Origin of the sequence: Pseudoalteromonas sp. SG43-3 (assembly GCF_014164385.1) — a bacterium.
In the GTDB taxonomy this organism is placed as follows: domain Bacteria; phylum Pseudomonadota; class Gammaproteobacteria; order Enterobacterales; family Alteromonadaceae; genus Pseudoalteromonas; species Pseudoalteromonas distincta.
In genome coordinates this window covers 1-230,686 of sequence record NZ_JACJFC010000003.1, presented here as the reverse complement: position 1 = coordinate 230,686, position 230,686 = coordinate 1, and the positions used below count along the sequence as shown (strand labels likewise).

The 230,686-nt window shown below is 38.6% G+C and carries 186 protein-coding genes, 1 tRNA gene and 3 pseudogenes (1 of these 190 cut by a window edge); 52 read left to right on the top strand and 138 right to left on the bottom strand.

Annotated elements, in window-relative coordinates; translation table 11 throughout:
* The 20 genes and pseudogenes from H5157_RS04335 to H5157_RS04240 all read right to left on the bottom strand — a co-directional run.
* Positions 1 to 157, bottom strand: the 5' portion of a protein-coding gene (locus tag H5157_RS04335; protein WP_182724220.1) for a glycosyltransferase family A protein. The gene continues 587 nt to the left of window position 1, outside the view; the window shows 157 of its 744 coding nt (coding positions 1-157); its start codon is at positions 155 to 157; its stop codon lies off the left edge, out of view.
* 12 nt (positions 158 to 169) lie between these two features.
* The gene (locus H5157_RS04330) at positions 170 to 1,003 is read right to left on the bottom strand and encodes a glycosyltransferase (protein ID WP_182724219.1); all 834 of its coding nucleotides are present in this window, start codon (positions 1,001 to 1,003) and stop codon (positions 170 to 172) included.
* 11 nt (positions 1,004 to 1,014) lie between these two features.
* Positions 1,015 to 2,067 carry an EpsG family protein gene (locus H5157_RS04325; RefSeq protein ID WP_182724218.1) on the bottom strand — a complete coding sequence of 351 codons (1,053 nt, stop codon included), beginning with the start codon at positions 2,065 to 2,067 and terminating at the stop codon, positions 1,015 to 1,017.
* Positions 2,068 to 2,156: 89 nt separating this feature from the next.
* Positions 2,157 to 3,635, bottom strand: coding sequence for a lipopolysaccharide biosynthesis protein (locus H5157_RS04320; RefSeq protein ID WP_182724217.1), 1,479 nt, complete (start codon positions 3,633 to 3,635; stop codon positions 2,157 to 2,159).
* 3 nt (positions 3,636 to 3,638) lie between these two features.
* Entirely contained in the window at positions 3,639 to 4,505 is an 867-nt protein-coding gene (locus H5157_RS04315) for an alpha-1,2-fucosyltransferase (protein WP_002958454.1), read from the bottom strand.
* A gap of 28 nt (positions 4,506 to 4,533) precedes the next feature.
* The gene (locus H5157_RS04310; RefSeq protein ID WP_182724216.1) at positions 4,534 to 5,556 is read right to left on the bottom strand and encodes a glycosyltransferase family 10 domain-containing protein; all 1,023 of its coding nucleotides are present in this window, start codon (positions 5,554 to 5,556) and stop codon (positions 4,534 to 4,536) included.
* Positions 5,549 to 6,112 carry a DapH/DapD/GlmU-related protein gene (locus tag H5157_RS21045; protein WP_182724215.1) on the bottom strand — a complete coding sequence of 188 codons (564 nt, stop codon included), beginning with the start codon at positions 6,110 to 6,112 and terminating at the stop codon, positions 5,549 to 5,551. Before H5157_RS21045 ends, H5157_RS04310 begins: the two co-directional genes overlap by 8 nt.
* 5 nt (positions 6,113 to 6,117) lie before the next feature.
* A complete protein-coding gene (locus H5157_RS04300) occupies positions 6,118 to 7,293 on the bottom strand; it encodes a DegT/DnrJ/EryC1/StrS aminotransferase family protein (protein ID WP_182724214.1) in 1,176 nt (391 codons plus the stop codon).
* On the bottom strand, positions 7,286 to 8,212 hold the full coding sequence (locus tag H5157_RS04295; protein ID WP_002958450.1) for a GDP-L-fucose synthase: 927 nt from the start codon (positions 8,210 to 8,212) through the stop codon (positions 7,286 to 7,288). The genes H5157_RS04300 and H5157_RS04295 overlap by 8 nt, the downstream gene beginning before the upstream one ends.
* 5 nt (positions 8,213 to 8,217) lie before the next feature.
* Positions 8,218 to 9,342, bottom strand: a complete 1,125-nt coding sequence (gmd, locus tag H5157_RS04290; protein ID WP_002958449.1) for a GDP-mannose 4,6-dehydratase — start codon at positions 9,340 to 9,342, stop codon at positions 8,218 to 8,220.
* A gap of 68 nt (positions 9,343 to 9,410) precedes the next feature.
* Entirely contained in the window at positions 9,411 to 10,847 is a 1,437-nt protein-coding gene (locus tag H5157_RS04285; RefSeq protein WP_002958448.1) for a phosphomannomutase, read from the bottom strand.
* 23 nt (positions 10,848 to 10,870) lie between these two features.
* Complete coding sequence (locus H5157_RS04280; protein WP_002958447.1) at positions 10,871 to 12,283, bottom strand: mannose-1-phosphate guanylyltransferase/mannose-6-phosphate isomerase; 1,413 nt, start codon at positions 12,281 to 12,283, stop codon at positions 10,871 to 10,873.
* A gap of 50 nt (positions 12,284 to 12,333) precedes the next feature.
* Complete coding sequence (locus tag H5157_RS04275; protein ID WP_002958446.1) at positions 12,334 to 12,804, bottom strand: GDP-mannose mannosyl hydrolase; 471 nt, start codon at positions 12,802 to 12,804, stop codon at positions 12,334 to 12,336.
* A gap of 328 nt (positions 12,805 to 13,132) precedes the next feature.
* A pseudogene (locus H5157_RS04270) lies at positions 13,133 to 14,269 on the bottom strand (nucleotide sugar dehydrogenase).
* A gap of 91 nt (positions 14,270 to 14,360) precedes the next feature.
* Positions 14,361 to 15,110 (bottom strand): glycosyltransferase family 2 protein, encoded by a 750-nt coding sequence (locus tag H5157_RS04265; RefSeq protein ID WP_002958443.1) that lies wholly within the window; start codon positions 15,108 to 15,110, stop codon positions 14,361 to 14,363.
* Positions 15,110 to 16,045, bottom strand: coding sequence for an exopolysaccharide biosynthesis polyprenyl glycosylphosphotransferase (locus tag H5157_RS04260; RefSeq protein WP_182724213.1), 936 nt, complete (start codon positions 16,043 to 16,045; stop codon positions 15,110 to 15,112). The genes H5157_RS04265 and H5157_RS04260 overlap by 1 nt, the downstream gene beginning before the upstream one ends.
* Entirely contained in the window at positions 16,039 to 17,025 is a 987-nt protein-coding gene (locus H5157_RS04255; RefSeq protein WP_002958441.1) for a Wzz/FepE/Etk N-terminal domain-containing protein, read from the bottom strand. Before H5157_RS04255 ends, H5157_RS04260 begins: the two co-directional genes overlap by 7 nt.
* 74 nt (positions 17,026 to 17,099) lie before the next feature.
* Positions 17,100 to 19,778: an SLBB domain-containing protein gene (locus H5157_RS04250; RefSeq protein ID WP_182671015.1), complete on the bottom strand. Its 2,679-nt coding sequence runs from the start codon at positions 19,776 to 19,778 to the stop codon at positions 17,100 to 17,102.
* Between the two features lie 122 nt (positions 19,779 to 19,900).
* Entirely contained in the window at positions 19,901 to 20,683 is a 783-nt protein-coding gene (locus H5157_RS04245; protein ID WP_024596589.1) for a YdiY family protein, read from the bottom strand.
* Positions 20,684 to 20,869: 186 nt separating this feature from the next.
* On the bottom strand, positions 20,870 to 21,688 hold the full coding sequence (locus tag H5157_RS04240; RefSeq protein ID WP_002958438.1) for a mechanosensitive ion channel family protein: 819 nt from the start codon (positions 21,686 to 21,688) through the stop codon (positions 20,870 to 20,872).
* 284 nt (positions 21,689 to 21,972) lie between these two features.
* Here H5157_RS04240 and H5157_RS04235 point away from each other — a divergent pair.
* The 7 genes from H5157_RS04235 (at position 21,973) to H5157_RS04205 (ending at position 36,272) form a co-directional block, all read left to right on the top strand.
* Positions 21,973 to 22,048: transfer RNA gene (locus H5157_RS04235), tRNA-His, on the top strand.
* A gap of 568 nt (positions 22,049 to 22,616) precedes the next feature.
* Positions 22,617 to 23,942 carry a surface lipoprotein assembly modifier gene (locus H5157_RS04230; RefSeq protein WP_182724212.1) on the top strand — a complete coding sequence of 442 codons (1,326 nt, stop codon included), beginning with the start codon at positions 22,617 to 22,619 and terminating at the stop codon, positions 23,940 to 23,942.
* A gap of 12 nt (positions 23,943 to 23,954) precedes the next feature.
* On the top strand, positions 23,955 to 25,076 hold the full coding sequence (locus tag H5157_RS04225; RefSeq protein WP_182724211.1) for a FecR domain-containing protein: 1,122 nt from the start codon (positions 23,955 to 23,957) through the stop codon (positions 25,074 to 25,076).
* 39 nt (positions 25,077 to 25,115) lie between these two features.
* Positions 25,116 to 31,556 (top strand): Ig-like domain-containing protein, encoded by a 6,441-nt coding sequence (locus H5157_RS04220; protein WP_182724210.1) that lies wholly within the window; start codon positions 25,116 to 25,118, stop codon positions 31,554 to 31,556.
* A gap of 9 nt (positions 31,557 to 31,565) precedes the next feature.
* Positions 31,566 to 32,399, top strand: coding sequence for an MBL fold metallo-hydrolase (locus tag H5157_RS04215; RefSeq protein ID WP_182724209.1), 834 nt, complete (start codon positions 31,566 to 31,568; stop codon positions 32,397 to 32,399).
* 14 nt (positions 32,400 to 32,413) lie between these two features.
* Positions 32,414 to 34,639, top strand: a complete 2,226-nt coding sequence (locus H5157_RS04210; RefSeq protein ID WP_182724208.1) for a CHASE2 domain-containing protein — start codon at positions 32,414 to 32,416, stop codon at positions 34,637 to 34,639.
* Positions 34,611 to 36,272, top strand: a complete 1,662-nt coding sequence (locus H5157_RS04205; RefSeq protein ID WP_182692623.1) for an HD family phosphohydrolase — start codon at positions 34,611 to 34,613, stop codon at positions 36,270 to 36,272. The genes H5157_RS04210 and H5157_RS04205 overlap by 29 nt, the downstream gene beginning before the upstream one ends.
* A 288-nt stretch (positions 36,273 to 36,560) precedes the next feature.
* On the opposite strand, the gene H5157_RS04200 is transcribed toward H5157_RS04205, so the two are convergent.
* From H5157_RS04200 to H5157_RS04155, 10 genes are all read right to left on the bottom strand, one after another.
* Entirely contained in the window at positions 36,561 to 37,988 is a 1,428-nt protein-coding gene (locus H5157_RS04200; RefSeq protein ID WP_182724207.1) for an NAD-dependent succinate-semialdehyde dehydrogenase, read from the bottom strand.
* Positions 37,989 to 38,240: 252 nt separating this feature from the next.
* Positions 38,241 to 38,579 carry an ISC system 2Fe-2S type ferredoxin gene (gene fdx / locus H5157_RS04195; RefSeq protein ID WP_002958430.1) on the bottom strand — a complete coding sequence of 113 codons (339 nt, stop codon included), beginning with the start codon at positions 38,577 to 38,579 and terminating at the stop codon, positions 38,241 to 38,243.
* Between the two features lie 11 nt (positions 38,580 to 38,590).
* Positions 38,591 to 40,453 (bottom strand): Fe-S protein assembly chaperone HscA, encoded by a 1,863-nt coding sequence (hscA, locus tag H5157_RS04190; RefSeq protein ID WP_002958429.1) that lies wholly within the window; start codon positions 40,451 to 40,453, stop codon positions 38,591 to 38,593.
* A 41-nt stretch (positions 40,454 to 40,494) separates the two neighbouring features.
* Positions 40,495 to 41,022, bottom strand: coding sequence for a co-chaperone HscB (gene hscB, locus H5157_RS04185; protein ID WP_002958428.1), 528 nt, complete (start codon positions 41,020 to 41,022; stop codon positions 40,495 to 40,497).
* Between the two features lie 82 nt (positions 41,023 to 41,104).
* Entirely contained in the window at positions 41,105 to 41,428 is a 324-nt protein-coding gene (gene iscA / locus H5157_RS04180; RefSeq protein WP_002958427.1) for an iron-sulfur cluster assembly protein IscA, read from the bottom strand.
* A gap of 12 nt (positions 41,429 to 41,440) precedes the next feature.
* Entirely contained in the window at positions 41,441 to 41,824 is a 384-nt protein-coding gene (gene iscU, locus H5157_RS04175) for a Fe-S cluster assembly scaffold IscU (RefSeq protein WP_002958426.1), read from the bottom strand.
* A gap of 41 nt (positions 41,825 to 41,865) precedes the next feature.
* Complete coding sequence (locus H5157_RS04170; RefSeq protein WP_002958425.1) at positions 41,866 to 43,083, bottom strand: IscS subfamily cysteine desulfurase; 1,218 nt, start codon at positions 43,081 to 43,083, stop codon at positions 41,866 to 41,868.
* A gap of 24 nt (positions 43,084 to 43,107) precedes the next feature.
* Entirely contained in the window at positions 43,108 to 43,599 is a 492-nt protein-coding gene (gene iscR, locus H5157_RS04165; RefSeq protein WP_007586371.1) for a Fe-S cluster assembly transcriptional regulator IscR, read from the bottom strand.
* A 237-nt stretch (positions 43,600 to 43,836) separates the two neighbouring features.
* Positions 43,837 to 44,562 (bottom strand): tRNA (cytosine(32)/uridine(32)-2'-O)-methyltransferase TrmJ, encoded by a 726-nt coding sequence (gene trmJ, locus H5157_RS04160; protein WP_002958423.1) that lies wholly within the window; start codon positions 44,560 to 44,562, stop codon positions 43,837 to 43,839.
* Positions 44,563 to 44,923: 361 nt separating this feature from the next.
* Positions 44,924 to 46,144, bottom strand: coding sequence for a hypothetical protein (locus tag H5157_RS04155; RefSeq protein ID WP_182724206.1), 1,221 nt, complete (start codon positions 46,142 to 46,144; stop codon positions 44,924 to 44,926).
* A gap of 279 nt (positions 46,145 to 46,423) precedes the next feature.
* On the opposite strand from H5157_RS04155, the gene H5157_RS04150 reads away from it, so the two are divergent.
* Positions 46,424 to 46,873, top strand: coding sequence for an antitoxin Xre/MbcA/ParS toxin-binding domain-containing protein (locus tag H5157_RS04150; protein ID WP_182724205.1), 450 nt, complete (start codon positions 46,424 to 46,426; stop codon positions 46,871 to 46,873).
* 522 nt (positions 46,874 to 47,395) lie between these two features.
* Here the strand turns inward: H5157_RS04150 and cas6f are convergent.
* Genes cas6f through H5157_RS04130 form a run of 4 tightly spaced genes read right to left on the bottom strand, consistent with a single transcriptional unit; the run spans position 47,396 to position 52,398 of the window.
* Entirely contained in the window at positions 47,396 to 48,007 is a 612-nt protein-coding gene (cas6f, locus tag H5157_RS04145) for a type I-F CRISPR-associated endoribonuclease Cas6/Csy4 (protein ID WP_182724204.1), read from the bottom strand.
* A 2-nt stretch (positions 48,008 to 48,009) separates the two neighbouring features.
* The gene (gene csy3, locus H5157_RS04140) at positions 48,010 to 49,062 is read right to left on the bottom strand and encodes a type I-F CRISPR-associated protein Csy3 (protein ID WP_182724203.1); all 1,053 of its coding nucleotides are present in this window, start codon (positions 49,060 to 49,062) and stop codon (positions 48,010 to 48,012) included.
* Between the two features lie 14 nt (positions 49,063 to 49,076).
* Positions 49,077 to 51,164: a type I-F CRISPR-associated protein Csy2 gene (locus H5157_RS04135; RefSeq protein WP_182724202.1), complete on the bottom strand. Its 2,088-nt coding sequence runs from the start codon at positions 51,162 to 51,164 to the stop codon at positions 49,077 to 49,079.
* Positions 51,165 to 51,168: 4 nt separating this feature from the next.
* Positions 51,169 to 52,398, bottom strand: a complete 1,230-nt coding sequence (locus H5157_RS04130) for a TniQ family protein (RefSeq protein ID WP_182724201.1) — start codon at positions 52,396 to 52,398, stop codon at positions 51,169 to 51,171.
* A gap of 164 nt (positions 52,399 to 52,562) precedes the next feature.
* Here H5157_RS04130 and H5157_RS04125 point away from each other — a divergent pair.
* Positions 52,563 to 53,525 (top strand): annotated as a pseudogene (locus tag H5157_RS04125) (IS481 family transposase).
* A gap of 183 nt (positions 53,526 to 53,708) precedes the next feature.
* Here H5157_RS04125 and H5157_RS04120 read toward each other — a convergent pair.
* From H5157_RS04120 to H5157_RS04075, 9 genes are all read right to left on the bottom strand, one after another.
* Positions 53,709 to 54,047 carry a response regulator gene (locus tag H5157_RS04120; RefSeq protein ID WP_029772124.1) on the bottom strand — a complete coding sequence of 113 codons (339 nt, stop codon included), beginning with the start codon at positions 54,045 to 54,047 and terminating at the stop codon, positions 53,709 to 53,711.
* Complete coding sequence (locus H5157_RS04115; RefSeq protein ID WP_182724200.1) at positions 54,040 to 54,420, bottom strand: hypothetical protein; 381 nt, start codon at positions 54,418 to 54,420, stop codon at positions 54,040 to 54,042. The genes H5157_RS04120 and H5157_RS04115 overlap by 8 nt, the downstream gene beginning before the upstream one ends.
* 8 nt (positions 54,421 to 54,428) lie before the next feature.
* Positions 54,429 to 55,367: a response regulator gene (locus tag H5157_RS04110; protein WP_182724199.1), complete on the bottom strand. Its 939-nt coding sequence runs from the start codon at positions 55,365 to 55,367 to the stop codon at positions 54,429 to 54,431.
* 95 nt (positions 55,368 to 55,462) lie between these two features.
* Complete coding sequence (locus H5157_RS21040; RefSeq protein ID WP_085065411.1) at positions 55,463 to 56,299, bottom strand: sensor histidine kinase; 837 nt, start codon at positions 56,297 to 56,299, stop codon at positions 55,463 to 55,465.
* A 23-nt stretch (positions 56,300 to 56,322) separates the two neighbouring features.
* Positions 56,323 to 61,089 carry an EAL domain-containing protein gene (locus tag H5157_RS04100; protein ID WP_182724198.1) on the bottom strand — a complete coding sequence of 1,589 codons (4,767 nt, stop codon included), beginning with the start codon at positions 61,087 to 61,089 and terminating at the stop codon, positions 56,323 to 56,325.
* A 197-nt stretch (positions 61,090 to 61,286) separates the two neighbouring features.
* Positions 61,287 to 64,604, bottom strand: a complete 3,318-nt coding sequence (locus H5157_RS04095) for a type I restriction endonuclease subunit R (protein WP_182724197.1) — start codon at positions 64,602 to 64,604, stop codon at positions 61,287 to 61,289.
* 50 nt (positions 64,605 to 64,654) lie between these two features.
* A complete protein-coding gene (locus tag H5157_RS20805; RefSeq protein WP_220496799.1) occupies positions 64,655 to 66,229 on the bottom strand; it encodes a restriction endonuclease subunit S in 1,575 nt (524 codons plus the stop codon).
* Complete coding sequence (locus H5157_RS04080) at positions 66,219 to 67,832, bottom strand: class I SAM-dependent DNA methyltransferase (protein WP_182724196.1); 1,614 nt, start codon at positions 67,830 to 67,832, stop codon at positions 66,219 to 66,221. Before H5157_RS04080 ends, H5157_RS20805 begins: the two co-directional genes overlap by 11 nt.
* Positions 67,833 to 68,024: 192 nt before the next feature.
* Positions 68,025 to 68,327 (bottom strand): helix-turn-helix transcriptional regulator, encoded by a 303-nt coding sequence (locus tag H5157_RS04075; protein ID WP_310736826.1) that lies wholly within the window; start codon positions 68,325 to 68,327, stop codon positions 68,025 to 68,027.
* 105 nt (positions 68,328 to 68,432) lie between these two features.
* Here H5157_RS04075 and H5157_RS04070 point away from each other — a divergent pair, with 105 nt between their 5' ends.
* The 3 genes from H5157_RS04070 to H5157_RS04060 all read left to right on the top strand — a co-directional run bounded on the left by H5157_RS04070 (position 68,433) and on the right by H5157_RS04060 (position 70,926).
* Positions 68,433 to 69,017, top strand: coding sequence for a hypothetical protein (locus H5157_RS04070; RefSeq protein ID WP_182724194.1), 585 nt, complete (start codon positions 68,433 to 68,435; stop codon positions 69,015 to 69,017).
* Entirely contained in the window at positions 69,011 to 70,399 is a 1,389-nt protein-coding gene (locus H5157_RS04065) for a DEAD/DEAH box helicase (RefSeq protein ID WP_182724193.1), read from the top strand. The genes H5157_RS04070 and H5157_RS04065 overlap by 7 nt, the downstream gene beginning before the upstream one ends.
* Before the next feature lie 299 nt (positions 70,400 to 70,698).
* Positions 70,699 to 70,926 carry a hypothetical protein gene (locus H5157_RS04060; RefSeq protein ID WP_182724192.1) on the top strand — a complete coding sequence of 76 codons (228 nt, stop codon included), beginning with the start codon at positions 70,699 to 70,701 and terminating at the stop codon, positions 70,924 to 70,926.
* A 1-nt stretch (position 70,927) separates the two neighbouring features.
* Here the strand turns inward: H5157_RS04060 and H5157_RS04055 are convergent, their stop codons facing one another.
* The 11 genes and pseudogenes from H5157_RS04055 to H5157_RS04005 all read right to left on the bottom strand — a co-directional run bounded on the left by H5157_RS04055 (position 70,928) and on the right by H5157_RS04005 (position 78,284).
* Positions 70,928 to 71,851 carry a LysR family transcriptional regulator gene (locus H5157_RS04055; RefSeq protein ID WP_182724191.1) on the bottom strand — a complete coding sequence of 308 codons (924 nt, stop codon included), beginning with the start codon at positions 71,849 to 71,851 and terminating at the stop codon, positions 70,928 to 70,930.
* A 138-nt stretch (positions 71,852 to 71,989) separates the two neighbouring features.
* Positions 71,990 to 72,577 carry a cytochrome b gene (locus H5157_RS04050; RefSeq protein ID WP_182724190.1) on the bottom strand — a complete coding sequence of 196 codons (588 nt, stop codon included), beginning with the start codon at positions 72,575 to 72,577 and terminating at the stop codon, positions 71,990 to 71,992.
* 65 nt (positions 72,578 to 72,642) lie between these two features.
* Positions 72,643 to 72,972, bottom strand: coding sequence for a hypothetical protein (locus H5157_RS04045; RefSeq protein ID WP_182724189.1), 330 nt, complete (start codon positions 72,970 to 72,972; stop codon positions 72,643 to 72,645).
* A complete protein-coding gene (locus H5157_RS04040) occupies positions 72,956 to 73,423 on the bottom strand; it encodes a DMT family transporter (protein WP_182724188.1) in 468 nt (155 codons plus the stop codon). Before H5157_RS04040 ends, H5157_RS04045 begins: the two co-directional genes overlap by 17 nt.
* Positions 73,420 to 73,863 (bottom strand): DMT family transporter, encoded by a 444-nt coding sequence (locus H5157_RS04035; protein ID WP_182724187.1) that lies wholly within the window; start codon positions 73,861 to 73,863, stop codon positions 73,420 to 73,422. The genes H5157_RS04040 and H5157_RS04035 overlap by 4 nt, the downstream gene beginning before the upstream one ends.
* Entirely contained in the window at positions 73,860 to 74,375 is a 516-nt protein-coding gene (locus H5157_RS04030; RefSeq protein WP_182724186.1) for a VOC family protein, read from the bottom strand. The genes H5157_RS04035 and H5157_RS04030 overlap by 4 nt, the downstream gene beginning before the upstream one ends.
* Positions 74,375 to 74,737 (bottom strand): carboxymuconolactone decarboxylase family protein, encoded by a 363-nt coding sequence (locus tag H5157_RS04025; protein WP_220496797.1) that lies wholly within the window; start codon positions 74,735 to 74,737, stop codon positions 74,375 to 74,377. Before H5157_RS04025 ends, H5157_RS04030 begins: the two co-directional genes overlap by 1 nt.
* A 154-nt stretch (positions 74,738 to 74,891) precedes the next feature.
* Positions 74,892 to 75,183 (bottom strand): annotated as a pseudogene (locus tag H5157_RS04020) (glyoxalase); the annotation flags it as partial.
* A 441-nt stretch (positions 75,184 to 75,624) separates the two neighbouring features.
* A complete protein-coding gene (locus tag H5157_RS04015) occupies positions 75,625 to 76,629 on the bottom strand; it encodes a PIN domain-containing protein (RefSeq protein WP_036972188.1) in 1,005 nt (334 codons plus the stop codon).
* Positions 76,630 to 76,752: 123 nt separating this feature from the next.
* Entirely contained in the window at positions 76,753 to 77,385 is a 633-nt protein-coding gene (locus H5157_RS04010; protein ID WP_182724185.1) for a hypothetical protein, read from the bottom strand.
* Positions 77,385 to 78,284: a nucleotidyltransferase gene (locus H5157_RS04005; RefSeq protein WP_182724184.1), complete on the bottom strand. Its 900-nt coding sequence runs from the start codon at positions 78,282 to 78,284 to the stop codon at positions 77,385 to 77,387. The genes H5157_RS04010 and H5157_RS04005 overlap by 1 nt, the downstream gene beginning before the upstream one ends.
* 593 nt (positions 78,285 to 78,877) lie before the next feature.
* Between H5157_RS04005 and H5157_RS04000 the strand changes: the two genes are divergently transcribed.
* Positions 78,878 to 79,162, top strand: a complete 285-nt coding sequence (locus H5157_RS04000; RefSeq protein ID WP_029772097.1) for a hypothetical protein — start codon at positions 78,878 to 78,880, stop codon at positions 79,160 to 79,162.
* A gap of 2 nt (positions 79,163 to 79,164) precedes the next feature.
* Complete coding sequence (locus tag H5157_RS03995) at positions 79,165 to 80,061, top strand: TIR domain-containing protein (RefSeq protein WP_182724183.1); 897 nt, start codon at positions 79,165 to 79,167, stop codon at positions 80,059 to 80,061.
* A 232-nt stretch (positions 80,062 to 80,293) separates the two neighbouring features.
* On the opposite strand, the gene H5157_RS03990 is transcribed toward H5157_RS03995, so the two are convergent.
* From H5157_RS03990 to H5157_RS03960, 7 genes are all read right to left on the bottom strand, one after another.
* Positions 80,294 to 81,295: a TniB family NTP-binding protein gene (locus tag H5157_RS03990; RefSeq protein ID WP_055254569.1), complete on the bottom strand. Its 1,002-nt coding sequence runs from the start codon at positions 81,293 to 81,295 to the stop codon at positions 80,294 to 80,296.
* The gene (locus H5157_RS03985; RefSeq protein WP_182724182.1) at positions 81,292 to 83,133 is read right to left on the bottom strand and encodes a Mu transposase C-terminal domain-containing protein; all 1,842 of its coding nucleotides are present in this window, start codon (positions 83,131 to 83,133) and stop codon (positions 81,292 to 81,294) included. Before H5157_RS03985 ends, H5157_RS03990 begins: the two co-directional genes overlap by 4 nt.
* Positions 83,130 to 83,678 carry a TnsA endonuclease N-terminal domain-containing protein gene (locus tag H5157_RS03980; RefSeq protein ID WP_404936459.1) on the bottom strand — a complete coding sequence of 183 codons (549 nt, stop codon included), beginning with the start codon at positions 83,676 to 83,678 and terminating at the stop codon, positions 83,130 to 83,132. Before H5157_RS03980 ends, H5157_RS03985 begins: the two co-directional genes overlap by 4 nt.
* Before the next feature lie 320 nt (positions 83,679 to 83,998).
* Entirely contained in the window at positions 83,999 to 84,754 is a 756-nt protein-coding gene (locus H5157_RS03975; RefSeq protein ID WP_182671023.1) for a class I SAM-dependent methyltransferase, read from the bottom strand.
* Between the two features lie 57 nt (positions 84,755 to 84,811).
* Positions 84,812 to 85,990, bottom strand: a complete 1,179-nt coding sequence (locus H5157_RS03970) for a response regulator transcription factor (protein ID WP_182716452.1) — start codon at positions 85,988 to 85,990, stop codon at positions 84,812 to 84,814.
* 140 nt (positions 85,991 to 86,130) lie between these two features.
* Positions 86,131 to 88,170, bottom strand: coding sequence for an oligopeptidase A (prlC, locus tag H5157_RS03965; RefSeq protein WP_182724180.1), 2,040 nt, complete (start codon positions 88,168 to 88,170; stop codon positions 86,131 to 86,133).
* Positions 88,171 to 88,256: 86 nt separating this feature from the next.
* Complete coding sequence (locus H5157_RS03960; RefSeq protein ID WP_138488457.1) at positions 88,257 to 88,931, bottom strand: DUF2461 domain-containing protein; 675 nt, start codon at positions 88,929 to 88,931, stop codon at positions 88,257 to 88,259.
* 78 nt (positions 88,932 to 89,009) lie between these two features.
* Here H5157_RS03960 and gorA point away from each other — a divergent pair, with 78 nt between their 5' ends.
* The 3 genes from gorA to H5157_RS03945 all read left to right on the top strand — a co-directional run bounded on the left by gorA (position 89,010) and on the right by H5157_RS03945 (position 92,213).
* Positions 89,010 to 90,371 carry a glutathione-disulfide reductase gene (gorA, locus tag H5157_RS03955; protein ID WP_182724179.1) on the top strand — a complete coding sequence of 454 codons (1,362 nt, stop codon included), beginning with the start codon at positions 89,010 to 89,012 and terminating at the stop codon, positions 90,369 to 90,371.
* A gap of 264 nt (positions 90,372 to 90,635) precedes the next feature.
* Positions 90,636 to 91,268, top strand: coding sequence for a hypothetical protein (locus H5157_RS03950; RefSeq protein ID WP_024597411.1), 633 nt, complete (start codon positions 90,636 to 90,638; stop codon positions 91,266 to 91,268).
* Positions 91,269 to 91,376: 108 nt separating this feature from the next.
* A complete protein-coding gene (locus H5157_RS03945) occupies positions 91,377 to 92,213 on the top strand; it encodes a mechanosensitive ion channel family protein (RefSeq protein WP_182724178.1) in 837 nt (278 codons plus the stop codon).
* 153 nt (positions 92,214 to 92,366) lie between these two features.
* Here the strand turns inward: H5157_RS03945 and tldD are convergent, their stop codons facing one another.
* The 25 genes from tldD to H5157_RS03820 all read right to left on the bottom strand — a co-directional run bounded on the left by tldD (position 92,367) and on the right by H5157_RS03820 (position 121,533).
* A complete protein-coding gene (gene tldD / locus H5157_RS03940) occupies positions 92,367 to 93,806 on the bottom strand; it encodes a metalloprotease TldD (protein ID WP_182724177.1) in 1,440 nt (479 codons plus the stop codon).
* Positions 93,803 to 94,642 carry a carbon-nitrogen hydrolase family protein gene (locus H5157_RS03935; RefSeq protein ID WP_182724176.1) on the bottom strand — a complete coding sequence of 280 codons (840 nt, stop codon included), beginning with the start codon at positions 94,640 to 94,642 and terminating at the stop codon, positions 93,803 to 93,805. The genes tldD and H5157_RS03935 overlap by 4 nt, the downstream gene beginning before the upstream one ends.
* Positions 94,639 to 98,496, bottom strand: a complete 3,858-nt coding sequence (locus H5157_RS03930) for a YhdP family protein (RefSeq protein ID WP_182724175.1) — start codon at positions 98,494 to 98,496, stop codon at positions 94,639 to 94,641. The genes H5157_RS03935 and H5157_RS03930 overlap by 4 nt, the downstream gene beginning before the upstream one ends.
* Entirely contained in the window at positions 98,496 to 99,968 is a 1,473-nt protein-coding gene (gene rng, locus H5157_RS03925) for a ribonuclease G (RefSeq protein WP_002958405.1), read from the bottom strand. The genes H5157_RS03930 and rng overlap by 1 nt, the downstream gene beginning before the upstream one ends.
* A 1-nt stretch (position 99,969) precedes the next feature.
* Positions 99,970 to 100,539: a nucleoside triphosphate pyrophosphatase gene (locus H5157_RS03920; protein ID WP_002958404.1), complete on the bottom strand. Its 570-nt coding sequence runs from the start codon at positions 100,537 to 100,539 to the stop codon at positions 99,970 to 99,972.
* On the bottom strand, positions 100,539 to 101,018 hold the full coding sequence (gene mreD, locus H5157_RS03915) for a rod shape-determining protein MreD (RefSeq protein ID WP_002958403.1): 480 nt from the start codon (positions 101,016 to 101,018) through the stop codon (positions 100,539 to 100,541). Before mreD ends, H5157_RS03920 begins: the two co-directional genes overlap by 1 nt.
* Positions 101,011 to 101,853 (bottom strand): rod shape-determining protein MreC, encoded by an 843-nt coding sequence (mreC, locus tag H5157_RS03910; RefSeq protein ID WP_173400216.1) that lies wholly within the window; start codon positions 101,851 to 101,853, stop codon positions 101,011 to 101,013. Before mreC ends, mreD begins: the two co-directional genes overlap by 8 nt.
* Positions 101,853 to 102,896 carry a rod shape-determining protein gene (locus H5157_RS03905; protein ID WP_002958401.1) on the bottom strand — a complete coding sequence of 348 codons (1,044 nt, stop codon included), beginning with the start codon at positions 102,894 to 102,896 and terminating at the stop codon, positions 101,853 to 101,855. The genes mreC and H5157_RS03905 overlap by 1 nt, the downstream gene beginning before the upstream one ends.
* A gap of 133 nt (positions 102,897 to 103,029) precedes the next feature.
* Positions 103,030 to 105,078 (bottom strand): formylglycine-generating enzyme family protein, encoded by a 2,049-nt coding sequence (locus H5157_RS03900; protein WP_182671030.1) that lies wholly within the window; start codon positions 105,076 to 105,078, stop codon positions 103,030 to 103,032.
* 121 nt (positions 105,079 to 105,199) lie between these two features.
* Positions 105,200 to 108,940 (bottom strand): H-type lectin domain-containing protein, encoded by a 3,741-nt coding sequence (locus H5157_RS03895; protein ID WP_182724174.1) that lies wholly within the window; start codon positions 108,938 to 108,940, stop codon positions 105,200 to 105,202.
* On the bottom strand, positions 108,937 to 109,428 hold the full coding sequence (locus H5157_RS03890; RefSeq protein WP_182724173.1) for an agglutinin biogenesis protein MshP: 492 nt from the start codon (positions 109,426 to 109,428) through the stop codon (positions 108,937 to 108,939). Before H5157_RS03890 ends, H5157_RS03895 begins: the two co-directional genes overlap by 4 nt.
* Complete coding sequence (locus tag H5157_RS03885) at positions 109,418 to 110,260, bottom strand: type II secretion system protein (RefSeq protein ID WP_182724172.1); 843 nt, start codon at positions 110,258 to 110,260, stop codon at positions 109,418 to 109,420. The genes H5157_RS03890 and H5157_RS03885 overlap by 11 nt, the downstream gene beginning before the upstream one ends.
* Positions 110,260 to 110,799 (bottom strand): prepilin-type N-terminal cleavage/methylation domain-containing protein, encoded by a 540-nt coding sequence (locus H5157_RS03880; protein ID WP_182724171.1) that lies wholly within the window; start codon positions 110,797 to 110,799, stop codon positions 110,260 to 110,262. The genes H5157_RS03885 and H5157_RS03880 overlap by 1 nt, the downstream gene beginning before the upstream one ends.
* Positions 110,786 to 111,277, bottom strand: coding sequence for a type II secretion system protein (locus H5157_RS03875; RefSeq protein ID WP_121953563.1), 492 nt, complete (start codon positions 111,275 to 111,277; stop codon positions 110,786 to 110,788). The genes H5157_RS03880 and H5157_RS03875 overlap by 14 nt, the downstream gene beginning before the upstream one ends.
* Before the next feature lie 8 nt (positions 111,278 to 111,285).
* The gene (locus tag H5157_RS03870) at positions 111,286 to 111,807 is read right to left on the bottom strand and encodes a prepilin-type N-terminal cleavage/methylation domain-containing protein (protein WP_182724170.1); all 522 of its coding nucleotides are present in this window, start codon (positions 111,805 to 111,807) and stop codon (positions 111,286 to 111,288) included.
* 22 nt (positions 111,808 to 111,829) lie between these two features.
* The gene (locus H5157_RS03865; protein WP_182716461.1) at positions 111,830 to 112,414 is read right to left on the bottom strand and encodes a prepilin-type N-terminal cleavage/methylation domain-containing protein; all 585 of its coding nucleotides are present in this window, start codon (positions 112,412 to 112,414) and stop codon (positions 111,830 to 111,832) included.
* 4 nt (positions 112,415 to 112,418) lie between these two features.
* On the bottom strand, positions 112,419 to 113,639 hold the full coding sequence (locus tag H5157_RS03860) for a type II secretion system F family protein (protein ID WP_024594535.1): 1,221 nt from the start codon (positions 113,637 to 113,639) through the stop codon (positions 112,419 to 112,421).
* Complete coding sequence (locus H5157_RS03855) at positions 113,626 to 115,353, bottom strand: GspE/PulE family protein (protein ID WP_182724169.1); 1,728 nt, start codon at positions 115,351 to 115,353, stop codon at positions 113,626 to 113,628. Before H5157_RS03855 ends, H5157_RS03860 begins: the two co-directional genes overlap by 14 nt.
* Complete coding sequence (locus H5157_RS03850) at positions 115,350 to 116,492, bottom strand: tetratricopeptide repeat protein (protein WP_182724168.1); 1,143 nt, start codon at positions 116,490 to 116,492, stop codon at positions 115,350 to 115,352. Before H5157_RS03850 ends, H5157_RS03855 begins: the two co-directional genes overlap by 4 nt.
* A complete protein-coding gene (locus H5157_RS03845) occupies positions 116,489 to 117,391 on the bottom strand; it encodes an ExeA family protein (RefSeq protein ID WP_024598054.1) in 903 nt (300 codons plus the stop codon). Before H5157_RS03845 ends, H5157_RS03850 begins: the two co-directional genes overlap by 4 nt.
* Positions 117,392 to 117,393: 2 nt before the next feature.
* Positions 117,394 to 119,052: a pilus (MSHA type) biogenesis protein MshL gene (gene mshL, locus H5157_RS03840; RefSeq protein WP_182720229.1), complete on the bottom strand. Its 1,659-nt coding sequence runs from the start codon at positions 119,050 to 119,052 to the stop codon at positions 117,394 to 117,396.
* Positions 119,036 to 119,362 (bottom strand): agglutinin biogenesis protein MshK, encoded by a 327-nt coding sequence (locus tag H5157_RS03835; RefSeq protein ID WP_024594540.1) that lies wholly within the window; start codon positions 119,360 to 119,362, stop codon positions 119,036 to 119,038. The genes mshL and H5157_RS03835 overlap by 17 nt, the downstream gene beginning before the upstream one ends.
* The gene (locus H5157_RS03830) at positions 119,340 to 120,017 is read right to left on the bottom strand and encodes a hypothetical protein (RefSeq protein WP_024598056.1); all 678 of its coding nucleotides are present in this window, start codon (positions 120,015 to 120,017) and stop codon (positions 119,340 to 119,342) included. The genes H5157_RS03835 and H5157_RS03830 overlap by 23 nt, the downstream gene beginning before the upstream one ends.
* Positions 120,014 to 120,613, bottom strand: coding sequence for a PilN domain-containing protein (locus H5157_RS03825; RefSeq protein WP_024594795.1), 600 nt, complete (start codon positions 120,611 to 120,613; stop codon positions 120,014 to 120,016). Before H5157_RS03825 ends, H5157_RS03830 begins: the two co-directional genes overlap by 4 nt.
* Complete coding sequence (locus H5157_RS03820) at positions 120,610 to 121,533, bottom strand: MSHA biogenesis protein MshI (RefSeq protein ID WP_165723724.1); 924 nt, start codon at positions 121,531 to 121,533, stop codon at positions 120,610 to 120,612. Before H5157_RS03820 ends, H5157_RS03825 begins: the two co-directional genes overlap by 4 nt.
* Positions 121,534 to 121,609: 76 nt before the next feature.
* Here H5157_RS03820 and H5157_RS03815 point away from each other — a divergent pair, with 76 nt between their 5' ends.
* A complete protein-coding gene (locus tag H5157_RS03815) occupies positions 121,610 to 122,518 on the top strand; it encodes a 1-aminocyclopropane-1-carboxylate deaminase/D-cysteine desulfhydrase (RefSeq protein ID WP_182693916.1) in 909 nt (302 codons plus the stop codon).
* Between the two features lie 3 nt (positions 122,519 to 122,521).
* Here H5157_RS03815 and H5157_RS03810 read toward each other — a convergent pair whose 3' ends face one another.
* The 6 genes from H5157_RS03810 to H5157_RS03785 form a co-directional block, all read right to left on the bottom strand.
* Complete coding sequence (locus tag H5157_RS03810) at positions 122,522 to 124,210, bottom strand: EAL domain-containing protein (protein WP_182724167.1); 1,689 nt, start codon at positions 124,208 to 124,210, stop codon at positions 122,522 to 122,524.
* Positions 124,211 to 124,436: 226 nt separating this feature from the next.
* Positions 124,437 to 125,453 carry an ACR3 family arsenite efflux transporter gene (gene arsB / locus H5157_RS03805; protein WP_024595324.1) on the bottom strand — a complete coding sequence of 339 codons (1,017 nt, stop codon included), beginning with the start codon at positions 125,451 to 125,453 and terminating at the stop codon, positions 124,437 to 124,439.
* Positions 125,454 to 125,462: 9 nt separating this feature from the next.
* Complete coding sequence (arsH, locus tag H5157_RS03800; RefSeq protein ID WP_182724166.1) at positions 125,463 to 126,179, bottom strand: arsenical resistance protein ArsH; 717 nt, start codon at positions 126,177 to 126,179, stop codon at positions 125,463 to 125,465.
* Positions 126,180 to 126,363: 184 nt separating this feature from the next.
* Entirely contained in the window at positions 126,364 to 129,093 is a 2,730-nt protein-coding gene (locus H5157_RS03795) for a response regulator (protein ID WP_182724165.1), read from the bottom strand.
* 262 nt (positions 129,094 to 129,355) lie between these two features.
* Positions 129,356 to 130,075: a single-stranded DNA-binding protein gene (gene ssb / locus H5157_RS03790; protein ID WP_182720223.1), complete on the bottom strand. Its 720-nt coding sequence runs from the start codon at positions 130,073 to 130,075 to the stop codon at positions 129,356 to 129,358.
* 20 nt (positions 130,076 to 130,095) lie between these two features.
* Positions 130,096 to 131,463, bottom strand: a complete 1,368-nt coding sequence (locus tag H5157_RS03785) for an MFS transporter (RefSeq protein WP_182712143.1) — start codon at positions 131,461 to 131,463, stop codon at positions 130,096 to 130,098.
* A 162-nt stretch (positions 131,464 to 131,625) separates the two neighbouring features.
* Here H5157_RS03785 and uvrA point away from each other — a divergent pair, with 162 nt between their 5' ends.
* Positions 131,626 to 134,451, top strand: coding sequence for an excinuclease ABC subunit UvrA (uvrA, locus tag H5157_RS03780; protein ID WP_182720225.1), 2,826 nt, complete (start codon positions 131,626 to 131,628; stop codon positions 134,449 to 134,451).
* A 195-nt stretch (positions 134,452 to 134,646) separates the two neighbouring features.
* On the opposite strand, the gene H5157_RS03775 is transcribed toward uvrA, so the two are convergent.
* Positions 134,647 to 136,788, bottom strand: coding sequence for a transcriptional regulator (locus H5157_RS03775; RefSeq protein ID WP_182724164.1), 2,142 nt, complete (start codon positions 136,786 to 136,788; stop codon positions 134,647 to 134,649).
* Positions 136,789 to 137,070: 282 nt separating this feature from the next.
* Here H5157_RS03775 and H5157_RS03770 point away from each other — a divergent pair, with 282 nt between their 5' ends.
* Entirely contained in the window at positions 137,071 to 137,436 is a 366-nt protein-coding gene (locus H5157_RS03770) for a hypothetical protein (protein ID WP_182724163.1), read from the top strand.
* Between the two features lie 36 nt (positions 137,437 to 137,472).
* The gene (locus H5157_RS03765) at positions 137,473 to 138,393 is read left to right on the top strand and encodes a TraB/GumN family protein (protein WP_182724162.1); all 921 of its coding nucleotides are present in this window, start codon (positions 137,473 to 137,475) and stop codon (positions 138,391 to 138,393) included.
* A 115-nt stretch (positions 138,394 to 138,508) separates the two neighbouring features.
* Here the strand turns inward: H5157_RS03765 and trpS are convergent, their stop codons facing one another.
* From trpS to rpe, 3 genes are read right to left on the bottom strand one after another with little or no spacing between them, the layout of a single operon-like run.
* Positions 138,509 to 139,513 (bottom strand): tryptophan--tRNA ligase, encoded by a 1,005-nt coding sequence (trpS, locus tag H5157_RS03760; RefSeq protein WP_002958388.1) that lies wholly within the window; start codon positions 139,511 to 139,513, stop codon positions 138,509 to 138,511.
* A 32-nt stretch (positions 139,514 to 139,545) separates the two neighbouring features.
* A complete protein-coding gene (locus H5157_RS03755; RefSeq protein ID WP_182693296.1) occupies positions 139,546 to 140,211 on the bottom strand; it encodes a phosphoglycolate phosphatase in 666 nt (221 codons plus the stop codon).
* Positions 140,211 to 140,894 (bottom strand): ribulose-phosphate 3-epimerase, encoded by a 684-nt coding sequence (rpe, locus tag H5157_RS03750; RefSeq protein WP_002958386.1) that lies wholly within the window; start codon positions 140,892 to 140,894, stop codon positions 140,211 to 140,213. Before rpe ends, H5157_RS03755 begins: the two co-directional genes overlap by 1 nt.
* A 161-nt stretch (positions 140,895 to 141,055) precedes the next feature.
* Between rpe and H5157_RS03745 the strand changes: the two genes are divergently transcribed.
* Together H5157_RS03745 and H5157_RS03740 are read left to right on the top strand one after the other, a co-directional pair.
* Positions 141,056 to 141,352 (top strand): hypothetical protein, encoded by a 297-nt coding sequence (locus H5157_RS03745; RefSeq protein ID WP_024596024.1) that lies wholly within the window; start codon positions 141,056 to 141,058, stop codon positions 141,350 to 141,352.
* Positions 141,353 to 141,355: 3 nt separating this feature from the next.
* Positions 141,356 to 141,541 carry a DUF2970 domain-containing protein gene (locus tag H5157_RS03740; RefSeq protein ID WP_002958384.1) on the top strand — a complete coding sequence of 62 codons (186 nt, stop codon included), beginning with the start codon at positions 141,356 to 141,358 and terminating at the stop codon, positions 141,539 to 141,541.
* Here the strand turns inward: H5157_RS03740 and H5157_RS03735 are convergent.
* The 9 genes from H5157_RS03735 to H5157_RS03695 all read right to left on the bottom strand — a co-directional run bounded on the left by H5157_RS03735 (position 141,498) and on the right by H5157_RS03695 (position 150,425).
* Positions 141,498 to 142,355, bottom strand: coding sequence for a Dam family site-specific DNA-(adenine-N6)-methyltransferase (locus tag H5157_RS03735; protein WP_002958383.1), 858 nt, complete (start codon positions 142,353 to 142,355; stop codon positions 141,498 to 141,500). The genes H5157_RS03740 and H5157_RS03735 overlap by 44 nt on opposite strands.
* 53 nt (positions 142,356 to 142,408) lie before the next feature.
* Positions 142,409 to 143,761 carry an SPOR domain-containing protein gene (locus H5157_RS03730; protein WP_182696188.1) on the bottom strand — a complete coding sequence of 451 codons (1,353 nt, stop codon included), beginning with the start codon at positions 143,759 to 143,761 and terminating at the stop codon, positions 142,409 to 142,411.
* Positions 143,762 to 144,832, bottom strand: coding sequence for a 3-dehydroquinate synthase (gene aroB / locus H5157_RS03725; RefSeq protein ID WP_182696189.1), 1,071 nt, complete (start codon positions 144,830 to 144,832; stop codon positions 143,762 to 143,764). It abuts the gene before it with no gap.
* Positions 144,833 to 144,859: 27 nt separating this feature from the next.
* Positions 144,860 to 145,378: a shikimate kinase AroK gene (gene aroK, locus H5157_RS03720; protein WP_004589350.1), complete on the bottom strand. Its 519-nt coding sequence runs from the start codon at positions 145,376 to 145,378 to the stop codon at positions 144,860 to 144,862.
* Between the two features lie 184 nt (positions 145,379 to 145,562).
* Complete coding sequence (locus H5157_RS03715; RefSeq protein ID WP_024596027.1) at positions 145,563 to 147,668, bottom strand: type IV pilus secretin PilQ; 2,106 nt, start codon at positions 147,666 to 147,668, stop codon at positions 145,563 to 145,565.
* The gene (locus tag H5157_RS03710) at positions 147,655 to 148,194 is read right to left on the bottom strand and encodes a pilus assembly protein PilP (protein ID WP_002958378.1); all 540 of its coding nucleotides are present in this window, start codon (positions 148,192 to 148,194) and stop codon (positions 147,655 to 147,657) included. Before H5157_RS03710 ends, H5157_RS03715 begins: the two co-directional genes overlap by 14 nt.
* Entirely contained in the window at positions 148,191 to 148,796 is a 606-nt protein-coding gene (locus H5157_RS03705) for a type 4a pilus biogenesis protein PilO (RefSeq protein WP_024596028.1), read from the bottom strand. The genes H5157_RS03710 and H5157_RS03705 overlap by 4 nt, the downstream gene beginning before the upstream one ends.
* A complete protein-coding gene (locus H5157_RS03700; RefSeq protein WP_002958376.1) occupies positions 148,786 to 149,358 on the bottom strand; it encodes a PilN domain-containing protein in 573 nt (190 codons plus the stop codon). Before H5157_RS03700 ends, H5157_RS03705 begins: the two co-directional genes overlap by 11 nt.
* Positions 149,346 to 150,425 (bottom strand): pilus assembly protein PilM, encoded by a 1,080-nt coding sequence (locus tag H5157_RS03695; RefSeq protein WP_024596029.1) that lies wholly within the window; start codon positions 150,423 to 150,425, stop codon positions 149,346 to 149,348. The genes H5157_RS03700 and H5157_RS03695 overlap by 13 nt, the downstream gene beginning before the upstream one ends.
* Positions 150,426 to 150,555: 130 nt before the next feature.
* On the opposite strand from H5157_RS03695, the gene H5157_RS03690 reads away from it, so the two are divergent.
* Positions 150,556 to 153,048 carry a penicillin-binding protein 1A gene (locus H5157_RS03690; RefSeq protein WP_182724161.1) on the top strand — a complete coding sequence of 831 codons (2,493 nt, stop codon included), beginning with the start codon at positions 150,556 to 150,558 and terminating at the stop codon, positions 153,046 to 153,048.
* 64 nt (positions 153,049 to 153,112) lie between these two features.
* On the opposite strand, the gene metL is transcribed toward H5157_RS03690, so the two are convergent.
* Together metL and metB are read right to left on the bottom strand one after the other, a co-directional pair.
* Positions 153,113 to 155,458, bottom strand: a complete 2,346-nt coding sequence (gene metL, locus H5157_RS03685; RefSeq protein WP_182724160.1) for a bifunctional aspartate kinase/homoserine dehydrogenase II — start codon at positions 155,456 to 155,458, stop codon at positions 153,113 to 153,115.
* A 169-nt stretch (positions 155,459 to 155,627) separates the two neighbouring features.
* The gene (metB, locus tag H5157_RS03680) at positions 155,628 to 156,875 is read right to left on the bottom strand and encodes a cystathionine gamma-synthase (protein ID WP_039485856.1); all 1,248 of its coding nucleotides are present in this window, start codon (positions 156,873 to 156,875) and stop codon (positions 155,628 to 155,630) included.
* Positions 156,876 to 157,164: 289 nt separating this feature from the next.
* On the opposite strand from metB, the gene metJ reads away from it, so the two are divergent.
* Positions 157,165 to 157,485 (top strand): met regulon transcriptional regulator MetJ, encoded by a 321-nt coding sequence (metJ, locus tag H5157_RS03675; RefSeq protein WP_002958371.1) that lies wholly within the window; start codon positions 157,165 to 157,167, stop codon positions 157,483 to 157,485.
* Positions 157,486 to 157,548: 63 nt separating this feature from the next.
* On the opposite strand, the gene H5157_RS03670 is transcribed toward metJ, so the two are convergent.
* Complete coding sequence (locus H5157_RS03670; RefSeq protein ID WP_002958370.1) at positions 157,549 to 158,790, bottom strand: malic enzyme-like NAD(P)-binding protein; 1,242 nt, start codon at positions 158,788 to 158,790, stop codon at positions 157,549 to 157,551.
* Between the two features lie 526 nt (positions 158,791 to 159,316).
* The gene (gene rpmE, locus H5157_RS03665; protein ID WP_002958369.1) at positions 159,317 to 159,532 is read right to left on the bottom strand and encodes a 50S ribosomal protein L31; all 216 of its coding nucleotides are present in this window, start codon (positions 159,530 to 159,532) and stop codon (positions 159,317 to 159,319) included.
* 230 nt (positions 159,533 to 159,762) lie between these two features.
* Between rpmE and priA the strand changes: the two genes are divergently transcribed.
* The 5 genes from priA (at position 159,763) to H5157_RS03640 (ending at position 164,870) form a co-directional block, all read left to right on the top strand.
* The gene (gene priA / locus H5157_RS03660; protein ID WP_182724159.1) at positions 159,763 to 161,949 is read left to right on the top strand and encodes a primosomal protein N'; all 2,187 of its coding nucleotides are present in this window, start codon (positions 159,763 to 159,765) and stop codon (positions 161,947 to 161,949) included.
* Positions 161,950 to 161,969: 20 nt separating this feature from the next.
* Positions 161,970 to 162,497, top strand: coding sequence for an SPOR domain-containing protein (locus H5157_RS03655; protein ID WP_024596311.1), 528 nt, complete (start codon positions 161,970 to 161,972; stop codon positions 162,495 to 162,497).
* Positions 162,498 to 162,576: 79 nt separating this feature from the next.
* Positions 162,577 to 163,095 (top strand): ATP-dependent protease subunit HslV, encoded by a 519-nt coding sequence (gene hslV / locus H5157_RS03650; protein WP_182724158.1) that lies wholly within the window; start codon positions 162,577 to 162,579, stop codon positions 163,093 to 163,095.
* Positions 163,096 to 163,106: 11 nt separating this feature from the next.
* Complete coding sequence (gene hslU / locus H5157_RS03645; RefSeq protein WP_002958365.1) at positions 163,107 to 164,435, top strand: HslU--HslV peptidase ATPase subunit; 1,329 nt, start codon at positions 163,107 to 163,109, stop codon at positions 164,433 to 164,435.
* Positions 164,436 to 164,495: 60 nt separating this feature from the next.
* Positions 164,496 to 164,870, top strand: a complete 375-nt coding sequence (locus tag H5157_RS03640) for a gamma-butyrobetaine hydroxylase-like domain-containing protein (protein ID WP_024596309.1) — start codon at positions 164,496 to 164,498, stop codon at positions 164,868 to 164,870.
* A 29-nt stretch (positions 164,871 to 164,899) separates the two neighbouring features.
* On the opposite strand, the gene H5157_RS03635 is transcribed toward H5157_RS03640, so the two are convergent.
* The 3 genes from H5157_RS03635 to H5157_RS03625 form a co-directional block, all read right to left on the bottom strand.
* Positions 164,900 to 166,780, bottom strand: coding sequence for a methyl-accepting chemotaxis protein (locus H5157_RS03635; RefSeq protein ID WP_165723718.1), 1,881 nt, complete (start codon positions 166,778 to 166,780; stop codon positions 164,900 to 164,902).
* A 109-nt stretch (positions 166,781 to 166,889) separates the two neighbouring features.
* Entirely contained in the window at positions 166,890 to 167,921 is a 1,032-nt protein-coding gene (locus H5157_RS03630; RefSeq protein ID WP_002958362.1) for an MJ1255/VC2487 family glycosyltransferase, read from the bottom strand.
* Positions 167,918 to 168,457, bottom strand: coding sequence for a phosphatase PAP2 family protein (locus H5157_RS03625; RefSeq protein WP_024596307.1), 540 nt, complete (start codon positions 168,455 to 168,457; stop codon positions 167,918 to 167,920). The genes H5157_RS03630 and H5157_RS03625 overlap by 4 nt, the downstream gene beginning before the upstream one ends.
* 201 nt (positions 168,458 to 168,658) lie before the next feature.
* Here H5157_RS03625 and rraA point away from each other — a divergent pair, with 201 nt between their 5' ends.
* Together rraA and H5157_RS03615 are read left to right on the top strand one after the other, a co-directional pair.
* Positions 168,659 to 169,156 carry a ribonuclease E activity regulator RraA gene (rraA, locus tag H5157_RS03620; RefSeq protein WP_002959955.1) on the top strand — a complete coding sequence of 166 codons (498 nt, stop codon included), beginning with the start codon at positions 168,659 to 168,661 and terminating at the stop codon, positions 169,154 to 169,156.
* Position 169,157: 1 nt separating this feature from the next.
* On the top strand, positions 169,158 to 170,207 hold the full coding sequence (locus H5157_RS03615) for a formimidoylglutamase (RefSeq protein ID WP_165723716.1): 1,050 nt from the start codon (positions 169,158 to 169,160) through the stop codon (positions 170,205 to 170,207).
* Here the strand turns inward: H5157_RS03615 and H5157_RS03610 are convergent.
* Positions 170,204 to 171,868 (bottom strand): EAL domain-containing protein, encoded by a 1,665-nt coding sequence (locus tag H5157_RS03610; protein ID WP_182696203.1) that lies wholly within the window; start codon positions 171,866 to 171,868, stop codon positions 170,204 to 170,206. The genes H5157_RS03615 and H5157_RS03610 overlap by 4 nt on opposite strands.
* Positions 171,869 to 171,988: 120 nt before the next feature.
* Positions 171,989 to 173,236: an imidazolonepropionase gene (gene hutI, locus H5157_RS03605; RefSeq protein WP_182724157.1), complete on the bottom strand. Its 1,248-nt coding sequence runs from the start codon at positions 173,234 to 173,236 to the stop codon at positions 171,989 to 171,991.
* A 119-nt stretch (positions 173,237 to 173,355) separates the two neighbouring features.
* On the opposite strand from hutI, the gene hutC reads away from it, so the two are divergent.
* The 3 genes from hutC to hutH all read left to right on the top strand — a co-directional run bounded on the left by hutC (position 173,356) and on the right by hutH (position 177,341).
* A complete protein-coding gene (hutC, locus tag H5157_RS03600; protein WP_024596303.1) occupies positions 173,356 to 174,063 on the top strand; it encodes a histidine utilization repressor in 708 nt (235 codons plus the stop codon).
* A 66-nt stretch (positions 174,064 to 174,129) separates the two neighbouring features.
* Positions 174,130 to 175,803: a urocanate hydratase gene (hutU, locus tag H5157_RS03595; protein ID WP_182724156.1), complete on the top strand. Its 1,674-nt coding sequence runs from the start codon at positions 174,130 to 174,132 to the stop codon at positions 175,801 to 175,803.
* Between the two features lie 2 nt (positions 175,804 to 175,805).
* Complete coding sequence (gene hutH / locus H5157_RS03590; RefSeq protein ID WP_182724155.1) at positions 175,806 to 177,341, top strand: histidine ammonia-lyase; 1,536 nt, start codon at positions 175,806 to 175,808, stop codon at positions 177,339 to 177,341.
* Here hutH and H5157_RS03585 read toward each other — a convergent pair.
* Positions 177,338 to 178,108, bottom strand: coding sequence for an NADP-binding protein (locus H5157_RS03585; protein ID WP_182724154.1), 771 nt, complete (start codon positions 178,106 to 178,108; stop codon positions 177,338 to 177,340). The genes hutH and H5157_RS03585 overlap by 4 nt on opposite strands.
* A 116-nt stretch (positions 178,109 to 178,224) precedes the next feature.
* Between H5157_RS03585 and H5157_RS03580 the strand changes: the two genes are divergently transcribed.
* From H5157_RS03580 to H5157_RS03565, 4 genes are all read left to right on the top strand, one after another.
* A complete protein-coding gene (locus tag H5157_RS03580) occupies positions 178,225 to 180,252 on the top strand; it encodes a methyl-accepting chemotaxis protein (protein ID WP_182720969.1) in 2,028 nt (675 codons plus the stop codon).
* A 371-nt stretch (positions 180,253 to 180,623) separates the two neighbouring features.
* Entirely contained in the window at positions 180,624 to 183,332 is a 2,709-nt protein-coding gene (gene secA, locus H5157_RS03575; protein ID WP_182672761.1) for a preprotein translocase subunit SecA, read from the top strand.
* A gap of 68 nt (positions 183,333 to 183,400) precedes the next feature.
* Entirely contained in the window at positions 183,401 to 183,799 is a 399-nt protein-coding gene (gene mutT / locus H5157_RS03570) for an 8-oxo-dGTP diphosphatase MutT (RefSeq protein WP_007377262.1), read from the top strand.
* Positions 183,800 to 183,821: 22 nt separating this feature from the next.
* Positions 183,822 to 184,922: a phosphotransferase enzyme family protein gene (locus H5157_RS03565; protein WP_182720971.1), complete on the top strand. Its 1,101-nt coding sequence runs from the start codon at positions 183,822 to 183,824 to the stop codon at positions 184,920 to 184,922.
* Between the two features lie 36 nt (positions 184,923 to 184,958).
* Here the strand turns inward: H5157_RS03565 and H5157_RS03560 are convergent, their stop codons facing one another.
* From H5157_RS03560 to pmbA, 3 genes are all read right to left on the bottom strand, one after another.
* Positions 184,959 to 187,034, bottom strand: coding sequence for a M13 family metallopeptidase (locus tag H5157_RS03560; RefSeq protein ID WP_154903909.1), 2,076 nt, complete (start codon positions 187,032 to 187,034; stop codon positions 184,959 to 184,961).
* Positions 187,035 to 187,456: 422 nt separating this feature from the next.
* Positions 187,457 to 187,936 (bottom strand): DUF721 domain-containing protein, encoded by a 480-nt coding sequence (locus H5157_RS03555; RefSeq protein ID WP_002959934.1) that lies wholly within the window; start codon positions 187,934 to 187,936, stop codon positions 187,457 to 187,459.
* Positions 187,937 to 188,008: 72 nt separating this feature from the next.
* Positions 188,009 to 189,358 (bottom strand): metalloprotease PmbA, encoded by a 1,350-nt coding sequence (gene pmbA / locus H5157_RS03550; RefSeq protein ID WP_002959932.1) that lies wholly within the window; start codon positions 189,356 to 189,358, stop codon positions 188,009 to 188,011.
* Positions 189,359 to 189,502: 144 nt separating this feature from the next.
* On the opposite strand from pmbA, the gene yjgA reads away from it, so the two are divergent.
* Both yjgA and hemN read left to right on the top strand, forming a co-directional pair.
* On the top strand, positions 189,503 to 190,036 hold the full coding sequence (yjgA, locus tag H5157_RS03545) for a ribosome biogenesis factor YjgA (RefSeq protein ID WP_002959930.1): 534 nt from the start codon (positions 189,503 to 189,505) through the stop codon (positions 190,034 to 190,036).
* A gap of 123 nt (positions 190,037 to 190,159) precedes the next feature.
* Positions 190,160 to 191,533: an oxygen-independent coproporphyrinogen III oxidase gene (hemN, locus tag H5157_RS03540; protein ID WP_182716525.1), complete on the top strand. Its 1,374-nt coding sequence runs from the start codon at positions 190,160 to 190,162 to the stop codon at positions 191,531 to 191,533.
* Between the two features lie 76 nt (positions 191,534 to 191,609).
* On the opposite strand, the gene H5157_RS03535 is transcribed toward hemN, so the two are convergent.
* From H5157_RS03535 to H5157_RS03525, 3 genes are all read right to left on the bottom strand, one after another.
* Positions 191,610 to 192,125 carry a DUF2489 domain-containing protein gene (locus H5157_RS03535; protein WP_002959926.1) on the bottom strand — a complete coding sequence of 172 codons (516 nt, stop codon included), beginning with the start codon at positions 192,123 to 192,125 and terminating at the stop codon, positions 191,610 to 191,612.
* A 12-nt stretch (positions 192,126 to 192,137) separates the two neighbouring features.
* On the bottom strand, positions 192,138 to 192,722 hold the full coding sequence (yihI, locus tag H5157_RS03530) for a Der GTPase-activating protein YihI (RefSeq protein ID WP_002959924.1): 585 nt from the start codon (positions 192,720 to 192,722) through the stop codon (positions 192,138 to 192,140).
* Between the two features lie 753 nt (positions 192,723 to 193,475).
* On the bottom strand, positions 193,476 to 194,108 hold the full coding sequence (locus tag H5157_RS03525; RefSeq protein WP_182682808.1) for a cytochrome c: 633 nt from the start codon (positions 194,106 to 194,108) through the stop codon (positions 193,476 to 193,478).
* 281 nt (positions 194,109 to 194,389) lie between these two features.
* Here H5157_RS03525 and yihA point away from each other — a divergent pair, with 281 nt between their 5' ends.
* Positions 194,390 to 195,058 carry a ribosome biogenesis GTP-binding protein YihA/YsxC gene (gene yihA, locus H5157_RS03520; protein ID WP_007377272.1) on the top strand — a complete coding sequence of 223 codons (669 nt, stop codon included), beginning with the start codon at positions 194,390 to 194,392 and terminating at the stop codon, positions 195,056 to 195,058.
* Positions 195,059 to 195,067: 9 nt separating this feature from the next.
* Here yihA and H5157_RS03515 read toward each other — a convergent pair whose 3' ends face one another.
* The 3 genes from H5157_RS03515 to polA form a co-directional block, all read right to left on the bottom strand.
* The gene (locus tag H5157_RS03515; protein ID WP_182696383.1) at positions 195,068 to 195,586 is read right to left on the bottom strand and encodes a DUF1285 domain-containing protein; all 519 of its coding nucleotides are present in this window, start codon (positions 195,584 to 195,586) and stop codon (positions 195,068 to 195,070) included.
* Entirely contained in the window at positions 195,583 to 196,170 is a 588-nt protein-coding gene (locus tag H5157_RS03510) for a YceI family protein (RefSeq protein ID WP_182694000.1), read from the bottom strand. The genes H5157_RS03515 and H5157_RS03510 overlap by 4 nt, the downstream gene beginning before the upstream one ends.
* 490 nt (positions 196,171 to 196,660) lie before the next feature.
* Positions 196,661 to 199,396, bottom strand: a complete 2,736-nt coding sequence (gene polA / locus H5157_RS03505) for a DNA polymerase I (RefSeq protein ID WP_182724153.1) — start codon at positions 199,394 to 199,396, stop codon at positions 196,661 to 196,663.
* 523 nt (positions 199,397 to 199,919) lie between these two features.
* On the opposite strand from polA, the gene elbB reads away from it, so the two are divergent.
* From elbB to H5157_RS03490, 3 genes are all read left to right on the top strand, one after another.
* Entirely contained in the window at positions 199,920 to 200,567 is a 648-nt protein-coding gene (gene elbB / locus H5157_RS03500) for an isoprenoid biosynthesis glyoxalase ElbB (protein WP_182696384.1), read from the top strand.
* A 233-nt stretch (positions 200,568 to 200,800) separates the two neighbouring features.
* On the top strand, positions 200,801 to 201,196 hold the full coding sequence (locus H5157_RS03495; RefSeq protein ID WP_182724152.1) for a cytochrome c5 family protein: 396 nt from the start codon (positions 200,801 to 200,803) through the stop codon (positions 201,194 to 201,196).
* 164 nt (positions 201,197 to 201,360) lie between these two features.
* On the top strand, positions 201,361 to 203,925 hold the full coding sequence (locus tag H5157_RS03490; protein WP_182724151.1) for a diguanylate cyclase domain-containing protein: 2,565 nt from the start codon (positions 201,361 to 201,363) through the stop codon (positions 203,923 to 203,925).
* Between the two features lie 15 nt (positions 203,926 to 203,940).
* Here H5157_RS03490 and rep read toward each other — a convergent pair whose 3' ends face one another.
* A complete protein-coding gene (rep, locus tag H5157_RS03485) occupies positions 203,941 to 205,959 on the bottom strand; it encodes a DNA helicase Rep (RefSeq protein ID WP_182724150.1) in 2,019 nt (672 codons plus the stop codon).
* Between the two features lie 161 nt (positions 205,960 to 206,120).
* Here rep and H5157_RS03480 point away from each other — a divergent pair, with 161 nt between their 5' ends.
* The gene (locus H5157_RS03480; RefSeq protein ID WP_002959905.1) at positions 206,121 to 206,384 is read left to right on the top strand and encodes a ubiquinone biosynthesis accessory factor UbiK; all 264 of its coding nucleotides are present in this window, start codon (positions 206,121 to 206,123) and stop codon (positions 206,382 to 206,384) included.
* A 217-nt stretch (positions 206,385 to 206,601) separates the two neighbouring features.
* Here the strand turns inward: H5157_RS03480 and H5157_RS03475 are convergent, their stop codons facing one another.
* The 8 genes from H5157_RS03475 to ilvG form a co-directional block, all read right to left on the bottom strand.
* Positions 206,602 to 207,246 (bottom strand): NAD(P)H-binding protein, encoded by a 645-nt coding sequence (locus tag H5157_RS03475; protein WP_182724149.1) that lies wholly within the window; start codon positions 207,244 to 207,246, stop codon positions 206,602 to 206,604.
* A 4-nt stretch (positions 207,247 to 207,250) separates the two neighbouring features.
* On the bottom strand, positions 207,251 to 207,913 hold the full coding sequence (gene can, locus H5157_RS03470; RefSeq protein WP_002959903.1) for a carbonate dehydratase: 663 nt from the start codon (positions 207,911 to 207,913) through the stop codon (positions 207,251 to 207,253).
* Between the two features lie 30 nt (positions 207,914 to 207,943).
* Positions 207,944 to 209,119, bottom strand: coding sequence for a methyltransferase (locus H5157_RS03465; RefSeq protein WP_182724148.1), 1,176 nt, complete (start codon positions 209,117 to 209,119; stop codon positions 207,944 to 207,946).
* 60 nt (positions 209,120 to 209,179) lie between these two features.
* Positions 209,180 to 210,214, bottom strand: a complete 1,035-nt coding sequence (locus H5157_RS03460; protein ID WP_182724147.1) for an ABC transporter substrate-binding protein — start codon at positions 210,212 to 210,214, stop codon at positions 209,180 to 209,182.
* Positions 210,215 to 210,311: 97 nt separating this feature from the next.
* Positions 210,312 to 211,865: a threonine ammonia-lyase, biosynthetic gene (gene ilvA, locus H5157_RS03455; protein ID WP_182724146.1), complete on the bottom strand. Its 1,554-nt coding sequence runs from the start codon at positions 211,863 to 211,865 to the stop codon at positions 210,312 to 210,314.
* Positions 211,866 to 211,867: 2 nt separating this feature from the next.
* Positions 211,868 to 213,724 carry a dihydroxy-acid dehydratase gene (ilvD, locus tag H5157_RS03450; protein ID WP_024596945.1) on the bottom strand — a complete coding sequence of 619 codons (1,857 nt, stop codon included), beginning with the start codon at positions 213,722 to 213,724 and terminating at the stop codon, positions 211,868 to 211,870.
* 103 nt (positions 213,725 to 213,827) lie between these two features.
* Positions 213,828 to 214,073: an acetolactate synthase 2 small subunit gene (gene ilvM / locus H5157_RS03445; protein ID WP_002959893.1), complete on the bottom strand. Its 246-nt coding sequence runs from the start codon at positions 214,071 to 214,073 to the stop codon at positions 213,828 to 213,830.
* Positions 214,070 to 215,719: an acetolactate synthase 2 catalytic subunit gene (ilvG, locus tag H5157_RS03440; RefSeq protein ID WP_182693530.1), complete on the bottom strand. Its 1,650-nt coding sequence runs from the start codon at positions 215,717 to 215,719 to the stop codon at positions 214,070 to 214,072. Before ilvG ends, ilvM begins: the two co-directional genes overlap by 4 nt.
* Before the next feature lie 540 nt (positions 215,720 to 216,259).
* On the opposite strand from ilvG, the gene H5157_RS03435 reads away from it, so the two are divergent.
* The 6 genes from H5157_RS03435 (at position 216,260) to H5157_RS03410 (ending at position 223,318) form a co-directional block, all read left to right on the top strand.
* Entirely contained in the window at positions 216,260 to 217,930 is a 1,671-nt protein-coding gene (locus tag H5157_RS03435) for a phosphoethanolamine transferase (RefSeq protein WP_182724145.1), read from the top strand.
* The gene (locus tag H5157_RS03430) at positions 217,927 to 218,298 is read left to right on the top strand and encodes a diacylglycerol kinase (protein ID WP_007582120.1); all 372 of its coding nucleotides are present in this window, start codon (positions 217,927 to 217,929) and stop codon (positions 218,296 to 218,298) included. The genes H5157_RS03435 and H5157_RS03430 overlap by 4 nt, the downstream gene beginning before the upstream one ends.
* Complete coding sequence (locus tag H5157_RS03425) at positions 218,289 to 220,235, top strand: LTA synthase family protein (RefSeq protein ID WP_182724144.1); 1,947 nt, start codon at positions 218,289 to 218,291, stop codon at positions 220,233 to 220,235. Before H5157_RS03430 ends, H5157_RS03425 begins: the two co-directional genes overlap by 10 nt.
* A gap of 63 nt (positions 220,236 to 220,298) precedes the next feature.
* Positions 220,299 to 220,973 (top strand): response regulator transcription factor, encoded by a 675-nt coding sequence (locus H5157_RS03420; RefSeq protein WP_007377292.1) that lies wholly within the window; start codon positions 220,299 to 220,301, stop codon positions 220,971 to 220,973.
* The gene (locus H5157_RS03415; RefSeq protein ID WP_182724143.1) at positions 220,954 to 222,390 is read left to right on the top strand and encodes a HAMP domain-containing sensor histidine kinase; all 1,437 of its coding nucleotides are present in this window, start codon (positions 220,954 to 220,956) and stop codon (positions 222,388 to 222,390) included. The genes H5157_RS03420 and H5157_RS03415 overlap by 20 nt, the downstream gene beginning before the upstream one ends.
* Positions 222,391 to 222,439: 49 nt before the next feature.
* Positions 222,440 to 223,318: a TraB/GumN family protein gene (locus H5157_RS03410; RefSeq protein WP_033038531.1), complete on the top strand. Its 879-nt coding sequence runs from the start codon at positions 222,440 to 222,442 to the stop codon at positions 223,316 to 223,318.
* 47 nt (positions 223,319 to 223,365) lie between these two features.
* On the opposite strand, the gene H5157_RS03405 is transcribed toward H5157_RS03410, so the two are convergent.
* From H5157_RS03405 to H5157_RS03385, 5 genes are all read right to left on the bottom strand, one after another.
* Positions 223,366 to 224,775, bottom strand: a complete 1,410-nt coding sequence (locus H5157_RS03405) for an ATP-binding cassette domain-containing protein (protein WP_182724142.1) — start codon at positions 224,773 to 224,775, stop codon at positions 223,366 to 223,368.
* Positions 224,776 to 224,851: 76 nt separating this feature from the next.
* Positions 224,852 to 226,582: a response regulator gene (locus H5157_RS03400; RefSeq protein ID WP_182724141.1), complete on the bottom strand. Its 1,731-nt coding sequence runs from the start codon at positions 226,580 to 226,582 to the stop codon at positions 224,852 to 224,854.
* 132 nt (positions 226,583 to 226,714) lie between these two features.
* Positions 226,715 to 229,048: a fatty acid cis/trans isomerase gene (locus tag H5157_RS03395; RefSeq protein ID WP_182724140.1), complete on the bottom strand. Its 2,334-nt coding sequence runs from the start codon at positions 229,046 to 229,048 to the stop codon at positions 226,715 to 226,717.
* Positions 229,045 to 229,410, bottom strand: coding sequence for a hypothetical protein (locus H5157_RS03390; protein ID WP_002959878.1), 366 nt, complete (start codon positions 229,408 to 229,410; stop codon positions 229,045 to 229,047). Before H5157_RS03390 ends, H5157_RS03395 begins: the two co-directional genes overlap by 4 nt.
* An 88-nt stretch (positions 229,411 to 229,498) precedes the next feature.
* Positions 229,499 to 230,293, bottom strand: a complete 795-nt coding sequence (locus tag H5157_RS03385; RefSeq protein ID WP_096792329.1) for a VOC family protein — start codon at positions 230,291 to 230,293, stop codon at positions 229,499 to 229,501.
* Positions 230,294 to 230,686: the final 393 nt, after the last annotated feature.

Here is a 230,686-nt window from a genome sequence, read left to right as displayed (position 1 = left end):
GGTAAGTCCAATTATTATTGTGTAGAAATGCATTAAGCTCTTCTTCTATAGCTCCTTGTACAACAATAATATATTCAACATTTGGAACAGGCCCTTGAATTATAGTCTCTATATTTCCCAGTCTATTATATAAACAAGATATAAGTACGCTTAACAATTTTAATTCCTTTTACTTAATGAGATACAAAAAAACAAAAAATGCTTTAGCTAAATTGAACTGCCGTAAAGTACGAAGTAAAAACTTACTTACCATCTTTAAATCTTTAGCATGTTTTCGACCATAAAGTATATATTCAGCCTCGTCTTTATTTTCAACAAAATCACAGTATTTAGCAACTAGATTAATTGAAGCAATCCTCTGCTCTTGGTTATTTAAACGTGAAATACTTGTTTCTAAAACTCTATATTTGAAGACTAGTTCCTTCAGATTACCAAGTTTAAGTCCAATTCGGCGACATCTAAACCATAATTCATAATCTTCACAGTGCTTGTAGTTAGGATCATAACGTAATTCTGTACCAATAAGCTCTTTATCAAACATAACGGATGGATGACAGAAAGGAGATCCAAAATCCATCAACCAAGAAATAACTCTGTGTCCTGTAGGTAATAACCGGCTTCCAGTTTTAACTCCTGTTGTATCAATATATGAATAAGAGGATCCAATAACTGCCAGCTTTTTACTTTTCATGGCCTTTATTTGTAGTTCTAGACGTTCAGGCTCACATATATCATCAGCATCCATTCTCGCTATATATCTATATTTACACATGTTTATAGCTTCGTTTAAGCTATAAATAAGCCCTTTATTTTTTCGACTAATAATAACTACCCGAGCATCAGCACGAGCATATTTTTGTATTATTTTTAAACTACCATCTGTAGAGCCATCATCAACACATATAAGCTCAAATTGTTTGTGTGATTGCACCAAAATACTTTGTATAGCTTCATCTAAATACTGCTCAGCATTATAAACAGGTAAAATAATTGAAATAGACATGTAATCCTCAGTTATTCATCTTTTTTGACCCAACCATAAGGGCGAATATCATGAATATTTTTGTAAATAAATACTTGATAGGGAATGCTTGGGCTACGGGTACCCACTTTAGAATTAACGTATAAAGAAATTACAAAAAGTGGAAACGTTAAAGATAATATTACAAGAGAAAATTGGGGTTTTCTTATCCTTACACCCAACGAAGGCACCAGAAGTACTAAGTAAACTAATAAATAGTAACTTATTCTAGTAGCTGAAAACCCTATTGGTTGAAATGTATTATATATACATGCACCCAAAGTAAAAGCATAAAAATAAAAATGTGTTTCTTTGTCTGGGAATAACTTTCTAATTAAAATAAACAAAGAGAAAATTACAATCAATAGCAGCTGAAACATTTTACCTCCTTCGACCTTAACAAGAAGGTAATGGGAATAAAATGGGAATATAGTGTCCACTAATTTTTGAGCTAAAGAGAATGAGAAAAAAGAGCTTATAAAAAATGCAATTAATATTACACTTGGTATTTTTTTTCTGTAAAGAAAGTACAAAAACAAACAAGCAAAAGCTGTAGTGTGGAGCATCGTAGCGAGTAAGATAAAACAGAAAAACTTTAAGAAACTACGACTGAAAATATATTTTGTACTATATAAAACCACCGCCATTGCAGTGAATTGCTTTATAAAATTAACTGACATTAAAAAAAAGAATGGTATTGAAATAAAAATTAATATTGAGTAAAAATAATTTTCACTATGATTTTTTATAGCCAAATGAAAAAATAGATACATCACTGCGGAAGTAATTATAAAATAAAGTTGTGGGAAGTTAATATAGTTGGATAATTCAATTAACCCACCATGTAACAGGCCAAACCTTATATAAGTCATATCTCCAGGCTTAAACTGTACTATAGAAGTGTAATATGAAAGAAAATCGAATCCAACATCGAAGCGAACAGCTGATACAGTAAAAAGTAAAAATATCATTGAGAAATTTTTATATTTGAACTTTGAAACCCCCAACAAACTAACAGCTAAAAATATAACAATATAGAAAAACATTAAAATCCTTAATTACTCTTCCTTAGGCCATTTTCTACAAAAAGAAAAAAGCTATAAAATACAACAGCAAAAAACAAAGCCTATATAAGTTATTTAATATCCACTTTATCTAAATTAAATAGCCTTTCGCCATATTTAAAACTTGCCCTTCTAAAAATCAAGTAACTAAAAAACAAAAATACGCCACCAAAAACCAAAATAATTAAAATTGAATTTAATATATTTTGCTCTTTATTTAAAAAGAACAAAGTACAAAAAAAGGACGATAATAAGAAAGAAAAGATTATGTTACCAAAAGCAAGTTTAATGGCTAGCAATTTTTTCATGTTGAAATACAGCATTGCTGATATCAAAAAATATGTAAATGAAAGCGTTGAGGGTATAAGCCATAGCGCGTCATTAGCATCGAAATAATATAAACCACAAACCATTATCGTAAAACCAGTGAAGTAGGGGATGATGGTCGTTTTGGTTTTAACTTCTGATTGCGATACTAAGTATATTAAATTTGAACAAACTCGAAAAAACTCAATACTCGCTCCAATCATTACATAAGAATATGCGTTATGATATTTCTCATTAACTAACAACTTCATTAAAAAGGGTGCTGTAAAAATCACATACATCATTAATAAAAAATATATTGGAATCATATAACTAGCTAAATAATTCCAAGCAGCTGAGCGTTCCTCACTCGTCCCGTTGTTTATTTGATTAAGATAATTGGGCATAAAATATTGTGTAGCTAAACTTTCAACAGCTGTAAATATAGAGGTAGCGACAGCTAAACCTACGGCAATATATGATAAAACTTCAACCGTGTACTTATCTTCTACAATAAGTCGATATGAGCTATTTTGCCCCCATTGTAAAAAAAGAGTAATCATCACTGGAAATGAAAAAAACATAACTCTCTTGCATTGAATCACACTGATTTTTCTAGATAAAAGTTTAACATTTAGTTTGTCAAAGTTATTTATATTATTGTACATTGGTAAAAAAAGTAGGAGTTGAGCAAGTGCTATTCCATATAACCACGCCATTCCTGTGTCACTAATATATAAATTAATAATTATAGAAAGTGATATACCTAGAACTAAGGACAATAATAAGTATTTAATAAACAGAAGCCTATTACCAATGAGGTTAATAACGTTTAAAAATGCTAAGTAGCTACTCGCTATTAGTGAAATGAAAATAAAAAGGATAAAATGCGTAAATTGGAATAATGTGGAATAATCAAAAATAAAATAAATAAATGTAGCTACAAATAACGATAAAATAATACCAAAAGCTCTAGACAAAAGTAGCATAGCGTTCGCATTTGACAAGTTTGCGTTTTGTTTCCAATATAATACATATCGATTGTAATATTGGCCTACAGGGTTTAAAAAAGCAAAATTAAATAAAGTTAATAGTGTCAATAATAAGTAGTAACTTCCGACCTCTGACTCAGATAAAAATGTAGTAAGTAATCTAACTGCCAAAAGAGCAATAATAATCTGTAACACTTTACCAAAAACAAGAATTACGATATCTTTATTAGCTTTGTTAAATATTTTTTTCATTAATTACAATTTAATCCACTGGTTAGGAACTATATCAGTAGAATCTAGGTCTGTAGATTTAAACCATTCTTTAGGAGCCACTACGACCTTTTCATCGTTTTTATTAAGCCATGCCCCCCACCAACTAAAAGTACTATTAGAAATCACTTGATGCTTACATTGTGACATTAGTACCATGTCAACCTCTGGTCTTTCACTTGAGCCATCTACAAAATTCATTTTGTAATCAAAACTCAAATTATTTCGGCACCACTCAATATCATCAGAAAAAATAAAAAGCTCTGTATGTTCATCTAATAATTTTCTTTCTGAGAAATAATTTAATGCCTTTTTAAAATAATCACTATCACACACACCGTGAGTTTTATTAGCCCCCTCGTTAGACACATAGTCACCACGCCTTATGTGTATTGAGATACTATTTTTAGCATTCTTGATTGCCTTGCTCACTGCTGTTTCAGCTATATTGAGATCTTCAATCAAAGTTAACTCGTCTAGTAGACACTCTCGAATACTTAAAAAGTACTTTTCAGACTGAAAATAACCAGTTAAATAATTGATGCTATTATTCAATAAAACATCTTCGTTAAAAGGTAATTGAGTTTCAAAATAATATTTTTTTATAAAACCAAGTTTTTGTAATAAGTTTCTAATCTTTTCATTGCTTAAAAGCTTATTAATCAATTTAGGCTTTGACTCATAAGTCGCCTTGCACCTAAATTTATTTAAGCAAAAAGGGTGTGTTTTATAAGAGCTAAAATCGCTCATATCTACCACTACACCATCCCCTCGCTTTTCAGCTATAGCTCTAGCTGTAGCATATTGAAATAATTGATTGCCTAATCCGCCAATGGCTTTTACTTTAATCATTGTTTGCCTAATAAAATATACAGAGTCGCTATTGTTTAAGATCGCTTAAAACATGCTGAGCTATTGTATGTGCAAATGTTTCAGCTTTGTAAGGATTCGCTTTTTCAGAAAAAAGATAATTTTCTATATTTACTTGAATTGTATTGTATTCATCTTCTGACATATTGTTTATGAAATTGTAGAGCTCTTCATGAGAATCAAAATTTCTACGATCTATAAAGCAATCAGCAGGAATGTGCTCTGTTATATTAGGAGCCCCCCAATAAATGGGAACACAACTTGCAAAAAAACAGTCGAATATTTTTTCTGTAATATAACCCGGAATCATCTGTGCATTTTCATAACAAATCGCGAATTTGTAATTACTTAGGGTCTCTTTTTTGCTATTTACAGCCCCCTGGTAAGAAGGGTAAACCGTTGGTAGTAACTTATTTACAAAAGTGAATTTTGATAACAAATAACGTATATAACGATTAGCCGATGTATGCTTATCCCAACCTACCCCATAAAAGTCGAAACTATCTTTCGTGTTTTTTTCAAACCAACGAATTGTTTTTTCTCTTTCTGAGTATAATTCTAGAGTATGATTAACCTTTTTATTTCCAGCTATAAGTGTACATAGTTTTTTTGATTCTATTTTTTTTTGAATCATTTTATGTACACTTCTATTTTCAGGAAATTTATGAGCAAAATTTATCTTGAAGTATTTTTTGTTATCAACTAATTCATCATGCCAAGTAAACACTTTTTTGAACTTCTGATGCTTTTCTATATTCCAGTTACTAGGATTAATAACTTCTGACTCCCAGATTATTAGAAAAGAATCTTTACAACTATCAATTTCAATTGCAGGTGTTTCATTATATATTACAAGTTCAGAAGAACTAACTGGGCATATATCTTTAGTGGATAACTCTATATTTCTATCTAGAAGTTTTTTCCTTAAAAGATATAAAAAATACAAAAAATTGTCTCTATTCTTTTGCAAATCAGATAAATTAAAACAATCATTTTCTTTAAAATAATCAGAATAAAAGCAAATTCTAGTCAAATGGAATATCCTTTATTTTTTTTGCAGGAATTCCTGCAAATATCACATTTGGAGGAACGCTTTTGGTTACAACGCTTCCGGCAGCGATAATTGAATTATCACCAATACTAACGCCATCCAATACAACGCAGTTTGCTCCAATCCAAACATTATTGCCTATAGCAGTATTTGTGACTGATAACCCTTGCTTTCTGTATACAACACCTTGAACATCGTAGTTATGGTTTGCTCCAGGAATAGATACATTAGGTCCAATCATTACATCATCGCCAATTTTTACATTTCCACAAAGAAAGCAGTTGTACCCTATCCAAACATTATCACCAATTAGTAATTCAATGGGATCAATAAATGCATTTTGAGAAACTATTAAATTCTTACCTGCTTTTATTGTTGATAAATTCTTAATAGTAGCGTTTCTTTCTACTTTAAGAGGAAAAGATATTCCTCCTCTCCCTAGTTTAAATAATACGAAATAGACACAACTTCTCCAGAGAGTAAAGGAAAAGAGTTTTCGTATAATAATTAATGTTTTTTTAAGTAGATTGAATAGCATATAAACTATTTATTTAAGAGTTTTGATAACAATTCAATTTCTTTTTTAATACCGTTTTGATGATTACCGACAAACAAACCATTTATATCTAAATACTCGGCTGCTTCTAATGTTCCTGAAACTTCGTAATCAAAGTACTCAAGTACTTCTTTATTTTTCAAAAAATTACCAGTTACAATCGGTCGACACTCAATTCCATTTTCAGTTAATAATTTAACCAAATCGGCGCGGCTATAAGGTGCATTTTCCTTTAAAATTAATGAAAAACCAAACCAACTACTCGAGCCAGTTTCTTGTTGAATATCGATAAAAGGATGATCAGCAAACAATGACTGAAACAGTTTTGCATTCTCACGGCGCATATCAATAAAGCGAGGTAACTTTTTAAGCTGTTCAATACCTAATGCACCACTCATTTCTAATGGACGAACATTATAACCTGGCAACATAAACTTAAATGACTCTTCGAATGCATCATCACTTTTTTCACCACTTACTTTATTAAACTTAGGTAGATTACGAGTCCAACCATGTGCACGTATACAAAGCAGAATATGGTAAAGCTCTTCGTCATCAGTAACAACGCAACCGCCTTCCATCGTTGCTATATGGTGCGAGAAAAATGAGCTAAATGTTCCCATTACACCATAAGTACCTGCTTGCTTACCATTTAGGGTAGCACCCATTGATTCACAGTTATCTTCTAAAACAAAAATATTACGATCCGCAATTATTTCGTTCATGCGGTTAAAATCGTTAGGGTTACCGAGTAAATTCACTGACAAAATAGCTCTCGTTTTATCAGTTATCGCAGCCTCTAGCTTATCTAAATCCATATTTAAAGTTTTGCGATCAATATCTACAAACTTAACTTTTAAACCATACTGCTGAAGTGGAAAGTAAGTAGTTGACCATGATACGGCTGGTACAATTACTTCATCGCCACGTTTTAGCTTTAGCGATTCATTCTTAGTAAAAAATAAAGACGCGATCATCAATAAATTTGCTGTAGAGCCAGAACTAACCATTAACGCATATTTAGAGCCAAAAAACTTTGCAAAATCCTCTTCATACTGAGCAACTTCTTTACCCATGGTAAACATATCTGAGTCTATAACTCTTTGAATTGCAGAATACTCATTTTCGTCCCAGGTGCTGCTTGCTAGTGCATAATTAGTCATTACAATACTCTCTTAAATAAAATTCATACGTTTTTTTAATACCGGCTTCTAATTCAGTTTTGTAATGCCAGCCGAATTCTTTTAATTTTTTGTCGTCTATTAACTTTTGTTTCATGCCTACAGGTTTGCTCAAGTCGTGTTTAAACTTTCCCGTATAACCAACTACATTCGCTATAGCTTGATAATATTCATTAATTGTATAATCAGTACCTAAACCAACATTCAGGTTTTGTGGCATTTTTTCAAAATTATCAATTGCATAAAAAATAAAATCAGCAAGGTCTGCAGCGTACATAAATTCACGGCGCGCTTCTCCATCACCCCAAATATCTATTTCAGCCAAATTATTTTCTTTTGCTTCAGCAATTTTCCGAATAACCGCTGGTATCATATGCGAATGATTTGGATCAAATTTGTCAAAACGGCCATATAAATTACATGGAATAATCGTTTTATAAGTTTTATTTGGGTTTTCTTTACAAATATATTCGCATAAGCGAGTGCTTGTAACTTTAGCTAATGCATAACCTTCATTAGTTGGCTCTAGCTCCCCTTTTAAGATTAACTCTTCGCTTAACGGGTTCAGCGCATCACGAGGATACATGCAAGAGCTACTCAAATTTAAAAAGCGATTAACCCCTGAATCATTTGCCGCTGTGAGTATATTAAGTCCCATTTGCATATTCTCAACCAGAAACTTAACTGGTTGTGCCATATTAGCTTGAATACCGCCCACAATACCTGCGGCATGAATAATCATATCCGGCTGATATTTGTTAATATATTTATTGACTGAATCTTCATTCAATAAATTAAGTTCGACACTACTTGGGGCCAAAAATTCATGTTGATATTGCTTTGAAATATCTAAAATATTTCTGCCAACCATGCCATTAGCACCAGTCAATAAAATTTTCATTAAACCTACTCAACTGAAACTGCTGGGCTATAGCCATGATTTTTTAAAATGGCATGTTGTTTAGCTTTATCTAAATCATTTGCAACCATTTCTGAACACATTTCTTCTACTGTGATTTGTGGAACCCAGCCTAATTTAGCTTTCGCTTTTGACGGGTCGCCTAATAAGGTTTCTACCTCGGCAGGTCTAAAGTAACGCGGATCAACTTTCACAATTATGTCACCAACTTTTAGTGCTGGTGCATTATCACCAATGATAGCTTTAACAGTTGCAATCTCATCGAGACCTTCACCTGTAAATTCTAGCTCTATGCCAGCTTCTTTAGCCGATAAAGTAACAAACTCACGTACACTAATTTGCTTACCTGTAGCAATAACAAAATCGTCAGCAACATCTTGCTGCAACATCATCCACTGCATACGAACATAATCTTTAGCATGGCCCCAATCACGAAGTGCATCCATATTCCCAAGGTATAAACAAGATTCTAACCCTTGTGATATATTGGCAATCGCCCGTGTAATTTTACGGGTTACAAAGGTTTCACCACGACGAGGAGACTCATGGTTAAATAAAATACCATTACACGCGTACATGCCGTATGACTCACGGTAATTTACCACTATCCAGTAAGCATACATTTTAGCTACGGCATAAGGTGAGCGTGGATGAAATGGAGTAGTTTCTTTTTGAGGTATTTCTTGCACTTCACCGTAAAGCTCTGAAGTTGAAGCTTGATAAAATTTTGTTTTTTTCTCAAGTCCTAAAAAACGTATTGCTTCGAGTAAACGTAGCGTCCCCATAGCATCAACATCGGCTGTATATTCAGGGCACTCAAATGATACAGCTACATGACTTTGCGCACCTAAATTATAAACCTCATCTGGCTGTACATCTTTAATTATACGCGTTAAGTTAGACGAGTCGGTTAAATCACCATAATGTAGAAAAAACTTTTGGTTTTTCTCATGATTATCTTGATAAATATGGTCTACACGTTCTGTATTTAACGACGAGGCACGGCGCTTTATACCATGTACTTCATACCCTTTTTCAAGTAACAATTCAGCAAGGTAAGAACCGTCTTGGCCTGTAACGCCTGTTATTAATGCAACTTTATTCTTTGTCATTTCTAATTCCTTTACTCAAATTTTATAGTATTACTTTTAAGTAATACCAAAATTTAATAATCATGTATTTAATTTATATCTAGGCTTTTAACTTTACTTAACGTGCTCAAAACAATTTTATTTGCTGTTGAAAAATCGTTCGCTTCACCATAACAACGTAGTTCAGGTGAATTGCCTGATGGACGCAAGTGAATAATGTTGCCATTTTCAAATGTTATTCTTAATCCATCTTTTTCATCAACTGTATCTATAATTACGTTTTCAAAACCCAGTTTAGCCATAAGTAGTGAAGGCGTATTTTTACCAAGTGAAATAATTGCTTGGCTTTTTTCTATAGCAAAATTTTGAATTCTATCGCTATAAGTGAATCGAGCTGGTAGAGCGTCTACTAGCTCTGAAATAGTACTCTTTTTTGCTGCGACTAAAAGCATGATTGCTGGTAAAATCGCATCACGAGTAGGCAACGATTTCAATAATTTATTGTTTAGTTGAATATCACTGCCCAACAAAAAACCACCGTTGGCTTCAAAGCCGGCTATTCTCTCATATTTTTTAGCTAACTGCGCAAATTCAGCAATAACATAGGGTGAACCAATTTTAGTACGTGAGATATACTTAAATTTATTGCAGCTTTCTATTGCTGTATTACAACTTACAGGAATTGCAAGAGCTTCGATATTTAATGTGTCTGCACATAACAAGCCTAAAATATCTCCTCGCAACCAAGTACCATTCTCATCCGATACTAACGGACGATCACCATCACCATCTGTTGAAAATATCATGTCTAAATTATATTTTTCAGACCAAGCAATTGCCTTAAGCATATCTTGTTCTGATACAGCTTCGGTATCTATTGGCACAAAAATATCGCTGCGCTCTAAGGCAATAACTTCAGCCCCCAATGCCTCGAATATTTTGTAATACAAGTCACGCCCTGCACTAGAGTGCTCGTATATACCTATGCGTTTATTGGCCAATAATGATTTGGGTAATAATGACGTGTATCTTGCAATATATCCATTTGCAGCATCAAAACTAACGTTTAGTTCTGATACGCTCTCAACTGCTTTAAACATTATGTCGTTATTAACAATCGCTTTTTCATCAACTTTACTTATCTCACCGTCGGGGCGGTAAAATTTGAGTCCATTACGATCAAATGGTATATGACTACCTGTTACCATTATTGCTGGCATATTATCTTGCATCGCTTTATAAGCTAAAGCAGGAGTAGGTATTACGCCATAGTATAAAACACCAATATTAAGGTTAGCTAAAGCTGCCGCACAAGCCTGTGCCATCCCATAGCTGCTGGGCCGATTATCAATAGCAATAGCAACATGGGTAAACTCATTATTTTGTTGCATACTTTGAACGAATGCCGTACTGAAAGCAGCACAAACATTAGCGGTAAACTGAGTTACTAGCCCCCTGGCACCACTAGTACCAAAAGTAACACCGCTTTGCGCGATAATAGCCGCACTTGATAGTATTTTATCCATTATAATCCATACTGTTCAAACATTTACACTCTGCCATAGCGATCTTCAAAACGCACAATGTCATCTTCACCTAAGTAACTTCCGGTTTGTACTTCTATCATTTCAAGCGGTATTTTACCTGGGTTTTCTAGTGCGTGAATTGTACCTAAGGGAATATAAGTTGATTCATCTTCTGTTACTAAAATGGTTTTATCACCATTTAATACGCTTGCTGTACCTGAAACTACAATCCAGTGTTCTGAACGATGGTGATGTTTTTGAATTGACAATTTCTCACCCGGTTTAACGGTAATACGTTTAACTTGATCTCGGTTACCGAAATCAATAGAGTCGTACTTCCCCCAAGGACGGTACACTTCACGGTGTATTTTGTGTTCAGTTCGCCCAGCATCTTTTAGTTTTTTCACTATTGCTTTAACATTCTGAACTTGATCTTTATTCGCGACTAAAATTGCATCTTTTGTTTCAATGATTACTAAATTATCAACACCGACTGTAGTAACGAGTTTATTTTCGGCATATATATAGTTATTGGTAGAGCCAACTGAAATGACATCACCTTTTAATACATTATTATTTTTATCCTTAGCCGAGACTTCCCATAGAGCAGAAAATGACCCTACATCACTCCAACCAGCATCCATTGGTACGACAATTACGTCTTCACTTTTTTCCATAACAGCATAGTCAACAGAGTCATCTGGACAAGTTTCAAATATTGCTTTATCTACACGAACAAATTCTAAATCTTGTTCAGGTGTAGCAATCGCTTTACGACAAATGTTTAATATATCAGGAGCAAATTTAGCAAGTTCATCAAGATAACGGCGTGCTTTAAATAAAAACATACCACTATTCCAATAATAATCACCGCTTTCCAAATATGCCTGTGCGGTTGCTAAATTAGGTTTTTCTACAAATTCACTCACTGAAAAAGCATCGCCTACTTTTTCATTCGATTTTATATAGCCGTAACCTGTTTCAGGTTTAGTAGGTACAATACCAAAAGTTACCAATTTATCGCTATTTGCAAAGGGTAATGCTTTTTCTACAGAGGAAGCAAACGCCTCAGTATCTTCAATTACATGATCTGCTGCAAGTACAAGTAAAATAGGTTCTTCACCATCAACAGCATTAGAGATGGCATGCAATGCCGCAAGTGCTATTGCAGGGGCTGTATTTCTACCGGCTGGCTCTAAAATTATTCCACCATGTTTAAACCCACCTAATCGCATCTGCTCAGCAGCAATAAATCGGTGCTCTTCATTACAAATTAAAACAGGCTCAGAATGCTCTATTTCAGCTAAACGAGCAATTGTTTGTTGAAGCATTGACAACTCCCCCGTAACAGTTAAAAATTGTTTGGGGTATAATTCACGTGAAAGAGGCCATAATCGAGAACCAGTGCCGCCTGCCATGATAATAGGTGTGATCATAAATTGCTTTCCAATTTTAAATTTGTATGTAAGTAATTAAACATTTTACACTATTTAATTAGCCTGTCGGCTTCCTTGTCACGTTGAAAGTACCATTTAGTGTGTTTGTGCACATTGTCATTTAGTAGTAATGCGCTTTCAGTAAACCATTTATATTCACAGTGTTGCTCTGTTGGTAATGATAATAAATCACCATCAAAATTAATTTCGTAAGCTAATACAACGTAATGAGTTGAGAAGTCTTCATCAGAGAAGTTATCATCGTAAAAATGTTGATAGACACCTTTAAATTTTGGTTCGACTTGAAATAAACCCAGTTCATCTCTTATTAAACGTTTAAATGCGGTGTCAAGCGTTTCATCTTTTAGTATTCTTCCGCCTGGTACAAACCATGCTTTTTTGGCTGGGCGATTTGTACGTTCACCTAGTAATATTTCGTTATCATTATTTCGTACAATTAAATCTATCGACACAAGTGGAGTCGACTTTATAACTGTTTTAAATGTATTTAATGGGAGCATATTGTACTCATACACTATGTTAATTTAATTTTTAACAACGTTTATAGGTTAAACATAAAACTACAGAGTTCTTATTATTATAAGAACTTCACCTTCCCATATATAAACTTAAACACTAAAATAAGAACATGGTTGATTGCACTAAACTTCAATACCTTCGCCATATATTAATAAACACAGAGTATACCTAAGTGCAGCTTCCCCTGTAAACAGAGCCACCTGCTTATATAAGCAATAAAATAGGACTAGCTCATAATGTTCTATCATTACTTATTAATTTTAATCTAAAAGTCACATTCTTATTATGGTTTTATTGCTAAATAAGTTATTAATCACTACTAAACAAATCACGTGTATACACTTTATCTGCAATATTACTAAGCTCTTCAACCATGCGGTTTGGTATAACAACATCGGATATTTGTTTAAACTCATTTAAGTCTTTTATTACACGTGAGTGGTAAAACTCATCTTCTTTAAGTACTGGTTCGTAAACCAAAATCTCAATACTTTTAGCTTTAATACGCTTCATAATGCATTGAGTGGCTGATGCTCTAGCATCAGCAGATCCGATTTTCATTACTAAACGGTAAACTCCAACTATTTTTGGGCTGCGCTTAATTATTGAATCGGCAATAAAATCTTTTCGGATTATATTAGCATCAACAATCCCACTAACAATATTACTTGGTACACTTGCGTAATTAGCTCTAAGTTGCTTGGTATCTTTTGGCAAACAGTAGCCACTATACCCAAAAGATGGATTATTATAGTGTGTACCAATGCGCGGTTCTAAACCCACACCTTCAATAATTTGCTTACTATTTAATCCGTGGGTTTCTGCGTAACTATCGAGCTCGTTAAAATATGCCACACGCATAACTAAGTAAGTATTAGAGAATAACTTAATAGCCTCAGCTTCCGTTAAGCCAGTAAATAATACTTCAATATATTTTTTGAGAGCACCTTGTTTTAGTTAATCAGCAAACACAGTAGCACGATCACTTTGCTCACCAACTACGGTACGTGACGGGTCAAGTTATCGTATAACGCCTTACCCTCTCTCAAAAACTCAGGGGGAAATATAATATTTTGGCTATTAAGCTTTTCTTCTAATGATTGCGTAAACCCAACCGGTACTGTTGATTTAATAGCCCATCTTTAATAACCGCTTCAACAGAACTCGTATCAAAATAATTACTATCTACATCATAATCTGTTGGTGTGGAAAGTTTTACAAAGTCGGCGGATTTATAAGCAACATCCTTACTTGTTGTTGCTGTAAAGTTTAAATCATCACGCTTTAAAAATTCACTAATTTCAGTGTTTAAAATAGGAGATCCTTTATTATTTAAAAGAGCAATTTTTTTCTCGTCAATATCAAGCGCAATGACTTCGTTATTTTGCGCTAACAAAATCACATTTAAAGGCCTACATAGGCAGTACCTACTACCATGACTTTCATACTTTCCTTATTATTAAGTTTAAACTTGATAACAAATAAACTTTAAAATCCTTTAGATAATTACTTGCTATTTAAGTTGTTATTATTAAATTTAACTTAAATACTTTGCTAAGCCTTTAGCTGAATATATTATAAAATGATACATAGCTCGGAAGAAATTCAGCCCTACAACAGTCCTATAGAAAAGCCATTGCCACTTTAATACTTCAAATTTATTTTTGGTCATACCTGAATCTACACGATATAATGCAAGCACCTCTTGCAGGCCATAAGCTTTAGGTACTTCTTTGAGTATTTCTAACCACAACCCCATATCCTGCCTCTTTCGAATTAAAGGCATATACTTTTTTCCTAACGTTTCAGTATCATATACGACAGTTAAGCAACCTATAACATTACCATTTAATAAACTGTTATAAGTTGTAAACTTAGGCGGTACAATAATCCCTACCTTTTTATTATTCTCAATTTTTTGATAAGAAGTGAAAGTAAAAGCTAATTTTTTTTCGAGCATAAAGTTTATTTGTACGTTAAGCTTATTAGGCAACCATTGGTCATCTGCATCCAAAAAAGCTATAAACCGGCCTTTAGCTTGCTTTATTGAGTTATTTCGTGCTGCTCCTGCTCCTGCATTCCTATTTGTAGTAAACAACTTAATTCGTTTATCTGCCTCAATAAGCTTTTTAATTATTTTTAGCGTGCCATCAGTAGAGCCATCATCAGTTATCAATAACTCCCAATGAGAATAGGTTTGCTTTAAAATAGATTCTACAGCTTTCTCGATAAAGCATTCTGCGTTATAAGCTGGCATTATAATTGATACTAAATGAACCTGAGACATTAACGACCCATTCCAAATATTACAGTTTTGACTGTTAACAATAAAATTTTGAGATCTAGCATACTAGAGTGATGCTTTATGTAATGAATATCATACTTATGCTTCCAAATTGCATCCTCAACTGAAGCTCCATACGGATAGCTTACTTGAGCGAGACCAGTAACACCGGGTTTAACAGCGTGACGAAAACGATAGTATGGTATTTCTTCCTCTAAATCTTTTATAAATACTTCACGTTCAGGTCTCGGGCCAACAATAGACATAGTACCCTGTAAAACATTTATAAGTTGTGGTATTTCATCAATGCGTGTTTTTCGAATAAACCTGCCTACTTTTGTTATGCGTTCATCGTTTTCACTAGCCCATTGAGCGCCATCTTTTTCAGCATCACTTCGCATTGATCTAAACTTATAAACTTTAAATTCTTGGTTGTATTGCCCTGTGCGCTTTTGTTTATACAAAATAGGGCCACGACTTTCTAATTTTATAAACAATGCAGCAAGGCTATATAATGGTAGTGTTATAACTAGCAAAAAGATTGCACTAATTATATCTACAACCCTCTTTGTTATCTGTGTTTTTTTATTAGATAAGATCGAAAACGCTTTTTGATGTAAAAAATAGCTACTGTGGAGTAAGCGAACTTCTGTATATTTCAACCTGTCGTCTAAATAACTTACTAACGGCTCTACCCAGGCACCACTTTCGGTTGCGTTTACTAAAAAATCACGTTGCTGCTTAGTTAAGTGCGCACTTCTATAATGGCATATCACCTTTTCTGTAAAATCAGTGATCGAAAAGTCATTGATCACTAAGTCGAATGAATGCTCATTAATAATTTCTACAATATTAGCTACGCACTCATCTGGACAGAATACATATACAATATTCTGCTTTAGTACTTCTTTTTTTGATTTAAAACTTTTGGTTAACAAGATGATTTCCAACTAATATTAGAGTTTTTATTTACCCGAGTGTAGTGTTTTACTAATATAATCATTACACTTAACACACACCCCAACAAGGTACCCAATAGACAAATAAGAGCCCGCTTAGGTTTAAACTTCTCCTCAGGCACAAGTGCTGGATCGATAGTTTTGAACACATATTCATCACGCACATTAGCAAACATGATGGTTTTTGTTTGCTCTTCGATTAATTTATAAAGCACTGTTCGTATATCGGCTATTTTTGTTTGATTTAACTGTTTAGTTAAAAATTCAGTGCTTTTATTAGCCTCGGCCACATCGCGACTTTTCATTACTTCATTTATATCTTGTATTAACCAGTTAACCCATTGCTTTGCTATTACTGGCGATTGATGCTCTACCGCTAAAGTGATCATGCCTGATTCTTTATCTTCACTTATAGTTAAAATACTGCTAAACACTTTATAAGCCTCTTGCATTGAAGGTTCAGGATTTTTTGGGGCTTTTACTTGGCGTAACCACGTATTCGTATCCGAATTATAATCTTCTATATTGTAAATTAAACTATCGGTGGCTAAATCCCACGACTTAACGGCCATTAAGTTGGGTAAAAGGTTATGCTTTTTGATAAATTGACTAGTAAATTGGCGCGATTTTAGTATTTCGATAGCTAATTGGCTTTTATTACTTGCATTGCCACCACCTAAATTAACTCCGGCTAAACTTGCAAGCCCACCAAACTGGCCTGCTAATGCACCTAACCCGCCACCTTGTTGCTCTTCGGCCGGCGCTAATAATGCCTCCGATTTATAAATATTAGGCTGGTTAATAGCGTAAAAAACGGAGGCGGCAGCAAATAATGTAGTGATCGCGATAACAACCCATTTACCTTGCCAAATTACCGAAAACAATTCTCGTAGATCAATTTCGTCGTCAGCAATTGTGCGTTCACTTGTTTGCTTTGGGTTGTTTAAATTATTTTCCATGTAAATCTCAGTTCATTCTGCGTGGCGTAGAGCCCTGCCTACAAATAAATACGCGGAAAAACCGCGCATAGTTATTAAATACTACTAATCGCAGCAACAGCTACACCAAGTTGATAAAGGATCTGTGTTGCAGTACTCCAAAGTGTCAATTTATCCATGTGATCTGCATCCATTGGTATTACTATTGTGTCACCTGGCTCTAACTGGTCAGCATTATTTGCTGCAAACCAGCCACCTGTGTTTGGTATTTTCACTGAACCATTGGCTTTAATAATGTAAATTCGGTCTTCAGCCGCACGCTCTTTAAGGCCACCACTTAGCGCTATATAATCATCAACACTAACACCTGATTTATAAAGATGTGATGTTGAGTAATTAACTTCACCAATTACGCTGATTGAATCGCGCTTACTTGGTACATAAAGTGTATCGCCATCTTGCAGTACTAAGTTTTGTTGATTATTTACAATTAAAGGTAAATCAATTACTAAACGTCCTACGGCTTCTACACTTGCGAGGTCGTTTAACAGCTTGTTCATTTCTTCATAAGAAAGTGTGTTGCTACTTACCGAGTTTTGGAAGCTTTTAGAGGCAATGTCGCGGCGAAGCTCTGTAGATAAACGCGCTAACTGCTTTTCCTCTTGTTCTTTAATTGATGTACGGGTAAATACAGCTGCTTTTTGTTCTGCAAATTGTGAAAAACCACCCGCGCGTTCAAGTAATTCAGTTAGCGTTTCACCTCGGCGTATAGTGTACGTGCCTGGAAATTTAAGCTCGCCTTTTAATTCTACTTTTACATTTTCTTGCCAATTTGGAATTGCAAAAACGTTGATGCTGTCTTTACTTTGTAATGTAATATTACTTTGAAGGTCGCCTTTCATGGCGCTTTCAAGGTCAAATCGTAAGTGTTCTATTTTAGAACCATCGCTGGCTACAATACGTGTAATTTCAGCTTGTTTTACGTAGGCAGACTCTAACAGGCCACCGGCTGCTGTTATTAAATCACTTACCTCACCACCAATCATTAGTGGATAAATACCAGGGAAAGTTACATTCCCGCTGATTTCAACTAATTGCATTGCTTGTTGCACTGATGCTTGCTGTTTAAATTTAGCAATAATCGGCGCTAATAAGTTATGGCGGCTAAATAATGCGTAATCTTCAGGTTTGAGTTCTTGGTCTTCTTCTTCTTTTGCTTTGCGTTTAGAAATTTCTGCAATTGTTAGTATTTTATTGTCTTCAAGAACAAGCTCTTCGTCTTCTTGATTAACACCAATATATTTTTCGAACTCTTTTTGCTCAAACTTGTGCCATTGCTCTGCTTTTTGTTGCTGCTCTTGTTGCTCTTGGCTAAGAGCCATATTTGCTAGAGCTGATTGCTCTGCTTCTTTTTCTTCAAAACGACTAAATACAACTATCTTGTCATTAGCTTTAAGTTGTAAGTTGTTTTCAGGATTTTTAATAATCGCTTGAGCAACGTCGAACTGATGCGCTTCTATATCGCCGTTTACATTTATTTCGCGGATGACGAGGCCGTAGCTTAAATCGGCTTGCGGTAGTAGGTCACCGCGTATAGATTTAAGTACATCTGAAATACGCTTGCCTTGGTGCCATTGATAATTACCTGGGCGTGCTACTGCACCAATTAAGCTAATTGAATTTTGATATTGCGAGCTAACTGAATTAAAGCGAATGCGGTCGCCATCTTGTGGGATATAGTTAATTTGTGGTTTTGAAAAATCGACCGAGAGTACTTCTTTACGATCGAAATTAAAGCGCTCTACAATTGCGCTTTTAGCGTATGCATTTGGTTTAAGGCCTCCGGCCATCGCTAATAACTGCTTAGCAGACTCGCCTTTTTTAAGTTCAAAAATAGCGGGACGTTTAACTGCACCTTCAACTGTTACTTGAGCGCCAACTGATGGAATAAATACAGCATCGCCCGGCTTTAATACGATATCGTTACTGCTATCGCCATTAATAAGTAAGTCGTAAAGGTCAAAGTTTGCAACTACGTTGCCTGCGCGTTTAACTTGAATATTACGAAGAGAAGCAATGTCAGACACGCCACCGCTTACGAATAATGCGTGCGAAACGGTTGTTAATGAAGAAACACTGTAGCTACCAGGCTTGTAGGCCTCTCCTAGCACTAAAATACGCATGCTACGAAGCTGACCAAGCGATACAAACGCTTTTACACCTATTACCTCTTGCTCTACTTTTACTTTTACTAATTCTTTAATTTCAGCAAAAGTTAAACCGGCCACTTCAACAGGGCTTAAATCTGGAATACTAATACGTCCTTCACGGTCAACTATAACTTCAAAACTGTCACTTTCTTTACCATAAAAGTTTATTTTTAATTGATCGCCAGGGCCCACAATATATGTATCTGGTACTGCGGCATTTTCGCTTGGCATAAATGTAGTTGGTTCACCTGCAAACAATTCGTAACCGTACGGCTTTAATTCGTCTGTTTTTGGTTTAAAGCGCTCTTCATCTGTAAGCTTTTCTTTTTCGGGTTCTGCGCGCTCACCAATACTATTTTGCTGCTGTGTATTATTTTGATTATTAGATTGGTTTGTACCAGTGATCGTTGATATATCAACACCATACTGTTTTGCGAGGGCTTCTTGTTGAGCTTTCGGTAACTTTTTAAATTGCTCAATTTGAGACGCTGTTGGCGTAAAAGCCAAAGTACTAAAACTACAAAGTAGAATAAAAGCACTAATAAATTGTGTAAAAACTTTCACGAGTAGGTATATCCCTAGGTCTACAACCAAAATTGGCCGCTATAATACCTTAATTTTAAGAAAATAAAAAAGGGACTTTCGTCCCTTTTGTCACTTTAATGTCATTAACTTAACTACATTGGTTAAAAACTGTAAACCAACGTGAATGACGTTTCTGTGTCAGTGCTTTCTTTATCGTCAGCAACATCTGAGTTGTTAGTGACATTAAAAGCGACTTTCATTTGTAACGAGCCGTTTATTTTTGCAAGTAATGCAGTTTCAGAACGAGTTTTAGTGTTTGTATCACCGTACTCAACAGCAACTAATTGAGTAAAACGTGCATTCTCAGAAATTTGCCAGTTGTAATCTAACTTACCCAAGGCAATTACTTCGCCTTCAAATTCACCAGCAAGAGAGTTACCGTTGTCATCAACTTCAGTGCTATCGTCTGGGTATTCAAAGTATTTATAACCAGGACCAATTTCAGCACTTAGCCACATAGTTTTTTCGTTTAATAAACGTAAACCGTAACCTGCAGAAATTACTGACTCACTTCTATACGCTCCAAAATAATCTGAAACGTGTGAACCATAAATGAATAAATGAGAATGATCTTCATTTAATTTGTAATTACCTTGTGCAGAAATTGAATACTTCTCGTTAGTGCGCTGCTTGTTTTTGTCACCATTAGCATCTTCAACTTCATCTTCTTTGTAGATGCCGTCTAGCTTGTATTCGTTGTTCCAGTGTTCAAGATTGTGCTGAACTTTGATGCCACCTTTAAGTGTGGTCGTTTCTGTATTACCACTTGTGACAATAGCACCTAATTCACTGGTAACTTCCCATGTTCTTTGTTCTGCGTCTGCAGCAAATGCGTTTGTTGCAGCAGAAGCCGCAACTAAAACTGATAAAAGCTTTAATTTCATTAAAAAATAACCTTTGTATAAATGTACATCTATTTTATTAAAGCATTACTTGTTAGAGCAAGCTAAACAGCTAAGTAATAATGTAAAAAATTTTCATGCAGCAAATACCGCATGAAAATTTTATGTTTAATAGCTCTTTAGCACTATAACAATTAAAGATAACTTTAATTAAATAACTATTTAAAATTAGTCTTGCTTGTGAAAGTGAACATCCATTTGTGGAAATGGGATAGTAATATCTGCATCATCTAATGCGATTTTAATATTTTCCATTAATGACCAGTAAGTAGGCCAATAATCAGCAGCGTTAACCCAAGGACGAACAATAAAGTTAACACTTGAATCGCCTAACTCATTTACAGATACATTGTAAGCTGGATCTTTAAGTATGCGTGTTTCTGCATCTAATACAGATTTTAATACTTCTTTTGCGTGACGTAAATCAGCATCGTAGCCAACACCAATAACTAAATCGATACGACGAGTAGACTCTCGTGAGAAGTTAGTAATAGCACCAGACATTATTTGAGAGTTTGGTACGATAATTACTTTATTATCTGGAGTACGTAGTTCAGTTGAGAATATTTCGATTTTTTTAACCGTACCCATTTTATTACCTGCTTCAACAAAGTCACCAGACTTAAATGGACGAAGTAAAATAATTAGTACGCCTGATGCGAAGTTAGATAATGAACCTTGCAATGCTAAACCAACAGCTAAGCCGGCAGCACCTAAAATAGCAATGAACGAAGTTGTTTCAATGCCAATTTGCGAAAGTGCCATTAAAATAGTTACAGCAAATACAAGTGTGTACACAATACTTGAAACAAATGAACCGACAGCTTTATCTACTTTCTTTTTAGCAAAACCTTTTTCAGTTAAGTTAGAACAAAACTTAGCAACACGACTACCAAGTAAAAAGATAACAAGCGCAACAACAGCTTGTATACCGTAGTGTAAAATTAGGCCTGAGTTATCGTTAAGCCAATTAAGTACTGAATCCATATTTACTCCAAATGTTTTTTATTAAGCGTTTTCGGGCATTATTATACATTAATTTACAATTTATTCTCATGAAATAATGAATTAATACTATTAAATGCAAGTATATTCGATTTTTTAGAGGCATTTATGCGATAAAACATAGCCTACCTTGAAAAAATATTAACGACTAAATACTAATTATATTTGCCTGATTTAAATTATTTTAATTTATTTCACTTTTGGGCTTCACAACAATTATTATTTTATGTATTATGCGCGCCACACCAAACAAGGTGTGTGTAGTGGCGGTTGTAGCTCAGTTGGTAGAGCCCCGGATTGTGATTCCGGTTGTCGCGGGTTCAAGCCCCGTCAATCGCCCCACTTTTTTCCTAGAAAGCCTCATATTTATACCCTATCTTTACTCTGTAATATAAACTCTAAAATACCTCAATATATTAGCCTTGCAACACAATTATTAATACTCTAGTTAAACCCACTAATTTACAAATCTCGCGCTGCGATTAAATCATCCCTAGATTAAAAAATTTCAATCCACAAAGATCAACACGCCCTAATTAGTAATAATATCTAATAAACAAGTATTTAATACCAATTCGCTTAATTAAGTGATCTATTTTGAGGATGGAAAAACATGTTGATAGCTTGGCAAAAAATTCGCTATTTAGTTGTTCTCGGCAATTGCTCCTGCATTGCTCTACCTTCTGCATCCATGCAGTCGTAAATGAGAATTTTTTAACACAGGTAGCGCACGTTTAGCCCCGCAAAATGATTAAGTATTATCGCGGATTGGTATAACTCGTTACTTATCTACAATTAATTAACCAATGTGACTGTATTAACTATACTTAGCTACAAAAAGTGGTAGGTTTCTAATGTTGGCATCACTTTTTACAAAACATCAAACTTCTACTGGGATATAAAATTCAGCATGATTAAACAGGTTTTAGGAAATTTACTGTGTAGTTGTTTAGCTGTAATGAGCTTTAACTCATTGGCTCAAAGCAATGATGAATTCAATAAGCTATTGATTGAGCTTCAAAAATTAGTTTCTGAAAAAAAATACACTCAGGCTTATCAAAAAAGTAATAGCGAATACCAGTACCTAGGCGAACCCGTATACGACTTTTTATTAGGGGTCAGTGCACTTAAAACAGGACATGCGGCGCCAGCTGTATTTGCCTTTGAACGCGTGGTTGAAAATAATCCTAGATGGTATGAAGCTCGCTTGTACTTAGTTCGCGCTTATTTAACAGTTAATAATTTACCTGCTGCCGATACTCAAGCTTTAATACTAATTAACTCACCTGACACACCTAATAATATAAAGTCTTCAACACAGTCATTGCTAGAAACTGCAGCACTTAAGCAACAAGAGGCTGGACGCTCTTATAAACAAAATATTGAGCTTGCCCTTGGCGTAGATGGCAACGTAAACGCAGGTACTGCAGAAAATACGATTATAATTCCTAATATTGGTGAGTTTTTGTTATCGCCAGAAAGTAAAAGTACGCAGGACAACTATGCACGACTTAATTACAGAGGAAAGTACTCTCACCCTATTGATCAAAAAAGCTTAATCACTTTAAGTATTGATACCGGGTGGTACAAGTTTGAAGAACTCAGTCAATACGATCGTATAAATGCGCACATTAATGCCGCCTATCAATATAAACAAAATGACATAAGTTGGTTTGCACGAGTTGCTACCACTCCGTTGATGCTTGATGGCGAACTTTATCGTACTGAATCAACTTTAACGGCCGGAGCTAATTTTACGCTAAATAAACAAGTTAATTTATTTAGCTCTTTGACTGCGGGTGTTTTAAACAATAGATTTGATGAAAAGCTCGATAACTCATTTTATGCGATGAATGCAGGTGCTAGCTATGCAGCTAAAAATTGGTTTCAAAGCTTAAGCATTAACGCTAAAAGCGAGGAAGCGGACATTACTGAAGGTGAATTTAATAGCCGTAATATTACGAGCTTGTACTACCAAGTGAACACTCAGTTGGCTCAACATTGGCAGTTGTTATCTCTTGCTGGATACCAATGGATTAATTATAAAGATGATCACCCTTTATTTTTACAAGAACGTGCCGATAACCTCTTTATGTTCTCAACTTCTGTTCGCTACTTAGTTAATCGCGATTTAGCCATACAGTTGGCTGCCAACTATCAAGATAAATCCAGTAATATTTCTTTATTCGAATATGACCGTTTAGATATCAATTTAAGCGCTTCTTACTCATTTTAATTTAAGGTATTTATGAAACATTTACTCCCTGTAATTACCACTTTACTTTGTGTAAGTTTTTATACACAAGCAAACGACCCTGCTGGTAAAACTATTTTAGCACGAGGCTCTGTACTCGCGGTTGATGGAAGCAATGAACAACAACGACAATTGCAGCGCAGAGATACTGTTTTTGGCGTAGATCGCATTACGACTGGAGAGAAAAGCAAAGCGCAATTTTCGATGTTGGATGGTGGTTTAATAGCCTTAAAAGAAAACTCAGAATTAAATATTGCTAACTACGAATTTAATGACAATACCCAACAGGGCTCTGCTTCTATTGAGTTACTTAAAGGCGGTTTGCGCTCTATTTCCGGCGTAATTAAAAAAAATGGCGGCTCTTATAGTGTAAAAACTCCCGTAGGCTCTATTGGAATACGCGGAACGCATTTTGAAGTTCAGCTGGTTAAAGGCGATGTATTTTTAGCGGTATGGGATGGCGCAATAGATTTAACGTTAGAAAATAATAACGTGGTTTCTTTGGGTGATAACGAAGCATTTTCGTTTGCACAAATTACAGCCACTGGTGAAGTCTTTAAAACAACACGTGCGGCACGTGTGTTTGATCAAAATATAGTAGCAATTGATCCTAAAGACGACAACGAAGAAGAAACTGAGCAAGCATCGGTAACTGAAGTTGAAGTAAATGCTTTTGAAGCAGATACAGGTGTTATGGATATATATTCTGAACAACAATTTCAAACTGTTAGCAGCGCATCTTTAGTCGATCAAATAGCTCAGCGCCAAGGTGTATTTAACTATGAAGCATCAAGCTTTAATGTAAATTCGAGTGTGGGTGCTGTTACTGACTTTGCTATGACTATGGCAGTTGATTTTGATAATGGCACCGTACCTGATGGCGAAATTAGTTTTAATGACGCCGGTGGAAATTGGTATGCAGCTTACAGCGGCTTAATAAATTTAAGCGAACTTGAACTGGCCGTTACATTTGCATCCCATGGTAACAATAAAGCCGAGGGCGATGTTGAAGCAATATTTTTGAATGACTTAGACAACATTACTGGCAACTTTAATCTTAACGAAATAAATAATCCTGATGTAAATGCTAGCGGCTCTTTTAAATTAGAACCATAAACACATTGGATACAAAGCTTTTATTATGGAGTATTTAAAATGACAGCAAAAAATATATTTTTGCTTGGTTCTATGGTGTTTTTGTTAAGTGCCTGTGGAGGCTCAGAAGAAAGCCCCACTCAAGAGGCAATACAATCACCTACGGCTGAAGTAATACCGCCAACGGTGACTAGCTATATAAATTTGGCTGGTGTTATAGCGAGTAATCAAACCAAGAGTACAAAAGTTTTAGGTGCTGTCACTTCAAGTAGAGGAGTTGTTGGAGCAAGTTTAGCTAATACTCGCGCTAATATTGTTTTTCCACAAACAAACGACACCGTACAAGGTAATGTTTCTTTTTTACTTGAAGCTTCGGATACTGATGGCATTGCTGAAGTTAATTTAGTGCTCCCTAGTGTTAATAAAAGCATATCACTGTGTTCTTCTGATTGTGGTGTTGGCTACGAAAAGTCAATTATAGGCCTCAGCCCTGCACTTTATGGCGTAATTCCTGGGGAAATACGCCTTGAAATATGGATAACTGACACTTTAAATAATCAGGTACTTGCTGATGCAATCACTTTTAACTGGCAACCATATCAAATTGAAGGTGTTACAGCACACCGAGACGAAGATAATATTAATCTTTCGTGGCAAGCCAACCCCGAACTTAATCGTTACAACGTTTATATTGCAACTCAAGCTGGAGTCACATCTACTAACATTAATGAATTAGAGAATGGGCAACAATTTTTAAGTATTCAAGATACTGCATTAAGCATTACCGAGTCACTTACAGATAAAAGTTATCAAGTACTTATTACCGGTGTTGATGGCAGTGGTGAAAGTGGTTTTGCTAATATAATAAATATAGCGCCAGTGGGTGGAGAGCTTGCATTTGCACCAGAGGCTAATGCCGATCAGTTTCAGATAAATGAAGATCAAACTCTGCAAGGTAACGTGCTAACGAATGATACGAATCAATACAGTGGTGATTTACGTGTAAATGCAGATGCATTAATTCTACCGCAGCATGGCACTCTTAATATAAATGAAAATGGGGATTTTACTTATATCCCTATTGCAAACTTTAATGGTGAAGATGCCTTTAGCTATCAAGTTGCTAACGAGCTAGGTATGACAGATACCGCAGTTGTAGAGATAACCATTTTAGCTGTTAACGACGCTCCTATTGCGCTTGATAATACTTACAGCATTACAAACAATGGAACCTTAGTTGTCCTATCGCCAGGCTTACTTATAAACGATAGCGATATAGACTTAGATGACTTAACTGTTGATACAACGCCGGTTAGCGAACCAACAAGAGGACAATTAACCCTTTTTGATAATGGTGGCTTTGAATACCAAGGCGAGCAAAATATGCAAGGCCAAGACAGCTTTCAGTACAGAGTTGTTGATGCACAAGGTGCTCAGGCTATTGCAAATGTAACTATTGTAAGCTCAAACACTAACGTAGCCCCTGTAACAAAAAATGATAGCTATAGTTTAAGCGAAGATGAAACACTTGTGGTTACAGCTGCCAATGGTGTGCTTAGTAACGATACTGACCCAAATAATGACAGTTTTTCAGTTGATGAAACGTTTATGGTGGCACCCACACATGGCCAACTATTATTAGCAACTGATGGCAGCTTTAGTTATGTGCCGGATGCTAATTTTAATGGTGTTGATCAATTTCAATACCAAGCTATAGACTCATTAGGTGCAACCTCTACAGCCACAGTAACTTTAGTAATAAACAGCGAACCCGATAACCCTGTTGCACAAAATGATGCCTATCAATTTAGCAAAAATAAACTATTTGAAGTAACAGTACAAAATGGCTTGTTAATTAACGACTTTAATATTGAGGCTGGCGATTTATCAGTTAATACCACGGCAATTAATGCAACTCAAAATGGCGAACTTACATTAAATGCTGATGGCTCGTTTACCTATCAGCCAGACTTAGGTTTTATTGGTGTAGATAGCTTTACCTATTCAATTTCAAATGAGCAAGGCTTAACTGCAACAGCTCAAGTAACCTTAAGTGAAAGCGGCGTTAATACTTTTCCAGAAGCCAATGACGATCAATATACGTTAGACGAAGACAGCTCTGCATCTTTATTAGATGTGCTAGCTAACGACACTGATGCAGATGGCGATACAATTACTATTTCTAATATAGAAAATACTACTGGTGAAGCGACTATTGTCGCCGGAAAAATACAGTTTACTCCACCAGCAAATTTTTCAGGTGAGATAGTACTAACTTACACCATTACTGATGGTTATAGCACTGGTAATGAAGGTATAAACGACAGAACAGCAAGTGTGACGATTACCATTACACCTGTTAATGATGCCCCTACTGCAAATGCTGATTCAGTAACGATGAACGAAGATGCTCCTGCGTTATTAGTTAACGTATTAGCTAACGACTCCGACATTGATGGCGATACTCTTGTGATAACAGCTGCTACTGCAGATATAGGTTCTGCATCTGTTGTTGATAATAAAATCCAATATACGCCTACTGCTAATACAAATGGAACAGCAATTATTAACTACACAATAAATGATGGGAACGGCGGTACTGCAACTACTAACTTAACAATTACTATTACTCCCGTAAACGATGCTCCAATAGCAAACGCAGACTCAGCTACAATAGATGAAGATGCAGCGCCAATACTAATAAATGTATTAGCAAATGACTCAGACGTGGATGGCGACAGCCTTGCCATAAGCGCAGCATCAGCTGATATTGGCTCTGTATCAGTGGTTGGCAATCAAATTCAATATACACCGGCAGCCGACGACAACGGCGTAGCAACAGTTACTTATACTGTAAGCGATAGCAGCGGTGGTGCCAGTACAACAACGTTAACTATCACTATTACACCTGTAAACGATGCTCCAATAGCAAATACTGACACAGCAACGATGGATGAAGATGCAGCGCCAATACTGATAAACGCATTAGCCAATGACTCAGATGAAGATGGCGACAGCCTTGCCATAAGCGCAGCATCAGCTGATATTGGCTCAGCCTTGGTCGTTGGCAATCAAATTCAATACACCCCAGCTGCGAATACTAATGGACTCGCCACGATAACTTATACTGTTAGTGATAATAATGGTGGAACAGATAATACCACGGTCACTATTACTATAACGGCAGTGAACGATACACCTGTTGCCAACAACGATACTGCTACTATGGCTGAAGATGCAGCACCAATACTGATAAACGTATTAGCCAATGACTCAGATGAAGACGGCGACAGCCTTGTCATAAGCGCAGCATCAGCTGATATTGGCTCAGCCTCAGTAGTTGGCAATCAAATTCAATATACCCCAGCTGCGAATACCAATGGACTCGCCACGGTAACTTATACTGTAAGTGATAATAATGGTGGAACCAATACAGCCACAGTCGCCGTTACGATAACTGCCGTGAATGATGCACCTGTTGCTAATAACGATACTGCAACTATGGCTGAAGATGCAGCACCAATACTGATAAACGTATTAGCAAATGATACTGACTCTGATGGAGACAGCTTGGTGATCTCTTCAGCCTCAGCTGATATTGGCTCAGCCTCAGTAGTTGGCGATCAAATTCAATATACCCCAGCTGCGAATACCAATGGACTCGCCACGGTAACTTATACTGTAAGTGATAATAATGGTGGAACCAATACAGCCACAGTCGCTATTACCATAACTGAGGTTAACGATGCACCTATAGCATCGGTTCAAAGTTTTAGTATTAGTGAAAATGCTACAGATGGCGACATCATTGGGACTGTTAGCGCGTCAGATATTGAGAACCAGACCTTAACTTATAGTTTAACTGGCGGTGACACTGCTTCATTTGAAATTAATAGTAGCTCTGGTGTTTTATCAACCGTAGGTGAAAGCCCATTTGATTTTGAAACAACTAATCAATATATCTTAAATGTGACTATAACTGATGATGGCACACCTAATGAAAGTTCAAACGTTAACATAACCGTTAATATTACTGATGAAGTTGAACTTCTTATTCCAACTGAAGATGTGACATTTGGCCGCCCAATTACAGGAGAGCTTGATCTTTCGAACATTTTTTCTGGTGGTGAGTTTAAAGACAGTATTGAGCTTAATGGCAACCTATATTTTGTTGGTTTTACCAACAATGCTGATAAAGACCTTCTTATTGTCTCTTACTCAAATAATGGTGATATAAATACTGCCTTTAATAACACCGGCACTAAAATACTCGATTTAGATCAAGATGAGGAAGCCACAGCTATTATTTCTGACGGTACAGATCTTTTCATTGCCTATTCGAGTTTTGATGGCACCCATAATGAAGCTTGTATACTTAAAATGGATCTCGCTGGAACGTTAAGCACTGGTTCGGATGATGACGATGATGATGACGACGGTGAAAGTGGCGCAGGTATTCAGTGTACAACGCTTAATAGTACTACCGTTATTAATGACCTTGAAATTGATGACGATAAAATACTGGCTGTAGGTAAACACTTTGATGGGACTCAAAACGATAGCCTATGGATACATTACAAAAAATCAGATCTAGATTTTGAGAATTCTACTCCAGCTATTGTCGATGTTAGCGGCGCTAATCGAGATGATGAAGGCTTTGCAATTAAGAACTTTGATAAATCCGACTACTTAGTTGTAGGGACTGTTACCAGTGCAGAGGGAACAAAAGACTCTCTAATTCGTTATTTAAAATCTGATGGCGATAATGACAATAACTTTAATGGTGGCGCAGCACTAATAATTGATATATCAGATAATAATAAAGACGACGAACTTTTTGCTGTAGGCGGAGTTATTGATTCTGAATTTACTGCCTTCGCAGGTGGATATGTAACAAGAACCAGCGGTGAAAAAGAAGCGGTAGTATTAGCTATTAATAAAGATGGGGAGCTGATCACCACCTTTGGTAATTCTGGTATAGCAATTTATGATATTGATGGTAATGGTGGAAATGGCAATGGCGGCGCTAAAATTACAGGTATTAAACACGAGCCTAGTAACAATGGCATTAGTTTGTCGGGGACGACTGGCGTATCAGCCTCAGAAAAATTATTTTCAGCACGGATTAATAATCAAGGTACTTTAGATAGTGCCTATGGCACCTCCGGCATTAATATAATTGATGGTATAAGTGGTAAGCAATTTGCCAACACTTTAGCTATCGACCCTAATGACACTATTTGGGTAGCTGGTGTTAATGATGATTCAAGTACAAAACCGTTTATTGCAGCAATAGATAGTCAAGCCACATTATTTAGTAACTTTGAAACCAGTGGTTACTCTACCTTTAATAATTTAGTAGATGCGACTAACGATGAATCAATGAACGTTTTACAACTTAGCAATGGCCCTAATGTTGGTAAGTACATTCTTGCATCAACGGCTAAATCGGACTCAGTTACTAAGTTAGTATTAACACGTTTTACGAGTGCGGGTGATATCGATACTAGCTTTAGCGAAAGTGGCCATAAAGAAATCGCCATAGATTTGAGTAAGTCGCGTGTTGCTTTAACCGAGCAAAGCGACGGCAATTTAGTTATTACAGGCTCTAAAAATAGTGAAAATGGTGAAGCGGGCTTTGTAGCTAAAGTTGATCAGTCTGGTAATTTAGACTCTTCATTTGCTACAGATGGTGTATATACAACTTCTGTCAGTGGCGCAGAATTGGTAAACCTGACAGATATTGCACTTGATAACAGCGGTAACATTATTACTGTTGGGTCAATCGTAATAAGTGGCACTCCTAGCCCAATCGTTATAATGTTGACGCCAGAAGGTACCCTTGAGCCTAACTTTGGCACTGGCGGAAGTATCATAGGCTCAGCTTTTGAGTACTATAACCGCGTACATACCGACAATGCAGATATTTTCATTGGTGGTAAGTCAGTATTAAGTGGCACTTCAAAGCTAATCGCATTGAAGTTGAGCTCAAACGGTACTGAGGTCTTTAAATATGTAGGTGAAGAAACTACAGATACCGACAATAAAATAGTGCAGATTTTAACTGACACAACGGGTAAGTTATATTTAATAGCAAACCTTATTGATTCGCCAAATAAAGCCAATGTTATTAGGTTGCTTGTTACGGGTACGCTTGATACTAGCTTTGCCGTAAACGGTGTCGGTGAATATACTTTGGCCTCAACCGGTAACACTGAGCTAAGTGGTGCAGCGCTAGATAGCAGCAATCAACTTATTTTAGCAGGCAAGGCTAACAATAAAGGCATGTTAGCGCGCATTTTAACTGACGGTACTTTAGATAATACGTTTGGAGCCAGTGGTGTCGGATTTTATGAAGCAAGTCAATGTGTCAGCACGCATGTATTTACTTCAATCATCCTGCAAAATGATACCCAAGTTGTTGTAAGTAGCACTTGTAATGACACTAACTCTAACAATGTTAGTATTTCTAAATTCAATTTTGAAGCAGATGGAGCTTAGCCTTAAATTATGAAAGTTGAATTTTTTGGTGTTAGAGGCTCGATGCCTTCAGCTGGAATTAATACTCACATTTTTGGGGGAAATACCTCATGTGTGTACATTGAACAAAACAACGGTAAAGATCTTATTTTAGACTCTGGTACCGGTATTGTAGAACTCGGTGCACGTTTACTAGAAACCCAAAGTCCTATCAATATTTTGCTAACGCACAATCATTGGGATCATATTCAAGGGTTTCCTTTTTTTAAACCTATCTACCAACCCAACCGCAATATAACCATTGTAGCTGGCAGCGTTGATGATAAAAAAAGCCAAGATGCCATATTAAAGCAAATGAGTGGTTCGTACTTTCCTGTGTGTTATCAGGATTTACCTGCCAATATTACGCTTAATACTGATTTATCGTCTCAAAAGCAATTTACACTTAACGGTTTTTTGGTTTCTACTGCTCCACTGAATCACCCTGGTGGCGGTACTGCTTATTGCATTAAAGCAGATGAAAAAAAGATAGCTTACGTTACCGACAATGAGCTAAACCCACCAGACAAGCTAAACACAAGTATTTGCGAATGGAGTAATTTTATTGAAGGCGCTGATTTACTAATTCACGATGCTCAATTTATAGATGCAGACTTGCCTCTTAAGCATGGTTGGGGTCATAGCACCATAGATCAGGTTGCTGAGCTTGCTATAAAAGCGAGTATTAAAAATGTGATTATTATTAGCCACGATCCATCAAGAACCGATGAACAGTTAGTCTCTATAGAAAAGTATTTACAGACGCAGTACGCTCAACAGGTAAAAATAGAATGCGGCCGAGAAGGACGAGTTTTTGATTTTTAGTCTATCAAGGAGCGTTGCTCATTAGCTTCTTAAAACCCATTACCTCAAAGCACTTTTTTATTGGCGCTGTTATTACATTATTAATTGCATCAATAGAGTTATTTTCAACTGGGTCGCTTGCAAAGTTAGTTAACCGTGTAGAAGGTATAATATACGACTCTCGATTATTACTGACGCTTTCAGAGACGCCTAGACGCATCGATGAAACCGTTGTAATAATTGATATCGATGAAAAGAGCATGCAAGAACAAGGACGCTTTCCTTGGAGTCGCTCAAAATTAGCAGACCTTGTTACAAAGCTTAGTGATGCAGGTGTTATTGTTATTGCATTCGATATATTTTTTTCTGAACAGGAAGAAAACCCTGTTACAAAAATTATGTCTGAAATTCCTGATTTATCAAAAAAGTACACCATCCCCTTTGCTGAAATTACTAAACAAGTCGATGCAGACACAAAACTAGCAAGCGCATTATCTAAAAATGATACTGTTCTTGGTTTTTTACTAATTGATGAACAACTGACTAATCAAAACTTGCCAGCTAAAAACAGTGTTGTATGGGCAAGCGAAGAACACACTAATTCACAAATAAACCAGTTTCCTGGTGCTATTGTAAATATTCCACAGTTACAAAATGCTGCAACGGGCACCGGCTTTATTAATGCACATATTGACGAAGATGGCTTTATACGTAAAGCAGCTCTTATAAATCGAGTTGGCGATAAGCTTTATCCTTCTTTAGCACTTGAAGTTGCTCGACTTTATACCCTTGCTGAAAACATAGAAACCCGTTCCAATAGGTTAGATGGTATAACCTTATTCGAAGGTATAAAGTTTCAAGATAAGTGGATTCAAACTGATGAGTATGGGCAAATATTAATTCCTTACAAAGGGCGTGCGCATAGCTTCCCCTATTATTCGGCTACCGATATTTTGACCAAAAAAATTGGTTTAGATGAATTAGAAGGCACAGTAGCCTTTATTGGTACTTCCGCCGTAGGGCTTGCTGATTTAAGATCAACACCTGTTGGTTTGCAATACCCGGGTGTGGAGGTTCATGCCAATATATTTGAAGGGTTAATGCACCCAGAGCTACTGCCATCTAAACCTAATTGGTCACAGGGAGCAAGCTTACTCATCATTGCATTGACGGGTTGCGTACTGTCATTTTTTAGCCACGCTAAGAGCGCACGTTTTATTATTGTTTTGTCTCTTACAGTCACAAGTGTCGTTATATTTTTAAACGTTTATTTATGGTCAGTACAAAAAATTAGTTTACCTTTATTAATGCCTCTTTTACTTATCATTATATTAGCCGGTTATTACATCATTGTAGGCTCTATCGCTGAAATGAAACACAGCCGAAAAATAAAATCTATGTTTGACCAATATGTTCCTCCTGAGCGAATAAACCAAATGATACTTCAAGGTAAAAGTTTATCTCAAAAAAGTGAGCGAAAAAATATGACGGTGTTGTTTGCCGACATTCGTAGTTTCACTTCACTATCAGAAAGTATGTCGCCTCATCAGTTAAGTGAATATTTAAACGAATATCTTACAGCTATTACCAAAATCATATTTGATCATCACGGAACTATTGATAAGTACGTAGGCGATATGGTGATGGCATTTTGGAATGCCCCACTGAAAGATGAAAACCACGCTCGCCATGGTGTTGAAGCCGCAATGTCTATGATCAACGGGTTAACGAAAATAAATCAGTTATTTGCAGAAAACAACCAGCCTGCAATAAAAATAGGTATCGGTTTAAGTACTGGCGACATGAATGTAGGTGATATGGGTTCGGTTTACCGTAAAGCCTATACAGTTCTTGGTGATACTGTTAATTTAGGTGCTAGAGTAGAAAGCTTGACCAAATTTTATGGCGTAGCTATTCTTGTTACAGAAGAGACAATGAAAAAATGCCCTCATATTTCATTTCGTTTAATAGATAAAGTGCAAGTTGTTGGTAAAACAGCCGCTGTACAGTTGTTTGAACCTATAAACTTTACAGATAAGCTCGATGAAGAGCAGTTAAATGAAGTTAAAAAGTCGCAGCAGGCCATGACGCTTTTTTATAATAAAAACTGGCCACAAGCACTTAGCTTATTTAAAGAACTACGCAGTACAACCGTATTTAGCCCCAACATTTATGCCATTTTTATTGAACGTATTAAGGGCACTGATTTGCAAACACTAGCTAAGGATTGGAATGGTGCCTTCAAACATACTCAAAAGTAGTAAACATATGCGACAGCACATTAAAGACAAAACAAATCTTCAGCACTTTATCGATATTAGCATTAGACTAACAACCGAAAAAAACTCGTCTAAGTTACTTGATGAAATACTGCAAGTTGTAATGTCGATAGCACATTCTGATGCTGGCAGCATTTACTCTATTACCCCAAACAAACAACTCAAGTTTGAAACGGTAATAAACAAGTCATTAAATCTTTATTTAGGTGGCACGTTAGGTGGTCCTGTTGATTTTCCTAATATAGATCTTTTTATTGATGGCAAACCAAATGACACTGCTATTGTTGCGCATTCTGTTAATACAGGGGAAGTGATTAACATTCCTGACGTGTATGATGCCTTGCCTTTTGATATGAGCGCTGCACGCAAAATGGATGCACGCACGGGTTATCGTTCTGAGTCCATGCTAACAATTCCTTTAAAAGATCATGAAGATGACATTATTGGCGTAATCCAGCTTATAAATGTAAAAGATGCGCAAAATAAAAACATTCCTTTTAGTGAAGAGCTCGTCACTCTAATTCGATCTTTTGCCTCTTTAGGCGCTATTTCGCTAACTAACTCAACACTAATTAAGGGAATGGAAGATCTCTTTTCGACCTTTGCTGAAACAATTGCGATGGCAATAGATGAAAAGTCTCCTCATACCGGTGGCCATTGTAAACGAGTGCCAGCACTCACGTTAATGCTAGCTGATGCCGTTAATGATATAAATAAAGGTCCTTTGGCTTCATTTTCGATGACTGAAGCTGACCGACATGAGCTTGATATAGCTGGCTGGTTACATGACTGTGGGAAAATAGCGACCCCCGATCACATCATGGAAAAGTCGACAAAACTAGAAACTATTTTTGATCGAATAAAATATGTAGATGCTAAATTTGAAATAATTAGCCGAGATTTAAAAATAGCGTATCAGCAAAAGATCATCTGTGCGATGAAGCTGCAAAAACCTATCGAAGTTCAACAATTTGAACGCCTACTTGATACCGAGCTTAAACAGTTGGCATTAGACCGTGCATTATTACAGCGTGTTAATGTAGGGGGCGAGTTTTTAGGTGATGCAGAACTTGAGCACATTGAACGCATTGCAAACAAATACCAACTCGTTATTAATGATATTAATACACCATTGCTCTCAGCTGATGAAGTTGAAAACTTAACAATACGAAGAGGCACGCTAACCGAAGCCGAACGTGAAGTAATGAAGCGTCATATGGATGTAACTAAAAATATTTTAGATGCCCTGCCGTTTCCTAAACACTTAAGCAATGTTACTGAATATGCTTTAGGTCATCATGAAAAACTTGATGGTACTGGTTACCCAAGAGGTTTAACCAAAGAGCAAATGTCGGTGCCTGCAAGGTTAATGGCTATTACGGATATTTTTGAAGCGCTATCTGCAGTAGACAGACCCTACAAAAAAGCAAAACCGGTCAGTGAGTGTTTATTTATTTTAGGGTCAATGGTTGCTAAAAACCATCTTGATGGTGATATTTTTGCTATTTTTATTGAGTCAGAGGTTTATAAAAATTATATCAACGAGTATGCAGATCCAGAGCAGTTAGATGAGATAGATTTTGATAATTTACCCGGTTACACACCTATAAGTTAGCACCTATAAGCCATGCCTTTATTCAAAATGCGCTTATTACAGTCTATAACTATTCAAACAAAAAAATGCCACCATACGGTGGCATTTACACACGGGGTTATTTCTACTTATAGAAATCCTTTTACTTTTTATTTGTTTTTTTATGTTGTTTTATTAACAAAAAATATGGCTCCAAAGGTAGCATTTAGTGCTCTGTGTAGCAACAGTAAAAGATAAAGTTCATATATCTGCCATATTAACGTCATAAAAAAGCGCGAAGTAAATTCGCGCTCATAAACTTAACGGGCGTTATATTTTAATACACACGTACTTTTCTTCTAAGTACTCATCAAGCCCTTGATGACCGCCTTCTCGGCCTAAACCAGATTGCTTAACACCACCAAATGGCGCTACTGGGTTTGATATAACACCTTCATTAACGCCGACCATACCAAATTCAAGCCCTTCACTAATTCGGTAGACTTGCTTAATGTTTTGACTGTAAAAGTAGGCTGCTAGGCCAAATGGTACATCGTTAGCAAGTGCAAGCACTTCACTTTCTTCATCAAAAGGAATAACCGTCAATACCGGACCAAATACCTCTTCGTGGTAAATATCCATTTTTGTGGTGACATTGTTTACTATTAATGGATTTTGAAAGCTGCCACCTAAGTCACTATTATCGCCAATCAGCGTCGCGCCTTTATCGAGTGCGTCTTGTACTAACTGCTGTACTTTCTCTTTGGCTTTAGGGTAAATAAGCGGACCAATATCAACCCCGTCTTCAAAACCATTTGCCACTTTTAACGCTGCAACCTTAGGCGTGATTTTTGACAGTACTTTGTCGAGAATATTACGTTGTATAAAAATACGGTTTGCAGCAACACATGCCTGCCCACTGTTTCTAAATTTAGCCGCCATTAGCCCTTCAACAGCTTCATCTAAGTCGGCATTATCAAAAATAACAAAAGGTGCATTACCGCCAAGCTCCATCGAGGTGCGCTTAATTGTGTCAGCACATTGCGATAGCAACTGCTTACCTACACCGGTAGAACCGGTAAATGTAAACTTACGCACAACTTCTGAGTCAGTCAGCATTTTACCTACTGTTTTGGCATCTTGAGAAACCATTACATTAAATGCACCTTTAACAAAACCAGCTTGATCAGCTAAGTAAGCAAGTGCGATAGCACAAAGTGGCGTGTGTTCAGAAGGTTTGAGTATAAAGCTACAGCCCGCAGCGTAGGCTGGCGCTACTTTACGAGTAACCATAGCAATAGGAAAGTTCCACGGCGTTATACCCGCTACAACACCGACAGGCTGCTTAAAGCTAGTTAAACGATGCGAGTCATCTGTTGGCGGAATTACATCTCCGTAACTACGTTTGGCTTCTTCTGCAAACCATTTGATAAAACCTGCACCGTAATCAATCTCACCAAGAGATTCTTTGAGTGGCTTGCCTTGCTCTTTGGTCATTAGCTCTGCAAGTGTTTGCTTGTGTTTTATTACTAGCTCATACCAGCGCATCAAGGTTTCGCTTCGCTCAGTGGCATTTGTCGTTTTTAACTTAACAAAAGCCCCTTGAGCTGCGGTTATTGCGCTATTTACACCCTGCTCGTCAATATCGCTTACTTCAACAATACTTTTTTCGGTAGCGGGATCGTTAACGCTAAAGCGCGTATCAGTTTTATAAAATTCGCCGTTAATAAATGAGTCAGAAAAAATAAGATTACTCAAAATAAACCTCCAAAATTACGTTTTAAGGTGTTAGCTTTTAATGCGTGGCATAGAGCCAAGGCTAACATTTTAGGATCTTTGCTCACGTGAGAAGCGCAGCTTCTATATTTATAACCTAGAGTTAAAACACATAACGCCAGCAAGCTTTGCGTCTACAAAATAACATACGAGCTTTGCTTGTCACGCCTACAATTCACAAACAAAAAAGCCGCTGTATCAAACAGCGGCTTTTAATATATACATCGTTAAAAACTAGTGCTCTTCATTAACGATATTGAGATTGTACTTAGGTATTTCAACCACTAGGTCTTCATCTCTTATAATTGCTTGGCAACCAAGGCGTGACTCAGGCTCTAAGCCCCATGCTTTATCTAGCATGTCGTCTTCTAGCTCATCACTTTCTTCAAGTGAGTCAAATCCTTCACGAATCACTAAGTGACACGTAGTACATGCACAAGACTTTTCACAAGCATGCGCAATGCTAATACCATTTTTAAGCGCAGCGTCGAGTACCGTTTGACCTGTAGGAGCTTCAATTGCAGCGCCGTCAGGACATAATTCAGGATGTGGAAGAAAAACAATTTGTGGCATTCTAATCTCTCTTAAATGTTGTCTACTGACTGCCCTGTAAGGGCCTTTTTAATTGATGCATCCATTCTACGCGATGCAAAGTCGCTACTCGCATTATCGACTTTTTCGATAGCTGCTTTAATTTCGCCAGGCTCTTGTGCATTTTCGCGCACTTTTACCAGTTCTGCAATTTCAGCGCGTAAGTTAGCTAGTTGCATATCGTCAAGTAATGCACCATCGGCTTCAAGTGATGCGTTAAGCGCTTCTATAACACGCAACGCTTCTACTTGTTGCTCTTTAAGCATACGCGCTTGCATGTCGCCTTTAGCGTTGCTCATTGATTCTTTTAGCATGTTAGCTACTTGGTCATCAGATAAACCAAACGAAGGCTTAACTTGAATCTCAGCTTGTACACCTGTTGATTTTTCCATAGCTGAAACACTTAATAGGCCATCAGCATCAACTTTAAAGGTTACACGAATATGCGCAGCGCCTGCCGCCATTGGTGGAATACCTTTTAAGCTAAACTTAGCAAGCGATCGACAATCATCAACAAGCTCACGCTCACCTTGCAGCACATGTAATGACATGGCTGTTTGACCGTCTTTAAACGTTGTAAATTCTTGTGCGCGTGCTACCGGAATCGTTGTATTACGCGGAATGATTTTTTCAACCAAACCACCCATCGTTTCAAGGCCTAGCGATAACGGTAATACATCAAGCAATAACATGTCAGAATCGGGCTTATTGCCAATTAACACGTCGGCTTGAAGCGCGGCACCTAAGGCTACAACACGATCAGGATCGATTGAAGTTAGCGGCTCTTTATCAAAAAAGCTTTGTACTTGGCTACGTACCAATGGCATACGGGTTGAACCGCCTACCATAATAACTTGCAGCACTTCTTCATTTTCAATGCCAGCATCTTTTACAGCACGACGACACGAGCGCAGCGTTTTTTTAATTAGTGGCATAGCCATTTCATCAAACGTTTCGCGCGTTACTTCAACGGTGTATTTTTGATCGTCAAACTCAAGGCCCACGTTTACTTTAGCGTATTGGCTTAATGCTTCTTTACACGCTTTTGCTTTATTGATAAATAAACGTAAAACTGAAGGTGATAATGCTGACACACCTGTTTGCTGCTTAAAGTAATCAACAAGGAGCGAATCAAAGTCATCGCCGCCGAGGCTAGAGTCGCCACCGGTTGCCATTACTTCAAACACACCTTGGTGTAATCTAAGTACTGATATATCGAACGTACCACCGCCTAAATCATAAACAGCAATAATACCTTCTTGGCCAGAGTCTAAACCATAAGCGACTGCTGCTGCTGTTGGTTCATTTAATAAACGTAGTACGTTAATACCAGCAAGCTCTGCGGCATCTTTAGTACTTTGGCGCTGTGCGTCATCAAAGTACGCTGGTACTGTGATTACAGCCCCTAAAATTTCTTGGTTGCCAAAACTTTGCTCAGCTCGTGCTTTTAATGCAGCTAAAATATGGCTTGATGCTTTAATTGGACTAATTTTACCTGCCGCAGTTTCTATTGCTAGCGCACCATTGTGCTCACAAAATTCATACGGTAGTTGCCCATAACTTTGCTCTATTTCAGCCTGAGTTTTACCTAAAAAACGCTTAACCGAAATAAGTGTGTTAGCAGGGTCTTGCGTTGCTGCTTGTGCAGCTTCTGCGCCAACAGTAATACCGCCTGCTTGATAACGAACAACCGACGGTAACATAGCCGCGCCAAGATCATCAGTTAACGTGCGGGCTTCGCCGCTTTGCACTGTTGCAACTAATGAATTAGTTGTACCAAGGTCAATACCAATTGCTAGTTTATGTTCGTGTGGTGCCGCGCTTTGCCCCGGCTCAGCAATTTGCAATAATGCCATAATGCTCTTTAAACTCGTGTTGCTCGCTTTGCAGCAAGTAATTAATCGTCAAATAAACTGTCTTCGATACGCTCTAGTTCTTCACGTAACTTATAAACAAACTTCAGTTTACGAATATTATCTGCGGCAAGTTGATATTGCTGCTCATCGTTACTTGCTAATTGCTCAGCAAGTTGTGCACTGTATTGCGCGTTTAATTGCTTAATTTGTTTTTCAAAATTTGCAATGGCGGTATCAGGATCGCTAGCTGATGTTAGCTCTTCAAGTTCTTCGCGAAGTTCCATTTGCTGCATTAAAAACATTGGATCTTGCAAGGTTTGCTGCTCTGCACGAATATCAACGCCTAGCTCGCTCAACATATATTCGGCACGTTTTACTGGGTGCTTTAACGTTTGTAGCGCATCGTTAATTTCGGCAGTGCTTTGCACAGCCATTAACTTATCGCGGCTGCTCGCATTCGCGTGGCGATCGGGATGTACAGTACGCTGTAATTCCAAGTAGTGCTTGTTAACCGTTGCTAAATCAATATTGTAATCAACGGGGACTGCAAATAATTCAAAGTAACGCATAACTTCAACCAATAATATTCAGAAATAACAAAGCCCTACATTAACTGGCAGGGCTTATTTATACTACAAAGATATTTAAAGCTTAAACGGTAAAGCTTTCGCCACAACCACACTCATCTGCTTGATTCGGGTTATTAAATTTAAACCCTTCATTTAAGCCTTCTTTAGTGTAGTCGAGCTCTGTGCCATCGATGTAAACTAAGCTTTTAGCGTCAACAATTAATGTGACACCTTTAGCCGCAAAAGTTTCATCGTCTTCGTTTAAATCGTCAACAAACTCAAGTACATAAGCAAGACCTGAACAGCCCGTCGTTTTAATGCCAACGCGCAGGCCTAAACCTTTACCGCGGTTTGCTAAAAATGATTGTACGCGGTTTGCTGCCGCATCTGTCAATGTCACTGCCATGAGTTTCTCTTCTTACTTCGCTTGTTTGCTTTTGTAGTCTGCAATTGCTGCTTGAATTGCGTCTTCGGCTAAAATTGAACAGTGAATTTTCACTGGTGGCAACTCAAGCTCTGCACTGATATCAGTGTTTTTAATTGTCGCTGCTTCGTCTAGCGTTTTGCCTTTAACCCACTCTGTTACAAGTGAAGATGAAGCAATTGCGCTACCACAACCGTAGGTTTTGAATTTTGCATCTTCAATAACGCCAGTGGCAGATACTTTAATTTGCAGTTTCATTACGTCACCACATGCTGGTGCGCCTACCATACCCGTTGCCACTGACGGATCGTTCTTATCTAGAGTACCTACGTTACGTGGGTTTTCTACGTGGTCGATTACTTTATCACTATAAGCCATTATTCTATCCTCATTACCTGCTAGGGTATGTGCTCACACTATTAGTGGTGAGCCCATTCAACTGAATCTAAATCAATACCTTCTTGATGCATCTCCCAAAGTGGAGACATCTCACGTAGGCGACCGATAGAGTTTTTCATTAATTCGACGGTGTAATCAATCTCTTCTTCGGTAGTAAAGCGACCAATACTAAAACGAATTGAGCTATGTGCTAATTCGTCGTTACGGCCAAGTGCACGTAATACATAAGAAGGCTCTAAGCTTGCAGATGTACAGGCTGAACCTGACGATACTGCAATGTCTTTTACTGCCATAAGTAACGACTCACCTTCAACAAAGTTAAAGCTGATGTTTACAATACCCGGTACTGATTGGTCTTGTGTGCCGTTAAAGTATACTTCGTCCATATCAGCCATAATGCCGTCGATTAAACGATTACGTAAGGCGCTGATGTGTGCGTGATCTTTTTCGAAATCTTGCTTAGCAATTTTAAACGCAGTACCCATACCCACTAATTGGTGAGTTGCTAGTGTACCAGAGCGCATACCGCGTTCATGTCCGCCACCGTGCATTTGCGCTTCAAGGCGAGCACGTGGTTTACGACGAACGTAAAGTGCACCAACACCTTTAGGGCCATACACTTTATGTGCAGAGAACGACATAAAATCAACTTTAAGCTGTTGCACGTCGATTAATACTTTGCCCGCGCTTTGCGCTGCATCTACGTGGAACATAATTTTACGTTCGCGACACATTTCGCCAATAGTCGCGATATCTTGAATCACACCTAGCTCGTTATTAACGTGCATGATGCTTACAAGTACTGTGTCGTCACGCATTGTGTCGGCAAGTTTTTGTAAATCAAGTAGGCCGTTTTCTTCAACGTCCATGTAAGTTACTTCAAAACCTTGGCGCTCAAGCTCACGACATGTGTCGATTACAGCTTTATGCTCAGTTTTAGCGGTAATAACGTGCTTACCTTTTTTCTTGTAAAACTGTGCTGCACCTTTAATAGCAAGGTTATTTGATTCTGTTGCACCCGATGTGAAAACAATTTCACGTGGGTCTGCATTAATTAAATCAGCAATATCTGTACGCGCTTGGTCAACAGCTTCTTCTGCTTGCCAACCAAAACGGTGTGAGCGTGACGCAGGATTACCAAACTTACCGTCCATTGTCAGGCACTGCATCATTTCTTTAGCAACACGTTCATCAACAGGCGTGGTCGCTGCGTAATCTAAATAAATCGGTAACTTCATTTCTCTCTCCGCTGCAGGTCAACCTTAAAGTTGACAGCTTACTTGAATGTTTTCCAACTGCTTAATTGCATTATTGATACTGTTATCTTGGCGCGATGCTATTTCTTTCACATCTGATTTTTCCACCAATTCAGCAAGGGTAATATTATTCAAAAATTCTTCTATGCGTGCGCTTAAGTCTGACCACAAATTATGTGTTAAACAACGCATACCACTCTGACAGCCGGTATCGGCACCTTGGCAACGTGTTGCATCGACCGATTCGTCTACGGCGCTAATAATATCGCCAACAGAGATAACGCTCGCTTCACGCCCTAGTAAATAACCACCACCAGGTCCACGAACAGAACTTACTAGGCCATTTTTACGTAAACGAGCAAATAATTGTTCAAGGTAAGACAAAGAAATTTCTTGTCTTTGTGAAATATCAGCAAGGGCTACAGGACCTACACCTGTGTGTAGTGCAACATCCAGCATAGCTGTAACGGCATATCTGCCTTTTGATGTTAACTTCATAACGCCCCCTGCACAAAAGAGTGCAAATTTTAATTACCAGAGTAAATTAGTCAAGTATTATCACTTGATAAAAATTTGATTTATAAACTCTTACTTTTTAAATTGTAGAGTTAACAAACTTTCAATACTTGACCTCTTTGGTCAAGTATTACAGCCATTGTAATTACCTGAGTATTTTAGTCAAGTATTAGCTAGTTATTTACCCATTGGTTTTTATAACTAATAGCTATACCTAAGTTACTTAGGGATAGACTTATTAATTGAAGTGAGAATACCGCGTAAAATATTCATTTCGGCATCTTCAGGGTGAGCTCGGTTAAATAAACGACGTAATTTAGTCATAACTAACCCAGGGTGCTGTTTGATAATAAAACCGGTTTTGAAAAGCGTCTCTTCAAGGTGCTCATAAAACAGTTCTGTTTGTTTTGAGCTTGGGTAAACTGCATCGTCTTCTTCAACCTTTTTAGGTTGTTGATTTAAAAACGCCATACGTGTTTCGTAACTAAGTGTTTGTACGGCCATAGCTAAATTAAGCGAGCTATACTCTGGATTAGCAGGAATACATACGTGGTAATTACAAAGCTGTAACTCTTCATTAGTTAAGCCACTGTTTTCACGACCAAATACTAGCGCTACAGGACCATTTACAGCTTCAGCAACGAGTTTTTCACCACATTCACGTGGTTCAACCATTGGCCACGAAAGCGTACGAGAACGCGCACTTGTGCCAATTGTTAATGTACAGTCAGCGATAGCTTCTTCAACAGTACCTACAATAACTGCATTGCCTAAAACATCAGTTGCGCCTGCAGCTAAAGCACTTGCTTGGCTGTCTATTTCACAAGCAGGATCAACTAAATAAAGCTTTGATAAACCCATGGTTTTCATGGCGCGAGCCGCCGAACCAATATTGCCCGAATGTGACGTGTTAACTAAAACAATGCGAATATCATCTAAGATCATTACTGTGCTACTTTGCTATGCCAAAAAATTGCGCAAATTCTAACATGAAAATGTAATAAGATCCTAGATTCAAAAGGCTAGATCCTAAGATCCAAGCCAATATAACGATTCTTACATGGGTAAATTGTCGCTGCAAGCAAAGCGTGACATACGCTGGATAGGCATATCAATAACTTACAAAAAACCTGCAACCATTAACTGACATAAAATACAACCATACAGTGACATAGTGGGTAGCATAGTTTATGCTCAATTAAACCAGCTCTCATTGCGTTGGCACAATTATTATTTTCCGATGCAAAATTTGACAGGTTGCTAGCTGGGCTACACAAAATTGCAGCCCATGCCTCCTTAGTAACTTCTAGACTTGAATTATCTTGATAACAGGCTCGCCATATTTTTCGAGATCGTTCTTTGTTAGCCCGCTGATAACAATTGTACTTTTCCTAAAGCCTCCTTGAGTGAGTAACAACCAAGAATTACTAGGTTTTTCAGAATAGCTGCAGCTCACATGACAATCAACATTCCCTGCAATAGTTATAAACGAACTTTTATTACCAAGCGAAGCAACCAACCTTATTTCCACACTCTGCATTATATCAAACAGCCTTCCAGAGTAAGGCTTTGGAGAACTTGATGAATCTGCATAACTTTCAGACACAACAATTCTGTTTTTATCACGACTCATGTGTCCTGAGGATAATGCTATAGGTCGTCCTTTGTAGCTATCGAAGTACTCATTAATTAGCTTTAGTGGCGCTCTAGGATTTATATTCCAGCTAACAGGTACCCTGATACTATACGTCCCACCTTTTTCCTGAGAAACTTCTAGATCTCCGGTAGATAAAGATATATTCGACTTTATTGTCTGTAAAAGCCCTTCCTTTATCTCTGCCTTAGCTTGCTCGAATTCAGAGCCACTTTTCATGGCTTTCGTCAACAATGAATTTTTTGATGAGGTCTGGGACGCTGGTGAACTAGTAATTAGTTTAGTGTTGCTACTACCCCTTTGGATTTTTGCCGTTTGCATGTTGCCTTCTTTTACTATCTTGGCATGCATAGTTTTAAGTGAGTTTATAATCTTGTCTTTTGTTTCAATGTCTTTTTCTAGTTTTGAAACCAAATTTTCAATTGAAGAGTGTGATTTTTTTACCTTGTCGAGATCCTGCTTTAGTTTCATACACACGGTGAGACTAACCAGAGCTATCAAACCGAAAATTCCGAGCAATAGCTTAGTCTCAAATGCAACGGGTTGTGGACTAGCCGTTTTGATTTCTACCGTTTCCCGCTGGCGCCGAGCAGCTGCCTCCCTCTCTTCTATGAAAAGCACCTTCTCAAGCCCCGTAGTGACTTCTTCCACCGTATTTTTAAATGCTGAGATGTCATCTATATCACCATCTTCGTGCACAACTTTATTTCTAACAGAAGCTATGTATCTCGCCTGTTTCAAAATATCAGCAGGAATACGGCTCTCCACCGAGGTTAGCAATTCATGAAGTCCTCTACCTTCAGCTTGAAATTGATCTTTAAGAATTTTTTCTATTTTCTTTGAGCCCATCACAGCAGCTTCAATTGTACTCATTATAGTCGTTCCTTCTGTTTAAACTGAGTAAGTTTAGGTATGCCCAATTTGTTTGTTAGCATTGATAAAAACCGGTCCAGATTATAAATATAATGAATATAAAAGTCGATGAGTTGGGCGTGTGGGCTTCAATATCAACAAGCTTTGGCGAGTATGATAGAAGCACGTGATAACTCAATGACCGCTTTGTTTTAGTTGAACTAACAGTTGTAAACCGACTATCAGCCAGTTACTTGAGATGCTATATTAAGTATAACTTTAGCAAGCTTAGAGATGTGTATGCCTAGCTATATTCAACTTAGTGCTAATCGTAAATTTGTAGAGATGCTCAGCGATAGAAAAATTAATTTAAACTCAAACCCTTTGGATGAAATTGAATTGATCCAGCGTGGCTTAGATATAAACTGTGTTGAGAAGTTTAGACTTGAGTTACGCTGGGATCTGCAATCGTTTACTAAGGCGATTGGTACAAATACAAAAGCTTTTGAACGCTATATAAAAGAACATAAACGTTTAAATGTAACCTTAAGTGAAAATATCGTTGAATTAGCTCATTTGGCATCGGCTTGTATTGATTACTTTGAGAGTGTTGAACGGTGGAACACATGGCTAAATACACGCTCTTTGCAATTTAGTTCAGAAATGCCTTTGACGTTTGTTAACACTATTGCCGGACGGGTGTTGATCAAAAAAACTGTAGACAGCCTCAACCATGGTTATAATGCTTGAATTAAAAAATCTCAGATGTTTTTTGATGTAGCTTGATATTAGAATCTTCGAGCTTACAGCGCAATACCACCAATATCATTAATTGGGGAACTTAATACTCTCTAAAAATAGAGTCTGTAATCTTAAATATATTTCTAATTCTTAAATTAAAAACCAGCCTTCTAACTTAAGGCTGGTTTTTAAACTTTTACTCACTGCCTTTCCGGCAGAATTACATTAACTTAAGCATCGAATCGATTATTTTTATCTTCAGCTGCCTATACGGCAGGTCACAATAACCCGTGTTTGCTGGCGTATTGGCTTATATTCTCAGCTGCCTATACGGCAGGTCACTTGTATCCAGGACTACAACGCCTTTTGTATGCATTCTCAGCTGCCTATACGGCAGGTCACTATAAAGATAGCTAATCTTATTTATATAATTCATGTAATTAAAAAGCAAATTCAATTTTACCCATATTTTTATATGCTTACTCAGAGAGTTTTAGTATCAATGATTTATGATAACGTTATAAATAAAGGTTAATTACTTTCTATTAAGGATGATAAATCAGGAACCGTGCCTTTAAACTTTTCATTTGAGGCAAGCCCATAATTACTAAAAATAGGTTCTGCTTGGCAGCCGGCATCTTGCTTTTGAATATGCAAAATATAATCCTCTTGTGAGCTCTTACTAGTCATAGCGACTCTATGGAAAATATCAATCTCTCGGGGAGCTTCGACCTTTTTAGGATTAAAATCTTCACCTCTTGCTAAGGCTCTTTTTTGCAGGCGCTTTAATCTTCTTCTACTTTCACCTGTGAATATTTTTGCTACAGCCTGATTACGTATAAAACGTACTTCTTCGCAACTGTCAGGAACGGCTAAAACTTGGCTTACTTTAAAAAAGCCACAATCTTGCATGTCCACAAAATACGTCTGCTCTTTAAGGCTGTTTAAAATCTCCATGTCTTTATGAATAAAAGCAATTACATTGCCAATTGATGAATCAGACCACGCAGGAAACGTAACTCCTATTCCTTCAATATTATATTTCAAAATAAACCCATGCATGATAGAAATACAACGGCCAGTTAGCAGCGCTAGATTAGCTTGTTTAGGTAAAAAGTGGACTGTGAAGTAATACCTTTTCATAACTACGCCTTTTTAGCCTCTGCTTTTTTCTGGAACATTCCGCCCTTAATCAATACAGAAAATAAATAATAAATAGCTGGGTCTATATTTTCATTTTTATTAGTGATGCAATTTTTAAGGGCTGATAAATACCATTCAGTATTTTTGAAAATAGAATAAAAGTTCTGCTCAGAATTGGGAGGACGTCGGGCAATGCCTATTTCTTTATCTGCGCCAAACTCATGCACACGTAACCTTTTACTTGCATCCTCATCCCACCAATCATCAACTGACTGAAGCGCTGCACCTATTTTTACAGAATTAAAACTTACAGCGTAACGGCCATCTGCACATTTAGCTTTTACAAACTGTTTTGAGGCCTCTCCTTGCTTAACTTTATCGTTAAGGATTTGGCTTGGGTAAACCTCTTGGCAAAATGAAGCTTCTATTTTCGCGGTTATATCGGCACTCCAAAACACATTAGGATCAGTTAATGCGCTCTCAATTTCATTACTAAGCGCTTCCAATACTTTTAGATCATCAGAAGCCCACTTACTTTCCCAAGCTAACTTACGAGTGTTACCGATTAAATAACAACTGCCTTTGCTGGTTTTAATTTCAATTTGAGTGTTGCCGGTGTTTTGATTACGCCAAAGCCATGTACCTAACAAAATATTTCTGCAATAACGAGTCGCTAACTCTTTATAGCCCCCGCACTCTTTAAATGTTTTTGCCAACTCTTCTAATAAAGAGAAAACATCTGGGTCACTACAGCCTGAAGGAACCAATGAGTTAGCCTGAACTCTCAAAGAAAACCGACAAAATATATGCTCCACATTTGGAGGTACATAACACTCTTCTAGAGTTAATATATTATTATGTGTTAAGTCCTGAGGTGAGATGTTTTTTGGGGAAAACTGCGGGGTGAATGCTTCAGTAAAACCAGATTTAGGGCCTCGAACTTTATTAATATCAGCCTCTAGAGGAACAAAATCAGAGTCAGGCGTTTTATAAAAAAACACAGCTTTACCAGGGTAAAGCGAGCGATCATATTTTAATATATTACATAGTTCCATTAAGTATTTTCCGGTTAAACTTTTTTCATTAGCATAAACTTTTCTTGCGCATCTAGCATCCAAAAAGCGCTATTAAAATAGTTACCAATACCTTTTAGCCTAACACTAATGGCCGTTTCGTATTTCACCACTCCTATTGCTGGTTCAGCATAACAATGCAGTCTTTCAACCGCTCCAACTCTAGCCATCGGTTTAGTGAGTAACATATATCCCATCATAGATGGGCTTAGTTTAGAGTCACTATTTAATAATAAGAGTAGCTCATCTAAATCCTGTATTTTGTGCTCAGTTGGCATAACCCAACAACCGGATAAAGGGAGTCGCCTTAACTTTTCAAATAACTGATTTTCATTACTATATAAACAGCACCAATTTATATTTGAATTAAGCTCAGGCTGATGCATAACACCACCTGCAAAGTTAGATGGAAAATGCGCTTTCAAAATGTCAGGCTTACTATCTACTGCCTGTAAGTCATCTTCATAACCATCAATATGTATTATTAAATCAAATACCAAATCACAGTATTTGCCATCGATAATTCCTGGCCGCTTAAGCCTACTTTGCTGAGCGCCTTGAAGGCTCAGTTCAGGAAGCTTTTTTCCGACTACAGCAGAATAATTCCTAATAAACCAAGAAAAGGATGTGAACCGTACATTTGTTCCTAGCGCCTCATTAAGTTTTCTTTGGTAGCTGTGAATCATACCCCAAACAGCGGTTAAAGATGGAATACCTGAGCAGTAAGGGTTTGATAATGCTTGCGCATCAAACACGCGTATACCGCTTAAATGTAGATAACGATAATGTTCATCATCTTCTTCAACCAGTTCGTTTTTTTGATTTGTAAGATTAATAAGTAGCCATTGTAAAGCTGCTTTTAAAGGGCTCATTAATTTAGGATGAAAAGCATACCTTTGTGTCATACTCACACCGCCAAGCATTTCATTTAGTAACCTAAATAAAGGAATCGTTAGCGAAGGGAGTTCATTGTCGGGTAGCGATAGTATTTTATACTCTAGTCGCTCTGAAGCACTCTCAAGCTGTTCTAAGTCATACCCATTCTCAATAGCGTCCAAGCGCCATTCAAATACAGGTGAAAACCATTCTAAAAGCGTGTTTCTCAGCGCTTTAATATTTTTTACTTTTTGTTGTCTACGCTGTTTAAGAGCCAGCGCATTATTACTAAATATAATACCTTCTAAAGCTTTAATTAATTCCGGCTTTAATAGTGCCTCAACGTTAAATACTGTTTGCCCATTATTTAATTTAAATGCTCGTGAGTTACTTAAACCATGATATTTACTTCGTATATAAGGAGGGTAATTAAGCACATTAATAACACCACCTAAGGAAGCAGCTAACATACTGACAGCAGCAGGACGCGTAAACTCTACATTGCTAAATCGAGCTCGTTTATCAATTGCCGCCTGTTGAATTTTTGATTGAACAACATGGCTAATTACAGGCGTAACAGCTAAGTAACCATCATGATAAGGCATTCTAATTTGGCGAGAGTAGCGGTCAACAGAGTCGGGAACATCCTCTTCAGGCAATGAATTTTTAACGGTTACACATAAGCTTTTAAATGCCTTAACGGATAACCCAAGAGAGGTAAATGCGGATTTCCAGTTATCCGAGTTCGTAGCTAATACTTGTGCCAGCCAACTGACTTGATTTTGCCATTTAAAGTAACTAACAAATAATTTAGCTACATTTACCTTAGCAGAGTCATGTGACCAGCCATAGGCTTTAGGATAGTTAGCACTACTCAAAACATAAGAGTGCAGTGGTGGAGGCTCTACGACTAAATTTTGCTTACTGACTCTAATATCAGGGTACTTTAAATTATGAGTATGAAACCACGCTATTTCCTTAATACATTTATTAATATGGTCTTCACTTTTTAAAGCCTGTTTTGCTAGCTTTTTATCCAGCAAGTCATCAACTTGGTTTTTTCGATAAGTCAGGTTTAACAAAATAGTCAGAGCAACGGCTTCGCTGCCTGTTATATCAATCATTGCCGTATAAGGGCTAAAAGCACGACGTAATAATCTATCTCGCTCAGTGGTGTCTGTAATCTCTAGCAGTTCTTTTAAATGCATATACTCACCATGCCGACAAATACATTCTAGCTTTATCATTTCCAAAACTAGTTTTGTACTCTATAACATGCCTTAAAAAAAACGCGCCCTTATAAGGGTTGATCCTCTGGTTCATTTTATGACGAAATGCCGTTTGCAAAATACCATCTTGGTACAACCTATAAACCTGCTCTACTGAAGTACCTAATAAAGTTGCAGCCTCCAATACACTTACTAATAAGTCGGCTGCGTTGGGCTTTTTAGTTTTAGGGTTACTCTCAACCAAAGTAACTAAATAATCTAATAGAGCCCCATAAATAAAGTGATACTCTCTCTGCTTTTGAGTACTCGGGCAAGCCAAAATAGCATCCCCAAAAATAAACTTAAACTCAGTTTTATTAAACAGATCTATTAGCTTCATTTCTGCATTTTTACTTAGTTCATCAAGCTCTGTATTAAAAACTGCTGGCCATTTACTAAAATAGTTCACAGCATCATTTAAACAAAAGTTATCTGTTTGAGAATACCGCTCCTGATACCAAAGAAGCGCAGCAAAACGTTCTGTGAGCGTGGTATTGTTAAATAGCGGGTTACTATCGTTGCGCTCACCTTTATCCAGTAATTTATTTAAATGCTTAATACTTAATGTATTTGAAGGTGAGGAACGAGCGCAAGACAGCTCAAAACCGCATGAACAATGAGTAATTGACTCATTCTCGATATAGTTAATTGGAGCGCAGCAATCTGGGCAGTTATGTAGCAAAGCACACTGATGTTTAGTGCATGCATTTACCCACTTTATATGCCAACTTTGTTTTATATAAGCTTCTTCTGCAAGACATTGTGAGCATACCGGAATCGAATCAACAGCCCCCTCGGCGTGGTGACGAATAAACCTCAGGGGAATGTCTACGCCATTGTTATATAAAGCGACGGAGGAGTTAAAGTTAAAATCTGACTTTAGCAAAGCCAACTTTTGAAGCTCGTACCGAGGTAAATCTAGTAGCGTTTCAAGTAGCCCTAAAGCCCGCATTCTAAAGTGACTATTATGTTTGGCGTGGTATACGTTGAGCCTTTTTAAATCTATCGGGAATGCACCATGCGCCTCAAAATCAAGATCATGTAGCTCTTCGCGAATAGCTAAGCTCAACCCTTCATACGAGTCAAATAAATTCTCAGAAACGACCCGTAACAAGTAACTTTCCAACGATTCGTCAGAAAATGCCCGAGCCTTGGGAGAAAATAGAAAAGCCATCCAACACCTTAAAACTTAGTAATCCTAAGCTAAAAGATAAAGCCATCCCATTTAATATGCAAGCCACATCATAAATAATATTATTGTATAGCTGCCCTATATACTATTACTGATTCTTATTAGCTGTACGATTCATAGAGGTCGTTTCAATATACTATGACTCTATGAACAAAGAAATTAAACAACGTTTAAAGTGGATTGAGCTTTACGAAGAAACCAATAATGCGGGCCTAGTTTGTCGTCGGTGTGGAATTTCTAGACCCACTCTTCGAAAGTGGTACAAGCGATTCAAAGAGAAAGGACTAGACAGCCTACAGGACGTTTCTAGACGCCCGCACAGCTCCCCAAACTCTAAAATTAATAATCGAATTGAAGAGTGGATTCTTAAACTCAGAGAGATAGAAAACTTGGTGCCAGAAGAATTCAAAATGAGCTTCTTCGCGAGCATAATTTCAGCTATCGCTTGCTTCAATTCACAAAGAGCTGACCAAACATGAAGTAAAACCAATAGCTTTTCAGCGGAAGAAAAAAGACTTCATTCGATACCAAAGGCCTATTCCTAGTGAGCGAGTTCAGATGGATACATGTAAAATTGCACTAGGGATTTATCAATATACTGCTGTTGATGATTGCTCTAGATATCGCGTGTGGACGTTTTTAAGCGTAAAACGTCAGCCAATACTCTTACCTTCATCGATAAGGTAATAGAAGAAATGCCATTCCCGCTACAGCGAGTTTAAACGGATCTCAGAACGGAGTTTTTTGCTGAAAAAGTACAGCTCAAATTGATGGAGCATGGCATTAAATTTCGCCCCAATAAGCCAGGCTATCCTCGCTTAAATGGCAAAGTTGAAAGGTCACAAAGAACTGATAAAGAAGAGTTTTATTCGACCGTTAATTTGGATTTGGACGAACTCAAAAATGAAACGTTACCTAAGTGGCAGCATTACTATAATTGACAACGCGCTCACGGCTCATTCAAAGGTAAAACTTCAATGGATGTTGTATGTGAACGCCTTGAAAAAACACCGCTTTGGGAAGACGCTCACGCTAACTACGAAACTGAAAATGAACGCATTCAGTTATCGAATTATCAGCGTGATCTTCAACTACGAAAAGTGAAATGATGTCTATGAATCACACACTAGTTGGTTAGATAAGACTTAATATGATACTCATTCAATGAGGCCCACCAAACCATCACTAATTTACAAAAGACTAAATTTTAACAGCCTGTAAGCTTGTATTTGGCCATAGAAAGCTAGAGCTCTGTCAGGTACTTGGGAGCCAGTTACCAGTTAATGGGAGGCTCAAATTAAAGAAGATAAACAATCTAATAGATATATTTTTTTGACTGGCTTTTGTAATAGCTTGTCGCATGGAGCGTTTTTTAATTTATGAGTATCTCCACTTATAAGAACTTTTTTTATAGTAGGGAATTTTTTTTCTAGTGCTATCAAAATCTCAACACCTGTTACTTGTGGCATCAGGTGATCAACAACAATAATATCTAAATTAAGTAGTTCTGGGTGCTGAAACACTTGAGTACTATCTGATAATGTAAAGCATTCAAAAGCCGAACTTTTCAACATTCTTGCATACGCGTCTAAAATAAAAGGCTCATCGTCAATGAATAATACCTTAGCCATTAAAGCCTCTATAGTGTTTTATAATGTGATTAATTTGTATTTCCAATATAGGCCAATGAAGCGATATATCTAAAACCAAGCATTTGATTAATGAAATTTTTTTATTTTTAGCCGCTAAGTATAATTCGTCGCTCAATGAACTAAGTAATATCACGCCACAAAAACGGCACAAGCCACTTAAATTATGTGCACAATAGGATATTTCCTCTAAGTTGCCCACTAAAAAATATTTTTCGATAGATTCGATATTGTTCTTAGCAGAATAAGAAAAGTCAGATAAAGCAGACGTAATTGTTTCAACGCTATCATCGTCAAAAATTTCAATCAGATGTTTAAGATTTATTATCTTAGAGTCATATAATTTATCTTCCATTTAGATATTTACGCCTGTATTAGTGGCCGGTTACATGTTTGCGCCCACCATGCCGATAGCTTCCTTAGTAAAGCGAGTACTTGGTTTCGATTCTTTAAGTTAGCGGAAGCAATTTGAGCTATTAAGATTTCAAGTCTATCAAGACATATCTGGAATGCTTTTAAAAAATCAGGTCTATGATCATACTGCTTAATATTCTTTCCAATATATATTAAGTAATCGGCAGACTCACATACCCGACTTCGCGCATTTTCAATTGCAACATATCTCCGATTTTCAATAATCGAATTATAAAAATAACTTATTGTATAGGCTACTTTCTTTAAGCGACGATCTATTTGATGATGCCCTGTCGTAGCACTATCTGGCCACTCTAAAAAATCGCGATTTTTTACTGATATATCAGGTTGTTGTTTATCTACCTCTGGCTCTATATCTTTCTTGTTTGAACCTAAAACAATTGCTACACCACGGTGACTATATTCTTTAAAGGATTGATGGTTATCCGTAGCGCCCTTAATTTTCTCTAAATAGTACTCTGCGGGTTTTATAGTTCTCTCAGCCCGTTTATGCTCATGTATCTTTTCTGTTAATTTAACTGAAGAGATAGGTTTTACCAAAAAGTCATTTACATCAAATTTCACACATTGATGTATCAATTCTTTATATGAGTTTACAGAAAGAACAATAATTGGAATATCATGAGCTGTAAGGGTAAAACTACCAGACCTGATACGAGATAATAATTCTAAACCACTTTCTTTTTTTAACTCTATATCTGTAATTAATAAGTTTATTTCTTGTGTCTCCAATATATCAATAGCTGCTTTATAATCAAATGCCTTATACGCATTGAAGCCCGGGATTTTATAGGCAACACTATATAAAAAATTACATATTAAAGGTGCATCATCAACCACTAATATATTAAAATTATTAAGCAACATAATACGTCACCATTAAAATAGGAATCCTTTTATTTGTTTTCAAAATATAAAACCGCTTTTCAAACATAGACACATAAATTGCAAAGAAAATAAGTTCACCTTTTTTCAGTTTTGATTGATATAGGTAATTTAACTGTAAAGCAACTACCTGAACCTAGTTTACTTTTAACTTCAATTACACCTTGATGCTTATCAATAATACTTCTAGATAAAGCTAACCCAAGACCAGTACCTTTATGCTTTTCTTTCGTAGTAAAAAAAGGTTGGAAAATCAACTCTAATATACTTTGCTCTATACCAGGACCATTGTCTTCTATACTAAACCAAACCCACATATCATCATAACCGGTTGTAATTGTTATTTCTCCATTGTGTTCTATTTCTTGTACCGCATTTAATATTAAGTTTAAAACGACTTGGTTGATTTGAGAGGCTATACACCTAACTAAAGGTAAATCAGCAAAAGATGTATTAACCTTTGCTTTGTATTTTAACTCATTACCAAGAATATTTAACGTACTTTGAATTCCTAAATGGATATCAGCTTCTTCGAATTCTGCATCATCCAAGTATGAGAAATCTTTTAAATCATGAACGATTTCAATAACTCTTTTTAGCCCAGATTCAGATTGAGATAATAAAATGGGTAAATCTTTATTTATATAATCAAAATCATGTGCCAGCTTCAGTCTGTTAGTTTTCTCTATGGGTAATTCTTTACTTAATTGCTTAATTAGCATCATAAGGCTATTTATGTACTCATTTAAAGCGGATAAGTTTGAAGCGACATAGCCTATTGGGTTATTTATCTCATGTGCTACACCAGCCGCAAGCTGCCCTAGTGATGCTAGCTTTTCTGAGTGCATGAGCTGATCATTTAACTGTGCAACCTGTTTTCTTAGACGTTCCAGCTCACTCTGTTCTATTGACATTAATAGCCCCCTGATTACTTTTATTAAAAACGTTGCTTGTGCATACGAAAAGCAGATAAGATTTCTCTTTTAAGCTCTTCATCACTCCAAGGCTTAGTGAGAAATTTATAAATAGCACCTTTGTTAATCGCTTCTGTTACGGAGCGAAGATCAGTATAGCCAGATAAAATCATCCTAATTGTGTCAGGATACATTTCTTTCACTTCTTTAAAAAAATCAGTGCCACTCATTTCAGGCATTCTCTGATCTGAGACAATCACTTGTATATCGTGTAACGCAAGTAGATTAAATGCCTCTAAGGCACTATTACAAGTGAGAATATTTATTGGCTCTTTGCGTAAAACTCTTTTTAAAGAATGTAGTATGTTTTCTTCGTCATCTACAAGAAGCAAATTAGGTAAACAAGCTTTAGTTTCAAGGGCATGTATCGGAGAATATTGCTCTAAAAAAGATTCAAACTTATCTTTAGGTAACGGTTTGGAATAATAATAGCCCTGTAGTTCATCGCAGCCATACTTGTTTAGCAAATTCGCTTGCGATAACGTCTCGATCCCTTCCGCAACCACTTTTAAATTTAATTGGTGCCCCATCGCAATAATCGCACGGGTAATGGCTGTATCTTTTTGATCAGTTACTAGCTCTCGTATAAATGACTTGTCTATTTTTAGCTTATCAATCGGTAGGCGCTTTAAATAGTTTAAACTGGAATAACCAGTTCCAAAATCGTCGATAGCAATACTGATACCTAATTGCTTCAGGTGCTGTAGTTTATCTACAACTTGTTCAATGTTTTCTAATAATAGTGATTCGGTTAATTCTAACTCGAACCACTTAGGTTCTAATTTTGCTTGGTTCAATGTTGCTTCTAATTGCTCTACAAAGCTCACACGTTGAAATTGCAGTGAAGACAAGTTAACCGCCATTATAACCTTAGCCAAGCCTCGCTGTTGCAAAGAGCGGTTGTAATTGGAAGCTTCCTCAATCACCCATTGACCGATTTCAACGATTAACCCCATTTCCTCTGCTATTGGGATAAATTCATCAGGTCCAATAAACCCAAGTTCTGGGTGTTGCCACCGTAATAACGCTTCTATGCCTATAATATGCCCGTTGTCTGCTGCTACTTGTGGTTGGTAAAAGAGCTCAAATTCTTGATTTGCTACCGCTTGCTTTAGCATTGTTCTGAGACTGAGTCGTTTACTAAGAGTTTGTTCCATGCCAGATTCGTAAAACTGAATATTATTACGACCGACTTGTTTTGCTCTTTGCATAGCTAAATCAGCCCGTTTAATAAGCTCTATAGGCTCATGTATGCCCTCATCAAAAACACTAACACCAATACTTGCAGTTAACTCTAGTTCTTTACCACTTATTAAAAATGGTTCAGAGATTACACCAAGAACCCGTTCAGCCATAATTGTTAATTGATTAAGTTCATTTAAATCCGGAAGCATTAATATGAATTCATCTCCACCGACTCGAGCTAGTGTATCGCCTGAACGAATTTGTTTATTAATTTGTGCACTTACTTTACAGAGAACCTCATCACCAACTAAGTGCCCGAGACTGTCGTTAATTAATTTAAAGCCATCTAGGTTAATAAAGAGTATTGCAACTTTCTCTCTATGGCGTGAACTGATCTTGATACTTTGCGATAATCTGTCATGTAATAACTTTCGGTTGGGTAAGCCAGTTAATAAATCATGAAACGCATTAAAAGCAAGTTCATCTTCATAATTTTTTTGCCCACTTATATCAGTTTGAATACCAATATAATGAGTAATGACCCCATCATCATTAGGTACTGGTGATAAAAATAAACTATTCCAAAAGCCACTGCCATCTTTACGGTAATTCCTCAGTACTACGCTAACTTCCTGTTCTGCCGCGATAGCATTACGAATTTGCTTAGTAACCATCTCGTCCCGCTCTTTACCTTGTAGGAAGCGACAGTTTTTACCTTCAATCTCTGCTTGGCTATAGCCCGTGAGTTTCTCGAATCCATAATTAACATAGCTTATAGGCATATCTTTTTGGGTAATATCACTGATGATGACTCCATTTGAGCTTGCATCAACCGCTCTTTTAAACAACTTAAGTTGTTTTTCTATTTTTAAGCGCTCAGTGATATCTTTAGCAATACCAATAACACCAACTACTCTGCCATTAACCCAGGTGGGGATTATTGTTATGTTTAATTCGTGTTGCGAGCCATTACTACTTACTATACTCGCTTCAAAGCTTTCCGAATTACCAGTTAAAGCATTCTTAAAGTATTTCGTAACCCGAGATAGATGTTCTTCAACAATAACATCAGCAAAGTGAATGTGTTGTAAATCAGTTAACGGCCACTGTAATAATTCACAGCCTGATCTGTTCATTGCTGTAAAACAACCTTGCTGGTCTAAAATATAAACCGGATCAGGATTAAACTGATACAACGAGCGAAAGCGTTGCTCGCTTTCTGACAATAAACGCTTTTGCTCTGTACGCTCTATTGCATTAGCAGCATAGCGGCAGCAACTGCTTAATAACTCCAGCTCTTCCGAATTCGGCGCTCTACTCTCTTTGCAGTAAAGCGCAAATGTGCCTAGTATCTTATGTTCTCTTGTTACCATTGGTAATGACCAACAGGCCAATAGTTGTTCAGTTAAAACAGCCTCTGCGTAACCCTGCCAACTTTTATCACTGCTAATATCTTTTGTAATTACTAACTTAGTATTAAAAGCTGCTGTACCACATGAAACCACATTATCATCTATATCGATATTAGCTAACGCTGAATGAAATTGCTTACTAAATGAGGGCGCTGAGGCAATCTTTAGTTTCTGACCAACTTTGAGCATCACACATGCCTTAACCGCCGGATAATGAATTTGCGCCATTAAGCATATTCTCTTTAATATTTCGTCAAGTGGGGCATCGACCGAAATCAGGTGTAAAATTTGCTGCTGCGCTTTTTGATAGCTTTCTGCTTTAATTAATTCACTGATATCTCTCCCTGCGGCATACAATGTTTGCATGCTAGCCACATATTGTGCTGACCACATTAAATGCACCTCATCACCACTTTTGCGAATATACCGATTCCGAAATTGCTTAGTATGTTGCCCTTCAATGATGTTTTGAGTTTCATGCTCAGTGGCTTGATGATCACCTGGATGCACAAAATCCATAAACATCCTGCCATTAAGTTCCTCTGCGGTATAACCTAATATTGTATAACTGGAATGACTGGCCTCTAAAATCCTTCCATCCCCATCAACAATAAGTAATAGATCGGCTGAATTTTCCATAAACTTCATATGATGTGTTTTCAATTTTTTTTGTAAACTAAGGCTTTTGCGGAGTTTTCGGTTTCCGGAAATTAAACGCGTCTTATGCATATGAATTTGTTGCTGATACTGTTGAGATAGCAATGCTAAAAAGCAAGCTAACCATCCAGCAATTAATATCAATCCTGCTTCCTGCTGGACATAGTTAGGTCGAATATCAAAATCTTGATACAAAGATAACTGCCATCTCATTTCACTTTGCGAATTGTGAAGGTTGTTCTTACTTAATAAAAAGTATTGTCGCGTAGGGTCAAGCTGACTTACTAAAAGTTCTTGACTATTTTCATGGGCTAAAGTGACGGCATAACCTCTGGGTACAATTCGAGGAATTATTGACTGCATCAGTTGTTTGAAGTTTATTCCTGCAACTATGACAGATAACTCATGCGTGTTAGGCTGACGTAGTCGTAGAGTAAAGAAAGTATGATCTATTCGATTGTCATAATAAAAATAAGCGTTTTCGTCATTCTCGTTATCACGTTGTTCTGGCCACAAAATTGATTTAGTAGCAACATAGTCGTCGTACCATTTTTTAATAGCTATAGTTTGTGCTGCGGAGTAGTGCAAATTTCCTGAACTGTTTAAAATAGAAATATAGTCAAGATAGCTAAAATCACGTAAGTAGGTCTTAAAATCTAAATTCAACTGTTTTGTAGGGTAAATAAAATCACTTCCAGTAATACGATCGCTTAACCTTTGCATCAAGCTTTTCTGTTCTTTTATAGTTTGTTCTGTTTGTTGCTGAATTTTTGATAAAGTTTCCTTGGCTACTTTTCCATTAGCATCTTCTATTTGATGCATAAAATCTAACCACAGCAAAAATGTGAAAGTTGCAAGTAGTAGTACAAGCCAACTGCCTAAACTACGACTATGAGCTTTAATATCAAAGAGAGAAGCCATTGGTATAATCAACCCAGCAGCAGCACTAAAAAGGAGAAAAATAGAAGTGTTTGAGGATTCATAAGGAGTTGTACTAAATTGCAAACTACCTAAAGAGCCAGAGTTAACAGAGAATAAAGATATGACTACAACTACCAGAATACTAAAACTGATCACACTGCACTTTCTAAAAAAAGGACTTTGCTTTTTATAGGCACTAAGCAAACCAATTAAGACCAGAACCCAACAGAAGAACTGTAGCCAAGGCATGGTAAAGTTTGAAATTAATTTATTTGTATAACTAAGTGCGCTAATAAACAATATAGTAGCCATAATACCAAGGCTAAACGTAAAGAGGATATTTCTTTTTTGTACAATAGAAATCAGTGACACAGCAGTTAAGGCTAGTAAGAGCATAGTATTAATAGGTAAGGAAGTGCTAAAATCACTGTCACTAAGGTGCTGAAATTTATTAATTCCTAGAAATGGAATGCTGACAAATAAAAAAGTCAAGCTAGTCCAAAATAAACTATACATTAACGAAGCATATTGCTCCTTTTTCAACCTAAACTTCATAAAATTCCATATTAATAGTTATAATATATCCAACAAAATTCTGAGCTTACCCTGTTAAAATTATGTCAAAGATATTATTTTTGAACGCCTGTTGATTTTACATAGCAAAGGTAATAATTGCCATTGCTCAATTTTAAAAAATTAACCGTTACTTCACTTTCATCCACACGTCTCCACTTAGTTATTGGTCTTCTGAATCAGCCTTGGTTTATTTTAAAACTCTGTGCTTGCTCAAATATTTCTTTGTACACTTCATCGCGGCTAATTGGTGGGTATTTAAATTTAGCCAGTATTAAAATCAGCTCTACTTTTAAAGCTGATTTAATATCGTCGCGGTGGTTCCAATCTACAAATTTTACCTTGTCGTCTACAATTACTTTTACCGCTTGAGCGAGCTCAATGAGCTTATCTTCGGGGTAGTCAAAGTCGTATTTAACCGCGAGTGCTTTTAAGGCGTCGTAAAAGCCTTTTTCTTCAATATCAATGCCTAGCTCGTCGCCGGCGTTCATTTCGTCGCGTACGCTGTAAATCATATCAACCATGCTTTCTGAAAAATCATTAAGTACGCTACTTACCAGTACGTCATCTTCTTTTCGTTCGTTGTAGCGCTGTACCAGCGATTCAAAACGTTTAGTAAAGTCGATACCTTGAGTTTGGTTCACTTTTTTAAGCTCGCCTATGGCTTTAGCTAGCATTTGTTGCAGTATTTTTATTTTGGTATTGGGGAGTTTTATTTTTTCTATTTTAGCAATGTAGTCGTCATTAAAAATGTCGATTTCGCCGCCGTCTTCATTACCGAGTTTAAATACTTCTTCTACGCCGTCGCTTTGCAGGGCTTCGCTTATCATTTCACGTACTTTGGCGTTCATTTGCGCGGTATCGGGCGCTTCACCTTTGGTTAGTTTGTAAATAATAGAGCGAATGGCAAGGTAAAAGTGAATGTGGTTACGCTCGTTTTCGTTAATTTTTTCACTGCCACAACATACATCGTAAGCGGCTTTTAAGCGCTTAACTAAATCCATAAAACGCTTTTGGCGTTTTTCGGTAATTAGTGCAAACTCGGCAGCGTGGTTTAAGCAGTTTAGCTGGGCTACGGCTTCACTGGTAAAATACGGGCTGCTGTCGAATTTATGAAATAGCTCTGCAAGTAGCGCTAAATGGTTTTTGACTTCAATAACCGAGGCAGTAATGTCTTCAAAGTTGGTTTCGTCTGTTTTTGAATACTGCGCAAGGGCCTTGTTCATTTCAGATTTAATACCAATGTAGTCAACTACTAGGCCTTTATCTTTGCCTTCAAACTGGCGGTTAACCCGAGAAATAGTTTGTATTAAGCTGTGCTTTTGCAGTGGCTTATCTATGTACATGGTATCTAAAAATGGCACATCAAAACCGGTTAGCCACATATCGACCACTATGGCTATTTTAAAGTTTGAGTTTTTGTTTTTAAATTGTTTATCAAGCTCTTTACGTTCGTCTTTACTGCCAAGTAAATTATATAAGCGTTCAACGTCGTCTTTACCACGGGTCATCACCATTTTTACTTTTTCAGAGGGGGCGGCAATACGGCCTTCGCTAATGGCGCGCTTTCGCTCGGTATCTGATAGCTTTTGCGCGTCATCAGTATCTACTACATCAAACCAATGTGGGCATAGTTCTTCTAGTTCTTGATACAGCTGATAGGCAATACCTCGCGAGCTACACACAAACATCGCCTTTCCTGCGACCGTAGAGCCTTCCTCAACGCGTTTTTCATAATGTTCAACAAAGTCCCTTGCTAACACTTTAATGCGGTCAGGATCGCCTAGAATGCTATTCATGTTAGCGGTGGCTTTTTTACTGTCTTCTATTTGCAGCTCGTTACTGCCTGCATCGGCGCATTCTTTGTAATAAGCTTCAATTTCAGCCAGCTTGCTATTGTTTAAACACACCTTAGCGGCGCGGCCTTCGTAAACAATGCGTACGGTTATTTCATCTTTAACCGACTCAGTCATGGTGTACGAGTCAACTACTTCACCAAACACGTCCAGCGTGGCGTCTACTGGCGTGCCAGTAAAACCAACATAGGTAGCGTTTGGCAGTGAGTCGTGCAGGTACTTTGCAAAACCGAAGGTCTTTTTCACCCCCTTTTCTGTAATGGTAATTTTTTGATCAAGATTTACTTGGCTACGATGCGCCTCATCAGAGATACAGATAACGTTAGTGCGATCGGTTAATAACTGAGTGTCTTCGGTAAATTTATGGATGGTCGTTAAAAATACACCGCCACTGTTACGGCCCTCTAATAACTCGCGTAAGTGAGTACGGCTGGTAACAGTTTTTACCGTGTCATCACCAATGTAGGTTTTAGCATTACCAAACTGCTGAGAAAGCTGATCGTCTAAATCGGTTCGGTCGGTAATTAAAATAATGGTTGGGCTTTTAAGTTCAACGCTTTTCATCAACAAGCGTGTTAAAAATTGCATGGTGTAACTTTTGCCGCACCCTGTTGCGCCAAAGTAGGTACCGCCTTTACCATCACCTTGTGGTTTTAAATGCCGTTTTATATTTTCGAATAGCTTATTAGCCGCATAATATTGCGGGTAACGCGGCACAATTTTTATCTCTTTTTTGCCAGCGTTTTTATTATCAGAATCGGGGAAGAACACAAAATTGCGCATTACATCGCGCAGGCGAGCTTTATCAAACAAGCCCTGCAATAAAGTATGTAACGAGTTAATACCCTCCTGCGCTGTCAGCTCTTGCCCCGTTACTTTTCCCCACGAGTAAAAAAACTGATAAGGCGCAAATAAGTTACCCATTTTATTGTTTACGCCATCGCTTATAACGCACAAGGTATTAAACACAAATAACTGCGGAATAGCGCGCCTGTACCGCACCGTTAACTGCTCATACGCTTCAAAAATAGGGGCTTGTTCGCGTATTGCGCTTTTAAATTCAAACACCACCAATGGCAAGCCATTTACATATAAAATGCCATCGGGAATACGCAGTTCAATGTTGTCGTAACTTGTGGGGCTTTCTATTTCTAACTGAGTAACAAAACGGTAAATGTTATCGTCTTGTAGGTAAGTAACGCTTGCTTCACTTACTTTATCTAAAGCGGCCATAGCACTGCCTGCTATTAGGCTACTTTTTAAACCTTGCTCAACGTTGTCGTAATCAAGCAGCTGAATATACAAATCTTTTTGCGCTGCGTTGCCTGCCACCATGCCTCGCTCGCGTGTAAGTACTTCCCGTTTAAGTAAGAATCCATCACTCAGCCACTTACAAAAAGTTTTATTACTCTCATATAAATCACTGGCAGGCAGCTTTTCAAGCTTTGCAATAATTGAATCGACTTCGCCCGTTGTAATATTATTTTCAGCGTAGCGCTTGGTTAAAAAAGCACGTAAGTCGTCTTTAATTAATACGTCGCTATTATCACGGCTCAGCTCACCGCCTAGTAGATGCGGGTAGCCTTGCTCGCCTAATAGCTCAACCACCGCTTGTTCTAATTTGGCTTCAGTAAATTTCATCAAACATCCTTATTCTTTTTATTTTGGCCTTTAACGCTCAGCTAAGGTTATTAATTAACCACTTCTTCATCAATGGTTACATCGGGTATTTGTAGTTCACCAGAGATGAGCTTGGGTAATAAAGTGTCGCGGAGTTTAGTTAAACTTGTTGTCTCACTTCCAAGTGTATCCATTTTGAAAAATATATTTTCTACACTACCTTTAAAACTACTTAAAACGGTTTTATTAGGAACCAAAAAAGGCATCGCTTTAATTATTTTAGAATTAACAGCTGTAGCAATAGAGGAAGTACTGCCTAAAGACCCATAATCAAAGCATTTTAAATATAGATAAACATACTCTTTACTCATTGAATGTTTAGGGTTTACGAAGTGAGCAATGGCCTCATTTGTTGTTAAATCACATTTAGTTATACAAACACGCCCAAGTGTTAACTTAAAGCTAAGAATAACTGAATCTTTAGGCACAACTTTAACATTAAACTTAGAAATTGATTCTGAAGTTAGATACTCACTACTATCTCCAATGAAAGTTTTATTTCCGCCCATATCTTTTATAGAAACCCAAACTTTATTGTTTAAAGGGTTATCGCTGAACCATTCTTTTTGTTTTCTAGGAGGTGTTTTTCCGATAGCAATATCTGCTACTTTATCAGCTTTATCTACACTCCAGCCCTTTGGTACCCAGCCTAGTTGTTCGTTGTGTTCGAACTCATTAGGGAAGTGGGCGTGGGTGTTGGCGTGTTGCGCTAATATTTTAGGGTTGGCGCTCACGTTTGCTTTAACGGGTGTTTCAGCGGTTTTACCTAATATTTGCACTGCTGCTTGTGTTGCTTCTTTTGTTGGTGAGAGTGCTTGCAATTCGTGAGCGAGCGCACTGAGTGAGGTTTTTATTTCGGCCGCATTTTCTAAGCTGTCCAGTGCCGCTAAGCGGCGCTGTGCTTTTTGTATTAACTCGTCAGGCAGACTAGTTTCAAGGTTTTCTAACTTAAAATCAGCGCTAGCAAGGAGATTGTCGAACACCGGATCAAAATCAACAAACCAGCTTTTAAATAACGCCTGCACCATTTGTTCTAGGGTTTGGTTGGTTTTTTGGTTTAGGGTCAATTTACTAACATAATCCATATACACTTTAACAATATAATCTTGCATTGACCTTTCAGGTAGCTCTATTTCTAGATTTCTTACCGCTTCTTTTGTAATGGTTTTAGTTACTGAGCCATTTGCAAAACTTTTCACATAATCTTCATTGAGTTTTAAATACAAATATACAAAAGTAGAATTAGCTTTATCTTCGTCAATTCTTAGCAAAAATAGATTCATCGCAAGTGAGACTGGACAATTAAGATCAGGCATCAAATAGCTACTACCTGCGTTAGCTATTTTATTCATTATAATATCGCCCGCCTTAACTTTTGATTTTTCTAGAAAGTTATAAGCATGTTCAGAAATATATTTTAGATTAGAGTCAAAATTATTTTGTTCGAAGTTTGTAGTCCTTATCATTACTGCATAATCAGGCTCATCAAACAACTCTACATTTTCTTTAAGCTTTTTATACGCTCCGTTCGCATGATAATCTGTCAATAGAGAAAGTAAGTTCCCTAATTTAACTTTACTCCCCATAGCCAAGCGCCTCCAAGTTTTTACGAATCGCTTTATCAAGCGCATCGCTTTGGCTCATTTGGTTGTAAAGGGTTTGGCTTAGCTCAGTCATTTTAGTCTCGAACGAGATACCATCATCTACAATATCGGCAGCGCCTACATAGCGCCCTGGGGTCAGTACGTAGTCGTTTGCTTTTATATCGGCAAGGGTGGCTGATTTACAGTAACCGGCGATATCTGCGTATTCTTGTTCTTGATTTGTGGTTAGCTCTTCGCCGCGCCAAAGGTGGTAGGTTTCGGTTATTTTTGCTATGTCGTCGTTGGTGAGTTCTTTTAAAGTACGGTTAACCATAGAGCCCATTTCGCGGGCATCTATAAATAGCGTTTCGCCTTGGCGGTCGCGGCGCTTTAGTAGGCCTTTTTCGTTATTGCCGCGTTTGTCTTTACTTATAAACCATAAACACACCGGAATTTGCGTGGTGTAAAACAGCTGCCCTGGTAGGGCTATCATACAATCGACTAAATCGTTTTCGATTATTTTTTGGCGAATATCGCCCTCGCCACTGGTGTTAGAGCTCATAGAACCATTAGCCAGTACAAAGCCTGCGGTGCCATGCTCGCTAAGTTTTGAGATCATATGCATGATCCACGCATAGTTAGCATTACCGGTAGGCGGTGTTGGGTAACCGGCCCAGCGGGCATCGTCGACTAGTTCATTATCGGCGCGCCACTGTTTTTGGTTAAACGGTGGGTTTGCCATTATGTAATCGGCTTTTAGGTCTGGGTGTTGGTCTTTAAAAAACGTATCGCCTGCTATATCGCCCAAGTTGCCCGAAATACCGCGTACAGCTAAGTTCATTTTAGCCAGTTTATAGGTGGTGTTGGTGTACTCTTGCCCATAAATAGACACATTTTTTTGGTTACCATTATGGCTATTTATAAATTTAAGCGATTGCACAAACATACCGCCCGAGCCACAACATGGGTCGTAAATTTTACCTTCGAACGGTTCTATCATATCGGCTATTAGGGTAACAATTGACTTAGGCGTATAGAACTCGCCCCCGCCTTTACCTTCAGATGCGGCGAACTTACCTAAAAAGTATTCGTAAACACGGCCAACTAAGTCTTCTTCTGTTTTTTCGTTTTGGTTGGCAATGGTGTCGATATTATTAATGGTATCGATTAACGCAGAGAGCTTACTCACATCAAGCCCTAAGCGAGAAAAGTAGTTATCGGGCAATGCGCCCGCGAGTGATTTATTGTTTTTTTCAACCGCGTGCAGTGCGGTATCTATTTTAACGGCAATATCGCCTTGCTTGGCGTTGGCTTGAATATACGACCAGCGTGCGTCTTCTGGCAGGTAAAACACGTTATCCATCGCGTAAAAGTCGACCATGTCGATGTATTCATCACCGTACTCGGCAATAATGGCTTTTTTACGCCCTTCAAACTTATCACTAATAAATTTAAGAAAGATTAAGCTTAAAACAATGTGCTTGTATTCGGCTGACTCAACACTCCCGCGCAGTTTATTGGCGGCATCCCAAAGGGATTCTTCAAACCCGACTTGTGTTTTTTTTGTGGCTTTTTTTGTTGCAGGCTTTTTTGATGCAGCGTCCATGTGGTCTCTCTTTGCAAGAATATCAATATAAATTATTGGCTTATCATACCGCAAAGGTCGTGGATTTCTGAGTGTTAATTAGTAATAAATTGGTATTAACAAAGAAGTATAAAATAATTTTAAAAAAGTATGTTTGTTAAAAAACGACTACTGTAAATCAGGCATATATTTACGCCCGATTATACGTATACTTTACTGCTCTAGTAGCTTAATTAGCTTACGCTTACCTTCTTCATCTAGCTTTTCGATTAAACACGCTAGAGTTGCGCTTTCTTCTGACTCACAAAAAAAGTAATTTACGGGAACGTTTAGCTCGCTCGCTAGCTTTTTTAAAGTAGCTAGGTCGGGCATGTGTCGACCTGTTTCGTAATGGTTCATTCTGCCGCTGGCTGAACTTGGATCCATCCCTATATTAACACCTAACTCTTTTTGGCTTATTTTCATTCGCTTTCGAGCCTCTTTAAGACGCTCTGTAAAAAAGGATTTAACCTGCACCGTTGCTTCATCTTGGTAACTCTCACATTTAAATGATTGTCTAGTTTTTACATGAGCATGTATACTTAGGAATCCTAAGTTTATGGTGAGTAGTAAGGTTTAGCAATGAGTAAAAAAGCGAATATGAATGTATTTTTACATTTTCTTTTGGTAATCAAGCAGATGAATAATTTCACTGTGACGCAAGCTAAAGATGCTTTGTTGCGTGAACAATCTGAGTTTACTGATCCAGTAGAAACCCGAAAGTTTGTATATCGCCAATTAACTCGCAATGTTGCAAATGGGCTTTTAAGACGAACCAATAAATTAAATAAGGGAGCTAAAGAGGTTATATATTCAACAACAGAGCTTTTTTCAAGTTTAGAAATCGTTCCTACTTCAAGGCGAGGCAAAGTAAAACAAATAGATACTGCAAATATTGGCGCTCCTGATATTTCGGCCGAAACAGTTAAAGTTATTGAGTACCAAGAAGAACTTAAAAAAGATTTATTAACATACGAGATTGATTTAAATACTGTACTTGAAGAAGCTAAAGAGTATCAGCGCCTTTCTGCACGCTACCCTAAGCTGCAAGTACAGTTGCAGCTGCATCACACTCAAGCAAAGGAAAAGTCGATTAAATTACTTGGCAAAATAAATGCTTTGCAGACTTTATTGGGTAATAAAATAACAGAAAAACAACCATGTTAAGAGGTTGGCAAGCAGCCTGCTTATCGGCAGTTAAAAAGCATTACTCTCAAAACCATAAACACTTTTTTTGTTTAGCTACACCAGGGGCTGGTAAAACCGTGTTGGCGGCAGAAGTGGCAGCGTATTTATTTGAAACTAAGCAAATAGACTTTGTGATTTGTTTTTCACCCTCTAGCGAGGTGGCTAATGGTATTAGAAAGACGTTTGCTAAACGGTTAAATTGTAATTTTGACGGTGTTATTGGCTCAGTTGGTTGTTCGTATACTTATCAAAATATGCGCTTTTTTAATGACGACTATTGGAAGTTATTAAAGAACAACCGTGTGTTAGTGGTGTTTGATGAAATACACCACTGTGCTGGTTCAAGCATTGAGGATGCCAATGTATGGGGGCAAGATATTGTTAAAAATATTCAACAGCAAGCCGCTTTCACGTTAGCTTTAACAGGCACACCTTGGCGCTCTGACCTTCTCCCAATTGCGCTGGCGACTTATAGCGACCCTGATAATAAAATAATATGTAATTACACTTACTCGCTGCAACAGGCGGTTAATGATGGCGTTTGCCGTAACCCCAAAATTGTTTTAATTGATAATGAAGAGATTTCGGTAACAACAGCAAAACAGGAAACTAAAACCTATAACTCATTAAAGTCTTTGCTAAAAGACCCATCGATTTCTTACCAAGATCTAATTAAGCACGAAGCTGTAATTAATTATATTGTTGCTCAAGGAGTAAGTAAGCTCGCCACTATTAGACAGCAGAATAGCAATGCCGCAGGGTTAATTGTTGCCTCTTCTGTTGAGCATGCAGAGCAGATAGTGATAGTTCTTATAGAGATTTTCCATCAATCAGCAACCATAGTTACTTACAAAGAAAGCGATGCAGGCGAGAGAATCCGTCTTTTTCGCTTTAGCAACACACAATGGATTGTAAGCGTTGGAATGGTGTCGGAAGGTACTGACATACCAAGACTCCAAGTGTGCTGCCATTTAAGCAGAGTTAAAACCGAGCTTTATTTTAGGCAGGTACTTGGCCGTATATTAAGAGTAAACAGTTCCCCCAACCAAGAAGCTTGGCTATTCACCCTAGCCGAAGAAACACTAAGCACTTTTGCAAATAGAATTGACCAAGAGCTACCTGACACTTGTGTACTAATAAGAAATAACGCCATAGCGAATGAATGTTTTAGAGCAGAGACTCATAAAAAGACAAGCTCCACTAGGCCCGATAGTCAACCGATTGCGGAAATTGATGATTTATTATTTTCATGGGGCTTAAGTGAATCAAATCAGCTGAAAACTGAACCTCAAGAAGCAAGTTTTTTACAAGCCTTTGGTGGGTTTAGAGAGCGGGTAATAGAGACATTTTTAGTAGGGTAATTTGGAGTGATTCACATCAGTTCAGAGAGTTTTAATTATTAAGCTTAGGTTTCATCTGGCAAGCCGCTATGAGCGAGAAGCCGACAGTCGGGTAAACTCGTTTTTGGACAGGAATAAGTTAGGGCGTATATTTTCTATAATCCAAATAGTGAAATTGAGCACCCTCGACAAAGAAAATGTCACCCATTTCATGTTGATAATTCCTTTGCGATATCTGCATAAGTGTTAGCAGTCTTAACTACTTAATAAAGCCTCCCATTGCCGATAAACTCCTCTCATCTTTTCAGAGGAGAATAACAATGAGAATATTTAACAAGCAAACAGTGCATGAGTTTTTGCATGTATTAACCATCATCTTTCCACTGACCCTTGTCATCCCAAAAATGATGTTGCCACTACTTGAAGTAATGTCATTATCAGCGATATCTCCTTTAGCAACCCTGCTAATCGATATCGTCATAGTTAGCTTGGCAGTGTTTATCTTTCTTCCTGCACTAAACAAATTGACCAGCAAGCTATTTGCTTAAATCAAACGGCATCCCAGTAACATGGGGTGCCGTATTTTTTTGTCAGAAAATCGATAACCACTCGTACTTTAGGTGCTAAGTTATCAGTCTCAAGATATAAAGCATTAATAGTCTGAGTTTCTGAGGTAGTTGAGACTTTATGGTCTATCATAATCGGAAGTAGTTTCCCTATTTTTAATTCTTCGCCAATTAACCAGGTTGGAAACATTACAATTCCTGCGCCACCTACGGCACTCGATACCAAGGTTTCTGCGTTATTACTGTATAACGAACCTGTCACATCAAAAGGCGCAAGTTCCTCTTTACCAATAAACCAGCGTTGTAAACCCTTTGTGCCTTTAAAAACCAAGCAATTATGCCCTTCAAGTTGCTCAGCCGTCTCAGGCATACCATGTAACTTTATATATTCAGGGCTCGCTGCCATCACGTATTGTTGTACACCGAACCGTTTCATTCGCATTGAAGAATTCTGCAATACACCAATGCGTATCAATAAATCGATGCTTTCTTGGGCTGGGTCAACAAAGCTGTCTGTTTGATGAATTTCCACCTTAAGAAGCGGGTATTTGTCTAATAATTCAGGAATATAGGGAGCAATATGTAAACGGCCAAACGCCACGGGAGCACTTATTTTAATGGTGCCACGGGGCGAATCAGCTTTCTGCTCTATCTGCTCCGCCACTAGTTCATACTGGCGTATGATCTCAGTACAGTGCTTAACAAAAACTACGCCCTCCTCTGTCAGCGAGATGGCTCTTGTATGACGGTGCAGTAATTTGCTTCCCACTTTATTTTCCAGTTGCGCCATTTTTCTAGACACCGACGAAGGCGTCATATCTTGACGTCGTGCGACTTCAGAAAAATTACCAAACTGATTGGTCATCAAAAACAGTTTAATTTCGAGAAGCGATACATCGTAGTTCATAAGCACCTTCGGTGATTTCTATCATTAAAGCGTAAATACTAGATATAAAAAAGACAAGCTATATGAATAACCTGCCTTGATAATTTACTTGATTAAAGAATAGCAATATCTCGTGTTGAGATATACGTCATTCCAATTTTAATGATTAAACAACATTTTCTTCAATGTGCGGTCTTTCTTAACCAAATGATGGTATAAAGCCGCTAAAACATGACCCAAAATTAATAGCCAAACGAGCCAATGTCCAAGCACATCTTTATGTATAAAATCAATCGGTTTTTCAAAATCGATAAAGTTAACTTCCATCCCTTGTGCAATGAAATGAGTGAATACCCACGTATCTGGAAATTGGGTAATATCAAAAAGAAAGAAAAACTCAGTAGCAACGCCTGTTCCTAAGTAACCCGTTATCGGTGTAACTATCATAATTGCGTAAAGTACATAGTGCCCAATTTTAGCTAATTTATGTTCCAATGGTGTTCCTGGTTCCTCTGATGGCTGGGTATTTAGCAGTCGCCATATAATTCTTAATAATACGAAAACTCCAATAGATATACCAAAAGACAAATGCAGCTGTAACGCACTCCAGTTTTCCGGTGTTTTTACATTTGTAAACCAATGCCTATAATAAACGCTAATGTAGGCACCTAGAAATAAAAAGGCAGTAAGCCAGTGAAGTGTTTTAGTAATTAAGTCATAATTATCATTACTATTTTTTAAGTTCATATTTACATTCTCTAATAACAATATCTTTCCGGCATTTTGATAACCTACATAGATAATTTACTTGGTTATAGTGCTGTAATATCAACAGTTGAGACAAAAATAGCATCTTCAGTAAACAGTTGGAATTGTTCGATAACTTTCGACATTACGTCTGTTTGAATATCTGCTAAAAATGCATCTTCGCAGTGAATTTTAATCACTTCAAAAAAGTCCCATGGGGATGCTTTTTGTTCACCGAAAAGCCCCATTCCTTTAAATACTTCAAATGAACCCACACTATTAAGTTTATTCACGGTTGGTAAGTCGATCTCTTTTGCCCATTGCTGGTACTCAGATTCTTTTACACCGTCTTTAAGATTAAAAAAGACAATTATAGTCTTAGCTTTTTGATTCACTGTGGTTTTCCTGTTGTTTGTTCGATAAGTAGATACAGATTAATGAGCAAGCGATGCATAACATAGCCGCAAGGCGCCAATAATTAAGTTCGATCGGCGTATTGCCTAGCCACCCTCGGGTATCGATAACTAAGCTCATCACCATTTGTCCAAATATCGTTGCCACCGTCGCTGTAGCTACGCCCACTTTTGGTACAGCTGACACCATCATGACCATATAGGCGATGCCAAATAGCGCACCAGTTAATTGCCATTTGGGGACAGTTAGAAGGCTCGCCTCATAACTTGGTTCAAAGAAAAAGATAAGCAACATGGTTATCACAGTGCCAACCGCAAAGGTGAGCAATGAACTGTGGATCACCCCAACTTTAGCGCCGAGCTGACCATTAATAGCTGCCTGTGAACTCAGCGCCATCCCAGAGATGATGGCGAGTAACATCAATCCCATCATGAAAACGCTCCCAAGTAAGTAAATATCAACGCCATAATAACAAACAACATTCCTGTTATTTTCAAGCGATTAATAGGTTGCTTAGAGATACCAAACCAGCCAAAGTAGTCAATGGCAAAGCTCTTTCCTACTTGCCCTGCAAGCACACCAATCATGGTCATCGCAACACCTAAAGTGGGTGTTGCCAATGTCAATACCACTACATAGATTGGACCGAGCAAACCGCCCGTCAATTGCCAACGAGGGATTGAGCGCCAACCTTGCTTTTTATTCTTAGTAGTGAAAATACTGATCAACCACAGTAAAGCAGTACCAACGCCAAAGATACTTAACGTTGCCCACAAATGCCCAACTTGGTTGCCCAATGGCCCAAGTAAGCCGGCCTCAAAAGACAGGCCCATCCCGGCCAATACCACCAGTAATATAACTATGATATTCATCGTGGATCGAACAGTGAAACTGACGTTGAACGCTCATAAGCTTTACCATTAGGGTAGGAAACCAACTCTAGTTGCATTCCCCATGGCGCCACGAAATATACCCAACTCTCTCCTTCAGTTGGACCATCCGTCATTACGTTCGGAGAGCCTAATACTTCAATGCCTTGAGCTTTCAAATAAGCAACAGCACTGTCCATATTTTCAACATAGAATGCCATGTGATGACCGCCGATATCAGCATTATTCGGCGTGGTTTTACTGCGATGTATATTGTCAGCATATTCAAAAATTTCTAGGTTTATGCTGTTAGCACTCATCACTGCAATTTTTTTGATCTCAGCGCGAGGATTTACATTTAAATGCTCCGCCAACCAATTATCATCTGACATAAAAGGACCGAATTCATAAGCAAGTTCAAAATCAAAGTGTGTACTGAAAAACGCAATCGCTTCATCAAGATTTGGAACCGTAAAGCCGATGTGGTCTGGTTTTTTAAGTCCTGGAATAGCCATTAGATACCTCCTCGTTCATGACGTAATTCGTTTAGTGCGCCCATTGTGGCCGCGCCTTTGTTAAAGCCTGTATACACAGAAGCAAATATAATTAGTTCTTCAATTTCTTCATAAGTCGCACCTTGTTTTAATGCCATATCAACATGAGCGCCAAATGGATTACCTGCTCCATTTACATTCAATGCCATTTGGTCGATAACGATGGTAATTAATGTTTTTGTTTTTTGGTCAATCAGTGGCATTGCAAATGCCTCTCCAGCAACACGAGCGGTTAAATCACCCCAAGCCGGATTAATTAATTTAAGGTTAGTAATAAGTGCTTGGTCATCTAACACAGCGTTTTTAAATTTAGTTGTCATCATTATTTTCTCAACATTAAGTTTGTTATTTTTTCGTCTAAGCGAATGAGGTGAATTATAGTGAAAATGAAGTTTTGAAAAACTATCCATTCTGAATATTACTTATGCAAAAAATGCACAGATAAGGGGGTATTTATCTATATATGTGAATAGCACTAGTACGCTCAATAACACCTTCGAAGTCTTCTGTTTGAAGATAGAAGAGGAAAAGACCAATACGTGAAAAATCAACTTTGTGACACTCTTGACGCTCTTTCATTTCAAACATTTCGACATCAAGCCCGCCGCTCGTTACTAGGTGTGCAATGTTAAATCCTTTAAAAGCCTTCACCAAAAACAGCCACACACATTCTACCAATGACTTTTTCACACTCTTCTTTTACTTTGCTGTTACCCATTATAATTTTTAGGATAAGCTCTTTAGTATGGCAATGGTAATTTTTAGTAATGAAATATTACTACTTAGTATTCGCCGTATAAATGCCAATGCTATTCGATAGATTTAAAGCCATCGAGATAAAGTTATCTTTCAGCGAACGATTGAACATAAAGGTGATATCTCGATGAGATAATTTTGCGCCATGTTGAGGAAGGTTGAGTTCAGTATAAACTGGCCTGAAAGAGCTATTTCTCGTATGAAAAAATCTATAACAAATTACTGTGAACAGATTTTTAATGAATAAATGTACTAAGTAAATTTTTGGGCCGAAACGAGCCGCGCTTGACTGACCGCTTATGGCACTTTGGAGAGGTTCGACTAGAGCCAAGAGCAGAGGGTCGATCATAATCATTTTTGGACAGTTTCGTTTTAGAACTAGTGCTCCATAGTGTATCTGTTAGATTAGGAAAAGTAGGTTGCTCCCTTGGGCGTTTGTTAAAACTACGCTAGGTTAGGTGTCTAACATATCCCATTCGTCGCCAAGAACCCAACGTAAGGCTGATAATTTGCCATTTATCATACCCCATTCAAAGTCTGACCACGGACCGGTGTCCTCATACTTACTTTCGACTTTTTGTGCAGATTTAATTGCACCCTCTAGGATATGTTCATGTATGACAGCACTTCCGTACCGTTCGGTACCCTCCGGCACAACTTCAATTTCACCATGTTCGATCTGCCACATCCTATTCTGGTGTCTGTTGTACCAAACTTTATCCACCAACTCGTCCATTACATCAAGAATTTCTCGTAAGCCACGAGTTTCTTCAGTGTAATCGTACTCAAACTCGATCTCAGCCAACACATCCTCATCAATGATGTTCAAAGCTGATGCAAGATTATTGAAATAATGAACATTTTCACGATTAAAAATATCGTCGAAGTCTTCATGTGGTTTTCTATGGTCTTTGGCTGAAAAATCATTGTGATTGTGAGTGATAAAGAAGCAGCTATCAGTAGCATCAACATCAAGCGAAAACTCATAAAACTGCTCGATAATAACAGCGTCTGCAACCGAGTTTTTACTGATATGAAATGGGGCTTTTTTATCCAAGCCACGTTGAACCGCTGCAACTTTTGAACGCTCACTAATATTAATTAGCTCCGCAGACTGGATTAGTTTTTCGACTCTGTTGATTGTGCTGTAATTGGCATCTGTTAATAAAGGCAATCGTGCATTTATGTCATTTAGCACTTCGAGCGTTTGCTCTTGGTTTGCACTAGCGAACTCACTTACCACAGCTTTTACTTGTTTAAACTCTTGAGACAATCGTCTTGCAGTCTTGTTTGCAACATCTTCTTTATTTCTCTCGTATTCTTCAGCAACCAAGTCTGTAACAACCAGTTTCACCACATCGGTTTCGACTAGCTCTTCCAAAGCTGAAACCAAAGCAAGATCTTGCTTTTTCGTTGAAATATCAAGAAATACGCAAGTATCAAGACATATATAATTCATATAACCTCAAATGATGAACTTTTTTAGTAGAGTTAACGCCTCAATCAGAGGCAATAAAACAGCTGGCTAAAATTAGCGACGAAGGAGCAAAATCCAGCTACTTTTTGTCCTTTGAATGACTTGTTAGTTGCCAAATTCTTGCTCAGCCTGATTATAGCTATCATACAATTTTTTAACTCTATCAGTGAGTTGCATTCCTCCCTTGGTGGATCTATCAGTCCAATAATACCCTTCAAGCTCATACACGGGTGAGCCATGAATTTCTAGTGCAAACGACCCATGGTGAATTTCACTTCGTTTCCCTTGTAACTCTATTTTGGGTTCGTTTCGATAAACTCCAACAAGCTTGAATAAATCGTCATCTTCTTGTTGTTCAATACTATGAGCGACTAAAATAGATCGAGACTCTTTAGTCATTAAACGTACGCTTAGAAAAGTCAAAGTTTGTCTAACGACGGCGTAACCGTAAATAGGAGGAGTTTCCTCTCCTGTTTCGGGGTTTATCCAACTGCTTTTCAATTCTACTTTCCACGTGCCCCTAATATCTGGCCGTTTTACATACCAGCCCTTAAAGATTTTCCATGACCACATGTACTTATTAAAAAGGGTAACAAAAATCGCAATTACGCCAACAACCGTGCCGAAAGGTTTTAGAAAGTCAGCATTTAGTACAGGCATGCCTTGAAACCAGAGAGCCAATAGCCAGACAATTATGGTGAGACCTACAAATGACGAAATATGAAGTCTAGTTAGCATTATTCATACCCCACATAATCCCATGCATCACTTATAAACTGATGAGCTCCTTGACGAGTCCAAGGCTGCGAAGAGCGGAATAGATATTTTAGTTCACTAACTTCACCCCACTCACTACATTTTTGATCATTCATAGTATTATTGAATAGTTCAGCAAGAACAGCTCTAACCATTGGCTTGAAAGATTGGTAGCCAAAACATTCATTTGATGCGTTAAACACCAAACATTCAACTAAAAAACTTGGCGTATCTTCAGCAGATTTTATTTTTTTACTTGCCATTTCATTGCAAAGGGTTTTGAGTATTCTTACGACTCGCTTGTATCTTCTAGATGTAGCGTCATTCTTTGCCACTCCATTTTGATAATGCTGTTCAGGCCAATTTCTCACTCTAGGAGGAGTGTAATCATCAGGAATCATTTCAACTCCTGATAAGTAATGAGTTACGGATGTATACCTGCGATGTTCGAAAAATGCAGCTACGTCTGACTCAACTCTATACGTATTCTCTTTGATATCGAATGATTTGCTTCCTCTTGATACAGCTTCTCTACCAAACCTAGAAACAAGAGCTTCTTCAAGCTCATTCTTGAATAATGCATAAGTATAAACGCCGTCACTAAAACTCTTATTTAATTCGGCTTTAACATTATCATCGGGGTATACAGGGAAAAATGTATCAAAACAAACAACACCAATATCAACATCGCTATCTTTTCTAACATTGACACGATTTCGATAAGAGCCTTGTGTAAAAACTTTAATATTTCGATTTCTTAACTTTTCACTATCATGAATTGCTTGTCTAATTTGGCGCTCCGCATTCTCCGCTCGCTCCTGTTCTGTTTTGCTTGGCCCTTGCGACCAAGTTGTAAAAACAGATTCCCAATCCCTGTTCATAAATACTCCATACTACGATGATTTGGCAACTAACAGTGCCTTTTCTGCAGGCGATGTATTTATAAAATTTTCATAAAATACAGACGCCATAGAAGTAACATATTGTTCTATATGTGTATTACATCCTTCCACTCACAAATTGCAGAACATGCCTGTATAATCACAATTGCTCAACTAGGCTCATAATCTGTTATTAGTATATGTAGGTCAAGAGTTGACATGAGAAAGTGGTCAGGAATCCTGAGCTAAACAATTTTGGGGCAGAAATGAGTTAAACCGGAAGGGCAGCTTATGGCATTAAGTCGAACTTCGGCAAAGAGCGATTACCGGTCATTGAGATAGGCTAAATGTAATGGTTAACTGATTGATAAAAGTGCTCTTTGCTCATATATTCATGAAAATAAGCGACGGGCGTATATTGTTCTATTTAACTTTACTTTAAAGTTTTAAAAAAACTTAGTGATAGTAATATCTTAGGTTATTTGTTAAAACTATATAAATAGTTAAATGAGCGTTAAGTCGGCAGAAATATGCTGCAGAGCGCGGCGTTAAAGCTCAAAGATGCACTGACACACCATAAACAGGAGGGAACCATGTTTAAAATTACTGGGCTTGATAAACTGCAGAAAGATCTAAAAAATGCAGAGCAAGCATTGAATGAACTAGATGGAGAGTTGGGCGTCGTTAACTTTGATCCTCATGATCCTGCCAGTATTGAGGCTGCCATCCAATCAGTTAGCCAAATTATTGATAACCGCATTGAACCTTATGCCAGTAGCCCTATCGTCGATTCGCTCACCGAACAAATGAAAGAAAGCTATAGAGAAACGATTCTTCAAAAGGCCGCTGAGGCCAGATTGCAACCTGACGAGAATTAGTGATGACCCAAGATATTTTCGGAGAAATTAACAACGCAATCCTAGACTTACAGAACTCGCAGTTGCAGACTTATGAACGCCCATTGAAAAAGCTAGGGCAATTGTTACGGCATACCGACCTTGAACCTTACAATGAGGAACTGACGGAAGAAGTTGACTTCGACGCTTTCATTGCTGAAAGCGAAAAAACTGGGGGCAGCATGGTCGGGAGTGCCCAACTTGCTTGGCCAGATGACCTCAAAAAAACGATGGGTTTAACATTGCTTCTTATAGATAAACTGGCTAATGACCCACGTTACGCTATCAACTTTAGTCATCATTTCTTCTACTCTGGAAATAAAATCATCGCTGGTATCCATGCGCTCACTGGGCAACTCATTATTCCCTTTGCGCGTGATTACAAGAACTATGTTCAATCGAAGGGGAGTATTGAAACTGTGTTGAAGCAACCAGTCTCACGAAAGGTGTTTATCGTTCATGGGCACGACAATGGTGCTCGGGAAACTGTGGCTCGTTTTCTGGAACGCATTGGTTTGGAGGCCGTTATTCTCCATGAACAGGCTAATCAAGGGAGAACAATTATCGAAAAAGTCGTTGCAAACAGCGATGTTGGGTTTGCGGTAGTCCTTCTCACACCGGATGATGAGGGCCGTGTAAAAGGAGGGGCACTTGAGCCTCGAGCTCGTCAAAATGTATTATTGGAACTGGGTTACTTCATTGGCCGCTTGGGCCGAGAAAAAGTATGTGCTCTCAAACGTGGTACGTTAGAAATACCTAGTGATTTCGCGGGTGTTGTATGGGAAACAATGGACAGTAGTGGCGGCTGGAAACAGGCTCTCGCGCGTGAACTTGAAGCGGCTGGGCACAGTATAGATTGGAACAAAGCAATGCGCGCTTGATGTGCGCACACCACAATCGAAGGCCCACTATTGCGGTTATTAAATTGGCGAGAATTTAATTGAGAAAGGATAGGAAGGCTATGGAATCGCGTCTTGCTTTTTCCACTTTCTTTTTGAATGATGTGGCACATATGCAACTGTCAGGCTTGATTTAATCACACGAAGCTAATCTGATGACTTATCCGTTTGAATCTCCGCTTTAACACCTTTAATCAGGCTAGGCTGGTTCGATTTACTTTACTATTGCAAACACTCGATCTGTGAGCATATCTTCTGGGTCTAATGCATTTGGGTTATAAGATGAGTTTTTGATTACCTCATAAATTTCAATATCTTTAATGTCTTGTTTAAAAGGATTTTTTGATTTTAGTTTTTCCTTATCATTAAAAAAATCAAACTTGTCATAAGCAGTAATAAAATGTTTATTTTCAAGATACTCATTACAACTTAGTGCTAATTTTAAAGCCTCCAACAGTAGATGTTTAAGAGCTCGATTCTCACCTCGACATGCAGCAAACAACGCTATTGTGGTATTTTTACTTTCAAGCTTAGGAGGTACATCAAATGGCATTTTCTTAGCTAATCCCATCAAATATTGGCGAAAGTACTTGCTGTCATTTTTTAGGCTGAAGTATTCAAGTTTTCTTTTTCTAACTAAGCGAGAAGCCCATTGAGGTTCTTCAGCTATTTTTGCAGCCCAAGGCATACCAACCAGTACTATTGGCACTTTGGCTTCTTCACTAATAAACTTTAACCCATTTGCAATTTGTTGTCGTTCTTGTACGCTTTTAAACTCTATTAACTCCTGAAACTCATTAATGATGAGTAGCTCTACTTGAGCTTTAATTAAGCTCTCTACAAGCTTTTTAGTAAGGTCTGTTTTGTAGCCTCGCTTTTTAATTTGACTACTTCCAAATAGCTCCAGATCTGCCAGCATTTGGACTAAAGTAGCATCTAAGCCTTTCCCCCTAGATATACGACTTACTAAGACTGGCATAGTGTTTCGACTATAATTCTGTGTAGCTAGAACTCTTTTTTTGTAGTGATTAATGGTATGACTTTTTCCAACACCTGTATCACCAATTAATAGCATACACTGTTGGTCTGACTGAAATTTACGGTTTAATCTTAATTCATCAAAGTCATTAAAAATTGTTTTAATTTGCGGGTGCATAACGATGCAATCGCTAAAGTTCCGTAACTTCTCTATCTGTATCTCTGTTAAGGCATTCATTCAAATGCCTCTAAGTCATCAGCCCAGTCGTCAGAATTATCGTTACTTATATGTTTTTGCACAGGGGCTGCACTTTCTTCAGAGACCTTAATAGTGCTCGTTCCTGTATTACTTACATCAGCTATTTGAGCTCGCTTTTTAACAGCTGTTATCTTAGCTTTAGTTTTTGATTCAATGAAAACTTCTTGCTCTTGCTTTACTCGCTCATGAATAGCCATGCGTGCTTTCGCTAAGCCCAAACTATCTTTAGATTCCCGTATGACTTCCCTGTTAATTTTTTTTATTGTTTTATGCTCATAGATACTTAAACCATCCGTATAACCGGTAGGATCTGTACACGGTACTTCTAGATAACTTTCTAACTCTTCTAAATAAACATAAATTTTTGAGATGTCATCAGGATCGACTTTAATCAGTTTTTTTACAGTTTCTTTTGTTTGCGGATAATGTTTACGATAATCAGCCAAAGCTGTTGAGTCATACATTAACTCTTGATATTTAAACCCATTTCTTGTTAACGTTCTTGAGTCTGAGATGCGCATTAACATTGAAAAACGCGTTTCCTCCTCTTCATTCATGGTCAATGGGGGATATGCATCAAACCCTTGTTGCCAACGTTTAATTGGGATTCGAGTTTCACGTGAATTACTGTCTTGATGATACACATCCGCGATCCAGCGGTGAAATTCTTCAACAAAAGTTGAGAAGCGCATAATTGCATCTTTCTCAGGTTTATACTCTTCTTTTTCTAAAATATTTGAAAATGTCTTTCCTGGTAATTCAGGTAAGAAATATTCATTCATCACCCCAAAAAAACGCTCTATAAAGGGTTTTAGCCAAGGCTTGCGCACAGGGTTATATTGGATATTTATTCCTGCTGACTGACAAGCATGCTCTAAGTTTTTAGACCAAAACTCAGCACCATTATCTACAACTAAATTTTCAAATTTACCAAAGCAAGGCCAATCATTTTGTAGTTCTATATTCAGAGCATCAAAAGACTTTGGTTTAATCGCATGAGTAATAGCCTTAGCAGCAGATACGTAGGAAGGGGATTTATAACTAAGATGAAAACCAAGAACACAGCCACTAAATACATCAATAAGTAATGTTAGGTAAGGTCTTCCTATGGGAATAAGTAACTCATCATCAAGTAGGATTAAATCAAGTGGTGTATGATCAATCTCTACACGCTCTAATATTCTTGTCGGGGGTACGTGCGCAGCGCAGTAAGCAAACCATTGGTCTGCTTTAAATTTACCATGCCTTGCGACCGCGACCGCATATGGGGGTATTGCTTTGATTCTTTTATTAAACGCATTGTAGGATATTATTGGAATCTTGCCTTCGACAATACTCTCATTTTCAATAACAATAAGGTCTTTATAGTACTGATATGCAGTTGCTATAGTAGGTCTTTTAGCATCTAAAAATCGTTCTAATGCTTTATCAAAAAATTTATCATCCCCTTTTATACGGTTAGTTCTGTTTCCCATTTTGTGGTTTTTATCAGCAAGGGAGGCTATATCACCGTTGCTTTCGATATATTTTTTGCGCCAACGAGCAACAGTTCGCCAATTTGGCCGAACTACGTCACCTCCTTTAAAAAGCTCATCTAAAATAGGATCTAAATTTCGTTGGGTCCAGCCGCGTGAAAGTTTTTTATCTATAGTGCTAATTAGCTTATACCTTTGTAGTGCTTGGTTTTTAAAGGTATCTGAAAAGGTATCCAAATCACGCTGGATTAAGTTGGCATCATCTAATTTGACGTATTGTGTGGGCGTTTGTGGCTTTAATGGCACTAGTGATTCATCAAATTCATTAAAAAAGTCAGTCATGGTGTAGCCCATAATGTTGGATTATTAGTTAAATCATCACACCCTAGATCAGCCTTAACCAACCCTTTATGCATGAGCCCAAATAAAAAAGATCGTGTTTCACCAATTGGTATCCCAACCTGAGAGCTTATATCATTTAGCTTGATTACCCCTGATTTATGAATAAAACTGAGCAACTCGTTTTGAATGCCGCTGATACCATAAACACCTGAGTAGCGGTGTAATAACTTTAAGTTGTTTAATATTGGATTTACCCTAATTTGCCTATCAGTTACTAAAACAAGATCAATCCCCAATTTTAATGATGCAGCTCTTTTGGCAGCAAATTCAGCTCTAAATAGTGGAGAAGCAATTTTAGAATAGGGCTTATATTCGTGGTATTTTTGGGTTTTATCTGTATATGAAATCAGTGCATCTGGTGTGTAAGGTAAGCTTTTACCCATAAACTTATATTTAAAGCCTTCAGGCTGACTCCCAAAACTCTCTATCAAGTCGTTATATTCATGATGAAAACATGCATCAAACTCTAATGAGCTCTCACACATAACTACACTACTAACTTTAGTGCTCGCAAATTTAAATACATTTTTATTTGGAGATGGCTTTCTTAAGTTGCGTATATACATAAGTAAATTTTTATTATTTGAGTACACATACTATACAAATAAAAAGCCACTATGTCACACTATGGTTTAATTAATTCTTAAAGAATTGATTATAATGGAATTTATTTTTAGCATCATTTTTAATAAGGGGCTTTATGTCAGAGTATGACTTTAATTATGTCAAGGTATGGTTGTATTATGTCAAACTATGGTTGCAGCGACATAAATTCTAGGGATATACCACCAATTTGTTTTGATGTTTAAACCATTGCCGCCTTTACATAAACATCAAAACGGTTCTTTTTGGTTTTGATCTGCATACTTGGGGTTTTTTCGTTTAAGAATGGCGCGTAATCGGGGCGTTTTACAACGACACGCTTACTGGCGAGTGGATAGGCAAAATCAAGTAGGTCGTCAGCGTCGTTGTCTGCACCAACTAGCTCTTGAAATACGCGCATTTCTTTTTTAACTAATGCTGATTTTTCGCGATGCGGAAACATGGGATCTAAATAAACAACATCGGGCATGCTTTCGCACTGAGAGAGCAAAGTATGGCTTGAGCCAAATATTAGGCTCATGTTTTCTTTCATCCACACACCAATTTCAATATCGCTATAAGCTCGCTTTAACCCATCGTATAAAAGGGCTGCAACAACCGGATGACGTTCATGTAATATAACTTTGCACCCTAGCGAGGCAAGAACAAAGCCGTCTCGCCCAAGGCCAGCGGTAGCATCAAGTACAACAGGCGTTGCACCTTTATTTAAGCCAACTGCTTTGGCAATTGCTTGCCCTTTACCACCGCCAAACTTACGCCTATGGGCAGCAGCACCGGTTACAAAATCAACATTAATTGCACCTAGTTTAGGCTCATCGGTTTTAAATAGGCTTAACCCTTTATCGTCGTAATGTAAGCTAAAGCCACTGCAATTTTGCGCCCATTGGGCTAAACCAAAGCGTGTTTCTAATTCATTTAAATAAGGACGTAACTCTTTAAAAGCACACTGAATAACCACAATAAACTCCGACGATAAAATACGCCTGTAGTATATCAACCGCTTTACTTTAAAGCACTAAAATAGCTCTATATCACTGTGATGATTAGTATTGACCTTTGCGGCTTCCGCTTTAGTGCGTAAATTAGATATAAGCTCATTGCGGCTTTCGGCAACTTGTTTAAGCTGATATTTGATAAAGGCTAAATCACTATTAGCCGATACAAATAACTGCATCGTTTGATCCAGTTGGGATATATATAAAGTGAGATCCGCGGGATTTGCTTGTGTTTGTTGTAGCTTAATGGCGCAGTCAAGTTCATGTAGCTGTTCTATAAATATTTTAGTACTTTTGTTTTGCTCTATATTTTGTGTAGTTAACTGCTTAACAATATCTTGAAGGGCTGTACTTATTTGAGCTGCCTGCTCATAACTGCTTTCGCTTCTTTCCATGGTAATAACCTTCTCGTTGGTTACTTCTAATATATGCGGGAACAGATCTTTATAGCGCCCGTACAAAGCATCGTTATCAACTGGCATATTTTTTATTAAAAGGGATACTTTGGGGTAATTAATTATAGTACTACTACCAATATCAACAAATCGTTGAGCTTGTCTGTGTTGCTCCAGCAGCTCTTGCTCTAACGGGCAAACACCACTTTGCTGGCTGTAAAAAACACCTGTTCCTTGATACCAAAACACAACCACAACATCTAAATTTAAAGGAGCAAAAAAGGTAAAAAAGTGTTCACTCAACGATTGAAAGTTATTAGCGTGATAGCTTTGTCCAACGTAGCGCATTATACGGCCCATATCGCCCGACTCTGTCATCGCTATTTCCGCTGTTTTATTCGCTTTAGCTATATCCAATTTTAGCTTTGCACATTGCTGTCGATATTCGTAAAGCACTTTTATACGCGCTATTAACTCTTCTGCGTTAAAGGGTTTAGTAATGTAATCAGATGCGCCAACACTATAACCTTTTACCCGATCGCTTAACTCTATTTTAGATGAGAGAAACATAACGGGAATATCTTGAGTGCTTTCACTTTGCTTTATCGTTTTACATACGTCATAGCCTGACATACCTGGCATTTCAATATCGAGTAAAATAATATCAGGGTTATATTTATTGGTTAGCCTTAATCCTTCATCGCCATCTTTTGCATGAATTATTTTACAAAACCCTGCTAAAGACTCTTCAATTATATGATGAACATATTTGTCGTCATCAATTGCTAATACCAACTTTGCCATGCCTTAATCCATTTTAATAGGTGTGCTAAAAGCATAGTACGACAGGATGAAATTACTAAAAATTATTAGATAATAATTTACAAATAATAAAAAAGCGCCATTTAGGCGCTTTAATTTGGTTTGTGCTAAATATTAGATTTTTAAGCTGCAATACCGCTGTGACGTAGTAACGCGTCAACATTTGGCTCTCGACCACGGAACTTTTTAAATAATTCCATTGGCTCTTCACTGCCGCCTTTTTCTAAAATATTTTGCATGAAGGCTTGACCGGTTTGCGGGTTAAAAATACCTTCTTCTTCAAATTTAGAATAAGCATCAGCAGAGAGTACTTCAGCCCATTTATATGAGTAATAACCAGCGCTGTAACCGCCTGCAAAAATGTGGCTAAAGCCATGCTGAAAACGGTTAAACTCAGGAGGCTTAACGACCGAGGTACGGCTGCGTACGTCATCAAGTACTGCTTGAATTTGACACTCTTCACCCGCTTTATAATCATTGTGGATTTTAAAGTCGAATAACGAGAACTCAATTTGACGCAGCATTTGCATGCCTGAGTTGTAGTTTTTAGCCGCTAGTAGCTTATCAAGTAGCTCTTTAGGTAACGGCTCGCCCGTTTCATAATGACCTGAAATAAAGCTCAGTGCTTCTTCTTCATAACACCAGTTTTCTAAAAACTGACTAGGAAGCTCTACCGCATCCCACGCCACGCCATTAATACCCGCAACAGGGGCTGCATCAACTTGTGTAAGCATATGGTGAATACCATGACCAAACTCGTGGAATAAGGTTGTCACTTCGTCATGAGTAAACAATGCAGGTTTATCGCCAACCGGTTTATTAAAATTACACACTAAATAAGCCACTGGAGTTTGTAGTTCGCCGTTAGCACGTACTTTACGACCCATACAGTCGTCCATCCACGCACCACCGCGTTTACGGTCGCGTGCATATAAATCGAGATAAAAACGTCCACGTAAGGTATTGCTGCTATCTACAATTTCAAAAAAACGTACGTCTTTGTGGTAAGTATCAAAATCAGTAACTTCTTTTACGCTAATACCAAATAAGCGGTTAACGGTTTCGAATAAGCCACTTAATACTTTATTTGCAGGGAAGTAAGGACGTAGTACTTCATCTGAAATAGCGTACTTTTCTTGCTTAAGTTTTTCGCTGTAGTAACCAAAATCCCATGCCTGTAATTCAGAAATACCATGTTTTTGCTCAGCATAGGCTTTTAACTCTGCCACTTCTTGCTCTGCTTGTGGTTTTGATTTAGCCGCTAGGTCTTCTAAAAACGAGAATACTTGTGCCGGTGTTTCGGCCATTTTAGTTGCCAATGACTTTTCAGCGTAGCTGTTGAATCCTAGTAACTGTGCAAGTTCATGGCGAAGCGCAAGCTCCTCACTCATAATCTCTGAGTTATCAAATTCACCGGCATTAGGGCCTTGATCTGATGCGCGCGTAGAAAACGCGGTGTAAGTTTCTCTGCGGAGTTCGCGGTTATCTGCATAGGTCATAATTGGTAAATACGACGGGAAATCAAGGGTGAATACCCAACCGTCTAACTCTTTACTTTTTGCTGTGTCAGCTGCAAGCGCTAAAGCAGATTCTGGCAAGCCAGCTAAGTCGCTTTCATCAGTAGTATGTTTGTGCCAAGCAAGTGTGGCATCCATTACGTTGTTGCCAAATTTTGAGGCAAGTTCTGATAAACGCGCGCTAATTTCGCCGTAGCGTTTTTGCTGCTTTGGCGCTAATGCAATACCCGATAATTTAAAATCACGAAGCGCATTAGTAATTGTTTTTTGTTGTGCTGTAGTCAGCGTTTTAAATTCGTCGCTGTTATAAAGCGTATTATACGCGTTGTATAAACCTTGATGCTGACCTACAAATGTTGAATATTCAGATATTAACGGTAAGCACTGCTCGTAAGCTTCACGTAATTCGTCGTTATTCATTACTGAATTTAAATGCGATACAGGGGAGAACATACGCGATAATTTGTCGTCGGCTTCTTCAAGGGGTAATACTAAGTCATCCCACGTGTACGAACCTTTCGCTAGCACGTCATCAATGGCTTTACGACAAAGCTCAATACCGTCTTTTAGTGCTGGTACTACGTACTCAGGCTTTATTTTTGAAAATGGTGGTAAGCCTTCAAGGCCAATTAGTGGGTTGCTCATAAATACTCTCTTTGCGTTAATGCATTACGTTTTAAATTGGGTCTAAAAGTAAAAAAACAACTCAGCCGCTTTTAAGTTGTTTAATTTTAATAAGGTTGCTCTAAAGCAAAACACAAATAACCCATTAATGAGTCGGCCACTTTATAACGTTCTAGTACCGTATCAACTAGGTTATTACTGCATATTTGCTTTTGAGTAAGTGGGCTAATGGCTATAAAGTCTTTTCGTTTGAGCTCATCTATTAAGGGATGATCTTTTTCAAAACCCCTTGGTGGGCGTTTTAGCGACTCTCCTGACATTTCAAATATAGATTTAAATTGCTCATCATAAATTGCTTTTTTATAGCTATTTGGGTTTTCATCTATGCAGGTTCTAATGGCATTAAGCGCCTTTGATTCTGGTCGCCAAATACCAGCACCTACAAAACATTCGTCATTTGCTAAGTGAAAATAAAAACCAGGGGCGTGTACGTCTTTTCCCATAAAATGGCGAAATTGAATTCCTACATTAATTTTATATGGGGTTTTATCTTTACTAAAACGCGCGTCTTTATGGATTCTCATTAAACTACCGCCGACTTTTTTATCTGATGCGACAAAATGGCTAGAAACCTCAGCAAGTGGTGCTTGCATTTGCCTAATGAAATCTAAAGCGGGCTCTCTTACGTATTCCTCATACTGTGATTTATGGTCATTAAACCAGTCTCTATTATTGTTTTGATCAAGCTGAGCAAGAAATTCGAATGTTTTTTTACTAAACATAGGTCACCTAAACACTCTTTATTTTTAAAACTTAATGTTATGCTAATGCGCATAAAACTCAACGCCTAAGGACATAAAATGACACAACACTTTGATTATATTGCAATCGGTGGTGGCAGTGGTGGTATTGCCTCTGCAAATAGAGCGGCAATGCGTGGCGCTAAAGTAGCACTTATAGAAGCAAAACACATGGGCGGCACGTGTGTAAACGTGGGCTGTGTACCTAAAAAAGTAATGTGGCACGGTGCTCAGGTTGCTGAAGCAATTAATTTATATGCCCCAGATTACGGCTTTAATGTTGAAGTTAAAGGCTTTGATTGGAGCAAGTTAGTAGAAAGCCGTGAAGCCTACATAGGTCGAATTCATAAAGGTTATGACAGTGGCCTTGCTAGCAATGGCGTTACTGTAATTAAAGGCTTTGCTAAATTTGTAGATAATAAAACAGTTGAAGTAAACGGCAAGCACTACACAGCCGACCATATATTAATTGCAGTAGGTGGACGCCCAAGCATTCCGCATATTGAAGGTGCTGAACACGGTATCGATTCAAATGGCTTTTTTGAGCTAAAAGAGCAACCTAAGCGCGTTGCAGTAATAGGCGCAGGCTACATAGCCGTTGAGCTTGCTGGTGTATTACATGGTTTAGGTACTGAAACACATTTATTTGTTCGTAAGCATTCTCCACTTCGTAACTTTGACCCATACATAGTTGAAACACTTGTTGATGTTATGGCTGCTGAAGGCCCTACTCTTCATACAGAATCTGTACCTCATAAATTAGTTAAAGAAAATGATGGCTCTGTAACGCTACATTTAGATAATGGCAAAACTCATAACGTTGACCAAGTAATTTGGGCCATTGGCCGCCAGCCAACAACAGATGCAATTAATGTAGCTGCTGCCGGCGTAGAAGTTAACAGCGATGGTTTTGTTAAAGTTGATGAGTTTCAAAATACCACAGCTAAAAACGTTTATGCTGTTGGTGATATTATCGAAAACGGTATTGAACTTACGCCTGTAGCAGTTAAAGCAGGGCGTACTTTATCAGAACGCTTATTTAATAAAGAACTACCTGATGATTTAAAAATGGATTACAGCCTAGTTCCTACTGTTGTATTTAGTCACCCACCAATTGGTACTATTGGCCTTACTGAACAAGAAGCTATTTCTCAATACGGCGAAGAAAACGTTAAGATTTACCAATCTGGTTTTACAGCTATGTATACAGCGGTAACTAAACATCGCCAACCTTGTAAAATGAAGCTTGTATGTGCCGGCCCAGACGAAAAAGTAGTTGGCCTACATGGTATTGGTTTTGCGGTTGATGAAATGATTCAAGGTTTTGCAGTTGCCATGAAAATGGGCGCTACTAAAGCTGATTTTGATGCCGTTGTTGCGATTCACCCAACAGGTTCTGAAGAGTTTGTTACTATGCGCTAGGCGCTAAACTCTAAGCGCTCAATTATAAAAAGCCCTTGTTAAGTAATTAGTAAGGGCTTTTTAATGTTTGTTATATTTTGCACAACAAACCAGTTAAAACGTCACATTAAAAACATCCAATCAACATTAAAAAAACATCTAAGCCATTATTTTAACAGCAAAAATTTTAGACCGATAAAAAGGTTAAAAGTTTAAATTTTGTTTTGGCTTTAAAGCATTTTAACGATTAGAATCCCGCGCATTTATAGTTTCTCTTGGTTATTTATGTTTTTACTGCGATCTTTTATTTATTTATTATGCCTAGCGGGTGTTGCTCATTTAATTCAACTTGAAGGGTTTGAATTAAAACAGGATGCACTTTACAGTGAAGAAACTCTTACCGAACATATGCAAGATGTTTTAACTTTTTTAAGCTGTATTTTATTTTTTTACGCTTCGCGAATTAACTTTCAACTCAAAATACCGGCTGTATTACTAGCTGCGTTATCGGCAATGATGTTTGTGAGAGAGTTTGATACCTACCTCGACTTATACTTTTTTGATGGCGCTTGGCAAAGTATCGTCTATTCAATTTTAGCTGGCGTGTTTGTTTATTTAATAACAAACAGAGGAAGTATTTTTAACGCTTTAAAAGCCTATAGCCTCACTCCTAGTTATGGAATTTGCTTATCAGGCATGGTTACTTTACTCGCATTTTCGCGAATGATGGGCAAAGGCGCATTTTGGCATTCAGTAATGGGTGATGACTATGTACGTGCGGTAAAAAACATTGTTGAGGAAGGTATAGAAACGCTTGGCTATACTTTGATTTTTATTTCAGCCATTGAGCTTGTACTCATATGCCGAAAAAGAATGGCTAAAAATCACAAGCATTGCACTGAGCAAGTAACTCAATAACGTAGCTACATTTTTTATTGGTTACTTTTTTTACACTAAATTTGCTAATTGGTTTAATAAATCAATATACTGAGCCTGTTTTTATCAACTCACGTTTAATTGGATACCATGACTAGAGATATATTGCTGCATCCGTTTCTTCTTTCAATTGTAATGATCACAATTGCATTTGTACTAAAAGTGCTTGTTGATAAGCTAGCTAAAAGTCGCGCAGAAAAAAAAGAAAAAGACATCCGTTACATCGCACACAATATTAAGCACTTTATTAATTTTGTAATGATGATATCGCTGCTATTTGTGTGGTCTACTGAAATTCAAAACTTTGCACTTTCTATTGCTGCTTTTGCCGTGGCGATTGTACTTGCAACGCGTGAGTTTATTCAGTGTGTAATAGGCTTTTTTTACCTCGTAACAACTCGCCCGTTTAGAGTGGGTGACTGGATACAAGTAGGTGATTACTTTGGTGAAGTAGCTGAAACGGATTGGATAAAAACAACCATGCATGAAATTGATATACATACTTATCAATTTTCTAGAAAAACCATATACATACCTAATAATAAGCTGATCACCAGCTCTATTAAAAACTTAAACTTTGTAAAACGCTTTGTTACACATCATTTTATTATTGTCCGAAGAGAGAGCTTTAACCCTTACCCTATTCACGACACACTCACTGAGCAAGCTAAACTGTACTGCGAAGAGTTTCAAGAAGTAGCAAGCCGTTATAATTCGATGATTGAGCGTAAACTTGATGCAAAAATATCTGGCCCAGAGCCGGTAATTCACTTTGGTACAACCGATTTAGGTGAATTTAAAGCAAGCTTTACCTTGTTTTGCCCGACAGAAAAAGCGCTTGAGATAGAGCACAAATTAACAGAGTGCTTTTTTGCGTTATGGTACAAAGAGGCTGAAAAAAATAAAGAAGGTGAAGGAGAGGCATAAACCTCGCCTACACAAAGTAAAAATACAAATCGTAGGTGCGAATTTATTTCGCGCTCTATTTCTAAGTCTGTATTTAAAAAGCGAGGTATAAAACCTCACCTACAATAAACATCAAGCATGTAGGTGCAAATTCACTTCGCGCTTGAGTAATATTTAAGCTGTACCACCGACCGTTAACTGATCAATCTTAAGGCTTGGTTGGCCTACGCCTACCGGTACGCTTTGACCATCTTTACCACAAACACCAACACCTTTATCAAGTGCTAAGTCGTTACCAACCATAGATATTTGCTGCATTACTTCTGGTCCATTACCAATAAGCGTTGCGCCTTTAATTGGTTGGGTAATTTTACCATTTTCGATTAAATACGCTTCTGATGCACTAAATACAAACTTACCTGAGGTTATATCAACTTGTCCGCCGCCAAAGTTAGGCGCGAATACCCCTTTTTTAACTGAGCTGATAATATCGGCTTGGCTGTGCTCACCACCTAACATGTAGGTGTTAGTCATGCGAGGCATTGGTAAATGCGCATAAGACTCACGACGTGCGTTACCGGTAGGATTTACACCCATTAAACGCGCGTTTAGCTTATCTTGCATATAGCCTTTTAAAATACCGTTTTCGATAAGTACGTTGTAAGCGGCTGGTGTGCCTTCATCATCAACATTAAGTGACCCACGGCGATCGGCCATGGTGCCATCATCAACAACAGTACACAGCTCAGATGCTACTTTTTGGCCTACTTTACCACTAAACGCAGACGCGCCTTTGCGGTTAAAGTCGCCTTCAAGTCCATGCCCTACTGCTTCGTGTAAAAGCACGCCAGGCCAACCATTACCAAGTACAACTTCCATCGTGCCTGCAGGTGCATCAATAGCTTCAAGGTTTACTTTAGCTTGGCGTACAGCTTCTTCAGCAAATTCCATCCAACGTGGTTTACCATCAACAAGCTCTTTAAAGTAACCATAATCTAAACGTGCACCACCGCCTGCGCCGCCGCGTTCACGGCGACCATTTTTTTCAAGCAGTACTGAACAGTTTAAGCGAATAAGTGGGCGAATATCGGTGGCAAACGTACCGTCACTAGCTGCGATTAATACTTCTTCGTATACCGCTGACATTGAGCTAATTACTTGCTCTGCATCGGGTGCTAGTTCACGAATATAGTTTTCAAGTTCGCGTAATAAACTCACCTTGTCGGTATCGCTCATACTCGAAATTGGCTGATGCGCTGCAAACTGCTCTTTAGCTTTAACATCACTAAATACTTTAATCGCTCTATCTTCGCCAGCATCTGCGATGCTACGAGCCGCTGTAGCCGCTTTATTAAGTGCTTCAAGATTTATTGCATCAGAGTAAGAAAAACCTGTTTTTTCGCCGCTTACAGCACGTACACCAACGCCACGCTCAACGTTATAAGAGCCTTCTTTAATTAAGCCGTCTTCAAGCACCCATGATTCGTGGTGGCTTGATTGAAAATATAAATCGGCGTAATCCACTTTATGCTGATGTATGTAAGCGAGCGTTTTTTCGAGCTCTTCTCTATTTAGCTGGCTGTCTTGTAGTAAATGCTGTTCAACCGAATTCATAATAAATGCTCTCTAAATCGTTGATGAGACTGCACGGGCATATCTCGTCTAATTTTTTGTAACTGGTCTAAATCTGCGTTGCAGCTTATAAAACCGGTGCCTGTTGGCAATTCACTCAGGGTATTGCCCCAAGGCGAAATAATAATACTGTGGCCATATGTTTGTCGGCCATTTTCATGTGTACCGTACTGAGCTGCTGCAACTACATAACATTGTGTTTCTATTGCGCGAGCTGCTAATAGCGGTTGCCAATGCGCTTGCCCTGTAGGGACTGTAAATGCACTGGGTACTAAAATAATATTGGCGCCTTGGCGTACTAGTTCGTTAAATAAGCCACTAAAGCGCAGATCATAACATACTGTTAAGCCAATTTTACCAAAGGGAGAATCAACAACCACTACATCGCGACCTGCTTGGGTAAAATCTGACTCTCGATAGCTACCTGTTTTATCATCTACGGTTACATCAAATAAATGTATTTTGTTATACGTTGCAACCAGCTCGCCTTGATTATTATATAAGTGCGATGCTGCGTAATACTTATGTTCGTTAAATGGCTCAGGCATTGTGCCTGCATTTAACCAAATATTATGGTGTTGGCACAATTCACTAAGTTGTAATTTGTATTGCTCAACTTGCTTAGCAACACGTAACGTATCGTTACCAGTTTTACTAAACACTAAAAAAGCCTCAGGCAAGCAAACAAGTAATGGCCTTGTTGCTGGCAGAGTTTTAAGTGCGCGCTTTAAGCTTGTTATGTTCTCATCAGGGCTTAGCCCTGAACACATTTGTAGGGCAACTATTGCGGGTGTGCTTATGCTTGCTGTTTTGTTCATTGCGTTACTGTTACTTGTGCATCTTTAAGTTTTAAATCGACTGATGCTTGTGGCTGATTTTGCGCAGCTTGAGGTAGTGTAACTTCACGACTTTTTCTGTCGAGTTCTTGAACAATAGGATCGTTCATTTTACCCGTTACTTTAAAATTGATCTCTGAGATGACGCGCGCAGAATGAATAACTTTATCAAGTGCTAAAGCAGCAAGCCCTGTTACTGGATTAACCATCCACGCAACTATAACCGGAATGCTTGAGGTTACTTGTGGCGCTACAGCAAGGTCGTAATCTATATCTAGCGTATTTAAGTTTGCGTAGCCTTTAATAGTCAAATCGGCAGGCACACCATCCATTTTAGTATCTTTAGTGTAAGCGATACCGTTTTCTAACTGCATAGAGCCTTGCATGCTGTTATAAAAAAAGCCCTTTGAAAATACATCTCTAAAATCAAGTTTCAGTTTGCGTACGAGTGAATCAAGGCTCAACAGCGAAAATACGCGTGCACCACCATCACTTATTTCAGTTAAGTGACCTTCCCCTAAATCCCAAGTAACCTCACCACTTAAAGTTTTCACATCAAAATCATAAGGTGCTGCTTGCCAAGTAAGATCATAATTTAGATCAGCTTTAGAATCCTTAATTGCAGAGGTAATATCAAACTCGCCAAACAATGCGCCTATATCATCACTTTTAAGCTCACCACTTAGCGTTGTTAAACCACTTTGCCACTGCCCTTTAGTGCGCAGTACATGATCTCCTTTATCGATTACAAGTTCTGATATCGATAAGCGCTCGCCATCACCTAATAACGACGCACTCACTTTATCAAGCTGATAGCGATCAATTTTGCAGTCACTACATTCAAACTCAATGGCAGGTATTTTAGTAAGCCAGCTCAAGTCTTCCTCAGGAAGTACATCTGTTATTTCAATTAATTGCTCGCTAGGCTGTGCAAAATTAAGCCTTAAGTAATCGGCATTAATTCGTATAGGCTGGCTAGGTTGTGATGTAGGAATAAAAACCCCAGCTCTAAGTTCTTTAGCATTTAGCTTTAGGTATAAATCGTCTTTTGATGGTGCTAAACGCATTTCAAAATCATTAAAGATGATGTTACTCGCATCAAGCATACCTATATTTGCGACCACCTCATTAAGCGGTGGCATAATCCCTTTTGATTCTTTATCTGGGTTTGATTTACCTGCTTTAATTATTTGATCAATCAGATCAAACCAAGGCACTAATTCACTCTGCTCAAGATTTATATTTACGCTTAAGTCTTTTTGGTTTAATCCTAAATCTTGTTTTCCGAGCACAAAATGGACATTACTAAACTGTGATTTTCCATTTTCTAAAATAGCATTAAAGTAAAACTGTTGATTAGCGTTTGCTGTAATGAGATTAGAAATATCATCACCTTGAACTACTGCATCAAGTGCCCACGCTTGTTCGCTATTTTTATTATAAGGTGCGGGTAAGTTACTCGTTAAGCCAAGTAGTTCTGAGTTTACCTGTGCACGATAATTAAAGCCTTGTTCGGTAAAATTAAGTACTAAACCAATATCAACATCGCTTTGCCCGCTTAAATAATTTTTTAATATACCTTGTCCACTATCAATTAGTGTATCGGCGTCAATTTTGGCGTTTATATCTATGTTTGCTTGGTAATTTTTAGCATCACTTTTGCTGCTGTAATTAATATTTAGCGGCATGCCCAACCACTTCGCAGTCGCATTTTTAAGTGTAATATTGTCGTTTTTAAAATTAAGCTCGCCAGTTAAGTTTTTAAGCTCAATACCTGGCGTTGCTATAAATACTGGTAAGTCATTTAAATTAACTTTGCCGCTAACACTGGCTCCGCCTTTAAACTTAGAGCCTACTAAAAGCTCAATACTGGCATCGGCTTCGCCTTTGCCCTGTACAACTTTAAAAATTTCAGCAAGAGGTTTGGCAATAGGTGTCGCTGCAAAAAAATCATGTAACTTTTCCATCTCTGCTTTTTTATCAATTTGCACAATAAGTTCATCAGCATTCATTAAATTTGCAATGCTCACCTGTACACTATTACCAATATCTAAATTAACCAACTTGCCTTGCTGGCTATATATGTCCATCCGCTCATTAGCAAAATGTAGCTGTACATCAGCATTAGTGACCGCAGGCCAACCAGGGTCAAACTCATAGGTTGCATTGTCTATTTGTGCTAATACATCAAACTGACCACTACCATCAGTAAATGGGAAACCAGACAAAGGCCCTGCAAATAAGACCTGTGCTTTAGATACTTCTCCGCCTTTAATTGCACCATTTAAATAGCTAACAAGTTCAGGGCTCATCGCTTTTAATGGGAAGTAATGATCTGCAATATTGGCATCTGGGGCGAACGCTTCTGCGTAAAGATCTAATCGAGGATCATCTGTTAGGCTAATTTGTAATTCTGCAGCAAGAGTAACTTCATCATTATCAAACCAGATATTGTCACTACTTATATGCCAGCCATCATCTCGCTTAGCTAAATCTAGCTCTACATTTAGCTGATTATAATTTATGTCGTTACTAAAGCTTTCGCCTGTGACTAATGTGCCACTTTCGCCAAATAAATTTATTCGACCAGTACTTTGGGTAAGTAAACCATTTACTCTAAGCCCTTGCGCTGCTGGTACCGATCTTAATTCTTGCCAGCCAATATTGTTAGCCTCAAACCATAATTGCCATTGCTGTGCATTAGAAAAACTTAAATAAGCTTGATCTATTTGCCCACTAGGTTGGCGTTCTAAAAATGGTTCAAGTGCATTAAAATTACTTAGCCCGGCTAGGTTACTCAGTAATTCAAAATCAACTTGATGCAGCCACACTTTATTTTGCAGCCCTAGTTGGGCTTCAAACTCTAAACTTGGCCATGCTTTATCGTTACTATTAAATGTTAAACCGGTACTTTTTAAGTGCCAGCTATTTTGTTCTGGATATAGATGGAATCCACCTTCACTCAAACTAACTTGGTGGCTTTGCTCTTCTCGCTGCCAGCGTACAAAGCTTGGTAACCACTGCATTTTCACATCGCTTACAAAACCTTTATCTAGTTTTAGCCATGCTTGTAAATTAATATCGCTATGTAGTTGTTGTTTTTGCGTATTTATATATTGCGCTAACCAGTTAGATACATCGACCTTATTAGCCTGCACATAGATGTCGCCCGCAACCTGCTCTAGAGTATCCCCGGTAAGTGCTATGCGCGCGTCAAAGTCTCCGACCGAAATTCCCGGTAGTGCTAAGCTTCCACTGCCAAGGTGCTGCTCATCTTCATTTTGCCAAACAATGTTTTGAAGAAGTAATTTACGTTCTTTACCATCTTCTAAAATAAAGTTAATACTGGAATTTTCTATTGCAAAATGACCCGTTTCACCCAAAAACAGTTCTTCAATTAGCTCTTTTTGCTCAAAAGAAACTTCGTCGTTATCACCGGTTTTAAATAAGTTGGTGATATTTACACTGGTATGAAAACCATTAATAACAAAATAATTAGATCTAAGTTGCAGTGCTTTTAAGCTTTCCCATAGGTTTAGCTCTAAGCTGGTTTTAGCAATGGTGAGTGATATTGGCGCGGTTTCGTTATCTTTAAACGATAAATTTTCTAGCACTAATGCAGGACCGCTGCCCTGCCAACTAGCTGATATTTCGCCAATAGATAAGCTTATTTCAAACTTTTCGTGTAAATAGCTTTCTATGTCACCTTTGTATTCGTTTGCATACGGGAGGGTATATTTTAAAATTGAAACAATAACGGCCAGTAATACCAAAATTATGGCGCAAGTCTGCCATAACTTTCTAAAACAAAAAAAACAGACCGCTTTTGCTTTCATTACATCATTACCACATCAAACTGTTCTTGGCTGTATAAGCTCTCGGTTTGAATATTGACTTGCTTACCAATAAATAGTTCAAGCTCAGCAAGGTTATGATACTCATCGTTTAGTAGGGCTTCACTTACAGCAGGCGCTGCATACACCATAAACTTGTCTGCTGCGTATGCTCGGTTAACACGCACTATTTCACGTAGTATTTCGTAGCAAACCGTTTCAACTGTTTTTTGTGAACCACGACCGGAGCATGCAGGGCATACATCACATAAAATATGTTCTAAGCTTTCGCGTGTACGTTTACGCGTCATTTCAACAAGGCCAAGCGCTGAAAGCCCATTAATATTCGTTTTAGTGCGATCTTTTGCAAGGGCTGATTCAAGTGAATGAAGCACCCGCCTTTTATGATCCTCACTTACCATATCGATAAAGTCGATAATGATAATACCGCCTAAGTTACGCAGCCTGAGCTGGCGGGCAATTGCAGAGGTTGCTTCTACGTTGGTATTAAAAATGGTTTCTTCTAAATTACGATGTCCTACAAATGCACCAGTATTAACATCAACAGTCGTCATTGCTTCTGTTTGGTCAATAATTATATAACCACCCGATTTTAGCGTAACTTTACGATGTAGTGCTTTTTGAATTTCGTTTTCAACATCAAACAAATCAAATATAGGTCGCTCGCCTGGGTAGTATTCAAGCACTTGAGAAAGCTGTGGAACAAACTCTTCAGTAAATAACTTTAGTTCTTCATAGCTGAGTTTAGAGTCAACGCGAATGCGCTCCATATCTTCGCCTACGTAGTCACGCAGGGTTCTAAAGGCAAGCGTTAAATCTTCGTGTAGGATACTGGCTTTACTCGTTTTTCTACGACGTGATGTTATTTTTTCCCATAATTTTCTTAAAAAGCCGGCATCGTGTCGTAATTCAGCTTCGCTAGCACCTTCAGCTGCTGTACGTACGATAAAGCTGCCATTTTCATCGCCATATTCTGCGACTATTTTTTTAAGACGTGAGCGCTCTTCTTCAGTTTCTATACGCTGACTAACCCCTACATGGGTCGCATCAGGCATAAACACTAAATAGCGAGAAGGGATAGTTATATCAGTGGTGAGTCTTGCGCCTTTAGTGCCTAGCGGATCTTTTACCACTTGCACCATAATGTATTGGCCTTGACGAACTAACTCTCTAATATCTTGTACTTTTTTTATTGGTACGTCGTCTACGCCTTCAACAATAGAGGCACTATTTACAATATCGGATGCATGCAAAAATGCAGCTTTTTCAAGGCCGATATCGACAAAAGCAGCCTGCATACCCGGAAGTACACGGCTTATTTTTCCTAAGTAAATATTGCCTACAATACCTAGATTACCGATTCGCTCTAGCTGTATTTCTTGCAGTACACCGTTTTCTATTAGGGCAACACGGCTTTCGCTCGGTGTGACATTGATCAGTAATTCTGTACTCATGTTACCTTCTTAAGAATGTTTTTAATAATTGTTCGGTTTCATATAAAGGTAAGCCTACAACAGAAAAATAGCTACCCGCAATGTGAGTTACAAAGCGGCCGCCTAAACCTTGGATACCGTAGCCACCGGCTTTATCTTGTGGCTCACCTGACTCCCAATAAGCATTAATTTCTTCATCTGTTAAGGTTTTAAAAGTAACATCTGTGCTTACAACACAGCTAAGCACATCATTTTGCGTTGCAAATGCAACTGCGGTAAGAACTTGATGCGTGTTACCCGATAGGCGTTTTAACGTGTGTGTAAAATCGTTTTTATCGCGAGGTTTACCCAATGACTCGTTGTCTATAACAACCACGGTATCACTACCAAGTACAGGGCGATCGGTATATCCAAGCTCTACACCGCTTTGGGCTTTCAAGCGCGCTAAACGCTCAACAAGTGCTCTAGGTTGCTCGTTTGGAAGTGGGCTTTCATCTGCATCAACACTAAATTGTGTAAATTCGACACCTAATTGGCTTAATAACTCTTTACGACGGGGAGAGGCTGATGCCAAATATACTGCGGTAGTCATTACCTGATCCTAAAATGTCTGCGATATTTACGAAGTAGTAAAAAGACCCAAAACCAGCTAACCATTCCGGTTGCTACTGGCCATAAGTACTGTGGATTAAAATAAACCCCTAACAAAAAGTGATTTAGCCAAAACTGCATTAAGTGATACAGCGTTAAAAATAAACCAATTAGTAGGCTTTGTTGCCAAAGCGAAAAGTTACGAATTTTTTGAAAGTTGCTCGCGGTTACAAAAATACATACCGAGAATGTAAGCGAGTTCACGCCCAGCGGTGAGCCAGACGCTAAATCTATTAATAAACCAACGACCCAAGCAGTACCAATATTTAAACGATGCGGTACTGCTAGCGACCAATACATAAGTACAAGTAAAACCCAGTCAGGTCTAAATGGCTCAAACGAAAATGGAAGTGGCATTAGTGCCATTATTAACGCAAAAAAGATGCTTAGCGCAATTAACAATGAATAACGGTTAATCATCGCTGATTTGCTCCTGTTGATTACGCCATAAAATAACCAGCAAGCGAATGCGATCTAGTTGCGCAATAGGTTCTGCAAAAACTTGTGCAAACGGTCGCCCTTCATCACGATTTATTTCAGTTACTACTGCCACCGGGTATCCTTCAGGGAATGTGCCCCCTAAACCCGATGTAACAAGTACATCGCCAATTCGCACATCTAAACTGTGTGGAACGTGAGAGAGCTTAACGACGTTAATTTTACCTATGCCTTCAACAACCGTTCGTACATCGTTACGAAGTATACGCACAGGTGTGGCATGTGTGGTGTCGGTCATTAGTAGCACACGTGAAGTTGTTGAACCAACCTTTGTAAGCTGCCCTACTACACCCATTTCATCAATTACAGCTTGGCCTTCACTAAGCCCGTCAGTTGTACCACGGTTAATAACAACCTGATGACTATACGGGTTTGAATGTACAGAAAGTACCTGAGCAATAATTTTACGATTTGATTGCTTTGCAGATGAGCCTAATAAGGCGCGCAGTTTTTGATTTTCTCTGGCTAGAAATTGATACTGCTGAAGTTGCTCGCTTTGTAGCATTTGCTTTTTTTTCAGCGCTTCGTTTTCAGTAAGAAGTTGATCCCGCGTATGCAGGCTTTTAGCACTTAAGCTAAATAATTCGTAGGGTAAATTAGCAACATAGATTAGTGGGCTAACTAGAGTATTAAGGCTGGTACGAACAACGGTACCACCTTGCGTATATCTGTCTCCAACTATGAGTACGATACTCAAAAGCACTGCGACAAAAAGTCGCAGTTGCAAAGAGACTGTGCGTCCAAACATTAATTTCATTAGTCGTAACTAAAAACGTCACCACCATGAACATCGATCATTTCTAATGCTTTACCACCACCACGCGCAACACACGTAAGTGGATCATCAGCTACAACAACCGGAATACCCGTTTCTTCCATTAATAAACGGTCTAAATCTTTTAACAATGCACCACCGCCAGTAAGTACCATGCCGTGCGCAGAGATATCTGATGCCAGCTCAGGTGGTGATTGCTCAAGTGCAACCATTACTGCACTCACAATACCCATTAACGGCTCTTGTAGAGCTTCTAGGATTTCGTGTGAGTTAAGCGTGAATGAACGCGGAACACCTTCGGCAAGGTTACGACCGCGCACTTCAATTTCGATTGGCTCATCAGTTTTGAACGCAGAGCCAATTTGATGCTTAATATTTTCAGCTGTCGCTTCACCAATTAAGCTACCAAAGTTACGACGTACATAATTAATAATAGCTTCGTCAAACTTATCGCCACCAATACGAACAGATGATGAGTAAACAACACCGTTAAGTGAAATAATAGCCACTTCAGTTGTACCACCACCAATATCAACAACCATAGAACCTGTTGCTTCTGATACTGGTAAACCTGCGCCAATAGCTGCTGCCATTGGTTCTTCGATTAAGTAAACTTCACGAGCACCAGCACCCATTGCAGATTCACGTATTGCACGTTTTTCTACTTGAGTAGCACCACACGGCACACAAATTAGTACACGCGGACTTGGGCGCATAAAGTTATTGTTATGCACTTGCTTAATGAAGTGTTGTAACATTTTTTCAGTTACATAAAAATCAGCAATTACACCGTCTTTCATTGGACGGATTGCTTTAATATTTCCCGGTGTACGACCTAGCATTTGTTTTGCTTCTGTACCTACAGATGCAACACTTTTAGGTCCACCAGCGCGTTCTTGGCGAATAGCAACAACAGAAGGTTCGTTTAATACAATACCTTCTTCTTTTACATAAATTAGGGTATTGGCTGTACCCAAGTCGATCGATAGATCGTTAGAAAAAATACCACGGAGTTTTTTAAACATGAGGCTGGATGACCTTTGAAATACGTTCTTATATTAGCTGCCTCACTTTAACATGCTCAACTATATGAGCAATATAAAGCGCAGCGCCTTTGTGAATTTGTGAAAAAAGGAAGCAAAGCTTCCTTAATTGAGTTTATCGTTCGCGAACTAAGCGAAAACCAATGTAGTTAGATCTAAAATCAGGCGCTAAAATTAAACGCGTAGATGCACGAGCAAGGCTTGGTGCAAAATTCCACGCTCCGCCTCTTACTGCTACATCAGACTCACCTGATTCTTTATCGGTCCATTCCCATACATTGCCTACGGTATCGTATAATCCAAATGCATTTGGAGAAAAAGAACCTACTGGTGATGCACGTCTATTTGACCATTCACTACCACACCAACCACAGTTAGCTAGGTTTTTACCAATTTCGTTACCCCAAGGGTATTCTGTTTCGGTTCCTGCACGTGCTGCGTATTCCCACTCAACTTCGTTAGGTAAACGAAATTGCTGTCCTGTTTGACCCGATAACCACTCAGCGTAAGCTTTTGCATCGTTATAAGTTAAACATACAGCAGGAAAGTCACTGCCTTGCTCAAAACCAGGATTACGCCAATTTAAATTTGCTTCCCATACTGGTTCGCCATTTAAATAATACGCACACCCTTTATTTTTTTCCGCTTGAGTTTTATAACCTGTATTTGCTACAAATTTTTCGTAGGCACCTACGGTTACTTCTTTACTTTGCATAGCGAAAGAATTTGCTATTACTTTTTCAATTACTGGACGTTCATTAGCTAAACCATTGCCATTGATATCGCCCATTTTAAATTTGCCTGCAGGAATAACGACAACCGGCGTTTCAACGTTTGCATTTAATACATTAACGTTTTCACTAACCTGGCGTGTTGTTACTTCTGGTTGCTCTCGAGTATAGGTCGGTGCAGCAATCGACTTAGGCTTTTTTACCAAATTTGCATTAATTGTTTGTGCTTTATTCAAATCAACACGAACTTGATAAGGCTTATAGCCAAGTTTACGTATTTCAATGTTGTGAATACCCGGCGGTAAACGTGTGATCAAGCGTGTTGAGCCAAAGCTTACACCATCGATAAACACTTCATCGTCGTATACGTTTGATCGTAATGTCAGCTCTATTGATTGATCCTTCTTCTTATTAAGGATAGAAGGGTAATCTTTTTTCGCCGATGCAGGTTTAACTGAATAATCACGTACTGGCTGCTTTTCTAAACGAGAAACCGACACCGTGTTACTATTATCCGCGCTATTACTGAATGTTAACTGACTATCAGTAAATGTATTGTTATACGCGGGTTGATAAGCAGCAGTAAGTGGCGTGCCGTACTCAGAACAATAACGGTTATCAATGCTTAATAAGCTACATAAACGGCTACTGTTTACTTCGCCGCGCATGGTTACGCTTAAGTTAACGTTGTAGTTACCTTGGCCGCTAAATGCACTGTTAACTACATGGCTACTTAATATTTGTACTTGAGCGCCCGCCAAATTACGTTTTGGCTCAACAATGCGCTCTTCTGTTAAGTTTGCAAATATTTGATCTACAAAGCGTTTAGTTGCTTTTTGTAGCCCCATTTGCTGACCGCGTTGCTCACACGCCGCTAGCGTTTCTGTTCGCTTACAGTTAATCGTATGGTTAACTTCAAGCGTGCCTTCACGTGTAAACTCGTTACGTAAACGCTCTACTCTGGCTGTAGTTAACTGCTCTTTTAAACTTTCTAAAGTATTTAAAAGCGTATGCTTAGCAACACGAATTTGCTCTATATCTTTACGGTGGGATGCAATTGCCGCCAACTGCATAGAAATATCATCTTTGTTTTGCTTATGATCAATCACCGCTTTTTGATAGCGTGATTGAGCCGCACTAATATTAATAGTGGGATCGTCAATTAAACGACGGTACATTTCGTTCATCGCATCGAGCGCTTGGTTTTTTTCTTTATCTAGCTCTGTAGAACGAGAACGAAGTAGCTCTAGTTGATTTTGTAACTGACTTTCTTCTTTAAGATGTTTTTCAAGTATTCTTGTCGAGTTATCGTATTCTGTCTGTTTAACACTAATCTCTGACTCAATTCCAGTTACTGTAGCTGTGTCTTGTGCAAATGCACTACTAGCTAACAAACTAGCTGAAATTAACAGAGATAAAGGAGTAATTCGCATATATTCCAGTCCCAAAAAGCGGCAATTATTTGGTCGTTATTATTTTTTATAATTAAAGCCTTATGCTATGTACTTGCAGCACAAAACACAAGCTTTGTTCAATTATTATCTTAGTTTACAACTATTCGCGTGTTTCACGCCAGTAAATAACCCGATCATTTCCTCGAAAGCGTCCAAATTGTAAAATAGTACGAGGATCAAGCTGTGTTTCATCCCCCTGCCAATCCCACTTTAACCAATCATAAGTATTATATTCTAAGGTAAATTCACCCAAACCATTTGGCTGCGCATAAATACCATTGTTTGCCGGATACACTCCCGCCTCTAACTGGCCAGATACACCTGTTCCATATTCATAGGCTAATTGCGGGCTGTTAGGCGATATTTGAGTGATTTGGGTATGATCAAATACACTACAGTTATCTTCTGCGTTATTTACAAATCCACTGCCGTTGTAATACTGAGCCTGCATAGGAATAAGTAAAGGGTCGAGATCGGAGCCTGCGTTATTACCAAGTACTAAACGTCCAAATCTAAACTCTATTGGTAATGTATTTAGTCGTACACTATTACAGCCACCCGAACATGCTGTTTGTGTATTAGGTTTATCATTTGCATCAATGAGCGTTGCTCCTTCTATGTCAGAAAGCGTTGCCATTAAACTCACCATAGCGAACGGTCCATCTGCTTGCCCTACACCTAATCTTTCGAGTGTCGTGTTAAGTTGACTCATTTGCCATTGGCCGTCGCTTATATCTCCCCAGTTATTATTCCCTAGGTTTACTAAGCGGCTAGCAAAATTAGTTGCGGGTACATAGTTAGCTACTTCATTATTTTCGGCATTAATGGCTACACTGGACTTATCAAAGCCCTCTTTATAATTAGCCATTAGCTCACCATTTTGATTTAGTGCTTGTACTGTAAAGCCGAGTTCAAAAGGTTGATCAAGGTAAGTTAAATTACTGCCGTATTGCGTGCATTGTGCGGCAGCTTGAACCCCCACTACCTGAAACTGCGAAGGTGCAAAACGGCCAACGTTATATAATTCACCTTTTACATCTCCCGCGCCAAAGTAATCGGCATCTTGCAGACCTGCTGTTAAATCAATTATGCCAACTTGGTCGTAATTATACTGCGATATAGATTCACTCAAACTGCCTGTGTCACTAAAGGCAACAGTGCTCATCGCTTCAAGCGTACCTTGAACGCCTGGCGTAGGCGCTTTAAGTAATGCCTCTACAAGTGGTTGCTCTGTAATAAAGTGCTTGGCAATGGTGTTATTTGTAATATTGCTGTAGTTATCTGGGTAACCATCGTTGTTAGTGTCTTGCCCTGTTTGCCATTGCACCGCATTCATTTTTAAATCAAATGCTTCGCCAGTTAATCTAAATAAACTTCCATTGGCATCTGCTGCATAGCCATCACTTGCAACTTCCATCGCTAATCCAAATGGCTTTACAACATACTCATTTGAACTCCCCGTTAGATTTACTGATAAATTAGTGACTGGGTCTAAAATTAAATTGGTATTTACATTTAAACTCAACTTTCCTGCGTCGGGATAATTTATAACAATCGGGGCTTTAGACTCACTATCAAAGTTTAGCGTGAACGATTTAGCTGCTTGCTCGACCGCAAAGGTATTATTGTTGTTACTAAGTGAAACCGTATCAGAGCAACTTGCACCAGCACTGCATGTATACGATAAATCTAAGCTTACATCACCACCAGCGGGAAATGCAGCTTCGCATACGCCCGTAGTGGTATTTGTTTTTACCGCTTGAATAGATAGCGCTTTTGCATTAAATCCAGTATTTGAAGGCTTTGCTGATAACTGAGTAGGAATTGTAGTATTTCCATCTGTATCATTATTAAAAATAAATCCAGCATCAGAAAACGTAACTTTACAGCCACTCAAACCAACATTATTACCACCGATATAACAACGAAGAGGTGCAGAAGGATCAGCAGTGTTATATCCAAATGTAACACTGCCTGTGGTGCGTTTAGCAAATTCGACAACCGCTGATCCTGTAAAATTAATATTCTCCCCCGTAACCCAACTTTGCTGACCACTATTATCTGGAGAAAGGTTTAAACTAGACGGCTCAGCAAATAATAAGTCGCAGGCATCATTAGCGCAGGCTGTGAGTGTCATCTCTTTAGCTTCACACGTTAGAGCATTGTTATCGCTTATTGTTAAACGATAATGATCCAGTGTTTCTGGTGTATAAATGCCACAAAAACCAGGGATACTTTCGGGTACTGGTAGAGCGTCAAACGTTGAGCTCCCTTCGGTAATAATTTGAGTAGCCGATGTAATTGACCCCTGATACGTCACATTTTGAGCGATTCTTACCTCACCAGTGGCAACAATATAGCCCGCAATATTTGCATCGGCTGCAATAGCAACCGCACCATCAACATAAATAGCTAAATACGCGCCGGTTTCGACCACTATACTTGTTTTACCTATATTCAAAAATGAAGTTGATAATAGTGAGGTTGTGTCTTTTAAAAATATACGTGTAGGCGCTGTTACTCTGTACTCTGTTTCCAGCATACTTAACTGCAACTCATCGTAATAATAGTCGCCAGCTAAAGAAGTAGGTACGGGCCCTGTTGAGCTACCATCATTTGTAACCGTTGGCACCTGCGCCGCTTGATTCGGTTCTAAAGAGTTATAACCACCAGCAACACACGCCTGACCATTACACAAAGGAGGGCTCGTCAGCGCTGTAGAAATTAAATTTGTGGTGGTGACAAACTGCGCATTACCATCGGTTATTTCTACCCCCTGCACCAGCTGTACTTCACCGTTGTTATAAGTAGAAATAGCTCCTGGGAATAACGTATCACAATCTAAAATATCACCATTAAATACAAAGGTACTGGTCATGGCGAGTATTGATGCTTCCTCGTTTACGTGACGGCGCTCGTTATCGCCATCACGGTCTTCGTCAACAACAAGCCCTAGCCTGTCAGTTCTTAGGTTACAGCTGCGTAGCCACCCGCCATCATCTTCTTGGCGTGAGTTTTTACTTGCAACCACCAAAGGAGCCACACTAAAGTTATTAGTAAAACTAAAGTAATTACAGCCATCGCTCCAACCGTCAATTTCAAAGCCTGTGAAAAAAGTTTCCCACGATACCTCAACGCCATTATCGTCAGTAAATGTGCGGTTACTTCCTGGCTCCACTGCCATGTAAGCAACAGTTTCGTTTTTTATGATCCCAAGTGCTGTTTCAGATGCCTCTAAAGCAATATTAACGCTGCTGGCAGATAGAGAATTACTTTCTACTGCAACTGTTAAAAACGGAATTAATGCCTCAGAAGGTGGATTGCTGTCTATGCTATTGAGTGTTTGTAACGAATGGAAAAAGTTTGGCCTTTGAGTAAACGGTTCAGCAAATGTTAAAGACTTATAGCCTTTAGGTGTCAGTGGAGCAAAGCCAGACTTAGAGCCATACTGTAATTCGAGTAATAAGTCTGTACTGCCCACTTCCATAATTGTGCCGTCTGGAAATTGATGCACACCATACTCAACAGCTAAATAGTGCGCGCCCATACTAATATGTCCACCATCTTCTCCTGAAGGTTCAAGCGGTAAGGCCTCAAAGCTAGTTGTGGTTATATTACGTATTCTTATTATTGCAGGGTTTCCACCTTGGTTTGTTGAGAGCATAAATACAGCAGGAGGCGTTATATATTGCTGTTGAAAATTTACTTTTGTCCAAACAGGCGATGTGTATGTATCTTGCAGCTCTATATAACGGCCCTCGATTTTTGGAGGCACTGCATTTGCGTGATTACAAAGTAACACGCAGCTAAAAAATATAATGACTAATGCACTTTTTATCATGGTAAAGTTTTAGCCTCCACACTGAGTGTTCTTTGTGTTTCCCAATAATCCTTTCTGCAATCATTTCCTGCAGGGCAATCAATTGCGGCGCACGTTGCACTACTTTGTAAGTAATAAATATTAACAAGCCCGTTTGTTGTGCTGCTGTCGGGTAGGTCTATATATTCATCGCAACTCACCAGCACGTTACAATTAGCTAAATATGCAGTTTGAAAGGTTAAATTAGTTGTAACTGATGCACAGCTTTGCACTGAGCTATTTATTGGAAAGAGTTGCGTTAAACCACTTTCTAATCCACTTTGTGCTGCCATAAAAGAGCGTGCCCCATAATACTCAATCGTATTTTGTTGTGATGCACCAGAAAGCACTTTAACTAATGCTAACCCTAGTGCTAATAAAGCAACAATAATTACCAAAGAAACAATTATTAAGTTCCCTTTTTGTTTACTGGGTAAGGCTTTTCCGTGATGATTTTTTTTAAGGTACATTAGGAATATGCACCTCATGGTTAAAATTCATTACTTCAGTATTGTTAAATTGCATTTGCGCATTCACATTAAGCACAGCGTTTCTTTGTAGGGAGAGCGCATCAAGAGTAAAAAATAAATCGCTCGCTAAATTATTGGCAATGTAAATACCTAATAAATCACGTTTAACACCACTGCTTATTTGTAAGCTCACGGCATCTAATTGATTAACTGTAAAACCGTAATCGGTATATCTATATAAATACTGCCCTTCAACGCAAAAACTTACAGGTTGAGAGAGTAAATAAAGGCGCTTACTTGGCGACTCTTGGGCAAACGCTTTACTAAATTGCCACTCATCAATTGCACTAGTGGTGGAGCTATTAAATGCTGATAGTTTTAAACGCTTATTATTATTCTCATCGTATATATCAGCGCTGCTTAACGGGTAAGTTGTTGCCCAATCTCCAACTTGCGGCTGCGTTAAATTATTAAGTTCAAAATCAACAGCGCTAACATTAAAAGGCGCTACGGTAGGTAGGTAATTTGTATAGTGAGTCGCTGATAAAAACGGCGTAAATTCTAAGCACTGCTGAGCACTACATGCTCCGCTAGTGCTGTTATCGCAAGAGAGCCTTAATGAGTTTGGCGTAGCGTGGCGAAGCTCTTTACTAAGTCGCGTTATTAAAAAGCGGGCCTGGGCTACAGCTTCTTGGCGCTCAACCCCTTGTGAGTAAATACTGACCCCAGCACCAATAAATGAAAATGCACTTACGGCTAAAATACCAATAATAACCATGACAAGTAATAGTTCTATAAGGGTAAATGCATTTTGGTATTTAGCTCTTTGCATTAGTAATTCCCTTTATATGCACTAAATCCGTAAACTTCGCCTAAGGGTGATGTTACTTCAATAGTAATACGCTTAAAGGTTGTGCCATCGTTGGTGGTCGATTCGTTAAAGTCGCTATCGTACTCAACAGTAACAACTAAATTAAAGTCGCTGTACTCGCTTAACACCTCACCTAAGCTATTAGTAATAGGCTGGTTAGACAGTGCAATATAGTCATCTACATCGTTATAACTAGTTCTGGTTTCTGAGTTATCTACTCCGAAGTCAGCAGGTGCGGTACAAGCCTCAGCACCTAAGGTTGTTTCGCCGCAACGTCTAAAAGGTGCGTTTCTATCACTGTGCTCATCAAACGACTTACTTTGGATTTCGTTCATTAATGATTGACCAAATTCAGAGGCTCTTAAAGCCACAATCGGCTCTGCACTTTTTTTGGCTTGTGGGGCAATTAAAGCTGTAATAATACTTAATGCAATTGCAAACATGACAATGCCAATAATAAGCTCTATTAGAGTAAAACCTTTTACTTTAAGGGCACGCATATATAAGCCCTTCACCACTTATGCATACGCCAGCTAATCCAACATCTATTCGACACTGCGTAGTACAGGTTTGATTTGATTTACCTAAAGGATCAAAACTAATTTGGGTAAATATATTCGCGTTACTATCTAAAGCGCTAAATGTTATATCACTTCTTTGCGTGTTTATTTGTACCACTAAATGATCGGTGTTATTGGTATCTGCTCCACCGGTACATGTATCGGGTGTGGAGGGAGCAATAAGTGTGGAGGTAATATAAAGGGTATGACAACTTGAAATGGCTGTATTTTGCATTGCACGTAGCTGCACTGTTCTCAGTGCATTTAAAGTACGATCTCTATACGAATAGGCGTCTTCTGTTGAGCTGCCCAGAAATTTGGGAACTGCCGTTACCGACAGTATTCCCAATATTACTAGAGTAATAATTAACTCAATGAGTGTGAAGCCACGCAATCGTTGCTTACTACTGCTTATCATTTATGTAATTAACAGCCCGTAGTAACAAGTGTAATCACTGGAGGAGTTACAACTACAGGGCCTGTCGTCGCAGTAGCTTGCTTATAATCGATACGGCAATCATCTCCTTTTACATAACTGTTAGGGTAAATGATTAAAGTACCATCGGTTGCTGAATCATCTAGATTAAAATCCGCAGAATCATCAGTAGCGAAACTAACATCTAAAAATGCTTCAAATGCAGCAAGGGTTGCTGCTGGGTAACCATAAACTGTATCGACTGCATCCCCTGTATCTACAGTAACTGTAGCCTCATCCTTTTTATGATCACTAGCAATAATGGATTTGCCATTCACAATATTCATACCACTGCGAATAGAGCCCTGTAAGCCTTCAAGTGTTGAAGCATTGGCATCACCTTGCAAGTTTAAAAAGCGAGGTGCTGCGGTAACAGCTAAAATGCCTAAAATAACAATTACGATGATCAATTCAACAAGTGTAAAACCTGCTTGTTTATTTATTGGTAAACTTTTTAACGATTGCGTTTTCATAAATAAGCCTCTTTTTAATTACTTAGTTTTTAAATATTTTTACTTTGCCTGTTTTAGCAAAGTATGAAAAACCTGTTAGACCTGATATTTCCCCTGTATTGGTAGGTATACTTTTAACATCAATGGTGTGAGTTAAATAATAGACGCATTGCGTATTTTCTGCATTGTACCTAACTAAAAAACTTACACTTTTTATTATCGATAATTCATTACTTAACGTACTACTGGGTGCATCTTGTAAAATTATATTTAAAACTTGGCGGCATTTATTCGCATTTATAACTTCTGCACGAGTATCTTTTTTTTCTGTTTCATCGCTTGTTGGTGTGCCTAACGTCCCATCAACACCAACTATTACCCCTGCATAGTTAACAAATGTTTTGTTTGACCTGCTGTTTGGCCTACCTTCTAATTCCCATTGACCCCTAACCATGCCAACGGCCGATGAGAAACTACCTGCTATAGCGTCAACGCTTGCATTATGCGCTTGATTTTTAATACCTATATATTGAGGTATAGCAAAGCTCAAAATTACTGCCAGTAAAATCACAACAATAACTAACTCAAATAATGAGAAACCTTTTGAGTAAGCCTTTGATGCAATCACTTGGTTAATTACCTTTAATCGCGGACATCATGTTCCACATCGGCATAAAAATACCCAACGCTAAAATCAGCACCATAATGGCAACAAACACAGTTAAAATAGGTTCTATTTTTGCAGTTAAGCTCCGTAAGTCGTAATCAACTTCACGCTCATAATAATCAGCAGCCTCTTGTAAGAGCTCATCAACCCGGCCCGTTTCTTCACCTACCGCTACCATCTGTAATACAAGCTGAGAAAACAGCTGAGAACTTTTTGAGGCCCTAAGCAAACTATCGCCCTTTTCTATATCTTGGCGCATAGTAATAATCGCTTTTTCCATATAGCTGTTATCTACGGCATGCGCTGTTAGTGATAAACCAGTGGTCATAGGCACACCGGAGCGCAATACCATAGCTAAACTTTGACTGTAGCGCGCAAGCAATGTCCGTTTTAAAATATCCCCAATAAATGGAATTTTTAATTTATATTGATCCCACTTAAAGCGTCCAGGCTCTGTATTTAAATAACGCCTCCAAGCAAAAACAGAACCAATAACCATCACCAATAATAACCACCAGTAGTTAACAAAAAAGCTGCTAGTGCCAATTAATATTTGAGTCATTAATGGCAATTCGGCATCAAATTTTTCGAACATACTGGCAAAGGTAGGAATAACAAAAATATTCAAAATAATCATAGCCGCTACTAGAGCCAAAATAACAAAAGTAGGGTAGCGCATAGCTGCTTTTATACGCTTTCGGGTTTCTTGTTCTTTCTCAAAATAAATAGCGAGTTGATAAAACGCATCTTCTAATCGTCCAGAGCCTTCACCAACCATTACCATGGATACTGTTAAACGGCTAAATACCTCGTTATGTATCGCCATTGCACTGGATAAGTCGCGGCCTTGTTCGAGCTGCTTGGTAACTTCTATTAGTACATTTTTAAATTTTTTATTTTGTGTTGTTTCTGCCAACCCAACCATTGCTCGTATAATTGGTATACCTGCTTTTAATAGCGAATACATTTGCCTAGAAAACATAATCATGTCATCTAGCGTTATTTTTTCGACAAATAAATTATCAAAAATTTTGATGTTATTTTTTGTTTCAACTAAAGAGATTGATATTGGTATAAATTGACGCTTCATTAAACTATCAGCTACGCCAGCTTGGTTACTCGCTTCTAATTGGCCTTTAACCAACATACCTTTGCTGTCTTTCGCTTTGTAGCTATATAGTTGCATCAATATCCCCTACTATTTCTGGGATATATTCAGCCACTTTAAATACTTCATCTAAAGAGGTAATACCTTGCTTAGCGTAATTTAGTGCCATTGTTGAAAGTGGTGAAAAGTTAGCACTATTTTTAGCTGCCCTTGCAAAACCTTGTGTGTCGTTAACCCGTAATGCATCCATCATCGCATCATCCATTTCGAGTAACTCAAAAATACCTACACGCCCTTTATAACCACTATGGTTACATGCAGTGCAACCTTGCCCTTTAGAAAATTGAGCATCTGTAATCTCTTCGCCTAAATATTTTAACCAACTTAATTCTTGGCGATCTGGCAAGTACGGTACTCTGCAGTCATTACATACTCGTCTTACTAATCGCTGAGCAATAATCGCGCGCAGTGAACTTGCCACTAAGTAAGCCGGTGCCCCCATGTCGATTAAACGCATAGCACTGGTAATTGCATCATTGGTATGTAACGTTGATAGTACGAGGTGGCCTGTTAAAGCGGCCCTTAATCCAATATCTACGGTTTCTTGGTCACGCATTTCACCAACCATTATAATGTCAGGATCTTGCCTTAGAGCGGTCCGTAAAATACTTGCAAAGCTCAGCCCTATTTTATTATTTATTTGTACCTGGTTAATACGGCCAATACGATACTCAACGGGATCCTCTACTGTAATAATTTTACTTTCTTGTTGGTTTAACTCACTTAATGCACCGTATAGTGTGGTTGTTTTACCCGAGCCTGTTGGCCCAGTAACTAAAACCATGCCATGCGGACGTTTTATAATGCTGCGTACACGTTTTAATATGTGTACTGGCATGCCTGTCTCATCTAACGATAATAATCCGGCTGATTGATCAAGCAAACGCATTACAACTGATTCGCCATGCTGAACGGGCATAGTAGATAGGCGCACATCAATACTATGGCTGCGCACTTTTATATTAAAGCGACCATCCTGAGGGAGGCGTTTTTCAGATATATCTAATCCCGACATAAGCTTTAAACGTAGCACGAGTGCCGATGCTATTTTTACTTGGTTAAGAGTGTGCTCTTGTAATATGCCATCTACACGTTGACGAATGCGAAGCAAACCTTCATCAGGCTCAATGTGAATATCGGATGCACGAACTTGCACTGCATCCTCAAATATTGATTGCAGTAACTTAACAACGGTTGCATCAGATGTTTCATCACCTAAAGAGTTTAAATCAAACTCTTCTACGTCTTGATATTCTTCATGGAGTTGTGCTGCAAAGTTAGTAATTTCATCTGTACGACGATATACGTTGTCAAACGCAGCCATTATTTGACTTTCTTGTACAACAGCTAAATCTATTCGTTTAGGAGCAAGCATAGTTGCAAGTTGATCAAGCCCCCTTAGATCAGCAGGATCGCTCATCCCGACTAAAACAGAGTCACCATTGTCTTCAATTACTAATGCTCTGTAGCGACGTGCATAAACCTCAGATAAAAGCTTAGATACATCAGCTGATATTTTTCGCTGTGATATATCTAAAAAAGGTACTTGTAATTGCTGCGCTAAAAAACGTAATAGTTGTGGTTCACTAATAAACTCAAGTGTAATAAGCGTCGAACCTAATTTACGACCCGTCGCAGCTTGAACGTTTAGCGCTTCGCTTAGTTGCGCTTCGGTGATCATGTGCTCATGAACAAGTAAGTCCCCTAAGCGCATTTTTAAACTAGGTCTCATACGGCCTCCTTTAGCGCAACTAAACGCTGTAATGCATGCTGCGTCATAGCTGTATTTAATCCACCTAAATCTAGAGCCACTTTGTAAAGCTGTTTAGCATCGAGGTACTCTCCTAATGCATCTTTTGAGGTTGCAAGTGCCAGCCACCACTTAGCTTGACTAGGCTGTAGTTGTGTAAGATGTTTAAAGCTTTCAAGTGCTTTATGGTGCTTACTCGCACTTTGCGCAGCAGTACCTTGTAGCACCCAAAAATCAAGATTCGCTTGAGCCTCAAATTCATCACTTAAAAGCAGCAATACTCCTTCATACTGTTGTTGCATAATGAGTATTTTGCTTAGCATTACACGCCATTCAAGTACGCTAGGGTTTTGGCGAATACCTGCTTGCAAAACCTGTTGCGCAGAATTTATATCTTGTTGTTTAAAGTAAGTTGCAGCGAGTAAATTTCGAGCTTCAACGTGCAAAGGCAATTGCGCTAAAATAATATTTAAATCACTAATGGCTTCATTGTATAAGCCAAACTGTATTGCTTGTTTAGCTGCGGCTAATTGCTCAATCAATAAAGCCTGTGGCGACTTAGCTTCTGCCACGCTTTTAATCATAGTATTTTGAGGCTTAGCTTTAGTCATTGGCGTAATTTTTGGCTTACTCACAGTAACTTCGCTTGCGGTTAACTCTTTATTATTAGCTAGTGCAGAGCTTTGTTTAACCTCGGCAATTACAACCGGCCCAACTACTGGCTGAGAAACCAATAATGTAGCTTCACTCGACTTGGGTTCAGCTAAATCATCCACTTTTGGTTTTATCTGCTCAATTGGTATAACTGCCTTCACAGCTTCTTGCTCAACCATAGGTTCTGCAGTGCTTTTTTCATCTTGGGAGTCAGATAAATTAGAGGTTATAACCGCGACCATTTTTTGCTGTGGTAACACAGACTCACGTTGAGTCTCTTTTTTGTCGGCGGTCGGTAAATATAGGTATGCTAAAAAAATGACACTTAGCATAATAAGTAAAATTACGGCTTTAAATGCAATATTTTTTACATCATATATCGGCTTTAAACTTATACCTTCTTGAATACTTACTTGTTTAGCTTCTCGTTGCTCAATATTTTTAAGCATATTATTTATAACGCTCATAACAACTGCCTCCATACCCATATGGCAGCAATAGCTAAAACACTAAACATTAAAGCACTGTAGCTCCAATATTGTCCGGTTCGATACTTTGCGCAGTCTTCGGTATCTTTTATGGCAAGTTGAATATGGCGATTTGTTATTATATTTAACCCTTCACCGTATGCTTGTAATAGTGCTTTGTGGCATAAAATATTAACTAACCTAGGAATTCCACGGCTAGCTCTAGCAATTTTGAGCCCCATACTATTATTAAATAAAGGAGGCCTATTAAACCCTGCAACTTGTAAGCGGTGATTAATATAATAAACAACCTCAGCGCCAGTCATCGCCCGTAATTTATACGAAAAACTGATACGTTGGCGTAATTGCCTTACTTTGTTGTTTGCCAGCTTTTCATCAAGTTCAGGTTGCCCAAATAACACAACTTGAATTAGTTTTTCACTTTCTGTTTCTAAGTTTGTAAATAATCTCAGCGCCTCTAGAGTCTCCCAACTCAAGCATTGCGCCTCATCTATCAAGAGCACTACACGCTCATTATCTTCTTGTAAGTCGAGTAAGTGATGATTTATAAGCTGCCCTAGTGCTTGCTGATCTAATGCTTTATCTACATCCATACCCAGCTCAATGGCAATCGCCCATCTAAGCTCTTCTGGGCTTAAATAAGAGTTAGGTAAATAAGCCACAATGTAATCTGGCTCAAGTTGGTTTAATAGCTTTCTACAAAGTAGCGTTTTACCAGTCCCAACTTCACCAGTGACTTTAATAAACCCTTCACCCATTTCAATAGCTGTTGTTAACACTTGCATCGCTTCATGGTGCGGTTCAAGTGCACAAAAAAACTCTGTGTTAGGGGTTAACGTGAAAGGCATTTCACTTAAATTAAAAAAGCTTAAATACATAGTTAGTTTTCATACCATGTTTTTAAAAGCTGACGGCTTTCACCTTGTTGTTTTTTCCAAGTATCTGGCATAACAACCGTTGGTTTGATTAGAATAATCAGTTCTTTTTTCTCTTGGCGTTTACGAATACTTTTAAATAAATTGCCAAATAGTGGGATATCACCCAACACGGGGGTTTTTGATTCTTCATCCTGTGTTGATGTTTGCATCAAACCACCAATAACCACTATTTCGCCACTTTGAGCGCGAATAACAGTATCTGATTCTCGAATGTTACTTTGTGCTAGAGGCAACTCAAAACGTTGATCGTCTAATGTAATTACTTTTAGCTGCTCTTCTGTTTCAGTTACTGAAGGGTGAACATGCAAAATAACTGAGCCGTACTTGTCAATTTGCGGCGTTACATCAAGGGCAATACCAGAAAAGAACGGCGTTAAATCAATTTCAGGCGAGGTCGTTGTAGCAGTACCCGTTACCGTCGTACTTGATACATTAGTAACAAAATATTCGTCTTGCCCTACTTTTATAACTGCTTTTTGATTGTTTGTAGCGGTAACTCGAGGGTTAGATAGCATTTGCACATCACCTTGCGTTTCAAGCAAATTAATAACCCCGTTAAAGTCTCCTTTTTGAATGGTTAGCGATGACGCTCCACCAATTGCGGCTGAAATACTATTACTAATAGTAGAACCCGCTGTTGTAGCAAACGAAATACCGCCTTCTAAACCACTCGCTATACGCTCCCAGTTAACTCCCTGTTGGTACTCATCTTTTAAAGTTACTTCTATTATTTTTGCTTCTAGAATAACTTGGCGTTGCAGGTTTTCTTGGCTTTGACGCAAAAACTCTTTTAGCTGACTAATTTCGCTTGGTAATGCATTTACGGTTACCAAACTAGCTTGTGGGCTTGCAACAACATAGCGCCCATCGCTTGCGCCAATTAAAGACTTAAGGGCGACTTCTAATTCTTTCCAAAAGTCATTTTTATTAATTGTTTGGATTCGAGAACCGTTTAAATCTAAGCTTTGATTATCGCCGCCAAACTCATTATTTTGCTGGTTACTACTACCTGAACTTGAACCATTCGAACTACTGCCACTTTGTGCAAATTGACTAACCCCACCAGCAACCACACTCACTGTAGACTGACCATGGCGCTGCATCATTAAATAATTTACAGGTATTGTTTCTGTGCGCATTTTGGCTGGCAGTACTTGTACTATTCGTCCTTCATTAACAATATCTAAAGGATACATACGCTTAATAACAGCAATGACTTCATTAAAAGTAACGCTTTTAAGATTTAAACTAATTGTGCCATTTACCTCAGGATGCACAGCAACACTAAAAGGCGTATCGTCTGTTAAGCCTGCAAAAAAGGCGCCTATTTCAACGTCATTAGCGGCTACATCAAAACGCTTTATAGATAAATCATCACTTATAGTTTGCTCATTATTTATTGATGATAGTAGGCTTTGGGTAAGCTCACTCGGCATCTGTAAAGGCGCAATCGCTTTAGTATCTACAGGCTTTTCAGCCAGCTCTTGTTCTATATGAGTTTTAACCTCTTTACCTGGTTTAAAGCTATGGCACGCAGTTAAAAATGTAGGTAACAATAGAAGAACAAGCCACGGATGAGATAAATTATTTTTTAATTTCATAGTCATATAATTCTAATTTTATTTGTTTATCATCATTTGCTAACACAACCTGTTTTGAGTTAATGCTTAGCACCCGAAAATCGTCTACAGCATCACCGACTCGATAAATATGGCCTGAAATAATGGCCTTAAATGCTGTACTGTTTTTAATAATAGATTGCAATTTAAGTTCTGTGTTTTGAGTTACACTCTTGTTGTTATTTACATACATATTTGGTTGAGTAGGATCGCGTAATTGCGCTAATGCACTGGGTGCGAAAGTGAACAAAAGTAATAAAAAACATAAATTATAATGCGATAAATTTTTCATTAGCGCTCACTGTAGCAATTTGTAAAGTTAATTCAGCTTGAGGGTACTCTAGTACCTGATAACTAAACTCCTGTATTAATAACTTATCTTGATTATTTTTTAATGCGGCTAAATATTTTTGTAAGCTAAAGTAGCTACCTTCTAAAGTAACGACCATCTGATGCTCAAAAAATAATGTTTGCGTATCATGTTCACCTAGTTTTTCTACATCGATAGCCTGTGCTGGTTTGACATTAAAGCTACTCACTTTTACGTCGCTACTATCTACGAGCAAATCTTTTAAAACGGCAGGTACATTTTTAGCCGCTACAAAGCCTTGGCTAAAACTATTAAGTTGATTATTTATTTCTGCTAACTCATCTCTGGTTTGTGCAATTTGACTGCGTAAAACCTTAGTGTAGTCGTAGTTTAGTGCTTGATTTAACATGGAGAGTTGCGCATTTATCTGCTGTAACTCCTGCAATGCTGCATTTTGTTCAGAGCGAATATGAGCAACTTCATCTTGCTGTGGAAAAATAACAAACCACAGGCCGAGGTAAATCACCATGAATAAGCCTACAAATACAGTGGAATACTTCTCACGCTTTTGCAGCGATGCAAATTGAGCTCGATACTTTGCCCAAATAGGCCAACCTTTGTCTTTCTTGTTGTTCATGGTTTAGCGCCTTTATCAGCAAGGTCGGTCGCCACATTAAATTCACTCAGACCATCTTTTGTTGACAGTTCTAAAACTGAAAATTCTTTATCAATAAAAAAAGGTGACTGCTTTAAATTATTAAACCACATAGGTAAAAATTTTGACTGCGATACTTGCCCTTGAAACGTGACACTTTGCCCTACAAATTTAATATGGGTAAGCCAGATATTAGGCTCGTGATACTTGGCTAAATCTTGCATAACCTGCGCATAGTCGGTTGCGGATTGATCTGAGCTTTGCTCTAAATAACTAAATATTTGCTGCTTATGCAAAACCTCTTGCTGAAGTGTTTTTAGCTCATTAATAAAAATTGTTTTATTTTGCTTCTCTGCTAGCTGCTGTTTTACAACTTCTAACTGAGCTTTTCCTTGTTTGAGATATTTCTTTTTTTGTTCTAAATCAAGCTCACTTGAATAAGTTTTATAACTGTAAAAAGCCCACGTGATTGCAATAATTAATAGCGCACCTAACCACAGTGTAATCATTCCCGATAAAGGGACTGGGTCTCGGCGTACTCGTAAGGTTTTTTGATAAAAATTAATCCGGGTTTTCATAGCACAGACTCCGGATCTGTTAATTGATAGGCTGCTCCGAGCGCATAATAAAAGTTTGCCTCTAATTGCTGCGCTAATTCTAAGTTAGGCGCAAAATCTACAACTTTTACTTGTAAAAACTCTGCAAGACCGGCTCTAAGAGTTAATGAAGATAAATCATCGCACTGTAGCTGTATGCTGCGAATTGGCGGTTGCTTGAGCTGGCTTTCAAAAAAGTCCATCGAACGCTGAATTTCTAACCCTAACGCCTCTACTAGTTCTTGGTTTTGATCCTTGTCTGAAATACCTAAAAAACCATTTAATCGCCTAGCTAATACTAATTGTCCATCACGAATAATTAAGATTCGAGGTTCATGATTAGCATGCTGCACAATCAGCATATGCGCCTCTTTGTATGAGCCAAATAAAGTTACTAAAACCATTTCTTCAGAGGTCATTGCACGCAAAACTGGTTTAGTTTGTTCAAAACTGTCTATAAACGGAAGTAGCTGCAGCTTATTGGTAATAAATACATTCATTTTGCTGCTTTGCATTGGTAACGTTATTGGATAATCGATAAAGTCAGCTACAATGTTTTCAGAAGCTATATCAACTAAATCTTTTGTAGTCCAAGGCAGCGACTGAATGATTTCTTCATCACTAAGGTTTGGTTTATCCATTTGCACTATTTGATAAAAGTAGTGCGGTATGACTAAATTAACTGCACAAATATCAGTAGACACCTCATTTGTACAAGCAACAATTGCAGCGGTATAATCGGTTTGCTCAGACACATTTACACTGTGAGAACTGTGAACCATCCATTGGTCGCGTTGTTTTTTTAAACATACCGCGTTAACAGTATCTGCGTAAGTTGCAACACCAATAGCTGTATTTGGATCTAAACTACGATTTAACCATGAAAACAGCTTTTCTTTCATATAGCTACTATTGTTAATTGAGTATGAAATAAGTGTCGTACATTTTAACTACTTTGCCAAATTGAAAACCAATAAAATGCGTGAAAAATTCAAAATAGATGAAAATAACTATATTCAACAATTAGATAGCTCGTTTCTAAAAAAGAGAAATATTTGTTTAGGTATAAAACGTGATGATTTACTCCATCCGCTAATAAGTGGCAATAAATGGCGTAAATTAAAATACAATTTAGCGTATATGCAAAAGATAAATAAAACAGAGCTTCTGACTTTTGGTGGTGCGTTTTCAAACCATATTCATGCCTGCGCAGCGGCAGGAAAAGAATTTAATATAAAAACTCGCGCGATTATTCGCGGACCAGAACTGGATAACAACAACCCAACAATCCAATTTGCAAAACATTGTGGTATGAACCTGCATGTTGTTAATCGTATAGAATATCGAAAACGCCACAACATCGATTACCTTAATGCTCTGCAAGAGCGCTTTCCAAATGCTTATATTATTCCTGAAGGTGGTACAAATGAACATGCTTTATTAGGGTGTAAAGAATTAGTACAAAGCTTACCCGAACATAGCTACTTAGTTTGTCCTACAGGTAGTGGTGGCACGCTTGCTGGACTAATAGAAGGCAGTGCTTCAACAACACAAGTTATTGGTATCGCGGTATTAAAACAAGCTGAATATTTAAATGAAGAAATAAAAAAGCTGAGCGCTAGAGCTAATAACCAAACTAACTGGCAGTTACTCACAGAGTTTCATGATGGTGGCTATGGTAAGTTTTCACCTGAGTTATGGCAGTTTTGCCAAGATATGAGTCACACTTATAATCTGCCACTTGAGCCTATTTATAGCGGAAAAATGATGTATGCATTGTGGCAGCTTATTGAGCAAGATTATTTCCCATCTGGGAGTAAAATTATTGCTGTTCATACTGGCGGGCTTCAAGGCTTAAATGGGCTTAAATATAGAGGGTTAATCTAGACCTTAATTAAATACCGCTTGCGTAAACTCTTGAAGTGGCTCTGAAAAGTAAAAACCTTGAGCTCCTACCACTCCCAATTTGGTAAGCGTAAGTAGCTCTTTTTGAGTCTCTACGCCCACCGCGTATACGGGTAGATTTAAAAGACTAGCGGCTTCGACTATCCTTTTTATTTTCTTTTGACTTTGAGTTTTTTCATCTAATAAATGAACCAGTTCGTAAGATAACTTAAGCCCACATACTTGGTTATAATCAACTAGCATGGCTACTTTCTCACTGCTTTTTACATTATCAATCACAATATGTGAATGCCCTTTTTTAATAACATTGAGTGCATTAGTTATCGACTCTCTATGAGTAAAAAATTCTGCCTCACTTATTTCAAATTGTAATTTAGTATTTAACTTAAGTTCTGCCATTTGATTGGCTAACCACTCCCAAAATACAGTATTAAACCAATTTTTAGGGTGTAGATTTACACTAACTGTTAAAGCCGAAGACTCACTGAGCATTAGCTTTTTGACTTGTGTTATTACAGCTTTATCTAATATTAAAGCGTCTTGATCACTATAAACCTGCTTAATAAAATAACGAGCGGCCAGTAAACCAAGTTGGCTATGCCTAACCCGAATAAGAGCTTCATGCTGCAGGATATTTCCACTAGAGAGTTCAAATACAGGCTGAAAGAATAATATAAATTTATTCTTTTTAATGTTTTCTATAACCTGTTTGCTAGAGAGGTGTTTTTCTTGGCAGTGATTTAACGTTAAACGGTGGCAATGCTGCAATAGGCTGCTTTGTGATAGCGCGAGTGCTGATTTTGCTAGCTTATAAACCGCCACTTGATCAGCGCCTAATTGATAATCACACGCACCTATTTTAATATTTTTATGAGTAATATTTTTTTGATGATTTTGACATATTAAAAACACATTTTTATGAAGCTTTTCAACGTAGCTATTCAACTCGCTAATAGAAATGTTTGGTAAGGTAACCGCTAAGTAATTAGAGTTTAGTATTTTTACCGACACACCTTTAAGTTCGGCTAATTTTTTAGTAATTAAGACTTTAAAATTGGCTTCTATATCCGTTTTTTTATCATAGCTACAATCACACTCAATAAGTAAAAATAAGTTATGTGATGCAGTATTAACTCCATACAAAGAACTTAAATCACATTTTTTTGCCTGTTCGATTAGTTGAGTATTTTTATACCTTTGTTGAATAATTTTAGTCGGCTGTATAACTGTATTTTTAAGCATTACTTTACGGTTTACTTTTAACAGGCTCCACCAGCGATAAGACCAATTAGCAGCGCCTAATATAATCAGATTCAAAAATATAAATAAGTAGCTTTGTGTTACCCACACTGGATAGTGATAAAGGCTCAAACTTAACGTTTTAAAAGTAAAAACTTCGCGTTCTAAATTTACTAAGTTCCTAAAGTGATCAGAAGAATTTTGCAGCTCTAACTTAAAGCCTTCATTTTTAGCTAATGCGACCAACACTTCATTATTTATAGAGGGAGATAAATTTAATTCATAAACGCGTTTAACAAACTGCTGCCCAGAAACATGTGCTTTTTGATGTAATGCATCATTTAAAATGAAATTAAAACTAATAAGTATCATCAAAAACAAAACAAAAGAGATACCTTTGAAGTACTTTAAAAGCCAGAGTTTACTCTTTTGCATAGCCTGCCACTCGTTATATTGATAACTAAAGTGTTGTTCAATATCTATAGAAGCACAAGGCTGCAAACTAAGTTTAAACGTTTATTAATAGTACTAAACAAAAAACACTCAGATAAACGAGAACTTACAAAAATAAACAGCTATGCCCTTTATTCTGTAAATAGATGAAAGCCATCGACAGATCATTTTAAAAAGTATGCCAGCAGAGATTATGCTGCATACCGCCTTAATTAAACCAATGGCGTGTTTTATTTGCAAAGTATACCAAGCTTAGCATTACGGGGACTTCTACCAACACCCCCACCACAGTGGCAAGTGCAGCCCCAGAATGTAAACCAAATAATGAAATAGCAACCGCAACAGCTAGCTCAAAAAAGTTTGAAGTGGCAATCATACATGCAGGCGCCGCTATGTTATGTGCAAGCCCCATTTTTTTAGCTGCAATATAAGCAATCGCAAAAATACCGTAAGTTTGAATTAAAAGCGGGATTGCAATAAGAACTATTGCCTCTGGTTTTTCTATTAATATCTGCGATTGGAAACCAAACAATAGCGCTACTGTCGCGAGTAAGCCAATAATAGAATAAGGTTTCATTACCTTTAAAAAGTTATTTAAACACGTATGGTCATCTTCTTTATCAAGCTTTTTACGGGTAACAGCACCGGCCACCAGCGGGATAAGTACATACAATACCACCGATAATAGCAGTGTATCCCAAGGTACAGTAATATCAGTCACACCAAGTAATAGCCCTGCAATAGGTGCGAAGGCAAAAATCATAATTATGTCATTTATTGATACCTGCACTAAGGTGTAATTAGCATCGCCTTTTGTCAATTGACTCCACACAAACACCATAGCGGTACAAGGCGCAACACCCAACAAAATCATACCAGCTATATATTCTGTAGCTGTTTGTGGGTCAACAAAATCGGCAAAAATACCCTTAAAAAATAACCAGCCTAGTAGCGCCATAGTAAAGGGCTTTATAAGCCAATTAATAACGATAGTGAGCACTAACCCTTTTGGTTTTTTACCTACATCTTTAATTGATGAAAAATCAATTTGCACCATCATTGGGTAAATCATCAACCAAATAAGTACTGCGATTACAATATTTACATGGGCATATTCAAAACCAGCAATTAAGCTAAATGCACTTGGCATTATAGAACCAGCTACAATACCAAAAGTAATAGCTAAGGCTACCCACACAGAAAGATAACGTTCAAATAATCCCATTGTTCTGTCCTAAATAGAGCTTTGATTAACGCGTTGGCTAAGTTCTTCTGCAGATTCCACACGTTCAGAATAACGATCTACAAAGTAATCTTTTTGATCTCGTAATAACAAAGTAAATTTTATCAACTCCTCCATAACATCAACAATCCGATTATAAAGTGGAGAGGGTTTCATGCGCCCATTTTCTTCAAATTCTAAATGAGCTTGTGGCACTGAGGACTGATTTGGTATTGTTACCATACGCATCCAACGCCCTAATACTCGTAGTTGATTCACTACATTAAATGATTGCGATCCACCACAAACTTGCAGCACTGCGAGTGTTTTACCTTGCGTTGGCCTTACACCACCTAAATTGAGTGGTATCCAATCAATTTGGTTTTTGAATATGCTCGTCATTGACCCATGACGTTCTGGAGAGCACCATACTTGCCCTTCTGACCAAAGCATTAAATCTCGTAACTCTTGTACTTTAGGGTGTGATTCATCTTCACTATCGGTTTGAGGTAAACCTTCAGGATTAAAAATTTTAACCTCAGCACCAAAATACGTTAATAAACGTGCACTCTCCTCTATTACCAACTTACTATAAGAACGCGCTCTTAATGATCCATATAACAATAAAATTTTAGGTTTGTGCTCAGAAAAACTAACATTAAAATTTTTAGTATGTGGAACAACGCTGTGTATTTTATTTGTATTTGGTAACCCATTAACTTCTGACATTTATAACTCAACCTTTACCAAGTGAATATACGAAAAATCGAATATGTGGAATTTCACATGCAAACACGCGTGAGTCAAATTCTATTTTATAAATTTTTTTAAGTTATTAAAAAATCGGCTCAAGCCAATGGAAGGGATTGCGGAAGGTATTTGATAAAAATATTAAGTTACTTATATAGCGCAACTATTTATTTAAACAGCGAATTATAGTTTCACGTAGTTTTTGTGTTTTAATGGGTTTTGCAACATGAGCATTCATGCCAATAGATAAGTATCGTGTAATATCATCTTTCATAACATTAGCTGTTAAGGCAATTATTGGAATATTTGCGATAGTTTCATCACTATCATTACGAATAATTTGAGTCGCCTCAACACCGTCCATGATAGGCATATGAATATCCATTAAAATTATATCAAACGGCTCTAATTTTACTGTTTGGATGCACTCTAATCCATTATCAACTAAGTAAACCTGAGCGCCGCTATTTTCTAGTATGTTGGTAACTATGAGTCGATTGATTGAATTATCTTCCACAACTAATACTTTAATACCCGCCAGCGACTGTTCACTCACAGTATTTACTTTAGGCACTTCATTAAAAAAACCTAACACTCTACTGCTCACCTCCTTATACAAGACACTCGAATAAACAGGTTTTTGCAAAATTGTGTTTATATTTATTTTGTTAGCCACATCATTAAGTAAAACCTCATGATCCCTTGTAAGTACAATTATATTACTGCAAAGCTGGGGATTAATATTATAAATACGCGTTAAAAATGTTTCACTACTCATCGCTGGCATTATCCAATCGACAATAATGACTTTAAATTTTTCTTTATTCTGTTCAATAATATCAATAGCTTGCTTAGCAGACGAGCACGCAGTACATGCTAAACCCATAGCTGTAAACTGATTTTCAATTACTTTAAGGTCCTCTTCATTATCATCTATAATTAATACATCAAACGGATCAGTAAAGATTAGGTTAGGCGTATCATCAATCAACGCTTGGTTGTTCAATTTAACTTCCACCGAAGCTACAAACTCACTACCCACACCTTGAGTGCTGTGTACTGTTATATCACCACCCATCAATTGGCATAAACGCTTACTAATTGTTAAACCTAACCCTGTACCACCAAACTTCCTAGTTGTAGAACTATCTGCCTGAGTAAATGATTCAAATAAATTACTAAGATTATCCTCAGCGATGCCAATACCTGAGTCTTTAACTGTAAAATATAAGCAAACACTTTGCGGATCGTCTAATAACTTTCTTGACTCAATTAAAACCGATACAGTGCCGTGAGGGGTGAATTTAATTGCGTTAGAGCATAAATTTAACAGCACCTGATTTATTCGCACTACATCGCCGATTAAGTCCAGTTTAACTGCCTCATCAATGACAATATCAAATGTGACCCCTTTACTTTGGGCCAATTCATTGAAGGTTGCTTTGATATAATCAACAATCGAATTTACAGAAAAAGGAAATTCCTCAAGGTTAATGTTTCCAGACTCAATTTTTGAAAAGTCTAAAATATCGTTAATAACCACCAGGAGTTGATCTGAGGAGTATTTAATTTTATCTAAATAATACTCATACTCACCAGGTAAACCTTTTTCGAGCAAAATATTAGTCAAACCAATAATCCCACTCATAGGGGTTCTAATTTCATGACTCATATTTGCTAAAAACTCAGACTTAGCGGATGTCAGATGCTCTGCTTCTTCCTTGGCGTGCAAAAGCTCTTCAGTGCGCTCTTCAACGCGCGACTCTAATCTTTGCTTTTCTTCATCAAGCTCTTTTAAAAGTTGAATGCGGCGTTGGTTTAAAAACAAAACAAAAACTAAAAAACTGCTAAGAATAAAAATAATTACAGTAGCGCTGTAAATTAATATTTTATTTTTCTCAAAGTAAGTTGGCTCGTAATAAGAGATAATTGACTCTTCTGGCAAGCTCTGCGGAGCAATATTAAACTTACTTAATTGTCGCCAATCATATGAGTATGTACTAAGCCCTTCACCACTAATTTCATTTAACGCTTTATTTTCATTATAAAAAACTATTGAATCGGCAATACGTTTACCTATTTTTTCACCCGACAATACATACCCACCAACAACACCTGAACCTAATAGTACCTCCCAATAACTAAAAACGGGCGCTGAACTTGCTTCAGCTAATCGCTCTACTAGCTGATAAGGGCTAAGTGATTTATTATCGTAACGCCTAAAAATGGGGGTAAATAAAATAATTGAATCTGCTGGGGCATTTCTTACTTTGGTGAGTAATTCTGGTAATGGAAGATCAAACCACTTTTCTACACTTAAATACGAAAAATCACGGTTAATAACCGAAAATAGTCCTCGATGAAAGCTCATACCAATATCGTTTTTTGTATCTAAAATCACGATCAATTTTTTAGGCTTCATTAAATTAACAGCATTTGCTGTTGCTTGCGCATAATCTAATTTAGCTTGGATCACAGCTCCGCTGGTCTTTTTTGGTAGATTAAACTGGGCGCCTGGCTCTAAGTATATTCGTGGAGCATTTATAAAAAAATCATCTAATTGAGATAGTAACGTCGCTGCAGAAGGCGACTGAGTAACGATGATATCGATGTGCTTATTTTTATATTTTTGTTTGAGGTAGTCTTTCATTAACTGTTTTTGATTAACTTCATCAAAGCGATTTACATCCATATTTTCGACAAATAGTTCATAACTAAAAGAACGTTTTGTAAGCTCTGTACGCAGTCCAAGCTCAACACTTTTATACCAAGGCATATCTTGATTTGTTGAATTTATAAATAAAATATGAGTAACATTTGAAGGAGTTTGAGCGTGTGAACTAGGGCTCAAGAATTGAAAAACAAGAAATAAAAATAAGATATTAGTTTTCATGTTTCTCATTGTGTAATCAGAGGAAAGTAGTTTAATGGTAAGTGTTAACGATATATATATCAATTAAATACAAGATAAAATTTACTGTAATTTAACATTACCAACAATACTATTTCACTTTACAGCCTAATGAGGTCTTATATTGATAGTTTTTGGATTATCATCACAGCGCAATACGCATAAAAAACCCAGTACGAATACTGGGTTTAGAGTAAAAAGTGTAAAGAATCTAATTATCTTTACACTAATAACTTTATATCATTTAGAACGGGATATCGTCATCAAAATCAATGGTTGGTTCCATTGGGTTTGATGCACCACCTTGCGGAGCACTTTGTGGTTTAGGAGCGAAACCACCTTGCTGCTGCGGTGCACTATTTTGTTGTGGTGCAAAGCCGCCTTGCGGCTGGTATTGATTACTTTGCTGCTGTGGTGCTGGAGCCGGTTTTGGCTGCGCTGCAGGTGCTGCTTGCTGTTGTGGAGCATAACCACCTTGTTGCTGGTTATTTTGGCCTTGATTATTTTGACCGTAACCACCACTTTGTTGACCACCTTGCGGCTGATTACCTTGGTAACCACCACCTTGTTGGCCGCCTTGATTACCTTGGTAACCACCACTTTGTTGATCGCCACCACGTGCGCCTAACATTTGCATTTGACCAGTAAAGCCATCTACAACTATTTCTGTAGTGTACTTTTCTTGGCCTTGTTGATCGGTCCACTTACGTGTTTGAAGTTTACCTTCAACATAAATTTGTGAACCTTTACGACAATATTCACCAACAATTTCAGCTAACTTGCCAAAAAATACAACACGGTGCCACTCAGTTTTATCAACCATTTGGCCAGTGTTCTTATCTTTATAGCTATCCGAAGTTGCTAGGGTAATATTTGCTACACCGTTGCCGTTAGGCATATAACGAACTTCAGGATCTTGCCCTAAATTACCAACCAAAATTACTTTGTTCACACCGCGTGCCATGGAACCATCTCCTATAAATGTTAGATTAAACCAGCGACTTTACGCGCTTGGTCTAGGTCAAATTCTTTATCATTAATCTTTAAATAGCTGCGACTTTCATCGCGAACTACAGTTGCTTCTATTACACCTGGTAAAGCAACTAACTGAGAAGCAAGTACTTGAGCATGCTCTTCAGAATCTAATTTGGTCATTAAACTAATAACTTTACTTTTGGGTGGGACTTGCATTTTCCACGCAATAATAAGCCATATTAACCCAACAAGTGCCGCTGCCGCAAACACAGCTTGCGTCGTTGTAGTTTGTGCTACATAGCCACCTAACATACCGCCTAAAAAGGCCCCTAAAAACTGACTAGATGAGTAGCCACCCATTGCTGAACCTTTTTGGCTTGCAGGTGCTATTCGCGATACAAGCGCAGGCATAGTGGCTTCTAAAAAGTTAAACGCCACAAAATAAAGCAGCATACACACAGCAATGCCTACTACACTATTAACCCATACCGACATTGCTAACATACTAATAGTTAACAAGGCTACTGAGCCAATAAATGCTTGTTTTTCTTTCTCTTTTTTAATGGCCACAATCATTATTGGTACCATTAATAAAAATGCTAAAAATAGCACTGGAATATACAAATACCAGTGATGGTCAGCAACCAAACCATCTTTAATTAATTGACTCGGCAGTACCACAAAAATTGTGGTTAGCGTTAAATGCAATAACAATACACCTGCATTTAATCGTGCTAACTGAGGGTGTTTAATTAATTTTTTAATGTCGCTGAAGCTTGCTAATGTATCGCCTTTGGGCGCTTTATTTACCGCCTTTGGCACTAGCATGGTCACTATAAATATACCTAAGACTGCTAAAATAGCAGTCAACCAAAATACACCTGCAATACCCCACGAAGCGGCGACAATTGGCCCAAGTAACATAGCAAAGGCAAAGCTCATTCCTATGCTCATACCAATAACGGCCATTACTTTTGGTCGTTGCTCATCGCGGCTTAAATCTGAAGCAAACGCGAGTAGCGCACTGGCTATTGCGCCCATACCTTGTAAAGCACGGCCTACGGTAACCATTTGGATAGAGTCAGCTAATGCAGCAACTACAGAGCCAATAGCAAATACAACTAAGCCACCAACAATAACCTTTTTACGACCAATCTTATCGGATAATCGACCCATAGGTATTTGTAGTACAGCTTGCGTTAAACCATACGCACCAATGGCAAAACCAATCCAAATAGGCGAAAAACCTTCAAGCGATTGTCCATAAATAGCCAATACAGGCATCAGCATAAACAAGCCGAGCATTCTAAATGCAAACACACTCGCCAGTGATACAGCGGCGCGTTTTTCTCGTGAATTAAGTGAAGATGCGGTCATTATCTGCGTGATCTTACTCTATGAAAAATTGAGGTTGGGATTCTACCATAAGCTTGGCAATAATTAATCGCCTATAAGTAAGGATTTTTCATTGATCAAGGATTAATATTGCTTCGTATTATGCGATACTGAGTAAATAATTTTGGTAACAAACGAGATAGCATGGAAAACATTGAAGTCCGAGGCGCCCGAACGCACAATTTAAAAGACATCAGCCTAACCATCCCACGTGATAAATTAATAGTTATTACGGGTCTATCTGGTTCGGGGAAGTCATCACTTGCATTTGATACGCTTTATGCAGAAGGACAACGCCGATATGTTGAATCACTCTCTGCGTACGCAAGACAATTTTTATCGCTCATGGAAAAGCCTGATGTGGATCACATCGAAGGCCTCTCTCCTGCCATTTCTATTGAGCAAAAGTCAACGTCTCATAACCCGCGTTCAACCGTAGGTACTATTACCGAAATTTACGATTATTTACGACTTATGTTTGCCCGCGTCGGCGAACCACGATGTCCTACACATGATTTACCACTTGCTGCGCAAACCGTTAGCCAAATGGTAGATACTGTTTTGGCTCTACCTGAGGGCAGTAAATTAATGCTGCTTGCGCCAATAGTAAAAGAGCGTAAAGGTGAGCATGTTAAGTTATTAGAACAGCTATCTAGCCAAGGTTACATTCGCGCCCGTATAGACGGTGAAGTATGTGACTTGTCTGATCCACCAACGCTTGAGCTTCATAAAAAACATACAATAGAAGTTGTTGTAGACAGATTTAAAGTAAAAGATGGCTTACAACAACGCTTAGCAGAATCGTTCGAAACTGCACTTGAAATGTCTAATGGTGTTGCACATGTAGCATACATGGACGATAGCAGCGCTGAAGAGATTCTATTTTCAGCAAATTTTGCCTGCCCTACTTGTGGCTATGCAATGACTGAACTTGAGCCGCGTTTGTTTTCGTTTAATAACCCAGCTGGTGCTTGTCAAGCCTGTGATGGCTTAGGTATACGCCAATATTTTGATCCTAATCGCGTAGTGCATAACCCAGAGTTAAGCCTTGCTGGCGGTGCAATTAAAGGCTGGGATAAACGCAGCTTTTATTACTATCAAATGCTGCAAGCGGTTGCAGATCATTACAATTTTGATTTAGACGTGCCTTATCAAGATTTAGACAGCGACTCGAAAAAAATTATTTTAGATGGCTCTGGTAGCACTAAGATTGGGTTTAATTACCGTAACGACCGTGGCGATTTAATTACGCGTAACCATGAGTTTGAAGGCGTTTTAAACAACATGAATCGCCGCTACCGCGAGACCGAGTCAAACTCTGTACGCGAAGAACTTGCTAAATACCAAACAAGCCAAGCGTGTCCTAGCTGTCATGGCTCGCGCTTACGCGAAGAATCTCGAAATGTATTTATTGGACAAACCAACTTACCTGCAATCACATGCATGAGTATTGGTGAAGCCATGGAATTTTTTGAAGGTTTAGAGTTAACCGGACAAAAAGGCCAAATAGCTGAAAAAATATTAAAAGAAATTCGCGACCGCTTATCGTTTTTAATTAACGTTGGCCTAAATTATTTATCACTTGAACGTAGCGCCGATACATTATCAGGTGGTGAGGCTCAACGTATCCGCTTAGCCAGTCAAATTGGTGCCGGTCTTGTAGGTGTAATGTACGTACTAGATGAGCCATCTATTGGATTACATCAACGCGATAACGACCGTTTATTACAAACATTGGTCCATTTGCGCGACTTAGGTAACACCGTTATTGTGGTAGAGCACGATGAAGATGCTATTCGTGCTGCAGATCATATTATTGATATTGGCCCAGGTGCGGGTGTTCATGGTGGGCATATTATTGCTCAAGGTACGCGCGACGATATTTTAGCAAGCAAAGAGTCTGTTACGGGCCAATTTTTATCAGGCGTACGTAAAATAGAAATACCAAAAGAGCGTCACCCAACGAACGACAAATGGCTAGAGCTATTTGGCGCAACGGGTAATAACCTTAAAAATGTGGATTTAAAAATCCCATTTGGTTTAATGACCTGTGTGACAGGTGTATCGGGCTCAGGTAAATCAACGCTAATAAACGATACTTTATTTAAACTTGCTCATACAGAGCTAAATGGCGCAACCACTGCCGAAGCGGCACCGTATAAATCAATTAGCGGTTTAGATCATTTTGATAAAGTGATCGATATTGATCAAAGCCCAATTGGTCGTACTCCTCGTTCAAATCCGGCAACCTACACAGGTATATTTACCGGTATTCGTGAGTTATTTGCAGGTACACAAGAAGCGCGCTCACGTGGCTACAAAGTAGGTCGCTTTAGCTTTAACGTTAAAGGCGGACGCTGTGAAGCGTGCCAAGGTGACGGCTTAATTAAAGTTGAAATGCACTTTTTACCTGATGTGTATGTACCGTGTGATGTATGTAAGAGCAAACGCTATAACCGCGAAACGCTCGAAGTCCAATACAAAGGTAAAAACATACACCAAGTACTTGAGATGACTGTTGAAGACGCGCATGAGTATTTTGACAAAATACCGGCTATTGCCCGCAAGCTTAAAACCTTAATGGACGTTGGTTTATCGTATGTCCGCTTAGGTCAAGCCGCTACCACGCTTTCAGGTGGTGAGGCGCAACGTGTAAAACTAGCACGCGAGCTATCAAAGCGTGATACTGGTAAAACACTCTACATATTAGATGAGCCTACAACAGGCTTACACTTTGCTGATATTGAACAGCTGCTTGTTGTATTACATCGCCTGCGCGATCACGGTAACACCATTGTGGTTATTGAGCACAACCTCGATGTTATTAAAACAGCAGATTGGGTTATTGATTTAGGACCTGAAGGCGGAGCTGGCGGCGGTGAAATACTCATTGCAGGTACACCAGAAGAAGTGGCCGAATGTGAGCGTTCACATACTGGGCATTACTTAAAACCTCTATTAAATAAATAGAGGTTCAGTTGTGACAAATTAATCGGCTTTGAGGTTATTTAACTGTCGAGATTACACTTAATTAAAAATGGCGAGAAGATTCACTTCTCGCTATTTTTTGGCTCTAATTTTTCTTTTATCAACATAACAATCGAAAATGTTATTAAAGAAAAGCAACACACTGCTGCAAATTTAACCTTGAAAGATCAACAGACCCTAGTTATTCCAACTTATCTGTATTATTTGCATGTCTTTATATTTTGATTCTGTAAAGAAAATTTGATTGTTATCACTAATAAAAAATGCGATGGGTTTAAAATCCACGTGCACATCTTTTACTGTCTTATCTTCTAAATTAAGCCGAGCAACTCTTGAAATCGCATCAGAGTAGTAAAGGTAATTACCATTAATAGCAAAAAGTTGTGCTTGTCGCGCGTCTTTAGGTAATTCCCAACTCTGTTTATTTGATAGTTTAATTAACTGATTATTAGTAATTGCATAATTAGTACCGTCAGCGCCTGAAATTAATTTGTTGGCTTTAATATCCTCTAATATAGTTGTGTCTCGCGTTAATAAATTAAACTGAGCAAATAGGTTTTCTGAACCACTTCGCTCTAAATAAATTATACTTTCATTATCTTTAGACCATACATAGTTTAGTATTTGTCGCCCTTTAAACTCAGCTATGGTATAGAGTTTGTTCGACATAACGTCAAAAAATGCAATATCGCTATTAACTCTTAATAAAACACGATCTTGCTTACTCGATACTCTTAGCCCGCCAATAGCAAAGGTAGATTTCCCTTCATAAGTAAAGTTACTAAGTTGCTTTGTAAGTCCATTTTGAGATAACCACAACTGACTGCTGCCAGAGCGCTCGGATACAAAAATATGCGCTGGTCCTTTCTCATTAATGACTTCTACAATGTGGTAGTCGTCTTCATCACTTTTGTAGAGTGCTTCATACTCAGGAACATCGCTAAAAAGATTAGTCGCTTTAATTAACGAAAAGGTTTGTGTTTTATTTGCTGAGTAAAAGAGGCTATTAGCAGATTGAACTGCAATATAATAAGGTGAAATTGCTGGGGTAACCGTTAGTGTGCGTTTAATAATATTATTTTCATCAAACACAATGGTTGAAAGGTCAGAGGCTTCAAAAACAATCACGCCTTTATCGTCTGCAAGCCAGTCAAACGCGAAGCTAATTATGCTTTTGTTTGCTTTAAATAACCGCTTGGTTTCATGGGTCTCAAAGTTATAGCTAAATACAGAAAAAGGCTTACCCTTTTGACTAAGTATATATGCTATTTTATTACCTGAAGAAGATAAGCGCGGCATTATTACGCCATACATTACACCTGGTGGTGGAATAACAATGGACTCTTTTTGTAACTCTAAATCAAATTTATATAAACCTGAGCCATCTTGCTCATTTTTATATTCAGTGTAATAAATATATTCACTATTTTCGTCTACTTGTGCGTAGCCGGTGTATCTAAGGTCACACTTTTTAATTAATGTAGCCTCACCAACAATAGGAAACTGGCTTAAATCAACCAGTACCATTTCGCACTGCTGTTGTTTTAAGTTTGTAGCTTGTATAAGCACTGCGTGCTGATTTAACTGCCACGATAAAATAGATACTTGAAAGCCAGGATAGGTAATTTCAACCTCCCTTTGATCAGATAGTCGCTTTACAAATGCATGCATTACGTCATTTTCAGGTTCAACATTTGTATAAGCTAAATATTGTTTATCTGAGGACATCTCAGGGTGAACCTCACTGCCTATATTCCATGTGCTTGCTACCTTATTAACCGTGATCTGTTTAATCTTTTCGCTAGAAGGTGCATTAATAAAAAACAACCCAAACCATACTAAAGAGCACAGGCAAATAATGACGAGTAAAGAATAAATCAAAAAATTTTTACTATTCTTTTTTTGAACTGGTTGAGAAGTAGTTGCAGTAGCTATCTCTTCATTTTTGGCAGAAATACCCGGTGAGTCAGGCAAAATGTTTACAGGCTCTTTCAAAACGTTTGCTTGCGTTAAACGCTCAGGTATTACTGTTAGGCTATATCCTTTACGGTAATGCGTTTTTAAAAGCGGCGCTTTTTCAATTGGGTGGGCAAGCTGCTTTCTTAACTCTGAGATTGCACGGTTAATCGCATTATCATCAACAAAGCTCTGTTGCCACACACTCTCAATAAGCTCTTGGCGGGAAACAATTTGTTGAGGCTTGTCTATAAAGTGAAGTAATAGCTTTACTAAAAGTGGATCTAATTCCCTTTCTAAATGGTTTGAAGTAATCACACAGCGATTACTAATAAATTGCCAAGGTCCGATTTGATAATTCATAGTTTTTACGTATTTTTATTTTTATGAACCGTATCACATCTACACTTTCTTTTATAGAAAAAGCATTTTAAACCTTATATTAGCATTATAAGGTTTAAGGCTAACCCTCTAAATTAAAACAATTATTTAATTTAAAAACCTTATCTATTAATTGCTCATAACTAGATAAGCGACTCTCAATAAATTCAGCGATATTCTTTAAACCGTCATCAACAAGCAGCTTAGTAAAAAATCATTTGTGATTCTAAATTGGCTGCAATTAAAAATATAAAAGGTTTAATTATGAATAGCACAATGAAAAAAGTACTACCGGCTTTACTACTAGCAACTGCTTTTAATACAACTTCAGTTATTGCAGCTGACGCTAAACAACACACCGTTCAAAGTAATTTTAATCAATGCATAATTGGTGAAAGCGTAGAGGCGATTAACCCAGTTAATAAAAAGCAGCAAGAAACAAACAACATAGACGCCACTGAGTCTTTAAAAAGTAATGTTGATACACAAACGTTACTTTCTTCGATAGATGAAAAAATATCAGCTGAGCTTGACTCTTCAATGAGCAAAATACACTCGCAAATTGATAAAAACCTTTCAAAGTTAACATCCTCAATCACTGCATATTTCAGCACTGTGTTATCGAACTAAAAACAATAAAATTAAAAGTTACATAAAGGAATTATCATGAAAAAATTCACAAAAAAATTAGTATCTGCCAGCGTATTACTTAGCTGTAGTCTTTTAGCAAATACAGCACAGGCTCAAAGCTCTGTATGGCAAGTAAGCAATGGTAATGACTCACTATTTATTGGCGGTACAGTTCACATACTACCTAAAGCTGAAATGCCACTACCCGCTGAGTTTAACCATGCTTATGAACAAGCAGATACGATTATTTTAGAAGCACAGTTACCTGACCCAGCCGACACCAATGCGCAAATGCAAATGTTAGGCGCACTATCGTATACAAATAACGAAACGTTAAGTCAAAAACTAGAACCCGAGATTAAGGCATCACTTGAAAATAAGCTTAACGAGTTTGGCGCTAACCTCGCTAAGTTAGATGGTTTTCGCCCTGCTATGGTTAGTATTGTTTTAATGTCGATGGAGCTTCAAAAGCAAAATTTAATGGGTGAAGGAGTTGATGCTTACTTTACTAAAAAAGCGACTGAAGATTACAAAACAAAAAATTACTTAGAAACAATGGAATTTCAGTTAGAGCTTTTTAAAACAATGGGTCAAGGCAACGAAAACGACTTCATTAAACATAACTTAGCCGAGCTGCACAACTATGGCGATATGTTTAACGGACTTTTAGCTGCCTGGCGCAAAGGTGATACAGACACCCTAAATAAAGTAGCACTTGAAGATATGCAGCAAAATGATCCGAATAGTTATAAACAAATCATTACAGATAGAAATAATGATTGGTTACCAAAAGTAGAAGCCATGTTTAACAACGACAAAAATGAGTTTGTACTTGTTGGAGTTGCCCATCTTGCAGGACAAGATAGTTTACTTACCTTACTTGAAAACAAGGGCTATAAAGTTTCTTTAGTTGATATTGATAGCACGACAGATATAACAGTAAGAGGGGCTGAATAATGGATAAAACAGACAAACTAGCTATATCGCTACTGTTTCTATTTGGGTCCATCATGTTGATATGTGCTATATAAAAAATGCCGCTAACAAGCGGCATTTTTTTATTTTAATAAACTTACCCGCGAGGAATAAAACCAAGCGCATCGTATACCGATTTCAATGTTTTCTCAGCACGTACACTTGCTTTTTCAGCACCTGACTTCATTATGCCATCAAGTAGGTTTTGATCTTCTCTGATCTCTTTAAAGCGTGCTTGAATTGGCTCAATCATATTTACAACTGCATCTGCTGTATCTTTCTTTAAATGGCCATACATTTTATCTTCATACTCAGGAACTAGGTCTTCAATTGAGCGCTTAGTTGCAACACTCAATAAAGTAAGCAAATTTGATACGCCAGGCTTTTCTGTGCGATCAAAATATATACGTGCTTGTTCATCTGAATCAGTTACTGCTTTTTTAAGCTTTTTCACAATTTGCTTAGGCTCATCTAATAACATGATGTAACCATTTGGGTTTTCGTCAGACTTAGACATTTTTTTAAGTGGATCTTGCAAGCTCATTACGCGTGCACCAAACTCAGGGATGTACGGCTCTGGTAATTTAAATACGTCGCCATATAAATTATTAAAGCGTGTGGCTATATCGCGAGTCAGCTCTAAGTGTTGCTTTTGATCATCCCCTACTGGTACTTGATCAGCTTGGTATAATAAAATATCCGCAGCTTGCAATACTGGATATGAAAATAAGCCCACGTTTACGTTATTTGCATGCTTAGATGACTTGTCTTTAAACTGAGTCATTCGATTAAGCTCACCCATTTGCGCGTAACAATTTAATACCCACGCTAATTGTGCATGCTCAGGTACTTGCGATTGTACAAATAACGCAGATTTTTCAGGATCAATGCCACATGCCGCGTAAAGAGCAATACCATCTAACACTCGAGAGCGCAGTAATTCAGGCTCTTGGCGAACCGTAATAGCGTGTAAGTCTACTAACATAAAGAAACTTTCGTGGTCTTCCTGTAACTTTAGCCACTGGTTAATAGCGCCAACATAGTTGCCTATTGTCATACCACCGGTTGGCTGAATGCCGCTTAAAACTACTGGTTTACTCATGATTTTCCTTTATTTTGCTTAATGAATAATATTTAACGCTGCGTTACAACAGGTATTATATCTAAGAAGTTATCGCATAGGTACTGCGGATTATAATCCTCAAGACTTTCACCTTGGTTATAGCCATAACTAAGTGCAATTACGTCTATATTAGCGGCTTTAGCTGCAAGTATATCGCTTTTAGAATCACCTATCATTATTGCTTTATTAGGCTCCGCATTTAGTTTTTTGCAGGCAAATAGCAATGGTTCTGGCGATGGTTTTTTTGCCATGTCGTCACCGCATACAACCACATCAAAATGACTCGTTAGTGCCAATTTTTCGAGTAGTTTCTCTGTAAAAATTCGAGACTTATTAGTGATCAATGCTTTAGGCATACCGCGAAGTGCTGCAAGCCCTGTTTCTACATGTTGGTACAAAACACTATACTCACCAACTTGCTGTTCATAATACTTATAGAACTGTAATATTGCTTTGCCACTAAGTGACTCATCTAGATTTTCACTCACTTGCATATCGCCACTCAAAGCGCGTTTAACAAGGACTTCAACCCCATTACCAATCCAACTTTCAACCAAGCGTTGACTAACAATAGGAAAAGCAAAATCGCTCAAGGTTAAATTAATAGCGATATACAAGTCGTAAACGCTATCAACCAAAGTACCATCTAAATCAAATAAGGCGACATCGTACTTCATTACTTAACACTTCCAAGCTGCTCACGCATTTGATCAATCACCACTTTGTAATCAGGTTGATTAAAAATAGCTGAGCCTGCAACAAACATATCAGCACCCGCTCGAGCCGCTGCTGCAATATTATCGACCTTAATACCACCATCAACCTCTAAGCGAATATCTCGGCCTGATTCAATAATACGCTGTTTGGCTTGGCGTAATTTTTCAAGCGTATGAGGGATAAAGCTTTGCCCGCCAAACCCAGGATTTACCGACATTAGTAAAATGGTATCTAGCTTATCAATAACATGATCTAAATAACTTAGGCTTGTTGCTGGGTTAAACACTAAGCCTGCTTTACAGCCGTGATCTTTAATTAACTGTATTGTACGATCGACGTGCTCACTGGCTTCAGGATGAAAAGTAATAATAGAAGCACCAGCCTCAGCAAATAAAGGTATTATGCTATCTACAGGCTTAACCATTAAATGTACGTCGATAGGTGCTGTAATACCGTAATCTCTTAGTGCTTTACACACCATAGGACCAATTGTGAGATTAGGTACATAGTGATTATCCATTACATCAAAGTGAACCACATCAGCACCCGCTTCGAGAACTTTATCAACATCTTCGCCTAGCTTTGCAAAATCAGCAGACAAAATAGAAGGGGCTATTAAATATTTTTGCTCTGGGTTAAACATGATTAACTCCATCAATAAATAGTGTATTGCGTTAATGTAACTTAATTGAAGATGTTACCCAAGTAATATGGCGTAATAGCCCCCATTTTAGGTAACTTTAAGTTTGATATTTAACCAGTATTTGCTATGATTAAAAAAGTAACAAATTATTGGATTTCATCATGCGTGCTTTTAAAATTGGGATATTAATTGCGTCGGCATTACTGCTTATCGGGGCGTTTAGCTTTGGTTCAAGCTCTGAGCAAGAATTAAGCTCAGTGAGTAATTGTCATAATACACAAGTGGTAAGTGCTCAAAACACTTTAACTGCGTGTATTAAAGCTGAAGAAGAGTCATCATGGTTTTCGTGGTTAACTGGCGATAGCCGTAGTGCTCAGTTTCATTACCTTGATTTACTGGAACTACTTACTAGTTCTGAAGATTCTAAAAACACTCCTTCTTTAAAACCTTTATTTTAAATAATGCTACAATTTTTTAGCGCGTTGCAAAGTGTGCTAGCTGCATTTTTTGGTGTTCAGTCTGAAAATAAACGCCAAGTCGATTTTAAACAACACTCCCCTTTATCCATCATTTTAATTGCGATTGTACTATTTGTTGCTTTTGTTATCGCAATTTACGCAGTGGTTGCTTGGGTGCTAAATACATAGCCATCAACTCGTCAACTTTATTTCTAGAGCCACCTTTGGGGCTAATAGTGCGCTTTACTTGAATTTGTTCAAGCGATGCTTGGCTATAAATTTTACGCGTCCACACGGTATCGTGGTTTGAAATAAGCACAGGCGTGTTATTTTCAAATGCGGCTTGTTCTGCCAAATTAGCTAAGTTAGCCTGATCATCTAAATTAAAACCCCCTTTAGCGTATGACGTAAAAGAAGCGGTTTTACTTAATGGCACATAAGGTGGGTCGCAATAAATAACAGCATTGTTAGGCACTAACTTAAAAACGTCATCGTAATCTAAACAAGTGAACGTTGCTTTTTGTGCTTTTTCAGCAAAAAAATACATTTCTTTTTCAGGAAAGTAAGGCTTTTTATACTTACCAAAAGGCACATTAAAAATGCCTTTTAAATTATACCTACACAGTCCGTTGTAACCATGGCGGTTCATGTATAAAAACAAGATTGAACGTTCGTATACATCACGGCTTTGATTAAACTGCACACGATATTCGTAATAAGCATCTGCGTGATTATTCAAATCAACAAATAGCTTTTTAGCGTCACTAATAAGCTCATCTGGAGAGCTTTTAAGCTCTTTATATAAGTTAATTAAGTCTGCATTGATATCATTGAGGATATAGTGCTTAAAGTCACTATTTAAAAACACAGAGCCTGCACCAACAAAAGGTTCAACCAAAGTATCAGCATGCTTGCTAGCTTGGTTTAATCGCGCATTAATGTTTTCAACTAGGCTGTATTTTCCGCCGGCCCATTTAAGGAAGGCTCTACTTTTTTGCTGCATTGGCTCTTTACTTCAATCTGGTGTTGCGCGATTTTACACTAAAGCAGTGTGTTTTACTGATCAACGACTGCTATTTCTTGCTTTATTTTACTAATTTTTTTATAGAAAGGTTTATTTTTTCTAACCCCAGGGGGTAAAGTATCCATTGCTGATTTTGCCTCGTTTATACTCTCAAAGCTGCCAAATGTAACAACCCACCATATTTGATTATTTCGCTTCGTTTGGTAAGTGTGTGCTTGCTGCTGTAGATTGAATTGAGCAATGAAATTATCGCGAACTTCCTGCTGAGTTACCGCTAATAATTGAATAACACTATTTGTATCTGCTTGCTGCATGTACCAAATATTATCTTGGCTGATCTGAGTTTGCTCTGCTGTATTTACTTTCTCTACTTTTAGAGCTTTAGATACAACGTCACCTGCTTCACTGCTTTTGTTTTTAACGCTATTATCAATAGCATTATCTAATACCTTAACGGTATTTGCAGGTTCGGTAAGACTTTGCATGATAGCAGGCACATCATTAATGTGTACGCTCTCTGGCTCAATATCTGGCTCAACTACTTCAGGGTCATTTAAGGTAACTACTGAGTCATTTTGCTTTATAACCGGCTCACTTACTTCCTCTACAGATATTGCTGTATTTAGGACTTGTGTTTCTTCCTGCTGATAATATTGTTGCCACCACTGCGTCATATCAGACTTATAAAGCAGACCAATAATTAAAAGCATAATTAACAACATCAAAATCAATAAGTGCAATCGCCAAGATACTTTATCTTTAACGATAATATCGGCTATGTGCTCACTAGGTTGCCAAGCAAGCAATAAACTGGGGTTACCATGAGCCTCGGCTAAAAAAGTACTAAAAACAGGGTCTTCATCATAAGGTAAATCAGTAAAGTACCACTGCAATAACATCTTGCTTTCTCGAAGCGTCAGTGGCTCCAAGTAAATTTCGACAGCGTCATTTAAAGCAATTTTAGACTGTGATGCAATTATGATATACAACGTATTAGGGCTATTTTTAGAAAGCAGCTCAAGCTCAATTAGTATCTCTTCAGATAATTGCCTACCGCCATCAAGCACCCATAAACAAGGTCCGCACTGCTGTTGCTCAAGCAGCTGGTAATAGTTTTCAGGTAAACTTAAATTATGATCAACTAAAGGGGAATTAAAGCTTTGCTCTAATAAATCGCTCATTAGCTGAGCGTCAGTCATTTGTGCACTTACTTGCACAAACGCTTTATTAAAGTCATTGTATTTATCTGTAATGAAGGTTTCGAGCATATAACTTTTACCTAGCCCCGATGTGCCAAGTAAAACTATTAAATTTTGTCCGTACTCAAATTGCAGTGCGATTCTATCCACCAAAGCCGCACGGCTTGGTAAAATTTGTGACTGCATTTACTGCTCGATTAAGTCTCTAACTTGGTCATCAGAGACATCATCAACTAATGCACACTGGCCAAATTGGGTAGGTAGAATAAAGCGTATAGTGCCTCTTTTATTCTTTTTGTCTTTACGCATATGCGTTAGGAACTGCTCGCTAGTCATTTGCTTTGGAATTTCTGTTGGTAAATTATATAGTTCAAGCAGCTTAATAATTCGATCAACTTCACTTGCGCTTAAATCTTGGCGTGTCTTGGCAAGTTTAGCTGCTAATACCATGCCTGTTGCAACAGCTTCGCCATGTAACCAAACGCCGTAGCCCATTTCTGCCTCAATTGCATGGGCAAATGTATGACCTAAGTTTAATAAAGCACGTAAACCATGCTCTTTTTCATCTTGCGCAACTATAAGCGCTTTTATTTCACAACATCTAAAAATAATATGCTGTAAGCACGTTTCATCTAGTTGCTGCAAATTAGCTACGTTTCGCTCTAAGTATACAAATAATTCGGTATCGTAAATCAGACCATACTTAATTACTTCAGCCATACCTGCTGCAAACTCTCTTGCTGGTAGGGTGTGTAATGTTTGTGTATCAATAAAAACCGCTTGAGGCTGATAAAATGCCCCTATCATATTTTTACCTAAAGGATGATTTACTGCCGTTTTACCACCTACCGATGAATCAACCTGTGAAAGCACTGTCGTTGGTATTTGAATAAACGGTACGCCGCGCTGATAACACGCTGCTACAAAACCAGTTAGATCACCTATAACACCGCCACCTAACGCGATTAAACACGTATCTCGGCCACAGTTATTTTGTAGTAAAAATGCTGATATTTTTTCAAACCATTCAAGTGATTTATATTGTTCACCGTCAGGAATAATAAAAGATAGCGGATTTTGATCTGCTAATGAGTCAAGTAACGCTTGTAAATATAAAGGCGCTATTGTGTCATTAGTAATGATGATAGGCCGACAATCACCAATGTGGTGAACCAGGCGGCCATTATCTTGAAGTGCAGATTGCCCAATATAAATAGGATAACTTCGCTCGTCCAAATTAACTGTTAATTTAAGCATGCTTAGTTATTTCCTTATTATTGGTTTTTAAAAATCTAATTTCTCGATGATTTGGTTAGCAACAACTTTAGCGCTTTGCTCATCGGTACGTACAACAAAATCGGCAACTTCTTTGTATAGGGGCTCGCGTTCTTCTGCTAAGCGCTCTAGTACGTTACGAGGTGCTTCTTCAGTTTGCAGTAATGGGCGACGCTTGTCGCGTTGCGTGCGTGCAACTTGCTTTTCTATAGGTGTCTCTAGGTATACAACTATACCTCGAGCCGAAAGCTTGTTTCGAACTTCTTTGCTCATTACTGAACCACCACCGGTAGCAAGTACAATACCTTGCATCTCGGTTAAATCGCCAATAACAGACTCTTCTCGAAGTCTAAAGCCTTCTTCACCTTCAAGATCGAATACCCATGCAATATCTGCACCTGTGCGGCGTTCGATTTCTTGATCAGAATCAACAAATTCAAGGTGTAATTGGTCAGCGATGTGACGACCAATCGTGCTTTTGCCAGCCCCCATGGGGCCAACTAGAAATATATTACGTTTCTCAGCCATATCTTTTAGTACAAACAAACTCTAAAATTTGAAATAAAACCCCGCCTAACGACCTGGCCCCAAAATTAAGGAGGGGATTATCTCAGTAATTGCAGGGGTATTTCAAGTCAATTAGAATAAAAAGCCATATAACGAGCAATTAATCTAAATAATCACCCGTTGGTTAACATAAAACCACTGTATTTTAATCAATTTGTATTTTCGGTGTCACGAAAATAAGTAATTCACGCTTTTCATTAAACTCACTTGTGGTTTTAAATAGTCTTCCTACGTAAGGAATGTCACCTAAAATTGGCACTTTACTCGTAGTATTAATGATTTGCTGTTGGAAAATACCACCGAGTACTACGGTTTGGCCATTCTCGACTAACACTTGTGTTTGAATTTCTTGAGTATCAATAGACACCGCTTCACCAGTACCTGTTTGTACAGTATCACCACGTGTATCTTGAGTAATAATTAAATCTAGAATTACTTTATTATCAGGTGTGATATGAGGTGTAACTTCTAAGCTCAGTACCGCTTTTTTAAAGCTTACGGTAGTAGCACCGCTTGAAGCTGACTCAGTATAAGGAATTTCAGTACCTTGCTCTATTCGGGCTTTTTGCTGATTAGCCGCTATTATACGTGGACTAGCAATAATCTCGCCTTTATTCTCTTCCTCAAGCGCACTTAGCTCTAAATCAATCAGCGTGCCGTTAGCCAGTTTTGCTATGTGTAAGCCAATGCTAGCCGCAGGGTTAGTGATAGGTAAATTTACATTTAATCGGTCTGAAATACTTGGTGCATCTGAAGTAGATGTCGCATTATAAATACCTTCTGCGCCTTCAAGAGAGCCTGAAATACCAACACTACTGCCTTGGTCACTAAAGCCCCAACGTACGCCTAAGTCTTCAGTAACGTTATCGCGCACAGTTACCATTCGAGATTCTATTACAACCTGCTGCACTGGAATATCAAGCGTTTCAATCATGCGGCGAATGTTTTCTATACTCTTAACAGTATCTTTTACTAACAAAGTATTTGTACGTTGATCAACAGATACACTACCACGGGCAGTTATAATACTGTTTGTATCTGTTTTTAATAGATCAGCAAAATTTTCGGCTTTAGCATAGTTTAATCGGATGTATTCACTATATAGAGGCTCTAAGTCTTCAACTTGCTGTTTAGCTTTTAAATCTTTGGCTTCACGTGCTGCAAGTTCTTCTGCAGGCGCTACCATTAATATAGAGCCATCCATGCGCTTATCTAGCCCTTTAATACGTAGTACTACGTCAAGCGCTTGATCCCACGGTACACCATCTAGGCGCAGCGTTATATTGCCCGTTACTGAATCACTGGTTACTAAGTTAAAGTCGTTGTAACCCGCGATAATTTGCAGTGCTGCACGCACAGAGATATCTTGAAAATTTAAGGTCATAGGGCGACCTTGATACTCAACACCACCATCTAAGTACGCATTTTGCGTTTCATCTTTTTCTACTGTCAACGTTAAAATATTATCTATTTGCTGATACGTAAACGTGAACTGAGCATTAGGTTCGATAACAACACGACTTAAACCATCTTCTTTAAAAGTCTCGATATTACTTACAACAGTTCCAAAATCTAATACATCTAATTCATAAAGTAGATCGTCTAAAATATCGGTGTGATGAAAGTCAGCGTAAATTTTCCCGCCACTTTCATGGACTTCAATTGCAGCTTGAGTGTCTTGTAAAAATACAAGTACTTTTGCTTCACCCTTCTCACCACGTCTAAAATCAATTGACTGGATACGGTTAATGTAATTTCCACTTTCATCACCTGAGTCCATCACTACATCTTCATTTTCAGGTTCTGTAAGAGGGTTATCAGAGACACGTATCGATACTAAATTGTTATGAACTTCAGTCTCATAAATTTTTAATCTATCTAAGTTTACCGTTACCTTTAAACCACTGTTAGTTAAAACATTAGTAACACTGCTAATTCCAGCTTGATTAACTTCAACATCATTTAAACCAACTTCTAACTCTGCAGAATCAAAAAACATTTCGATTCGGGCTGGGCTATTAAACACTTGAACTTTTGGTTCAAAGGTTAACTCTTCATCAAAAACAAGCTGTAATTCAGTTTCGCCTTTAAGTAATGGATTATAACGAACATCATAAAGCAATGGCCCAGCTATGGCTGAGTTTACAGTGACTAAAGCAACAGCAGCCAGTAATGTCCGTGAAATACGATGAAGCCAAAGTACATCCTTATGCATCCTATTTTTACCTTTTTTATTATTAATTTGCGCCATCTGTTGCCGCCTCTAACATTTCTAATTTCGTCAGGCGCTCTTTCCAACAGCCAGACCCATCAGGGATTAATTCCACTAATTCTATATAGTCGTTGCTTACTCTTTTTACTTTGCCATCATAACTTCCAAGATAATTCCCTACCGTTACGCGGTGCAAAGTGTCATCTGTTGCTGTAATTAATGCCCATATTTGTCCACTAGAGCCAATTGTGCCTTTCATTGCTAAATTATCTAGCGGGTATTTCTCTAACGGTTCGCGGCGACGCTCTTGATCTGGGTGCAAACAGTTTTTTACTTGCGTTAGTTTATTTTGAATAATCTCAGGCTGAGGCGCTACAAACGGGCTACGTAGCTGACCAGCACTGTACTCAAATATTTCAAACTTTGTCAGTTCAGGAATCGTCTCAACCTTTGGTGTGGTGCTTGCTTTTACCTGATCAATAAATTCTTTTTGCTCAGAAGTGTCATCATTACAACCAGCTAAAACAAACGCTATAGCTAAAGGTACTACGCGAAGGAGCTTCATTTTTTAACCCCTTCTTCATAACGATATGTTTTTGCAACAACACTGAATGTTAACTGTTTATCGCCCGATGATAAAATAGAAAAGTCATGTAAGCTTACAATTCGGGGTAACTGGGCCACTTTACCTACAAACTCACCAAACTCATGGTAGCTACCTATTACTTCGATTTTAATAGGCAGCTCGGTATAAAATTCTTTTTCAACTTCTGGCAGCCAACCTATTTTTAAAAAAGTCAGACCACTCGTTGTCCCAACATATGATAAATCATCAAGTAAACCAGGAGTTTCATTCGAAGTGGGTAGACGCTTTAATAGCTGTGAAAACTTATCTTCCATTTCAATCATTTGTTGACGATATATTTCAAGCTTGCTCGCTACTGCATACTTAGTTCGATAAGTTGTTCGTAGTTCAACTTCTTTTGCCACGGCACTATGGTAGCTGTCAATTTCATCAGAAACTAATAGGCTATAACTAAAAAACAATACAAGGCCCGCAACAAATGTGCAGCAAATTGCTTTAACAGCAATTGGCCAATCACCAATGTTATCAAGCTCTATTTCATTCCAATCAATTTCACTCAGTGCTTTAAAATCAAGGTTCATCGCTAACCTCACCAATTTTATCAAATGGTTTTACATAAAATTCCATATTAAAATCACTAAGTAAACGCGAAGATTGATCGCCTGCAACAATGCCCTGCATTGAAGGATTCTCTAGTAAATATGAGCTTTGTACTTGGCGGAGCATTGTTGATAGACGATTATTAGATTCACTACGTCCTAAAACATGTATTTGGCTGCCTTTGCGCTCCAGTTTTGTTAAATAAACACCACCTGGCACTATTTTGGCAACTTCATCCATTATTTGCGTACCCAAGTTACGGCTGCTTTGCAATTCTTCAATGAGCCTCATACGCTGTTGTAAATTTTCCTTTCTTTTATCTAAGCTTCGTATTTCACTTATTTTTTTATCTAGCATGCTAATTTCTGAGCTTAAATAATTATTCTTTAAGTTTTGACCGTCTTTTAAGGCACTATAAAAAGAGCTTAATAAATACATACTTGCAAAACAAAGTATAACGACACCAACAAGTATAGTTACAAATTTCTTTTTCGATTCTTCGCGTTGTGATTCACGCCAAGGCAGTAGATTTATATGTGGCATGTTGAAAAACTCCTTAATGCCAACCCTGTTGCAATTGCAAACTGCGTTTTGTGACGCTGCATTATATTACGGTCTACCTTTGGGGAAATTTCCATATTTACAAAAGGCTCTGCAACAACTGAGTGGATACCGAGTTCTTCAATAAGCAATCGGTCGATACCTTTTATCATCGATGTACCGCCCGTTAATACAATATAATCTATTTGCTCTTTACCGCTGGTTGTTAAAAACATTTGCACAGCTCTGCGAACTTGTTGAAGTAACGAAGTTTGAAAAGGGGCTAATACTTCAAAGGTATAGTTTGGCGGTAAATCACCTGATGTTTTGCCTATTTCGGCTTCATCAAAGCCTTTATTATAATAAGCAACAATACTATTTGTATATTGATCGCCACCAAAAACTTGGTCACGGGTATAAATGGTTTCCCCAGCTTGCACAACACTCACAAGCATTAAAACTGCGCCAATATCGACCACAGCCACACACTTATTAAATGCATCGCTAGGTAATTGTTGATAGTAAACGTCCATAGCACGGCTCAATGCGTAGCTTTCTACATCTACTATTTTGGCCTCTAAATTTGCGGCTTCTAAAGCGCCCACCCGTGCTTCAACACTCTCAGTACGAGCAGCCGAAAGCAAAACATTCATTTTGCTAGGATCGGCCTCATTCGTCGAAAGCTTCTCAAAATCGAGGCTCACTTCATCAAGTGGGTAAGGGATTAAACTATCAGCTTCAATTTCAATTTGCGATTCAAGTTCAGCATCTGTTAACGATACATCCATGAAGATCACTTTTGTAATAACTGTTTGGCCAGAAACAGCCACTGCAGCAGATTTTAACGACTTCGGTAATTTTTTTCTTAATTTTGTAATAACGTTACCAATCGCTTCAATATCTTGGATTGTGCGCTCACTCATCGCACCTTTTGGCATCGGCTCAATTGCAAGTGCTTCTAGTCGAAATCCAGTTTCAATTTCACGTAAAAGCACCGCTTTGATAGAGTGCGATCCAATATCAATTCCTACCATCATCGGGGACGGTTTTTGAAATAGTTGACTTAGCATGTTTCAACTTGGCCTTTGTTTTAATAATAAACAAGTTATAATTTTTATCTGAAAAAATATTATTCATTTTTTAATCAATATATACTAGCAGTCAAAACTCGCAATTGGGAGTCCATTTAGGGAAATATAAGTGATTTTATTAAAACGAACTTTACAATTTTTTATCATTTGTGTGTTAATTGGTCTGATCACTTTGGTCAGTCTTTATTACTACGTTAAACCTGATATCCCCAGTGTGCAAGTTTTAAAAGACGTGCAATTACAAACTCCTATGCAAGTATTCACAAAAGATGGGCTTTTAATCAATCAATTTGGTGAAAAGCGTCGTATTCCAGTGACTATTGATGAAATTCCTCAAACACTCATTAATGCATTTTTAGCGACAGAAGATAATCGATTTTACGATCATATAGGCATAGATCCTATAGGTATTGTGCGTTCGGCTATTGTTCTTATATCTACCGGCGAGAAAAAACAAGGCGCAAGTACTATTACTATGCAGCTTGCTCGTAATTTCTTTTTAACTCGCGAAAAAGCATATATTCGTAAAGTTAAAGAAATATTTATAGCGCTACATATTGAAGGTGTATTAACAAAAGACGAAATTTTAGAGCTTTACCTTAATAAAATAGAATTAGGTAATCGCGCTTTTGGTATTGGTGCTGCAGCACAAGTTTATTACGGTAAGGAGTTAAAAGATTTAACACTTGCACAAATGGCGATGATTGCAGGTTTACCGAAGGCCCCTTCAGCTTTAAACCCAATTCGTAACCCAACGCGTGCAAAAGCACGCCGAAATGTTGTTTTAGGGCGTTTATTAACTGAAAATTATATTACTCAAGAAGAATATAACGAAGCAACGAGCCAACCTATCACCGCTTATTTTCATGGTGCTGAAATAAATTTATACGCCCCGTATATTTCTGAAATGGTGCGCGCTGAAATGGTCTCGCGTTATGGAATAGATAAAGCTTACAACTCAGGTTTTAAAATTTTCACCTCGGTAGAGTCTAAAGTTCAAAAAGCAGCGCAAAACGCACTTGTAAATAACTTACATAATTACGATATGCGCCATGGTTTTAGAGGACCAACAGATGTTTTATGGGACCCTGAAATACAACCTGCTTTAACTGAGCAACAAATACTCAATAAATTACAAAGCGTAAATGAGTTGGGTACTTTGAAAGCAGCAGCCGTGCTTAGTGTTAATGATAAAACAGCGTCGGTATTACTTAAAAGTGGCGAGCGCACAACTCTTACTTGGGATAACTTAAAATGGGCGCGTAAATATATTACTCGTTACCGCCAAAGTTTTGCTCCAAAAGCAGCTACAGATATTTTAACGCCAGGAATGCAAATATGGGTGCGTAAAAATGAAGATGACAGCTACTTACTAAGCCAAATACCAGAAGCATCAAGTGCTATTGTGTCACTCGACCCACAAGATGGCAGAATTAAAGCTATTGTAGGTGGTTACAGCTTTGAGCAAAGTCAATATAACCGAGCGGTACAAGCAAAGCGTCAAGTAGGTTCTAATATAAAACCTTTTATATATTCAGCAGCACTTGAAAAAGGTTACACGCTTGCGTCTATATTAAACGATGCTCCTATAAACCAATGGGATAAAAGCCAAGGCGTAGCATGGCGTCCCAAAAACAGTCCTGCTGTATATAATGGTCCGATAAGAATTCGCCGTGCTTTAGCACAATCTAAAAACGTTATTTCGGTGCGCTTACTACGCGGCGTTGGATTACAACGTACAGCTGATCATTTATTAAAGTTTGGCTTTAAAGATTCAGACATTAATCGCAGTGAATCACTAGCACTGGGTAGTGCTTCCATTACTCCACTTGAACTTGCTCGTGGCATGAGCGCATTTGCCAATGGTGGCCACTTAATTGAACCTTACTTTATTTCAGAAATTCAAGATGCTTACGGTAATGTATTGTTCAAAGCAAACCCTGCCCTTGCCTGTGACGAAGAATCTTTACCAACACATAATGAATTCTCACTTCATAATAGTAGTGATGAAGTGAAGCCAACAAAAAAATGTGCACCGAGAATTATTTCTAAGCAGAATGCTTTTTTAATTGCTGATGCAATGCACAGTGGTATTTGGGGCGGCGGTAGTTGGGCCCATAAAACGGGTTGGAGTGGTACAGGTTGGCGCGCACAAGCTTTAGAACGTCGTGATCTTTCGGGTAAAACAGGCACAACTAACGATTCTGTAGACACCTGGTTTAGTGGCTTTAACAGTAAAGTAATGACTTCTGTGTGGGTGGGCTTTGATAACCCAGGTAACGCTCTTGGCCGTTCTACGTACAATAACAACTTAGATAGCAACCAAATATCTGGTGCTGAATCGGGAGCTAAAACAGCGCAGCCTGCATGGATTGAATTTATGAAAGCCGCACTTGAGGGAACACCTGAAGCGCCAATTGAGCCACCTGAGGGGCTTGTTTCGATTCGTATTGATTTAGCCACTGGTTTGCTAAGCCACAAAAATGACTACACCAGCCGCTTTGAATACTTCGAAAAAGGCACTGCACCGACAAAGTATGTGCTATCTCAGCCAAACGATATATTTGAAGAAGACACAAAAACCGAAGAAGAGCTATTTTAATAATATCTCTGTAATACAAAAAACGGCAGCTTATTTAAGCTGCCGTTTTAATTTAAATAATGGCTTATTTTAAGTTTTGAACAAGCCAATATAAGTCAGAGTGTACACCCGCAGCGGTTACTTCTTTCCCAGCCCCAGGCCCCTGAATCACAAGCGCGTTATCACTATACCATTTGCTATTAATTACAAAAATATTATCGCCAGGTGTAAGGTTTGCTAACACATCTCCATTGGTCACATACGTAATTCCTACTTTAGCGATAACTTCAGTTTTTGTTATATCTAATAGGCCTGTGTATCTCAGTACTGAGTTATTAGCTTTTGCTGTATCAGCATGCTCTTCAATAAATGCATCTAGCTGGGCTTTATTGTTTAGAAAGTCTTCCCAGCTTCCTAGCGCAAGATCGCCGGGCATTAATGCCGATAAGCTAATATCATCAAGCTCAAGCTCTATACCTAACTCTCGGGCTAAAATAAGTAACTTACGCTGCACATCTCGTCCAGATAAATCCTCGCGAGGGTCAGGCTCTGTGAACCCCATTTTCTGAGCTTCTAATACCAACTCAGAAAAAGCAGTGGTACCATCATACTTACTACATAACCACGAAAGCGTACCCGAGAACACGCCTTCAATACGCGTAATTTTATCACCACTATTTTGCAAATCAGCCAAAGCAAAATTGATAGGTAAGCCTGCGCCTACACTTGTATTATATCGCCAATGTAAATTACGCTCGCCAAGGTTACTACGAAGTGCTTTATACCAAGAAGTCGGTGCTGTACCTGCATATTTGTTAGCACTAATTAAATGACAATCTCTGTCTACAAAATCTGTATATAAAAAGCTAAACTGCTCACTTGCAGTAATATCAATTAAAACTTTATGTTCGTAGTCAAGCTCGCTTATCGCATTAAGTAAATCCGCAGTTTCATAGCTATTCGCCTCATGCTGCCATTGAGTTTTCCATTGCGATATATTTATGCCACTTGCATTAAATAACATATGTTTAGAGCGAACCAGCGCTACCAATTTAATACTAAAGTCGCCTGATAAACGCTCAAATTGTGCCGATAACTGCTCAATAAAAGCATCGCCTACATTGCCAAGGCCCGCAACTATAACGGCTATTTCTTGGCCTTTATTGATTAGCTTATCGTGTAAGACGCTTTGTATATCGCTATCTATAAATTGGTCTGTTAGTAATAAAACATAACCATTATCTTGATACACAAAACGCGGTTTTATAGTCTGCTCAGCTAATACCTCTAAAGCTTGCAGTTTTAGTACGCTAACGTCTTGCTCAGGGGCAACAATTGCACAGCCATTTAAATTTGACTCACTAATATTAGCTCTACCAGCAAAGTAATTAATAACTTGATATGTTTGTGCAGCCGGTACTACTAAATACACTTCACCATTATGGTTAAAATGATGAAGGCTATGCTGAATAAGCTGACTAACGCTTGCGACCTCACCTTCACTTAATCCTTCAACCATTAACAAATCAACATTTTGCAGCGTGGTTATAAAACGCTTTTTCTTTGCTGAACCTTCTTTTACTATATCTGTTGGGCTTGCTTGCACATCAAAACTACTACGAACAGCTAGCTTAATATCGCTGTTTTTAAGTGGCGATAGTGTTTTTGCATGTAATACAGGGTTACCCAAACGAGCTAATAAATTAGCTTGTCCGCGACAAATTTTGCCGTACTTAATCGCCTTTTTTACCTTTCGAGGATCAGTGCTAAACACACCCTGTGTATCGGTCCAAATACATACCTGCTTAGCATCACAGTAATTTGCAAGTAGTGTTGCACTATAATCGCTACCGTTGCGTCCAAGTGTTACGGTCTCACCTTTCGTATCGGCGGCAATAAACCCAGTAACAATATTTATCTTATTAGGTAAAATTGACTGTCGACATTGCTGCGCATTTTGCGCATGCATTAATTCACCATCGTTTAAGGTAAAAAGACTACGGGCATCTTGAGCACACGCCTCAATATTTAGCTGCTGTAAATAAGTAGCGAGTAAACGTGCTGACCACAGTTCTCCGTGCGCAAGTAACGCAGCCTCTTTTAGCTGCTCAGCTTGAGCAAGTTCTGCAATATTACTAAGCTCGGTATTTAGTGTTCTAAGTGCGCAGCGCTTTAAATCAGCTTGTAATAACTGCTCAATTAAATCGCTTTGATGGTTATTTAACTGCAGTAAAATATCAGCGACAGCTTGCGTGTCTTGCAGCTGATAACTTTGCCACAACGACACAAGTGTATCTGTAGTTTTACCTGCAGCAGACACCACAACACAGTCGCCCGGCTGAGTATGCCCAATAATTATTTTAGCTACGCTTTGATAGCGCTCACTAGAGCTTAAGCTTGAACCACCAAATTTATGTACACAATTGACCATATTTATACCAATTCGCTTAATTAAGTTGTCTATTTTGAGGTAAGAAAACCGTATCGATAACAAGGCAAAAATTTCGTTATTTAGTTGTTCTATATTAGGAATTTTTAACGATGTTATCGTGCGGTTTAATCCCTCAAATTGATTAGGTATTATTGCGGATTGGTATTAATTACCAAAGCGCTGGACGGGCTGCACTTAATTTAACGTTTCCACCAGAAGTGCCAGCACCTTTGCCTACACGGCCAACATTTTTATTTTGCCCTGGTTTTACAAGCTCAAATACTCGTTCAAAGTCAGCTATTAAATCGTGTATATCTTCAATCCCAACCGAAATACGAATAAGCGTATCGCCCACACCCGCTTCTAAACGTGCCTTTGCCTCCATACCTGCGTGCGTCATAGTTGCGGGGTGACAAATTAAACTCTCTACGCCACCTAGTGACTCAGCTAAACTAAACGTTTTAAGACTAGTTAAAAATGCTGCGGCGTCGTTTATATCGCCTTTAATATCAAAACTAACCATGCCACCAAAGCCAAGTTGTTGTGCTTTAGCAAGCTCATGTTGAGGATGTGACTCAAGTCCTGGATAGTAAACTTGGCTTACAAAATTGGAGCTTTCAAGGTACTTAGCTATTGCTAGCGCATTTTCTTGGTGCTGCCTTAAGCGCACATTTAAAGTACGTAGACCACGAAGCGTTAAATAACTATCAAAAGGGGCGCCCGTAATACCAATATTATTTGCCCACCAAGCAAGCTCATCACCAAGCTCTTGTGTTGCAGCAATAACAGCGCCGCCCACTACATCTGAGTGCCCGTTAATATATTTAGTAGTTGAATGCACCACAATATCTACACCAAACTTAATAGGGTTTTGTAAGGCAGGAGACAAAAACGTGTTATCTGCGGCAACCAATGCACCGCATTGCTTAGCAACATCGGTAACCGCTTTAATATCGGTTAAACGAAGTACTGGGTTACTTGGAGTCTCTATCCAAATAAGCTTAGGTTTAATTGCTAAAATTTGTTGAAGGCTTTCTTCTTTTGTTAAATCTAATACTTCAAGCTTCAATAGTCCGCGTTTTTGTAACGATGTAAATAAACGATAGCTACCACCATAACAATCATGTGGAATTACTAACGTGTCGTCACTGTTAAGTAGCTGAGTAGCTAAATGCACGGCAGCCATACCAGTGGCCGTAATTATGCCACGAGCGCCGCCTTCAAGCTTAGCAAGCGTCTCTGCTAAAATATCACGATTAGGGTTACCACTGCGGCCATAATCATACTCACGCTTAGTATCAAAGTCGGCAAACGAATAAGTCGTTGATAAATAAATTGGCGGCACCACTGCACCATGATGTTTATCAGCATCAACGCCGTTACGTACAGCAATGGTCGCTTTGTTTTTTTCGCTCATATTCGTCACCTGATTAATTTGGATGTTTAGACGTCTAAAAGAGTAAGTTATCCGTTTTAATAAGTCAAAGGATTTTAAAGCTCTAGATGGCTAAAGTTAGGAAAGGCGTTTGCTAGTACCACATTTTAGCTCACAAAAGTGAGCTTATTTTTACATCCCAAATAGGCTTATTAAGATAGATCGGTATCTATTATTTGACTATCTTTTTTAAATCGATAGAATTTCACGCATATTTACACGCTTTTTATACCGTGTGAGAAATTAATAATCTGAGGCAACGATACATCTTATGGCTAAATGGAATGGTGAGTATATTCACCCATACGCAGAACACGGGAAAAAATCAGAGCAAGTTAAAAAGATCACCGTTTCGATCCCGCTAAATGTATTAAAAGTTTTAACGGATGAGCGTACGCGTCGTCAAATCAACAACCTTCGCCATGCAACAAATAGTGAATTGCTATGTGAGGCGTTTTTGCATGCATTTACTGGTCAACCTTTACCAAATGACGATGACCTACGTAAAGACAACGCAGAAAAAGTACCAGAAGAAGTTAAAAAGATAATGCAAGAAATGGGTTTAGAAGTGCCTATTTTAAACGAAGAATAAATCGTTACCTTTTTAGTCAAAAAACCTCAGCATTGCTGAGGTTTTTTGTTTAAGCGTTATATATTACGCCATATAATTTTCAGGCAAATCAATTTGCGCAACACCCGACTCTACCGCAGCAAGTGCTACAGCTTTAGCTATACGCGGTAGTAAACGCGGATCCATTGGTTTTGGAATAATATACTGCGCACCAAACTCTAGTTTATCTACGCCTGCGGCTTTTAAAACTTCTGCAGGTACAGGCTCTTTGGCAATACTACGAATAGCCTCAACTGCAGCAATTTTCATTTCATCGTTAATCGCGCTTGCACGTACATCAAGTGCACCACGGAAAATAAACGGGAAACATAAAACATTGTTAACCTGGTTAGGGTAATCAGAGCGCCCTGTTGCCATAATTAAATCGTTGCGTGCGCCGTGAGCAAGTGCAGGATCGATCTCTGGATCTGGGTTTGAACAGGCAAACACGACCGGCTTTTCTGCCATTAGTTTTAAATCTTCGGCAGCTAACAAGTTAGGACCCGAAACACCAACAAACACATCAGCATCTGCAATTACATCTTGCAATGTGCGTTTATCGGTATTGTTAGCAAAAAGCTGTTTATATTCGTTTAAATCATCGCGACGAGTATGAATAACACCTTTGCGGTCAAGCATATAAATGTGTTCACGCAGTGCACCACACTTAATTAACAGTTCCATACACGCAACTGCAGCAGCGCCTGCACCTAAACATACAATTATTGCATCTTCAATTGATTTACCTTGTACTTCTAGCGCATTTAACATGCCGGCAGCCGTCACAATGGCGGTGCCGTGTTGGTCGTCATGAAAAACAGGAATGCTACAACGCTCTATTAATGCTTTTTCAATTTCAAAACACTCTGGTGCTTTAATATCTTCAAGGTTAATACCACCAAATGTGTCAGCAATATTGGCAACCGTGTTAATAAAGTCTTCTGTTGTTTTGTGCTTTACTTCAATATCAATAGAATCAAGCCCTGCAAAACGTTTAAACAATAACGCCTTGCCTTCCATTACGGGCTTAGACGCTAAAGGACCTAAATTACCCAAGCCCAAAATTGCAGTACCATTAGTGATAACCGCAACCATGTTACCTTTACCGGTATATTTATATGCATTTGCAGGATCTGCGGCAATTTCACGTACAGGCTCAGCGACACCTGGGCTATAAGCTAGGGCTAAGTCTTGAACTGTTTCAGCTGGTTTTGTTAGCTCAATGCTAATTTTACCAGGTACGGGATGTGAGTGATAATGTAGTGCTTGTTCACGAAAGTCAGACATAACGCGATGGTATCCTGCAATTTAAGTTAAAGTGAGAGGTGGAGTCTTGGGGTACGATACCCTTATTATTTTTAAATTCCAAGCAATATCAGGTCTATCCTGTTATATGCTATATCCTTTAATTTTAAGAGGTTTTTCAGTAACTTTGCAGGATTATATAAACATTTGATAAATAAAAATTCACCAAAAAAGTAAGTTTTGAGGTGTGTTTATGTCTATTAAAATATTAAAAAAATGTATGTTTAACACATCATCATAAACTTAAAATAACAGCCTACTACACTACTTTAAAAACAGATAAGCCCACGTTAGCTACTTTTATCAACCTAGTTAAAATTTGTACTATTTAAAATATAGAGAATATCTATCGATTTGTCTGTAAAGGTTTATGCATACTCAGAATAAGAATAGGAAATAGTTATGCAAGGTGTGATGTAGCTCGAGCAAGCTAAATAAGATAAGAAGTAGTAAATTTTAGACACAAAAAAAGCACCCTAAGGTGCTTTTTTTAACTAAACAGCAATAATTACTTCTTGCTGCTAAGTGCACCGAAGCGCTTGTTGAAGCGATCAACACGGCCGCCAGTGTCTAAAATCTTTTGCTTACCAGTGTAAAACGGGTGACACGCAGAACATACGTCTAAGTGAATGTCTTTACAAAGAGTTGAGCTAGTTTCGAATTTGTTTCCGCATGAACATGTTGCAGAAATTACTTCGTACTTAGGGTGAATACCTTCTTTCATAGGAACCTCTAGTTAAGGCCGCATCGCTCTCCAAACCCGAAGTCTGGCACCATACGTCGTTAAAACAAATTTGTTGGTGGCGGATTTTATCCAACAACCTTCCCCTGCACAAGTATTTATTTATCTTTTCGCTAAAAAAGTGAACAATCTCTTTCTCAAGTACTATTGCTAGTAGGTTTTTAGCGGTATTTTTAGTACATTACAGCATTAATTTTACGGGTTGAGTTGTTATGAGTTTTGTTGAAGTTGCTATTAAAGTCCCGCTTCCACGCACCTTTGATTATAAAATAGAAGAGCAGCTCAGTGGCTTATCAACCCCAATACTTCCGGGCATGCGGGTTTTAGTGCCTTTTGGTAATCAAAAAAAAGTGGCTGTTGTTCTGGGCATTAAAAACAGTACCGACGTCCCTTTAAATAAAATTAAGAATATTATAGAGGTAATAGACGACACCCCTATTTTAAGTGCCCAACATTTAGAACTCCTTAGCTTTACTGCCCGCTATTATTGCTACCCCTTAGGCGAAACTATTCATATAGCGCTACCGAGTGTACTTCGCCAAGGTGAATCGCCAGATAAAACCAGTATTAATATGGTTGCCCTGACAGAAAAAGGTGCAAAAGTACCGTCATTAAAAGCTAAAACACAGCTCAATTTATTAAAGCAGTTATCGCAATCGGGGAAATCATCGTTAACCGAATTAAAAGCTCTTGGCTTTAGTAAAAAAACAATCGATAGCCTAATAGATAAAGAACTCATAACACAAACTATTGAGCACGATAACCAATGGCAAAGTGTTGCTCCAACTGTCGGTAGTAAACCAGTACTTAATAAAGAACAAGCGGTTGCCTGTACGGCAATAAATCAAAGTAATGGATTTAGCAGCTTTTTATTAGAGGGCGTAACTGGCAGTGGTAAAACAGAAGTGTATTTACAGTGCCTAGAAGAAGTACTCAAACGTGGCGAGCAAGCATTAGTATTAGTGCCAGAAATAGGCTTAACGCCACAAACTGTAAACCGTTTTCGTCGCCGCTTTCCTGATACACCCATTATGCTTTGGCATTCAGCCCTTACCGACAACGAGCGATTGCAAACATGGCGTTTTTGCGAAAAAGGCAGTTGTGCAATAGTTATAGGCACACGTTCGAGTATTTTTCTGCCATTTTTAAAACTCGGTATGATAGTTGTCGATGAAGAGCACGATTCATCATTTAAGCAACAAGATACCCTTCGTTACCATGCTCGTGATTTGGCCGCATACAGAGCTTTTCAGCATAAAATACCACTTATATTAGGCAGTGCTACACCCGCACTTGAAACACTTCACAAAGCAATTAATAACAAATATCAGCTACTAAGTTTAACCGAGCGCGCGCAAACTGCGACAGATAACCAATTTAAGTTACTCGATATGAAAGGCCAACCCGACCAAGCAGGTATTGCACATGCAAGCCTTGCAACTATGCGCCAACACTTAAATCGCGGTAAACAGGTTATGGTTTTTTTAAATCGCCGAGGTTTTTCACCCACTCTTATTTGCCATGAATGTGGCTGGCTAAGTGAATGTAAACGCTGCAGTACCAGCGCCACATTTCATAAAGCGATTGGGCAAATGATTTGTCATCACTGTGGCGATCAATACCCTGTTCCTCACCAATGTCCTGATTGTGGAAGTACGCAAATATTTCCAAATGGCAAAGGTACAGAGCAAATTGAAGAGTTTTTATCGACCGAGTTTCCAGATACACCCGTTACTCGCATAGACCGCGATTCAACTCGCCGTAAAGGCAGCCTTGAAAAAGCACTAGATGAAATAAACCTAGGCGGTGCACGCATTTTAGTTGGCACACAAATGCTTGCCAAAGGCCATCACTTTGCAGATGTAAGCCTTGTTATAATTTTAGACGTAGATAGCGGTTTATACTCATGCGACTTTAGGGCGACAGAGCATTTAGCACAGTTAGTTACTCAGGTCGCGGGGCGAGCTGGGCGTTCAGGGGAACCTGGCCAAGTATTATTACAAACACACTTTCCAGAACACCCGCTTTTACAAGACTTAGTTAATAATGGTTACCAAGACTTTGCTCGCTTTGCACTGAGTGAACGCGATGTTGCAGACTTACCACCCATTACAAATATGGCTATTGTCCGTGCACAAGGACACAGCATTAAGCTAGTCGTCGATTTTTTGACGGATTTGGTTCCTGTGAATGGGGTATCTGGTATACAATTGCTCGGCCCGATCCCTGCTCCACTTGAAAAAGTCGCAGGTATGTATCGTTTTCAATTACATATTCAAGCGCAAGATCGCCGCATATTACATCAGTACCTTGCGCAAATGGTTGATTATTTAAGTTCAAGTAAACTTGCACAAAAAGTACGCTGGAGCTTAGACGTAGACCCTATAGACATGATTTAGGTTAAGGCCAAAATAACACCATGGCACAGCACGATTATATTAACAAAAAGCCTGCAGGCAGAAACAGTAAAAAAAACGCACCCGCTAAAAAACCATTTCCTATTCTTTTAGCTGTCATAGCCATCTTACTCGTCGGTGGTTTTGCTTATACATTATGGTTTATTAAAAGTAATGCAGATCCAAAACTTGTCGAAAAACAAGCAAACCCCACTGCGCCCGCAAAAGTAGAAGTGGTTATTCCACGCACACCAGAGTTTATTAAAGAAATTAGAAACCACGAGATTCAAGTTGAAGTGAAAGAACTTGAGCAAAAAGGCCCTTACGTTATGCAGTGTGGTTCGTTTAAAACCCACGCACAAGCGGAATCGCTAAAAGCAAAAATAGCATTTGCAGGCCTCATTTCTGAAATAAAACAGGCTGAAGGCAGCAATGGTACTTGGTATAAAGTGCGCTTAGGCCCATATAAAACCAAACGCCAAGCCGAAAGTGATAAAAACAAACTTAAACGTGTAAAAATAGTCGGCTGCGGAATTTGGGGCTGGACTTGAAAATAAACCATTCACCCATATAACCTCTTCATAATCGTTTTTTACGAGTTGCCTCTGCAGCTCGATGATGAGGAATAACATGACTACTATCGTAAGTGTACGCCGTGGCGACAAGGTTGTAATTGGCGGCGATGGCCAAGTGTCTCTTGGTAATACCGTAATGAAGGGCAACGCCCGTAAAGTTCGACGTCTTTATAATGACAAAGTAATCGCTGGTTTTGCCGGCGGTACTGCTGATGCCTTCACTCTTTTCGAACGCTTTGAAAGCAAATTAGAAATGCACCAAGGAAACCTGACTAAAGCCGCAGTAGAAATGGCTAAAGATTGGCGCAGCGACCGTGCACTTCGAAAACTCGAAGCTCTGCTCGCTGTTGCAGACGAAACAGCCTCTTTAATTATTACCGGTAATGGCGATGTGGTTCAACCTGAAAACGACCTAATTGCAATTGGCAGTGGTGGTAACTTTGCACAATCAGCTGCAACCGCCCTTTTAGAAAATACAGATTTAAGCGCTCGTGAAATAGTAGAGAAAAGCTTAACTATTGCAGGCAACATCTGCGTATTTACTAATAACTTCCAAACAATCGAAGAATTATAATAGGAACTATCATGTCTGATATGACCCCAAGAGAAATTGTTCACGAGCTAGATCAGCACATTATAGGTCAGGCTAAAGCAAAAAAAGCAGTGGCTATCGCACTTCGTAACCGCTGGCGCCGCATGCAACTCAAAGAAGATTTACGCAGCGAAGTAACACCAAAAAACATTTTAATGATTGGTCCAACCGGTGTAGGTAAAACAGAAATTGCCCGCCGATTAGCAAAACTTGCTAACGCACCCTTTATTAAAGTAGAAGCGACTAAGTTCACTGAAGTTGGCTATGTTGGTAAAGAAGTTGAGACTATCATCCGCGATTTAGTCGATGTATCAATTAAAATGACTCGCGAACAGCAGACTAAGAAATTTAAACATCGCGCCGAAGAAGCAGCAGAAGAGCGCATTTTAGATGCCCTTTTACCACCAGCGAAAGATCAATACGGCGAAACGCAGCGTGATGATAACTCATCAACTCGCCAAGCGTTCCGTAAAAAGCTACGTGAAGGTCAGCTAGATGATAAAGAAATTGAAATCGATTTAGCACAAGCACAACCAAACGTAGAAATTATGGCGCCTCCTGGTATGGAAGATATGACCAACCAGCTACAAAGCATGTTTCAAAACATGGGCGGCGATAAGCGCACTAAGCGTAAACTAAAAATCAAAGAAGCCTTCAAACTATTAACGGAAGAAGAAGCCGCTAAATTAGTAAATCCTGAAGAGCTAAAAGAACAAGCTATTTTTGCAGTAGAGCAAAACGGTATTGTGTTTATTGATGAAATAGACAAAATTTGTAAGCGCGGCGATTCTTCAGGTCCAGATGTGAGCCGAGAAGGTGTTCAGCGTGACTTACTACCGCTAATTGAAGGTTCAACTGTAAATACTAAGCACGGAATGGTTAAAACTGACCATATGCTGTTTATTGCCTCTGGTGCGTTTCAGATGGCAAAGCCATCAGATATGATCCCAGAGCTACAGGGCCGCTTACCGATTCGAGTAGAACTTGAAGCACTTACTGCAGATGACTTTAAACGCATCCTTACAGAGCCTCATGCATCGCTTACCGAGCAACAACGAGAGCTGCTTAAAACTGAGCAGGTATCGATTGAGTTTAGCGACGATGCAATTGAACGTATTGCCAAAGCAGCTTGGCAAGTTAACGAGAAAACCGAAAACATCGGTGCTCGTCGTTTACACACTGTAATGGAAAGATTGATGGAAGAAATTTCATACGACGCTTCTGAAAAAGCAGGCTCGTCATTAGTAATCGACGCCGCTTATGTTGAGAAACACTTAGGTGCACTTGTTGAAGATGAAGACTTAAGCCGCTTTATTCTATAAAACGAATATAAACGTTATACTAAAAGCCTCCAGATTGGGGGCTTTTTAATGGGATATTAAATGAAACACGTAACAAAAGTGCATTACCACAGTGTAAGTAAAAATCTAGATGTTTACTTTGATGATGACAGTAAAGCTGTATTTAGCTGTGAGTTTTTACGTGTACACTCCCCTTCAGCTGAAGTGCAGGGCCATGGCTCTGGCCCAATGAAGCTAGTACTTAATAAGCAAGCTGTAGGAATAAAAAGTATTGTACCTGTTGGGCATTACGCACTTCGTTTAGATTTTGACGATGGCCATAACAGCGGACTATTTAGCTGGCGCTACTTTGAAAAACTACAACAGCAACAAGATACATTGTGGAGTGAATATTTAGTGCGGGTAACTGAACACGAAAAAAGTAAAGATAGCGTGCCTATAAAATTTGTTCCTTAAACTTTATAGGCCCGTTCTATTAAGCGTTATTAAACCTTAAATTTATCAATTGCAGTGAACAGAACGCGAGCCTGCTCAGAGACCTCTTCACTTGTTTGCGCATTGTTAGCAGCATGTTCAGTTGCGTCTTGTGCAATATCGCGAATTCTTACTACATTTTTATTAACCTCTGATGCCACTTGGCTTTGCTCATCAATAGCAACTGCTATTTGAGAGCTCATTTCCATTATTGTTTGTACATCTTCAGTAATTGCGCCTAATAGCTCACCTGCTTTAATTGCTTGCGAGGCACTTTCATCACCTTGAGAGCGACATTTGTGCATAATACTCACCACTTCTTGAGTACGCTGCTGTAAGGTACTTATAATACCTTCAATCTCACTTGTAGACTCTTGAGTACGCTTTGCTAATGAACGAACCTCATCTGCAACAACAGCAAAACCACGACCATACTCACCAGCACGGGCCGCTTCTATTGCCGCATTAAGTGCAAGTAAATTTGTTTGATCTGCAATCCCTCGAATTACATCAAGCACTGAACCAATTGTTTCACCATCTTTTTCAAGTTGCGACACTACATTTGATGCATTCCCCAGCGAATCAGATAGGGCCCTAATGTGCTTAACGGTAGAATCTACTTCACTACGCCCTTGTTGTGCACTTAAATTTGTTGACTCTGCTTTTTTCGCAGCCGCCTCAGTATTATGTGAAATATCCTGAATCGTCGCCTGCATTTCGGTGGCTGCCGTTGCAACCATGTCGGCTTCATGTAGTTGCTCTTGCATACCAGAGCTTGTTGCTGCGGTACTTTGTGATAAATGCTCTGTTGCTACATTAAGCGTGTTTAAAGCACCATTAACTTCGTTAATTAAGTTCTTAAAATCGCCTATTAAGCTATTAAAGTCGACCGTCATGGTGGTAATTTCGTCTTTACCAGTTTGCTCTATCATCACGCTCAAATCATTATTACGACGAATATCGTTAATGGTGTGATAAACCCGCTCAATAGGTACAATAATGGAGTGGCTTGTAAAATAAACGAGTGCTAATACAATCACACCTGCAATCACAAATACCAAAATAGCTAAAAATTGAGCCTGCTCTACACTTTGCTCTACTTGTAACTTAGTGTCTTTAACGATTTTAGAAACAATGGCGTCGCTTTTATCTACACTGTCACGCATTACTCCAAGTGCGCCTGACTCAAGATCTAGCCCTAGCTTAGTTTGCGCCTGCACAAGTGTTTGAAATTCGCTTTGGTATATATCAATCAAAGGATTAATTTGTGCTTTATAGTCGCTTGGCAGCTGTGCTGCAGCTACCTGCTGCTTAAATGTATTAATTCCCTCATTAAAACGCCCTAGGTACTTAATATCAAATCTCAGCATGAAATCTTTTTCTGAGCGTCTTAGTTGCAGCATTGACGACAGCAGTTGGTAATTTTGCTGCTCTTTTAATAGTTGCTCAACTTCATGAACCGAGCTTCTAAGCTTGCCATATAACCCGTCGGTCGGGGTTAAACCAATCTCTTTTTGAAGCTTAACAACAGTTTCAAAATCATTATTATAGCTATTTATTAGTTGCTCAAAGCGCTGGACCTGCTCCTGTGCGATACTTTGGTTAGCCATTAACTGTTGTAACTTTTTTACTTTATCACTTAACTGCTCAAAATCCGTTTCAAATGCAGTTAACGCGTCTTCTTGTTTATAAAACAAAAAGTTTTTTTCATGTTTACGCAATGCTAATGCATGTACGTTGAGCTCTTCTGCTAATTGAATAGTCTTGTTTAAGCTCAAGGTTGTACGTGATTCAAAAATAATCACGCATAAAAGGACCACCATTGCTAAACCAACAACGACTGCGTTTAGTTGTAAACGTCGTTTAATTGTTAAGTTTTGTAAAAAATTCATCGCTAACGCCTTTTTTAAATATGCATTTGTATTATAGCTAATAGATCAACAGCGACTAATTAATTTAACTTTTTATTATTGGTAATTCTAAACAGTTTAAATGTGATGGCTATAAGGCGACACTATCCCACAAACCTTTATGTAACGATTGTGTGTTATTCCATTGTTGTTTAACCAACCAATCAATTAAAGGCGCGGGATCGCTGGGGTAATTTATTTGCTTGTTTTGCGGCGCGCTATTCCAATCATCAAGGGCTTGTGGGTTTAAATAGTTCATAACATGCGCCATGCCCATGGCAAATAAAGTTTGTGCATTTGCTGCTTGCTCAAACTGACCATCTAAAGGCTTTAATAGTAACTTTTTACCTAACTTAAGCGCTTCACTGGCAAGCTCAAATCCCGCATTACCAATAACGCCACTTGTGTTTGCTAAGTCGTTTAAAAAGCCAGAACGTGAAGGGGCTCGTAAATGTATATGTCCAAAAGACTGATTGCTGGCATTTGGGTGATAGCAATAAAATTCTTTTTCGGGAAAGTCTTTTAAATAATCAACAACGCTATCTAAGTTTTCGAAAGGTAAATATACCAATACCTTGTTCATTACTGCTACAGGGTTGTCGTGATTATGATGAGCAATAAAAGGCGGTATTATATTATTTGCAAATGGTTGCCAGTGCACGCCTAAGTAGGTAGTCGCTGGTGCATAATGCTTGATAAGTGATTTTCTCAGTACGCCACGACCAAACATAGGTACGTTATCTGACAAAAATGCTGCTTGGTGACTAATGCCAATAACGGGTATACCTGCCCGTTTTGCAGCCCATGCTGTCACAGGCTCAAAGTCGTTAAGTACAAAATCGTACTGTTTTATCTCAAGCGATTTTATATCACTCACCAACTTACAAATTCGCATGTTTTTAAGTGTTTTTAAATTTTTAACTTGCCCATTTTCAGTGCTAAACGACAAACCACGATACGCTTTATAATCTGAGAATTCGTGCATATCAAAGTAATCTTTATTTGCGCGCCCTGAAAACACATAATCAACATCAATACCGAGCTTATTAAAGCAGCTTGCCATAACCCGAGCGCGCGTTATATGACCATTACCGGTACCTTGTACTCCATACAATATTTTCATGCAGGCACCACGAGTGCTAACGCAAATAAACCACAAAAACTACCAATCGTTGCGCCTATTATAATATCAGCAGGAAAGTGCACACCCAATACCACACGAGACATAGCAACGCCGGTAGCCCAACTAAATAGTAGTAATGCATATTCTGGGAAAAAATGGCTTAATATAATTGCCACTAAAAAGGCTGCAGCACTGTGACCCGATGGTAAACTAAATTTATCGCTTGGTACTATATAGGCATTTGTTACTAAGCAGTCGCATGGACGGATCCGAGCAAATCTATTTTTAGCTAGTAGGTAAATAGGTCTTTCTATAGCAAAACCAATTAATATAGTGACAGGCAATAATTGGTGCTGTTCATTATTACTAAGCCACCACACTGCTAAGCATATTAATATATAAAGCCCACCATCACCGCTTTTAGACAAACCAAAGGCCATTGTTTTAAACCACCTCGGTGAATTGCAATTAAACAAAGTTAAAAATAATTGCTCATCTATCTGAGTTACCTTTTTAAGCATATTATTATTCATCACCATCCCTCATCGCATAACATATGAACACCGATTTAGCTTATGTGTTGTAAATAACAATTGAGTGACGCTTTTAATACACTATTATTGCGATTAATGATTTAGCGCTTGTTTTGCCTAAATTTACTGCGATTAAGTCGTTGTTATTGCTTATAAGGAGGGTATACTGAGATATAAATTAATGTACCTTTTGAGGATAAAATAATGGATTACAGCACTTCTGATTTATGCGACCACTTTGCTGACGTGGTTGACGTGCTAGAGCCTATGTTCATCAACTTTGGTGGTCGACACAGCTTTGGTGGCCGCATTAAAACGGTTAAATGTTTTGAAAATAATGAACTCATCCGCGAATTACTTTCTCAAGATGGTACAGACCTAGTACTTCTTATTGATGGTGGCGGCTCAACTCGTCGCGCACTAATCGACATTGAACTGGCTGAGCTAGCACTTGAAAACAACTGGAATGGTATTGTTGTTTACGGCGCAGTACGCCACGTTGATGAGCTTGAAGAGCTTGATTTAGGCATTCAAGCAATTGCTTCAATCCCTGTTGCAGCCGACAGCGAAGGAGCTGGTGAAGATGCTATAGGCGTTAACTTTGCTGGGGTATCATTTTTTGATGACGACTTTATTTATGCTGATAGCACAGGCATTGTTTTATCTGCAGAAGAATTAGAGTTGGAAGTTGTAGAAGTATAACGTGACTTCCCATTTAAAAGTATATGATGAAAGCGCGGTTAGAACACTTTGCTCTACCCGCGCAAATGAGAAAAAAGCATGGCAATCAATGGCCTTGCTCGACACCCAAGTAAACCTGCAACAAGCACTTGTTGACGCTGCTCAATTTGGTATCCGCTATGTACTTCTGGGTATTTGCGAAGATATCGGCCCAAAAGCAAACTTAGGAAATGGCGGTGCAAACGAAGCATGGCCGGCTTTTTTAAAACGCTTTTTAAACCAACCTCACAATCAATTTATTGCCACTCAAAAAGTGCTTTTATTGGGTGAAGTTAATACTGATGATTTAATGGCGCAAAGCAACCAGCTTAATAATCAGCAAGGCCAGCAGTTAACTCAATTACGAGATTTATGCCAACAGCTTGATGAACGCGTAGAGTCGGTATTGAGCCTTATTTTTAAAGCAGGGCTTGAGCCAATCGTTATTGGCGGAGGTCATAACAATTGCTTGGGAATTATCCGTGCCCTGAGTAAGTCAAAAAATACACCTATTAATGCTATCAACTTTGACCCTCATGCCGACTTTAGAGAATGTGAAGGTCGCCATAGCGGCAATGGCTTTCGCTACGCTTATAACGAGCAACATCTAAGTAATTACCACGTTATTGGCTTACATGAGATAAAAAACAATCAAGCAATTATAGATGCAATGAGTGAAGCTAACTTTACGTTTGATAGCTATCAATCAATACAAGTTAAGCGAAAAACTACACTCACGCAGGCAATTGAAAACGCATTAAGTAATTTTAACGATTTACCACTGGGTATTGAAGTTGATTTAGATAGTATTACTTACATGCCGGTGAGTGCGTACACATGTTGCGGATTTAGTGTGAATGACACTGAGCACTTTGTGCATTTAGCAGCAAACCATCGCGACTCTAAGTACTTACATTTATGTGAAGCAGCGCCTAGCCAGCACCCTAACGGAGTTGAGGCCGGTGCTGCCCATGTAGGACAAGTGATCAGTGCACTTGTGAATAGCTATCTACAAGCCAAAGAAAACACTTAGCGCTGTTGAACTAATCGCCACTCTTTTAGCCAGCTCATTAAACCAATACTACTTAGCGGGTGACCAAAGTAATAACCTTGGGCAGCATAACCTTTTAAGCTTTTTACAAACTTAAGTTGCTCAAGTGTTTCTACCCCTTCAAAAATCACTTTTGTTTTTTGTTGGTTATGCATTTCAACCATTCCGCTAACTAAACTGCGTATATTATTTTGATTACTAAAGTCAGCAGTGAGTGAAGGTGAAACCTTAATATACTCTACCGCTAAGCTTGGTAACTTAGAAAGCAGTACCGGGTTATCACCAAGTCCATCAACACATACTTTTAAGCCTATGTTATTAAGCCTTGCGATCATGCCTCTGCCTTTATCATCTAGTCCCGCAAAAATATGCAAAGGGCATTCAACAATTAAATCGCCAGCTTCCAAGTGATGCTCACTTAAAACAACATCAACAAATTCAATAAACTCTTCGTTAAGCATTTCAGGACCAAATACGTTAATGCTAAGCGGTATAGAAATACCTTCTATTCTAAGCGCCATTGCAAGCTCAGCAGCTCTCTCTATTACAAATTTAGCGAGTGGATAACCAAGCCCTGCAATTCTAATGTCGTCGATAAACCTGTTAGCGGATAAAATCCCTTGCTTAGGGTGCTGCCAACGCAGTAGTAATTCTAAAAACTCAATTTGACCGTTTTCGTTACAAATAATAGGCTGAAAATAAAGCTCTAACTCGCTCGAAAAATCAATATTTGCTAATTCCTTTAGTCGCGCTTGTTGCTCTCGCAATTCAATCATCATTTGTTGATGATAAGGCACAACCTTGCGATCTGGGTGGCTATCGAGTGCCAGATATGCGTACGATATTAAATTATCAAAGTTGTTATCTTGCTCATTACAATCAACATAACTCGCTCTCGCTTTTACTTCTACAGTGCAGTTAGCAACATTAAATGGCTTAAGCGTTGCACCCAGTATTTGGTCAATAACTAATTCATGTAAGTGTTTTTGATTCGCGAAACTACAAATAAATGCAAAGTTAAGACCCCCTAAGTGGGCTAGCTTTTCTTGTCCAGTTAAAGTCACTATTTCGTCACTTGAAAGTAGCTCTTTTATTCGATTAGCCGATTGCGCTAACAGTATATCGCCAAAGTCGCGTCCAATATGCTGGTTAACTTGCTCAAAGCCTTCAAGGCGAATAACGATTAACGCTGCGCTTATTTGTTTGTTGTCGCACCATGCATAGTAACCTTGGCGTAACTGTTTTCTATCTGCAAAAACTGAAAGCGGAGACTCTTCAACAAATGTATCACCTTCAGGTTCTGGCTCTATAACGACTTCTATTTCAGCGCTTTCATCATTTAAAAAGCCAACAATAGCTAATAATAATATTGCTAACACAACCCAAAATAGCGGAACTTCCAATAATAAATGAGCTGAAAATAGAACAACAAATAAAAGACCAGCCATTGAGCTGGTAATTATCATGCTCCAATTATTTCGCTCAAATGCTTGCCATAAGTGAAAACAAAACCCAAAGGCTAGTAAAATAGCAAGCCAAGCCGCACCGCTGCTTAAAATAGCTAAACCAACAGCAGCTGTGCATAAATAACTAAATTTAATACTGGTATTTTTAACAGCAAATAAAGTGGCGATCATCGCCATTAATAGTGCACCACTAAAAAATATTGGGAAATTACTGTCGGTTAGTATGTTCAAATTAACGGCATCCGTATTCGCTAAAAAAGTTTAAACCAAGTTATATGTGGGTAAAAATAATACAAACTAATTAATTCTACCCAAAATCCATAAATTTAACAGTTTATTTACGCCAAATTGGTAACTTAATTGTGATGGATGACTTATTTGCCAATGCGCAATATCAGCTCTTGCGCCAACCTTTAAAATACCACGGTCGTCTAAACCTAGTGCTTTAGCTGCATTTCGAGTAACACCAGCTAATGCTTGCTCAGGTGTTAATCTAAACAATGTGCATGCCATGTTCATCATCAAGTGCACTGAGCATAGTGGTGAAGTACCTGGGTTAAAATCACTCGCAATAGCTATAGGTACTTTATATTGATTAAGTAATTCAATAGGTGGGAATTTAGTTTCTCTTAAAAAATAAAATGCACCTGGCAATAATACCGCTACCGTCCCAGCGTCTGCCATGGCTTTTACACCCTCTTCATCTAGATGCTCAATATGATCCGCCGAAAGGCCATTAAACTGCGCCACCAGCTTAGCACCCTGTTGATTAGATAGCTGCTCAGCATGGCATTTTACTGGGAGGTTATGCTTTTTAGCCGCCTGGAAAACACGTTTGGTTTGCGAATAACTAAACCCAACATCTTCACAAAATACATCGACTGCATCAGCAAGATTATTAGCCACTACCTGATCAAGCATGTCAGTACACACTAAATCAATATATTCATCAGCACGGCCTTTGTATTCAGGCGGTAGAGCATGCGCCCCTAAAAAAGTAGTTTTAATATCAATAGGGTGATGTTGACCTAATAAACGAGCGACTTCTAATATTTTTATCTCATTTTCAGTATCTAGCCCATAACCAGACTTTATTTCAACGGTGGTTACACCTTCTTTTAATAACGTATTTAAGCGATCTTTTGCATCAACAAACAATTGTTCACGGTCGGCTGCTCTTGTGGCTTTAACCGTGCTTGCTATGCCACCGCCTTGTGCTGCGATTTGCTCATAGCTTACGCCTTGCAAACGCTGTTCAAACTCTTGCGATCTTGAACCTGCAAATACTAAGTGAGTATGGCAATCTACTAAGCCCGGCGTTAACCACTGTCCTTTTACACTCAATGTCGGCGTTGCAAACACATCAAAACTAGGCAATGTTGATTGCTCTCCAATCCACGCAATTTTACCATTTTTAATGGCTATAGCAGCATTTTCGATTGCGCCATAAGGGGCATTTATATTGCTATCCATAGTGGCAATATTGGCATCAGTTAAAAGTAAGTCGATTTCTTCTAACTCATAATTTTGTGTTGTGCTTTGCATTTTTTAGCCCTTTTTACGCCCAGAGTGATGAAAATATAGTCTAACAACCCATCTTGTATATACAAGATAATTGTGTCATCTTATTTATATAGTTTATTTTTAATGTAACCATAAATTTAATGACGACACCTAAATTTGCGCAAATAAAACAATTCATTGTTGATAAAATTCGCAGCGGTACGTGGCAAGAAAACCAACGTGTTCCCTCTGAAAACGAACTAAGTAGTCAATTTAGTGTAAGCAGGATGACAGCCCGCAGAGCACTAAGCGAATTAACCGAGGCAGGTATTTTAACCCGCAGCCAAGGGCTTGGTACATTTGTAGCTACATTTAAATCGCAGTCATCGTTACTTGAAATAAAAAATATTGCTGATGAAGTAAAAGAGCGTAACGGCAACTACACCTGTAGTGTACTCATACTCGAATCAATAAATGCAGTAGCACCTATTGCCATTGCACTTGGTGTTGAGGTTGACAGTGTTGTATATCGAAGTGTACTTGTGCATAACGAAAATGACAGCCCTTTGCAGCTAGAAGAGCGTTTTGTAAATCCTGCCCTTGCGACTGGCTACTTACAACAAGACTTCAGCACGCTTACACCACATGAATATCTATCTAGTGTTGCCCCACTTACCCAAGCAAGGCATACAGTAGAGGCCATTATGCCAAACAGCGAAATGTGCCAATGGTTAAATTTATATAATGAAGAGCCATGCTTACAAGTGATCCGACGCACCTGGTCTGTTAAAGGCATTGTAAGCTTTGCGCGCCTTGTATCACCTGGCAGTAAATATCGCTTAGGCGGCCACTTAACATTTAAAAAATAACAAACAATAGCGCTTACTGCGCTTTTTTTATAACAAATCACCTTGTATATACAACAGGAGCAAAACATGAACAACCGACTCGACACAAGTCGCGTAATACGTGCACCTCTCGGAGATAAAATAAGTGCTAAAAGCTGGCAAACAGAAGCTGCCAAGCGCATGCTAATGAATAATTTAGACCCTGAAGTTGCAGAGCATCCTCATGCACTTGTTGTATATGGTGGTATTGGCCGAGCAGCTCGTGATTGGCCAAGTTATGACAAAATTATAGAAACCCTCGATAGGCTCGAAAGCGACGAAACCCTGCTTGTACAATCAGGAAAACCCGTTGGTGTATTTAAAACCCACAGTAATGCTCCTCGCGTGCTTATTGCTAACTCAAATCTTGTTCCACACTGGGCAAATTGGGAGCACTTTAACGAGCTCGATAAAAAAGGCTTGATGATGTACGGGCAAATGACGGCGGGTTCTTGGATCTATATTGGCTCGCAAGGCATAGTACAAGGAACTTACGAAACCTTTGTAGCTATGGCAAAGCAACATTTTGCAGGTAGCGCTAGTGGTAAATGGGTATTAACAGGTGGTCTTGGTGGTATGGGCGGTGCGCAACCACTTGCAGCTACAATGGCTGGGTTTAGTGCACTGGTTGTTGAATGTGATGTAAGCCGTATCGATTTTCGTATAAAAACAGGCTACGTTGATGTAAAAGCAACAAATCTTGAACACGCACTGCAATTAATAACCGATGCATGTGTTAAAGGTAAAGCCCTCTCAGTGGGTTTACTAGGTAACGCTGCCGATGTATTTAGTACACTGGTTAAAACAGGCATTACCCCTGATGTAGTCACAGATCAAACATCTGCTCACGATCCATTAAATGGTTACTTACCACAAGGCTGGACAATGGAGTACGCAGCAAAAATGCGTGAGCAAGATCCAAAAGCCGTAGTAAAAGCCGCTAAACAATCAATGGCAGTCCAAGTTAAAGCTATGCTAGCACTACAAAAAGCCGGTGCCGCCACTACTGATTACGGTAATAATATTCGTCAAATGGCGTTTGATGAGGGTGTTACCAACGCGTTTGATTTTCCTGGATTTGTGCCTGCATATATTCGCCCTTTATTTTGTGAAGGGATTGGACCATTTAGATGGGTAGCATTATCAGGCGACCCTGAAGATATATATAAAACCGACGCTAAAGTAAAAGAGCTTATTCCTGATGATGCACATTTACATAACTGGCTTGATATGGCGCGGGAACGCATACAATTCCAAGGTTTACCTGCACGCATTTGCTGGGTTGGCCTAAAAGATAGAGCACGCCTTGCACTGGCCTTTAATGAAATGGTTAAAAATGGCGAACTTAAAGCCCCTATAGTTATTGGTCGCGATCACCTCGACTCTGGCTCAGTTGCCAGCCCTAACCGCGAAACAGAGAGCATGAAAGATGGCTCAGATGCAGTATCAGATTGGCCATTACTCAACGCACTGCTTAATACCGCAAGTGGCGCTACTTGGGTGTCGCTTCATCATGGTGGCGGTGTAGGAATGGGATTTAGTCAGCACTCTGGTGTAGTTATTGTTGCCGATGGTACTGATGAAGCTAAAGAGCGTATTGCTCGCGTACTGTGGAACGACCCTGCAACAGGTGTAATGCGCCATGCTGATGCCGGATACGACATAGCAAAAAACTGCGCTAAAGAACAAAATTTAGACCTACCTATGTTAAACGAGGAATGATCATGTTCGAACTTACTCTCACACCCGGATCACTTGATTTAAACACACTAAGAAAAATTAATAATTCACCGGTAAAGCTGAGCCTTGCAAAGCATGCCGAGTCGCAAATAGCAGCCAGCGCGCAAACCGTTCAAAATGTTATTAATGAACACCGCACTGTATATGGAATTAACACCGGCTTTGGATTATTAGCCAATACTAAAATTGCCGACGACCAACTTGAATTATTACAGCGCTCCATTGTGCTTTCACACGCTGCGGGTATTGGCGAATACATGGATGACAGCACAGTAAGGTTAATGATCACCTTAAAAGTAAACTCGCTTTCACGTGGCTATTCGGGCATTCGCCTGCAAGTAATCCAATTTTTTATGCAGCTGCTTAGTAGCGAAGTATATCCATGCGTGCCTAAAAAAGGCTCCGTGGGGGCATCGGGAGATTTAGCCCCTCTTGCGCATATGTGTCTACCTTTATTAGCTGAAGGTCAAATGCGACATAAAGGAGAAATAATTAGCGCAGCACAAGGGTTAAAAATAGCGGGACTTGAACCCCTTACCCTTGCAGCCAAAGAAGGCTTAGCATTATTAAATGGCACACAAGCGTCGACTGCGTTTGCACTACAAGGCCTATTTAGAAGCGAGAACCTATATGCACAAAGCTGCGTTATCGGATCAATAAGCATAGAAGCTGCAATGGGCAGTCGCGCGCCATTTGATGCACGTATTCATGAAATTCGCGGACAGCGCGGACAAATAGACACCGCTCAAGTATTTAGAGAGCTACTCGATACGCACTCTCAAATTAGTAGCTCCCACGTCAATTGTGAAAAAGTACAAGATCCATACTGCCTTCGCTGCCAGCCTCAAGTGCTAGGTGCTTGCCTAACTCAGATACGCCAAGCCGCAGAAGTATTGCTATGCGAGTCGAACGGTGTAACCGATAATCCGCTAGTTTTTGCCGATGTAGGCGACATAATATCGGGAGGAAACTTTCATGCAGAGCCCGTTGCAATGGCCGCTGACAACTTAGCAATCGCAATTGCCGAAATTGGCGCATTAGCAGAAAGGCGAATTGCATTACTTATCGATTCAAACCTATCCAAATTGCCGCCATTTCTAGTTGAAAACGGCGGTTTAAATTCAGGATTTATGATTGCCCAAGTTACCGCAGCAGCGCTTGCATCAGAAAACAAATCATTAGCGCATCCGGCTTCGGTTGATAGCTTGCCTACATCTGCAAATCAAGAAGATCATGTTTCTATGGCAACCTTTGCAGCAAGGCGCTTAGATGAAATGGCCAATAATACCCAAGGTGTTTTGGCAATAGAATGGTTAGCATCGGTTCAAGGGCTAGAATTTAGAAAGCCGCTTGAACCATCAGATAAAGTGCAAAGCGCTAAAGCATTGTTACGCGAGCATGTAAGTTATTATGATAAAGACCGCTACTTTGCTCCCGATATCGAAGCTGCTAATACATTACTAAGTGAAGGTAAGCTATGCGACTTTATAGAGAGCAGTCCCCTGCCTTCAGCATATTAAATACCGTGCTGATAGCTAAACCCTAAGGCTTCAATGGCTGAGCCTAATATTTTTCGCTCAGCCGAATCAGTTCCTGTAAACGTTGGCATTTCACCACCATGTTGCTGACACTTCATCGCGTAGTATTCAGCTTTTGTGGGGTGCGCAGGATTAACCACATTATAAATATTTTGCCCTACTTGCCAGTGCTCTATCACCGCAAAAATAGCATTAATTACATCTTGTTGATGCACCATATTTACCACTTGCTCACTTGATGTATTGAGCTCTTTACCTGCCACAAAACGCCCCGGCTCTCTATTAGGCCCTAGTAAGCCAGCTAAACGAAGTATTTTGCCATCTTGTTCAAGCACTTGCTCTTCAGCTTCGTAAAGCTTTATTTGGCGCTCGTTTGTGCATGAAATATCGCTACTTTCACTATATACACCAGGCTCTTGATCGTACACCCCGGTTGATGAGCACAATAAAAAGCCCTTTGCGTTTAGCTCCTTTGAAAGCTTAAGCGCTGCGGTGAGTGTTTCAGGATAATTACTTTCACTGTGTCTGCTACGTGGTGGAATAGCACATACCCAATAAGCATCTTGTAAATCAACTTGATGCCTTAATTGCCCATCTTCAAGTGTAAACTGACGCTCAAAGTCAAACTCGTGTATATCTGTTCTATGCGTTCCTTGTACTTGCCAGTCAGCTTTTTGTGCACTTACGCATAAAGCATGTCCTAACCAGCCTGCACCTAATACTACTAATTTATTACTTTTCTTTGTCATTTTTGTATAAGCCTTTATTTTAAACGCATAATTAGTTCTTTCTATCTAACTTTATAGAGATTTTAAGTAAGATATGATTAGATATAATTTCATAAATAATAAAAATATGTGTACTCATGCTAAATAATTTATCATTACGGAAGAAAATATTATTATTGATTGGTGGAACAATTACCGTTTTACTAATTATCGCCTCAACATTTTTTGTTAAACACATTGCCAATCTCTCTAGAGAAAACATAGAAAACGAAGCACAAAGTTATCTACAGACCGAGCAACTTTCAATGCAAAGTTACTTCGTGATGTACGGTAAAATGGTATCAACCTTTGTTAATAACCCACATTTAATCAACTTTTTTGAAAATTGGGATACACGCGATCAAGCACTCGAAAGCGCGCCAGGTTACAACGAAGTAAACCAAGACTTTGTGCGTTTAAGCTCAAATGACGAAAACATTTTATCGGCCTTTTTTGCCTCAGCAACCACCGGTGAATACTTTAAAGAAAACGAGCGTACAAGTCACTACAACGGCCAGCCTTATTACGCTTACAAGCGTGGGTGGTGGCAAGAAGCCATGCAAGTTAACAAGCTTTACGTAGGTCCAATCTCTGTTGATTTAACCACAGGCGTAGCATCCGCAGTAGTACAACAACCTGTTTATAACGCTCAGCGAAAACTCATTGGTATGGGCGGTGTTGATTTACAATTAAACAAAATTAACGACATGGTCGAAAATATTCGCTTTAACGGCCAAGGTTATGGATTTTTACTCGATGGTAATCAAAAAGTAGTTCATTTTTCAAAGGCCACTGGGCATAAACTTTCAATTACAGATGAAGGTGCAAACGGTAAAGAAGGGCTCGATGCGCTTGAGCAACAATTTACAAATACAGCAGGCTTTAAAGAGTTAAATACACAAATGCGAAATAACCTTGAAGGCAGCCAAATGGTTACTTTTAAAGGTGAGCAGTTTTATGTGGTTTACCATCGTCTGCAGCTAGAGCAGCCTTATATAGATTGGTATGTAGGTCTACTTATCCCAACTACTATGATTGAAGAGCCCGTAAATGCTGCAGTAACCGCTACAACAACAGCGGTAATTATTATCTTAATCATTATATTAGCCATGATTTTATGGGCTACCCACATGATTTCAAAACCCATTACAACGCTTACGCACATTATGCGTGATATAGCATCGGGCGAAGGCGATCTTACTCAAAAAATTTATATTAATAGTCAAGATGAAGTGGGACAGCTGGCCAACCACATGAACACTTTTATTGATAAGTTGCACGCCATGATGCTTGATACCGCAGCGCAAGCAGAACAACTAAGTAATGCAGCGGCCCAGCTAAGAAGTGTTTCTGAGAAAACAAATTCTGAAATTCAGCAAGAGAAGCAGCAAGTTGATAGCGTGAGCGCAGCGGTAACTGAAATGGCGACTACTGTGCTTGAAATATCACGTAACGCACAACACACAAATAACGCAGCTGAAGAAGTACAAGCAATTACAGCTGAAGGAGCTAGCCGTTCTACACAGGCGCAAACAGTAATGACTGAACTGGCATTACATATTGGCGAAGCATCTAAAGTGGTTGCAGGTCTTGAGCAAGAAAGTAATAACATTGGTGCATTAGTCGATGTAATTAATTCCATTGCTGATCAAACCAACTTACTTGCACTTAATGCGGCCATAGAGGCTGCTCGTGCCGGTGAACACGGTAGAGGCTTTGCCGTTGTTGCTGATGAAGTACGTTCACTAGCAAGTCGCACACAAGAATCAACAGACGATATTCGAAATATGATTTCGCGCTTGCAGCAAATAGCTCAACAAGCCTCAGTAATGATGCAACAAGGACAAGATCAAACCGAGGGCTCAGTGCTTCAAACTAAAGAAGTGCTTAGCTCACTTCACAATATTGCGCAGTCGGTTACTAAAGTACAAGACCAAAGTCATCAAATAGCCACATCTACCGAGGAGCAAACTGTTGTTGCTGAAGATATTAATACGAGCCTTTCGGCAATTAATAACTTAGTGAACAGTACCGCTGACCATGCGCACACCCTCGCTGACGAAGCTCGTGACTTAAGTGATTTAGCTGCGGCGCTTAACAAAACGGTTAATCAATTTAAATTATAAAACATGTATTTAATAGTTGTGTTTAAGCGTAAAACTTAAGCGCAACTATAACCCTTGTTTTTAATTTATTTAGCACCATATCTTTACAGTTCGCTGCTATTTTTACTGTAATTGAGTAATACAAAGTGATTTTTACGAACCAGATCAAATTTTTCGATTTTATACACCGATCTTTTTATTGAGATAGTTTGTTGTTTGGCAGAGTCTGGTATAGTAGCGCACGTAATAAACAGTGCTTTTTGAACGGTTTAATACAAAATTGCTAATTAATATGTTCTAAGTGTTACTTAAAAGCACATATTAATTACCAATTGTTAAAAATGGGTTAGCCGATACTCGGCTGACAAAGAATACATTGTAACGGTTTTATCATGATATCTAATTTATTTACCAAGCTTTTTGGTAGTCGCAATGACCGCACTATTAAAAACTTAAGAAAGACGGTCGCGCTAATCAATGCGCTAGAAACGCAACTTGAAGCGCTTTCTGATGAAGATTTAAGAGCTAAAACAGCTGAGTTTAGAGAACGTTACGATAACGGACAAAGCCTTGACGACATTCTACCAGAGGCTTTTGCTGTGGTACGTGAAGCGTCAAAGCGTGTAAATGGCATGCGTCATTTCGACGTGCAGTTATTAGGTGGTATGGTTTTACATCAAGGTCGCATTGCAGAAATGCGTACCGGTGAAGGTAAAACACTTACAGCTACTCTACCAGCTTATCTAAACGGCTTAACAGGCAAAGGTGTTCACGTAATTACCGTGAATGACTACCTTGCTAAACGTGATGCTGAAACCAACCGTGCGTTATTTGAATTTTTAGGCCTTACAGTAGGCTGTAACGTACCAGGTATGATGCCGCAGCAAAAGAAGCTCGCTTATACTGCCGACATTACATACGGTACTAATAACGAATTTGGTTTTGACTACCTTCGTGACAACATGGCTTTTAGCATTGATGAACGAGTTCAACGTCCATTATTCTATGCTGTAGTCGATGAAGTGGATTCAATCTTAATAGATGAAGCACGTACCCCGCTGATTATTTCAGGCCCAGCTGAGGATAGCTCTGAGCTATACACTGAAATAAACACCATCGTTCCTTTACTTGAGCTTCAAGAAAAAGAAGACGAAGAAGGTATTGAAGGCGATGGCGATTACACGATTGATGAAAAGTCTAAGCAAGTTCATTTAACAGAACGTGGTCAAATTAAAGTAGAAGAGCTACTTACTGAGCGCGGCTTAATTGAAGAAGGCGATTCGCTTTATTCAGCAGCAAGCATTACGCTACTAAGCCATGTTTATGCCGCCCTTCGTGCTCATAAGCTATACCAAAAAGATGTTGATTACGTTGTAAAAGAAAACGAAGTAATTATTATCGATGAGCATACGGGTCGTTCAATGGAAGGTCGTCGTTGGTCAGAAGGTTTACACCAAGCTGTTGAAGCAAAAGAAGGTGTAAAAATTCAAAACGAGAACCAAACACTTGCCTCTATTACGTTCCAAAACTACTTCCGTTTATACGAAACGTTAGCAGGTATGACAGGTACAGCCGATACTGAAGCATTTGAATTTCAGTCAATCTACGGCCTTGATACCGTTGTTATGCCAACTAATAAGCCGATGATTCGTGATGATCGCGCCGATTTAGTTTACCTAACGCAAGAAGAAAAATACGAAGCTATTTTAATTGATATTAAAGACTGCCAAGACCGTGGACAACCGGTGCTTGTTGGTACTATTTCAATTGAAAGCTCTGAGTATTTATCGCAGTTTTTACGCAAAGAAAAAATTAAGCACAATGTACTTAATGCTAAATTTCATGCGCAAGAAGCTGACATCGTTTCAGATGCTGGCCTACCAGGAACAGTAACAATTGCAACAAACATGGCCGGTCGTGGTACCGATATCGTGTTAGGTGGTAACTGGAACAGTGAAGTTGAAAAACTTGAAAACCCAACTGATGAGCAAATTGCTGAAATTAAAGCAGCTTGGAAAATTCGCCATGATGCAGTAATTGATGCCGGCGGTTTACATATCATTGGTACTGAACGTCACGAATCTCGTCGTATAGACAACCAATTACGTGGTCGTTCTGGTCGTCAAGGTGATGCTGGTTCAAGCCGTTTTTACTTATCGATGGACGATGCGCTAATGCGTATATTTGCCGGTGAGCGCATGACTAACATGATGCGTAAATTAGGCATGCAACGCGGTGAAGCAATTGAACATCCATGGGTAAACCGTGCGATTGAAAATGCACAGCGTAAAGTAGAAGCACGTAACTTCGACGTTCGTAAGCAACTACTTGAGTACGATGATGTAGCAAACGATCAACGTCGTGTTGTTTACTCTCAGCGTAACGAACTACTTGAAGAAGGTGATATTTCAGAAACTATTACTGCAATTCGTGGTGACGTACTTAGCAATACAATTGATCAGTACATTGCACCGCAAAGCCTTGCTGAAATGTGGGATATTCCTGGCCTTGAAGAGCGTTTAAAACAAGACTTCTTAATTGAGTTACCTATTACTCAGTGGTTAGCAGATGACAATAAACTATACGAAGAAAAGCTTCGTGAGCGTATTGAGCAGGCGGTTGAGCATTCATACAAGCAAAAAGAAGAGCAAGTTGGCGATTCTGTTTTACGTCAATTCGAAAAAGCGATTATGCTACAGAGTCTTGATCAGCATTGGAAAGATCACCTTGCTGCAATGGATCATTTACGCCAAGGTATTCATTTACGTGGTTACGCGCAAAAGAATCCTAAGCAAGAGTACAAGCGTGAATCGTTTGAGCTGTTCTCCGAAATGCTTGAAAACTTGAAAGTAGATGTTGTAAGCATTCTAAGTAAAGTACAAGTACGCGCAGAAGAAGATGTTGAAAAAGTAGAAGAGCAACACCGTAAAAGTGAAAATGCTCCTCGCGAATACCAACATGAAGAAGCTGAGCACGTAGGTGGCGAAGCGCCAGAAACAGCGACAGTAATGGCTCGTACAGAACCAAAAGTAGGTCGTAATGACCCTTGTCCTTGTAAATCAGGTCAAAAATTCAAACAGTGTTGCGGTAAATTAAAGTAACCCAATATTGTCAGTAGCTTATTAAAAAGCGGCGCTAGCGTCGCTTTTTTTTATGGAGTTTTAAAGTAATGACTATAGAAATTGTACATGTAGCTGTTGGTGTTATTAAGAAAAATAACGCTATATTCATTTGTAAACGTGCAGATGAACAACATCAAGGCGGTTTATGGGAATTTCCTGGTGGTAAAGTTGAAGCTGGAGAAAGTGTGTTTGTTGCACTTAAACGCGAGCTTATTGAAGAAGTTGGACTAACCATTCACAGCTCTAGCCAATTGATGGTGATTGAACATGACTACGGCGATAAATGCGTTAAATTAGATGTACACGTAGTAAGTAACTTTAGCGGTGAAGCACATGGCGCTGAAGGGCAACCTAGCGAATGGGTAGCAATTACTGAATTAGAAAATTATGATTTTCCTGAAGCGAATGCTGAAATTATCGAAAAAATAGTTGCCCGATACGCATAAAAAAAGGGCATAAGTGAGCACAATGAATATCTCAATACAAAATAAGCTAAGCGAACTGTTAGCACTGCCCCCTGAGTTAACTCAAGTTAGTGCGATTGGTAGCGGTCATATAAATAGTACATGGCTACTTACAAGTATTGATAAACAATTTATTGTGCAAAAACTTAATACTGAGGTATTTAAAAACCCTGCTCAGTTAGTGAGTAATGCAAAACTGATTGAGCAGCATTTAAATGCTAAACAACTGCAAAATAATTACCCGCTTGAAATAATCAAACATATAGCTACACAAAACGATGAACACTTAATAAAAATTGATAATGCGTATTATCGCGTCCTTAACTATATTAGTGATAGCTACAGCGAAGACGTTGTTAAAAATACCCAGCAGAGCGAGCAAGCGGCTTACGCCTTTGGCGTATTTGCTCATGCATTACAAGATTTTGATGCGCAACAGCTGCACACTGTAATTCCTGATTTTCATAACTTAGCGATGCGCTTTGAGCAATTAGATACCGCAATCACTAACAACGTAGTTAATAGAGTAAAGCACTGCGCTGACGAAATAGAATATTGCTTAACGCAGCAGCATTTAATTACTGAGCTTAGTCAGGTAGCTAAACACATACCCCTTAGAGTGTGTCATAACGATACAAAAATAAATAATATGCTGTTTTGTAATACAACTCACAAAGCAAAAGCAGTTATTGATTTAGACACCTGCATGGCAGGATTTTGGCTTTATGACTTTGGCGACATGGTACGTACATTTTGCTCCCCCGAAGCCGAGGATTCAACAAACTTACACAACATTGTTATTCGAAAAGATATATTTTCAGCCATTGTAAAAGGCTATGTAACGCCATTAAAAAATAGCATGAGTATACTAGAGCAAGAAAGCTTATTATTAGGCGCTAAAATAATGCCGCTCATGTTAAGTGTGCGCTTTTTAACTGATTACTTAAATAACGATGTGTACTTTAAAGTATCTCATGCAGAGCATAATTTAGAGCGAGCACAAAACCAACTCGCGCTTTATAAAAACATACTGAGTAACGAAGAATGGATGCACGCGTGCTTAGTCGATAAACAAATTCAAGATACAAAAAAACCAGTAAGCTAAAAACTTATTGGTTTTTTGTTATTTATAGCAATGCAATTACCAGATTTTTACGCGATCTTCTGGTTTGATATACATTTTATCACCTTCTTTTACGTCAAACGCTTCGTAAAACTCAGGCATGTTCGACAAGATACCGATTACACGGTAGTGGCTTGGTGAATGAGGGTCTGTTAATAAACGATTACGCAACTCTTCATCGCGGTAGTTACGACGCCAGATTTGTGACCAACCCATAAAGAAACGTTGATCGCCTGTGTAACCATCTATCACGGGTGCTTTTTTATCACCTAAAGATAGCATATACGCTTTATGCGCAACGGTTAAACCACCTAAGTCACCAATGTTTTCGCCAAGCGTTAGCTCACCATTAACACTTGCATCTTCAAATGGTTTATATTCGTTATACTGTGCAACTAAAGCCGCTGTACGCTCTTCAAATTGCTTAAGGTCAGTCTCACTCCACCAGTTACGTAAGTTACCGTCACCGTCGTATTTAGCACCTTGGTCGTCAAAACCGTGGCCAAGCTCATGCCCAATTACCGCGCCAATTGCGCCGTAGTTTACAGCATCATCCGCTTCTAAATTAAAGAATGGTGGTTGTAATATAGCGGCTGGAAATACAATTTCATTGTTTACTGGGTTGTAATACGCATTTACCGTTTGCGGAGTCATGTGCCACTCAGAGCGATCAACTGGTTTACCCAATTTAGCAATCATATCTGCGTATGCCCATTCGCTATAACGAATGTAATTACCTACTAGCTCGTCTGAGTTAATCTCTAGCTCTGAGTAATCTTTCCACGTGTCTGGGTAACCAATCTTAGGCGTAAATTTGTCTAATTTTTCTTTCGCTGCAAGCTTTGTTTCAGGGCTCATCCACTCAAGATTTTCGATAGCAACGCCATAACCTTTAATTACGTTATCAACTAACTCTTCCATGCGTGCTTTAGCTTCTGGCGGGAAGTTATCTTTAACGTATACCTTACCTAAAATTTCACCAAGTACACTGTTAGATGCATCAACCGCTTGCTTCCAAAGAGGTGCTTGTTCTTCTACGCCACGAAGTGTTGTGCTGTAAAAGTCAAAGTTAAGGTTAACTAAATCTTCGCTAAGTAGCTCTGCATAACCACTTACAAAATGAAATTTTAAGTAGTTTTTCCACGTTGCTAAATCAGTGTCTTTGTAAATAGTAGCAAGTGCTTCTAAGTAGCTTGGTTGACGTACAATAATGTCACTTGCACTCACGCCTGCATCTTTAAAGAATGCAGCTAAATCAAGCTCCCCCATCAACTTGCTTGCGTCTGCTACTGTCATCTTGTTGTAAGATTTAGTTGCGTCACGGCTTTGCACACGGCTCCATTGAGCATCAGCTAGTGTTTTTTCAAATGCAAGTACGCTCTTGGCAGCTTCTGCTGCATTTTTAACGCCTGATTTTGCTAAAACATCTGTGATGTATTGCTCGTAAGAAGCGCGAATTTTAGTGAATTTTTCGTCATCGTTTAAGTAATAATCACGATCTGGTAAACCTAGGCCCGACTGAGATAAATACAATGCATACTCGCTCGAGTTTTTAGCATCGTTATTTACAAACCAACCAAACGGTAAAGTACCGCCTTGTTTTTGAATTTTAGCCATTAAACCCACTAAGTCAGCTTTAGATTTAACGCTATCAATCGTATCTAATGACGGTTGTAATGGCGTAATACCTAGCTCATTACGCGCAGATTGATTCATGTAGCTTTTATAAAATGCGCCAATTTTATACTCATCACTGCCTTTTTTAGCGGCCTTATTCGCGGCTGCGTTTTCAAGGGCAATTTTCATCGCTTTTTGTGACTCATCATATAGCTGCGAAAAAGAACCGTAGTTAGACTTATCACCTGGTATTTCAGTTTTTGCTAACCACTGTCCATTTACATGATAATAAAAATCGTCTTGTGCGCGTACTGAACTATCCATATTCGCTAGTTCAATACCAAGCTCTAGTGGCTTTTCAGCGGGTGCTGTTACTACAGGAGTATCGGTTACTTTAGCTTCTTGTTGTTTTTCACCACAACCTACTAGACCAAGTGCAAGCGCTATGCTCGCAGCGGCCATTGTTACTTTATTCATAATGATTCCGTTTGTTAGTTAGAATTAAATCATACCAATCTGCTTATGTATGGGGTCTAATTAACGTTAAGAAAATTACGCTAGAACTAGGCAAAAGTTTTTGTATCTAGTTGTTCTAAATAAAAAATTTTTAACGACGTTATAGTGCAATTTAATTCGTTAAATTGATCAAAGATTTATGCAGGTTGGTATCACATACCAACTCCATTAAATTCTTGAATATAGCAGGAGTAAAAATAGCACTGCCTGTACGCTTTTACTTAATGGAATGGGTATCAAGGGAGCTTTAAATAATAAAGCACACCACGCAGTATCATAAACCTCATTAGACCAACAATAAAATGGAATATGTAACAAAGTATTTTGAATGCGGTGAGCTGCAAAAATAGCCCTACCAATAACAATATAGTGGGTGGCTAAGGCTAACTTTTATTCTTACCGTGGAGCGCTAAACGCTCTAGTTTTTCTTTTAATGAAGGGGGGGCAGAAGCCGCTATCGCATTTAAGTAATTAGCGGTTTGCTCACTCATTTTCCGAGAGTTGGTAACTGTAGGGCTGCCCGATTTATTCGCGGTACTTAATCGCTGAGTTGCTTGAGGATTTGCAGTTATTTTTATTTGTCCAAGCTCTGCCATTCCAGCAGCTCTAAAGTGTGAAAGCATATCCATTTTTAAATAATTAAGCCTAAGCGCGATAGGCGCAGATACCGCCTCTATCATTAGCGTGCCGTCTCGGTAATTACTAACTCGGCATTTATCACCCAATTTAGGGCCTAAAAAATCTTTTAATAAGGTTTGCTGTGTATCAAGTGCTTGGCTTTTGCCTGCATAAGCCGATAAACGATTATTTAACCCCGCCATAATATCGGTTAGCGGTTTTGGTGCATATCTATCTTTAGCCATTTTACACCTCGTAAAAACTCACTTAGACCCAAAGATAATACTCTGGGTCTAAGTATACACTGCGTATTAATACTACGCGCCGGCTATTTGCATTTGCTCGATTAATACTGAGCCTGTTTGAATACCACCACGGCGTTCTATATCACCACCAATGGCGGAAATACCTTTAAACATGTCTTTTAAATTACCAGCAATAGTAATTTCACTTACCGGATATTGAATTTCACCATTTTCAACCCAAAAACCTGCAGCACCACGAGAGTAGTCACCCGTTACGGTATTTACGCCCTGCCCCATTAGCTCTGTAACTAATAAGCCAGTACCCATGGTTTTTAATAGTGCAGTTAAATCGTTATGAGTTTGCTCAACGAGCCAGTTATGTATACCGCCAGCATGTCCTGTTGGGGTCATGTTCATTTTACGCGCAGCATAACTTGCTAATAAATAAGTTTGTAACTCGCCGCCTTGAATTATTTCTCTATCGAATGTTTTAACACCTTCGCTATCAAACGGTGACGATGCCAACCCTTTTAAAATATGTGGGCGCTCAGCAATATTCACACAATTACTAAATACCTGAGTACCTAAGCTATCAAGTAAAAAACTTGATTTACGATAAAGCGCGCCACCACCAATTGCCGACACCAAGTGACCAAACAATGAATTTGCAATATCGGCTCTAAAAATAACAGGCACTTTCATTGTGCCTAACTTTTGGCTGTTTAATTTAGCTAAGGTTTCAGCTGCCGCTTCAAGACCCACTGCCGCCGCATCATTTAAACCAGCCTGATCGCGAGCAACTGTATAAGCAGAGTCGCGCTGCATGTGTTCGCCATCTTTACCTATTACCATAGTACTAATACTATGACGAGTGCGCGGAAAACCTGCAATTAAACCGTGGCTGTTACCATAAACACGTAATCCCTGATGCGATGAAAAACTCGCACCATCAGAGTTAACAATACGCTCGTCCGCATTTAATGCAGCTTGCTCAGCAGCATGACAAAGCTCAATGCCTTCCTCAGGACTTACATCCCAAGGATGATATAAATCTAAATCTTTAGGATTAAATTCAAGTAACTCTTTATCAGCAACGCCGTTAAATGGATCATCAGATGTAAATTTGGCTATATCAATCGCTTTTTCGACTACCGTGCGCAATGTTTTTGGATTTAAATCAGCCGTTGACGCCGAGCCTTTATTATTACCAACATATACACTAATGCCTAAGCCGCCGTCTTGGTTGAACTCAATGGTTTCTACTTCACCCATTCGTGTACTAACCGATAAACCAGACGTGCTAGACATCGCAGCTTCTGCAGCTGTAGCGCCTAATTTTTTAGCATGTTCGAGTACTTCTGCTACCGCATCTTTAACTTGCGATATTTGAGAATAAATTGGATCGTTTTGTTGGCTTTTCATAAATTAAGTCCTGAGCCTTAGAGGCATAATGCACGCATTTCTTATATTTAAATGCTAACACACTCAATGCATCACATCAGCTAATATTCCTAAGTATCATATTCATGTATAATGGCAAAAGTTATTTTTATTTAAGAGCACCCCATGGCAAAGAAAAAAGGCAAGCCTGCTGAAATTGAAGAAGAAATTGAATATGTATCAAGAACGGAGCTTAAACGCGAAGCGCAAGAGTTTCATCAGTTAGGTACTGAAATTGCCAAAATGGGTAAAAAACAGCGCGAACGCCTGCCATTAAATGACGATTTAAAAGAAGCGATGGTTGTTGCTGATAAAATAAGTAACAAAAGCGACGCGTATCGCCGCCACTTAAATTACATCGCTAAAACACTGCGTACTGTAGAAAACATTGATGATATTAAAGCGATTATCGATGTGATGCTTAATAAAAATAACCAAGCTGAAGTATTGGTCAAAAAAATTGAGCAATTACGTTCAGATTTAATTGAGCAAGGTGATGACCTTATCAATGAGACTATTGAGCAGTTTCCATCTCTTGATCGTCAACAAATGCGCCAATTGGTTCGAAATGCGGCAAAAGAAGCGAAAGCTGAAAAGCCGGGTAAAGGTTATAAAGAATTATTTCAATACCTTAAAGATGCTCATACTATTACGTATTAATTAGGTCGTATTAAGTTATATTTTATTAAAAAAGGTGCTTCGGCACCTTTTTTGTTATAGATCAAACCGCCTTCCTGAGTACTTTTTTATAATCCCCAATAAATAAATACTTAGGTGTGCGTGATGATTAAACTTCCACAATGGGATGAAACCCTAATAAACAAATATAATGTGTCTGGTCCGCGTTATACCTCTTATCCCACGGCTTTATCACTGCGTGACGGATATCAGCAACAAGACCTACTAAGCGCTATAGAATCGTCAACAAGTCGCTCTCTTTCTTTATATATTCACATCCCGTTTTGTAGTCAGCTTTGCTACTACTGTGGCTGTAATAAAATAATTACCCGTCATCAATCTAAGGCAGATACGTATCTCGACTTTTTAGCAAAAGAAATTACTGCCCAAGCGCCTTTATTTAAAAGCTACACGGTTGAGCAATTGCATTTAGGTGGCGGTACTCCCACCTTTTTAACCGCAAAACAAATGACCCGTTTAATTAAACTTTTAGAACAACACTTTAATTTTACACGCACAACAGAGCGCGGTATTGAAATAGACCCACGCTCACTTGCCGATAATATGCTTGTTGATTTAAGAATGCTTGGCTTTAACCGTGTCTCATTTGGGATTCAAGACTTTAACGACGACGTGCAACTTGCTGTTAATCGCCCGCAAAATGCAGATACCGTTAAGCAATTAATTACACAAGCTCGCGAGCTAGGATTTCAATCTATTAATGCAGATATGATTTACGGGCTACCTCTGCAAACGCCAGAGAGCTTTAAGAAAACTATAGAGCAACTTATTGAGTTAAGCCCTGACAGAGTATCAGTGTTTAACTACGCGCATTTACCAGAGCGCTTTGCTGCACAGCGCAAGATTAAAGATGCAGATTTACCCAGTGCTCATAATAAGCTCACCATGTTTAAAAATACGCTGGAGCAGATGACGCAAGCAGGCTATCAATTTATTGGTATGGACCATTTTGCAAAAACTGATAATGAACTAGCTGTTGCGCAAAATGAAGGCAAGTTACATCGTAACTTTCAAGGTTATACAACCCATGGAAATTGTGATTTATTAGGTTTAGGCGTGTCATCAATTTCACAAATTGGCACCGCCATTTTACAAAATCAAAAAGAATTAAAACATTATTACCACAACGTAGAAACACAAAGCGGTAGTGCTCTTAATAAAGGAATGCACTTAACACATGATGATGTAATTCGTGCTGATGCAATTAAACAGCTCATTTGCCAATTTGAATTAGATATACAAGACTTTAGTGAAAAACACGCGCTTATATTTAATGACTACTTTGAGGATGCATTAGTAGCGCTGGCGCCACTTATAAAAGATGAACTAGTCACTATAATTGATAATAAAATTAGCGTAACACCACGCGGGAACTTATTCATTCGTATTATTTGTATGTGCTTCGATGCTCACTTACAAAAACAAATTAACGCAACGCGCTTTTCAAGGGTGATTTAGCCTGAACTCTGGATAATAAATACATCGGCACAAAAAAAGCAGACCTAGGTCTGCTTTTTGTATTTAAGTTGTAGCTTTAATTAAAAACGACTTTATCGCTACCTGGAGCGGCTTTAAACTCGATAATAATTTTAGCGCAATCCGCTTTAACTTCATCTTTAAGTGTTTTTTCAGCTTGCCAGCGAGCCTTATCTAGCTTAAAAATCTCTTTTTTAGAGTATTTTTTACGTGCATCGTGCGTCGGCATTTCTTTAACTACCTGATACATTTTATAAATACCAGGATACTGCGTCGTTAAATCACGCTCGCTTTCAAAGGCATACTGAGACATAAGTACCCAAATACGTAAACAGCCTTCAGAAAACTCACACTGCTCTTCATTCATTGCACGTGCGATTAAATGAATACTATCGGCTAGTTTTGCGTTTCGCTTTAAACGCGACTTTTCAAGCTTTTGCTTTTGTTCAGCCTGCGTTTTAGCAATTAACTTTTTTTGCGCATTTAACTTATACAGCAACTGACCCGCATAAAATGCCAAACCAGCTATGATAGCAGCGCCTAAAAGTAAGGCTAAAATTACCGAGGTACTCATTATTTATCCTTACTATTTGTCGTCTTCATCTAACCATTCGTTGGCTAAATCATCAGATAAGTATTGATCGAAATCAGAATTGCCTTGGCTTTCAAGATCATCTTCAAACTCGTCTTCGTCCTCATCTTCAATACCAAGAATTTCACATAACGCCTGATGACGGGCAATGCGACTATTAAAGTACTTAGCATCTTTACCTGTTAGCATTTCACCTTTTTCATGACGCTCTACTAATTTAAGTAAACGTTCATCATTCTCAAGTGCTTCTAGCTCTTGTTCAGGTGTAAATTCAGGCTCGATTACTTTTTTCAGCTCAATAGTTGGCTTTAAGTTGCGTTTCATTTCAACTTTAGGCTCTGGCGCGGTTGCGATTAACGGCACAGGCTTTTTACTGCCTACACGCTTATCTTTAGGCGCGTGATTACTATTTTGGCTTTCGCTATCTAGTAAATCTGGCGCATTACGAGAACCGGGCTTTGCGCCTTTGGTTTTTTTAACTCGCTGCTCTTTTAATGCGCGCATTTCTTTAAGCTTATCTTGGCTTAAACGAACAGGTCCGTTTGCTGGGCTTTTGCGTGACTTTTTAGTTCTACTCATATCTTGATCATCTCACTTAAGAGGTTTTGAGCGAAGCGCAAATTAATGGGCATCGCAGTGCTGGCCTAGCCAGAAGAATTCAGTTTGCGCTATAGAGGTTGGGTTTCTCATTTAAAAGCTCCTTAGCTAATTAATCGCTAATTTTAAACGGTGGGTATTGTAACAGGACAAATAAAAAGGCGGTAGAGAAAACATCTCTACCGCCTGCTAATCTGAGCGCCATTATCTGGACACTTCTCCCTTCGACTTTTTTTAGTCTTTATTATTTTTATTATTATCAGTCCGTATTGTTATTATTTTTACGTTCCTTGTTACATTCCATTTTGTTTTTGTTATTAAACTTCCATGAGTATTTTATTATTTTCGGTCATCGTGACACTTTTTTATTATTTCCTTTAGTAGCACCAATCTTGTGCTATGTAGTCATGCCGCGCCACTTTCCTTATAGCTTGTTTCCGTTTTGTTATTGTTCTTTTGCGACAGTGGTTAATTTACTCGTTAATGATTTTGTTACAACTGGTTTATATAACTTTTATTATACTTATTACATTTTAAAACAAAATAAACAATAAAATACAATAGGTTAATGATGAACAAGAAATAAAAAGAAGACTTTTCTCACACTAACGCATGGTCAATGTCTTACATTTAAACGGGTGATATCGTTAATTTTGCACACAAAAAAAGCAGCCTGGGCTGCTTTTTGTAAAACATTGTAGTGTATTTATTATTAATTGCTAAATAAATACGACTTTAGTGTAAACCACCTAAGTACTGAGAAAGTACTTCAATATCTTTATCTGTTAATTTCTTCGCTATATCGCCCATCATGCCATTTAAGTCATTGTGACGAGTTCCATCACGGAATTTTTCAAGTTGAGACTTGATATATCCAGGATGCTGAAAAGAAATTTTTGGAAACTTAGCAAGTGATGAACCGTTACCACGTGGACCATGACATGCTGCACATGATGGAATCCCACGCTCCGCATCGCCTGCTTTAAAGAGCATTTCGCCAACTTCAACAACATCTTTAGGTGTAGCACCTTCAGTCATGTTGATTGAAGAAAAATAAGCAGCTAGATCTTTCATGTCTTGCTCGCTAAGTGGCATAGCCATAGCGCTCATTACTGGATCCATACGCCCTTCTTTGCCGCCTGACGTCATACCTAATTTTAAATCCTGAAGTTGCTTAAGGATATAATCTGGATGTTGACCTGCAATTTTAGGGTAAATATTAACCGGCGCATTACCGTCTGGGCCGTGACAAGCCGCACACGTTGCTGATTTTTCTTTACCTGCGTTTACATCGCCATCAAATGCTGTTGCGTTGCTTGCTGACAACGCACCAAGCAATATTGTTAAAGATAGTGCTATTTTTTTCATGGTGAATTCTCTGTTTCCGACCCTGTATCATCTACAATCGTGATGTTGTAATACATATATTCTACACGATAATAAATTCTCTGGCACGTTTTCTACACATATTAAGCTTATAATTTACAGGGTTTTGACTTAGATTAAGCTTTAACATGTTTTAAATGTACCATAGGTGCTGTTTTTAGGTGGTTAAATACGCTTTTTAATACATCCTTTATAGTATAAAATACGCGCCCTGAGTGAATTTGGTTTACTCAATGTTATTTTTTTAAGTTTTAGGAGAGCCTGTGCTCAAATCTCGTATCAAATATAATACTGCGTCTTTCGTAACAAGCGCTCCCGACATTACTAAATTACCTGCTGATACGGGAATTGAAGTTGCGTTTGCCGGTCGCTCCAATGCAGGTAAGTCGAGTGCATTAAATGCATTAACCGATCAGAAGCTAGCACGTACAAGTAAAACACCTGGACGTACTCAGCTAATCAATACATTCGATTTAGCGGATGTTGACGATATGCGCCTTATCGATTTACCAGGCTATGGCTTTGCTAAAGTACCAATCGAAATGAAAAAGAAATGGCAAAAGTCGTTAGGTGAATATCTGCAAAAGCGTCAAAGCTTAAAAGGTATTGTTATTTTAATGGATATTCGTCATCCATTAAAAGATTTAGACCGTGATTTAATTAACTGGGCAATTGGTAGTGAGATTCCAGTATTGGCACTATTAACTAAAGCCGACAAACTAAAGCAAGGCCCTCGTAAATCACAAGTACTGCAAGTTCGCCGTGAATTAAGCACGCTTGATGGGGATATTACAGTTCATGCGTTTTCATCATTAAAGGGCACCGGTTTACCAGAAGTAGCTAAAAAGCTAGATGAATGGTTTTTAGGTCCTGTTATTGCTGTACCACCTACCGATGAAACAATCACAGACGAAACCAACCCAGAGGCTTAAACGCTGGCGTTACGATAAATAAAACTGCTTTCCTGCAGATTTAATAAAATAGCCGAGCTTATCAGACTCGGCTTTTTCAGCCCACTGATAAAATACACTGCGTGAAACTCGCGCACTACAACCATACGGTAGCTTTAAATAAGGCACCTTTGAACCATTGTAGTCTTTTATATGCAAGGGCTGCTGAGCGCTCACTAACCACTGCCTAGCTAAATTATCAATACAACACAACACTTGCCCTTGCGCTGTATTTTCAAAGCGCCAATCAACAATAATAAACGGCGCATCTTCAACCGTTATTGTTATTTTTTCGACAGGGGTTTTTAAATAAAATTGCTCACCTTCTTTACACAATACAGAAGCAAACAGCTTCACCATGGCTGGGCGTGTTATTTCGCTGCCATCGTAAAACCATTTCCCTTCATTATTAATAACAATTGGCAGCTCTCCACAATGGTTAGGCTGCCAACTATCAAAAGGTTTGCTTGGCTCGCTTAATCGCTTGCTAAGCTCACTTAAAGAAATCACTGTTTTTTAAGTGTTATTGCAAATGTAACAGGCACAGCTGTTGCAATTGAAGGCAAGCCCGCTAACTCTTGCAGCTTTTTAACGCCTTCGGTTACACCAAAATCATCACTATTAATAATAATAGGTGTTAATGATGATACCGTTAAATCACCACTTTGCGTGCTGTTAACGAGTACATCAATTGCCAATGGTTTTTTATTACCATGAAAATCAAGCTCAGCTGTAATACCCTTCAATACATATTGACCAGGCTTTTTGATATTACTTAGCTCTTTAGTTAAATTTGCAGTTAAAACAGCATTGGGGAATTTAGCCGCTTCGAATAAAAATGTAGCTAAACGCTCATTACGAATAGGGATTAGAGTTTCGGCTGATGTTAAATCAACATTAACGCTAAACTCACCTTTATCAGAAAGCATACCTTCAAGGTTAGTAAAATGGTGAGCTTCAGCAATCGAATCTTTTTTAATTGAAACAAAGCTTAGTTGGCTTTTATCATTCACTAGCTGCCAATTGGCCTGAGCAACATTAGAAATAACTAAACTTGATAAAGAAAAACCTGCAATAGCTAATGCTTTAAACATAACGCACTCCTTAGTAATAAAATGAAAAGAATAAAAATGATAGCACTTCGATGGTATCACCTGCGATGTACCCAAACCACCTCGAAGTGACGAATGCACAATACAATTGGTATAGCGCAAAAAAGAATTAATTAGATAGGATTTTTAGGCGTAAAACAAAAAACGGCCCACCAAACAAGTTGGTAGGCCGGTATAGCAAACTGGGGAGAAGCTATCAATTTGTTGCACCCTTTCAGATGCATCATCAACAGGATGTCCTACAGGATAGGACAGGCGGGACTTTAACAAAAGCACGCATTAAAATACAATCATATTCCTGTAAAACAGCTCGAATTGACGAACATATAACTATTTAATACAAATAGTTGCTTAAATTAACCTTATTTTAACTAAAGCTTGCATATAGCTAATTAAATAGCTGTTATTCGCCATTTTTATTAAACATAAAAAAAGCGCCAAAAGGCGCTTTAATTAAAATGCTCAAATTGCATTAATGGGCTTGTTCCCAGTTGTCACCTTCGTCGGCTTCAACAATAAGCGGCACATCAAGCGCTGCAGCTTGCGACATCAGCTCACAAATATGTTTTGTGTATTCAGGTGCGCAGTCTGTTTTAATTTCAAATACCAATTCATCGTGTACTTGCATTAGTAGCTTAATCGTATTTGGCGCCTGTTCGTGTACCCAGCGGTTAACGCTCAGCATTGCTTTTTTAATAATATCAGCAGCAGTACCTTGCATTGGTGCGTTTATAGCAGCACGTTCGGCTCCTTTTCTGCGCGCGCCATTACGTGCGTTTATTTCTGGTAAATGTAGGCGGCGACCAAATATTGTTTCAACGTAGCCATTTTCAGCTGCTTTTTCGCGTGTTGTTTCCATGTACTCTAATACACCAGGAAAACGCTCAAAGTATTTATCTATGTAATGCTGCGCTTCGTGGCGCGGCACATCTAGTTGACGTGCTAAACCAAATGCAGACATACCGTAAATTAAGCCAAAGTTTACTGCTTTCGCCTTGCGGCGCATATCGGTAGTTACATCATCAAGCTCTACACCAAATACTTCAGCGGCAGTTGCACTGTGTACATCTAAGCCGTTAGCAAATGCATTTAATAGACCTTTGTCTTGTGAAAGGTGCGCCATAATACGCAGCTCAATTTGGCTGTAATCGGCAGCGACAATTTTGTAACCATCTGCAGCTATAAACGCTTCACGAATTCGACGCCCTTCTTCTGAACGAATAGGAATATTTTGTAAATTAGGATCGGTTGAACTCAAGCGCCCCGTTGCTGTAATTGCCTGATGATATGACGTATGTACACGCTGGGTTTTCTCATTCACCATTAATGGTAATTTATCAGTATAAGTCGATTTAAGCTTTGATAAACCACGATGCTCTATAATTACTTTAGGTAGTGGATAATCATGAGCAAGCTCTTGCAATACTTCTTCTGCGGTAGAAGGTGCACCTTTAGGTGTTTTTTTGATAATAGGCAGGCCAAGCTTTTCAAACAACAATACTTGTAGTTGCTTAGGAGAGCTTAAATTAAATGGTTCGCCTGCTATTTCAAATGCTTCTTTTTCAAGCTCAATTAAACGCTCGCCTAATCGTTGGCTATGTGCTGCAAGCATATTGCTATCAATTGCAACGCCGGTTCGTTCAATATCAGAAATCACACTAACAAGTGGCATTTCTATATCTTCGAATACAGATTTTAGCTTTTCATCAGCCGCTATTTTTGGCCAAAGCACTTCATGTAGGCGTAAAGTAATATCGGCATCTTCTGCAGCGTAAAGCGCAGCTTTTTCAAGTTCAATTTGGTTAAAGGTAAGTTGCTTTTTACCTTTGCCAGCAATATCTTCAAAGCTAATATTTTTATGACCTAGATATTTAAGTGCTAGCGAGTCCATATCGTGGCGTGTACCCACACTATTAAATACGTATGACTCAAGCATGGTGTCAAACTTAATACCATTTAGCGCAAAACCTGCATTCGCTAATACACTTTTGTCGTATTTAAGGTTTTGCCCTACTTTAGCTTTGTTTTCATCGGCCAAAATTGGACCTAGCTTTTGCATTACAAATTCCAGACTTAATTGCTCAGGCGCACCCGGGTAGTCATGCGCTAGAGGTAAATACACAGCTTCACCCGCTTTTACGGCAAAACTCATACCCACTAATTGCGCTTTCATGTAATCAAGGCTGGTAGTTTCTGTATCAAATGCAAATAACTCGGCACTATTTAATTGCTCTATTAACGTATCAAATTGCGCTTGCGTTAAAATAGTTTCGTAATGGGCATCTTCTACTTTTGGTAATTCAGTGGCTTCGGTAGGTACAGCTAGATGTGTTTCTGCATCTTTGGGATTATCTAGTAACTCAGCTAACCAACGACGAAATTCACACTCACCATATAGTGCAATTAATTCGTCTTTATTTGGCTCTTGTAATTTGAACGTATCAAGATCTGATTCGACTTCAACATCGCACTTAATTGTTGCAAGCTCGTAGCTTAAAGGCAGATGATCGAGAGCTGCAGCTAACTTTTCACCTATTTTACCCTTAATCTCACTTGCGTGATCCATTACACCTTGCAACGAGCCATATTTCTCTAACCACTTAACGGCCGTTTTAGGCCCACAGCCTTCAACACCTGGGATATTGTCGACCTTATCGCCCATTAGTGCCAAGTAATCGATAATAAGTTCGGGGCCTACACCAAACTTTTCCACTACGGTAACAGGATCTGAAATACTGTCGGTCATCGTGTTTATTAATGTAACGTGTTCATTTACAAGTTGCGCCATATCTTTATCACCAGTGGAGACAAGGACATGCCGTTTTTGCTCAGTTGCAATGCGTGCAAATGTGCCAATAACATCATCAGCTTCAACGCCTTCGATACTAATTAGCGGAAAACCCATCGCTTTGATAATGTTATGTATTGGTGCTATTTGCGTACGTAAGTCATCCGGCATCGGCGGGCGATTTGCCTTATATTCGCTATACATATCGTTACGGAACGTTTTGCCTTTAGCATCAAATATAACCACCATGTGTGAGGGATCATATTGTCTGATCAAGCTTTTGAGCATGTTGATCACGCCGTAAATAGCGCCCGTAGCCTCACCTTTAGAATTAGTTAAATGCGGCGGAGAATGATAAGCACGAAATAAATATGACGAGCCATCAACTAAAATAAGTGGGTTTTCGGGGATCTGAGCCATGGTGAATTTGGATCCTAAATGCAAAAAATTAAGGTAATTATAAGCATGCCATAAGGTAGTAAATAAAACGACTGTGAATTACTGTTTATCGTGTTATTAAAACTAGAGCAAGCTGTGGATAAGTGTGTAGATAACAGCCACGAGCTATTCTTCCAAAGCATTATAAAATGCCTAGAAAATACTTTAACTGCATGTTTTAATTTAAAAAAGATAATACGAGGTTCTTTTTTTATTATTTTAAACCAATGTGGAAAAAGGTTTTCTAACGACTGCTTCTGTTGTTATTCACTTTGATTATTCGCGTCCATTTAAATAACCGGAGGAGTATTCTAGCACAATGGATCGAAGATCATAGCGATCCTTTATAATTTTTTTAAAGGCAAAGTGATCGCAAATGGCATAAACCGCAAAACGACTTGCACTGCGAATGATTTTTGTACTAAAAATTTATTTTCGCGAGAAATTTTGAGCATGTTAAACTTCATCCGATCGACTTATAAAAAAGACTTTAGGGGACAAAAGCATGAAAAACGTAGCAGTAATATTAGCAGGGTCTGGTGTGTACGATGGTAGTGAAATTAATGAAGCAATTTTAACTTTATTACATATAGCCAAAAATGGCGCAACGTATCAGTGTTTTGCACCAGATATTGAACAACTTCATACCATTAACCATTTAACAGGTGAAGTAATGCCTGATAAACGCAATGTATTAACAGAAGCTGCTCGCATTGCACGAGGTGACATTAAATCGCTGATTGAACTAGACGTGACTCAGTTTGACGCATTAATTGTACCTGGCGGTTTCGGTGCTGCAAAAAACTTATGCGATTTTGCAATTAAAGGCGCAAAAGCAAATATCAATCAGGACGTCCTTAATGCTTGTAAATCATTTGCAAAAGCAAATAAGCCTGCAGGTTATATGTGTATTGCACCCGCATTGATCCCATTTATTTACGATAACGCCGCACTTACTATTGGTAACGATGTAGAGACAGCACAAGCGCTAAGCACATTAGGCGCTAAACATATAGATTGTGCGGTTGACGGTGTAGTTATCGATGAACCAAATAAGTTAGTTACCACCCCTGCTTACATGTTGGCAGAATCGATTCTTGAAGCCGACGCAGGGATCGCAAAACTAGTTAGTAGCGTATTATCAATAAATTGATTTTGATCTTAGGATCTAAAAAGTTAATTGTATGACTGATTACGCTTATTAAATTGCTTAACAAAAAACAGTAAATAATTAAATTTTATTGCGTTAACGCAAAAAGTAGTCAGTTTTATTAATAAAAACGGCTCTTAGCATTTTATAAATTGGCCCAGAGAGTTATAATCGGTTTAATTTCCGTCATCTTTAATCGTGATTGATCACGTTCAAATCGAAGTGAGCAAGGCAAAATGAAAAAATTAACAGCTGCAGCATTATTATTGCTAGCAACCACTGCATACGCACAGCCATATGATAACTCTATGACTGAAAATGCAATTAAAGCACGTCTCGCGCCGGTTGGTGCTGTATACCTTGAAGGCGATAAAGCTGCAGTTGCAGCGGCGCCTACTGGTCCTCGCTCTGGTGAGCAAGTATATCAAGGTGCATGTTTTGCATGTCACGGCACTGGTGCACTAGGCGCGCCTAAATCGGCTGACGATTGGGCTCCACGTATTGCTAAAGGTAAAGACACTTTACTTGAGCATGCACTAAATGGCTTTAATGCTATGCCTCCAAAAGGCACGTGTATGGATTGTTCTGATGATGAGATTAGCGCTGCTATCGACTTTATGACATCTAAATAAGCTCGATTGAAATATACAAAAAAGGTTTACTTCTGTAAGCCTTTTTTAATGCCTAAAATAGTGTGTCTAGCTACTGCTTTAGTAGGAATATCAACTTGACGATAAGCACTAAAAGTGAAAGTATAAGGCTAATAACTATACAATAAAAATAGCCGGTTAGATCATTGGAAGATAAACTATCAGTATCGAGTAAATTGGCGTATCAAAATAAACGCCTTAGAGCGCTTCTCGAAAAATACAAACAATCACATCACTTACAAAATGCCCTGATCCAATTATCAGAGCAGGCAAGTACTGTGGCCGAGCTAACCCTGCTATACCCCGCCATCCATGACATTTTACAAAAGTACGTACCTAGTAAAAGTTTTTATGTGGTGCTGCTAAATCAATACAGCCAATCACTAGAGCTTTCTTACTTTTCAGATGAAAAAGATGGTATTGCCGTCGCCCTTAACCAATCAAATAGCTTTGATGAAGGCGCCACGGGTTATGTATTTAAACAGGGTAAAACCACATGTTTTACCAAGCAGCAAATGCAAGATGCTGCAGCAGAAGGTTTATTTAAAGCATTAGGCACTCCTGCCGAACATTGGGTAGGCGTACCTGTTTACCAAGAACATAATATTATCGGTGTTTTAGCAGCGCAAAGTTACGATACAAAACAAGGCTATAGCTCACAGCAAATACAACTACTTGAGTTTATGTCGCTTTATTTGGCAACAGCAATAGAGCGTGTAAAAAAACGAGAGCTTCTTGAGTCAGAAGTTAAAATTCGCACCCGCGCACTCACTCAAAGTAACGATGCACTAAACCTTGAAATAGAGCAGCGTAAACGCGCACTTCAACGCCAACAAATTCTATTTAAAATATCTGAGATAGCAACACAAGCTAAAAACCTTGATGACGCTTATTTTAAGATACACGAAATAATAAAAACAATTACCTACGCAGAAAACTTATATATTGCGCTTTATGATAAAGAAACAGGGTGGATTAGTTTTCCTTATTGCGTAGATGAATTTAAAGAAAATACACAGCCAAGACGCTTTGCTAAAGGTTATAGCGAACTGGTAATAAGCACCGAAGAAACACAACTAATACACCCATGTAGAGCAAAAGAATTAATAGTAAGCGGTGTGGTACAACGTTCAGCACCTGTACCAAAAGAGCAAATGGCCACTAGCTGGTTAGGCGCTCCACTTAAAACAGCTCAAGGTGTTATCGGCCTTATTGTTTGCCAAGCCTACGATAACAAACATATTTTCAGCCGAGATGATTGCGAGTTAATTACCTTTGTATCGCATCAAATTGCAGCTGTTTTACAAACAAAGCTCGTCAATCAAGCAATTGCAAAAAGCCATCAAGAACTCGAATTTAGAGTAAACGAAAAAACCAAAGAATTGCGTCAAACTAATCTGCACTTACAAATGCAAATAGATGAGCGAAAAAAAATAGAGCAGCAGCTTTATCATGATGCACATCACGATTCACTTACGAGCTTGCCTAATCGTAGTCTATTTTTAACTCAGCTCGAAAAAACGCTACAACATTATCAACGTTTTCCTGAGCACCACTTTGCTGTTTTGTTTATCGATTTAGATAAATTTAAAGATATTAACGATCAGCTTGGCCACCATGCAGGCGATCAATTTTTAATTAACGTAAGTGAGTTATTTGCCCAATGTATACGCGAGCATGATTTACTAGCACGTTTAGGCGGGGATGAATTTGTTATTTTATTAACCCATTTAACTGAGCCTCAACAAGCAGAAGATGTTGCAAATCGTATTATAGATTTAATGAAAAAACCCTTTTATCTTAAAGGTGAGTCTTTACAAAGTGGCGCAAGTATAGGGATAACCTACTCAAAGAAAAGCTATACGCATACAGATGAAATTATTCGTGATGCCGATGCCGCCATGTATCACGCCAAAAACTCAGGAAAAAATCGTTACGAGTTATTTCATCCGCTATTAACGCAATCAATACCTGCGCAGACTCTAAAAGCACAACATCACCTTGATATATTACCTATGAGTTTTAGAAGCTCAGAAATAATTACGCTTGATGAGCAACAACAGTCTGAATCTTTATTTGAAGCATTTGGTGAACACCCAATACTTGGCTTTACTAGCTTTGATATTTTGAAAAAGTTTGCATCAGATAAAGAGCAGCATCTGCAAGTAGAGTTACAACTATTACAACGCGCCTATGCACAAGCAATTACTGCAAATGTAGCTATGGCATTGGTTCCTTGCTCTGGTTTGCTACTTGAGGAACACGAATTTGTTTTATTTACCGATACGCTAAATAAACAACAAGGACAAAGCCAACTCTGTTTATTGTTTGATGAACAAGAAATTCGCCACGCATGTGCAACGCAAATAAAAAACCTCAAAACGCTATCACAACTTGGTTATTCAATTGGTTTAAACAATTTTGCTAAAGACAGGTGCGAACTTAATTTACTAACCGATATTAATTTTGATTATTTACTACTTAGCTCGACCTTTAGTAAACGTGTTTTACAACAAGAAAGATACGATTTTCAGCTACAGGGCGTGCTTGCAATTACAAAGCTCAAAGCAATGAAGGTCATTGCTAAAGGCCCATCAATACTTAATTTTAGAGCTTTATTAGATAAACACGGTTTGGCATTTTTTGTAGGTAAACAACACGCTTTAGTATGCTCTGAGTTACCTGAAGTGCAAGCAACCCAGTCTTTATAAAGTTAGCCTGAGGTATTACTCAGGCTTTTTAAACATCGCTCGTAAGTTAGCGACTCTTGCTTGGCCTTTTTCCATGCGCTCTGCTTGGGTATTTGGCGCCTTTTTGTTTTCGAACGCAAGATCGTCCTGCGGTAACTCTTGTACAAATCGGCTTAATTCAGTTTGTGAGGTTTCACCAAATTGACGACGTATCTTTGCATAAGTAAGTGTTAACTCCTGCTGTGCGCGAGTAATACCAACATAAGCTAAGCGACGTTCTTCATCTACGTTGTCCTCATCAATACTTACCTGATGCGGAAGTAAACCCTCTTCCATACCCACCATAAATACGTACGGGTACTCTAAGCCCTTTGATGCATGTAGTGTTGATAAGTGCACTGCATCGGTTTCATCTTCTTCTTCGTTACGCTCAAGCATATCGCGAAGGGTTAGCTTGCTAACAACCTCGGCTAATGTCATTGGTTCGTTGTCGGCATCACCGGTCAACATATCTGTTATCCAACGATACAGCTCTGATACGTTTTTCATACGCATTTCAGCCGCTTTTGCACTCGGTGACGACTCGTACAAATATGCCTCGTAATTAATATTACGCACTAAGTCTTTAACAGCTTCGAGCGTATCACCGCGTACTGCGTTATCAGATAGCTCAACAACCCAGCGTGCAAATCCAGCAAGCGCATTAAAGCCACGCCCTTTTAGTCTGTAGCCTAAATCGTTATCAAAACAGGTAGCAAACAAGCTCGCGTGCTTTTCATTAGCAAGCGTACCAAGCTTTTCAAGGGTAACCGTGCCTATTTCGCGTCGCGGTGTATTTACGATACGTAAAAATGCATTGTCATCATCTTGATTAACTAGCAAACGTAAATACGCCATAATATCTTTAATTTCTGAGCGAGCGAAAAACGACATACCGCCACTAATTTTATAAGGGATACGGTTACTCATTAGTGATTTTTCAAAGCCACGTGCTTGATGATTACCACGATATAAAATCGCGTAATCTTTATAGCTGGTTCGCTTCATAAACTTATGTGAAATTATTTCAGCAACCACACGCTCAGATTCATGCTCTTCATCGCGGCACCCTATTACTTTAATCGGCTCTCCATAACCTAGTTCACTAAATAACTTTTTCTCTATGTCATGTGGGTTATTGGCAATTAAAATGTTAGCTGCTTTTAGTATTCGCCCTGCACTTCGATAGTTTTGTTCAAGCTTTATAAGTCTAAGCCCTGGGTAGTCTTTACCTAATAACACTAAGTTTTGCGGGCGAGCACCACGCCATGAGTAAATTGATTGATCGTCATCACCTACCACAGTAAAACGGGCACGCTCGCCTACTAGCAATTTAACAAGTTGATATTGGCTTGTATTGGTATCTTGATACTCATCCACCAGCAAGTATTTAAAGCGTTGCTGCCAGCGCTCACGAGATGTGGCGTTATTAGTAAGTAACAAAGTAGGGATCATAATTAAATCATCAAAATCCAGTGCATTATAAGCACGTAGCTGGTTTTGATATCGAGCATACAACTGTGCAAACAATGCCTTTTGCGCATCACACGCTTCGCGTATTGCTTGCTCTGGCAGTACTAATTCGTTTTTCCAACTACCAATTTCCATTTTAAGTAGTTTGAGTAAGTCCTTGTCTTTTTTTAGCTCATCTTCGGTGAGTTCACTAAGAAGCTGATTGGTATCTTGATCATCAAATAACGAAAAGCCGGGTTTAAACCCTAATGTGCTTAACTCTTTTTTTATTATTTCTAAACCGAGTGTATGAAACGTTGATACCCATAAACCTTTAGCGTCTTGTTTACCGAGCGTTTGCAGTACTCGCTCACGCATTTCTTTGGCTGCTTTATTGGTAAAAGTAACGGCGGCTATATTTCGCGCTTTGTACTCACATTTTTTCACTAAATAAGCGATTTTATTCGTAATAACACGGGTTTTACCAGAGCCTGCGCCCGCGAGTACTAAGCAGGGACCACTAATATATTTTACGGCTTCATCTTGTTTAGGATTGAGTTTCATAACGACCAAAGAAATTTAAAAGACGCGCAATTTTAACGTAACCATTACAGCGAGCATAGCAATTGCCTTAATTAATTAAGGTAAAGATGATCATGTGTTAAATACCGTGGGTATAAGGTAATATTAGTTATTATCATTTAGGCAATGCCGAAGGGACAAATATGATCAACCCAGCAAAACTTGAAGAAATTGCTAAGCAAATTACTAGCAATATGCCACAAGGTGTAAAAAACCTAGCAGACACACTCGAAGGTAAAACGAAGCAAGTTCTACAAAACAAGCTTGCTGAGATGGACTTTGTGAGCCGTGAAGAATTTGATGTGCAAAGCCAAGTACTTATTCGTACTCGCGAAAAGTTAACCGAACTTGAAGCTAAAGTTTCATTGCTTGAGCAACAACTTAGCGCTAAAACTGACGCTGAATAATTATACCAATTGCATTAAATTAGTGTTCTATTATAGCGATAAGAAAATAGCTCAATAACAAGGCTAAAATTATGGTACGTAGTTGTTCTATATAAATAATTTTTAACGTAGTTAGTGAGTTATTTAATACACTAGGATGATCATTTTTTTAATAAGATTGGTATTAATTTAATGTACAAAAAAGGCAGCTTAGGCTGCCTTTTGCATTTTACCAAGTTTATTCAAATAGCTCATCAAGTACATAATAAGACAACTTAGCCTGCTGAGCTAAACTCACACTCAGCATTTTTTGCGCAACTTGTTCGCCAGTTATTGGTTTGTAACGCTTTAAAAACGCAAATCGTGTAATAACAGGAAAAATAATACTGCCTATCTTTTCTGCCACTCTAAATTGCTCACGATCGCCTAATAATAAAGATGGTTGTAAAATACTTATTTTATCAAAAGGGAGTGCTTTAATATGTTGCTCAAGCTCTCCCTTCATTTTCAAATAAGCACTATTACTGTGCGTATTCGCCCCGCTTGATGACACTAAGCAATAATGCGTAACGCCATTACATGCCGCTAACTGCGCCGCTATAAACTGATAATCAAAATCAACTTTACGCTGAGCGTATATCGAGCCCGCTCGTTTACGGGTTGTGCCCAAACACGAAAACAATACATCACCTTTAAAAAGCTCAACATATTGAGTTAATTTTTCAAAATCAATAACGTGATTAACTAGCTTTGCATGTGTGACAGGCAGAGCTCGACGGCTTAACGTAACTACTTTTGTATAACGATCGCTATTAAGTAACTTATGGAGCAACTCATTACCGACCAAGCCTGTAGCACCTGTTAACACCGCCGTTTTAGTCATGGATTTATTTATTTTCACCCACTTTTTTAAATACGTGTTGCACTGCTTTTTTGTAGCTTTGTGTTTCTTCACTCGCGCACGTTACTACAGATTCTAAATCATGAAGATGGCCGTTTTCTAAACCATAAACCCAACCATGAACGCTTAGTTCTTGGCCTCGCTCCCAGGCATCTTGCACAATGTTAGTACGACACACATTACGTACTTGCTCAATTACATTTAGCTCAATAAGGCGGCTTAAGCGTTCGCTTTCTGGCATTGCGTCGAGTTGTTCAAGATGCTTTTCTTTTACATCTCCTACATGGCGTAGCCAATTATCAATAAAGCCAAATTTAGCATTGTTTAAAACGGCTTGTACGCCACCACAACCATAGTGACCTACTACCATTATATGTTTTACTTTTAAAACCTCTACAGCGTACTGCATAACCGACAAACAGTTATGGTCAGTGTGTACAACCACGTTAGCAACGTTACGATGTACAAATAATTCGCCTGGTAATAAATCAACTATTTGATTTGCAGGTACACGAGAGTCTGAACAACCAATCCATAAATACTCTGGATTTTGTTGCATAGATAAAATTTTAAAAAACTCAGGGTCTGCTTCACTTGTACGAGCAGCCCAACGTTTGTTGTTATCGAATAAATTTTTTAACTTTCTCATTGCATCTCTTATTAAGTCGAGGACGGAAATTTAATGGACATTAGCAAGAATCAAAATATTACGAGGCGTTAACTGCTTTTTACAAAACGTTTTAACGCTTACTTGATAACCTTGCTGTTGCAAATATAAAGCACGATCGAGCACAAGCCAAACTTCAATTGCCCTTCTGAACACATGTCGAACCAGTTCAACTCGGTCAGTTATTTTTTTTCGAGCCACCCCAACCTCTAAATACTTAATATAATCAGTATCTTGAGGTAATTTTAATGCCTTTTTATCTGCAGCCCATGCACAAAACGATTTAAACGAATCTGAGAATATAGCTTTGTTGACCGAAGGTACGCTTACGTAATATTGCTCGCCAGTGATCGACTTTCTTAGTGCATCAAAACCAAGTCGCCACTCAAGTTCTGTTTTACGTACTTTTTCCAGACGAGAAGGCGCTGTGACAGTTTCTTGTAATGCGAGCTTTAAATCACGATGCGTTAGATTAAGCTCACTTTTATTTGCATCCTCACTCATTGCACGGTACTCATTAGCCGTGAATAAATGGTAGCAACAAGGTGAAAAGCTAATTTGCTGTACTTTCGCTAAACTTGCTTGGCGCATAAATGCTTGGTGTAAGCCACCGCATGCGTGAAGTGCTACAGCATGCATGTCTGTATTAAAAAATTGAGTGATATCGTCTTTTAATACATCTGCTTGGCTAAAGTGCATTGCTAAGCCTTGTTGCTGTGCACTTTTTTGTCCTTGCTCGCATAAGCTTTGTTGCAGTTCAATACTATGCACATTACTTGCGCCATTAAACGCAAGCATTCGACCTAAGTGCCCTTTACCCGCGCACCACTCTAAAACAGGTTGCTTGGTATTAGGTAGTGCTGATACAAAATCTTGTAACTGTTCAAACTTACGACCTTTAATGCCGTTACTTATCCAAAATGGATAATCAGCTTGAGAGTGGGCTGTGCTAGGTAACTCGCATAACTTTGCAAGTTCATCAAGTTGGTTTATGTGCTGGCTAAAAAATTGGTATAGCTGGTTTTGATCGTTATCAAGAACGCTTACCTGATCATCAGTTAGTTCGCTAAGTATGCCTTGTAGCTCTGGCCAAGGTATAGTGTCAAAATCAAATGCAGTGCACTGCCAATACTGACGATGATGCATTAAAAGTGAATCAAGTGCTAAAAATTGCTCAGCTAAAGTCATAACAGCTTAGAAAATAAAAAAGACAATTAATTATATCAGTTTCGTGAATTACCTAAGCAGTTAATTTTTACTAAAAATCAGCCGTAAATACAAAGGTATTGAAATAATACTTACCAAAATAGCTGCCATGAGCATCCACGATAACTGCATCTTTTCAGGCTCTTGATATTTATAAATAAAGTGAGATTTCACTTCGTCAAATTCGTTTTGCGGTATGCCATATAAGTCCGCAATTAAGCGCCACTTTGCTATCGACATATGCCCTAAACTGGTGGTGGGTGGGGTTACATAACTTTTTAGTACTTCAGCCTCAAAAGCGAGCTGATAAAAGCTTTTACCCGGTGCATAGTTTTGCTGGGTGACTGCAATGGCTTCATCCATGTTCATCATTGCATAACGCCACCCTTTTAGGCTCGCTTGGTAGAATTTTTCGACCGTTTGAGGATTTTTCTTAAGCATGTTTTCGCTGGTAAATAAAATGTCGCTGTATACGTCCATACCATAACGCTGTGGGCAAACAAGTCGATGAGCTACGCCTTGTTGGGTCATATAATAAGGCTCTGTAGTAACATATACTTGCATAGCATCTAGCTTGTTTTCAATCCAAGCCTGGCCTGGATTTTCGCCATCGTAAACTTTGAGTTTATCTACATCAACGCCACTGCGTTTAAGCATAATAAGTAATTCGGCGCCATCATTTTTGCTTACCGCAGTAATACGTTTATTAACAAAGTCACGTGGATGAAAAATATCAGACGTGTCTTTAACCATCCAGCAGTAAGGTGAAAATTGTAATAAGGCAGCCATAGCAACAAGAGGTTGTCCATTAATACGTTGCTGTAAAATACCAGAGTGCCCTACTCCAAATTGTGCTTCGCCACTGGCGACAGGAGCAAAGGTATCAGGTTTCATTGGATTAGCTTGTTTAATAGTTACATCAAGGCCCGCTTCATTATAAAAGCCTTTTTGCTTTGCCATATAGTAGCCAGCAAACTGAAACTGATGTGTCCATTTTAGCTGTAATGTGACTGATTCTTGCGCCGCGATATGGCTACAAAAAAAGCACAATCCAATGATTAATCCTTTAAATAGCAACTAGGTGCCCTCAAAAAGTATGACGATTACCTGTAACTATATGTAAAACGTGCGATAAAGCAAGCACCCTAGTTAGGTGCCTGCCTTTAAAGAAGGATTATACTGAGGCGAGTTTTTCGGCTTTTACTGCTTGGGGCTTTGATGTTAAAAATTGGCTAAAGCACGGATTTTGTGTTTCATCTTGTACACTGTAACCTAAACGGTTTAAGTGCTCGTTAAACATCTCATACTGACTCGGCTCAATAGCAAAACCTGCCAGTACATTCCCCATCGAACCACCGTGATTACGATAATGAAATAAGGTAATGTTCCAATTACTACCTAAAGTATCTAAAAAGCGTGCAAGCGCACCTGGATACTCTGGAAATTCAAAGCGAAGTAAGCGCTCATGTAATTGCTCGGGTGCTTTTCCGCCAACCATATAGCGCACATGTAATTTAGCGAGTTCGTTATCCGACAGATCGCAAAATTGGTAGTCATTATTTGTTAAGTCTTGCTTTAGCTCATTAAGCTCTTGCTCGCCTTGGCGCAGGGCAATACCTACAAATATTTGTGCTTCACCAGGTCCTGCATAACGGTAGTTAAACTCAGTAATAGCACGGCCACCTAAAGAAGCACAAAACTGTTTAAAGCTGCCTTTTTCTTCTTTAATAGTAACCGCTAATAACGCTTCGTTTTTTTCACCCAGCGCAGTGCGCTCTGCAACATAACGCAGGCGATCAAAGTTTAAATTAGCACCGGATAAAACAGCCGCTAAATGTAACCCTTTTAAACCCGACTGCTGGCTCCATTTTTTAAGCCCTGCCGTTGCAAGTGCACCTGAAGGCTCTGCTATTGCACGGGTAGATACAAAAATATCCTGCATGGCAGCACATATTTCGTCGCTGGTGACGGTTATAACTTCATCACAAAACTTTTGCGCTAAGCGAAATGTTTCAGTGCCAATAATTTTAACCGCTACGCCATCAGCAAAACTACCAACGCGCTCAAGCTCTACCGGTTTGCCTGCTTTAAGTGCCGCTTGTAAACATGCACTTTCGTCGGCTTCTACACCAATTACTTTTATATCTGGACGCAGCGATTTAATATAAACCGCCATCCCAGCAAGTAAACCGCCGCCGCCAACAGGAATAAACACCGCATCAAGCTCGTTTAATTGCTGCATAAGCTCGCGTGCTACAGTACCTTGACCAACAATGACGTCTGGGTCATCAAATGGTGGAACAAATATACCGTTTCGTTGCTCTGTAAGCTCAAGCGCATGTGCTTTTGCGGCATCAAAATGATGCCCATGTAGCACAACTTCACCGCCAAGCGCACGTACCGCACTTACTTTTATTTCAGGCGTTGTTACTGGCATTACAATTGTAGCTTGATGCCCTAAGTGAGAAGCACTTAGTGCAACGCCTTGAGCATGATTACCCGCTGAAGCAGTTATAACCACTGAGCCTTTAGGTAATTTATTTAATTTGTTATACGCACCGCGTAATTTAAATGAATACACGGGCTGTTGGTCTTCACGCTTTAACCAAACATGGTTACCTAATTTAGCACCAAGCTCAGCCATTTCGCTGACCTCGGTAACTTTAGCCAAAGGCTCCATGTTTGCTTGAATAATAGCGCGAAAATAATCGAGCTCTTGAGAGACCATAATTAACTAAGCGCCTCCAATTTAGCTAAGTCACGCACTGCGCCTTTATCAGCACTTGTTGCAAGTAATGCATAAGCCTTTAAAGCAGACGATACATAGCGCTCACGATCAACTGGTTTGTACGCCAGTTTTCCGCGTGCTAATTGTTTTTGTTTACGTGCTTCAAGCTCTTCATCACTTAACGCTAATGTGATTTCACGTGTTGCGATATCAATAATGATTTTGTCGCCATTTTCAACATAAGCAATTGCACCACCACTTGCCGCCTCTGGCGACACATGACCAATTGATAAACCCGAAGTACCACCCGAAAAGCGACCATCAGTAATAAGTGCACATTTTTCAGCTAGGCCTTTTGATTTTAAGTAGCTAGTTGGGTATAGCATTTCTTGCATACCTGGACCGCCTCTAGGGCCTTCGTAACGAATAACCACGATATCGCCGGCTTTTACTTCATCGTTTAAAATACCTTCTACAGAATCATCTTGTGACTCGTACACGACTGCAGTACCTTCAAAATGTAGCATTTCATCAACAACGCCAGCGCTTTTAACAATACAGCCATCAACTGCTAAATTCCCCGAAAGTACAGCTAAGCCACCGTCTTGGCGAAAAGCGTGTTCGACACTTCGGATACACCCATTAACACGGTCGTTATCGCCCTCGTCCCAACGACACTCTTGGCTCATTGCTTTAGTGGTACGAATGCCCGCAGGGCCAGCACGGTAAAATTTGCGCGCTGCTTCGTTAGTGGGATCTGTTGCATCCCATTTTTTAACGAGCTCAGCCATAGTTGACCCAGCAACATGATTAACTGACATATCAACTAAGCCTGCTTTGCCAAGTTCACGTACGATTGCCATCATGCCGCCTGCGCGGTGCACATCTTCAATGTGATATTCAGGTGTCGCTGGTGCAACTTTACATAAAAATGGTGTTTTACGAGAGAGCGCATCAATGTGCGACATATCAAAATCAACGCCCGCTTCTTGCGCTGCAGCAAGTAAATGCAATACCGTATTTGACGAGCCACCCATTGCAATATCAACAACCATTGCATTCATAAAGGCTGTTTTGTTAGCAATAGCACGTGGCAATACATCTTGATTATCTTTTTGATAATACTCACGACATAAATCAACAATACGAGCCCCCGCTTCAACATAAAGTTGTTTACGGTCTTTATGAGTCGCAAGCGTCGTACCGTTACCTGGCAATGCTAAACCAATCGCTTCTAGCAGACAGTTCATTGAGTTTGCAGTAAACATGCCTGAACACGAGCCACATGTTGGACACGCAGAGCGCTCTACTTGCTCTGAATCTGCATCACTTACCGATTCATCAGCGCCTTTAACCATGGCATCTACTAAATCAAGTTTAATATCGATGTTAGCAAGCTTAGTTTTACCTGCTTCCATTGGGCCGCCTGATACAAATATTACCGGAATATTTAAGCGTAGTGCTGCAAGCATCATTCCTGGAGTAATTTTGTCGCAGTTTGAAATACAAATCATCGCATCAGCACAATGACCATTTACCATATACTCAACCGAGTCAGCAATTAAGTCGCGCGAAGGCAGCGAATAAAGCATGCCGCCGTGACCCATTGCAATACCATCATCAATCGCAATAGTATTAAATTCTTTAGGGACGCCACCGGCTTGTGTAATGGTTTCAGCCATAAGTTCACTTAGCTGATTAAGGTGAACATGCCCTGGTACAAATTGTGTAAACGAGTTAACTACGGCAATAATCGGCTTACCAAAATCGGTGTCGGTCATACCTGTTGCGCGCCATAATGCACGAGCGCCTGCGCGTTTACGCCCTTCAGTTGTTGTTGCACTTCTTAATTTAGCCATAGTTACCTCAGTTTTTGCCGCAAAATAAGCGGGCATTCCTCATTCTAAAATTGGTGAGTAACCGAGTGATTCAGTTACTCGTAAATTGTTTTTCAGTTCGTAATTACACAGCCTGTTGTTGCTGTAAATTTTGTAAAGTGACTTCTTTGACATCCACCAGCTTATTTAACTGGCTGGTTAAAAGGTGAATTGGTTTATCACTATCTACCGTCATGTCTACATTATAAAAACCATCGTCCATATTGAGCTGAAAATGCGTAAGGTCAAAACCACGATGACGCACCACTCGTAAAAAGCGCTCTACCGCTATACTTTGGCTTTTTAATGCAATAGTTAGGCTATGTTTCATTTTGCTTTCTCCGTCATCATTTCGTCGTTAGCAGCCCCAGGTGGTACAAGTGGCCAAACATTTTCTTTATCATCAATACAGGCATGTACTATGTACGGACCTTTACTGTTAACTAATGCAGTTATCGCATCATCAACTTGGTTAGCGTGAGTAATTGTTTGCCCTGGGATACCAAATACAGCAGCTAATTGCACAAAGTCTGGGTTATCCGACAGGTTAGTTTCAGAATAACGCCCTTCAAAAAATAGTTCTTGCCATTGGCGAACCATCCCTAAACGCTGGTTATCTAAAATTAATATTTTTACAGGTAAATTGTTACGACGAATAGTGGCCAGCTCTTGAATATTCATCATTATAGAACCATCGCCCGATACAGTAATAACAAAGTCATCAGGGCGTGCTACTTGTGCACCAATAGCCGCAGGTAGACCAAAGCCCATTGTGCCTGCACCACCACTGCTTAAATGATTACTCGGATGAGTAAACTTCATGTGTTGTGCTACCCACATTTGGTGCTGACCCACATCGCAGCACACAACCCCTGTTTTTGGCATGCGTTGGCTTAGTTGGTTTAATAAGTACGGTGCAAAAACCTTCTCACCTGGGTAGTCGTAACGCCACGCATGCTTAATATTCATTTCTTTATTTGTGTCACACCAAGCTTTAGGTGTTACAAAGCACTCAAGTGCGGGTAACGACGTTTTTAAATCGGCAATTAATGAAGCTTTAGCAGGTTTTCGCTTACCAACTTCAGCAGCATCTATATCTAAATGGATTACTTTAGCTTTAGCTGCAAATTTAGCTAAGTTGCCTGTTACGCGGTCATCAAAGCGTGCCCCTATACATACAAGTACATCACATTCTTGCACTGCGATATTAGCAGCTTGACCACCATGCATACCCAACATACCTAAGTAATGTTCGTAATCTGGTAATACACTGCCCAGCGCTTTAAGTGTTGATACAGCTGGCATCTGAGTTTTATTTAAAAATTGCATTAGTTCGTCTTGCGCATCAGCGGCTTGTACACCACCACCAACATACGCTACAGGCTGTTTAGCCTCACTCAACAATTGATTAGCAATAGCAACTTGCTTTAAATCTAACTCTGGTAAGTATTCATTAGCTGCTAGCCAAGGTTTAAAAGGGACTTGAGCCATTTGAATATCTTTTGGGATATCGACAAGTACAGGACCTGGGCGGCCGCTTTGCGCTAAATGAATTGCTTCTTGTAATATCTCTGCTAAGTCTTCAGCTCGTTCTACCATGTAGCTGTGCTTAGTACACGAAAGCGACATACCTAGTACATCTATTTCTTGAAACGCATCTGAACCAATCGCTGCAGTAGGCACTTGGCCGGTGATCGCCAATAATGGCACTGAGTCCATCATCGCATCAGCAAGAGCGGTTATTAAATTAGTTGCACCTGGGCCAGATGTTGCAAAACATACGCCTAATTTACGTGTGCTGCGAGCATAACCAACTGCTGCAAACCCTGCACCTTGCTCATGGCGAGTTAGGTAGTGTTTGACTGGCGCGCCATACAGCGCATCGTAAATTGGCATAATAGCTCCGCCTGGGTAGCCAAATACTTCATTTACGCCGTGTTTGGCCAATAAGTCGATTGTTAGTTCTGCGCCTGTCATTAATAAACCCTCATTCCTCAGTGACAACCCAATTACAAATTTTACCCTTAAAACTAAAAAGCCCTCCGAACGGTTAAGTGCGGAGGGCTTTTTTAATGCTTAAGTTTTTAAAGCACTACGAAGCCCTCGCGGGAATAATCACCACGATAATAATCAGGACTAGGTTAAGTGCGTTTGCAAGCATGTAATTAATACCAAATTTTGTTCAATTATCGCGAAGGTTATTCCTTCGCTCTCTTTTTATATTAGTACCGCGCTAGGCCCTTTAAGTCAACACCAAAGTTAATCTAACAAAAAGACTAAAAGGCAATTTATCAGGTTTTAAAATTCATTATACAAGCTGGTAGTGGTTTTTTTATGCTCTAATTTTAATCTCAGAAATTCACTATTCTTATATCCCTTATTTAAGGTTTGATTAATTTTTGAGAATATTTTTATAAATAAAATTATTTATCTCCTTCAGGTAATGCGTAGGTTCTCTTAAGCGACTCTTAAGTGTTGTTGCATAGCATGGCGTTGTTATTTTAAACGAGCCTAAATATGAACATAACTAGCCAAACACCAGCACAAAAAAAGCCAAATCGTAGTAAGCGGTTTTACATTCACTGTAGTGCAAATGCCTTTGTAGTGATGATTGCCTGTTATTACTGTTTAGTTATAAACATTCCTTTTATTCAAGGTTCGTTTAGCGCCATCACCTCCCTTGCATCTTTTTCATGGCTATTTTTACTTTCAGTGCCACTGCTTTTGTTATGCCTTTTAATTATTTTCTTTTCAATAGTGTCGGTCAGGTGGTTACTAAAACCAATTAACTACCTTTTACTGATAATTTCGAGTGCCGTACTTTACGGCTCATTAAATTACGGCGTCGTGTTTGACTATTCAATGATTCAAAACACGTTCGAAACAGATTCAAGCGAAGCGCTGAGCTATTTAAATCCGCAGCTCATAGGCTTTCTACTACTGTTTTGTGCGCTACCTGTTTTTATATTAAGCAAAGTAAAAATACACTTTACCCGTCCTCACCAAGAAGCGATTAGTCGTATAAAACTTATTGTAGCGTGCTGCTCATTAATTGCTTTAGTGGTCGTAAACTTTTACGCCGACTACGCAGCCACTGGCCGCAATAACCGCATTTTGAAAAAAGAACTCATCCCATTTCAGTATCTCTCTAGCGGTTATAAATATATGCGCGATCAGCTGCTGTATACCAATATGGAATTTAAAAATATAGATACAACACCCACTCTCATTACGCCTAACACCACCAGCGTAACTGTTATGGTTGTTGGCGAAACCGCACGAGCAGAAAACTTTGCTTATCAAGGTTATAAGCGCAACACCAACCCTTATACACAAAAGCATAATGTGACGTATTTTAATAATGTGGCGTCTTGTGGCACCGCTACTGCAGTGTCTGTGCCGTGTATGTTTTCACTGCAAACACAAGATAACTTTGATCGATTAGCAGCCGACAACCAACAAAATCTGGTTGACTTAGCACAACAAGCTGGCAGCGACGTACTGTGGGTTGATAACAACAGCGGCTGTAAAAACGTATGCACCCGTGTTGTTAACATTGATATCCCAACCACCCCATCAGCGCTTTGCGATGGAAAATATTGTTTTGATGAAGCACTGCTTGCTCCACTTAAGCGCAAACTCGCTAATTTAAACCAAGCTAATACCGTTATCGTCCTACACATGATGGGCTCACACGGACCAACCTACTTTAAACGCTACCCAGAAAAATTTAAGCAATTTACGCCCACGTGCGACAGAAGCGACATTCAAAACTGCTCACTCGATGAATTAGTTAATACCTACGACAACACAATTGCGTACAGCGACTTTGTTAACGCCCAGGTAATTGAGCAATTAAAAGCGCTGCCAAACAACATAGATAAGCAGTTTTTATATGTCTCTGATCATGGTGAATCACTTGGCGAAGCCGGTGCTTATTTACATGGTTTTCCGTATAGCTTTGCACCTAGCACACAAACGCACGTTCCTCTTTATATATGGGCTGATGAGCATAATCAGCGCATTACTAATACCTGTTTAGCTAATTTAGACACTACTGCTGCACGCTCACACAACAATATTTTTCACACCCTTTTAAATTTAATTGGCATTAAAAGCAAAACGTATCAGGCATCGCTCGATTTACTTGCTAGCTGCCAAACAACACCAAGCGAAATAAAACTATGAGTAATAAAACCGTTATAAAACGCCAAGGCTTAATGCGCCTTATTTTTACCTTAAGCCATTCTTTTAACGGCTTAAAATGGATGAGTCGATTTGAAGCGGCGTTTCAACAAGAGCTAGCACTGTTTTCATTACTCGGTGTGTTTGTGTGGCTACAAGAAATTGCACTAAGGGATAAATTACTGCTTATAGCTAGCCTGCTTTTTGTATTGTTTGCTGAGCTAGTAAATACAGCAGTTGAGGTTGTAGTTGATAGAATTGGCAGTGAATACCATGAGCTTTCGGGGCTAGCTAAAGATATAGCCTCTGCAAGCGTGTTTATAGCTATGCTAATTGCCGCTCTTATTTGGTGGGCTGTGTTATGGGCATAAAGCTAACTTTTATACCTAAAATACAAAATGCACTTGGCCCTGTATGGATTTTTGTTGTATTTGCTGTTTTGGCACTTAGCTTTTTAACACTTGCTCGCTTTGGATTAAGTGTATGGCAAGGGGAGCGTGTATTTGGATCGCATGCGTGGTTATCTATATTTATAGGTGGTTTAAGAGTTGATATAGCCACTCTAAGCTACATTATTATGCCCGCATTACTACTTACTTTACTGATGCAAAGCGTAGGGTGGCAAAATAAAGTACGCGGCCTCATTAAAATTTATTTAGTGACGATGTCTGCTTTACTTGTTTTTTTTGAAGTGATTACGCCTACGTTTATAAACGAGTACGATTTACGCCCAAACCGCTTATTTATAGAATATTTAATTTATCCTAAAGAAGTCTCAAAAATGATTTTTTCAGGCTATAAGTTAGAAGTATTTATTGCTGTTATAGCACTTATTTTAAGCTTTAAATTTGCAAGTAAAGTATTTAGCAATCAATGGCAAAGCAAGTCATCAATAACAGGTTTAAATCAATCAATTTTAGCACTTGTTTTAGTATGCTTAACTATTTTTGGCGCCCGCAACTCATTAGGACACAGACCACTTAACCCCGCCATGGTCTCGTTTTCTACTGATCACTTACTTAACGACTTAACCCTTAACTCACTTTATAGCGTCGCGTTTGCAGTTAAGCAACTTTCTAATGAGCAATCGAGCCAAGACTATTACGGTAAAATGCCCACCGATGAATTACTTAGTATTGTGCGTAGTAACATGCAAAATACGCAAGGCACATTTAGTGATGTAACCGCCCCTACAAAAACGTTTCATCGCGCAAGTAATACAGGTAAACCCAAAAATTTAGTCATTATTTTACAAGAAAGTTTAGGTGCTCGTTATGTAGGCACGCTTGGCGGTTTACCGCTTACACCTAATATAGACGCCCTTTATAAACAAGGCTGGGGGTTTGATAATTTATACGCCACGGGTACACGTTCAGTACGTGGAATTGAGGCGGTAATTACAGGATTTACACCAACGCCTTCGCGTGCAGTTGTTAAACTTGATAAATCACAACGTGACTTTTTTACCATTGCTGATTTTTTAGCGAAGCAAAATTACAACACGCAGTTCATTTATGGTGGCGAAAGCCATTTTGATAACATGCGCAGCTTCTTTTTAGGCAACGGTTTTAAAAGTATCGTAGATACAAATAACTTTAAAAAAATAGACTTTAATGGCTCGTGGGGCGCATCAGACGAAGACTTGTACGACCAAGCTGACATAGAACTTACTAAGCTTAAAAATCAAAACAAACCCTTTTTTAGCCTTATATTTTCAAGCTCTAATCATAGCCCGTATGACTTTCCTGACGATAAAATAACGCTGTACGATAAACAAAAACAAACCCGTAATAATGCTGCCAAGTATGCCGATTACGCACTAGGCACCTTTATCGAAAAAGCTAAAAAATCGAGCTACTGGGATGATACTGTATTTATAGTTATTGCCGATCACGACTCGCGCGTATCGGGTTCAAATTTAGTACCGGTTGATCACTTTAAAATTCCGGCCGTTATTTTTGGAAAAGGTATTACCCATAAACGAGATAGCCAACTAGCCAGTCAGCTCGATATTCCTGTTACTCTACTGTCTTTAATTGGCGCAAGTGGTAAGCACCCAATGATAGGTCATGATTTATCAAAAAAAATTAGCGACAACAAACAACGCGCAATGATGCAATACGACAAAAACTTTGCCTACATGCACGATAATAAAGTGGTGGTGTTACAACCACAAAAACCAGCAACCACCTATACGTATAGCAATAACCAGCTTGTACCATGTGAAAACGATGAGCAACTAGTTAAAAAAGCCCTAGCCCACGCGAACTTAGGTAATCTAGCTTATACAAATGGTTGGTATCATTAACCAAGTGACTTGATAATAAAGCCTTGTTAAAGTAACAAGGCTATTTTTATAAACCGAGTAAACATGAAAATCCTCGTTATTGAAGACTCTGAAGCACTAAGACGCAGCTTGCAAGTTGGCCTTAGCAACCTTGGTTTTACCGTAGATGAAACTGGTGATGGCTCAGAAGGGTTGAGTATGGCACTGAGTGGAAACTACGACCTCCTCGTACTTGATTTAATGCTACCGAGCGTTGATGGCATGAGTATTTTACAAGCACTGCGCAGCAGTAATAGCCAAAGCCGTGTGCTAATTTTATCGGCACGAAGTGAGCCTCAAGATAAAATTAACGGCCTTATGAAAGGCGCTGACGATTATTTAACTAAGCCATTTTCGTTTGAAGAACTCCATGCTCGTGTCCTTGCATTACTTCGTCGTGGTTCACTGCAAAATCAACAAAATACCCTTACCGTAGGTGATTGCGTATTAGATCTCTCCCTTAAAACTCTTCACTACAAGCAACATGCCATTGAGCTCACGCGTAATGAATACAAAATAATAGAATGCTTATTTAACGCCCCAGAGCGAGTATTGGGGCTTGAACTTATAAGTGAAGCGGTGGTAGGTCAGTTTGATATGCTCTCTAAGAATGCGCTTGAAGCACACATCTCAACCATACGTAAAAAAGTAAGACAGTTTGATGGCGAGCTCCCGATAAAAAACAAACGTGGATTTGGTTATGTCGCAACAACAAAATAAAAATCACTCAATAAAACGTAAACTCGTTAATAATATTAGCGCCGTTATCTCGGTTATTTTGTTCACCATATTTTTAACCGTTGATTTAAGTGTTGATACTTGGGTGGAAGATCAGTTCAATCAGTCTTTAACTAACAAAGCTAACTACTTAAAAACCTTAGTTGAAGATGACAACAACGTGGTTGAATTTGATTTTGCTGGTGAGTTTATGTCGGAGTATGAAGCAGCCGATGCCACGGAGTTTTACCAATTATGGCATGGCCGTGATGTGTTTGAGCGCTCGGACTCATTAGCGCTTTATGAAAATGCTAACCTGCCTTTTTTAGAAATGCCGATAAACGAATCTAAAATTATAGATTACGAGCTTCCTAACGGACGTGATGGCCGCGCACTTATAAGTCACTTTGTAGCCCAAAAAGATGATAGAAATCCCACCCACTCTGCTGTTTTTAATACCATGACGCTTGCAATCGCAGCGCCGACAGCCGAACTTAATAAAGTACTGATTATTATTGATGTGGTCTTTATTTTAACCTGTGTACTTGGTGTGTTTGGTGTGCGCTATTTAGTGACACGTATTGTAAATAAAGGCCTGCACCCACTACACAACTTAAACGATCAAATTAAGTTACTCGATATTACCGGTGTTGCGCAAACAATAGAAAGCGACTTTAAAGTGGAAGAAATAGAACCTATACGTAACGAGCTAAATAAGTTTATTACCGTTAATCAGCAACTCTATAGTAATGAAAAACGCCTAACAAGCGACATTGCACACGAGCTTAAAACCCCTATAGCTGAACTCATAAGCCTTTCAGAAGTGGCTATTCGCTACCCTGACGATAAACGTATTAGCGACACCTATACCAGTGATGTACTTAATATTTCACAGCGCATGAAAACAATTGTTAGTAACCTATTACTGTTGCAGCGCTCAAGTAGCAGTGCAATGCAATTAAATGCACAAAATATCATGCTAAATAACTTAGTAAATCAAATTATTGATGAGCTGACCTTTAAGCATCCAAGTATCAAAACGCGTTTAAATAACGAAATAAGTGGCGAACTTACGCTTAATGTTGACGAATTTAGTTTAAATACCATTTTGTGTAACTTAATCGATAACGCACTATTTTATGGACTCCCTAAGGCGCCAATTAAATTAACTGCCGTAAATAACAGCATAAACATGAGCATCTCTGTTAGTAACAAAGTAAATAAACCACTAAGTGGTGAACAGCTAACTGCTATTTTTGACCCGCTCTATCAGCTAGATTCATCTAGAACTAATAATCAGCGCCATGGTTTAGGATTATCTATTGTACAGAGCTTATGTAACTTAAATGGCTTTACTATTAAGGCCAGTAATACCGAAAACAATACGCTAACGTTTATATTAACGTTACCTCTGAAGTAAATTTAGGTTAGTATTTACACTACTAATTTTGAGATTTTAAGGACAAACCATGAATGCTCTTACCCGTATTAGCCACTTTTTTATTGTGGCATTACTTATAACATTTAGCCTTAACAGCTACGCTGCTCCTGCCTTATATAAAATAGAAAAAAATGGCGTTAGCTCTTACTTATTTGGCACCGTACACGTTGGTGATGCCAGCATGAAAGGCTTACCTAAAAATGTAACCGATGCAATTAGTGCAAGCAAAGAAGTGATTGTTGAAGTTGATATAAGCAAACTTACTCCACTTGAAATGCAGCAGCGTTCAATGCCATTTATGATGCTAAGTGACGGTAAAACATTACAAACTGAGCTTTCAAAGCAAAATTATACCAAGTTAAAAGATTACTTTGCTAAAAAGTCGATTGATATTGCTATGTTTAATGGCTTAAAGCCTTGGGCCGTTATGGTGACTATGATGCAAATTGAATTTCAAAATGCAGGATATTCAGATAAAACCGGCATAGACAAGCAAGTACTTAGTTATGCTAAAGAGCATAATATTAAAATTGGCGAGCTTGAAACCCTAGAACAACAACTACAAATGTTTGATGGTATGGCGCTATTAAGCAATGAAATGATTGAAGAAACTTTTGAGCAACTAGCCGATATTAATACTTACTTTATCAAGTTAGTTAATGCCTGGAAAAGCGGTGACATGGATACACTAACCGATTACTACAACATGAGTTTTGATGACAGTAATTACGGTGAAATTAGCGAGCAAGTAATGCTAACTAACCGCAATAATAATTGGGTTAAACAACTCACACCGCGTTTAGCAAACGAGCAGCTATTTATTGCTGTAGGTGCTCTGCACTTACCTGAAAAACACGGGTTACTTAAACAGCTTCGAGATAAAGGTTTTAGCGTTACTCGTCTTTAAAATAAAAATGGGTTGAGTGAATTCTCGCTCAACCTTTCTCTAAGCTTTTAATGAAAGTCTTCCATTTTTAAGTAATTTTCTATTCCTTTAATTTTGTCTGCCGCATGATGATTTACATAAATCACAGTACTTGTATTGGCAGCACAAATTTTCTCTATTAGTAACAGTACACGCTGCCTGTTTGCTTCATCTAAGCCCAAGCAAGGTTCATCTAAAATAAGTAACGTTGGATGTTTTACCATAGCCCGCACAATTAATAACATACGCTGATCGCCGTACGATAGCTGAGTGAATGAGGTGCTTTGCTTGTCACTTAAACCAATAAATGCCAGCCACTGTTGAGCAATATTAATTTGTGCGTCGCTCGGTTTTTGATATAAACCTATGCTGTCGTAAAAACCTGAAATAACAGTATTTAAAGCCGATATACTTACGCGGTAATCCATATGTAGCGCGTTAGATATAAAACCAATATGCTGTTTTATATCCCAAATACTCTCCCCTGTCCCACGTTTAAAACCGAACACTTCAATGTCATTGTTATAACACTGTGGGTTATCACCTGTTATTAAATTTAATAAGCATGTTTTGCCTGAACCGTTCGCTCCACTGAGCTGCCAATGCTGATGCTTTTCTATAGTCCAATTGAGATTTTTGAATATGCTTACATCACTGTAACTAACTTTAGCATTACTCAATTTAACTAAGGTATTACCGGTGAATGCCTTTTGCTCTTGTTCGGTATCAGGAGATGGCACATCCAATGAGGTATGTTCTAAATGAAGTAGTTTTAGTAAATCACTCAATTGCTCACTGCCTGGCTTTGCCAAAGTATGTAACAAGCAACCTTGGTTTACATAGCCATAGTGAGTAATGAATGAAGGAATTTCGTCTAGGCGGTTTAGTACAAAAACAAAAGTAATAGTTTGGCTAAGTTCTATGAGTATTCTATTAAGCTGCTGGCAAGATTGTACGTCGAGTCCATGAAATGGCTCATCAAGCACGACTAACTCACTATGGGAGCTGAGTGCTTTTATAAGTAGGAGTTTACGAGTTTCACCCGTTGAAAGGTCTCTAAAATGCCTATTTAGTAATGAGCTAAATTTAAATAACTCTATTAGCTGCGCTAATAACTCATCATTATTACTATGCCCTGTAAAAACAAGGTCTTTAACGAGGGTGTGCTTATCATGCTCTAATTCTTGAGCTAGTAACTGTTTATGCGAATCTGAAGACACGAGCATAAGCTTATTAATACTACTTATACGCTTACCACTTTCGCACTTAGCCTCACCGATTAACGCAGCTGTCAGTGCAGATTTACCAGCTCCATTAGCACCTAAAAGTAACCAATGTTCTCCTAGGTTTACTTGCCAATCTAGGTTGCATATATCGTAACGGCTTTTACCTTGCCCTTGTAAGTAACCATTAAATTGCTCAAGCGTAATTGACTGCACTAACTTTTCCTAATAAACCTTAAAACAGCAAGTTAACGTATATTAAAAGTGCTTAGCAAGCTTGTTATCTGCAAAATTAATTTATTTCACTAACAACGCTAATACTATTTAATGCGTCTTTAATTGCTTGCTGGCTTATTGGCTTATGAATATGGAGGTTAGCTCCGTATTCATAAACTCGCTCTATATCATTTTGTGAGGTATTTGCTGTTATAACAATAATTGGCATTACTTTATTAAGATCGGAACGTATTTTTTTAATAGCCTCAAACCCATCCATTACTGGCATGTTTAGGTCCATAAAAACAATATCGTACTGATTTTCACTCACCATATCACACGCGACTTTACCATTTTCAGCGCAATCATAGCTTAAACCTAATAAGCTAAGTATGCGGGTTAATAACATAGTGTTTAATGGGTTATCTTCAACGACTAAACACGTTAGCTTGTCGTTTACTTTAAGAGGTGTTGGGAGGGCTTTACTTATAGTCACTGGTAAATACAAAGACACCAAAGCACCATGAGTTTTATTATTTGTAAAAGTAATTTCACCATGCAGTGCTTTTACAACGTATTGAACCCGGGTTAGGCCAGTTCTTAACCCTTGAAAGTGATTGGTTTGTTTAAATGAGTCAAATTCAAGACTGGTAATCTTCTTCGAAAAGCCACTGCCAGTGTCACTCACCGTTAAATGAAATTCATCATTTAAAAGCTTAGCTGAAACAGTAATTTCACCTTTTTGTGTAAACTTAATAGCGTTACTAATTAACTCTGTAAGTGTGTGCTGCAAACGTTGATGATCCAGTTTACATACACAATTTAACGATTCATCTAAAGAGCTAACTAGTTTTAGGCCTTTTTGCTTACACGCATGCTTGTAAGCTATTACTACTTTATTACACGACTCTAAAAGGTTTTCATCATTTAAATGCGGTACCCATTTACCTGCACTTAAAGCCTGCAAGTCTTGTAATTCATCTAATATGGCTATTAACCTAAGCGCGCAATAGTTAGCTTGGGTTTTAACGCTTTGCTGTTTATCAGAAACCTCTAGCTCCTCAATAGACGTAATAAGTCCCTGCAAAGGTGTTCTGAATTCGTGACTAGCTCTGGCAATAAAATGTTCTTTATTTTGACTTGTTTGATAAACAAAATCTTTTTGTTTTTGTAGCTCTAAAAGCGTGTCTGAAACCTCTTTTTCCATTGGTATAAAAACAAATCTTAACTCAATAAGTAATAATGTCATTGTCAATAACCAGCATAGTATCTCTAGGTTGGCGACCCAATTTACTTTTTTAACAGCTTGAGATTCAAATAAGCTCACTGCCTTATCAAGCTTTGTTAATAACGTTTCAACATGCTTAATAGAAAATACTGAGTGGTTTATCTCTCCTTGCTGATACAAAAGCCGCTCTGTTTGTTCTATATAGTCAAATACCGCTTTATCTAACCCTATCGTTTCACCAAAATATAAGTCTACTAACGCTGGATTTAAGTAAATGTATTCGTCATCAGAGTTTTTAGTTAATAATGTTTGATGGGACTTTTTAAATGTATTGAGGGACTTCTCAAGTGACTCAGTATGAGCTGGCGAGTAATTACTGATGTTAAGCATAGCATTACTGTGCCAAGCAATTTTCTGTGAGAGCATGCGCTGGCTACCAGCGATGTTAATAATTTTTGCATCAAACTTTTGAACAGAAAAACTATGCTGCATTAATAAAGCAGAGCCACTTATTAATAGCGCTATTGCAATTAGTGCCCATCGGTAACGTGTTCTCACGCTTTTAATAATATTGAACATGTATATACCAGTTTTTTTATATAAGTGTAGACTAATTTTTTAAAACGAAGAATCAGTCAAAATAATTAAGCGAATTATTAATACCCAATAAAAAAGCCCAGCATCAAGCTGGGCCATTGTAGTAAAATTATATTAGCGATTCTCTAATCGATTATAATCGAACATTCCATATTCTATCCCACGATACTTTTTAGCTGTATCGTGCAATATATCGCTGTATTGCCAAAACTGTGGATGAGTACGTCGAATACCAAACTTAGATTTCAAAGCACCATAATCGGCTTCTATTTGCATCATAGGCAATTGCTCGGCAAAAGCATTTACTTGCTGCTCGTTATTTAAATACCAAATAGCTGCTGGGTAATCACCGATAAAGCCAGGAACAATCGTTGCGGTATCTTCATCATAAGCACGTTGACCATCCTCGTTTAGTAAACTAGAAATATTGTAGTGCGCATTATGATGAATAATAGTGTAGCCCTTATGACTATTATCTTTTTGCTTTACAAGTACAAAAGAAAGCTGAGGTAACAAGTTTACCGCTTTTGCTGGCATAGAACTTACTACATTTAACGGCTTTGGTACTTCAGTGTAGTTGTATCTTTCACTTAAAACTGGCGCTAAGGCTTCTTTCATCAAAGTATATAGCTCATGCTGTGGATCATCAGTTTTATAGTTAATACCGCTTGGCTGACTAAATTCTCGGTTATTTTTAAAGAACTTAGATAAGTCAGGTGGTGAATTACGATACCACTGCTTTTTGATTTGATTACGCTTAGCCTCAGGTAACAATGCTAAAAAGTTTTGCTCTCCCTCTAAACGTAAAAAATCCATATATAGGCGTGTCACTAATTGGTGGCCTATATTTCCGTACACATCAAAGCCTGCTACAAGCAAATAGTGAATACGCTCAAACAAAGCATAATCTAATATCCAGGTGGTTTTAGGCTCTTGACCAATAAAACCTTTAACTACAGTTGCACTATCAAAATGGCGGAAAATAGTTAGTGCCGCATTTTTATTATGCTCATCACCTTTCCAAAGTAAGTCTGTTGTAAGGTGCTCACCACCTTTGAACATTTTGTTAGCCAACTCTACTTTCGCCTGTAAATACTTTTTCTCGCGAACTGAATATTTAACCCAGCTAGAAATGGGTAAGGCATTACTCTCCTCAGCGGCAGGAAGTTCTAATGCCTCTTCATGTTGCATTAGCATTTCCCCTACAGCCGGAGTCGCTACTTTATTAGGATCAGCAAAAGCCACCCAAAAATGATCGTTTATAACATTTAAAGCAATCTGACCACGACAAACAGGCCCTTTTATAAAGCCCATAATAATTAACTCTGCCTCATCAAGCATAAATTGATACTTAGAATTAATTGGAATAACTTCGAAAGTTTTAAAAGGGTTAGATGCTGCCTTAGCCTCATAACTAGGCATTTTCGTAACCGTATAATCTGGCGCAATAAACTGCTCATATAAACGCAGTAATTTAGCTTCATTAAGCTCAAGTGGTAAATGTGTTTTAGAAAGTATGGTTGTACGTTCTTGCATAAAACGATAATAAACACGGCTAACTTTAGGGTCATCGTATGGGCGGCGCGTGTTAATTAACTTTATTTCCTCACCAGGAGGCGTACTTGAGCGAACTAATTTGAAAAAGCTTTGTGGGTTTTCTGAAGTAAAATAAATATGTGCTAAAAACCAATGCTCATAAATATACCGTGCTGATAACTGATACTTTAAGCTATCTTGATTTAAAAATGCTTCCCAGCCCGCTATTTTATTCTGATCATATTTACTTGGTGGCTGAATATGTGACATTTTACCACCACCTTTAAGCCAGTTCTGTAAGTGATTAAACTCTTCACGCGAAACACCAGGTAAACCATAAGGCATGCCGCCATGAGGTTGATCACTTGCCAATCGATCGAACTCACCCATTGTTGCGCAGGTTTGCGAACGCGCTAACGAAAAGTCAAACTCATCACCTAACACTTCATTTACTGGCAATTCATGGCTTTGCTTTAGCACTAAGCTATTAAATAACACACTGCCCGCTAAGTTAGCTTCTTCACTTTGCACGCGCTCATTTAGCACTGGCGTAAAGTTTTTCTCTCGCCATTGCTGAGTATTAGTTGCATCAAATAATAAACGGCTTGGGGTTGTTGCCAATAAACGAGTTCCATCGTAAACGAGCTCTTTACTCAAACCTCGGTCAATACCTTCAGGGGATGAGAGCTTCAGTTGACATGGTGCATCGTAACAACCATGACAAACTACGCAGCGGGTATCGAGTACAGGTTTTACATTTTGTAAAAAATCAGCACCAGCACCTGTTGTATGAGGCACCATTCTCTCTTGTGTTTGTTCAGGTCCAAAAAGATCATCGTAGTGAGCATTTCCCAAATATGCACAACCACTTAAAATAATGAGTACTATCGTACTTATTAGTATTTTTCTCATTCGTCGTCCTCATCACCTAAATCAAAGGTGGGCATCATATCCATTTGAGGAGAAACGAATGTATTCTGACCTTCAGTATTCAAAACAATACTTAAAAGAGGGCCATGCGTTAATGTTATCTGCGCATCGTGCTCTTGATCTAATATAGCTAAGTACAGAGGATTAGTTATAAGCAACTCATAACCGCTAACAGTAATAGCGACACTGCTATCTTCACTTGGGTTCTGGCAAATTTGAGCAAGTAACTCATCATCAAGTCCAATTGATATTTCAAAATCAGGCTGCTCTAAGTCTCTATTACTTAATGATTCATCTAATAGAAATAAAGGGAGGGTTAAATTACTATCTTGTTCAAATTCCATTGCGTTCTCTGCACTTTCTGACGATTTAATTGACGAGTATTATATCAAACTAGCGAGCAAATTAACGCTAAAGCTAATTTAACTGTGTTTAAACGTCATCCATAACAGATTCGATCACCGAAAATACAGCACCTTGAGGGTCGCATATAACACTAAAACGACCAACATCGGGGATATCTGTTGCAGGAACACATACTTGTCCACCTAAGCTAGCGGCTTTACTAACAATTACATCGCAACTCTCTACTGCAAAATAAATCATCCAATGAGCAGGGGTATCATCAGGCCATTCACTTGTCATTTCAAGCATACCGGCAATTGGTTGTCCATCGACTAAAAATAAAATGTAGTCCATCCCTTCCATAGGCTTTATTTCGCTTTCCCAGCCTAGTAAAGCACAGTAAAAGTCTCGACTTACTTTACTATCTCTTGTTGCTAACTCATGCCAATAAGGCGTATTTAATTCACCTAAGTGCTTACAACCTTTATGCTCATTCCCCTGCCATAGTGCAACAGTTGCGCCTACTGGATCTTTTAGCATCAACATTCGTCCTGCATTCATAACATCATGAGGACCGGCAATAACCTCAGCACCTAGTTCTTTTGCTTTTAGCGCACAATCATCAATATTATCGACGGCAATGTAAGCCAACCAATGACTTGGGATACCTGCACTAATTTGCTCTTTAGGCATTTCGTACATTGCAGCGATATCATCACCTTGCTTTTGTAGCATGGTGTAGTATATGTTCTCTCCAATAGGTTGATCGTCATGCCCCCAATCAAATAATGATGTATAAAACGCCTTACCGTCTTTCCAATTGTGCGTACAAAGCTCTGACCAACAAAAAACACCATGCGGGTGGTTTTCAACTTTACTCATGATTAAGCCCTTATTATTCTAATTTTACCTAAACGAACTCTGTCACATTTTATAAACTACATAATTGAACAGATCATAAATTGAGATTAGAGCAATAACTAAGCGGAGTCGATAAAAGAAGGACAAAAATTCGTTATCCAGTTGTTTCATATTTGAGGTTTTTAACGCAGTTAGGGTCAGATTTAATCCCTCAAATTGATTAAATATTATTGCTGATTGATACAAATTATTCGCCAAGAAGCGCTTCGCTTAGAGGAATACCTAAATCACTTTTCTGCAGACGTAAAAAAGCCCGACTATTTCTAGTCGGGCTCTCTACAATTTGAAGCCTGGTAATGTCCTACTTTCACATAGCAAATGCTACACTATCATCGGCGCTGTTTCGTTTCACTA

Excerpts from the sequence above, each read along its gene's own strand:
- H5157_RS04330 (WP_182724219.1), bottom strand. The coding sequence starts at position 1,003 with ATGTCTATTTCAATTATTTTACCTGTTTATAATGCTGAGCAGTATTTA.
- H5157_RS04325 (WP_182724218.1), bottom strand. The coding sequence starts at position 2,067 with ATGTTTTTCTATATTGTTATATTTTTAGCTGTTAGTTTGTTGGGGGTT.
- H5157_RS04320 (WP_182724217.1), bottom strand. The coding sequence starts at position 3,635 with ATGAAAAAAATATTTAACAAAGCTAATAAAGATATCGTAATTCTTGTT.
- H5157_RS04315 (WP_002958454.1), bottom strand. The coding sequence starts at position 4,505 with ATGATTAAAGTAAAAGCCATTGGCGGATTAGGCAATCAATTATTTCAA.
- H5157_RS21045 (WP_182724215.1), bottom strand. The coding sequence starts at position 6,112 with ATGCTATTCAATCTACTTAAAAAAACATTAATTATTATACGAAAACTC.
- H5157_RS04300 (WP_182724214.1), bottom strand. The coding sequence starts at position 7,293 with ATGACTAATTATGCACTAGCAAGCAGCACCTGGGACGAAAATGAGTAT.
- H5157_RS04295 (WP_002958450.1), bottom strand. The coding sequence starts at position 8,212 with ATGAAAATTTTATTGACTGGTGCTAATGGCATGGTTGGCAGAAATATT.
- gmd (WP_002958449.1), bottom strand. The coding sequence starts at position 9,342 with ATGACAAAGAATAAAGTTGCATTAATAACAGGCGTTACAGGCCAAGAC.
- H5157_RS04285 (WP_002958448.1), bottom strand. The coding sequence starts at position 10,847 with ATGGATAAAATACTATCAAGTGCGGCTATTATCGCGCAAAGCGGTGTT.
- H5157_RS04280 (WP_002958447.1), bottom strand. The coding sequence starts at position 12,283 with ATGATCACACCTATTATCATGGCAGGCGGCACTGGTTCTCGATTATGG.
- H5157_RS04275 (WP_002958446.1), bottom strand. The coding sequence starts at position 12,804 with ATGCTCCCATTAAATACATTTAAAACAGTTATAAAGTCGACTCCACTT.
- H5157_RS04265 (WP_002958443.1), bottom strand. The coding sequence starts at position 15,110 with ATGTCTCAGGTTCATTTAGTATCAATTATAATGCCAGCTTATAACGCA.
- H5157_RS04255 (WP_002958441.1), bottom strand. The coding sequence starts at position 17,025 with ATGGAAAATAATTTAAACAACCCAAAGCAAACAAGTGAACGCACAATT.
- H5157_RS04245 (WP_024596589.1), bottom strand. The coding sequence starts at position 20,683 with ATGAAATTAAAGCTTTTATCAGTTTTAGTTGCGGCTTCTGCTGCAACA.
- H5157_RS04240 (WP_002958438.1), bottom strand. The coding sequence starts at position 21,688 with ATGGATTCAGTACTTAATTGGCTTAACGATAACTCAGGCCTAATTTTA.
- H5157_RS04230 (WP_182724212.1), top strand. The coding sequence starts at position 22,617 with ATGATTAAACAGGTTTTAGGAAATTTACTGTGTAGTTGTTTAGCTGTA.
- H5157_RS04225 (WP_182724211.1), top strand. The coding sequence starts at position 23,955 with ATGAAACATTTACTCCCTGTAATTACCACTTTACTTTGTGTAAGTTTT.
- H5157_RS04220 (WP_182724210.1), top strand. The coding sequence starts at position 25,116 with ATGACAGCAAAAAATATATTTTTGCTTGGTTCTATGGTGTTTTTGTTA.
- H5157_RS04215 (WP_182724209.1), top strand. The coding sequence starts at position 31,566 with ATGAAAGTTGAATTTTTTGGTGTTAGAGGCTCGATGCCTTCAGCTGGA.
- H5157_RS04205 (WP_182692623.1), top strand. The coding sequence starts at position 34,611 with ATGGTGCCTTCAAACATACTCAAAAGTAGTAAACATATGCGACAGCAC.
- fdx (WP_002958430.1), bottom strand. The coding sequence starts at position 38,579 with ATGCCACAAATTGTTTTTCTTCCACATCCTGAATTATGTCCTGACGGC.
- hscA (WP_002958429.1), bottom strand. The coding sequence starts at position 40,453 with ATGGCATTATTGCAAATTGCTGAGCCGGGGCAAAGCGCGGCACCACAC.
- hscB (WP_002958428.1), bottom strand. The coding sequence starts at position 41,022 with ATGCGTTACTTTGAATTATTTGCAGTCCCCGTTGATTACAATATTGAT.
- iscA (WP_002958427.1), bottom strand. The coding sequence starts at position 41,428 with ATGGCAGTGACATTGACAGATGCGGCAGCAAACCGCGTACAATCATTT.
- iscU (WP_002958426.1), bottom strand. The coding sequence starts at position 41,824 with ATGGCTTATAGTGATAAAGTAATCGACCACGTAGAAAACCCACGTAAC.
- H5157_RS04170 (WP_002958425.1), bottom strand. The coding sequence starts at position 43,083 with ATGAAGTTACCGATTTATTTAGATTACGCAGCGACCACGCCTGTTGAT.
- iscR (WP_007586371.1), bottom strand. The coding sequence starts at position 43,599 with ATGAAGTTAACATCAAAAGGCAGATATGCCGTTACAGCTATGCTGGAT.
- trmJ (WP_002958423.1), bottom strand. The coding sequence starts at position 44,562 with ATGATCTTAGATGATATTCGCATTGTTTTAGTTAACACGTCACATTCG.
- H5157_RS04155 (WP_182724206.1), bottom strand. The coding sequence starts at position 46,144 with ATGAGTACAATTGAAGCTGCTGTGATGGGCTCAAAGAAAATAGAAAAA.
- H5157_RS04150 (WP_182724205.1), top strand. The coding sequence starts at position 46,424 with ATGCCTAGCTATATTCAACTTAGTGCTAATCGTAAATTTGTAGAGATG.
- cas6f (WP_182724204.1), bottom strand. The coding sequence starts at position 48,007 with ATGAAAAGGTATTACTTCACAGTCCACTTTTTACCTAAACAAGCTAAT.
- csy3 (WP_182724203.1), bottom strand. The coding sequence starts at position 49,062 with ATGGAACTATGTAATATATTAAAATATGATCGCTCGCTTTACCCTGGT.
- H5157_RS04135 (WP_182724202.1), bottom strand. The coding sequence starts at position 51,164 with ATGCATTTAAAAGAACTGCTAGAGATTACAGACACCACTGAGCGAGAT.
- H5157_RS04130 (WP_182724201.1), bottom strand. The coding sequence starts at position 52,398 with ATGGCTTTTCTATTTTCTCCCAAGGCTCGGGCATTTTCTGACGAATCG.
- H5157_RS04120 (WP_029772124.1), bottom strand. The coding sequence starts at position 54,047 with ATGGCTAAGGTATTATTCATTGACGATGAGCCTTTTATTTTAGACGCG.
- H5157_RS04115 (WP_182724200.1), bottom strand. The coding sequence starts at position 54,420 with ATGGAAGATAAATTATATGACTCTAAGATAATAAATCTTAAACATCTG.
- H5157_RS04110 (WP_182724199.1), bottom strand. The coding sequence starts at position 55,367 with ATGTTGCTTAATAATTTTAATATATTAGTGGTTGATGATGCACCTTTA.
- H5157_RS21040 (WP_085065411.1), bottom strand. The coding sequence starts at position 56,299 with ATGTCAATAGAACAGAGTGAGCTGGAACGTCTAAGAAAACAGGTTGCA.
- H5157_RS04100 (WP_182724198.1), bottom strand. The coding sequence starts at position 61,089 with ATGAAGTTTAGGTTGAAAAAGGAGCAATATGCTTCGTTAATGTATAGT.
- H5157_RS04095 (WP_182724197.1), bottom strand. The coding sequence starts at position 64,604 with ATGAAATTTACTGAAGCCAAATTAGAACAAGCGGTGGTTGAGCTATTA.
- H5157_RS20805 (WP_220496799.1), bottom strand. The coding sequence starts at position 66,229 with ATGGGGAGTAAAGTTAAATTAGGGAACTTACTTTCTCTATTGACAGAT.
- H5157_RS04080 (WP_182724196.1), bottom strand. The coding sequence starts at position 67,832 with ATGGACGCTGCATCAAAAAAGCCTGCAACAAAAAAAGCCACAAAAAAA.
- H5157_RS04070 (WP_182724194.1), top strand. The coding sequence starts at position 68,433 with ATGAGTAAAAAAGCGAATATGAATGTATTTTTACATTTTCTTTTGGTA.
- H5157_RS04065 (WP_182724193.1), top strand. The coding sequence starts at position 69,011 with ATGTTAAGAGGTTGGCAAGCAGCCTGCTTATCGGCAGTTAAAAAGCAT.
- H5157_RS04060 (WP_182724192.1), top strand. The coding sequence starts at position 70,699 with ATGAGAATATTTAACAAGCAAACAGTGCATGAGTTTTTGCATGTATTA.
- H5157_RS04055 (WP_182724191.1), bottom strand. The coding sequence starts at position 71,851 with ATGAACTACGATGTATCGCTTCTCGAAATTAAACTGTTTTTGATGACC.
- H5157_RS04050 (WP_182724190.1), bottom strand. The coding sequence starts at position 72,577 with ATGAACTTAAAAAATAGTAATGATAATTATGACTTAATTACTAAAACA.
- H5157_RS04040 (WP_182724188.1), bottom strand. The coding sequence starts at position 73,423 with ATGATGGGATTGATGTTACTCGCCATCATCTCTGGGATGGCGCTGAGT.
- H5157_RS04035 (WP_182724187.1), bottom strand. The coding sequence starts at position 73,863 with ATGAATATCATAGTTATATTACTGGTGGTATTGGCCGGGATGGGCCTG.
- H5157_RS04030 (WP_182724186.1), bottom strand. The coding sequence starts at position 74,375 with ATGGCTATTCCAGGACTTAAAAAACCAGACCACATCGGCTTTACGGTT.
- H5157_RS04025 (WP_220496797.1), bottom strand. The coding sequence starts at position 74,737 with ATGATGACAACTAAATTTAAAAACGCTGTGTTAGATGACCAAGCACTT.
- H5157_RS04015 (WP_036972188.1), bottom strand. The coding sequence starts at position 76,629 with ATGAATTATATATGTCTTGATACTTGCGTATTTCTTGATATTTCAACG.
- H5157_RS04010 (WP_182724185.1), bottom strand. The coding sequence starts at position 77,385 with ATGCTAACTAGACTTCATATTTCGTCATTTGTAGGTCTCACCATAATT.
- H5157_RS04005 (WP_182724184.1), bottom strand. The coding sequence starts at position 78,284 with ATGAACAGGGATTGGGAATCTGTTTTTACAACTTGGTCGCAAGGGCCA.
- H5157_RS04000 (WP_029772097.1), top strand. The coding sequence starts at position 78,878 with ATGTTTAAAATTACTGGGCTTGATAAACTGCAGAAAGATCTAAAAAAT.
- H5157_RS03995 (WP_182724183.1), top strand. The coding sequence starts at position 79,165 with ATGACCCAAGATATTTTCGGAGAAATTAACAACGCAATCCTAGACTTA.
- H5157_RS03990 (WP_055254569.1), bottom strand. The coding sequence starts at position 81,295 with ATGAATGCCTTAACAGAGATACAGATAGAGAAGTTACGGAACTTTAGC.
- H5157_RS03985 (WP_182724182.1), bottom strand. The coding sequence starts at position 83,133 with ATGACTGACTTTTTTAATGAATTTGATGAATCACTAGTGCCATTAAAG.
- H5157_RS03980 (WP_404936459.1), bottom strand. The coding sequence starts at position 83,678 with ATGTGTGAGAGCTCATTAGAGTTTGATGCATGTTTTCATCATGAATAT.
- H5157_RS03970 (WP_182716452.1), bottom strand. The coding sequence starts at position 85,990 with ATGGCAAAGTTGGTATTAGCAATTGATGACGACAAATATGTTCATCAT.
- prlC (WP_182724180.1), bottom strand. The coding sequence starts at position 88,170 with ATGAGCAACCCACTAATTGGCCTTGAAGGCTTACCACCATTTTCAAAA.
- H5157_RS03960 (WP_138488457.1), bottom strand. The coding sequence starts at position 88,931 with ATGTTTAGTAAAAAAACATTCGAATTTCTTGCTCAGCTTGATCAAAAC.
- gorA (WP_182724179.1), top strand. The coding sequence starts at position 89,010 with ATGACACAACACTTTGATTATATTGCAATCGGTGGTGGCAGTGGTGGT.
- H5157_RS03950 (WP_024597411.1), top strand. The coding sequence starts at position 90,636 with ATGTTTTTACTGCGATCTTTTATTTATTTATTATGCCTAGCGGGTGTT.
- H5157_RS03945 (WP_182724178.1), top strand. The coding sequence starts at position 91,377 with ATGACTAGAGATATATTGCTGCATCCGTTTCTTCTTTCAATTGTAATG.
- tldD (WP_182724177.1), bottom strand. The coding sequence starts at position 93,806 with ATGAATTCGGTTGAACAGCATTTACTACAAGACAGCCAGCTAAATAGA.
- H5157_RS03935 (WP_182724176.1), bottom strand. The coding sequence starts at position 94,642 with ATGAACAAAACAGCAAGCATAAGCACACCCGCAATAGTTGCCCTACAA.
- H5157_RS03930 (WP_182724175.1), bottom strand. The coding sequence starts at position 98,496 with ATGAAAGCAAAAGCGGTCTGTTTTTTTTGTTTTAGAAAGTTATGGCAG.
- rng (WP_002958405.1), bottom strand. The coding sequence starts at position 99,968 with ATGAGTACAGAATTACTGATCAATGTCACACCGAGCGAAAGCCGTGTT.
- H5157_RS03920 (WP_002958404.1), bottom strand. The coding sequence starts at position 100,539 with ATGACTACCGCAGTATATTTGGCATCAGCCTCTCCCCGTCGTAAAGAG.
- mreD (WP_002958403.1), bottom strand. The coding sequence starts at position 101,018 with ATGATTAACCGTTATTCATTGTTAATTGCGCTAAGCATCTTTTTTGCG.
- mreC (WP_173400216.1), bottom strand. The coding sequence starts at position 101,853 with ATGAAATTAATGTTTGGACGCACAGTCTCTTTGCAACTGCGACTTTTT.
- H5157_RS03905 (WP_002958401.1), bottom strand. The coding sequence starts at position 102,896 with ATGTTTAAAAAACTCCGTGGTATTTTTTCTAACGATCTATCGATCGAC.
- H5157_RS03900 (WP_182671030.1), bottom strand. The coding sequence starts at position 105,078 with ATGCGAATTACTCCTTTATCTCTGTTAATTTCAGCTAGTTTGTTAGCT.
- H5157_RS03895 (WP_182724174.1), bottom strand. The coding sequence starts at position 108,940 with ATGATAAAAAGTGCATTAGTCATTATATTTTTTAGCTGCGTGTTACTT.
- H5157_RS03890 (WP_182724173.1), bottom strand. The coding sequence starts at position 109,428 with ATGTACCTTAAAAAAAATCATCACGGAAAAGCCTTACCCAGTAAACAA.
- H5157_RS03885 (WP_182724172.1), bottom strand. The coding sequence starts at position 110,260 with ATGCAAAGAGCTAAATACCAAAATGCATTTACCCTTATAGAACTATTA.
- H5157_RS03880 (WP_182724171.1), bottom strand. The coding sequence starts at position 110,799 with ATGCGTGCCCTTAAAGTAAAAGGTTTTACTCTAATAGAGCTTATTATT.
- H5157_RS03875 (WP_121953563.1), bottom strand. The coding sequence starts at position 111,277 with ATGATAAGCAGTAGTAAGCAACGATTGCGTGGCTTCACACTCATTGAG.
- H5157_RS03870 (WP_182724170.1), bottom strand. The coding sequence starts at position 111,807 with ATGAAAACGCAATCGTTAAAAAGTTTACCAATAAATAAACAAGCAGGT.
- H5157_RS03860 (WP_024594535.1), bottom strand. The coding sequence starts at position 113,639 with ATGCAACTATATAGCTACAAAGCGAAAGACAGCAAAGGTATGTTGGTT.
- H5157_RS03855 (WP_182724169.1), bottom strand. The coding sequence starts at position 115,353 with ATGAGACCTAGTTTAAAAATGCGCTTAGGGGACTTACTTGTTCATGAG.
- H5157_RS03850 (WP_182724168.1), bottom strand. The coding sequence starts at position 116,492 with ATGAGCGTTATAAATAATATGCTTAAAAATATTGAGCAACGAGAAGCT.
- H5157_RS03845 (WP_024598054.1), bottom strand. The coding sequence starts at position 117,391 with ATGTATTTAAGCTTTTTTAATTTAAGTGAAATGCCTTTCACGTTAACC.
- mshL (WP_182720229.1), bottom strand. The coding sequence starts at position 119,052 with ATGAAATTAAAAAATAATTTATCTCATCCGTGGCTTGTTCTTCTATTG.
- H5157_RS03835 (WP_024594540.1), bottom strand. The coding sequence starts at position 119,362 with ATGAAAAATTTATCGCATTATAATTTATGTTTTTTATTACTTTTGTTC.
- H5157_RS03830 (WP_024598056.1), bottom strand. The coding sequence starts at position 120,017 with ATGAACAACAAGAAAGACAAAGGTTGGCCTATTTGGGCAAAGTATCGA.
- H5157_RS03825 (WP_024594795.1), bottom strand. The coding sequence starts at position 120,613 with ATGAAAACCCGGATTAATTTTTATCAAAAAACCTTACGAGTACGCCGA.
- H5157_RS03820 (WP_165723724.1), bottom strand. The coding sequence starts at position 121,533 with ATGAAAGAAAAGCTGTTTTCATGGTTAAATCGTAGTTTAGATCCAAAT.
- H5157_RS03815 (WP_182693916.1), top strand. The coding sequence starts at position 121,610 with ATGCGTGAAAAATTCAAAATAGATGAAAATAACTATATTCAACAATTA.
- H5157_RS03810 (WP_182724167.1), bottom strand. The coding sequence starts at position 124,210 with ATGCAAAAGAGTAAACTCTGGCTTTTAAAGTACTTCAAAGGTATCTCT.
- arsB (WP_024595324.1), bottom strand. The coding sequence starts at position 125,453 with ATGGGATTATTTGAACGTTATCTTTCTGTGTGGGTAGCCTTAGCTATT.
- arsH (WP_182724166.1), bottom strand. The coding sequence starts at position 126,179 with ATGTCAGAAGTTAATGGGTTACCAAATACAAATAAAATACACAGCGTT.
- H5157_RS03795 (WP_182724165.1), bottom strand. The coding sequence starts at position 129,093 with ATGAAAACTAATATCTTATTTTTATTTCTTGTTTTTCAATTCTTGAGC.
- ssb (WP_182720223.1), bottom strand. The coding sequence starts at position 130,075 with ATGGCACGCGGTGTGAACAAAGTAATTTTGGTTGGTAATTTAGGGCAA.
- H5157_RS03785 (WP_182712143.1), bottom strand. The coding sequence starts at position 131,463 with ATGACCGCATCTTCACTTAATTCACGAGAAAAACGCGCCGCTGTATCA.
- uvrA (WP_182720225.1), top strand. The coding sequence starts at position 131,626 with ATGGAAAACATTGAAGTCCGAGGCGCCCGAACGCACAATTTAAAAGAC.
- H5157_RS03775 (WP_182724164.1), bottom strand. The coding sequence starts at position 136,788 with ATGAATTATCAAATCGGACCTTGGCAATTTATTAGTAATCGCTGTGTG.
- H5157_RS03770 (WP_182724163.1), top strand. The coding sequence starts at position 137,071 with ATGAATAGCACAATGAAAAAAGTACTACCGGCTTTACTACTAGCAACT.
- H5157_RS03765 (WP_182724162.1), top strand. The coding sequence starts at position 137,473 with ATGAAAAAATTCACAAAAAAATTAGTATCTGCCAGCGTATTACTTAGC.
- trpS (WP_002958388.1), bottom strand. The coding sequence starts at position 139,513 with ATGAGTAAACCAGTAGTTTTAAGCGGCATTCAGCCAACCGGTGGTATG.
- H5157_RS03755 (WP_182693296.1), bottom strand. The coding sequence starts at position 140,211 with ATGAAGTACGATGTCGCCTTATTTGATTTAGATGGTACTTTGGTTGAT.
- rpe (WP_002958386.1), bottom strand. The coding sequence starts at position 140,894 with ATGTTTAACCCAGAGCAAAAATATTTAATAGCCCCTTCTATTTTGTCT.
- H5157_RS03745 (WP_024596024.1), top strand. The coding sequence starts at position 141,056 with ATGCGTGCTTTTAAAATTGGGATATTAATTGCGTCGGCATTACTGCTT.
- H5157_RS03740 (WP_002958384.1), top strand. The coding sequence starts at position 141,356 with ATGCTACAATTTTTTAGCGCGTTGCAAAGTGTGCTAGCTGCATTTTTT.
- H5157_RS03735 (WP_002958383.1), bottom strand. The coding sequence starts at position 142,355 with ATGCAGCAAAAAAGTAGAGCCTTCCTTAAATGGGCCGGCGGAAAATAC.
- H5157_RS03730 (WP_182696188.1), bottom strand. The coding sequence starts at position 143,761 with ATGCAGTCACAAATTTTACCAAGCCGTGCGGCTTTGGTGGATAGAATC.
- aroB (WP_182696189.1), bottom strand. The coding sequence starts at position 144,832 with ATGCTTAAATTAACAGTTAATTTGGACGAGCGAAGTTATCCTATTTAT.
- aroK (WP_004589350.1), bottom strand. The coding sequence starts at position 145,378 with ATGGCTGAGAAACGTAATATATTTCTAGTTGGCCCCATGGGGGCTGGC.
- H5157_RS03715 (WP_024596027.1), bottom strand. The coding sequence starts at position 147,668 with ATGGCGCAAATTAATAATAAAAAAGGTAAAAATAGGATGCATAAGGAT.
- H5157_RS03710 (WP_002958378.1), bottom strand. The coding sequence starts at position 148,194 with ATGAAGCTCCTTCGCGTAGTACCTTTAGCTATAGCGTTTGTTTTAGCT.
- H5157_RS03705 (WP_024596028.1), bottom strand. The coding sequence starts at position 148,796 with ATGAACCTTGATTTTAAAGCACTGAGTGAAATTGATTGGAATGAAATA.
- H5157_RS03700 (WP_002958376.1), bottom strand. The coding sequence starts at position 149,358 with ATGCCACATATAAATCTACTGCCTTGGCGTGAATCACAACGCGAAGAA.
- H5157_RS03695 (WP_024596029.1), bottom strand. The coding sequence starts at position 150,425 with ATGCTAAGTCAACTATTTCAAAAACCGTCCCCGATGATGGTAGGAATT.
- metL (WP_182724160.1), bottom strand. The coding sequence starts at position 155,458 with ATGGTCAATTGTGTACATAAATTTGGTGGTTCAAGCTTAAGCTCTAGT.
- metB (WP_039485856.1), bottom strand. The coding sequence starts at position 156,875 with ATGAGCGAAAAAAACAAAGCGACCATTGCTGTACGTAACGGCGTTGAT.
- metJ (WP_002958371.1), top strand. The coding sequence starts at position 157,165 with ATGGCTAAATGGAATGGTGAGTATATTCACCCATACGCAGAACACGGG.
- H5157_RS03670 (WP_002958370.1), bottom strand. The coding sequence starts at position 158,790 with ATGTCTGACTTTCGTGAACAAGCACTACATTATCACTCACATCCCGTA.
- rpmE (WP_002958369.1), bottom strand. The coding sequence starts at position 159,532 with ATGAAAGAAGGTATTCACCCTAAGTACGAAGTAATTTCTGCAACATGT.
- priA (WP_182724159.1), top strand. The coding sequence starts at position 159,763 with ATGAGTTTTGTTGAAGTTGCTATTAAAGTCCCGCTTCCACGCACCTTT.
- H5157_RS03655 (WP_024596311.1), top strand. The coding sequence starts at position 161,970 with ATGGCACAGCACGATTATATTAACAAAAAGCCTGCAGGCAGAAACAGT.
- hslV (WP_182724158.1), top strand. The coding sequence starts at position 162,577 with ATGACTACTATCGTAAGTGTACGCCGTGGCGACAAGGTTGTAATTGGC.
- hslU (WP_002958365.1), top strand. The coding sequence starts at position 163,107 with ATGTCTGATATGACCCCAAGAGAAATTGTTCACGAGCTAGATCAGCAC.
- H5157_RS03640 (WP_024596309.1), top strand. The coding sequence starts at position 164,496 with ATGAAACACGTAACAAAAGTGCATTACCACAGTGTAAGTAAAAATCTA.
- H5157_RS03635 (WP_165723718.1), bottom strand. The coding sequence starts at position 166,780 with ATGAATTTTTTACAAAACTTAACAATTAAACGACGTTTACAACTAAAC.
- H5157_RS03630 (WP_002958362.1), bottom strand. The coding sequence starts at position 167,921 with ATGAAAATATTGTATGGAGTACAAGGTACCGGTAATGGTCATATAACG.
- rraA (WP_002959955.1), top strand. The coding sequence starts at position 168,659 with ATGGATTACAGCACTTCTGATTTATGCGACCACTTTGCTGACGTGGTT.
- H5157_RS03610 (WP_182696203.1), bottom strand. The coding sequence starts at position 171,868 with ATGGCGATGATCGCCACTTTATTTGCTGTTAAAAATACCAGTATTAAA.
- hutI (WP_182724157.1), bottom strand. The coding sequence starts at position 173,236 with ATGCAAAGCACAACACAAAATTATGAGTTAGAAGAAATCGACTTACTT.
- hutC (WP_024596303.1), top strand. The coding sequence starts at position 173,356 with ATGACGACACCTAAATTTGCGCAAATAAAACAATTCATTGTTGATAAA.
- hutU (WP_182724156.1), top strand. The coding sequence starts at position 174,130 with ATGAACAACCGACTCGACACAAGTCGCGTAATACGTGCACCTCTCGGA.
- hutH (WP_182724155.1), top strand. The coding sequence starts at position 175,806 with ATGTTCGAACTTACTCTCACACCCGGATCACTTGATTTAAACACACTA.
- H5157_RS03585 (WP_182724154.1), bottom strand. The coding sequence starts at position 178,108 with ATGACAAAGAAAAGTAATAAATTAGTAGTATTAGGTGCAGGCTGGTTA.
- H5157_RS03580 (WP_182720969.1), top strand. The coding sequence starts at position 178,225 with ATGCTAAATAATTTATCATTACGGAAGAAAATATTATTATTGATTGGT.
- secA (WP_182672761.1), top strand. The coding sequence starts at position 180,624 with ATGATATCTAATTTATTTACCAAGCTTTTTGGTAGTCGCAATGACCGC.
- mutT (WP_007377262.1), top strand. The coding sequence starts at position 183,401 with ATGACTATAGAAATTGTACATGTAGCTGTTGGTGTTATTAAGAAAAAT.
- H5157_RS03565 (WP_182720971.1), top strand. The coding sequence starts at position 183,822 with ATGAATATCTCAATACAAAATAAGCTAAGCGAACTGTTAGCACTGCCC.
- H5157_RS03560 (WP_154903909.1), bottom strand. The coding sequence starts at position 187,034 with ATGAATAAAGTAACAATGGCCGCTGCGAGCATAGCGCTTGCACTTGGT.
- H5157_RS03555 (WP_002959934.1), bottom strand. The coding sequence starts at position 187,936 with ATGGCTAAAGATAGATATGCACCAAAACCGCTAACCGATATTATGGCG.
- pmbA (WP_002959932.1), bottom strand. The coding sequence starts at position 189,358 with ATGAAAAGCCAACAAAACGATCCAATTTATTCTCAAATATCGCAAGTT.
- yjgA (WP_002959930.1), top strand. The coding sequence starts at position 189,503 with ATGGCAAAGAAAAAAGGCAAGCCTGCTGAAATTGAAGAAGAAATTGAA.
- hemN (WP_182716525.1), top strand. The coding sequence starts at position 190,160 with ATGATTAAACTTCCACAATGGGATGAAACCCTAATAAACAAATATAAT.
- H5157_RS03535 (WP_002959926.1), bottom strand. The coding sequence starts at position 192,125 with ATGAGTACCTCGGTAATTTTAGCCTTACTTTTAGGCGCTGCTATCATA.
- yihI (WP_002959924.1), bottom strand. The coding sequence starts at position 192,722 with ATGAGTAGAACTAAAAAGTCACGCAAAAGCCCAGCAAACGGACCTGTT.
- H5157_RS03525 (WP_182682808.1), bottom strand. The coding sequence starts at position 194,108 with ATGAAAAAAATAGCACTATCTTTAACAATATTGCTTGGTGCGTTGTCA.
- H5157_RS03510 (WP_182694000.1), bottom strand. The coding sequence starts at position 196,170 with ATGTTTAAAGCATTAGCTATTGCAGGTTTTTCTTTATCAAGTTTAGTT.
- polA (WP_182724153.1), bottom strand. The coding sequence starts at position 199,396 with ATGGCTCAGATCCCCGAAAACCCACTTATTTTAGTTGATGGCTCGTCA.
- elbB (WP_182696384.1), top strand. The coding sequence starts at position 199,920 with ATGAAAAACGTAGCAGTAATATTAGCAGGGTCTGGTGTGTACGATGGT.
- H5157_RS03495 (WP_182724152.1), top strand. The coding sequence starts at position 200,801 with ATGAAAAAATTAACAGCTGCAGCATTATTATTGCTAGCAACCACTGCA.
- rep (WP_182724150.1), bottom strand. The coding sequence starts at position 205,959 with ATGAAACTCAATCCTAAACAAGATGAAGCCGTAAAATATATTAGTGGT.
- H5157_RS03480 (WP_002959905.1), top strand. The coding sequence starts at position 206,121 with ATGATCAACCCAGCAAAACTTGAAGAAATTGCTAAGCAAATTACTAGC.
- H5157_RS03475 (WP_182724149.1), bottom strand. The coding sequence starts at position 207,246 with ATGACTAAAACGGCGGTGTTAACAGGTGCTACAGGCTTGGTCGGTAAT.
- can (WP_002959903.1), bottom strand. The coding sequence starts at position 207,913 with ATGAGAAAGTTAAAAAATTTATTCGATAACAACAAACGTTGGGCTGCT.
- H5157_RS03465 (WP_182724148.1), bottom strand. The coding sequence starts at position 209,119 with ATGACTTTAGCTGAGCAATTTTTAGCACTTGATTCACTTTTAATGCAT.
- ilvA (WP_182724146.1), bottom strand. The coding sequence starts at position 211,865 with ATGGTCTCTCAAGAGCTCGATTATTTTCGCGCTATTATTCAAGCAAAC.
- ilvD (WP_024596945.1), bottom strand. The coding sequence starts at position 213,724 with ATGGCTAAATTAAGAAGTGCAACAACAACTGAAGGGCGTAAACGCGCA.
- ilvM (WP_002959893.1), bottom strand. The coding sequence starts at position 214,073 with ATGAAACATAGCCTAACTATTGCATTAAAAAGCCAAAGTATAGCGGTA.
- ilvG (WP_182693530.1), bottom strand. The coding sequence starts at position 215,719 with ATGACAGGCGCAGAACTAACAATCGACTTATTGGCCAAACACGGCGTA.
- H5157_RS03435 (WP_182724145.1), top strand. The coding sequence starts at position 216,260 with ATGAACATAACTAGCCAAACACCAGCACAAAAAAAGCCAAATCGTAGT.
- H5157_RS03430 (WP_007582120.1), top strand. The coding sequence starts at position 217,927 with ATGAGTAATAAAACCGTTATAAAACGCCAAGGCTTAATGCGCCTTATT.
- H5157_RS03425 (WP_182724144.1), top strand. The coding sequence starts at position 218,289 with ATGGGCATAAAGCTAACTTTTATACCTAAAATACAAAATGCACTTGGC.
- H5157_RS03420 (WP_007377292.1), top strand. The coding sequence starts at position 220,299 with ATGAAAATCCTCGTTATTGAAGACTCTGAAGCACTAAGACGCAGCTTG.
- H5157_RS03415 (WP_182724143.1), top strand. The coding sequence starts at position 220,954 with ATGTCGCAACAACAAAATAAAAATCACTCAATAAAACGTAAACTCGTT.
- H5157_RS03410 (WP_033038531.1), top strand. The coding sequence starts at position 222,440 with ATGAATGCTCTTACCCGTATTAGCCACTTTTTTATTGTGGCATTACTT.
- H5157_RS03400 (WP_182724141.1), bottom strand. The coding sequence starts at position 226,582 with ATGTTCAATATTATTAAAAGCGTGAGAACACGTTACCGATGGGCACTA.
- H5157_RS03395 (WP_182724140.1), bottom strand. The coding sequence starts at position 229,048 with ATGAGAAAAATACTAATAAGTACGATAGTACTCATTATTTTAAGTGGT.
- H5157_RS03390 (WP_002959878.1), bottom strand. The coding sequence starts at position 229,410 with ATGGAATTTGAACAAGATAGTAATTTAACCCTCCCTTTATTTCTATTA.
- H5157_RS03385 (WP_096792329.1), bottom strand. The coding sequence starts at position 230,293 with ATGAGTAAAGTTGAAAACCACCCGCATGGTGTTTTTTGTTGGTCAGAG.